Here is a 219,351-nt window from a genome sequence, read left to right as displayed (position 1 = left end):
AGAAACCGACGACACCGTCCTGCCCACCGAACTCACCGCATAGCCTCAAAACGAGATCACCGAGTGGCCGTCGATACACCACTCCAGCGGACGTGACCGAGGACACGTGAGGATGCGGACAGTGATCAATCGTAGGTCGGCACGCGGGGGACTTTTCTCCGTGGCCGTGGCCGGCTCGTTGTTTCTCGGGGCCGCCGGCTGTGGAGGGGACGGAGACGGGGTCGTCGCGGTTCGAGGCGTCGGCGGAGAGATACACCGTCGCGCGGGCCGCGGCGGACCTTGTCGAGGCATTCTGGGATCCCGAGCGGTATCGCGGGGACGCCTGCCGTGTTCACACGCCTATCGGCACGCCGGACTTCGTGCTCAGAATCACCTGGAGGAAGGTCGACGGCGCCCCGACGGGCACCCCCGCCCCGAAGTTCACCGTTCTGAAGATGGGGGAGCGGGCCCTGGCGGCGGCGGACAGTGCGAACGTCCAGTTCGCATGCAGGAGCGACAAGTTGGCCGGCTCGTCGGGAGCGGCCCACATCGTGATCGGCGTGGAGCGCGGCGGTATGCCGAAGGAACCCGAGGGCGACATCAAGGCGTTGAAGGACGCCTACGCGACCGTGGCCCACTCCTTCTCACTGGCCATGGCCAAGGAACTGCGCTGCGAGAAGAACGGCGGGCTCCCCACGAGGCCCGTGCTGGATCCGGCGTAGCCGCCGGCGCACAGAGTGGACTGACAGCGGCCTTGAGAGCATCGAGCTGCGCGCCTCATGACTCCCCACCGGTACCCATGGGGTCCCAGGCACCTCGCGCTGACCTGTCGACCGGCGATCAAGAGCGTGAACAGGCGCGCCATAAGATGGCGTTTCCTCAACTCACATGTGAAGCAAGGGAAACAGATGGGCAGACAGATACGGCGCTTGGCGGCACTCGCCGCCCCCCTCGCCCTCGGTGCGGCACTGATCGCTCCGGCCACCGCTCACGCGGAGACCGTCGTCTCCGGGAACTACACCGCGGTGTTCAACTACCCCACGCCCACGACCTACGACTCCTCGATCAACACCTCGGTCGGTGACCTGATCGATCTCGCGGCGCCCAACTCGACGCTGTACATGGGCATGTACTGGTTCAGCAGCTCGACTCTGCGGGCGAAGCTCACCGCCGCCCAGAGCCGTGGCGTCACGCTGCGCATCATCTCGGAGTCCGCGAACCGGGGCAGCAGCGACCTGGACAGTCTGACGCTGACGGGCAACTCCAGCCTCACCTGGTGCTCCCGCGGTTGTCTGGGCAACGGTTCGGGCGACACGAACGCGATCGACCACGACAAGTACATCGTGTTCGACGCGCTCACCGACGGACGCACGAACGTGGTCTGGCAGAGCTCGCAGAACCTCGCGGGCGGCCAGGACGGCGAGATCAACAACGCGGTCGTCGTGTCCAACAACGCGACCCTCGCCTCCCGGTACCGCGCGCACTTCAACGACCAGATCAAGCACGCCGGCGACAGCTCGCACACCACGTACGACTACACCACCGGTGACCCGAGCTCTCCCGTCGAGGCGTTCTTCTTCCCCCGCGACACCGCCTCGGACGCCAGCCACTACGGCAACGCCGACATCCTCGCCTCGTTCATCGACAAGGTCGACTGCTCGATCGACGGGAAGATCAGGATCTCGGCCGCCGAGCTCGACCAGCGGACCACCCGCCCGGCCGTCTACGACGCCCTCCAGGCGAAGCGGTCCCAGGGGTGCAGCGTCGACGCGAACGTCCGCGACCTCAGCAACGGCGGCGGCAACGACGGCGTCAACGACCTGACCGCCCTCGACATCGCGGCCTACGGCAACCGCCCCGGAGGGTGCCGCTACAAGTCCTCGGCGACCGCCTCCTGCAACCACGGCACCACCCACTCCAAGTACCTGCTGACGGAGTGGACGAAGTCCGACGGCACCAAGGTGCAGCACGTGTACACGGGCTCCCACAACTGGACCGCAGGCTCGCTGAAGACGAACGACGAGACCCTGCTGCGCATCGACGACCCGACGGTCTACCAGGCCTACGTCGCCAACTTCAACAAGGTGCGCTCGGGCGCGGTCGACATCGACGCCTCGAAGTACGGCTCGACCTCCCAGCACTACTCGCGGGTCAACGTCCAGACCGACGGCGACCAGCACTACAGCGCCATCGCCTCCGGCGGCACCTCGTCCGTCTACACCGCGGTGGTGTACGAGCAGGGCGACCGGCACGACTCCTCGGACACCGAGCTGGGCACCGACGTGTACATCCGCATGTACAAGGACGGCGTCCCGCTGTGGAACGAGAAGCTGCTGAGCAACAGCGGCACCGCCGGCAACGCGACCTGGTCGCACCAGAAGCCCGACGTCGGCGTGGACGACCAGGGCAACGCGATCGTCGCGTGGGCCAAGGACGACGACGGCAACAAGTTCGCCGACATCGCCGTGGTCAAGGTGGCCCCGAACGGCACGGTGACCGCGCTGCCGCGCCCGCACGCCTCGGGCAGCGGGGACCAGCTGCGCCCGACGGTCGCGGTGGCCGGTGACGGCTCCTACACCGTCGCCTGGGAGAGCACGGCCGACGGCTCCACGCTCAACCAGGTCTACGCGAGCAGCTGGTCCGGGACCGGTACGCTGCGCTACCAGGACGTCCAGGTCAGCACGATCAACTCGGGTGCGGCCGGGTCGAACCGCCGCCCCGACGCGGCGATCGACGACGCCGGGAACACCGCGATCGTCTGGGAAGAGGACGCGGACGGCAACGGCGGCCTCAACATCGGTCTCGCGAAGCTGAACACCTCGGGCGGCTTCGCCGTGGCCCGCAAGGTGGCCAACTCCCTCACCGACGGGCAGCAGACCGTTCCCGCGGTGGCGTCGGCGGGCGACGGCCGGTTCGTCGTGGCGTGGACGGACGAGTACACCACCGGCACCGGCACGCTGGTGCGGCCGCAGCGGGTCTACGACCGCGTCTTCTCCGCGACGGGCAGCGCCGCGGCGGCCGAGCAGCGGGCCACCGAGGACGGCACCAGCAGCGGCCCGTACGTCGACGGCCAGCGGCCGATCTCCGACCAGGACGTCGCCGATGTCGCGGTCGCCGACGACGGCAGCTTCGTGGTCGCGTGGAAGGAGGCCTTCGACGTGAACATCGGCGGGACCGTGTACGCGGGCAAGGACGACGTGTGGGCCCGCGGCTTCAACGCGGACGGCACGACGACCGGCAGGCTCCCCGCCTACCGGATGAACGTGGTGACCGGCGGCGGCCAGGGCGGCCCGGCCGTGACCCTGGCCTCGACCGGCCGGCTCGCGCTGACGTACTCGGACGACTACGACGGCAACGGCTTCAACGAGATGCGGCTGCGGGACGCGTTCAGCAACTCCTGAGTCCCGCGCAGTGCCATCCCCCCTCCGAGTCCCGCGCGGTAGTGTTGCCGACGGCTCCCGCGCGGGCCGGGGTCGGACACGACGGGGGGCTCGTTGGTGGGGGATTGGCACCGGCAGCAGCCCGGGCGTGGGACCGGCCGGCCGGCGCCCGCGGTGCTGCCCCCGTCGCTGCGCGTGTCGCTCGGGCCGGTCGCGGTCCTCGCCGCGCTGGTGGTCGTCGTGCTCGGGGTCCTGTACGCCGGTCACGGCGAGCCCGGCAGGGTGGACAGGTGGCTCGTCCGGCCGACGGCGGACAGTGTGCGGCCGCCGTGGCGGTACGCCGCCCTGACCATGGACTTCCTGGGGGAGCCCGTGGGAGCGGTGATGCTGGTCGTGGCCACCGTGACCGGCTGCCTGCTGCTGCGGCGTCCTCGGGGGGCGGTGCTCGTCGTCGCCGGCGTCGGTGTGGCCGTAGGGACGGTGACGCTGCTCAAGCACGTGGTGGGACGCACCATCCACGGCGACGACAACCTGTCCTACCCGAGCGGGCACACCGCCTTCGCCACCGCGCTCGCCTACGCGGTGGCACTGCTCGCGGCCGGCCGGCCCGGCCTCGGCAGGACGGCCGGCGCGTCACTCGTGCTCGCCGCGGCGCTGCTGGCGGGCGCCGCCATGGGCTGGGCGGAGGTCGCCCTGAGCGCGCACTACCCGACCGACGCGCTCGGCGGCTGGTGCACCGCGCTGGCGGTGGTACCGGTGACCGCGTGGCTGGTCGACCGCACGGCCGACCGGCTGGCCGGGCGGGCGGCCGGCGCCGGCCGGCGAGACGGCGGCTGACGCCACGTCAGGCCAGTCGGCGGAACACGGGCTTCACCGGCCGCCCGCCCAGCCAGGGCGTGGGGTCACCGGCGTCCAGCGCCTTCCGGTACACCGCACACGCCTGGGCCACCACCTCGACGGTGTGGTCGATGTCGGCGTCGCTGAGCGCGCTGCTCACCACGAACGACGGGGCCAGCACCCCGCCCGCGAGGAGCCGGCGCAGGAACAGGGTGCGGTACTCCTGCGACGGCTGCCCCTTCTCGTCGAGGGTGGCGAAGACCAGGTTGCTGGCCCGGCCCCGGACGACGACGTGGTCGCCGACGCCCATGCCGGCCGCGGCGGCGCGGACACCGGCGGCCAACCGCTCGCCGAGCGCGTGCAGCCGCGCGGTGACGCCCTCTTCGACGTAGGTGGTGAGCACGGCCATCGCGGCGGCCAGCGAGTGCGTTTCCGCACCGTGCGTGGTGGACAGCAGGAACACCCGGTCGCCGGGGTGACGCAGCCCGCCCCGCTCCATCAGCTCGCGGCGCCCGGCCAGCGCGGAGACGGCGAACCCGTTGCCCAGCGCCTTGCCGAACGTGGAGAGGTCGGGGACGACGCCGTACAGGCCCTGGGCGCCCGCCTCGGACCAGCGCAAGCCGGTGATCATCTCGTCGAAGACCAGGACGCAGCCGTGCCGGTCGGCCAGTTCGCGCAGACCGGCGAGGTACCCGGGCGGCGGCTCGGTGTGGGTGGCGGGTTCCAGGATCAGGCAGGCGACCTCGCCCTGGTACCGGGTGAGCAGTTCCTCCGTGGCGGCCAGGTCGCCGTAGGGGAACGCCACGGTGAGCTCGTTGGTCGACTCCGGGATGCCCGCGGACATCGGTGTGGTGCCGATGAACCAGTCGTCGACGGAGAAGAACGGATGGTCGGCGCAGACCGCCACCCGCGGGCGTCCGGTGGCGGCGCGGGCGAGGCGCACCGCGGCGGTGGTGGCGTCCGAGCCGTTCTTCGCGAACTTCACCATCTCCGCGGTCGGCACCGTGGCCAGGAAGCGTTCCGCCGCTTCCAGTTCCACCACGGACGGCCGGACGAAGTTGCTGCCGCGGTCGAGTTCCCGCCGCACCGCCTCGGTCACGCGGGGGTGGGCGTGGCCGAGGCTGACCGAACGCAGCCCGGAGCCGTACTCGACGTAGCGGTTGCCGTCGATGTCCCACACGTGGGCACCGCGGCCGTGGCTGATGACCGGGGCCAGGTTCTCGGGGTACTGGTCGTCGCCCTTGGCGTAGGTGTGCGCGCCCCCGGGGATCAGGGCGTGCAGCCGCTCGTTCGCCGCCCGCGACCGGGGCAGGAGCAAATCCGGGTTCGCTCCGGTGTGTTCGGTGTCCAAGCCGACTTCACCCTTCCGTGCGCTTGAGGACCTCGGCGAGGCTCGGCGCCTCCCGGTCCCGCTGGGACATCGATGTGACCGGCAGCGGCCAGGGAATGGCGAGCTCCGGGTCGTCGAAGGCGATGGTCACGTCCTCGGCCGGATCGTGCGGGCGGTCGATCCGGTACGAGGTGTCGGCGGTTCCGGTGAGCGCCTGGAAGCCGTGCGCGCACCCCGCCGGGACGTACAGGGTCGCCTGCGTCTCGCCCGACAGTTCGAAGAAGGCGCGGCCCAGGTAGGTCGGCGAGTCCGGCCGCAGGTCCACGACGACGTCGAAGATCCTCCCGTGCGAGCACCGCACCAGCTTGGCCTCGCCGGCGCCGGAGCGCAGGTGCAGGCCGCGGAGCACGCCCCGGAGCGAGCGGGACACGCTGTCCTGGACGAAGGCGTTCGGGTCGACGCCCACCGAGCGGACCACGTCGGCGTCGAAGGTGCGGCAGAAGAAGCCGCGCTCGTCGGCGTACGGCGTCGGTTCGAACAGGTACGCGCCGGCGATCTTTTTGACTTCGGTCGCTTTCATGGGGCCTCCTGCCGGGCTGGGATGTCGGCGTGGCCGGTCGCCGGGAACAGGGCCGTGGTCAAGGCGGTGAACTGGTGCTCGAGTCGCCGGGCGGCGGCCAGGTTCCGCTCGGCGAGGATCCGCCGCAGCTCCGCCGATCGCTTCTCCAGCGCCCGGAACTGCCGGAGCAGCCGGTCGGCGTCGACCTCGCGGGCCGGGTGGCAGTACGCGCCGAGGCCCATCCGGTCCATGAGCGCGTCGCTCTTCGCCGCATAGCTGAGGGCGAGGGTCGGGGTGCCGGCCTTCAGCGCGCAGATCAGGTTGTGGTACCGGATCGCCACCACGGTGTCGGCAGCCGCCGTCTCCTTCATCAGGTCGGCCAGCGAGGACGCCTCGGCAGCGGTGACCAGCGGCGAGTCCACCGCGTCGAGGATCGCGGCGACCACCGGCGCGTCGCACTCGTCGCCGGTGATCAGCCGGACCGGCCTGCCCTCCTCGGCCAGCGCGCGGACGAACCGGATCGTCCCGTCGAGGTAGCGCCGGTGGATCTCCTCGGCGCGTGCGCGGTCGTCGTTGCCTCCGTGGAAGTCCATGACACCGACACAGACCGGGCCCGGCGAGCCCGAGGGCGCGCTCGTCCCCGGCGTCGGCAGGGCGAACGCGAGGTCCGGGTAGACCTCGTCGCCCGCGGTGTCCACGCCCATCGCCCGCATCGCGTCGCGGGACCGGTCGTCCCGGTACGACCGGTACGCGGCCAGCCGCGCCGACCAGCGCACCAGGGCCCGGGTCGGCCGGTTGCCGATCTCGGCGGCGCCGACGCTCACCAGCGCGACCCGGGTGCGCAGCAGCCGGCCGGTCGCGCAGAGCAGGAACAGCGCGTACGGGAAGCCCCACGGCCGCAGTGGCAGCGTGGCCTCCAGGACGCCCATGCCCGGCACGATCACCACGTCGTGCCGGCGCACCCAGGCGGCGGTGCGGAAGACGTCGACGAGTTTGCCCAGCCCCTTCGCCGCGACCGCGCCCGCACGCGACGCGGTCCGGTACTCCCCGCGGTACCAGTGCAGCCGCGTCGCGGGGATGCCGAACCGGGCCGCGACGACCTCGGGTCCGCCGCACAGCGCGTCCACGACCGCGTCCGGGTGCTCGGCGCGGAGGTATCCGAGCACGGCCTCCAGCGACCCGTCGTTGCCGAGGTTGCCGGAGCCGAGCAGGCCGAACACCCCCACACGCGGCGCGGCCTTCATGCCCGCCTCCCCTCACGGCCGGCGACGAGGGCGTCGACGGAGACGGTGAGCTTGGCCGGGTCGACCGGGGCGCGGTCCTCGACCCGTTCACCGGCGTCCGGCCGGGCCCGGCTGGCCATCCACGCGGCCAGGTGGCGGTAGCACTCGCGCCGGTCGGCCGGGGACAACGGCGCCCGCCGGATCGCCGAGACGAAACCCCAGACGTACTCGGCGAGCAGCCGGGGCGTCGGGTGCAGCGGGCCCGCCCGGCGCGGGTCCAGGTTGACGCACCGGGAGCGCTTGGACGGGTTCGCCCGCTCGGCGCGGGTGGGGTGGTCGCGGCGGAAGTACAGCAGCTCCGGCACCTGGTGGAAGGGCCCGTGCAGGCCGATCTCGGCGACGAACGTGCGGTCCGCGTGGTGATAGCTGTCCATCGGCTTCACCCGGCGCAGCACGTCGGCCCGGATCACCCCGTAGAAGTCGTCGCCACCGGGCTCGAACAGCATGCTGCGGAAGCGCTCCGGCGCGTGCGGCGAGGCCGTGGCGAGCGTGTACTCGTACGGGACCTTCACCTGGCCGTCGCCGTCGATGACTGCCTGGTCGGCGTGCGCGAGGATCACGTGCGGCCGCTCGTCCAGCGCCTCGACGCAGCGCCGCAGCAGGTCCCGGGCGTACAGGTCGTCGTGCGAGGCCCACTTGAACAGCTCGCCGCGGCACTCGGCGAACACGTGGTTGTGGTTCGGCGTGGCGCCGACGTTCCGGGGCAGCCGGAGGTACCGGATGCGCGAGTCCTGCGCGGCGTACTTGCGGCAGATGTCCTCGGTCCCGTCGGTCGAGGCGTTGTCGGAGATGACCAGCTCGAAGTCCTCGTAGGTCTGGCCGAGCAGGGCGTCGAGCGACTCGGCCAGGTACTCCTCGCCGTTGTAGACGGGCAGGCCGATGCTCAGCCTGGGTCGGTCGGTCATGGGGTCCTCACTTCGGGAACGGAGTCGTGGTGGCGCTCGCGCAGGGCGGACCGCAGGTGCAGCCACCACACGGCCGAGCCGCTGACGGTCGCGGCGGCGACGCCCCAGGCCGAGCCGACCGTGCCCGCGACGGCCGCCCCGCCGAGCCCGCCGCCGACGTAGCAGGCGGAGGCGAACAGCTGCGAGCGCAGGCTGCGCCGGGCCGCGCCGAGCGCGCGCAGCCCGGCCGCGGCGCCGGTGCCGAGGCCCGCACCGGCGACGCTGAGAGTGATCGGCACGATGAGCTGCGAGGCGGAGTGCCAGACGCCGCCCAGCACGAGGTCGCCGAGCCGTTCCGGCAGCAGCAGCAGCGACCCGCCCCAGAGCAGCGCGGCGACGGCCTGCCCGCCGCCCAGCAGCAGGCAGAACGTGCCGAGGCGGTGCGGGGCCTGCCGCAGCACCCGTGCCGCCTCCGGGACGGTCACCAGCGACAGTCCCATCAGCACGGCGAGGAAGGGGCCCATCAGGAGTTCGGCACCGCGCACCGCGCCCACCGCGCCGACCCCGACGATCGCGCCGAGCCCGTACGCCCGAAGCTGGCTCGCGCCGCTGAGGCAGGTGTTCTCGGCCAGGTACCGGTAGCCGAGGTCGCGGTGCTCGCGGAGCCACTCGCGTGCCCCGCTCACCTCGGGCCGGATTCCGGACTGGAAGCAGCCGAACACGGCGGCCACCCCGGCGGAGGCTCCCCAGGCGACCACGAACGCGGCCACGGTGCCCACGTGGGCCGCCACGACCATGGCCGGGACGAGCGCGACGCACCACACGAGGTCGTTGACGAACGCCTTGCGCCCGGTGCCGGCGGCGAAGAACGAGAACCGCCAGGCGTCCTGCAGCAGCAGCCCCGGCAGCAGGACGCCGAGGCAGGCGAACGCGGGCCCCACACGGCCGCCGAGACCGAGCCCGACCGCCAGGCACGCCGCGCCGATGGCGGCGCCCACGCCGAGCGCGGTACCCGACGAACGGGCCACCGCCCCGCGCCAGGACGCGTCCGGCACGCCGCTGAAACGCACCACGAGAGGGTCGGTGGCCAGGCCGCGGGAGACGTTGAGCACCACGCCGTAGGTCACCCAGGCGAGGCTGAACGCGCCGAACGCGGTCACCCCCAGCGAGCGGGCCACGTAGATACCCACCGCGAAGTTGCTGATGCTGGAGGCCGCCTGGTCGGCGAGCCCCCAGGACAGCCGGCCGGCGACGGCCCGCCGGGCGGTCCGCCGGGCGTCTGTGGCCCGGGTCGCCGGTGGCGCCGTTGCCCGCGGATTCTCCCCCTCGGTGGTCATCGGCGTCATGCCTTGATCAGCCCGGCGCCGAGCAGGGCGTCGCCCGCGGCGGCGACGGTGTCGAACGGCAGCCCGGACCGCTCGGCGACGTCCAGCAGACTGTGCTCGCCGTCGGAGAGGTTGAGCACCCAGAGCATGGCCATCTGGGCCTGCTTGGTGTCGCTGCGGCCGCCCAGCGCGTCGTACAACCCCCGTCGTCCCAACTGCGGTTCGCCGTACGGGCTGAGGTTGACGTACCGCCGGTTGCGGTCGAGGACGGCGAACGCCTCGCGGCAGACGGCGAGCGTGTCGGCCATCGCCTCCGGGGAGACGAAGTCCAGGTCGTCCGCCGAGGTGTGGTACTCGGGATAGCCCGCGTACGGGGTCCGGGTGAGCGAGCCCACGCCGAGGTCGAACCCGGGCGAGCAGTACTGCCGCTCGTCGTAGCCGTACGGAGTGAACTCGGTGACGTGGTGCGGGCGTTCGGATGCGGTCAGCACGTGCCGCAGCACCCGGTCGATCTCCGCGTCGCCGCGCCGGCTCTGCTTGTACGTCAGCCGGCCCGGGTCACCGGCGCAGGCCAGCACCAGGCCGTGCTTGACCCGGTCCACCCGCTCCGCGTTGCGGGCCAGCCATGTGATCGCCCCGATGGTGCCGGGCGCGAAGACGAACCGGTAGGTGTAGTACGGCGTCCGCCGGGCCAGCGCCCGGGCCAGGAACGTCGCCACCGCGATGCCGGCCAGGTTGTCGTTGGCCAGCGACGGGTGGCAGACGTGGCAGGAGACGATCACCTCGTCGGGGACCTGCCCCGGGACCACGTGCTCGGCGTAGGTGAGGTGGCCGTCGGCGAGGGTGGAGTCGATGAGGACCTCGTAGTCGCCGTCCGGCATCGCGTCCAGCGTCTCCTGGGCCAGGCAGAACCCCCACTCCGCCTTGTAGTAACTGGTGCGGTACGGCACCCAGGTCGGGTGCTCCGGCAGGGTGTGCAGATGTCCGCGCAGTTCGGCCAGCGGCATGGTCGCCGACACCGGCACGCTGTAGCCGAGCACGTGCAGGCTGGAGTCGGCGAAGTCGACGACCCGGTTCCCGGCGGTGTCGGCGATGTACGCCTCGCGGATGTTCCACTCCTGCGGCACGGTCCAGTCGAGCACCTGCGTGCCCGTCGGCACCTCGTGCCTGTGGAGCGGGATGTACTCCCCGACGATGTCCAAGGTGGCGCGCACACCGTCGCCGGTGATGCTCCGGCACAGCGGGTACATCCGCTCCACCAGCGCGTACATCTCCTCGCCGGTCCCGGTCACGGGCGCCACCGCAGGGTGTCGTCGACGGCGCCGGACTCGGACGCCGCGCGCAGCACGGCGAGGCGGGTGAAGCGTTGCTCGAAGTCCTCCCGGGTCAGGCCGAAATTCCGGTAGGCGTCGGCCAGTTCGAGCGCTCCGCGTTTCACCGTCCACTCGCAGTCGAAGCCGGGCACCGCGGCGCGGAAGCGGGAGAAGTCCACGCGGTACGACCGTGGGTCGGCACCCGTCTCCCCGGTGATCACCACCTTCGCCCCGGACACCGCCTCGGCGACCTGCCCGGCGATCTCGGCGACGGTGACGTTGTTGGTCTCGCTGCCGATGTTGAACGCCCGGTCGTGCACCGCTTCGTGCGGCGCGGTCAGCGCCGCCGAGAAGGCCCGTGCGATGTCGGCGGCGTGCACCAGCGGGCGCCAGGGGGTGCCGTCGGAGAGGACCAGGACCTCGCCGGACAGGAGTGCGTGGCCCACCAGGTTGTTGAGCACGATGTCGGCGCGCAGCCGGGGGGAGTAGCCGAAGGCGGTGGCGTTGCGCATGTACACCGGGGTGAAGTCGCCGTCCGCCAGCTCGTGCAGGTCGTCCTCCACGCGCACCTTGGACTCCGCGTACGGCGTCACCGGGCGCAGCGGGGCGTCCTCGGCCACCAGGTCGTCGCCGCCGGCGGCGCCGTAGACGGAGCAGGTCGACGCGTACAGGAAGCGCCGCACCCCGGCGTCGCGGGCCAGCCGGGCCAGCCGTACGGACGCGTGGTGGTTGATGTCGTAGGTGAGCTCCGGCGCCAGCGATCCCAGCGGGTCGTTGGAGAGCGCGGCCAGGTGGATCACGGCGTCCACCCCGGCCAGGTGGTCGGCCGTGACGTCGCGCAGGTCCACCCGGTGCCCCCGCGGGTCGGCGGGCGCCGGACCGAGGACGCAGTCGGCGAACAGGCCGGCGTCGAGGCCGACGACCTCGTGCCCGGCGGCCGTGAGGACCGGGGCCATGACGGTGCCCAGGTAGCCCTGGTGTCCGGTGAGCAGTACGCGCAAGGTTCATTCCCCCAGGTCGAGCGTGATTTTGGTGACGGCGAACGCCTCGGCGTAGCGCTCGTGGCATTCGATGCCGCGGATCCGGGCGAGGCCCAGGAAGGCTTCCCGGTCGTACCAGGGCCGGTGCCGCTGCGAGGGGTAGTGCTCCTGCAGCAGCCGTACCTTCTGTTCGGCGGTCTTCGGCGACAGCGGCTGGTAGGCGGCCGGCCTGCCGAGATCGCCGTCCCACTTGACGATCTCGTAGCCGAGGACCAGGTGGTCGCGGAACGCGGTCGGTATCAGCCGCGCCAGGCCGCGGTGGTCCTGGTGCGCGTCATCGGTGCGCGGGGCGAGGACCAGGTCCGGGTCGGTCCGCTCGCGCAGCTCCTCGACGGCGGACTTGGCCTCCTCCCAGTGCGCGGGAAGCCGGCCGTCCGGCAGCTTGTGCACGGTCAGCCGCAGGTCGGCGCCCGGGCAGAAGGCGGCGAGCGCGGCCCGCTCCTCCTGCTCGCGCTCGCCGCCCCCGCCGGAGAGCACCAGCGCGTCGACACGGATGCCCGGCCGCGCGTGGCACAGCGTCAGCAGCGTGCCGCCGGCGCCGATGGCGATGTCGTCGCAGTGCGCGCCCACCGCGACGATCCTGTCCACGCGCCCCGCGCCGAGCCGGATCACGCGTTCACCCCCGCGCCGTCCCGTTCCCACACGGCCCACGGACGGTCGCCCCGGGAGTAGGCGGCGTCGAGCGCGGCCCGCTCCTTCACGGTGTCGGTCGGCTTCCAGAAGCCGCGGTGCTGGTGCGCCACCAGCCGGCCGCGCTTGGCCAGCTGGGCGCATCCGTCGGCGACCAGGTCCCCGTCCTCGGGGATGTGGTCGAAGACCTCCTGGCGGAGCACGAAGTAGCCGCCGTTCTCCCACAGCGGCAGTTCGCTCACCGCGGTGATGCCCCCCACCAGGCCGTCCTCGCCCAGCTCCACGCAGTGGAACGACGACTGCGGCGGCACCACCATCATCGAGGCGCCGGCGTCCCGCGCGGCGAACTTCTCGATCATCTCGGGCAGCGGGGCGTCGGTGAGGACGTCGGCGTAGTTGGCGAGGAACATCTCGTCCCCGTCCAGGTGGTGCCGCACGCGGCGCAGCCGCTCCCCGATCGGCGACTCGATGCCGGTCTGCGCGAACGTGATCGTCCAGTCCGAGATGTCGGTGGACAGCAGCTCGGTCCGCCCGCCGCGCAGCACGAAGTCGTTGGACGTCGTCTCCTCGTAGTTGAGGAAGAAGTCCTTGATGTGGTGGGCCCCGTACCCGAGGCACAGGATGAACTCCATGTGCCCGAAGTGCGCGTAGTAGCGCATGACGTGCCAGATCAGCGGCCTGGGGCCGACCATCGCCATCGGCTTGGGCACGTCGTCCGCGGCACCGTTGCGCATCCGCATCCCGTAACCGCCGCAGAACAGGACGACCTTCATGCTGTGACCTTTCGGGACGCGACGTCGACAACGCTCAGTTCCGGGATGGGGAAGACCAGTCGGCCGCCCCAGTCGTGCACGTAGGAAAGCTGCTCGACGAGCTCGGCCCGCAGGTTCCACGGGAGGACGAGCACGTAGTCCGGCTTGTCGGCGGCGATCTGCTCGGGCGGCAGGATCGGGATGCGGGTGCCCGGGGTGAACCTGCCGTGCTTGTAGGGGTTGCGGTCGACCGTGTACGCGAGCAGGTCGGGCCGGATGCCGCAGTGGTTGAGCAGGGTGTTGCCCTTGCCCGGGGCGCCGTAGCCGACGACCGTCTCGCCGCGCTCGGCCGCCTCGATGAGGAACTTGAGGAGGTCCCGGCGCACCTTGGCCACCCGCGCGGAGAACTCCGTGTACCCGGACAGCTCCTGGAGCCCGGCCGCTTTCTCCCGGTCCAGCACGTCGGCCACCCGCCGCGTCGGCTCGCCGGCCACCTCGGCCGGCCGGGCCCACAGCCGGATGGAACCGCCGTGCGTGGGCAGCAGCTCGACGTCCACGAGCGCGAGTCCGCCGCTCGCCAGCGCCCGGATCGCGGACGCGACCGTGTAGTACTGGAAGTGCTCGTGGTAGATCGTGTCGTACTGGTTCTGCTCGATCAGGGTCAGCAGGTGCTGCACCTCGATGGAGACCCAGCCGTCGTCGGCGACCAGGGCGCGCAGCCCCCGGGTGAACCCGACGACGTCGGGGATGTGCGCGTACACGTTGTTGGCCACGACCAGGTTCGCCGGGCCGTGCTTCTCGCGGACCGCCGCGCCGGTGTCCGGGCTCAGGAACTCCGTGAGCGTGGGCACACCCGCATCGCGGGCCGCGGCGCCGACGTTGACCGACGGCTCGATGCCGAGGCAGCGGATACCCCGGTCCACGACGTGCTTCAGCAGGTATCCGTCGTTGCTCGCGACCTCGACCACGAAGGCGTCGGAGCCTTCGGTGCCGAGCCCCACCCGCCGCACGGCATCGTCGACGAACGTGCGCGCGTGCTCCACCCAGGACGTCGAGTACGAGGAGAAGTACGCGTACTCCTCGAACGTCTCCTCCGGCGTGATCAGCGGCGGGATCTGCGCGAGCCAGCAGTCGGTGCAGACCCGCAGGTGCAGCGGGTACGCGGGCTCCGGCTGGTCCAGTCGGTCCGCGGCGAGAAAGCTCTCGCACGGCGGCGTCGCCCCCAGGTCGACGACGCTGGCCAGCGCCGCCGAGCCGCACAGTCGGCATCGTGTCATCTAGTGCCCCCCATTGATTCCGTCCCCCCTCGATTGCGCCCGCCCCGCGATCGCGGCGCGGTACTCCTCCTCCAGGCGCTCCAGCCCGACGGCCGGGCTGAAGCCCTTCTCGTAACGGCGCCGGGCCGCCTCGCCCATCTCCCGGTTGCCGTCCGGTCCGGTCGCGATCCGGCGTATGCAGGACGCGAGCGAGGCGGGCTCGCCCGGCCGGTGCAGCAGCCCGGTGACCCCGTCCTCGACGAGTTCGACGAAGGCGCCGTGGCCGGCGGCGACGGCCGGCACCCCCGCCGCCATCGCCTCCGCGACCACCAGGCCGAACGTCTCCATGGCCATCGACGGAGCCACCACGGCGACCGACCGTGCGACGGTCTGCCGGACCTGGGCCGGGTCGAGCAGACCGGCGTAGCGCACGTCGTCCCGGCCCGCCGCCCACGCGGTCACCTCTCGCTCCAGCGGGCCCGCGCCGGCGAGCACGAGCGGCACGCCCACACCGCCGTCGGCCGCGATCTGGTCCCACGCGGCCATGAGCAGCCGCACCCCCTTGGCCTCCGCGAGCCGGCCGAGGAAGAGCAACTGCTCTCCGTCGCCCTCCCGGCAGGCGCCGGGATCGGGTACGAAGTTGTGCTTCACCGTGAGCAACTCGGCCGGCATGCCCGATCGCACCAGGACGTCGCGCTGCGCCTCGGAGATGCAGAAGAACCGCTCCACGCCCGACCACCACCGCCGCCGGTTGACCGACAGGCTCACCGCGACCGGCACCGTCGCGAGACGGGAGTCCCGGTAGCAGCCGTGCCGGACGGCGGGCAGCGGCACCGCCGAGCCGACGCACTCGGTGCACAGCCGGCCGTCCCGTTGCAGCGTGCCGGGCGGGCAGACCTGGGTGTAGTTGTGCAGCGTGGCGACGACGGGTACGCCGGCGTCGGCGCAGGCGGCGAGGACCGCCGGCGACAGGAGCGGGAAGACGTTGTGGACGTGCACCACGTCCGGCCGGTCGGCGCGGAGCCTGGCGGTGAGCTCCCTGCGGACCGCGGGGTTCCACGGCACGAGCAGCGGCACCGCGACCTTGCCGAGCAGGGACCGGCCGGCGATGTCGTCGCTGCGCCGCTCGAACACCTCGACCCGGTGGCCGGCCGCGCGCAGCAGCCGCACCTCCTCGTCGACGACCCGGTTCTCGCCGCTCGGCTGCGCCGAGGAGTAGCGGTTGTGCACCACGAGGACGTGCATGGTCAGCTCACCTCCCGATCCCGGGCCCAGCGCGGGATACCTGGTCGTGGGGGTGGGGGTGCCGGGAGCGGCGTGGCCGCGGCGGGCGCCGCGAGCAGCGAGGCGGCCAGGGCCAGATGCAGCAGATACGGCGAGGCGTCGCCGAGGCCGGCCTCGGTGTACGACGAGATCGCGACGTAACTGATCAGGAAGATCGCGCAGGCCCTCGGCAGCGACGGCGGCCGCAGCAGCGCGACGGCGCCGAGCACGAGGATGACGGCCGCCACGATGGCGACACCGATCAGACCCTGCTCGTTGTAGACGGCCAGCCAACTGTTGTCGATCGGCAGCCCGCCGAACGACTTGTCGCCCAGGCCCACACCGAAGAACTGCTCCGCGGTCGTCCGCGGCGCTGCCAGCAGGGCGTCCCAGACCTTGGCCCGGCCGGTGAGGCTGGAGAAGTTCTCCTTGCTCTGTCCCCGCAGGAACCACGCCTGGAGCGCGGAGGCGAACCCCACCGCGGCCACTGTGGCGACCAGCACCGCCCAGGTGAAGAACCGGCGGGCCGCGGCGCTGGTCAGCAGGAGCGAGCCGATCGCCAACGCCAGCCCGACGAGCAGGCCGACGGTGGCCGTGCGGGTGTGGGTGAGCGCGAGCAGGACGAGTGACGGGACGATGACCACCGCCGCGCCGGCCCTGTCGACCTGGCGGCCCAGGAGGAGCAGCACGGTCAGCCCGGTGATCACCGCCGCGTACTGCCCGATCTGCGGCGGGGTGAGCGGCCACAGCGCGCCGACGAGGCGTCCGCCGTAGAGATCCGGCATGGCCGCGCCGGGTGAGATGGCCAGGCCCGCGGCCACCGACACGAGCACCGCGAAGTACATCCGGATGTGGTGGCGGACGAACGTCACACTCCCGTCCCACCAGCGGGTCACCAGCCACAGCGTGCCGACGAAGAGGGCCAGCCGGGTGCAGCGGAACAGCGCGCCGAACCCGGACTCCAGGTGCACGCTGGAGATCACGCTCGGCACCAGCAGCAGGGTCAGCAGGAAGACGAAGGCGCTGGGTCTGATGCGCAGCCGCACATTGAGCGCGAGCGCCAGTGCGAACGCGACGACCAGCGAACCCATGGTGACGAGCTGGATGAGGGAGCGCGGTAGCTGCACGATGGTCTTCGCCCCGGCGGAGCCGAGCGTGTTGAGGCCGAGCAGCAGCCAGACGATCCCGACGGCCTTCGGAGTGGTGGCGGGGGCACGGTCCATCTCAACCACCCGCCCGTTCCGTGGGGAACCTGCTGTCCGCGTCCTGCCGGTACGGCGGGCCCTGCCACTGCCACGGGTCGAGCACCTGGCTCGGGTCCTCGACGACGAACTGCCACGGCCCCCGGTAGGTGTTGTCGTGCCAGCGGTTGTGCTGCTTGAAGGTGATCGCCTCGGCCACCCGCTTGCCCTTGTACGGTGACCAGTCCGGATACGTGCCGTAGTTGGCGAGCACCGCCATGCGGTCGCACTTCTCCGTGCACCTGACGACGGACCTGTCCAGGACGAAGCGGTTGTCGTGGATGTCCACCCGCTGTGTCTTCCACCGGCAGTCGGCGTACAGCGGTGCGCCGGCGATCGCCGGTTTCACGCAACGGTCCTTGTCCTTCACCAGCAGCGTGCAGTCACCGGAGGAGGTGTTGGCCGGACTGTTGCAGAACCGGTCGGCGTTCTCCCACAGGGTGATCCCGTTCCAGTTGTCCTCCAGCACGTTCCGGTAGATGTCGATCTTGTCCGTGCGGGCTTCGACCCGTGGTTCGCCGCCGGCCTCGGACAGGTAGACCGTCGCGTACGGGAAGTCGTCGCCGCGCTCGGCGGACTCGCGGCCCTCGACCCAGTTGTTCCGCCGGATCGTGTTGTTCCGGATGACCGCGTTGTAGCTGATCTCGTAGACCAGCGCGGCGCCGTCGTTCTTCTCGATCAGGTTGTCCTCGATGCGGAAGTCGTTGTTGTTGGTGTCCGCCCACAACCCGGCTCCGCGGTTGTCGTGCACCCAGTTGCCGCGTACCTCGGCGCCGTCGACGGCCCAGAACTTGATGCCACCGGTGCAGCCGCAGCCGGGCTTGCGCCGCTCCCAGTCGCCGGTGTTGTTGCCGACGATCTCGTTGCCCTCGACCACCAGGTCGCGGATGGTGTTGCCGGTCTTGTACGCGTTCATTCCGTACTGGCCGTTGTCGCGCAGGCAGTTGGCGCGGACCTGCTGGCGGGCGCCGGCCATCAGCCCGGCGCCGTCGTTGTTCTGGATCGTGGTGTGCTCGATCACCCATCCGTCGGCCATGTCGTGGTTGACCACGCCCTCGTCGGTCGGTGCGACGAAGCGCTGCACGGTCAGGAAGCGGATGGTGACGTCACGGGCGGTGCCGCTGAACGCGTACGCGTTCTTCCTCCCGCCGTCGAGAACCGCGCCCGGCGCACCGATGTAGCGGTCCCCCTTCTTGGGCATGACCTGGGCGTAGCGCTCCGGCTCGAGCCGATGCGTGCCCGGCCGCAGCCAGAACGTGGTGCCCGGGGGGTTGCTCCTCGTCTTCTCGGCCAGGTCACCGACCACGTCGGGGTCGACCGTCACCGCGCCCGCAGGCGCCTCGGCGGGCCCGGCCCCGGGCTCGGCGCACACCCGGGCCGCGGCTGACGCGGCCCCCGGTCCGGAGGGCGTGGCGGCCGGCTTCCCCGGTGTGTCCGGCGAGCTCGTACAACCGGTCACCGCCAGCAGGGTCAGCGCCAGCGGTGCCGCCGGCAACGCCCAACGCCGGCACTCCATCCCCACGGGTCCCCTCCCCCCTAGCCGCGGAACGTCAGTACGGTGGTGAACCCCCGCACGCCGTCGGCGAAACCGGTGCCGACCAGCGTGGTGGTGGGTTCCTTGCGTCCGAATCCCGCGGAGTACCAGCCCAGCGGCGGCCCGGTCTCCCCGCGGTGCGCACGCCAGGACAGTTCCCCGGGCAGGACGAGCACCGCGGAGCGGTCCTCGCCGTCCCGGGTCCAGGTGAGCCGCGCCCGGTTCCCCACCAGGTCCGCGGTGACCGCCGGGCCGAGGTGGAACGCCAGCCGCACGGCCCGGCGCGGGCCGCGCACCTCGTCGACCACCCTCACCTCCTGCTCCGCGGCCGTCAGCTCCACCCGGCGGCGGTGTACGGAGGGCCGGTAACCGTCGTGTTCGGCACACCAGCGGGCCACGCCCTCGCCGGAGGTGTCCGCGACCAGGACGCGGCTGGTGGCATGCCGGGTCCACAGGAACGGGCCGCCGGAGACGGACTGGTCACCGTCGTCCAGTTGCAGGGTGTTGTGGCCGAGGGTCGACCGGAAGTACCGCCGCCACTCGGGCTGCCCGTGGTAGCAGTACGTCCCCGGGTCCGCGAGGACGTCGACCCCGTCGTGCCGGACCTCCACGGACAGCGCGTCCGCGTGGGCGTGCGCGGCGATGGACAGGAAGCCGTGCGGACCGCCGTCGCAGCGGCACCAGATCTCGCCCGGGCCGCGGAGGATGGTCATGCCCGCATCCGTGAAATGCGCCGGGCGGCTTTCGGGGCGGGTCACGGACAGTCCGCCGGGCTTGACGAGCGCGGCCAGCAGGGGGGTGCGCACATCGGTGCCGGTCACCGCCGGCCACCAGGGGAGCCGGCCGAACACGGCGTCCCCGGTGGCCAGCAGCGAGCCCCAGCGGTCGGTGCCCGCGCCGTCCACGACCAGGCCGTGCCCGTCGTCCGCGTCCCCCTGGCGCGGCGGCCGTAGCCGGTTGTCCACGACGGCCGCGAGCGCGTCGGTCATCCGCAGCAGCACCAGACGGACCGTCGCGGGGACCGGCACGTCCGCGGCATCCGCCTCGGCCACCGCGGCCAGACCCAGCTCCAGCACCAGGCCGTGGTACTCGGTCGCCAGCTCGCGGTTGAGGCCGGAGGGGAAGGTGTTGCCGCGCAGGTGCCGCTCCAGCGACCGCAGCGCGTCGGCCCGCCAGCGCGCCGAGGAGGGGAACCAGTCGAACGCGCAGGCCGCGGCGAACTGCCCGGCGGCCTCGGCGATGACGTGGTTGTTCGCCGACGACCCCCGGCTGGGAAAGGCGGCCAGCCAGCGCTGGTGGTGCCAGATCTGGTTCAGCGCCACCGGGTCGCCCTCGAACAGGGCGGCCGCGCCGGACCAGCCGTCGAGCAGCCGGCGGATCCACACCCAGGACAGCAGCCGGATGCCCAGCTCGATGCCGCTGGTCCAGTGCACCCCAAGCAGCGGCGGGTTGGCCGCCCACCACGACCGCAGGTGCCCGGCCACGCGCTCGGCGTACCGCTCGTTGCCGGTGACCGCGTAGGCGGCGGCGAGCCGGGTGAGGTACTGGTGCCGGGACAGCTCCCAGATCTGCTTGATGTCCCCGACCGCGTCCTCGTTCCGGTAGGGCACGTCGAAGGCGTAGCCCCGCGGGGCCCGGCGCCCGGTCTTCGGGTCGTACCACCAGTCCGGATCGGCCAGGTCGTCGCGGACCACCCCGAAGTACTCGGCGTGCCCGTCCATCAGCCGGTCCGCCTCGGCGACGAGGCGTTTCGCGGCGTCCGGTGGCACCGCGGCCATCGTCCCCGCGGGCAGGACCGCGGTGAACCGGGCGCCGGTCACCTTCGGGCAGTCCGGCAGCGCCGAGCGCCACCGCCGCCTGCGCACCGCGTCGCCCATCCGGCCCGCGACCTCCTGCGGTCCCATCCGGGACAGCCGCCGCAGGTACCAGCCCGCGCTCATGGTCATCGTGCCCGCTCCAACGTCACCGGCGCACCGCAGGCCAGGCCGGTCTCGACGGCGAGGGTGGCCGCCGTGGTGGCGGCCAGCGACCGAAGCGGCACCGGCATCGGCCCGCCGGTCCGTACGGCCTTGACGAACGCGGCCAGTTCGGCGTTCTGGCCCTTGTCCCGGGCCTTCGGCAGTCGCGAACTGACCCACCGCTCGGGGCCGTAGACCGAGGCACGGACGAAGTCGTCGAGCCGCAGCGCACGGCCGTCCGCGACCAGGTCCAGCGTCTCCTTGGGGAAGCCGGACGGGCCGGTCGTGACATAGCTGATGGTGGCCGTGGACCCGTCCGGGTAGCGCAGCACGACCTGCACGTCCTCGTTGCCGGACGTGGCGGTCGCGTACACGGACACCGGGTCGGCGTCCAGCAGCCAGCTCGCCGTGTCGATGAAGTGCCCGCCTTCACCCACGAACCGCGAGCCCTCGGAGCCCTGTCGCAAGTACCAGCTTCCGTGGTCGAGGCGTCCCGCGTTGACCAGGTAGCGGAGGTTCGCCGGGCCGGTCCGGGCGCCGAACCGCTGCTTGGCCTCGCGCAGCAGGGGCGAGAACCGGCGGTTGAATCCGACCTGGAGCCGGTCGTTGCCGGACTCCTCCACGGCGGCCAGGACGTCGGCCAGTTCGTCCTCGGTGAGGGCGAGGGGCTTCTCCACGAACACGGCCTTGCCGGCGAGGAGCGCCCTGCGGGTGAGCGCCGCGTGCGAGCTGTGCCGGGTGACCACGAACACCGCGTCGACGGACTTGTCGCCGAGCACGGCGTCGAGATCGGTGGTCGCCTCGTCGAAGCCGAACTTCCGCTGCGCGTTGGCCGCGGACAGCGCGGTCGTGGTGACGACGGTCGACAGCTTCACGCCGTCGCGCCGTGCCAGGTGCGGCAGCAGCATCGAACTCGCGTAGTTGCCCGCCCCGACGAACGCGAGCCGTACCGGCGTCCTGGCGGCCCGGACCGGACTCCGCTGCACGTTCACCGCGGGCACGGCCACTTCCGGGGCCGCCGCCTCCACCGTGTGCCCGGGGTAGCGGAACAGCACGGCCACGGCCTTCAGGTCGCCGTCCTTCAGGCGCTGGTACGTCTCGACGGCGTCGTCGAAGTCGGCGACGTGGGAGACCAGCGGTTCCACGTCGACGCTGCCGCGGGCGAGGAGATCGAGGAAGCACGCCAGGTTGCGGCGCTCGGTCCAGCGCACGTAGCCGATCGGGTAGTCCCGCCCCTCCAGCTCGTACTCCGGGTCGTAGCGACCGGGGCCGTAGCTGCGGGAGAACCGGACGTCGAGCTCCTTCTCGTAGTACGCGTTCCACGGCAGGTCCAGGCGGCACTTGCCGATGTCGACGACCCGGCCGCGGTCCCGGCACAGCTTGGCGGCCAGCTCGACGGGCTGGTTGCTGCCGCCGCCGGCGGCCAGGTACACCTGGTCCACGCCGTGTCCGCCGGTGAGTTCGGCCACGGCGGTCTCCACGGCCGCGGACGCCGGATCGCCGCACGCCGCGGCGCCCAGGCGCTCGGCCAGCTCGCAGCGCACCGGGTCGGGGTCGGCGCCGACGACGCGGACTCCCGAGGCGGCCAGGAGCTGCACCACGAGCTGCCCGATCAGGCCGAGGCCGATGACCAGCGCCACTTCGCCGAGCTGCGGCTCGCCCTGGCGGACGCCCTGCAACGCGATCGACCCGACGGTGCCGAAGGCCGCGTGCCGGGGCGCGAGGCCGTCCGGCACCGGGGTGTAGAGGTTCTTCGGCACCCAGTTCAGCTCGGCGTGCAGCGCGTGCTCGTTGCCGGCGCAGGCCACGAGGTCCCCGACCTTCACGTCGTCGATGCCGGCGCCGACCTGCTCGACCACCCCGCACAGCGAGTAGCCCAGCGGCGTGTAGGAGTCCAGCTTGCCCATCACCTTGCGGTAGGTGGCGGGCACCCCGTTGGTGGCCACGCTCTGCATGACCTTGGCCACCTGGTCCGGACGGGAGCGGGCCTTGCCCAGCATCGACATGCCGGCCTCGGACACCTTCATCAGCTCGGTCCCGGTGGAGATCAGCGAGTAGGCGCTGCGGACCAGCACACCGCCCGGCTTGCACCCCGGCACCGGGACGTCGAGCACCGCCAGCTCGCCGCTCTTGTAGTTCTGCACTACCTGCTTCACTCGAACTCCTCTGATTCCTAAGCCGTCAACCGAGTGCTCTGGCCGGACCCAGAGGTCGCGTCGCGATACCAGTACTCGAGCGTCAGTACGTGCCACAGATGCTTGGAGAAGTCCCGCTGCCCGGCGGCGTCCTCGGCGACCATCCGCGTCAGTGCGTCGCGGCGCAGGAACCCGGAACGGACGAGCTCGCCGTCGTTGACCACCTCACGCACCAGCGGTGCCAGATCCCGGCTCATCCAGGCGCGCAGCGGGGCGCTGAACAGGCCCTTGGGCCGGTACACGATCTCCCGGGGCAGGACCGAGGTGGCCGCCTCCTTGAGGACGGCCTTCCCCTGCCGTCCGACGATCTTGCGATCCCCGGGCACGGTGAACGCCGCCTTGACCACCTCGACGTCCACGTACGGCACCCGCACCTCGGTCGACGCGGCCATGCTGGAGCGGTCCGTGTACGCGAGGTTCAGGCCCGGCAGGAACATCCGGGCGTCGCCCAGGCACATGCGGTTGACGAAGTCGTCGAGGTCGTTGTCCTCGTAGACGTCCGCGTGCTCGGTGAGCACGTCCTCGACCGTCCCGGCCAGGTCCGGATCGAGAAGGGCGAGCAGCTCGTCCCGGTCGTACATGGTGTAGCTGCGCCGGAACGCGGTCTCCTCCGGCAGGTCGGCGAAGGACAGGAACCGCTTCGCGAAGCGCACCGACCGGTACCCCCGGCGGGCCGTCGCGACCGGCAGCCGGTCCACGACCGCGGACACCCCGCGCCGCAGGGGCCGCGGGACGCGCTGGTAGCGCAGCGCGAGCAGGTTGGCCAGGTGTTTGCGGTACCCGGCGAACAACTCGTCGGCGCCCATCCCGGAGAGCATGACCTTGACCCCGGCCTCCCGGGCGGCCGAGCAGATCAGGAACGTGTTGATCGCGGCCGGGTCGCCGATCGGCTCGTCCAGGTGGTACGTCATCCGCGGCAGCAGGTCGAGCACGTTCGGGGCGATCTCGATCTCGTGCAGGTCGACGCCGAACCGCCCGGCCACCTGCCGGGCGTAGCGCAGGTCGTCCGGCATCGCCTCGAACCTGGCGTCCTCGGCGCGGAACCCGATCGTGTAGGCGGAGATCCCGGGCTGGTGGCGGGCCGCCAGCGCGGTCAGGTAGCTGGAGTCCAGCCCGCCGGAGAGGAAGGTCGCCACGGGTACGTCGGAGAGCAGGTGGCGCCGGGTCGACTCCTCGACGACCGCGGCGACGTCAGGCCGCTCGCCGGCCAGAGCCCGCTCCCGGCCCTCGGCGGCGACGTCCTTGAGGTTCCAGAACCGGCCGCGCTCCACCGAGCCGTCGGCCCGGCAGCGCAGCCAGCTCCCCGGCGGCAGCTTCTCCGCCTCGCGGAACGCGCACCGCGAGTCCGGCACCCAGTAGTACAGCAGCGAGGCCACCAGCGCCGCGTGGTCCACCTCCAGAGGTCCGCCGGTCACGGCGGCGAGAGCCTTCAGCTCGGAGGCGAACACCAGGCCCTCGCCGCGCCGGAGCAGGAACAGCGGCTTGACACCGAGCTGGTCCCGGGCGAGCACCAGGTCACCGGTCCGCTCGTCGAAGATCCCGAACGCGAACATGCCGCGCAGCCGGGGCAGGCAGTCGGTGCCCCAGCGCCGCCAGGCCTCCAGCAGCACCTCGGTGTCGGAGGTGCCGCGGAAGCGCACCCCGGCGGCCGCCAGTTCGGCACGCAGCTCGGGCGCGTTGTACAGCTCGCCGTTGTACGTCAGGGCGAGGCCGCCCGAGACCATCGGCTGGGCGCCGGTCTCGGACAGGTCGATGATGGCCAGCCGGCGGTGCCCGAGGTGCACTTCGCCCTCACCGGCCCGGTGGCTGTACCGGCCCGCCCCGTCCGGACCGCGGTGGGCGAGGGTATCGGTGAGCCGGTCGGTCACCATCTTGCCGTCCGGCCAGCGGTAAGTACCCGCGATGCCACACATGTCCTACCGCGCCTCCTGGTCGTTGTCCGCGCCCCGCGCGGCCCACATCGGCTGCCGCTCCGTCCGCCGCCAGCCCGGCTGCTGGGCCGGCCGCTCGCTCCGGCCGCGGAGCGCGGTGTGCAGCCCGTCCCACAACGTGCCGTCGGTCCGGTCCCGCGGATCGGGGTCGATCAGCACCACGCCGATCACCGCGATGTGCTGGTCCGCGAGCTGCCGCGCCACGGTGTGCAGCCATGCGGCGCTGCCGTGCCCGGCTCGCACGACGAGCACGGTCTGCGTGCCGAGGTGGCGGAGGTCGGTCCACGCCGTGCCGGGCGCGACCGAGCCGACGCCGAGCCGGCGCTCCTGAGGGGGCACGGCCGCGGCACGCTCGCCGCTGACCACGGTCGGGTCTCCGGGCTTCGGGCGGCGGTCCGCGAGCTGCGGGCCGGGCAGACCGTCGACGACGGTCACCGGCCCCTCCTGCGCCATCGCCCTGGCGAGGTCGAGGGCGATCACGCTCGTGCCGCGCGCACAGCCGAGTTCCAGCAGCGACACCGGTTCCGTGGAGTCGCGCACGGTGCGGGCGAGGTGCGCGGTGAGCCGTTCGCGTGCCACCCGGGTCCGTCGGCGCCGCCAGCGCCTGCCCGAGCGGCGGGGCAGTTCCGCGATGACCGAGGCGCCGAGGTTCGCCGCGATGTCCCGGCGCAGCACGGGGCGGTCCGCGACCACGACGCCGACCGCGGCGAGGGCGAGCCCGAGGACGAGGCCGAGGACGAGCCCGATCGCGGCGTCGGTGGCGGCGGCCTTGGGCAGGGAGTGCTTCACCGGGCGCGGGGCGTCCACGATCTCCGTGCCGGCGATGACCTGGGGCGTGCCGACACGCGCCTCCTCGGCGCGCTGGTTGAAATCGGCGATCCGCGTGGTGAGCTCGGCCCGGCGGGCGAAGAGCGACTCGATGCTCGCCGACTCCTGCGGGTCGGTCTCCGTCTCCGGCGACCGGTCGCCGATGTCCTTGTTGACCTGGGCGAGTTCGTCCTTCATACGGTCACGCTGGTCGAGCAGGGCCTTGGCCTCGGCGTTCGCGGTCGCCCGCATTCTCCGCACGTGGTCCGCGACGAACGCGTCGGCCAGCGCTCCGGCCCGGGCCACCGCCTCCGCGTCGCTGTCACCTGTCACGGTGATCTGCAGCAGGTTGTTGGTGACGCCGGTGCCCCGGTAGTCCCGCATGAAGTCCTCGAGATCCTCGGAGGAGTTGAGGGACCGCAGGGCCTTCTCGGCGATCCGCGTGGTTCCCAGCACCTCGACGTCGGTGCGGATCAGCGTCCCGGTGTCGTTCGGCTGGTCCTCCTTGTGCGCGACCAGCACCTTGGTGACCGCGGTCGGCGGCGGTGGCATCAGGACCGCCACGGCCGCGCCGGCCAGCAGTCCGAGGAGCGCCATGGCGCACCAGAGGCGGCGGCGCCTGCGGACCGCGACCACCAGCGCGTGCAGGTCCAGGAGCGGGGTGGTGGCCGACGGCTCCGGTGTCGTGCTCGTCGTCACGCTGAACCTCCCGTCGCCTGGCCGGGCACCGCCAGCGCCAGAGTGGCCTCGTCCGAAGGACGGCCGTCCGTCCGCGTCGGACGGGTCCGGACCATGCCGGCGACGACGATGCCGACGACCTCGTGCCGGCCGTCCGCGCACGCCTCGGCGATGCCGGCGAGCTCCTCCGCGGTCCAGCTCCCCGCGCTGAGGACGACCAGGGCGCCGGTCTCGGTGTCCCGGTCCGGCACGACCGGCCGGTCCACCGAAACCTGCACCACCCGTAGCTGCGGGTCGCTCTTGGCCTCGGCGGCGAGCTGCTCGGCGGCCCGGCGGGCGATCTCGTCACCGTCCGGCACGACAGCCAACAGCCGCCTGGGTGAAGGAAGTTGGGTCCGTATGCGGGCGCACACCCGCCGGTAGCGGATCCGTCGGCGGGCCTCGTCCCCGGATGTCTGCGGGGCCGGGAGGTCCCACCGGGTGTCGATGCCGAGGAGCCGGCGGATCAGGGCTCGTGGACCGCGGTCCTCCGGTCGGCGCCTGCCGCGCCGGTCCGCGGGCACGTCGACGCTGCCGAGGAGCGCCGAGCCCAACGCCGCGGCGATCTCCGGTTCCGTGCGCAGCCGGCGGTTCGCCCGTGCGGCGACGAGATGGCCGATGACCGCGAGCAGGAAGAACAGCAGCGCCCCGGCGACGACGAGCTGCACCCTGGTCGGCGGCGCCTCACCGGTCGGGCGGGCCGCCGGCCCCATGACGACCATGCCGGCCACGGTGTCCGCCGGGTCGGCCTGCTCCAGCTTCGTCATGGCCTCCTCCAGCGACGTGCGCAGCTTCTCGAGCTCGGTGCGGGCCTGCACGCTCTCCACGGTCTGTCCCGGATCGGCGGCGTCGGCCAGTTCGCTGATGCGGCGGTTGGTCTCCTCGACCTTCTTCCGCAGCGCCTCGGGCGCCGTGGCCGCCTTGGAGCCGGCGGCGCCGCCCGCGATCCGCGCCGCGAACTTGACGAACTGGTCGGCCACCTGGTCGGAGAGCCGTTGCGCGCGCTCCGGGGTGTCGGCCGTGCCCGAGATCTTGATGATGTTCCCGTCGGCGGCCTTGGCGGACACCTGGTCCCGCAGCTCGGCGCCGCTGACGCCCGGCCAGTCGAGCGCGGCCGCGGCGCGGTCGACCACCGTCGAACTGGTCGCGATGTCCACCTGGGTGAGCAGTTCGCGCTCTTCCCACTGTCCGGGCAGCAGGACCGAGGCGGACGTCGTGTACCGCGGCGGAAACAGCAGGGACGCGCCGTAGCCGACGAGCGCCCCCACCATGGCGAGGACGGCGAGGAGCCGCCAGCGCCGACGGAGCATCCGCCCGATCGTGACCAGGCGTATCGTGTCATCGCTCAACGGCGCGGCCTCTTCCTTGCCCGGCCCGGGTCGCCCGCCGACACCGGAGCGTGGTCACGGCAGGCGGCGTCGTACGCGGCGAGCAGCGACGCTTGCGAGTTCCGCCAGGAGAGCGGCCCGCCGATCCGCTCCTGGCCGAGCTTGCCCATCCGGGCCCGCTGTTCCGGATCGTCCAGCAGCAGCGCGATGAGCTCGGCGAACCCGGCCTCGTCGTTGGCGGTCGCGTAGACGGCGGCGTCACCGGCGGAGACGCGCGCCTCCTTCAGGTCGAACGAGACGATCGGCCGTCCCATCACCATGTACTCCAGGACCTTGTTCATGGTCGACACGTCGTTGAGCGGATTGAGCGGGTCGGGGGAGAGGCACACGTCCGCGGTGGACAGGTAGCGCACCAGGTCGGCGTCCGGCACGCGCCCGGTGAACTGCACCTGCTCCGAGAGCCCGAGCCGCCGGGACAGCTCCACCATCGCGTCGAAGGTGTCGCCGGCGCCGACGAACACCGCGTGCCAGTCGGTCCGCCCGAGCTCGTCGCGCAGTTTCGCGAGGGCCCGCAAGGCGTAGTCGACCCCGTCCTGCGGGCCCATGACACCGAGGTAGCACAGCAGATGGGGCTTGCCGCGCTTCAGCTCGGGCTCGGGCGGTACCGGCTGGAACCGGTCGGTGTCGGGTGCGCTGCGCACCACGAAGACGTCCTCCGGCCGTCGGCCGCCACGGCGCAGCGCGACGTCCCGGTAGCTCTCGTTCGTGGCGAGCACGACGTCCGCGGCCCGGTAGGTCAGCCGTTCCAGCGCGCACACGGCGCGGTAGAGCAGATCCTTGCCGCGGTCGAAACGGGAGAGGTACAGCTCGGGCACCAGGTCGTGCTGGTCGAACACGAACCGCGCCCCGCGCCGCTTCAGCCACAGTGCCGGCAGGAACAGCAGGTCGGGCGGGTTGCAGGCGTGGACCACGTCGACCGGGCCGACCTTGCGGGCCAGCCGGACCGTGTGCCACAGCGCCGAGCCGTACTCCCGCAGGTAGCCGGCCGGTCCTCCGGTGGCCGCGCGCAACGGGTAGCGGTGGATGCGCACCCCGTCGATCTCCGCCTCGGGCTCCGTGTCCCGCTTGCTCCCCCGGGGACAGATGACGTGCACCTCCCAGCCCGCGTCGCGCAGCGTCGTGCACTCCTGCCACACCCGCCGGTCGAACGGCACGGAAAGGTTCTCCACCAGGATCAGCGCGCGGCGGGCCGGCCCGTCGCCGCCGGTCGCGTCACCAAGCAAGGCCCACGTACCCCGGTTCGGCCCGGCGCGCCTCGGCGTCGGGAAGGCGGATGAGGTCGACGAGGACCGGGCCGTCGCCCTGGGGCAGCGCCGACAGCACGGCCTGGTCCCTGGTCCCGACCAGGCACACCTCGGCGTGCTCCAGCACCTCGCCGACGGAGTTGGCGAGCAACTGCGCGAGGTGCGGCAGCCGGTTCTCGATGTACTCGCGGTTCGCGCCGATCAGCCGGGAGAGGTTCACGTTGGCGTCGTAGATCCGCAGGTCGTACCCCTTGCCGAAGAGCCTCTCCGCCAGCTCGACGAGCGGGCTCTCGCGGAGGTCGTCGGTGCCGGGTTTGAAGGAGAGCCCGAACATGCCTATTCGGCGCTTGCCGGTGCGCTCGACCAGGTCCACCGCACGTTGCAGATGGTCGGAGTTGGAGGGCAGGACGTGGGCGAGGATGGGCACCGAGACGTCGGCCCGCTGCGCCGCGTAGACCAGGCTGCGCAGGTCCTTGGGCAGGCAGGAGCCGCCGAAGGCGAAACCGGGCCGCAGGTAGGCGGGGCTGATGTTCAGCTTGCGGTCGGCCAGGAAGACGTCCATCACCTGGTGCGAGTCCACCCCGAGCGCCTGGCACACCGCGCCCAGCTCGTTCGCGAAGCCGATCTTGAGGCCGTGGAACGCGTTGTCCGCGTACTTGATCGCCTCGGCCGTCGGGACCGGCACCCGGAACACCTCGCCGGGCAAGCCGTCGTACAGCGCCATCACCGCGTCGCCGCTCGCCGGGTCGAGCTCGCCGATGACGGTCTTGGGCGGGTCGAAGAAGTCCCGCACGCTCGTGCCCTCGCGCAGGAACTCCGGGTTGACCGCGACCCCGACGTCCACCCCGGCGGTGCCGCCGACGTACTTCTCCAGGATGGGTACCAGCAGGTTCAGGCAGGTGCCCGGGAGCATGGTGCTGCGGAACACGACGGTGTGCCGTCCGCCCCGCTCGGCCAGCGCCGCGCCGATCTGCTCGGTGACCCGCTCCAAGTACGTGGTGCACAGGCTGCCGTTGGGCTCCGACGGCGTGCCCACGCAGACGAGTGACACCTCGCTGTTCATGATCGCTTCGCGGACGTCGCCGGTGGCGCGCAACGCTCCGGTCCGCACGACCTCGGCGGTGAGCTCGCCGATCCGCTCCTCGACGACCGGGGCCTTGCCGTCGTTGACCAGGTCGACCTTCACCTGGCTGACGTCCACCCCGATGACCTCGTGACCCATGCTGGCCAGGCACGCGGCCGACACGCAGCCCACGTAGCCGAGCCCGAAAACGCTGACTCTCATGACCCGTTCCTCCCCCCAGGCAGGCCTTGTGGCCTGCGGTCCGCGCGCCGGGCCGGACGACGGCCCCCGCGCATCAGTAGGCGCCTTGCCCGTAGAGCACCGCACGCAGCGTCTTCCACAAGATCACTGTGTCCAGGGCGAGCGACCAGTCCTCCACGTACCGGAGGTCCAGCCGGACCGCCTCCTCCCACGACAGGTCGCTGCGTCCGCTGATCTGCCACAGACCGGTGAGTCCGGGCTTGACCAGCAGCCGCCGCCGGATGTCCGGGTCGTACGCGGCGCACTCCTCCGGCAACGGAGGCCGCGGACCGACGAGCGACATCGAGCCGGTGAGCACGTTGAACAGTTGCGGCAGCTCGTCGAGCGAGTACCGGCGCAGCACGGTTCCGACCCGGGTCACCCGCGGATCCCGGCGGAGCTTGAACAGCGGGCCGGCGCCCTCGTTGCGGTGGGCGAGCTGGGCCCGTGCCCCGTCGGCCCCGACGACCATGGTGCGGAACTTGTACATGGTGAACTCGCGGCCGTCCTTGCCGACCCTGCGCTGGCGGTAGAACGCCCCACCCCGGCTGTCCGCCACCACGAGCAGCCCGACGAACACCATCAGCGGCGCGAGCAGCACCAGCAGCAGCGCCGCACCCATCCGGTCCACGACCCCTTTGACCGCCCGGCGGCCCCCGGTGAAGGTCGGCATGCTGACCCGCAGCAGCGGGATCCCGAGCACCGCGTCGACGTGCAGCCGCGGGCCGGCCACCTCCATCAGCACGGGTGCCACGACCATCTCGGCGTCGCTGCCTTCGAGGTTCCAGGCCAGCCGCTGGAGCCGGCCCGGTGACCAGTGCGGGTCCGGTGTGACCGCGACGACGCGGTAGCCGTCGCGGCGGACGTGGTGGGCGACGTCCGCCAGTCGGCCGACGATCGGCACTCCGTCGAGTTCGTCACCGCCGAGCCCGAGACCGTCCGTCGTGCACACCGCGTCCACGCGCCAGCCGAGGTGCGGGAACTTGCGGGTCCGGGTGATCAGGTCGCGCACGGTGGCCACGCTTCCGGCGGCGAGCACCGGTCGCAGGCACCGCCCTTCCTTCCGCTGTTTGTGCAGCCACAGGCGCAGCAGATACCGCGCGGTCATGGTGACGAGCGCGATCGCGGGGATCGCGACGAAGATCCAGAGTTTGATGTTGCGTGAGGTGAGGGCGATTCCGCCGAGCGCGAGTACGACGGTCGCCGTGAACAGTGAGCGTCCGAGCCGCCGGAATTCCTCGGCTCCCTGGCCGAGCACGGCCGGAGCCCACGCCCGGCTCACCGCGAGCGTCCCCAGCACCAGCAGCTCGGTGCCGAACGCGAGAATTCCCCATTTCTCGTGCCAGTTGGCCGCGTCCCGGGCTCCGAAGAAGTTGCCGATCGCCGCCACCACGAAGGCGGTGGCCACGGTATCGCTGATGATCACGGTACGGCGGTACCGCTGCTCCCAATCGATCGCGGGCCGGCTGATTGTCCCGTTCGCCAGACGCTCGTGCGCCGGCGGAAACGGGCTGACAAGTCCCCCTTGCCGCACAGAACCCCCCCAGGTCCCAGTGGTTCGACGTGTTCGCCCAACACTGTTCCGCCCCCTCGGAAGGCCCCCGCCTCCCGTACTGTTCCTCCCCCCGGGAGGCCCCCGCCCCCCGCGCATGCCGTCCCGGCCGTTTCAGAGCCGACGTGGAACCCGTCGAAACCTCGGGTGCTCCCCGCACCCGAAGCCCTTTTCGGGCTCCGGAAATTGATCATCCATTTGTCCGGCACCGGGGACGCTACTGCTGGCCTTCCGTAGTGCCGGACTTAAAGATCATTATTGGTCGCCTCGTGTCCGAACAGCTGAAGCACGGTCAATCTAGACCATCGGAACCGATCTGGAGAGAGGATGTGTGGAATTTGTGCCCAGGCTTTGAGACTTGTTCCGTCGACGGGTGACCCGCCCACGGATGCCTTCGGCGTGGCGCATGGCTTGATCGTGTCGGTGCCCGGTCGAAGTACGGAGCAAGCGTGATCGAAATTCATGGAAACGGGGTTTGGCCCGGCGGTTTGTCCCAGCCCTTTCGCAGCCCCGCCGCAAGGGGCTCTGACCTGCGCAGGCCGCCACCCCGTCACCCCTGTTCGGCGGGACCCGCCCCGGGGCTCAGAGCCACGCCGTCGGACAGTCTGTGACCGAGTTCTTCCAGCCGGGCGACGACGGCACGGGGAGACCGGTTCAGGGCGTCGGCGGCTCGCAGGACATGAGCCGGATCGACCGGCCGGCCGGGGTTCTTCACCGTCCAGGTCCCGGCTCGTGATCCGCGTGCCGACCGGTTCCGGTTGCGGCACGCGGGCGGCGATGCGGAACCCGAAGTGCGTGAGACGGGAGATGACGTCGTCGGTCCTGTGCCCGGTGAGGGAGGCGGCCCGCACGATGTGGGCGGGGTGCTCGTACCGGGATCCAGCGAGGGCCCTTGTGCGTCGCAGGTATCGCTGAGGAGCCGCAGAGCGCCGGGCTGCTGGGGCGGTACCGGACGCATGGCCATCCGGTAGCCGAATTCCGTCAGGCGGTCGACGACGTGGTCGACGGTGTGCCCGGTTTGGTTCGCGGCATCGAGAACGTGTACCGGGTGCACGGGTTCGCCGGGGTCCGGCCAGGGAGCGTCTCCCGTCACCTGCTCACTGACGATGCGGAGGTCGTCGGGTGCGAGGTGGGATACCGATGTGGCCGGGGCCTGGAGACCGAGTCGTTCGAGTCGGTCGACGACCTCTGCGAAGGACCACCCCAGGACTTGGTGGCGACGAAACCCGGGAAGAAGCCGGCGTCCACCAGAGCCTCCCTCCGGAAGGCCTCTACCGTGGCCAAGCTCGGGCCGGCCGGGAGGAGTTCGCGGCAACCCGTCCAGGACCGGCGGCCGTGGATCCCGGTGCTGCGGTGCGGCCCGCCGCGTCGGTGGACGCGGCGGGCCGGGTCGGTCAGCCTCCGGGTGGCGGCGTGCGGCCCTCGAAAGCCGCCAGGATGCGTTCCGCCGCCAGCGTGGCCGTCAACCGTCCTTCCCGGACCTGCTGTTCGAGGTCCGGCGCGGTCGCGCGGACCGCCGGGTCGGCGTGCAGGCGGCCGAGGAGTTCGTCGCGGACCATCGCCCAGGTCCAGCCGACCTGCTGGTCCCGGCGCTTGGCGGCCAGCCGGCCGGTGGAGTCGAGCAGGGTGCGGTGCTGCTCCAGACGCTCCCAGACCGTGTCGAGGCCGGTCGACTCGCGGGCGCTGCAGTGCAGTACCGGCGGGGTCCAGAAGGCGTCCTTGCCGTGCATCAGGCGCAGCGCGCCCGCCAGCTCCCGTGCCGCGGCCCGCGCGTCGCGCTCGTGCGGGCCGTCCGCCTTGTTGACGGCGATCACGTCGGCCAGCTCCAGGACGCCCTTCTTGATGCCCTGCAACTGGTCGCCGGTGCGGGCCAGCGTCAGCAGCAGGAAGGAGTCGACCATCTCGGCGACCGTCGTCTCGGACTGGCCGACGCCTACGGTCTCGACCAGGATCACGTCGTAGCCCGCCGCCTCCATCACCACCATCGACTCCCGGGTGGCCTTCGCGACCCCGCCCAGCGTTCCCGCGCTGGGGGAGGGGCGGACGAAGGCCGCCGGGTCGACCGCCAGGCGTTCCATCCTGGTCTTGTCGCCCAGGATGGAGCCGCCCGTGCGGGTGGAGGACGGGTCGACGGCGAGGACCGCCACCCGGTGGCCCAGCGAGGTCAGCATCGTGCCGAACGCGTCGATGAACGTCGACTTGCCGACCCCCGGCACCCCGCTGATGCCGATGCGCCGCGCCCGGCCGCTGTGCGGCAGCAGCTCGGTGAGCAACTGCTGTGCCAGCGCCCGGTGTTGCGGCCGGGTGGACTCGACGAGCGTGATGGCGCGGGCCACCAGGGCCCGCTTACCGTCGAGCACACCCTTCACATAGGTGTCCAGATCGATCGCGGCCATCGCGGCCCTACAGCTCGTGGCCGAGGTCGGCCGACAGGCGCTTCACCAGGTCGTGGGCGGCGTCCGGGATCACCGTCCCCGGCAGGAACACCTCCGCCGCGCCCATCTCCCGCAGGGTCGGCACGTCCTGCGGCGGGATCACCCCGCCGACCACGATCATGATGTCCTCGCGGCCCTCCTCGGCGAGCTTCTCGCGCAGCGCCGGGACGAGCGTGAGGTGACCGGCGGCCAGCGAGGAGACGCCGACCACGTGCACGTCGGCCTCGACCGCCTGCCGGGCGACCTCGTCCGGCGTCTGGAACAGCGGGCCGACGTCGACGTCGAAGCCGAGGTCGGCGAAGGCGGTCGCGATCACCTTCTGGCCGCGGTCGTGGCCGTCCTGGCCCATCTTGGCGACCAGGATGCGCGGCCGGCGCCCCTCGGCCTCCTCGAACGCGTCCACCAGGGCCCGGGTGCGGTCCACGGACGGGGACTGGCCTGCTTCGTTGCGGTACACGCCGGAGATGGTACGGATCTGGCTCGCGTGCCGCCCGTACACCTTCTCCAGGGCGTCGGAGATCTCACCGACCGTCGCCTTGGCGCGGGCCGCGCGCACGGCCAGCTCCAGCAGGTTCTCCTTGCCGTCGGCCGCCCGGGTCAGCGCGTCCAGGGCGTCCCGGCAGGCCCGCTCGTCGCGCTCCTCGCGCAGCCGGCGCAGCTTCTCGATCTGCTGGGCGCGCACCGAGGAGTTGTCGACCTTGAGGACCTCGATCTGCTCGTCGCTGTCGACGCGGTACTTGTTGACGCCGATCACCGGCTGCCGCCCGGAGTCGATGCGGGCCTGGGTGCGGGCCGCCGCCTCCTCCACGCGCAGCTTGGGGATGCCGGCGTCGATGGCCTGCGCCATGCCGCCCGCCTGCTCGACCTCCTGGATGTGCGCCCACGCCTTGCGGGCGAGGTCGTACGTCAGCCGCTCCACGTAGGCGCTGCCGCCCCACGGGTCGATGACCCGGGTGGTGCCCGACTCCTGCTGGATGAGCAGCTGGGTGTTGCGGGCGATGCGCGCCGAGAAGTCGGTCGGCAGCGCCAGGGCCTCGTCGAGGGCGTTGGTGTGCAGCGACTGGGTGTGGCCCTGGGTCGCCGCCATCGCCTCCACGCAGGTGCGCGTGACGTTGTTGAAGACGTCCTGCGCGGTCAGCGACCAGCCCGAGGTCTGCGAATGGGTGCGCAGGGACAGGGACTTGGTGTTCTTCGGGTCGAACTGCCGCACCAGCTTCGCCCACAGCAGGCGCGCCGCGCGCAGCTTGGCGACCTCCATGAAGAAGTTCATGCCGATCGCCCAGAAGAACGACAGGCGCGGCGCGAACGCGTCCACGTCCAGGCCCGCCTCCCGCCCGGCCCGGATGTACTCCACGCCGTCCGCGAGCGTGTACGCCAGCTCCAGGTCGGCCGTCGCGCCCGCCTCCTGGATGTGGTAGCCGGAGATGGAGATGGAGTTGTAGCGGGGCATCCGCTGCGAGGTGTACGCGAAGATGTCGGAGATGATCCGCATCGACGGCTTCGGCGGATAGATGTAGGTGTTGCGGACCATGAACTCCTTCAGAATGTCGTTCTGAATGGTCCCGGCCAGCTTCTCGGGCGGTACGCCCTGTTCCTCCGCCGCCACGATGTACAGCGCCAGCACCGGCAGCACGGCGCCGTTCATCGTCATCGACACCGTCATCCTGTCCAGCGGGATCCCGTCGAACAGCTGCCGCATGTCGTAGATGGAGTCGATGGCCACGCCCGCCATGCCGACGTCACCGGTCACGCGCGGGTGGTCGCTGTCGTAGCCCCGGTGCGTGGGCAGGTCGAAGGCGACCGAAAGGCCCTTCTGGCCGGCCGCCAGATTGCGCCGGTAGAAGGCGTTGGACTCCTCGGCGGTGGAGAAGCCCGCGTACTGGCGGATCGTCCAGGGCTGGTTGACGTACATCGTGGGGTACGGGCCGCGCAGATACGGCGCGATGCCCGGGTAGGTGCCCAGGAAGTCCAGGCCCTCCAGGTCACGGCCGGTGTACAGCGGCTTGACCCCGATGCCCTCCGGGGTCTCCCACAGCGGCTCGGTGCCCCCGGTGGCCCGCTTCAGGGCCGTGCGCCACTCACCCTCGGTGGCGTCGGCGGCCGGGGTCCCCAGCTCGATGCCGGAGAAGTCGGGGATTCCCATCAGGACACTCCCATGCGGTCGAGGGTCGCGGACAGGACGTCCACGGCGTCACAGCCCGCGAAGACGTACGAGTCGATGCCGGCGTAGTCGCCGCGGCCCGCCAGGAAGACGTGCCGGGCACCGGCCGCGCGCAGCGCCTTCGCGGTCTCCTCGGCCTGTTCGGCGTAGAGCGCGTCGCTGGAGCACAGCACGGCCTCGGTCGCGCCGCTGTCCTCGAAGCGGCCCTCGGTGACCGGCTCGATGCCGCCGGCCTGGAAGAGGTTGGCGGCGAAGGCCGAGCGGGCGGTGTACTCGGCGGCGGAGCCGAGCGTGGCGAGGAAGATCCGTGGCCGGGTGCCGGTCGCCGCCAGGTGGGCGTCGGAGCGGGCGCGCAGCTCCTCGAACGCCTCGTCGCGGCGCACGCGCGGCAGCCCGCCGGACGGCGGCTCGGGCGCGGCGGCGCGCTCCACCGGCTTCTCGGCCAGCAGCGGGAACTCGCTGACCCCGGTGATGGGTTCGCGGCGCTTGGCGAGCCGCTTGGAGCGCTCCGCCCAGGTCGTCGCCAGGTCGGTGCGCAGCCGTCCGGAGCGCAGGACGGCCGCCTGACCGCCGTCGCGTTCGATCGACCGGAAGAACTGCCAGGCGGCCTCGGCGAGTTCGTCCGTCAGTCGCTCGACGTACCAGGAGCCGCCCGCCGGGTCGACGACCCGGGCCAGGTGGGACTCCTCGATCAGGATGGAGGAGGTGTTGCGGGCGATCCGGCGTGCGAACGCGTCCGGGAGGCCGAGTGCGTGGTCGAACGGCAGCACGGTCACGGAGTCCGCGCCGCCCACTCCCGCGGCGAGCGTCGCGACCGTCGTGCGCAGCATGTTCACCCAGGGGTCGCGGCGGGTCATCATCACCGGCGACGTCACCACGTGCTGCACCTGAGCGCCCGCGGCCGGCGCCCCGCACACCTCGGCGACCCGCGCCCACAGCCGGCGGGCCGCGCGGAGCTTGGCGATGGTGAGGAACTGGTCGGCGGTGGCCGCGTAGCGGAACTCCAGCTGGGTGACGGCCTGTTCGACACCCAGCCCGGCCTCGGTCAGCTCCCGCAGGTAGGCCACGCCGGTGGCCAGCGAGGCACCAAGTTCCTGCGCGGCCGAGCCGCCCGCCTCGTGGTACGGCAGCGCGTCCACGGTCAGCGCGCGCAGGCCCGGGTACCGCTCGGCGCAGCGGACGGCCAGGGCGGCGAAGGGGGCGAAGTCCAGTGCGGTGCCGGTGCGGGCCTCGTACCCGAGCGGGTCGCCGCCCAGGTTGCCGCGGGCGGCCTCCGGGTCGATGCCCTTGTCGTCGTACAGCCGCAGCAGCGCCTCGGCGGCGGCCTCGGTGTCGCGGCCCGCGTCCAGGGCGACCGGTGCCAGGTCGAGGTAGACGCCGTCGAGGGCGCGGCCCAGCTCGGAGACCGGGATGCCGCCCTCGCCCAGCACCAGCCACAGGGAGGTGCCGCCGTTCTCCAGGTCGGCGAGCACGGCGTCGGCCGTGCCGTCGGCGAGTGCCGTGTGCCGCTGCCGTACGTCCCAGCCGCTCGTGCTGGTGCCCTCCGGGCGGCTGCCCCGCACGAAGGGGGCGAAGCCCGGCAGGCCGGGGTCGGGCGCGCCGTCGCGCGCGGTGTACAGGGGCCGGGTGCGCAGCCCGTCCTCCAGCGTCGTGGACAGGGCGTCCTCCGCTGCCGCGCCGGTCAGTTCCTTGCCCGACCTGCGCAGGACGCCCTCGACCAGGCGTTGCCACTGCTCATGTGTCGCGTCAGGGAACTCGGCGGCCAGGGAGAGCCCGTCGTCAGGCAGGACCGTCATGGCTCGGATGCTAGGGCAGGGCGTCGGAGCCAGGGCGGAGCACGGGCTGTGAGGTTTCTCTTCTTGCGGTGGTGACCTGTGTCTCTCCGGGGCCCGGCGGCTCAGTGGGCCTCGGTCTCCAGGTCCGGTACGAGGGCGCTCACGGCCGCTCGCTGCTCGGGGCCCATGGAGTCGGCGAGGGCCTGGCGGACGGTTCCGGCGAGCAGGGCGGAGGTCTCGCGCAGCAGGTCGCGGGCCTTGTCGGTGAGGGCGACCTGCACGCCCCGCTTGTCGCCGCACACGGATCTGCGGCTGACCAGTCCGGCCCGCTGGAGGCAGGCGATCTGGTAGGTGAGGCGGGTCTTGGGGCGGCCGAGGAGATCGGCGACCTGGGTCATCCGCAGTCCGGTGCGCGGCTGCTCGGCCAGCAGGCACAGGATCAGGAACTCGTCGTGGGAGACGTCGAGGGTCTCCTTCACGACAGACCGCAGCCGCTGCTCCACGGCGCCGGTCGCGGCCAGCAGGACCATCCAGGCGCGCAGCTCGTCCGGGAGCAGCCCGTCGCCGTGCGCGAGGGGGCAGGGGGGCTGGTCGGCGGTGTGCGCGTCGGAGGCGGACATGTGTCGAGTCTACCTGTTGTCCAAATTTGTACGAGTGCGGTCCATACTGGGCGGGGTGGGTTGTTCAAATTTGGATGACGGGTTAGCGTGACGCCCTTAGTCATTCAAATTTGAACCACCTCACATTGGAGTACGACCATGACCGCAGCCGTGGAAACAGGCCTCTGGCAGCTCGATCCGACCGCGTCCACCGTGGGCCTGCGGCACAGGACCCTGTGGGGCCTGGTCACCGTGAAGGGCGCCTTCACCGGCGTCGGCGGCACCGGCGAGGTCCGGCCCGACGGCTCGGCCACCGGCACCGTGACCGTGGACGCGGCCACCCTCGACACGAAGAGCGCCAAGCGGGACGTACACCTGCGGTCGGCCGACTTCTTCGACACCGACCGTCACCCGGAGATCACCTTCGCCGTGCGCGGCGCGGAGCGGCTGGACGGCGACACGGTCCGGGTCACCGGACAGCTCACCGTCCGGGGCGTCAGCCGGCCCCTTTCCCTCACCACCCGCCTGACCGGCGTGAGCGCCGGCGCGCTGACCCTGGAGACGGAGTTCAGCGTGGACCGCGAGCAGTTCGGCATGGTCTGGAACCAGCTCGGCATGATGCGCGGCCTGACCACGGTCACGGCCGCGCTCCGCTTCACCCGCGCGGCGGCCTGAGGTCCAGCTCCGCCCGGCGCACGTCCCGGGTGGAAAGCGTCTGCGGGTGCGCCGTGAAGGCGCGCAGCCGGAGCCGGGTGCCGGGCTTCGAGGGCACCTGGAAGCCGCCGGACGGCGCCCAGAGTTCGACGGCCGCCGTGCTGCGCGCGGGAATCGTCGCCGGGCCGCGCATCAGCGACCAGTACCGGCTCATGCCCTGGCCGGTGCTGAGCATGTAGTGCGGGGTGAGCGCGGTACCGCCCGTGTTGGTGACCCGCAGGGTCAGCCGGGACAGGGTCCGCGCCGATGCGTGCCGGGCCGCCGTGACGTCCATCCGCAGGGGCGGGGTCCCCGTCGCCGCCAGGGTCGCGCTCGCCAGCGCGGGCGTGATCAGCGCGACGACGGCCACGGCCAGTGCGGCCCGGCGGCGCGGGCCGGTGAACGGGCGGGGCCGCGGCTGCCAGGCGTGGGCGAACTCCGGCAGGGGCGCGGTCACAGCCGCCGCGAGCCACAGCGGGGTCATCATCAGGTAGTAGCCGTCCTGGGAGCGGGTCGCCAGGTAGAAGGCGCACCAGGGCAGCACGGTCGCGGCCGGCCCGAGCCGCCGGACGAACAGCACGAACACCGCCAGCAGCGCGGCGGCGAGCAGCACGCTCGCCCGGCCGTACCAGTCGAGGCGGTCGCTGCCGTGGGTGAAGTACAGCGAGACGCCCACCAGTCCCTGGCCGTGCAGCACCGCGCCCTGGGTCAGCGGCAGGGCGATGCCCCGCAGCCACGGGCCCGGCTCGCTCACGACGAAGTACACGTTGATCAGCAGCCAGGTGAGCGCCGCGGTCCCCGCGATCCGCAGCAGCACCCGCGCCGCCGCCCGGCCGCCCAGCTCGCCGCGCCGCACGGCGTAGATCCCGGCCAGCAGGAACGGCGTGACGAACCACGGCAGTTGCTGGGCGGCACACGCCGCGCCGAGGCACGCGGCCCGCGCGATCCCGGCCGCGCCCAGCCGGCCACGCGCGCCGAGCCGGGGCCAGCGCACCACCACCGGCAGCAGCAGCACCATGCCGATGATCGCCGGGTAGCCCTGGCGGGCGTACGTCGGCAGGAAGCCGAAGCCGAGGCAGGCCATCGTCGCCGCCGAGCGCCACGGCACCGGGAGCAGCCGCCACAGCGCCACCGTGCCGGCGACCAGCGCGACCGTCGCCGCCGCCGTCGCCGGGGCGCCGCCGTGGCCCAGCCACAGCAGGGGCGCGGTGAGCAGCGGGGCCAGTGGGGGATAGCCGTAGGTGAAGTCGTACCCGCCGTCCATGGTCGGCGTCAGCGCGACGCCCTTGGCGTGGAACAGCCAGGGCCAGGGCTGGTCGTACACCGGGTGCCCGGCGACGAGTTCCCGCGCGGCCTGGGTGGTGAGGAGCGCCTCGTCGCCGCCGCCGTGGTTCAGCGCCCAGGCGCACAGGGCGAGGGTGACCGCTGTCGACAGCACGACCAGGTCCAGGCGGGCCAGCGAGCGCGTCCGGCGGACGGTGAGGGCGAGCACGCCGGTCACCAGGATCGAGGCGTAGCAGACCGAGACGACCCCCGCGAGGACCAGTCGGTGCGTGGCCGCCTGGGTCCACACCGAGCGCGTGCCGATGAACAGGCTCACGTCGGCGAGGAGTGTCAGCACGCGGTGCCACTGCGCGGGGCCGTCCGGCGCCGCCGCGCGGGCCCCCGGATCGGCGGACACCACCGACGATGTCCGCCGGCCGGGTGTCACCTGCTGTGTCTCTGCCAAGTGCACGGCACGCGACGCTAGCGGCGGCGGGTGAGCGACGCGCGGAGACCGATGAAGAGTCGGGTATGAGCCCGGTAAGAAGCGGACGTATCCGCACATCTGACGCAGTGTGTGACGCGTGAGATACGGCCGGCCCGGTCGCGCACCGTGTCGTTGTTGGGCCGAACGGGTGACTTGGCGTAAGAATTGGCTGGTGCAGGCATTGAGTGCGAGTCAGGTCAGGGGGAGCCGGTGAGCCGTTACGACGTCACCGATGAACAGTGGGAAGGGCTCGCCCAGGTCGTGCCGCTGCGGGGCCGGGACGCCTGGCCGTCCGCGGTGAACCACCGCTCGCTGCCCGACGCCGAGACCGAGACGCGGCGCCGGTTCGTGGTCCTGCGCGTCAACGTCTTCGCGGACGCCCGGGAGGTCGCCGAGACCCTGATGGCCGGAGCGCCGGTGCTGCTCGACCTGTCCGGCGCGGAGGGCGACGTCGCCAAGCGCGTCCTCGACTTCAGCACGGGCGTCGTCTTCGGGCTGGGCAGCGGTATGCACCGCGTCGACCGGAACGTCTTCCTCCTCACGCCGCCCGGGACGGAGGTCAGCGGACTCATGGAGGGCGCGGCGATCTCGGGCGGCTGAACGACCCCCACACCGACACGCGCCCCACGGCACCGGCCGGGGCCGGCCGCGCCGCGGGGCCGCCGCCGGTTCGCCCCGCCCCGGTCCTGGGTTTGCCGCGGGGGCTTCGGCGGTGCGCGCCCGTGCACCGGGGGCTTCGGCGGTGCTCTGACCCGGGGTCTCGGGCGTGCTGCGGGGATTCCGGCGGTGCGCGTCCCGGGGCTCGGGCGTGCAGCGGGGATTCCGGCGGTGCGCCTCCCGGGTCCCGGGCGTGCTGCGGGGGCTTCGGCGGTGCGCGTCCCGGGGCTCGGCTGCGGGGGCTTCGGCGGTGCGCGTCCCGGGGCTCGGGCGTGCACCGGGGGCTTCGGCGGTGCGCGCCCCGGGTCTCGGGCGTGCGCGATGCGGGCGCCGAAGGTGAGCGGTGCGGGTCTCGGCGTGCGCGGTGTGAGTTCCGGCCGTGTGCGGCGGGGTTGCGACGGCGCGTGGTGCGGCCACGGTGGTGCACGATGCGGTTGGGGGCCGTGCAGGATGCAGTTCTGATGGCGTGGTGGGGCCACGGCGGCGTGCGGTGCGGGTCTCGGCGGTGCACGGTGCGGGCTCTGGCCGTGCGCGGTGCGGTTCTGACGGCGTGTGGTGAGGCCACGGCGCTGCACGATGCGGGCTCTGGCCGTGCGCGGTGCGGTTCTGACGGCGCGTGGTGGGGCCACGGTGGTGCACGATGCGGGCTCCGGCCTGTGCCGCACGGTTCGATGGTGCGTGGTGCGGCCACGGCGGTGTGTGATGCGGGATCCAGCCGTACGCGGCACGGCCCCGGCGGAGCGCGGACTGCCGCCCCGGCACGGCAACCGGGTCCGGCCCCGGCGCCGCGCCCCGCGGCCCTCTCCCAGGGAGTGGCCGTGAGGCGCGGGGCCGGCGAGAAGCGTGTGCTCAGTGCCGCACGGCTCCCGTCGCCGGGTTCGGGGTGCGGGCGGTGAACACCCACACACCGTGCGACTGCGTCGCTCCCATGACGCGCCCCTTGCTCAGCAGCCAGGGGCTGTCCTTCTGGAACGGGGCGAAGTTGTCGTTGGAGACGATGATGCCGCCCACTTCCTCGGCGATGCTGATGACCAACGCGTCACCCCGGCCCTCCGTGCCGGCCGGCGGCTGCACGACGTGGTGCTCCGCGACCGCCTGCTCCACCAGCGGCCGTTCCTCCGCGCTGACCTGGTGCCGCAGGGAGGCGTCCACGACCACGTGGATGTCGCGCTGCGGGTGCTTGAACCGGAGCGCGGTCACCGCCGCCTGGAGCGCCGCGAAGCTCGGCCGGCCGCCCTGCGTGCGCGGCGGTCTGCCGTTCCAGGCGAGGTTGGAGCCGTCCACGACCAGTGGCTCGGTGGACTCGCCGGCCTGCCGCGGCCTGCCCGCCGGGGTCTGCGGATGCGTGGGCTTCGGCACCGGCCGCGCGGCCGGGGACAGGGCCAGCAGCCGTTCGAGCTCCTTGGTCACCTCCGGCTCCACCGCGCCGTCACCGAACACCTTGACCTCACCGTTGAGCACGACCTCGCCGGTGCGCTGCAGGGTCGCCTCGACCGACAGCAGCCCCTCCTTGCTGTAGGTGAACTCCAGGTCGAAGACGCCCTCGCTCCGGTCACGGCAGGGCTCCGGGTACGTGAGCTGGAGCTCGGTCAGCTTGACGTTGTCCGGGTGCTCGACCGGCCGGTCCGGCGCACCTTCCCAGACCTCGACCGTCAGCTTGGTGACGTTGTCCTTGTTGGGCTCGTACGACTTCACGCGCTGCTGGGGCAGCCGCAGGTTGCGCGGGATCAGGGTGCTGAACTGCCTGCTGCCGTCGCTCCCGGTCGTGACCGTGCCGAGCGCGTGCGTGTTGACGACCCGGATGATGCTGCTCAGTTCCCCGGCCATGGCGGCGGCGCAGATCGCCGCACCCTCGGCCACCGCCGTCATCGGGTCGAACGCCTCGACGGACACCGGATCCCGGTCGAGCGCCTCGGCGACCGCGGCGCGCACCGCCGGAATCTGGCTGCTGCCGCCGATCATCAGCACGGCGGTCAGGTCCTCGGGGTCGAGCTGTGCCTGGGCGAGGCACTCCTCGACGGGCTCCAGCGCCCGGGTGATCAGGTCCTGGATCTCGTACGAGAACTCGTCCTGGCCGATCTCCACCGACACGCCGTCCGGGGTCAGCACGCTGACCGACTCCTGCTGGGACAGCAGGATCTTGCTGCGTTCGATGTCGAGCCGGAACTGCCGCTTCTCCGACTCCGTCCAGGCCCGCTGCGCGGGGGACCGCTCCAGGACCATCCGGCGCAGCCGTTCGTCGATCTCCAGGCCGCCGAGCCGGTTGACACCACGGCTGGCCTTCTCGTCGAAGAAGCCGTCGTCGTGCAGCAGGAGGGTGGCGTCCATCGTGCCGCCGCCCCAGTCGAAGACCAGGAACTCGCCCTCCTCCTCCAGGTAGTGGGCGTAGGCGATGGCCGCGGCGGTCGGCTCGTTCAGCAGGGCGCGCACCCTGATGCCCGCGGCCCGGGCCGCCTCCCGGGTACGGAACCGGGCCGCGCCGGTGGCGTTGGCCGGTACGGTGATGACCGCCTCGTCGATGTCCGTGGCCGCCTCGTCCTGCGCGGCGACGACCATCGACCGGAACACCGCGGCAGCGGCGGTGGTGGCGGCGAACCGCTCGCCCCCGATGGTGACGAGGGGTTCCTCGCGCAGCATCCGCTTGCACGCCTCCACGGCGCGCTCGGAACGCAGCTTGGCCTCCCAGCCGAACAGGGTGCCGGTGCGCAGCGAACTGGTGCCGACCACCGACGGGTACAGCAGCTCGAAGCCCGGACGGCGCCAGGTGGCGTCCAGTCCGTGGCCGCCGATCTCCAGCACCTCGGCGAACTCGCCACCGGTCCACTGCGCGGCCACCGAGTTCGTGGTGCCGAAGTCGATACCGGTGGCGGTCATGCGTCTTCTCCCGTGGTGTGCTGTGCCGCGTCCGGCGCGATCCGCCGGAGCTGACCGGCCAGGATGACCTTGCCCGTCAGATCGTCGACGTAGGCGGGGCGGAGCAGCTCGAAGGCATCGCCCGTCCCCTCCGTGACGACGAACGCCTCCGCCCGGTCCGGTGCGTCCAGCCGCCGGATCCCGAGGGCCTTGAGATGGTCCGCCATCGAGGCGCGGACGGCGGGGCCGCCGTGGTCCGGCTGTGTCCACAGCAGGGCGTCCATCTCGGCCACGCGGCCGGTGAAGGCCGCGCGGGTGCGGAACTCGTCCAGAACGGCCTTGCGCACGGCCGCGGTCAGCGCGCCCGACGGGGGCGTGTCGCCCGCCGCGGACTCCGCGAGGGCGGCGGGGACGCGTTCGACGATGCCCTTGATCAGCGTGGGCGCGTCCACCGGGACCCGGGCGGGCGCCGCCGGGGCCTCGGCGGGCGCGGGCGGTTCGGTGGCCTCGGCGGGTGCGGGCGTTGCGGTGGGCTCCACCGCTGCTTCGGTGGAACCCGGTCGTTTCGCGGCCGTGGCCGGTGCCGGCCGGGCGGTGGCCGCGCGGCCGGCCTGGCGTATGCGCAGACCGGTGGGCTTGGGGGTCTTGGCGCGCCCCTCCGACCCGGGCTGCACACCGCCGCACGCCGGACAGATGCGTCCGGGGCGGTCGGCCTTGTCGACCCTCTTCCTGGCGGCGGCCTTCCTCGGCGCGGCCTTCTGGTCGGCTGACCGGCCCCGGGAGCCGGTCGATCGGGAGGGGTTCTTGCTGGGGGACATCGCGGACGGTTACCTCGCAGAGAGGGTGTGGAGAACGGCCGGGCGGTGATCAGGCCCGTCGGTCGTGGCGGTCGAGACGTGGTGGCGTGCTGCGCAGATCGTCGAGGAGTTCCACGGCGGCGCGCGCCCGGATCCGCTCCAGTTCCGCGCCGCTCACCGCGGGCGTGCGCCGTGGCAGCGCCGCCACCGGCGGTACGAGCGTGGCGGGAACCGAGTCCGGCATCAGATAGCGGTCGGGCTCCAGGGGGATCCGGAAGAAGACCGACAGACCCGCCTCGGCGCCCTGCGCGGCGCGGATGCGCTCCTCCGCGTCGTTGATCCGGGCCTGCTCGGTGTGGTCGCCCTCGGCCTCGCGGAACAGCTCCCGGCAGTGCTTCTCCCACCGGAACGAGCCATGGTCCAGTCCGAGTTCGATGAACGGGTTGGTGACCCGGTCGCGCCTGTTCTTCGGCGTGGCCCTCCAAGTGCGCACCAGAGCCAGATTGGCCTCGGCCTGCTCACCCAGCCCGACGGCGGCCTCCGTGAGCGCCTCGGCCTGAGCGAGGTCGCCCTCCACCGCGGCGACGTACGCCCTTATGGTGAGCGCCTCCTGACGCAGTCCGGTGCCGGGCTTCCTGCCGGTGCCGCCCTTCTCGAACCGTGCCGCCTGCTGCCCGGCCTCCTCCAGCCGGCCCGCCTTCAGCAGGTCGTACGCGCGGTTCAGCGCCACCAGCGCGTGGAAGGGGCTCAGTTGGGGACTGACGCTCTCCCGCGGCTGCCACAAGCTGGCCATCAGCAGCCACAGCCCCGTGTCGGCGACCGTCTCGCGCGGCCATTCCCCGTTGATCGCCCCGGACCTGAGGTCCCGGAGCTGGATCTGCTGAGTGCGGGGCAGCAGGGCGTCGAGCTCGTCGATCCGTGTGACGTCCCCGTCGGCGACGACGTCGTACAGCAGGTCCCACAGATCGGCGGGGTCCAGCCGCTCCAGGCGCGCACCGCTCAGGAACGCCTCGCGCCGCAGGTAGTCCGTCCACTCCAGGGCGGCCGCCTCCTGCGCGGTGACCTTGCCCGGCACGAGGCGTGCGCGCAGGTAGAGCGCCTCGTCCGGGTCCCGGTCGGCCCACGGCCTGTCCTCGGGCAGCAGACCGCCGTGGTCCACCAGGTCGTCCAGGACGGGCAGCGGCGCCCAGGACAGGATGTCGGGCAGATGGCGCGTGGGCACGGGGACGGCGCCGCGGGTGGCGGCGGCCGCGAAGAGGGAGAAGGCCGCACCGCCGGAGACGGCGCGCGCCCGGCCGCTGACGAGCAGCAGGCTCGGCGCGCTGGAGCAGATCACCCGGCAGCGCTCCGCTCCCGCGTCGGTCAGCCACGGAATGTCCGCGTCCCACAGTGCCCGTACGTGCGCCAGCACTTCTTCGGGAGCCGCGTGTTCCAGCGCCCTGCGCACCGCCGGGAGGAGCGCCTCGCGGTCGGGTGCGCCGGCGGCCGCGGCCCGCAGCACGGCGCGCGTGTCGGCGGGCAGGCCCGGTACGGCCGAGAGTTCGTCCAGAACGCCGTGCACGGCGGTGACGGCGTCGCCGGTCACGCCCAGCCAGGCCCACTTCCGGCGCAGGAAGCCGCTGACCGCCGTGCGGTCGCGGGATTCGCGCCGCTCACGGTCGCGGGCCAGCCGGTCCTTCTCCGCGGCGATCGCCGCACGCCTGCGCGCCGCCGGATCGCCCATCTCGAACTCCTCGTACACCCCGGCAGAGTAACGGTGAGCACCGACAACGACCACAAGAGCGTCATCTTCTGCAAAATTCCTGGTCTGCGCGGGATGTCGGTTGCCGTCAGGTCCCCCGATCGTAGGAACGTCCGGCAGTGAAACGGTTCGGCGTACAGGCGGAGGCCTACGGTCCGCATATGGCCGTGCCCTCCGTGTCCGCTGAGCCGCCGGCGGCCGACGCGTCCGCCGCCCCCCTTCCCCCCGCGCAGTCCCGTCCGTCCCCCGACATCCGCTCCCGGATCACCGAACTACGGCTGTCGGCCTTCGCCGGGCACCGGCGGGCCGGGTTCCCGCTCGGCCCGGTCACCGTGTTCGCGGGGCCCAGCGGGGCCGGCAAGACCACCGCACTCGCCGCGTACGAGGCGCTGGCACGGCTCGGCGGCGGCGCCCCCCTCGGGGAGGCGTTCCCGGACCCGGCCGCCTGCGTGCCGGAACGGGCCCGCCCCGACGCGGAGGGGCGGCGGGGATTCCGGATCGGCTGCACGGCCGACGGCGCCGAGGGCCCGGTCCGGCTCGACCTCGCCGTCCAGGCCGAGCCGTACCTGCGGATCGTGGGGGAGCGGCTGACCGCGCGCGGAGTCGTCCTGCTGGAGACCGCCCTGCGTGACCCCGGACGCCGGACCGTCCAGGCCGCCTGGCACACCGCCGGCTCCGCCCCGGTCACCCGCGCCCCGCTCCCCGACGACCGCCTGGGCACCGCCCTGCTGCCGCTGCGCGTGGCCGGCAAGACGGACGGCCAGCGCCATGTGCTCGCCGCCGCCGAGCAGATGGTCGTCGCCCTGCGCTCCGTCTTCCCCTGCGATCCGCGCCCCGAGTACATGCGCGCCCCCGTCCCCACCGGCTCGGGCCGGCTGCTGCGCGGCTGCGACAACCTCGCCGACGTGCTGTGGCGCACGCGCGCGGAGTGCGGCCGGCGGCACGGCCAACTGGTCGAGGCACTGCGCGCGGGCTGTGCCGGGCGGGTGACCGACCTGGTCGCCGAGCCGCTGGCCGACGGCACGGTACGGGCGCTGCTCGACCGCGGCGACGGCTTCCGCAGCGAACTCGCCCGGCTGGGCGACGGCGAACTGCGCTACCTCGCGCTGACACTGGTGCTGCTGACCGGGCCCGGCGTGCTCGACGTGGACACCCCGGGCGAGGTGCCCGACGCCCTGCGGACGCTCACCGTCCTCGTCGACGGCTTCGACCGCGGCCTGGATCCGCGCCAGCGGCGGGAGTTGCTGACGGTGGCCGCGCGGATGGGCGAGCGGGGGCACATCCGCTGTGTGGCCGCGGTGAGCGACGCCTCGTGGGCCACCAGGACCCCCGGTGTCACGGTGGTACACCTGAACCCGTGACCGAACACCCCGATCCCGGCCTGGCCCGACTCCAGCGCAGACTGGCCGAGTTCGCCGCCGCGCGGAACTGGCAGCCCTACCACACGCCCAAGAACCTCGTCGCCGCCCTCTCGGTGGAGGCCTCCGAACTGGTCGAGATCTTCCAGTGGCTGACGCCCGAGGAGTCCGCCCGAGTGATGGACGACCCCGGCACGGCCCACCGCGTCACCGACGAGGTCGCCGACGTCCTGGCCTATCTGCTCCAGTTCTGCGAGGTCCTCGGCATCGACCCGCTCGCCGCGCTGGCCGCGAAGATCGACCGCAACGAGGGCCGCTTTCCGCTTCCCGGCTCCGGGGACCAGCAATCGGAGCGCTAAATTCCGTTATTACTCTGTGGAGTCAAATCACCGGTCGAATCCGAATTGTTGTCCACAGATTTCCGTCTTCCTCTGGCTTTTCGCCCCAGGGTCCCTCACGCTGGGTAGTGAACAAGGGAGTTCGGGCAGCCGTGCGAGGGTGGCGCGGTGGAGGGACGGGGGCACGGATGGACGCGGTACGGCTCATTCTCACGAGCAGGCGAGCCCTGGCGGGTGGCGCCGACGCGGCGGAGATGATGGCGGAGGTCTGGCAGGCGCAGGCGCTGGCACAGGCGATCGGGAGCCGCCTCGCGGTGTCCGGCCCGCCGGAACTGCGCGGCGAGGCACTGGGACTGACGGAGCTGGCGGGCCGTGGCTGCGGAGTCCTGGACCCGCCCGAACTCGACCCCGGCGACCTGCGCGCCGCCCAGCTCACCCAGCTCGACGACGCCCGCGAGACCCTGCTCTGCCTCGGCGGTCTGCTCGGCGAGGTCGGCATAGCCCTGGTCGGCATGGCCAGCGCCGCGGCCGACGAGACGACGTACTGGCAGTGCATGGAGGCGATCGACGCGGCGGACGAGTCCCGTGACCGGGTCCTGGAGATGCTGCGCAAGCTGGCGGCCCGTGAGGAGGTCCTGCCGGAGGACATCCAGGACAGCCCGTCGGGCGTGTGACCGGGGGGTTCCCTCGGAGGTTGCGTGACCGGGGCGGTTCGCCCGGCGGCCCCGCCGCGATCCGCACCGAACCGCCGCCGCGCCTGCGCGCTCGGTCCTCGTGACGTCGGCGCCCTGAGCCGTCACCCGGTGCGTCACCGCGCCGGCCGTCTCAGCCCATCTCGGTCCGTCTCGGTCCGTCTCGGTCCGTCTCGTCGGCCGTGCCCGGCGCCGGGCCCCCGGCCTGGAGGTCCGCCAGGGCTGACAGGTCCGCGTTCAGTGCCGCCATCAGCTCCTCCATCTGCTCCAGCAACCCCTTCGGCCGGCCGGCGGGGCCTCCCTGCTGGGGAACGGACTCTTCGGACATGACGGCCTCCTCGGCCCCCGGCCCGCCGGGGCCGGAGCGGTGACGCGCGACGGAAGCCACCGTCCGGCGCGGGCGCCGGACGGTCCGGCTCCGACGGCCCAACGATCACCGTCGGGGCCGGTCACCGGACCGGAGCGAGGCCCGCGCGCGGGGTGGGCGAATTTCACCCGACCGGGGACGGCCGTGCCGGACGGTACCGGCGCGGTCGACGCGGGCGGCGCCGTGCAGGATAGATGTATGGACCTTCGAATCTTCACCGAGCCCCAGCAGGGGGCCACCTACGACACCCTGCTCGCCGTGGCCAAGGCCACCGAGGACTTGGGCTTCGACGCCTTCTTCCGTTCCGACCACTACCTCCGCATGGGCAGCGTGGACGGCCTGCCCGGCCCGACGGACGCCTGGATCACCCTCGCCGGTCTCGCCCGCGAGACCAAGCGCATCCGCCTCGGCACGCTGATGACCGCCGGTACCTTCCGCCTCCCCGGCGTACTCGCCATCCAGGTCGCCCAGGTCGACCAGATGTCCGGCGGCCGGGTCGAACTCGGCCTCGGCGCGGGCTGGTTCGAGGAGGAGCACAAGGCGTACGGCATCCCCTTCCCGAAGGAGAAGTTCGCGCGGCTGGAGGAGCAGCTCGCGATCGTCACCGGGCTGTGGGCGACGGAGGTCGGCAAGACCTTCGACTTCCACGGCGCGTACTACGACCTCACCGACTCCCCGGCGCTGCCCAAGCCCGCCCAGAAGAAGGTCCCGGTGCTCATCGGCGGCCATGGTGCGACCCGGACCCCGCGGCTCGCCGCCCGGTACGCCGACGAGTTCAACATCCCGTTCGCCTCGATCGAGGACAGCGAGCGGCAGTTCGGCCGGGTGCGGGCCGCCGCGGTGCAGGCGGGCCGCGACGCGGACGACCTGACGTACTCCAACGCGCTCGTCGTCTGCGTCGGCAAGGACGACCAGGAGGTGGCCCGGCGCGCCGCCGCGATCGGCCGTGAGGTGGACGAGCTGAAGGCCAACGGGCTGGCCGGTTCCCCGTCCGAGGTCGTCGACAAGATCGGCCGGTACGCGGAGATCGGTTCCCAGCGGATCTACCTCCAGGTGCTGGACCTCGGCGATCTGGACCACCTGGAGCTGATCTCCAGCCAGGTCCAGTCCCAGCTGTCGTAGCCACCGGCGCCCGCCCCAGTTCCGGCGCCCAGCCCTCGTCCCGGGGCCCAGCCCCACGAGCCCCGGGACCTCGCGCCCCGGCCCGGCCAGAGTGTCCAACCCCGCCCCACAGCCCCCCTCTTCGAACCCTCGCCCCTCACACCCCGGCCTGTGACGAGGCTGTGACTGGAACTGTGGCTTCCGTCACGGTCCGGGCGGGGCGGTGCTGCTGGGATCGCTCGATGGACGATGATTCGGCGCTCGGCATCCTCTTCGGCTTCCTGCTCTTCCCGGCCCTGGTGGCGATCCCCGCCTGGGTGATCGCCGTCATCGTCAAGCTCCTGTCCGTGGCGATGCCCGGCAGGCGCCCTGACTGGCGGCTCGACCTGGTGCGCTGGTCGGCGTGGATGGCGGGCTGGGCCACGGTCGTCCTGTATTTCCTGGGCGCGGGATCGGTCGCGCTCTCCGTGCACGAGTCGTCCTCCGGCGCGGACTCCTCACCGGCCCACGAGTGCCGCGACGACTTCCCGCCCGGTGTGCTCGTCGGCCAGAAGGCCTCCTGGGTGCCGCTCCGCTTCGACTGTGTCCTGGCCGACGGCAGCGCCGCTCCGAGCAGCCCCGGCTACTTCTGGATCAACACGGGCGTCGTCGGTCTCGGCCTCGCCGCCGTGACCCTCGGGATCGTCGCCGGAGCGATCTCCGAGCGCCGGCCGCGGCAGGGTGGGCAGGTCACGGATCCCGGGTCGGAAGACGCTCGCCGTCCCGTGTGAGACGAGCGGGTTCCAGGCCACGCCTTGGTCCGCGTCGTCCCCGTCCCACCACTCGGCATACGCGTCGGCCAGGTCCGCCGCCCCCGCCGCCCCCGCCACGCCCGTCGCGCGGTCGCCGATGCCGTCGGCGCCGTTCGCTCACGGTCCTGCCGCGGGGCCTCGCCCCGAAAGGGCTGCCCGCGTGGCCCGGACGGACCCGGCCCGGCCGGGGTGCCGGGGGGACCCGCGGGTCCCCCCGGTCCGGCTCAGCCCCGCTGGGTGAAGCCGTAGTCCAGGATCTTCGCCGCGTCCTTGAAACGCTGGTCCGCCGACGTGTCGGCGAGAATCGTGCCCACGACCGTCTTCGAACCACGGGTGGCCGCGAACACCAGGCAGAACTTCGCCTCCGGGCCGGAGCCGGTCTTCACGCCGAACGCGCCCCGGTAGGAGGTGAGGAGCTTGTTCGAGTTGCTCCACGGCTTCATGGCGTGCGTCCCGCCGCCGGGCCGGTACGACTGCATGTCGTCGTAGACCTTGGTGCCGACGACCTTCTTGAACGTCTTGTTCTTCAGTGCGACCCCGGCCAGCTTGGCCAGGTCACGCGGCGAGGAGTGGTTCTTGCCGTTGGACACCCCGTCGAAGGAGTCGAAGTGGGTGTTCTTCAGGCCGAGTTCGCGCGCCTTGGCGTTCATCTTGCCGATGAAGGACTTGGTCCGCTGGGCCGTCGTCGAGCCCGTGCCGTAGGTGTCCGCGAGCGCGTAGGCCGCGTCGCAGCCCGAGGGCAGCAGCAGGCCGTACAGCAGGTCGCCCACCTTCATCGAGTCGCCGAGGATCAGATTGGCGCTGGAGTACCGCTGGACGTGCGTCACCGGGTCGATGACGTAGTCGGTGTACTCCCTCTTGATCTTCACCTTCTTCCCGAGGTCCACGTTCCGCTGCGACAGCACCACGAGCGCCGTCATGATCTTCGTGGTGGAGCCGGTCCGCAGCTGCCCGTCCGGCGCCTTGCCGAAGAGCTGCTTGCCCGTCGCCGGGTTCATGGCGTACGCGCCCTGGGCCGACACCTGCGGTGCCGCGGCGGCGGAGCGCTGGGCGGAGGCCGCGGCCGGCGCCGTGGCCGCCTGGGCGGGAGCGGTCGCGAGGACACCCGCTCCGAGGACGGCACCGGCCGCCACGGCGACGGCGGCTCTTGCGCGTACCCGGGTTCCCTGGCCGTTGGTCATGGTTCCCCCCTCTGTCAGTGGTCAGTTGACGGGGGCTCACTCCACCAGACGCCGGACCGGGGCGGCCATGACGGAGATCACATGGGGCTTCTGTGAACACCATGTGCCGGAACTGTGGCTTCCATCACAGCGCGCATGATCCCTGCCTGGTCGTATGACCGCGTGCGTAAAATCCTCCCCCTTGCTCTCACCGGCCTGCTCGCCGTGTCGGCGTGCCAGTTCGTCGGCGACGACGACCCCGGTGACGAGGCCCGCCGCCTCAACACCATGAAGTCGTTCCCGCTGAACGCCTACATACCGGACGCGACGTCCCGCGACGGCAAGGCCGTCGGCACGGCACAGTGGATCCTCGCCAAGCGGTGCATGGTCCGGCTCGGGTTCACCGGTTTCAAGACGCTCGACACCAGGACCGTCGAGTCGACCTACCCGGTGCGACAGGGCACCCTCGCGAGCGGCAGCAGGGTCGGGGACTCCAGCCCGTACGGTGTGGACGACCCCGACCTGGCGGCCGAGCGCGGCTACCACAACGCGCGGCGGGACGAGTCCGACGCCCAGCCGATGGAGTGGCCCGCCGACCAGTACGCGGCCCTCACCGGCACGTTCGAGTCCGGCGACAGCCACCGGGCGCACGGCCACCCCATTCCCGAGAAGGGGTGCATGGGCGAGGCGGTGCGGAAGATCTACGGCCCCGAGCCCAAGCCCACGAAGATCGGCGGCGTGCGGCTCAGCGGCTACTACTCGCTCCCCGCGCAGTACTGGTACCAGGCGCACAAGCAAGCGCGGAAGGACCCCGCCTGGAAGAAGGCCGAGCGCGAGTGGTCGGACTGCATGAAGGACAAGGGCTTCCGCTACTCCGACCCGGACCAGGCGTCGACCGACTCCGACTGGTTCCGTGGTGAGGAGCCGTCGCAGAAGGAGAAGAAGACCGCCGCCGCGGACGCCCGGTGCAAGCTCGACACCGGCTTCATCCAGGCCGTGCACGCCGTCGAGAGCCGCGCGCAGAAGACCGCCATCAGCAAGAACAAGAAGGCGCTGGACGCACGGCGCGCCGACGACCAGCGGGCCATGGCGAAGGCCCGGAAGATCGTCGACGACGACTCCTGAGCGGGAACCCGTACCGCGCGGCCGGCCCGGTGGGCCGGGGGCCCGTCGGCCACCCGCCGCACGGAAAAACCTGTGGTCGGCGAGGTCCCGGCCAGGGAGACTCGACAGCATGTTCGTGACGATCTCCACCACCGGTACGGCCGGGAACCCGGCCACCGATCTGGGGTACCTGCTGCACAAGCACCCCGACAAGGCACAGGCGTTCTCCACGTCGTACGGCACGGCGCACGTCTTCTACCCCGAGGCGGACGCCGAGCGCTGCACGGCCGCCCTGCTGCTGGAGACCGACACGCTCGCACTCGTCCGGCGGGGCAAGGGCCGCGGCGGCGCCCCCGACGCGGCCCTCGCGCAGTACGTCAACGACCGCCCCTACGCCGCCTCCTCGCTCCTCGCGGTCGCGCTGAGCAACGTCTTCTCCAGCGCCCTGCGCGGGGTGTGCACCGCCCGCCCCGAGCGGGCGGCGGCCCCGCTGCCGCTGCGCATCGAGGTCCCGGCGCTGCCCGCCCGCGGCGGAGCCGAGCTCGTACGACGGCTCTTCGCACCCCTCGGCTGGTCCGTCACCGCCGACCCCGTCCCGCTCGACACCGCGTTCCCGGAATGGGGCGACTCGCGGTACGTCCGGCTGGTGCTGGAGTCGGAGCGGCTGACCCTCGCGGAGGCGCTGCGCCACCTGTACGTCCTGCTGCCGGTGCTGGACGACGCCAAGCACTACTGGGTCTCCGCCGACGAGGTCGACAAGCTGCTGCGCGCGGGTGAGGGCTGGCTGGCCGGCCACCCGGAGCAGCAGCTCATCACCAGCCGTTACCTGTCCCGGCGCTGGTCGCTGACCCGGCAGGCGCGCGAGCGGCTGGAACTGGTGCGGCTGGCCGAGGCCGACGACAGCGAGGTCGAGGACATCGACAACGCCGTCGCGGAGGAGACCGAGGCGGAGGAGAAGCCGACCCCGCTCGCCGAGCAGCGCCGGGCGGCGATCCTCTCCGCGCTGCACGCGTCCGGGGCCGCGCGCGTCCTCGACCTGGGATGCGGCCAGGGCCAGTTGGTGCAGGCGCTGCTCAAGGACACCCGGTTCACCGAGATCGTCGGCGTCGACGTGTCCGTACGGGCCCTGACCATCGCGGCACGGCGGCTCAAGCTCGACCGGATGGGGGAGCGGCAGGCGGCCCGCGTCAAGCTCGTCCAGGGCTCCCTCGCCTACACCGACAACCGGCTCAAGGGGTACGACGCCGCGGTGCTCAGCGAGGTGATCGAACACCTCGACCTGCCCCGGCTGCCCGCCCTGGAGTACTCCGTGTTCGGGCACGCCCGCCCGCGCACGGTCGTCGTCACCACCCCGAACGTCGAGTACAACGTCCGCTGGGAGAGCCTGCCCGCCGGACACGTCCGGCACGGCGACCACCGCTTCGAGTGGACCCGCGAGGAGTTCCGCGCCTGGGCGACGACCGTGGCCGGACGCCACGGCTACGACGTCGAGTTCCTCCCCGTGGGCCCCGACGACCCCGAAGTGGGCCCGCCCACCCAGATGGCCCTGTTCCACCGCCGCGACACCGAGAAGGAGGCGAAGGCCGCATGACCGAGACCCGGAAGCCGGGACGGGAACTCCCCGTCACCGACCTGTCCCTCGTTGTCCTCGTCGGCGCCTCCGGCGCCGGCAAGTCCACCTTCGCCCGACGGCACTTCAAGCCCACCGAGGTGATCTCCTCCGACTTCTGCCGCGGACTGGTCTGCGACGACGAGAACGACCAGAGCGCGACCCGGGACGCCTTCGACGTCCTGCACTACATCGCGGGCAAGCGGCTGGCCGCCGGCCGCCGCACCGTCGTGGACGCCACCAGCGTCCAGCAGGACTCCCGGCGTCAGCTGATCGCCCTGGCCAAGCAGTACGACGTGCTGCCCATCGCCATCGTGCTGGACGTGCCGGAGGAGGTGTGCGCCGAGCGCAACGCGGCCCGCACCGACCGCGCCGACATGCCTCGCCGGGTCATCCAGCGGCACATCCGCGAACTGCGCCGCTCGCTGCGCCACCTGGAGCGCGAGGGCTTCCGCAAGGTGCACGTGCTGCGCGGGACGGAGGAGGTGGAGAACGCCACCGTCGTCACCGAGAAGCGCTACAACGACCTCACCCACCTCACCGGCCCGTTCGACATCATCGGCGACATCCACGGCTGCTCCGCCGAACTGGAGGCGCTGCTGGACAAGCTGGGCTACGCGGACGGGGTGCACCCGGAGGGCCGTACCGCCGTGTTCGTCGGCGACCTGGTCGACCGCGGCCCGGACAGCCCCGGTGTGCTGCGCCGGGTGATGTCCATGGTGAAGTCGGGCAACGCCCTGTGCGTCCCCGGCAACCACGAGAACAAGTACGGCCGCCACCTCAAGGGCCGCAGGGTCCAGCACACCCACGGGCTCGCCGAGACCATCGCGCAGATGGAGGGCGAGAGCGAGGAGTTCCGCGCCGAGGTACGGGAGTTCATCGACGGACTGGTCAGCCACTACGTCCTGGACGGCGGACGGCTCGTGGTCTGCCACGCCGGCCTGCCGGAGAAGTACCACGGCCGCACCTCCGGCCGGGTCCGCTCGCACGCCCTGTACGGGGAGACCACCGGCGAGACCGACGAGTTCGGGCTGCCGGTGCGCTACCCGTGGGCGGAGGACTACCGGGGCCGGGCCGCGGTGGTCTACGGCCACACACCCGTGCCCGAGGCGACATGGCTCAACAACACCATCTGCCTGGACACCGGTGCCGTCTTCGGTGGCAAGTTGACCGCGCTGCGCTGGCCGGAGCGGGAGCTGGTCGACGTACCCGCCGAGCGGGTCTGGTACGAGCCGGCGAGGCCGCTGCGCGCCGAGGCGCCCGGCGGACAGGACGGCCGGCCGCTGGACCTGGCGGACGTGCACGGCCGCCGGGCCGTGGAGACCCGGCACGCTGGCAGGGTGGCCGTCCGCGAGGAGAACGCGGCGGCGGCCCTCGAGGTCATGAGCCGCTTCGCGACCGACCCGCGCCTGCTGCCGTACCTGCCGCCGACCATGGCGCCGACGGCCACCTCGCAGATCGAGGCCCGCGGCGGAGCCGCTGATGGACACTTCCTGGAGCACCCGGAGGAGGCCTTCGCGCAGTACGCGCGGGACGGGGTCGCGCGGGTGGTGTGCGAGGAGAAGCACATGGGCTCCCGGGCCGTGGCCCTGGTCTGCCGGGACGCGGAGACGGCGCGGAAGCGGTTCGGTGTGGAAGGCCCCACGGGTTCGCTGTACACGCGCACCGGGCGGCCGTTCTTCGACGACGCGGAGGTCACCGAGGAGATCCTCGGCCGGGTGCGCTCGGCGATCGGGGACGCCGGTCTGTGGGACGAACTGGACACGGACTGGCTGCTGCTGGACGCCGAGCTGATGCCCTGGTCGCTGAAGGCCACGGGGCTGCTGCGCGGCCAGTACGCGGCCGTCGGCGCCGCGTCCGGCGCGGTGTTCCCGGGCGCGCTCACCGCCCTGGAGGCCGCGGCGGCGCGCGGTGCCGACGTGGGCGACCTGCTCACCCGGCAGCGCGAACGCGCCGCCGACGCGAGTGCCTTCACCGCCGCCTACCGCCGCTACTGCTGGACCACCGATGGCCTGGACGGGGTCCGGCTGGCCCCCTTCCAGCTCCTGGCCGCCCAGGGCCGCAGCCTCGCCGCGCTGCCGCACGACGAGCAACTGGCCCTGATCGACCGGCTGGTGGAACACGACGGCACCGGGCTGCTGCAGACCACCCGGCGGCTGTACGTCGACACCGGCGACCCCGAGTCGGTCCGCGCGGGCGTCGACTGGTGGCTGGAGATGACCGGCCGGGGCGGCGAGGGCATGGTCGTCAAACCGGTCGGCGCGCTGGTCCGCACCCCGGAGGGACGGCTGGTGCAGCCCGGCATCAAGTGCCGGGGCCGGGAGTACCTGCGGATCATCTACGGTCCCGAGTACACCCGGCCGGAGAACCTGGCCCGGCTGCGGAAGCGGTTCCTGAACCACAAGCGGTCCCTCGCCCTGCGCGAGTACGCCCTCGGCCTGGAGGCCCTGGACCGGCTCGCGGGCGGGGAGCCGCTGTGGCGGGTGCACGAGGCGGTGTTCGGGGTGCTGGCGCTGGAGTCGGAGCCGGTCGACCCGCGACTGTGAGCACGACCGTCACACAACGCCCTTGTGTCGCACACACACATGTCCATATGGTGGACAGCCGTGCGACGCAAGGGCGTTCGCACGCCATGAGGGGAGTGGCGAGCGTGGAGATCAAGAAGATCGTGGTCCGCGAGGACGAGCGGAGCACCACCCGCCGGCCGGCGATCCTGGAGAAGCGGCCGACCCGCTGAACATGCGCGTCCACCTGGTCACGATGCCGTGGCACCCGCTCGACCTGCCCTCGCTGCAACTGGGCCTGCTCTACCGGATCGTGCGGCGGGCCCGCCCCGGCGACGAGGTGACCGAGTTCCACGCCTCCCTGCGCTGGGCGGAGTACCTGCTGGAGCGCTCCGGCGGCCGGCTCCGGCCGGGCGACTACGTCGCCGTCGGCAGCGACGCCATCTTCCACGGCCTCGGCGACTGGGTCTTCTCCGGCGTCCTGTACGACGACCCCGGCTGGGGCGAGGCCCGGCTGACGGAGTACGCGGCCGGCCGGGACGTCTTCATCGACACGGCCCTCGCCATGCGCCCGTACGCGGCCGGCTTCATCGACGCCTGCGCCACCGAGGTGCTGGCGGCCGGGCCGGACGTCGTCGGGTTCACCAGCACGTTCATGCAGAACGTGCCGTCCCTGGCCCTCGCCCGCGAACTCAAGCTCAGGCGCCCGGAGTTGACGGTCGTCCTCGGCGGCAGCAACTGCGACGGCCCGATGGGCCACGCCCTGCACCGCAACCACCCCTTCGTCGACCACGTGGTCCGCGGCGAGGCCGAGTACGCCTTCCCCGCGCTGCTGCGCCACCTGGACGCCGGCACCGCCCCGGCGGACGTCCCCGGGCTGTGCTGGTGGGACGGCACGGTGTCCCGGGCCAACACGGAGACCCGGCGGACCGTGGCCCCGGCCGACATACCCTCACCCGACTACGACCAGTGGCAGGCGGCCCTGGACGCCTCCCCCGTCCAGGAGCACATCCACCCGAAGCTCGTCGTGGAGGGAGCCCGGGGCTGCTGGTGGGGCGAGAAGCACCACTGCACCTTCTGCGGGCTGAACGGCACGGCCATGGCCTTCCGCGCCAAGCCGGGGGAGCGGCTGTGGACGGAGATCGACCGGCTGGTGCGCCGCCACCGCCTCCTCGACGTGGTCACCGTCGACAACATCATCGACATGACCTACTTCCGCGACTTCCTGCCCCGGGTGGCCGACAGCGGCTGGGACCTGCGGCTGCACTACGAGGTCAAGTCGAACCTCACCCCCGCCCAGCTCGAACTCCTCGGCGCCTCCGGCACCGTGCACATCCAGCCCGGCATCGAGAGCCTGGGCAGCCGCGTCCTGGACCTCATGGACAAGGGCGTCACCGGCGCCCGTAACGTCCGCACCCTGCGCGAGTGCGAGAACCACGCCCTGACCTGCTCCTGGAACCTGCTCTACGGCTTCCCCGGCGAGACCACCGACGACTACACGCCCGTCATCGACCAGTTGCCCGCGCTGGTCCACCTCCAGCCGCCGAGCGGCGCCCACCGCATCCAGCTCGAGCGGTTCAGCCCGCACTTCACCGACCCCGGCCTCGGCTTCGGCAAGCGCCGCCCGGCCGCGATGTACCAGCACGTCTACGACCTGCCCGAGGAAGAACTCGCCGATCTGGTCTACCTGTTCGACACCGAGCCCGCGGGCATCGGCGGCCCGGTCGAGCGGCGGTTGAAGGAGGCGGTGGCCGCCTGGCGGGCCGGGTACGCGGACTCCCGGCTGCTGTTCGAGGAGGACGGCGCGGAGCTGCTGGTGCACGACCGTCGGTCCGGCCGTCCGCCCGCCACCCACCGCTGCACCGGCTGGCGGGCCGCGGCCCTGCGCCGGCTGGAGGACGGCCGGACCGTTCCCGCGCTGCACCGCCTGCTGACCGCCGACGGCCACGAGGTGCCGGCGCGCGCCCTGGACGCATGGGTCGACGACGCGTTCTGCCTGGGTCTGCTGTTCCGCGACGGCACCACGTACGTCTCCCTGCCGACCTGGGGAGAGCCGGTCAGGCTGCCCGAGGGGGCCGGGTGAGCGGGCCGACCGGGGAGGGCGGGACGAGCGGGCCGGCCGAGGAGGACGCGGTGAGCGGGCTGCCCGGCCGCGTGCCGCACCGACGCACCGGGCGCCGGGTCGAGGTCGCCGAGCCCCTGGACATGAGCGGCACGGGCCGTGCGACGGCGGAGGCGGTACGGTTCCTGCGCGAGTGCCAGGGCCTGGGCCTCGGCGTGGACTGGCGGGCGACGGGCACACCGTCGTACGACCCCCGCCTGCTGCGCCACCTTCCGCCGCCCACCGAACTGCACGCCGATCCACGGGTGTTGGCGTCCTGGCGGGCCGGCCACGCCCACGGCACCCTCTACCACCGGCGCGGCCCGGACTTCGTCACGGTCCTGGACCGCAGGGAGCGGGGCACGGCCGTCCGCCTGACCCTGGACCACCCCGCGCTGCACACCACGTTCCTCCGGCTGCTGGAGCCCACGCCCGTCGCGGAGCTGGACGCCACCGAGCGGGAGGCGCTGGGGCTGCTCGCGGCCGAGCGGCTGGTCCTGACGGGCGGCGACTGGGCGGTGACCCTGCCCCCGCGCGTCCGGCGGTGGCCGGTGCCCTGCACCGCGATCTGAACCCCTGTCCGCCGCACCCGCCCCGCGCGTCGCGGATCGGAAGCGCATCGGAAGCGCGAATCCGGCGCCCGCCCGACGGATGTCGGGCAGAGTGACTGTCGTCATACCGACGGAACGAGCGAGATCCCGGCCGTCTGCCGGGAGTTGCGAGGACCCATGAACCACACCTACGAGCCGCCGAGCCTCTTACCCGCCGGCGGTAGGGAGCGGACGTACGCACTGCTCATCGGTGGTGTCCCCTTTCTGTTGATCCTGCTCATGGGCATCGCGTCCCACCTGGGCTCGGAGGACGGCGGACCCGGGACGCCGTCCTTCGACGGCAGCGGCTACTCCGGCGGCTCCGGCCCGTCGTTCCCGGACACGCCGGCACCGGACACCTCCACGGCGTACGAGACGCCGACCTGGTCGTCCACCGACAGCGCCGACCCCACGGACACCGCTTCCAGCCCGGCCGGCACCGAGAGCACCGAGGCGGCCGACAGCCCCGCCGGCACGGTGTCCCGTTTCTTCGAGGCCATCAACGAGCGCGACTACCAGACCGCCTGGGACCTGGGCGGCAAGAACCTCGACGCGTCCTACACCTCCTTCGTGTCGGGCTTCGCCACCACCGAGCGGGACGACGTCACCATCGAGTCCGTCCAGGGCGAGACGGTCCGGGTGGATCTCCTCGCCCTGCAGACCGACGGCACGCAGAAGTCGTACAGCGGCCGGTACACCGTGGTCGACGGTGTCATCACCGACGCCTCCATGAACCCCACCGGCTGAGCAGAGCGGAGCGAGAAGACAATGGCGAGTGACTTCCTCACCGTGCCCGCTCCGTCGCCGGAACCGGACCGGCCGGTCGCGGCCCGCCCGGCCGCCGACGCCACGAGCAACGCCACCCGGCTGCTGTGCGCGGGCACCTACCTCGACCCGGTCTACCGCGCCGGCGTCATCCGCGAGTTGCTGACCCACCGGTACCGGGTGGTGGCCCCGTCGTACGGCTACGACGCGGTGCCCGTGCTCGCGCACGCGCTGGCCGCGCGCCGGCTCCAGCGCCTCCGGCTGGCCGTGTTCGCCGCGGGCGCCGCCGTCACGTTCGTCCTCATGGTCACCGGCGCGCTGAGCGGGTGGACCGCGCTGCTGGCGGTGCTGTGGCTGCTGTGGGTCACCGCCTTCCTGCGGCGGGTCGTCACCCTCCAGACGCTGACGCGCCGGCTGGCCCCTCCGACCGGCGGGGGACGCCGGGGCCGGGGGTTCGACGGTTCGTACCCCGAGCACCCCGAGCTGACGCCCGAACTGGTGGACAAGATCAGGCGGGAACAGTCCTCGGACGGCACGGTGATCCGCTACGGCGGCTACAAGCCGTTCGTCGGCGCGGGCACCCAGGTGCGCCGCTGGTCCAACGCGGAACTGCTGATCGGCGCGCCGCTCGGGGTGTTCGACGGCCGTCCCGGCGCGGGCCCGCCCGCGGCACCCGGCGCGACCGGCCAGGAGCCCAAGCGCAAGGAGGTCGTCCCCTTCACCGTCGAGGAGCTGACCGCCTACGTCGCCGACCGCCTGACCGCCCGGCTGCGCGCCCAGGCCCGCCCGACGCAGCGGATCGAGGGCCTCGCCGTCGAGCGGAGCACCTTCACCACGGCCGTCACGACGCTCCGGGGCGTGGCGGAGCCGACCCCCGAGCAGCTCGACGGCGACTGGCAGGACGTTCACGACACCGGACGCAGCTATCTGTGCGTCCGGGTGGGCTCCTGGGACCAGGAGCTGGTCACCACGGCGTTCGTGGGCTTCGACCTCAAGGGGAACACCCTGCACACCGAGTTCTACTCGTACGTGCTGGCGCCGGTCCGGGCGAGCTTCCAGCTGGTGGACCGGCTCCCCGCCGCCCTGGACGAGCGGCTGTTGCTCAAGCTGGCCTGGCACACCCTGCGCGGCACGCCCCACTCCGCGGTACGGTCGGCCGCCGCCAAGGCCGCGGGTGCCCAGGTGCTGCCGCGACTGCCGTGGACCAAGGAGAAGATCCGGTTGCCGCAGCCGGCCGACACCAGCGAGTTCGGCCTCGGCCGCTACGCCGACGCCCTGCTCAACCGCGGCGCGGTCACCAGCGTCCGGGAGATGGCGACCAGCCCCCGCTTCCACGTCTTCTTCCAGGAGACCGACACCATCAAGTACACGCAGATCGTGGAGCGCCAGTTCCTCCACGTCGTCCGTGACTTCCTGTACGAGCACAACGTGGACCTGACGGAGCACGAGGCCCGTCAGACGAACATCCTCAACAACTACGGGCACAACAACAGCTTCGTGCACGGCGACAACAACACCACCAACTCGGGCACGCAGAGCTTCGGCGGCCCCAACGGCGGTCAGGGGGCGGGATCCGCATGACGCACACCTCCACGGGCGGCAACAGCAGCGACTACGGGAGCCGGAACGACTTCGGGCGCAACAACAGCTTCGTCACCGGCAACAACAACACCACCAACTCGGGCACGCAGAACCACTACGGCGCTCCTCCCGCCGCCCGCGACACCGGCCCGGACCAGGACGGCCCCGCCCCCGACCGCCGCCGCAACGTCTTCGTGGTCCACGGGCGGGACGAGGAGGTGCGGCTGAGGATGTTCGACCTGCTGCGCCTGCTCGATCTGCGCCCGCTGGAGTGGGAGGACCTGGTCAAGGCCACCGGCAGGACGGCGCCCTTCCTCGGCGAGGTCGTCGCCGGAGCCCCCGAGCTGGCCCAGGCGGCCCTCGTGCTGCTCACCCCGGACGACATCGTCCAGCTCCACCCGGACCTGCGCGGCCGGACCGAGCCGCCGTTCGAGACCGAACCCACCGGTCAGCCGCGGCCCAACGTGCTCATCGAGCTGGGCATGGTGCTGATGGCCTACCCGGAACGCACCCTGATGGTGGAGGTCGGGGAGCTGCGCCCGATCGCCGACATCGCCGGCCGGAACGTCATCCGGTTCGACGGCACGGAGACCGCCTTGCGCAAGATCGCCGAGCGGCTGAAGCTGGCGGGCTGCACGGTCGACGACACCCGTTCCGACTGGCTCCAGACCTGGCCGTACCGCCATCTGTCGGCGTACGGCCGCACCGGGCGGGCGGCACCGCCGGCCCGCTGAGCCGCGGTACGGGCCCGGTGGTTCGTCCACGGCCGGGGGACGGGCCCGTACCGCTCACGCCCCGCCACCGGGGCGCGAGGTCGCCCGGCGTCAGACATGGCGCCGGGCGCCCGCCGCCAGGCCGGCCAGGAACGCGCCGGTCTCCGGCAGGTCGATCCGCGCCAGCTCACCGGGGCGGACCACCACGTGCAGCTCGCGGCAGACCGGCCGCTCCCACGAGTGCACGACGAAGGACAGCAGGATGAGCCGCAGCAGGCTGTCCTCGTCCAGGTCGTGCAGCCGGGCCAGGCCCGCGCCGGTCAACGGCATGGTGAGGCGTTCGAGCTGGCCGTGCCGGTGGACGGCGTCCCACAGCCGGTCCAGGCCCAGCCACAGGTCCTGGACCTTGGAGGAGGCGACGCAATCGTTGCCCATCCGGCTGTAGGCGACGGCGAAGACGAGGTCGGGCCGGGTGCCGAGGACGGCGACCGTGCCGACCGGATACCGGGCCCGCTTGCCGCGCGGCTTGTCCCGCGCGCTCTCCCACGCCACCGGGGTCACCCCCTCCAGCGCGGCGGCCAGCTCCGCGTCCAGCCGCCGGGCGTCCCCCGCGTAGCGACGGGCGAGCAACTGCCCCTGCACACTGCCGTCGTTGATGACGACACCGTCGTCCACGACGGTGTCGAAGGTGTCGGTGAACCCCACCACGAGCTGTCCGGGCTGCTCGAAGAGGTCGCCCTCCTCGACCACCACCGTCATCCCGGGGCGGGCGAACTCCTGCCGCACGGCGGCCTGCGGACGCGCCCGGGCCAGCCCCCAGGCCAGGCACAGGGTCACGGAGCCGGCCAGTACCAGCCCGGGCCGGGCCACGACGCCCGGGAAGAGCTGGCCGGTGAACTGCACGACGGCCGACACCCCGCCGAAGGCCGCCAGCACGCTGCCCGCGAACACCCGCCGGTCGCGCCACGACCGCAGGAGACGCGGCCACGCGGACCGCGGCGACGGGCGGGGACCGGTCAATCGCATGCTTCCCTCCAGGCCATCTTGCTACGCTGACGGCACTGTTGACGGGACGTCACGCGGCGGAGGGGGCGAGGCGCGTGCAGACCCGTGCACCGTGCATACGGGTGAGCGTTCTGGGCCCCGTCCGGCTGGACGTGAACGGCGCCGCCGTACGCCTCACCCCGCTCACCGCCCGGCTGCTGCTCCGGCTGGTCGCCGCCGACGGCGAGGCCGTCACCGCGCGCCGGCTGTACCTGGACGTCTGGCAGCCAACCGTGGAGCTGCCGCACCAGGACCTGCGCAACCGCAACGAGGTGCAGAAACGGATCCTGGAGCTGCGGCGCGCGTTCGACCGGGCCGGGCCGGGGCACGGCGCCCGGATCCTGCGCACCGGCCGGCTGCCGACCGTGCGCGGCGCCGAGAGCACCTACCGGCTCGACCTGTCCGACGACGAGCTGGACAGCGCCGTGTTCACGCGCCTGGTGGGCGACGCGCTGCGGGCGGCACCGGCCTCGGCCGTCCGGCTGCTCACCGACGCCCTGCGGCTGTGGCGCGGCCGGCCGCTGACCGAGGTGCGGGACGAGGAGTTCGCGCGCGCACCGGTCCGACGGCTGACCCAGCTCAGGGAGACCGCGCTGCGGGAGCTGATCGCCGGCCACACCGCGCTGGGCCGCTACGACCTCGCCCTGCCGGTGGCCGAACAGACCGCCCGGGAACGCCCGGACGACCCGGAGGCCGCCGCCGCCCTCGCCCGGCTGAACGCCCGGCTGCGCGAGCGGCACGGCGACGAGCTGCTGCGGCACACCCTGCGCGGGCTGCGCGTGGACGTCGTCGTGGTGCGCGGCGACCTGTTCGACCAGGAGGACGCCAACCTGGTCGTGGGGTTCTCCGACACCTTCGACACCTCCACCGACGACATCGTCATCAGCCGGGAGAGCGTGCAGGGGCAACTGGTCGACCGTCTCTTCAAGGGCCGGCACCGGCTGCTGGACGACCATCTGCGCCGGGGGCTCAGGGAGGTCACCCCGCTGGCCACCGAGAGCGTCCGGGCAAAGCCGCGCGGCCGGCGCACCCGCTACCCGATCGGCACCGCCGTGCCGGTCCCGGTCGGCAGACGCCGGGTCTTCGCCCTCGCCTACTCCCGGCTGGGCAACGACCTGCGCGCCCGGTCCGCCCCGGCCGACCTGCGGCTGAGCCTGGAACGCCTGTGGCCGTCGGTCGCCCTGCACGGCCTGTTCAGACCGGTGGCGATACCGCTGATCGGCGCCGGCCTGTCCCGCCTCGTCGAACTCGACCGCACCCAGCTGCTGTCGCTGATCGTCGAGACCTTCACCGAGAGCCTGCGCCAGGACCCGGCCGTCTGCCCCGAACTGCGGATCGTCGTCCGGGACGAGGAACTGGAGCGGACCGACCTCTCGGCGGTCGAGGCGTTCCTGCGCGGCGCGGACGAGCGGGGCCCGGTACTCCCGCCGACCGGCACGGTCTGACCTGTTCACACCCCCAGCAAAGCGCCGCCCCCGCTTCCGCCGACAGTCACCGTCCGCTTCCGGACCGCTTCCGGGAGTCGCCGGCCGGCACCGGACGCGGAAACCGGCGGGCGCGGAAACCGCCGAGCGGAGGGTGAAGCGGGGCCCCGGTGGTCAGGATGGAGGCATGGGATTCCACGTCGACTCCGAGGCCGGGCGGCTGCGCCGCGTCATCCTGCACCGGCCGGATCTGGAGCTCAAAAGGCTCACCCCCAGCAACAAGGACGCCCTGCTCTTCGACGACGTGCTCTGGGTGCGCCGGGCGCGCGCCGAGCACGACGGCTTCGCCGACGTCCTGCGCGACCGTGGGGTCGAGGTCCACCTCTTCGGGGACCTGCTCGCCGAGACCCTGGCGCTCCCCGAGGCCCGCGCGCTCGTCCTGGACCGGGTCTTCGACGAGAAGGAGTACGGCCCCCTCGCCACCGACCACCTGCGTGCCGCCTTCGACCGGATGACCCCGGGCGAGCTGGCCGAGGCACTGGTCGGCGGCATGACCAAGCGGGAGTTCCTGGCGGAGCACCCGGAACCGACCTCGGTCCGCTTCCATGTCATGGAGCTGGACGACTTCCTGCTCCGCCCGCTGCCCAACCACCTCTTCACCCGCGACACCTCGGCGTGGATCTACGACGGCGTCTCCATCAACGCCATGCGCTGGCCGGCCCGGCAGCGGGAGACCGTCCACTTCGAGGCGATCTACCGCCACCACCCGCTGTTCCGTGACGAAACGTTCCACGTGTGGTCCCGGGGGCAGGCGGACTACCCCTCCACGATCGAGGGCGGTGACGTGCTGGTCATCGGCAACGGAGCCGTCCTGATCGGCATGAGCGAGCGCACCACCCCGCAGGCCGTGGAGATGCTGGCGCACAAGCTGTTCGCGGCCGGCTCGGCGCGCACGATCGTCGCGCTCGACATGCCCAAGCGGCGCGCCTTCATGCACCTGGACACGGTCATGACCATGGTCGACGGCGACACCTTCACCCAGTACGCCGGCCTCGGCATGCTCCGCTCGTACACCATCGAGCCGGGCGTCGGCGAGCGCGAGCTGAAGGTCACCGACCATCCGCCGGAGCACATGCACCGCGCCATCGCCGCCGCGCTCGGCCTCGGCGAGATCCGGGTGCTGACCGCCACGCAGGACGTGCACGCCGCCGAGCGCGAGCAGTGGGACGACGGCTGCAACGTCCTCGCCGTCGAACCCGGTGTCGTCGTCGCCTACGAGCGGAACTCCACCACCAACACGCATCTGCGCAAGCAGGGCATCGAGGTGATCGAGATCCCGGGCAGCGAGCTGGGCCGGGGCCGGGGCGGCCCCCGGTGCATGAGCTGTCCCGTGCAGCGGGACCCCGTATGAGATCGCATAGAAATGTGAAGGGTCGTATAGACTTCCAAGAGTCCCCTGTAGTCGTACCTCTGGAGCGCCCCCCATGGCGACAGTCCCGACCGCCCTCGCCGGCCGCCACTTCCTCAAGGAGCTGGACTTCACCGAGGAGGAGTTCCGCGGCCTGGTCGAGCTGGCCGCCGAGCTGAAGGCCGCCAAGAGGGCCGGGACCGAGACCCCCTACCTGCGGGGCAGGAACATCGCGCTGATCTTCGAGAAGACCTCGACGCGCACCCGCTGCGCGTTCGAGGTCGCCGCCGCCGACCAGGGCGCCCACACGACCTACCTCGACCCCTCGGGCTCGCAGATCGGGCACAAGGAGTCCGTCAAGGACACCGCGCGTGTACTGGGCCGGATGTTCGACGGCATCGAGTACCGCGGCGACAGCCAGACCAAGATCGAGGAACTGGCCGCGCACGCCGGTGTGCCCGTCTACAACGGCCTCACCGACGACTGGCACCCCACCCAGATGCTCGCCGACGTGCTCACCATGACCGAGCACAGCGCCAAGCCGCTGCGGAAGATCGCCTTCGCCTACCTCGGCGACGCCCGCTTCAACATGGGCAACTCCTACCTGGTCACCGGCGCCCTGCTCGGCATGGACGTACGGATCGTCGCCCCGAAGTCCTACTGGCCCGCCCAGGAGATCGTCGACCGCGCCCACGCGCTCGCCGAGACCAGCGGTGCCCGCGTCACCCTCACCGAGGACATCGCCGAGGGCGTCCTCGGCGCAGACTTCGTCGCCACCGACGTCTGGGTCTCCATGGGCGAGCCCAAGGAAGTGTGGGACGAGCGGATCACGGCCCTCGCCCCCTACGCCGTGACCATGGACGTGCTCCACGCCACCGGCAACCCGGACGTGAAGTTCCTGCACTGCCTGCCGGCCTTCCACGACCTCGGCACCACGGTCGGGCAGCGGATCCACGAGACCCACGGCCTGGCGTCGCTGGAGGTGACGGACGAGGTCTTCGAGTCCGCCCACTCGATCGTCTTCGACGAGGCCGAGAACCGCCTGCACACCATCAAGGCGGTGCTGGTGGCCACACTCGGCCGAGAAAGCCTTGCCTGACCCGCCTCACCAGGCCTTATCCTGACCGGCGGCCCCGAGCCACCCCTTATCGGAGCCGCCGCCGCGCCCCTACGACGGGCGCCCGCACCACCAGAAACGAGCACCACCCGCATGCCCGCTCCCCGCATCAAGTCCCCGCACCTGCTCGTCGCCGAATCCGGAGCCGACCGCGAGGGACACGGCCTGAAGCGCACCATGGGCCTCTTCCAGCTCATCTGCTTCGGCGTCGGCGCCATCGTCGGCACCGGCATCTTCGTCGGCCTCTCCGACTCCGTCGCCCAAGCCGGCCCCGCCGTCGTCATCTCCTTCGTACTCGCCGCGCTGACCTGCGTCTTCACCGCCTTCTCCTTCGCGGAGCTGGGCGGTGCCATCCCGGTCTCCGGCTCCTCGTACTCCTTCGCCTACGCCGGCCTCGGCGAGTCCACCGCCTTCCTGGTCGGCTGGTGCCTGCTGCTGGAGTACGGCATCTCCATCTCGGCCGTCGCGGTCGGCTGGAGCGAGTACGTCAACGAGCTGCTGCACAGCATCACCGGCCTCCAGCTCCCGGCCGCCCTGTCCGCGGGACCCGGCGACGGCGGCCTCGTCAACCTCCCCGCCGTGCTCGTCATCGCCATGGCCTCCGTGCTGCTGGTGCGCGGGGTGCGCGAGAGCGCCCGGGCCACCGCCGCCATGGCCGCCGTGAAGCTCGCGATCCTCCTCGCCTTCTGCGCCATCGGCTACAGCGCCTTCAAGCACGGCAACCTCACCCCGTTCTCCCCGGCCGGCCTCGGCGGCATCGGCGCGGGCACCACCGCCGCGTTCTTCTCCTACATCGGCTTCGACGCGATCACCACCGCGGGCGAGGAGGCGAAGAACCCGCGCCGGGACATCCCGGTCGCGATCATGGTGTGCATGGGCCTCGTGACGCTGCTGTACTGCGCGGTCGCGCTCGCCGCGATCGGCGCCATCGGCGGCGACCAGGTCGCCGGCCGCCCCGCCGCCCTCTCCTACGTCGTGGGCGAGGTCACCGGCTCCACCGTCGGCGGCGGTGTCATCGCCTTCGGCGCGGTCGTCGCCATCGCCTCCGTGGTCCTCGCCGTGATGTACGGCCAGACCCGCATCCTGATGTCGATGTCCCGGGACGGCCTGATCCCGCGCGTCTTCGAGAAGGTCAACCCGAAGACCTCCACGCCGATCGCCGGCACCCTGATCGTCGCGGTCGTCTTCGCGCTCCCGGCGGCCTTCGCCTCGCTCGACGCCGTGATGAACCTGTGCACCATCGGCACGCTCGCCATCATGGCCGTCGTCAACATCGTGGTGATCGCGCTGCGCCGCCGCGAACCGGGCCTCGCCCGCAGCTTCCGCGTGCCGCTCTACCCGGTGGCCCCGCTGCTCGGCGTCGCCTTCTGCCTGTACCTGATGTACGAGACGGGCTGGCGGACCTGGATCCAGTTCGCCGTGTTCCTCGTGGTGGGCCTGCTGGTCTACGGCGTCTACGGCCGCCGGCACTCCACGCTGGCGCGGCCGGCCGCCGAGGTCACGCCGGCCGGCGCTGAGCGGGAACCACAGGCAGTCTGAACCACACCGCCTTGCCCGACGGGGTGGGGCGGTGCCCGCAGGACGAGCTGAGGGCGCGGATCAGCAGCAGCCCGCGCCCGCCCTCCTGCCAGACGTCGGGCTCCTCGATCACGGGCCGGGTCAGATGCCCGGGCGGCGCCGGGTCCGGGTCGTGCACCTCGACCTGGCAGCCGGTCGGCGCCAGCTCCACCACCAGCTCTATCGGGCCGCGCCCGGCGGTGTGCTCCACCGCGTTGGCCACCAGCTCGGCCGTGAGCAGCTCCGCCGTGTCGCAGTCGGCGACGTGCTCCACCTCGGTGAGAGCCGTGCGCACCAGGGCACGCGCCACCGGCACCGCCGCTGCGGTGTGCGGCAGCGCGATGCGCCAGGAGGCCGATTCGGCGGGGCGTTCGTGCAAGGCGAGTCCGTTCATGGAGCAGGCTGTCCTGCTTTCGACTGTAGGAATGGTACGGGCCCGGCCACTCCAGGCCGTCGCCGGGCTTCGCCCGGGACCCCCCGGTCCCGGCACCAGGCGACCTACCCAGGCGAACGGCCCGCCTCCCCCGCGCGTCCGCACTGTTACGGCGCTGTCGACAACCGGTGACCGATGCGGTCGACGACCGGTGACCGATGCGACGGGACCCGTCGGTCGCGGCGGGCGGCCGGCATGTAGCGCCCTGGTGACGACAGTCACAAAGAGGTGATAACTTCGTGGGGTAGAGCAACGTACGGCACCGCCGCGCTAGGAGGCCGCACGTCATGAGTCCCTTCACCGGCTCCGCCCCCCGCACCGCCGACTGGGCACACCTGCGGGTCGCGATCGCCGACGGGGTGGCCACCGTCACCCTCGCCCGCCCCGAGAAACTCAACGCGCTGACCTTCGGCGCCTACGCCGACCTGCGCGATCTGCTGGCCGAGCTGTCCCGGGAGCGCGCGGTGCGCGCCCTCGTCCTGGCCGGCGAGGGCCGCGGCTTCTGCTCCGGCGGCGACGTGGACGAGATCATCGGCGCCACGCTGTCCATGGACACCGCCCAGCTGCTCGACTTCAACCGGATGACCGGCCAGGTCGTCCGGGCGATCCGCGAATGCCCGTTCCCGGTGATCGCCGCGGTGCACGGGGTGGCGGCCGGAGCGGGCGCGGTCCTCGCCCTGGCGTCCGACTTCCGGATCGCGGACCCCTCGGCACGCTTCGCCTTCCTCTTCACCCGGGTCGGCCTGTCCGGCGGCGACATGGGCGCGGCCTACCTGCTGCCCCGGGTCGTGGGCCTCGGCCACGCCACCCGCCTGCTGATGCTGGGCGAGCCGGTGCGGGCCCCCGAGGCCGAGCGCATCGGCCTGATCAGCGAGCTGGCGGAGGAGGGCCGCGCGGACGAGACGGCCGCCGAGCTGGCCCGCCGTCTGGCCGAGGGTCCGGCCCTGGCGTACGCCCAGACCAAGGCGCTGCTCACGGCCGAACTGGACATGCCCCTGGCCGCCGCGGTGGAGCTGGACGCCTCGACCCAGGCCCTGCTCATGAACGGCGAGGACTACGCGGAGTTCCACGCGGCCTTCACGGAGAAGCGCCCTCCCAAATGGAGGGGACGGTGACCGGTCCGGCCCGAGGGGCGCGGGGAACCGCGCGCGAAGCCACGACGGACCCGCGGCCGCCGGCGGTGCCGGGCCGCCCCCTGCGCGTGGCGATCATTGGCGGAGGCCCCGGCGGGCTCTACGCCGCGGCCCTGCTGAAACGCCTCGACCCCACCCGCGACGTCACCGTCTGGGAACGCAACGCCCCCGACGAGACCTTCGGCTTCGGTGTGGTCCTCTCCGACGAGACCCTCGGCGGCATCGAACACGCCGATCCCGTCGTCCACGAGGCGCTGCGGCGCGAGTTCGTCCGCTGGGACGACATCGACATAGTGCGCCGCGGCATACGGCACCGCTCCGGCGGCCACGGATTCGCCGCGCTCGGCCGGCACCGGCTGCTGGAGATCCTGCACACACGCTGCCGCTCCCTGGGCGTGGAGCTGCGGTTCTCCACCGAGGCGCCGCCCGTCGACCGGCTCGCCGAGAGCCACGACCTGGTCATCGCCGCCGACGGTGTCCACAGCACCACCCGGGAGACGTACGCCCCCGTGTTCCGGCCCCAGGTGGCGGCACACCGCTGCCGCTACATCTGGCTCGCCGCCGACTTCGCCTTCGACGCCTTCCGCTTCGAGATCGCCGAGACCGAACACGGCGTGATGCAACTGCACGGCTACCCCTACGCGGGGGACGCCTCCACCGTGATCATCGAGATGCGCGAGGAGGTCTGGCGGGCGGCGGGGCACGACGAACTCACCCCGCAGGAGTCCGTCGAACGGTGCGCCAAGATCTTCTCCGACGCGCTCGGCGGGCGCCCCCTGCGTGCCGGCAAGTCCGCCTGGACCACCTTCCGTACCGTGGTCAACGACCGCTGGTCGCACGGCAACGTCGTCCTCCTCGGGGACGCCGCCCACACCGCCCACTTCTCCATCGGCTCCGGCACCAAGCTCGCCGTCGAGGACGCGCTCGCCCTGGCCGCCTGTCTGACGGAACAGCCGGACGTGCCCCGCGCGCTGGCGGCCTACGAGGAGGAGCGCAAGCCCGTCGTCGCCTCCACGCAGCGGGCCGCCCGGGCCAGCCTGGAGTGGTTCGAGAACCTGCGGCTGTACCTGGGCCAGCCGTCCCGCCAGTTCGCCTTCAACCTGCTCACCCGGAGCCGCCGGGTCACCCACGACAACCTCCGGCTGCGCGACGCCCGCTTCACCGAGGCCGTGGAGCGCGAGTTCGGCTGCCCGCCCGGCACGCCCCCGATGTTCACGCCGTTCCGGCTGCGCGGCCTGACCCTGCGCAACCGGGTCGTCGTGTCCCCGATGGACATGTACTCCGCCACCGACGGGGTCCCCGGCGACTTCCACCTCGTCCACCTGGGCGCCCGCGCCCTCGGCGGGGCCGGCCTCATGATGACCGAGATGGTCTGCGTCAGCCAGGAGGGCCGGATCACGCCCGGCTGCGCCGGCCTCTACACCGGCCGGCAGGCCGAGGCGTGGCGCCGCGTCACCGACTTCGTGCACCGCCAGGCACCGGGCACCGCGATCGGCGTACAGCTCGGGCACTCCGGCCGCAAGGGCTCCACGAAGCTGATGTGGGAGGGCATGGACGAGCCGCTGCCCGGCGGCAACTGGCCCGTCGTCGCCCCCTCCCCGCTGCCGTACCGGCCGGGCAGCCAGATCCCGCGCCAGCTCTCCCGCGCCCAGCTCACCGACATCCGCGAGCAGTTCGCGGCGGCCGCCTGGCGGGCCGCCCGGGCCGGCTTCGACCTGCTCGAACTGCACTGCGCCCACGGCTACCTGCTCTCCGGATTCCTCTCCCCGCTCACCAACCACCGCACCGACGCCTACGGCGGCTCCCCGGAGAAGCGGCTGCGATTCCCGCTGGAGGTCTTCGACGCCGTCCGCGCGGTGTGGCCGGCCGAGCGTCCGATGACCGTCCGGATCTCGGCGACCGACTGGGCGGAGGGCGGGACGACCGCCGAGGACGCCGTCGAGATCGCCCGCGCCTTCGTCGCGCACGGAGCCGACGCCATCGACGTCTCCACCGGGCAGGTGGTGGCCGAGGAGCGGCCGGAGTTCGGACGGTCGTACCAGACGCCGTTCGCCGACCGGATCCGGCACGAGGTCCGCGTCCCGGTGATCGCGGTCGGCGCGATCTCCTCGTGGGACGACGTCAACTCGCTGATCCTGGCCGGGCGCGCGGACCTGTGCGCGCTGGCCCGGCCGCACCTGTACGACCCGCACTGGACCCTGCACGCGGCGGCCGAACAGGGCTACGAGGGCCCCGGGGCGCGGTGGCCCGCCCCCTACCGTGCGGGCAGCCGCCGCCCCCACACCGGCCGCACGGACGCCCCGCGGCCCCGGCTCTCCCTCAGCCTCGAACGCTAGGTCCTGTCCGACGATCCCGCCGGCCACGCCGGGCGGCGCCGGGAATCGTCGGACAGGCCCTGGGCGAGGACCGGTGTCACAGCCCCGCGAACTCCGCGCCCGCGTCGCGCAGCCGTTCGTGGAGGCGGTGGAAGACCTGGGCGGAGCGGACGCCCGGCCAGTTCGCGGGCAGAAGGTGGGTGGGCAGGCCCGGGTCGGTGTAGGGGAGGTGGCGCCAGGAGTCGAGCGCGAGGAGGTAGTCGTGGTACGCCTCCTGGGGCGGGGTGCCCGGCCGGCGCTCCCACGCCTGGAGCACGGGCGCGTGCGCGTCCAGGAAACGCTCGTGCTCCTTGGCGATCGCGGCCAGGTCCCACCAGCGGGCCACCGCCTCGGCCGTGGCCGCGAAGCCCAGGTGTTCGCCGCGGAAGAAGTCCACGTAGGCGTCCAGGCGCAGCCGGCGCAGGGTGTGTTCGGTCTCCTCGTACAGCCGGGCCGGGGCGATCCACACCCCCGGGGCCGCCGTGCCGAAGCCCAGGCCGGCCAGCCGGGAGCGCAGCACGTGCCGTTTCTGCCGCTCCGACTCCGGGACCGAGAACACCGCGAGCACCCAGCCCTCGTCCGCGACGGGCGCGCCGGCGTAGATGCGCCGGTCGCCGTCCTCCAGCAACTGCCGTGCCTCGGCGGAGAGTTCGTATCCGGCGGCGCCGGACTCCGTGCGGGCCGGCAGCAGCAGGCCGCGCCGTTTGAGCCGGGACACCGAGGAACGCACGGAGGGAGCGTCCACGCCGACCGCGGCCAGGAGCCGGATCAGCTCGGCGACGGGCACCGGGCCGGGCATGAAGCGGCCGTACGCGCCGTAGAGCGTGACGATGAGGGACCTGGGGGCGTGCTGCTCGGACACGTTGATCATTTTAGGTCGTCGGCATCACTGCTGGTCACCTCCGGTGCGCAGCCGGAACCGCTGGAGCTTGCCGGTGGCCGTGCGGGGGAGTGCGTCGAGGAAGACGAACTCGCGCGGGCACTTGTAGGGCGCGAGCTGGGAGGTGAGGAACGCGCGCAGCCCCTCCGGGTCGCGCCGGGCCCCGGCGCGCAGCACCGTGTAGGCGATCGCCACCTGGCCGCGGGCCTCGTCGGGGCGGCCGACGACCGCCGTCTCGGCCACGTCCGGATGGCGCAGCAGCGCCTCCTCCACCTCCGGGCCCGAGATGTTGTACCCGGCAGAGATGATCATGTCGTCGGCGCGGGCGACATAGCGGAAGTAGCCGTCGGACTCGCGGACGTAGGTGTCCCCGGTGATGTTCCAGCCGCCCTGGACGTACTTCCGCTGCCGGGGATCGGCCAGGTAGCGGCAGCCGACCGGCCCGCGCACGGCCAGCAGGCCGGGCTCGCCGTCGGGCACCGGCTTGCCGTCGGCGTCCTGCACGCGCGCCTGCCAGCCCGGCACCGGCAGGCCCGTGATCCCGGGCCGTATCCACTCGTCGGCGGCCGAGATGAAGATGTGCAGCAGTTCGGTGGCGCCGATGCCGTTGATGACGCGCAGGCCCGTGCGGTCGTGCCAGGCCCGCCAGGTGGCCGCGGGCAGGTTCTCGCCGGCCGACACACAGCGCCGCAGGGACGAGACGTCGTACCTGTCCAGCTCCTCCAGCATGGTGCGGTAGGCGGTCGGCGCGGTGAAGAGGACCGAGACGCGGTGCTCGGCTATCGCGGGGAGCAGTTGGCGGGGGCCCGCCTGTTCCAGGAGCAGGGCGCTGGCGCCGACCCGCAGCGGGAAGATCACCAGTCCGCCGAGGCCGAAGGTGAAGCCCAGCGGGGGACTGCCGGCGAAGACGTCGTCCCCCTGGGGGCGCACCACATGCCGGGAGAAGGTGTCGGCCGTCGCCAGCACGTCCCGGTGGAAGTGCATGCACCCTTTCGGGCGACCCGTCGTGCCGGAGGTGAACGCGATCAGGGCGACGTCGTCGGAGGCCGTGTCCACCGCCGGGTAGGGATCGGCGGGGGCCGGCCGGCGCAGCAGGTCGTCGGGGGTGTCACCGCCGTACGTCGTGATGCGCAGCCCGGGTATCGAGGCCTTCGCCAGGTCGTCCACCACCCGGATGTCGCACAGCGCGTGCCCGACCCGGGCGATCTCGCACATGGTGGCCAGTTCGTGCGGGCGCTGCTGGGCCAGCACGGTGACCGCGACCGCGCCGGCCTTCAGCACGGCCAGCCAGCAGGCGGCGAGCCAGGGCGTGGTCGGGCCGCGCAGCAGCACCCGGTTGCCCGGGACCACGCCCAGGGTGCCGGTGAGCACGTGCGCGATCCGGTCGACCCGCGCGCGCAGCTCGCCGTAGGTCCAGGTGGGGCCGTCCGGGGTGTGGAACACCGGGCGGGCCGGGTCGGCGTGGTCCAGGAGTTCGGCGGCGCAGTTGAGCCGGTCGGGGTACCGCAGCTCCGGCAGGTCGAACCGCAGCTCGGGCCACTCGTGCGGCGGGGGCAGGTGGTCGCGCGCGAAGGTGTCGACGTGGGCCGAGAGGTGCATGGCGGTCCGCCCCCTTGCCGTGACAGAGGTCCGTGACATCCGGGACGGACGTCCGAACGGGCTTCCTGGTGGGCTCGCGCTCCCCCGGAGGGGGACCTTCAGCGTATCGCGTTGGTGACGGCAGTCAACTGTGCGCGATAACGTCAGGAGGTGGGTAGGGAAGGGCATGGGGACGGCCACGGGCCCGCCCCGGAGGGAGGACCGGCTGTGTCCGCATTCTCACTCGGACCGGAGCAGACCGCCTGGTGTGCCGGACTGTGCGAGCTGGCCGCGGATCGGCTGCGCCCGCTCGCCGACCAGGGGGAACCCGGCCGCGTCAACCGTCCGCTCCTCGCCGAACTCGGCCGGCTGGGCCTGCTCGCGCGACTGTTCGACTCCGGCGCGCTGGACCTGTGCCTGATGCGGGAGTCCCTGGCCCAGGCCTGCACCGAGGCCGAGACCGCCCTCGCCCTCCAGGGGCTCGGCGCCCACCCGGTGCACGCCCACGGCACCCCGGCCCAGCGGGAGCGCTGGCTGCCCCGGGTCGCCGACGGCAGCGCGGTCGCCGCCTTCGCGCTCAGCGAGCCCGGCGCCGGCTCGGACGCGGCGGCCCTGACCCTCGCGGCCGAACCCGACGGCGACGGCTGGCGGCTCACGGGCGCCAAGTGCTGGATCTCCAACGCCCCCGAGGCCGACTTCTACACCGTCTTCGCCCGCACCACGCACGGCGCCGGTGCCCGCGGGGTGACCGCCTTCCTCGTCCCCGCCGACCGGCCCGGACTCACCGGGAGCCCCCTGGAGATGATCTCCGCGCACCCCATCGGCGCCCTCGACTTCGACGCCGTGCCGGTCACCGCCGCCGATGTGCTCGGCGAGCCCGACCGCGGCTTCGCCGTCGCCATGCACACCCTCAACCTCTTCCGCCCCAGCGTCGGCGCCTTCGCGGTCGGCATGGCCCAGGCCGCGCTGGACGCCACCGTGGGCCACACCAGCCGACGCGAGGCCTTCCACGGGAAACTGATGGACCTCCAGGCCATCTCCCACCAGGTCGCCGAGATGGCCCTGCGCACCGAGGCGGCCCGGCTCATGGTGTACGCGGCCGCGGCTGCCTACGACGCCGGAGCCGCCGACGTGCCCCGGCGCGCCGCGATGGCCAAGCTGCTCGCCACCGAGACGGCCCAGTACGTCGTCGACACCGCCGTCCAGTTGCACGGCGCCCGCGCCCTGCGCCGCGGCCACCTCCTCGAACACCTCTACCGGGAGGTGCGCGCGCCCCGTATCTACGAGGGCGCCAGCGAGGTCCAACGCGGCATCATCGCCAAGGAGTTGTACGCCACGGCACAGAAGGAGGCACGGTGACGACCGAGCGCGTCAACCCGCCCGAGCTGTCCCCGCCCACCGGCTTCTCGCACGCCGTCGTCGCGGCCGGCTCCCGCGTGGTGTTCCTCGCCGGGCAGACCGCCCTGGACGCCGACGGCAAGATCACCGGCGACACGCTGCCCGAGCAGTTCGCGAAGGCCCTCGACAACCTCCTCGCCGCCCTGCGCGCGGCCGGCGGCACCCCCGCCGACCTCGCCCGGGTCACCGTCTACGCCACGGACGTCGCCGCGTACCGCGCCCACGCGCGCCGACTCGGCCGGATCTGGCGGGAGTCGGCGGGCCGCGACTACCCGGCGATGGCCGTCGTGGAGGTCGTACGCCTGTGGGACGAGCGGGCGCTGGTGGAGCTCGACGGGTTCGCCGTACTGCCGTAGCCCCCGGTTTCTCCGGCCGCAGCCCGCCGTGACCGGCCCGGACGGTGTCATGACGCGCCCCCGAAGGGGTGACGGTCACGCCCGCCGACCCGGCCGCCGGGTACCAGTGGAAGCCCTCGACCCCCTGGAACCCGGAGGTATCCCATGCCCCTGCGCCCCGTCGTCGCCGCGGCCCTCGGCGCCACCGCCCTGCTCTGCGCCGCCATCGGACCGGCCGCCGCCGACCCCTCGGAGCTGATCACCGTCGATCCCGTCGGCCGGATCGCGTCCGACGGCACGGTGACGCTCTCCGGCACCTACCGCTGCACCGGCAGCACCGGACCGGTGCTCGTCAGCTCCTCGGTCAGCCAGAGCGACCCCGGCCTCCAGCATGGCGTCGGCGGCAGCGTCGCCCAGTGCGACGGCGCCGAACACCGGTGGGAGCACTCCGGCAAGGCCTCGCCCGAGGTGCTGAAGGCGGGGGCGGCACGGGTGGAGGCCACCCTCACGGAGCTGCGCCCGTCCGGCATCATCGTGCTGCCGTCCTTCCACGCGGTGTCGCACCAGGACATCGAGCTCGCTGGGAACGACACGTCCTCGCCGTCGGCGAAGGAGTCCGGCAAGTCGTCCCCGAAGGCGCCGGGCAAGTCGTCGGCGAAGGCGCCGGGGAAGTCGTCCCCGAAGGTACCGGCCATGCCCGTGCGCTGATCTGCGACCGGTACCCGCGTGTCCTTCCTCAGGCGCCGCCGGTGCCGTCCCGGTCCGGCGGAGCGGTCCTCCGCCGGACCACCGGGGCGCCCGGCCGGCGCAGGGCGGCCACGAACTTGTAGCGCGAACCCCGGTACACCGAGCGCACCCACTCCACCGGGGTGCCCGCCGCGTCCCGCGAGTGCCGGGACAGCAGCAGCATCGGCAGCCCCACGTCGGTGCCGAGCAACTGCGCCTCGCGCGGGGTCGACAGCGAGGTCTCGATGGTCTCGTCGGCCTCGGCGAGATGGACGCCGTACACCTCGGCGAGCGCCGTGTAGAGCGAGGGGTACATGGCGAGGGACCTGCGCAGGCCGGGGAAGCGGCGTACGGACAGATGGGTCGTCTCGATGGCCATCGGGTCGCCGCCGGCCAGGCGCAGCCGCTCGATCCGCAGCACCTTCTCGCCGATCCCGATGCCGAGCAGGCCCGCCAGCTTCTCGTCCGCCGGGACCTCCCCGATGTCCAGCATCTGCGAGGCGGGCGTGAGGCCCTGGGCCCTCATGTCCTCGGTGTGCGAGGTGAGTTGCAGCGTGCGGTACAGCTTGGGCTGGGCGACGAAGGTGCCCTTGCCCTGGATGCGGTCGAGCCGGCCCTCACCCACGAGTTCCTGGAGCGCCTGCCGGACGGTGGTCCGCGAGGTGTCGAACCGGACGGCGAGCAGACGCTCCGCGGGCATGGCCGAACCGGGCTGCAGCGCCTCGGCCATGGAGAGCAGCTGCTGCTTGATCCGGTAGTACTTCGGCACGCGCGCGGTGCGGCCGGACGCCCCCCTGTACGGCTGGGCGCTGCTGACGTCGGTGGTCATGCCTGCCTTCCCGGCTGTGTCGACGGTCTCCCGTTATAGCGACCAACTGCCCTATGGTCTAGTCCAACTGAACCGTCCGGGCGAAAGGGGCGGAATGCGGACGGACGCACTCCGGTGACTTTCTCGTAACGGCCCGGACCGGCTTTCCGAACCACCCTTGACACTCCAAAAGGTCTAGGCCAAGCTCCACCGTACTGGTCTACACCATTAGTGGCCAGGTCCCGAGCCCTACGTGCAACAGCGTCGTACGCAGGTCACCGCAGAGGGCGTGGGGGGTTAGTGGCATCCCTGAGGAGGGTGGCGTGAAGCGCAAGCTTGCGGCCGCGATCGTGATCGCGGGCATGATGGTCTCCGTGTCGGCGTGCGGCGGGGACGACGGCGACGACAGCGGCAAGAACGCGGGACCGGACAGCTTCAAGGGGCAGACCCTGACGGTCTGGGCGATGGACGGCTCCACGCCGGACCAGTGGGTCAAGGACGTCACGGCCGCGTTCGAGAAGAAGACCGGCGCCAAGCTGAAGTTCGAGACGCAGAAGTGGGACGGGATCCAGCAGAAGATCACCACCGCCCTCTCCGAGTCCAACCCGCCGGACGTGCTGGAGGTCGGCAACACCCAGACCCCGGCCTACGCGGCCACCGGCGGTCTCGCCGACCTGAGCGACCTGAAGAAGGAGATCGGCGCCGACTGGACGCCGTCGGTCTCGCAGTCCTCCGTGTACGACGGCAAGCAGTACGCCGCCCCCTGGTACTTCGCCAACCGCGTCGTCATCTACAACAAGAAGATCTGGGCCAAGGCCGGCATCAAGGACACCCCGAAGACCCGGGACGAGTTCTTCAAGGACCTGGAGGCCATCGGCAAGAAGACCGACGCCGAGCCGATCTACCTGCCCGGCCAGAACTGGTACTTCTTCGACGGCCTGACCATCGGCCAGGGCGCCGACCTGGTGAAGAAGGAGGGCGACAAGTACGTCTCCAACCTCGGTGACCCGAAGGTCGCCAAGGCCATGGAGATCTACAAGAAGTACGCCTCCTACTCCAAGGCCCCCAAGGACAAGGACGAGGCCACCCCGCAGCAGGCCGAGGTCTTCGCCAAGGGCAAGACCGGCGCCTTCATCGGCATGGGCTGGGAGGCCGGTACGGCCGTCACCGCCAACAAGGCCATCGAGAAGGACCTCGGCTACTTCACCATCCCCGGCGAGACCGCGGACAAGCCCGAGGGCGTCTTCCTCGGCGGCTCCAACCTCGCCGTCGCCGAGGGCAGCAAGAAGCAGGCCCTGGCCAAGGAGTTCCTGAAGATCGCCCTGTCCGACCAGTACGAGGGCGAACTGGCCAAGCTCAACGGCGTCATCCCGAACAAGACGTCCCTGGAGTCCAACCTCAAGGGCAACGCCGTCGCCGAGGCCGCCGCCCCCGGTGCCGCCGTCGGTGGCACCACCCCGCTGATCCCCGAGTGGGGCGCGGTGGAGAACAACCCGAACCCGATCAAGTCCTACATGACGGCCGTGCTGAACGGTAAGTCCCCGGCGGACGCCGCCAAGCAGGTCGAGGGCGAGATCAACAAGCGCCTGGCCCAGCAGAACTGATGACCGCGCCGGGGGCGCCGCGCTCGCGCCCCCGGCTCACCTGTGTCGTCCGTACGGCCACGGAAGAGATGGCAACTCATGTCAGTGCAGACCGAAGGCACGGACACGGCCGGGGAGCCCGCTGTCCGCAAGGCCCGGGTGCCGGCCCCGCCGCGCGGTGACAGCCGCACCGCCGGCGACCCGTCCCGGCGCCGAGCCGCCGCCCCCTACCTGCTCCTGCTGCCCGCGCTGCTGGCCACCGTGGTGCTGCTCGGCTGGCCCCTGGTCAAGAACGGCATGCTGTCGTTCCAGAACCTCAACCCGCGCCAGCTCATCCAGCACCTCACCGAGTGGAACGGCGTCGACAACTACCAGGAGGTGCTGAGCGGCGGGGACTTCTGGCGCGTCGTCGAGCGCTCCGTCTTCTTCACCGCCGTCAACGTCGCACTGATCATGGTGCTCGGTACCCTGGTCGGGCTGCTGCTGGCCCGGCTCGGCGGCAAGATGCGGCTGCTGCTGATGATCGGTCTCGTCCTCGCCTGGGCCATGCCGGTCATCGCGGCCACCACCGTCTACCAGTGGCTGTTCGCACAGCGCTTCGGTGTCGTCAACTGGGTGCTGGACAAGCTCGGCTGGCACTCCATGGCCGATCACAACTGGCTGCAGACCCAGTTCTCCACCTTCGCCGTGATCACCCTGCTCCTCGTCTGGCAGTCCATACCCTTCGTGGCGATCAACCTCTACGCGGCGACCACCACGATCCCCCGGGAGCTGTACGAGGCGGCCTCCCTGGACGGCGCCGGAGCCTGGAAGAGCTTCACCTCGGTGACCCTGCCCTTCCTGCGGCCCTTCCTGTACGCCACGACGTTCCTCGAAGTCATCTGGATCTTCAAGGCGTTCCCGCAGATCTTCGCGATGAACGAGGGCGGCCCCGACCACCTCACGGAGACCCTGCCGATCTACGCCTACGTCGAGGGCGTCGGCAACCAGCACTTCGGAGTCGGCGCCGCCATCTCCTTCCTGACCATCCTGGTCCTGCTCGTCATCACCTCGTACTACCTGCGCATGGTGCTCAAGCAAGAGGAGGACGAGCTGTGAAGCGCTCGCTCTTCGGCCGCTTCTGGCCCAACGCGACCGCCGTCGTCCTCTTCGTCGGCTTCGTGTTCCCCGTGTACTGGATGTTCGCCACGGCCTTCAAACCGACCGGTGACATCATCTCCGAGGACCCGGTGTGGTTCCCGACCGACGCCACCCTCGAACACTTCAAGAAGGCCGTCGACGCCGACCACTTCTGGACACTGGTCGTCAACTCCGTCACCGTCACGGTCCTGTCGGTCGTCTTCTCGCTCGTCATCGCCCTGTTCGCCGCCTTCGCCCTCGCGCGGATGCGGTTCAAGGGCCGGCGCGGCCTCATCGTGACGTTCATGCTGGCGCAGATGGCCCCCTGGGAGGTGATGATCATCGCCATCTACATGATCGTCCGGGACAACGACATGCTCAACAGCCTCGTCCCGCTCACCGTCTTCTACACGGTGATGGTGCTCCCGCTGACCCTCCTCACGCTGCGCGGCTACGTCGCCGCCGTGCCCAAGGAGCTGGAGGAGTCGGCGATGATCGACGGCTGCACCCGCACCCAGGCCTTCGTGAAGGTGATCTTCCCGCTGCTCGCGCCCGGCCTGATGGCGACCTCGCTGTTCGGCTTCGTCACCGCCTGGAACGAGTTCCCGCTCGTCCTGATCCTCAACAAGGACATCGAGAAGCAGACCCTGCCGCTGTGGCTGTCCCAGTTCCAGACCGCCTTCGGTGACGACTGGGGCGCCACCATGGCCGCCTCGTCCCTGTTCGCGCTGCCCATCCTGATCCTCTTCATCTTCCTGCAACGCAAGGCTGTCAGCGGTCTGACCGACGGCGCCGTGAAGGGATGACGCCCCCGATGACCACCATCGCCACCACCGCGTCCGGCAGCGGCTCCGCCGCGGGCGACGCCCTGACCCGGGACGCCCTCGCGGTGCTGCAACCGGGGTTCGACGGCACCACCGCGCCCGACTGGGTGCGCCGCCGCATCGACGAGGGCCTCGCCTCCGTCGCCCTGTTCGGCCGCAACGTCGTCAGCGAGGAGCAGGTCACCGCGCTCACCCGGCAGTTGCGCGCCGGACGCGACGACCTGCTGGTCGCCATCGACGAGGAGAGCGGCGACGTCACCCGCCTCGACGTGCGCACCGGCTCCTCCTTCCCCGGCAACCATGCCCTCGGTGCCGTCGACGACCCCGATCTCACCCGGGCCGTCTCCCGCGAACTGGGCCGGCGCCTGGCCGCCTGCGGCGTCACCTTCGACTGGGCGCCCTCCGCCGACGTCAACGCCAACCCCGACAACCCGGTCATCGGCGTCCGCTCCTTCGGCGCGAGCCCCGACCTGGTGGCCCGGCACACCGCCGCCTGGGTGGAGGGCCTGCAGTCCACCGGCGTCGCCGCCTGCACCAAGCACTTCCCCGGCCACGGCGACACCAACGTCGACTCCCACCACGCCGTACCCCGCATCGACGTCGACGCCGACACCCTGTACGAGCGGGAACTGCCCCCGTTCCGCGCGGCCATCGCCGCCGGCACCCGGGCCGTGATGAGCGCCCACATCCTCGTCCCGGCCCTGGACCCCGACCGCCCCGGCACCCTGTCCCGGCGCGTCCTCACCGACCTGCTGCGCGGCGAACTCGGCTACCAGGGCCTGATCGTCACCGACGGCATGGAGATGCGGGCGATCGCCGGCACCTACGGCCTGGAGCACGGCGTGGTCCTCGCCATCGCGGCCGGCGCCGACGCCATCTGCGTGGGCGGCGGACTGTGCGACGAGGGCACCGTGCTGAAGCTCCGGGACGCGCTCGTGGCCGCCGTACGCTCCGGTGAACTGCCCGAGGAGCGGCTCGCCGACGCGGCGGCCCGGGTCCGTGACCTGGCCGCCTGGACCGTCGCGGCCCGCGGCGACGCGGAGAGGACCCCGGCCGACCCGGAGATCGGCCTGGCCGCGGCCCGCCGCGCACTGAGCGTGACCCGCGCGGGCGCCGCCGCACCGGTCACCGGACCGGTGTACGTCGCCCAGTTCAACCCGGCCCCGAACATCGCCGTCGGCGACCAGACCCCCTGGGGCGTCGCCGCCGAGCTGGAGCGGCGGCTGCCCGGCAGCGCCTCCGGCTCCTTCACCGGCGAGGGCGCCGGTGCCGCCGTCCTCGACGCCTCGGGCGGCCGCCGGATCGTCGCCGTGGTCCGCGACGAGCACCGGCACGACTGGATGCGCTCCGCGCTCGACACCCTGCTCGCCGCCCGGCCCGACACCGTCGTGGTCGAGATGGGCCTGCCCCAGGCCCCGCCGCGCGGCGCCCTGCACATCGCCACCTACGGCGCCGCCCGGGTCTGCGGCGTCGCGGCGGCCGAAGCCGTCGTCGCCGGCTGACCCACGGGCTCACCGGCCGCCCGCGGCAGCGGGCGGCCACTCGATCGTGCTCTTTTCCCGGATCTCTACCGCACTTGTGCTCCAGTTCCAGAGGAATCGTATGCAGACGCCCCACCCCTTCCTCCATCGCGCGGCGACCGGCCGCCCCTACTTCAGCGCCGACGGCGAGACCTACCTCGCCCCGACCCCCCTGCGCGACCTCCAGAAGACCCAGCCGCTGCGCGTGCTGTCCGAGGAGGACTTCGCCTTCTGGCAGACGTACGGCTACGTCGTCGTACGCGAGGCCATCACGCCCGGCGAGGCCAAGGGACTCCTGGACTTCGCCTGGGAGTTCCAGGGGCTCGACCCCGACCGCCCCGACACCTGGTATGAGGAGCCGGAGTTCCGCTCCGAACTCGACCGGCACCTCTACATCTACGGCTTCGTCGAGGCCTACCACCACCAGCTCATCTGGGACAGCCGGCAGAACCAGCGCGTCTACGACGCCTTCGTGGACGTCTGGGACAGCCCGGAACTGTGGGTCACCCTGGACCGCCTCAACCTCAACCCGCCGAACAGACTCACCCGTTCGCGCTCCCACATCGAACCCACCGACGAGGGCTTCGACATCGAGCTGCACTGGGACGTCGACACCACCCTCGCCGTCCTGCCGCAGCGTGTGCAGGGCATCATCGCGCTCACCGACACCCGCCCCGAACTCGGCGGCTTCCAGTGCGCGCCCGAACTCTTCCGCCGCTTCGAGGAGTGGCGTCTCGCCCAGCCGTCCGGCCGCGACCCGATCCGCCCGAACACCGACCGCGCCGACTTCCCGGTGGTCCGCCCCGACCTCCAGGCCGGCGACCTGCTGATCTTCAACGGGCTGCTCGCCCACGGCGTCGCGCCCAACGTCTCCGACAACGCTGTCAGAGCCGTCCAGTACCTGTCGATGATGCCCGCGCTGGAGGAGCACACGGCCCTGCGCGACTCCCGCGTGGAGTCCTGGCGCACCCTCGCCACCCCCGACTGGAACGCCACCCTGCTCGGCGACGCCCGCAAGCCCGAAGCCCTCCGCTACGGCCCCGCCGAACTGGACGACCTGGGACGCAGGCTGCTCGGCCTCGACTCCTGGGCCGCCGCGGAAGGTGCCCGGTGAACCGCGTCTGCCTCACCCTGCCCACCAACCGGGCCTGCTCCGCCACCATCACCGCGCTGCACGCCGAAGCCACGTACGCCGCCCAACAGTTCGGGGCCGACGTCCAGCTGCTGATCCTGGACTCCGCCGACGAGCGCACCAGGACCGAGCACACCCGCACGGTCGCCGCCCTGCCCGCACACCAGGGCGTGACCGTCCACCACTACGACGAGGAGGCCCAGCGGGACTTCCTGCGCCGGGTCATCCGGAAGGCGGGCCTGCCCGAGCCGGACCGGCTGCTTGGCCTCATGCTCCCGCCCGCCGTCTCCTACGGCGCCTGCACCAACCGGGCCTTCCTGCTGGCCGCCGCCCTCGGCTGCGACTCGGTGCACCGCCGGGACTCCGACAGCACCTACCAGCTCCACGCCGGGCAACCGGTGTTCCCCGTCCACCACGAGCTTCCCTGGCTCGGCCGCCCCGCCGCCGAGGCCTCGGCCGCCGTCACCCACACCGACCTCGACCCGGTGCTGGCTGACCGTCCGTTGTCCCTGGCCGGAGCCTCCTTCATCGGCGAACTCTCCGTGGACCTCGGGGAGATACGCCGCCTGGACGAGGCCCTCTACCGCGACGTGGTCAGCCTCTGGTTGCCCGGCGACTGGCCGGAGGACCGCACACGCGCGGTGGTGGAGGAGTCCTTCACCGGCGCGGGCACCGCTCCCTTCACCGGGGACCACTCCATCCTCACCCTGGTCGACCCCATGCGCGTCGACATGTGCAACGTCGCCTTCGACCGCGCGGTGTACGAGCGCGTCCCCCTCCCGCCCGCCACCGACACCATCGGCAGCGACTACTTCCTCCTCCACCTCGTCCACGACGCGGGCCTGCCCGGCATCCTCCACAACCGCCACATCGAGAACTTCCACACCCCCGAACGCCGCACCGACACCGGCTTCCTCGCCTACCAGCGCCGGTTCGTGAAGTTCCTGCTCTCGATGCTCTACTTCCACGACGTCTACGACCGGATGGCGGCCGAGGGCGCGGATCTGCTGGACGCCCGTCATCACGTACGGCCCGAGGCGGTCACCGGTTTCCTGCGTGAGAGCACCGGCCTGGACCGCACGGAGAACATCTGGCGCCTGGACCGGATCGACACCGCGTACCGCAAACTGGGCGGCAGGTACGCGACGTTCGCGGAGCGGCTCGCTCAGGAGCGAACCGAGTTGCTGGACCAGGCCGAGCAGGACATCGAAGCGTTCGCAGACCTGACCGAGGCCTGGCCCGCACTGATAGAGGCGGCCCAGCCGTGAGCGCCCCACAGGGGCGCGAGGAACCGCGCGACCGGCCACAACCGGCCCGCACCCGGCCGACGACGCCCCCCGGCACGACGGACCGCCTCCTCTACGACCTCACCGGCATAGAGCACCAATACGACACCCTGCTGAGCGAGCTGCCCGGAACCCACATCCGCTTCGCACTCAAGGCCTGCCCGGTGGACGAGGTCCTGCACTGCCTGGCTGCCAGAGGCGCAGGCTTCGACGCGGCGAGCCCCGCCGAGATCGAGCAGGCCCTGCGCGCCGGCGCCCACCCCGACCACATCCACTACGGCAACACCATCAAGTCCGACCACGACATCGCCGAGGCCCACCGCCTGGGTGTGCGCACGTTCGCCACCGACAGCGTCGAGGACGTCACCGCCATCGCCGGACAGGCCCCCGGCGCCCGCGTGTTCTGCCGCCTCGCCACCAGCGGGGACGGCGCCCTGTGGGGCCTGAACCGCAAGTTCGGGTGCGCACCGGACGACGCGGTCCGCATCCTGAGCACGGCCCGCGCCGCCGGTCTCGTCCCGGCGGGCCTGTCCGTGCACGTCGGATCCCAGCAGATGACCGGCGAGGCCTGGCAGCAGGCCCTGGACACCCTCGCCGGGACCCTGACGGCGCTGGCCGGGCAGGGGATCGCACCGGACCATGTGAACCTCGGCGGCGGGCTGCCCGCGCTCGGTTATCTCGACCGGCGCGGCAACCCCCTCGACCCACCGCTGGACAAGATCTTCGCCGTGCTCCGCGAGGGCATGGAACGCCTGAACGCGCTGGCCGCCGCCCCGCTCGACTTCGTGCTGGAGCCGGGGCGTCACCTGGTCGCCGACCACGGTGTGATCCGCGCCCACGTGGTCCGGCTGACCGAGCGGACGCAGCCGGACGGCGGGCGTGCCCGCTGGCTGTACCTGAGCGCGGGCAAGTTCAACGGCCTGTACGAGATGGACCAGGTCACCCACCCGCTGGTCTTCCCGGGGCGGGAGACGGAGGAGCACGTCCCCGCGATCGTCGCCGGGCCCACCTGTGACAGCGACGACGCCTACGGCGACGGCCGGTACCCGGTGCGTGTGCCCCGGTCCGTCGGCTCCGGCGACCCGGTGTGGATCCTCTCCGCAGGCGCCTACGCCGGCAGTTACATGACCCAGGGGTTCAACGGCATCCGCCCGCTGCCGACCGTGTGCACCCGTGGCCAGGAAGGACACCACTGACATGACAGGCCTCATACGAGGCATCACCGAGGCCGACTGGCCCCAGGTCGCCGCCCTGGAGGCCGGGGCGTACGCGGACACCTCGCTCACGGAGGGCGAGACCGGCCTGCGGTCCCGGGCCTCGGCGGGCACCAGCTTCGTCCTGGACCTCGACGGCCGGATCGCGGGCTACGTCCTCGCCCTGCCGTACCGGCTGTTCCACTGCCCCGACCTGGCCCGCCCGGAGCGGACCGCCCACCACGCCACCAACCTCCACCTGCACGACCTGGTCGTCAGCGCACCGCTGCGACGCCGGGGCCTGGGCACCCGTCTGGTACGGCACCTCACGGAGGCGGCCCGCGCACGGGGCTTCGCCACCATGTCGCTGGTCGCCGTCGCCGGCAAGGAACCCTTCTGGCGGTCCAACGGCTACCGCCCCCACCACGAGGCGCGCGTGCCGGCCGGCTACGGCAGCGGCGCGGTGTACATGTCGGCACAGCTCGCCGCGCTGCGGAAGGCGGGCTGATGACCGCACCCTCCTTCCAGCGGGCCAAGTGGTCGATCGCGGCCCTGTTCTGCTTCCTCGGCTTCCAGTACGGCACCTGGGTCTCCCGGCTGCCCGCGCTGAAGTCCCGGCTGGATTTGGGCGCCGGCGAAGTGGGACTGCTGCTGATGGCCTGCGGGGCCGGCGCGGCGGCCTCCTTCCCGCTGGTGGCCGTCCTGATGCGGCGGTTCGGCTCCCGCCTGCTGTCCCTCGCCTCCGCCGCGGCCCTGATCGCCGTCCTGGCCGCCCTGTCCGCCGTACCGGACTACCCGCTCGCCCTGCTCGCCGTGTGCGCCGACGGCGTCGCGGTCGGCTGCCTCAACGTGGCCATGAACGCGCAGGGCGCCGCGCTGGAGAGCGCCCACGGGCGTACGGCCATGTCCCAGCTGCACGCCACCTTCAGCGGCGGGCTGCTCGCCGCCGCCCTGCTGGCCTCCGGCGTGACCACCCTGACCGCGTCCGTCCCGGCCCACTTCGCCGTGGCCGGGGCCCTGCTGCTGCTCCTGCTCGCCGGCGCGCCGCCCGGCCTGCTGACCCACCGGGAACCGGACGCCGCGACCCCCGACGGGCCGAAGCGCCGTACCCGCCGCGGCCTGCCCTCCGGCACGACCCTCCTCATGGGCTGCGCCATGGCCTTCGGCACGATCACCGAGGGCGCGATGAACGACTGGTCGACGCTCTACATGAAGGACGTCGTCAAGGCGTCGGCGACCGTCGCCCCGCTCGGCATCGCGGTCGTCTCCGTGATGATGCTGCTGGCCCGTGTGTGCGCGGACCGCTGGCGCACCCGCTGGGGCGACGCACGCGTGGTGCGGGCCGGCAGCGCGGTGGCCGCCGTGGGCCTCGCCCTGGCACTGCTCGCCGGGGGAGTGGTGCCCACGCTGCTCGGCTTCGCCTGCGTCGGCCTCGGCGCGGCGGCCGTCACCCCGTGCGTGTACGTGGCGGCGGCCGGCCGCGGCGCGGACGCGCTGGCGCTGGTCGCCGCGATGGGCACCACGGGTCTGCTGGCCGGTCCCGCCCTGATCGGCTTCGTCGCGGGCGCGGCGAACCTGACCGTGGGCATGGCCACGGTGGCGGTCTCCGCCCTGATCGTCACGGCGACCACCTTCCGGATCCCGTGGCGGGCCGGTACGCCGGAACCGGTCGTCTGACGCCGGTCAGGCGTGCGCGAGCACCGGTCCCCGGGACCGCCCGGGGCCGGCCTCTCACGGTGGAGACGCCGGCCCGGGGTGCGACGGCCGTACTCGCCCTGAACCGTCCCTTCTCTACGCTCTTCGGCGGCGGCCCGGCGCCGGCGACGCGGAGTTCTCCTCCCAGGCGCTGTGCATCTGGGCGGAGTCCAGCAGGTGTTCGCCGTAGAGATCCTGCAGCCAGTTGCTCTGGTAGATGGTGTCGAGGTAGCGCTCGCCGAGGTCGGGGGCTATCGCCACCGCCGTGAGGTCACGGGTGCCGTGCCGGGCCAGCCAGTCCGTCGCGGCGCTCACCACGGTGCCCGTGGAGCCGCCGAACAGGAAGCCCCGTCGGGCCAGGCGGTGACAGGTGCGGATGGTGTCCGCCTCCTCCACCCGGATCACCTCGTCCACGTACTGCTCGTCGAGCAGCGGGGGACGCATGCTCATCCCCAGACCGGGGATCATCCGGCGGCCGGGCGTGCCGCCGAAGGCCACCGAGCCCACGCTGTCCACGGCGACGATCCGCACCGGCCGGTGCCACTTGCGGAAGTAGCGGGCGCAGCCCATCAGCGTCCCGGCGGTGCCCGTCCCGACGAACAGCACGTCCAGGCGGGGGAAGTGGACGGCGATCTCCGGTGCCGTCGTGCGGAAGTGCGCCCGCCAGTTGCCCGAGTTGGTGTACTGGCTGAGCCACACGTAGCGGTCGTCGGACGCGCACAGCGAGCGGACGTACTCGAGCCGCGTGCCCAGGAAGCCGCCGCCCGCGTCCAGGTCGGTGACGACGTGCACGTGGCTGCCCAGGGCTTCCATCAGCAGTTTCGTCGACAGGTTGCACCGGGAGTCCGTCACGCACAGGAACCGGTAGCCCTTGCTGGCGGCGATCATGCTGAGCGCGACGCCCAGGTTTCCGGACGAGGACTCCACGAGGATGGAATCCGGCGTCAGGGCTCCTTCCCGCTCGGCGCTCTCCACCATCTCCTTCGCGGCCTTCAACTTGATGGAGCCGGCGAAGTTGAAACCCTCGCACTTGAGGTAGAGGCGGTGTCCGAAAATCGACTCTAGATCGACGAAGAGACTTCCTTCGTTGAAGGCGTGGGGAGCGGAGATGACGGGCACGGCAGGCCTCCTGGTCCCAGGGCTGAGGGCAAGGCCTCAGCCGTACCGGCGCAGATCGTGGAAGAAGTCGTCGACGAGGCGGAGTTCTCCCGCCCTGGCCACTTGGTCGTAGACGTACTTGCCGACGGCCAGGTCGAGAACGCCGAGGCCGAAGGGTGAGAAGATCACCGGCTGGTCGTCGGGCGGGGCGGCCCGTCCCTGCAGCACGTCGTAGAGGGTCCCGTTGAGGAAGTCGCGGTTCCCGGTGCGCTGCTCGACCAGGTGCGGGGAGGTGTCCGCCTTGAGGCAGTGCTCCACGTCGTCCACGAAGTTCGCCGAGGCCAGCAGGACCTCGGGCGCGAGGTCGCGCAGCGACACGTGCAGCACCAGGGGGTTGTGGGCGAACCAGCCCGGGGCCGTGACATGGGGCCGGCCGGCGACGGTGGCGAAGACCACGAGGTCGCTGGAGCGGACGAGGTCCTCGGCGCTGTCGTGCACGGTGACCTGACCGGAGACGCCGGCCTGGCGCAGGTAGCCGCAGAAGCCGGCGGTGCTGTCGGGGGACACGTCGTGCACGCCGACGGCGTCGAAGGTCCAGCCGCTGCCGGCCAGGAACGTGTGGATGTACCGGGCGATCAGGCCGGTGCCGAAGAACCCGACGCGGCGGGGGCGGCTCCGGGTGCGGCTGAGCCAGTCGGCCGCCAGCGCGGCGGAGGCCGCGGTCCGGGTGGCGCTGATGACGGAACTCTCCAGGCACGCGAACGGGTAGCCGGTGTCGTGGTCGTTGAGGATCAGCACCGCGGAGGCCCGGGGCAGCCCGGTGCGGACGTTGTCGGGGAAGCTGGAGATCCACTTCAGGCCGTCCACCCGCGTAGGGCCGCCGATGGAGGCGGGCAGCGCGATGATCCGGGCGGTCGGACGGTCGGGGAAGCGCAGGAAGTACGAGGGCGGGTTGACCGAGTCCCCGGCGCCGTGCAGCCGGTAGGTGGCCTCCACCAGGTCCACCAGCTCCTGCTCGCGCCCGCCGAGGGCCTGCTCCACCTGCTTGCCGGAGATCACCGCGAAGGAGGGCACCTGCCCCCCGTGGGGCGCGTCCGGTTCGGTGGCGGTCGACAGCATGTCGGTCATCGACGGCTCGCCTCCCCCGCCGGGCAGGAATCGGCCAGGCGTCGCGGCTCGGCCATGCCGACCAGCACCTGCCGCTCGCCGGTGTACGCCTCCCGGCTGTGCGCGGTGCCGATGTTGTCCACGAGCATCAGGTCACCGGCCTGCCAGGGCTCGCGCCGGGTGTGCTCCTCGTAGGTGGCGTTCAGGAGCTGGACGACGTCCTCGCCGATCGGGCTGCCGTCGCCGTACCGGGTGTTGAACGGCAGGCTGTCGGCCCCGTACTCGTCCACCAGGTACTCGCGCACCTCCGGGGCCAGCGTCCACTCGTTGAGGAAGGCGATCTGGTTGAACCAGCACCGCCTGCCCGTGACCGGGTGCCGTACGACGGCGCAGCGGCGCTGCTCGGTGCGCAGCGACCCGTCGTCCTGCCAGTGGAAGTCGATGGCGTTGGCCCGGCAGTAGCGCTCGATCTCGGCACGGTCCTCGGTGCCGAACGACTCCGCCAGGGACGCCCCGATCTCCTCGTTGTAGCTGCGGGTCAGCAGCCAGCCCTCCTGCTCGAACCGCTCGGTCAGCTCGGCGGGCAGGGCGTCGAGGACCTGCCAGGCGTCGGCCACCGCGGTGGCCCCGCCCTGCTCGGGCGCGGTCACGCAGGCGAACAACAGCAGGCCGGGCACCTCCAACGGGTAGCTCAGCTCGTGGTGCATGCACATCGGCTGGTTGGCCGGCCAGGGCGTGGAGGAGTACAGGCCCCGCCCGTGGTCCTGCCGGGGGGCGAAGGCCTCCCGCTCCGGCATGAGCGTCCCGGCCAGCCGTGCGAAGACGGCACCGACCTGGTCCGCGTCCTTCAGGCCGAGCCCGCGCACGAGCAGCGCCCCGTGCTCGGTGACCTGGGCCCGCAACGCCTCGCGGTGTTCGGCCGCCCAGCTCGCGACGTCGGCGGGCCGGTCCACGCGCAGCAGCGCGGGTTTGTCCGGCCGCAGCTCCACGTCGAGCGGCGCTGCCAGGGATGAGGACGGCATCTCGGTTTCCTTTCGGTCGCCCGTCGCGTGGGCGTACGGGTCAGGTGGACGCCAGGGGGACGGCCGCGCTCAGGACGGCGTGCGCGGCCTCGGCCGGGCGGGTGCGGAGGAAGTAGTGGCCCCCGTCGGCCAGCTCGTGCAGATCGACGTGCTCGGCCAGGAGCAGCCAGTCGCGGTGGTGGTCGGCGTGACCGGCGGTGTGCGGGTCGTCGGCGGCGACCACGACCGAGACCGGCGCGGCCAGCCTCACCGGCGGCGGGGCTTGAAGGACCGCCTGGAAGTAGCGGTGGGCGGACACGCAGTCGTGCCGGTAGGCGGCACCGATGTGCTCGGCGTGCCGCGCGTTCAGCTCGGCGAGTTCGGTGTAGCCGCTGTCCGCGGTGAGCCGCGCCGCGATCTCCGCGTCGCTCAGGCTCGTCAGCTCGGCGACCGCGGCGGCGCGGTCCTCGGCGGTGCCGAGCAGCTGCGCCCCGAGGAACACCCGTGTGACCCGCACACCGCGCTCCTGGAGCGTCCTGGCCGTCTCCAGGGCCGGTGCGGCGCCCGACGAGTGGCCCCACAGCATGACCCTGGTCAGGCCGCGCGCCGTGATCTCGTCGGCGACCTGGGCCGCGACGTCCGCGATCGACGCGAACGGCTCCCGGTGCGCCGCCAGGTCGTGACCGGGCAGGTCCACCGCGAGGACCGCCGGACCGCGGCCCGCCAGCGCCGCCGCCATCGGCCGGTAGTTCACCGCGTTGCCGCCCGCGTACGGGAAGCAGACCAGCGCGCACTCCGGGGCGCCGTCCGCTTCCGACAGGGGCTGGAGCAGTTCCGTGCGCTGCCGGGCGGCGCCGTCGAGGAGGGCGGCCAGATCGGCGAGCACGGGGTGCCGGGTGATGTCCCGCAGGGAGACCGCGCGGTCGAGCGCGATGCTGAGCTTGACGGCCGACAGGGAGGTGCCGCCCGAGTCGAAGAAGTTGTCCGTCCGGCCGATCCGGTGCTCGGGCACGCCCAGCAGTTCGGCCCAGGCCGCCGCCAGCCGCCGCTCGCTCGGGCTGAGCGCCTCCCGGTCCGCGCCGGCCGCCGCGCCGGGTTCGGGGCCGGTCCGCGCGGCCTCGGCGGTCAGGGCCTTGCGGTCGATCTTGCCGTTGGCGGTCAGCGGCAGGCTCTCCCGCCAGTGGAAGGCCGCCGGGACCATGTAGGCGGGCAGCGCCGCCGCGAGCGCCTCGCGCAGCACGTCCGGCTCGTGGCGCCGGCCGGAGTGGAACGCGATCAGCTGGGTGTTCCCGCCGCCCCGCTCGACCACGACCACCGCACCGTCGCGCACCCCGTCCACCCGCAGCAGGGTGTTCTCGATCTCGCCGATCTCGATCCGGAAGCCGCGGATCTTGACCTGGCTGTCCCGGCGGCCGAGGAACTCCAGCTTGCCGCCGGGGTGCCAGCGCCCCCAGTCACCGCCCAGGTACAGCCGCTCCCCGGGCCGGTACGGGTCCGTCCGGTAGGCTTCCCGGGTCCGCTCGGGGTCGTTGACGTACCCGCGGCCCACACAGACCCCGGAGAACGCGATGAGCCCGGGAGCGCCCAGGGGCACCAGTGCGAGCTGCTCGTCCACGACGTACACGCGCACGTTGTTGACCGCGCGCCCCAGCAGTACGCGGTCGGGTACGCCGTCCAGGACCTCGTGGTTGGTGTCGTCCGAGGTCTCCGTCAGCCCGTAGGCGTTGAGCAGCCTGATGTCCGGCTGGAGCGCGAACCAGCGCTGCGTCAGCTCCCGTTTCAGCGCCTCACCGGTCACCGACACCCACCGCAGGTCCGGCAACCGTCGCGGGTGCTGTTCCAGGTACGAGACCACGACCTCCAGGTAGGAGGGCACGAGCTGGGTCACGGCGACCTGGCCCCGCACCAGCGTGTCGACGAACCGCTCCACGTCCACGACGACGTCCTGGCCGATCAGCAGGGTCCGCCCGCCGACCAGCAGCGCGGACACGAGCTGCCACAGGGAGATGTCGAAGCACTGCGGGGCGGTCTGCGCCACCACGGACCCCTCGCCGATCCCCAGGTCGTCGATCTTCGCGAACAGGTGGTTGAGCATTCCCGCGTGCTCGCACATCGCGCCCTTCGGCTCACCGGTGGAGCCGGAGGTGAAGAAGATGTAGGCCAGCTGACCGGGGTCGACCCGCACCCCGAGGTCGTCGTCGGCGTGCGGTTCCGCGTACGCCCTCTCGACCAGCAGCTTCTCGGCGCCGGGTACGGTGGCCAGCGCCTGGTCGAGGGTCTCGGTGCTGCCGGACTCGGTGAGCACCAGCCGGCACCCCGCCCGCGACAGCGTCGCCGCGATCCGGCCGGCCGGGAAGTGCGGCTCGATCGGCAGATAGGCCCCGCCCGCCTTGAACACCGCCAGCGTCGCCGCCAGCCAGTCGAGGTTCCGTTCGGTGACGACGGCGACCACGTCCTCCCGGCCCAGCCCGCGGACCAGCAGCGCCCGGGCCAGCCGGTTGGCGCGCGCGTTCAGTTCCCCGTACGTCCACTCCCGCCCGTCGTGCACCGCGGCGACCGCCTCCGGATGCGCCCGCACCCGCCGCTCGAACAGTTCGTGCGCGCGTGCGTCCGGCAGCGCCCGGGGCGGCCCCGCCAGCCCTTCCAGCTGCTCCCGGACCTCCTCGGCCGACAGCAGGCTCTGCTGGGCGTGCTCGGCGTCCGGATCGGCCGCCAGCAGCCGCAGCGCCTTCAGGTGGTAGCCGCCGATCCGCTCCGCGCTCCCGGCGTCGAGCACATCGGTGCGGTGCCGCAGGCGCAGCGTCAGCCGGCCGCCCCGGTCGCACCAGCGCACGTGCAGCACACCGTCGTCGGCGTGGTCCTCCTCGGCACCCATGGCGCCGAACACCACCTCGTACGACGGCTCGGTCAGCCCCAGCTCCCGCCGCAGCTTGGCCACCGGGAACTCCCGGTGTTCCAGGACCTCCGCCTCGGCGCGCTCGGCGGCCGACACCAGCGCCCGCCAGGACCCCGGGGGCACGGTCAGCCGGCACGGCAGCGGCTCGCCCCGCACTCCGGCGGCGTAGCCCGTCACGATCTCCCGCTCGCCGGACAGCGCGGCCAGCACCTTGGCGTGCGCCGCCAGCAGCAGCGCGCTCAGGGGCAGCCCCGACCGCCGCACCAGTGCGCGTACCGAGGTCACCACGTCGTCCGGGACCGGTGTCTCCTGCTCCGACACTCCCGGAACCGGCTCCTGGACCCACCGCGGTACCGCGGTGCTGCCGCCTGCGGTCAGCACACGGCTCCAGAACTCCCGGTCCGCTTCCACGCGCGTTCCCATCGAATGGCCTTCCTCACCTCGTGACGGACTCGGGGGCGTCGGTCGCTTCCAGGGCCCGGTCCGTGCCGCCGGGCCGGTTGCCGGTCCCGGGCATGTCCACGGCCGGGTTGCCGCCCCAGTGCGCGTGCGCGGGGACTTCCTCGCCCTTCATGAGGAAGGAGTCGGGTGCGAGCACCGCGCCGTCGCCCATGGTCACGCCGTAGTGGACATGGGCGCCGACGCCCAGCGTGCAGCCGGCGCCGAGCGTGCTGCCGTCGGACTTGAACGTGCCGTCCTCCTGGGAGTGGCACTGGATCTTGCTCCCGGCGTTGAGGGTGCAGTCGTCGCCGATGGTGGCCAGGGTGCGTTCGGTGATGTAGCAGCCGTCGTCGAACACCTGGCGGCCGATGCGTACTCCCAGCAGTCGCCAGACCAGGGCTTTGAACGGTGTCCCGTTGAAGATGTTGAGATATTGGGACGGCATTTTCCACACGCGCTCGTGCCACCAGAAAATCGGATGGTAGATGGAACACAACTGCGGGGTGAGCGCGCGGAACCTCGTCAGGCAGCGCTCCACGAGGATGTAATAGCCGGTGGAGAACGCGAGCGTCATGGCCAGGTACAGGGCGATCACCACGTGCCCGACCGCGCCGTACAGGTCCACGGAGACGAGTCCGAACAGGGTGAGCGCGAAGACGAGGAACCAGCGCATGCCCAGCATCAGGGCCATGGAGCGCAGGTTGTAGCGGTTCTTCGCGCTGAGGTGGCGGTGCAGTTCCTCGCCTTCCCGGAGATGGTCGAACCGGGCGTCCCGGTCCACCGAGCGGGGAATCTCGAAACACGGCGAACCGAGCAGTCCCACGCCTTCCCGTACCTCGCCGTCGAGGGGAATCATCACCTTGGTGGCGAGAAGGCAGTTCTCGCCCGTCCTGCCGCCCACGGGAAAGGCGATGTTGTTGCCCAGGAAATTGCGCGGACCGATCTCCACCCGGGACACCCGGAAGGACGTGCTGGAATAGTCGGCGTTGATGACGGAGAGGCCGTCGGCGATCATCGTCCCACTGCCGACCGTGACCATGAAAGGCGTCTCGTGCTGCATCTCGGTGCCGAAATTGGAGCCGGTCTGCTCCACCCGTGACAGGTCGTAGCCGAGTCCGCGCAGATAATGCACGATGTACGAACTGTCACCGAAGAGCCACGCGAAGAACTTGATGTTCGTCATGCGTGCCGCCGTCCGGTGCAGGGTGTAGTGGAATCCGTAGAGCGGATACACCCGGTCGGGTTTGACGAACAGACCCATCAGACGGGGAACGGTGTACAGGACCACGAGGCCCACGACGAGGAAGCCGGAGAACAGGGCCAGCGAGACGCCGAGCGCGTCCGGGATCAGTTCCGGCCGGGTCAGCACCGCCGTCTGCGGGTCGAGCCGCTTGCCGATCGCCGGTACCTCGGTGAACAGCATGTACACGCCGCCGAGGGTGAGCGGCAGGTACAGGAAGACCGTCTGCAGCAGCGTGAGAGCACCGAACCAGGCCCTGCGCACGGTGCCGCACCTGACCGGCGGGACCCGCAGGTAGTCGACCTGGGCGGGCTCCGCCGGGGAGCCGTGCCACCGCTCGCCGTCCGGTACCGCCTGGCCGCTGTGCAGCGCGGAGGAGTGGCCCAGTTGTGCGCCGTCGCCCAGTGAGGTGTCGATGTCCAGGACGGTCTTCTCGCCGACGTACGCGTCCCGGCCCAGCGTGACCCGCCCGGTCTGGATGCGGCCGGCGTGGGCGCGGTAGCAGAGGAAGAACGCGTCCTTGCGGATCACCGTCCCGGCGCCGACCGTCAGCAGGTCGGTGCAGACCGGGACGGTGCGGGAGAGGATCGTGACGCCCTTGCCGATCCGCGCGCCCAGGGCCCGCAGGTACAGCACATACAGGGGGGTCCCGACGAAGAACACCATAGGATTCGCGTGCAGCAGCACCTTCACGAACCAGAAGCGCAGATACGCCGCCCCCCAGATGGGGAACTCACCCGGTTTCCAGCGGCCGACGAGCAGCCATTTCGCGATGACCGGAAATATGCACAGGGCGAGGAAACCGATGCCGCCGAACAGCAGCGACCGCACGTAGATGCCGACGAACCCGGAACCGGCCGCTATCCACTCGTACCCCCGGGCGGTGGCGAATCCCCAGACGAGGGAATACACCAGGAAGATCAGTAGCTGGGCCGTCCCGCACAGCAGATGGTGGGCGCGGCTCGCGCGCGCCACCGGAGCGGGGGGCGCCGTGGGTTCCGGCGCGGGCGCGGGCGTATCGGCGGCAGCGGCCTGGACGAGGGCGGCCGTCAGGCTCCGAATCGTGGGATGCCGGTAGATGTCCCGCATGGACGGCGAGGGGAGATCCGGGTTTTTCCTCAGCCGCGCGCAGAACTGGGCCATCACCAGGGAATTCGCGCCGAGGTCGTTGAAGAAGTGACTTTCGGCCGGAACATCGTCGCAGCCGGTGAGCTCGGCCAGTGTTTCCGCGAGTTTCCGCTCGGTCTGCACTCTGCCGGACCCGGAGTCGCTCAGGGTGACGGCAGCTTCGTCGGGCCGGGATATGGGGATCTCGGAGGACTGCTCCACCATTACATCTCCTGAGGACGTATGGATCGCCAATGGCCGGCCGGACGGTTCCTGATCAGGAACCACCGGTTTCAGTCTGGCGAGGCGGACAGCAGGCTGCCACTTCTCATCGGTCCATTCACTCCGCCCGGAAGCGCCGATGGCTCCGTATTCCTTGGTTTCCGCGCGGCGCGACCCCCGCCACGCCTCACCCGAACGGCGGCGACCCGGCCGTCCCAGCCGTCCTGCGGAGCACCGTCGGTCCCCGTCCCCACCGCGCGCCGAACCGAGAAGTGATCTCCTCCCGTCGGCCACGGGACACGCCCTGCTCCCACCAGAGCGCCCCTCCCGCCCCACGTCGCCGTGGGTCAGGAGGGGCGCGGTGGCGCTTGCTCCGAGGGGTTTCAGAGGAGGCTCAGATGTCCCGGAAGATCTCGATCTGTGCCCCGACCGAGTTCAGGCGCTCGGCCAGGTCCTCGTAGCCGCGGTTGATGACGTACACGTTGCGCAGCACCGACGTGCCCTCGGCCGCCATCATCGCCAGCAGCACGACCACCGCGGGACGCAGGGCCGGCGGGCACATCATCTCGGCGGCGCGCCAGCGGGTCGGGCCCTCGACCAGCACCCGGTGCGGGTCCAGCAGCTGGAGCCGTCCGCCGAGGCGGTTGAGGTCGGTCAGGTAGATCGCCCGGTTGTCGTACACCCAGTCGTGGATGAGGGTCTGTCCCTGCGCCGACGCGGCGATGGCCGCGAAGAAGGGGACGTTGTCGATGTTCAGGCCGGGGAACGGCATCGGGTGGATCTTGTCGATCGGCGCCTCCAGCTTGGAGGGGCGGACCGTGAGGTCGACCAGGCGGGTGCGGCCGTTGTCCGCGAAGTACTCCGGCGACCGGTCGTGGTCGAGGCCCATCTCCTCCAGGACCGCCAGCTCGATCTCCAGGAACTCGATGGGCACCCGGCGCACCGTCAGCTCGGACTCGGTGACCACGGCGGCGGCCAGCAGGCTCATCGCCTCGACCGGGTCCTCGGAGGGGGAGTAGTCGACGTCCACGTCGATGTTCGGCACGCCGTGCACGGTGAGCGTGGTGGTGCCGATGCCCTCCACCCTGACGCCCAGCGCCTCCAGGAAGAAACACAGGTCCTGGACCATGTAGTTGGAGGAGGCGTTGCGGATGACCGTGACGCCGTCGTGCCGGGCGGCCGCGAGGAGAGCGTTCTCGGTCACGGTGTCGCCGCGCTCGGTCAGGACGATCGGGCGGCCGGGGCGGAGGGAGCGGTCCACCCGGGCGTGGTACTGACCCTCGGTGGCCGCGACGTCCAGGCCGAACCGGCGCAGCGCGATCATGTGCGGCTCGATGGTCCGCGTGCCCAGGTCGCAGCCGCCGGCGTACGGCAGCTTGAAGGCGTCCATGCGGTGCAACAGCGGGCCCAGGAACATGATGATCGAGCGGGTGCGGACGGCCGCCTCCGCGTCGATCGCGTCCATCTCCAGCTCGGCGGGCGGGACGAGTTCGAGGTCGACGCCGTCGTTGATCCAGCGGGTGCGCACGCCGATGGAGTTGAGCACCTCCAGCAGGCGGTACACCTCCTCGATCCGGGCCACCCGGCGCAGCACCGTGCGCCCCTTGTTCAGCAGCGAGGCGCACAGCAGCGCCACGCACGCGTTCTTGCTCGTCTTGACGTCGATGGCGCCGGACAGACGGCGGCCGCCGACCACGCGCAGATGCATCGGACCCGCGTAGCCCAGCGACACGATCTCGCTGTCCAGGGCTTCACCGATTCGGGCGATCATCTCAAGGCTGATGTTCTGGTTGCCGCGCTCGATGCGGTTGACCGCGCTCTGGCTGGTTCCGAGAGCCTCCGCGAGCTGCGCCTGAGTCCAGCCCCGGTGTTGCCGGGCGTCACGGATGAGCTTGCCGATGCGTACGAGGTAGTCGTCTGACATGAGGCTGAGGCTATCTCAGATATGAGATGGCGCCCGTCAGGGGGTCCATTCGGGCGATGCCGGTGACGGGCCGTCAGGATCGGTTGGCCGCACGCGTGCTGTGCGGTCGGACAAGTATGGACAAATCGGCTGATGCCGTATTAGTTCGGACTGGGTTGGGGGCTCGCGGACTGTGGACCGCCGGGTGCGGTTGCGCACAGGGGTGGCGGCCGGGCGGCGCCGCATCGGGGTCGCCGGGCTGAGTGCTTACGGGTGCGGTGCCGAGCGGCACGCCTCCGGGCCGGGGTCATTCCGGCGCGCGCCTCCGGATCGGGGGTGCCGGGCGGTGACCTGCGGGCGGCGGCGCCGAGGTGGCGCGTCTCCGTCGGCAGGGGCCTCGCTCGCCGGGAGGGTCTGCGGCTGCGGCGCGGCGCGTGACGTCCGGGCATCCCAGGGCCGGGTCGGGCATGACCGAGCCGCGCCCATGTACTAGAGTTATCTCGACATCGAGATATCTGCCGAGGCGCACCGTAGCCGCCACTCCAGTAAGGCATGCCTAACTTAGCCTGACCTTACTGGTTCGGCCAAGCCGGCGTGGCGGCACGATTGACGGTGGTACGCGCACATCAATGAAGGAGACTGTCGTGTCGGCGAACAGCTTCGACGCCCGCAGCACGCTGCAGGTGGGCGACGAGTCGTACGAGATCTTCCGGCTGGACAAGGTGGAGGGCTCGGCCCGCCTGCCGTACAGCCTCAAGGTCCTGCTGGAGAACCTGCTCCGCACGGAGGACGGCGCGAACATCACCGCCGACCACATCCGCGCCCTCGGCACCTGGGACTCCCAGGCCCAGCCCTCCCAGGAGATCCAGTTCACGCCGGCCCGCGTGATCATGCAGGACTTCACCGGCGTGCCCTGTGTCGTGGACCTCGCCACGATGCGTGAGGCCGTGAAGGAGCTGGGCGGCGACCCGGCCAAGATCAACCCGCTGGCGCCGGCCGAGCTGGTCATCGACCACTCCGTCATCGCGGACAAGTTCGGCACGAACGACGCCTTCAAGCAGAACGTCGAGCTGGAGTACGGCCGCAACAAGGAGCGCTACCAGTTCCTGCGCTGGGGCCAGACCGCCTTCGACGAGTTCAAGGTCGTCCCGCCGGGCACCGGCATCGTCCACCAGGTGAACATCGAGCACCTGGCCCGTGTCGTGATGGTCCGCGACGGCAAGGCCTACCCGGACACCCTGGTCGGCACCGACTCGCACACCACCATGGTCAACGGCCTCGGCGTCCTCGGCTGGGGCGTCGGCGGCATCGAGGCCGAGGCCGCCATGCTCGGCCAGCCGGTCTCCATGCTGATCCCGCGCGTCGTCGGCTTCAAGCTCACCGGTGAGCTCCAGCCCGGCACCACCGCCACCGACCTCGTGCTCACCATCACCGAGATGCTGCGCAAGCACGGCGTCGTCGGCAAGTTCGTCGAGTTCTACGGCGAGGGCGTGGCCGCCACCTCGCTCGCGAACCGCGCCACCATCGGCAACATGTCGCCGGAGTTCGGCTCCACCGCCGCGATCTTCCCGATCGACGACGAGACCCTGAACTACCTGCGCCTGACCGGCCGTTCCGCCCAGCAGGTCGCCCTGGTGGAGGCCTACGCCAAGGAGCAGGGCCTCTGGCTGGACCCGGCCGCCGAGCCCGACTTCTCCGAGAAGCTGGAGCTGGACCTCTCCACCGTCGTCCCGTCCATCGCCGGCCCGAAGCGCCCGCAGGACCGCATCGTCCTCGCGAACGCCGCCGAGCAGTTCAAGCAGGACGTCCGCAACTACGTGGACAGCGTGGACGAGGCGGGCCAGGAGTCCTTCCCGGCCTCCGACGCCCCGGCCGTCGCCCCGAACGGCGCGCCGAGCAACCCGGTCCCGGTGACCGCCCCCGACGGCACCACCTACGAGCTGGACCACGGTGCGGTGACGGTCGCGGCCATCACCTCCTGCACCAACACCTCCAACCCGTACGTCATGATCGGCGCCGCCCTCGTCGCCAAGAAGGCCGTCGAGAAGGGCCTCACCCGCAAGCCGTGGGTCAAGTCCACCCTCGCCCCGGGTTCGAAGGTCGTCACCGACTACTTCGAGAAGGCCGGCCTCACCCCGTACCTGGACAAGCTGGGCTTCAACCTCGTCGGCTACGGCTGCACCACCTGCATCGGCAACTCCGGCCCGCTGCCGGAGGAGGTCTCCAAGGCCGTCAACGACCACGACCTCGCCGTCACCTCGGTCCTCTCCGGCAACCGGAACTTCGAGGGCCGGATCAACCCCGACGTCAAGATGAACTACCTGGCGTCCCCGCCGCTGGTCGTCGCGTACGCCATCGCCGGTTCCATGAAGGTGGACATCACCCGGGACGCCCTCGGCACCGACCAGGACGGCAACCCGGTCTACCTGAAGGACATCTGGCCGACCGAGGCCGAGGTCAACGAGGTCGTGGCCAACGCCATCGGCGAGGACATGTTCGCCAAGTCCTACGAGGACGTCTTCGCCGGCGACGCCCAGTGGCAGTCGCTGCCGGTCCCGACGGGCAACACCTTCGAGTGGGACCCGGAGTCCACCTACGTCCGCAAGCCCCCGTACTTCGAGGGCATGGGCATGGAGCCGGCCCCGGTCGAGGACATCGCCGACGCCCGCGTCCTCGCCAAGCTGGGCGACTCGGTCACCACCGACCACATCTCCCCGGCCGGTGCCATCAAGGCCGACACCCCGGCCGGCAAGTACCTCACGGAGCACGGCGTCGAGCGCCGCGACTTCAACAGCTACGGCTCCCGCCGCGGCAACCACGAGGTCATGATCCGCGGTACGTTCGCCAACATCCGCCTGCGCAACCAGATCGCGCCGGGCACCGAGGGCGGCTACACCCGCGACTTCACGCAGGAGGGCGGCCCGGTCGCCTTCATCTACGACGCCTCCCGCAACTACATCGAGCAGGGCATCCCGCTGGTCGTCCTGGCCGGCAAGGAGTACGGCTCCGGCTCGTCCCGCGACTGGGCGGCCAAGGGCACCGCGCTGCTCGGCGTCAAGGCCGTCATCGCCGAGTCGTACGAGCGCATCCACCGCTCGAACCTCATCGGCATGGGCGTGCTCCCGCTCCAGTTCCCGGAGGGCGCGTCGGCCCAGTCCCTGGGTCTGACCGGTGAGGAGACCTTCTCCATCTCCGGCGTCACCGAGCTGAACGAGGGCCGCACGCCGCGCACGGTCAAGGTCACCACCGACACCGGTGTCGAGTTCGACGCGGTCGTCCGCATCGACACCCCCGGTGAGGCCGACTACTACCGCAACGGCGGCATCATGCAGTACGTGCTGCGCAGCCTGATCCGCAAGTAAGCGGTACGGCACAGCCGTCAGGGCCGTACCCCCGGTGCCGGGGGTACGGCCCTTCGCCGTACCCCGGCGTCGGAACCGTCAGTCCCCGAGGTCCCCCAGGTCCTCCAGGTCCCCGAGGTCCTCCAGGTCCGTGAAGTCCCCGAACATCCGCGTGGGATCCGGCGCCGCCAGCTCCGCCCAGATCACCTTGCCCTGGGGTGTGTAGCGGGTGCCCCAGCGCTCGGCCAGCTGCGAGACCAGGAACAGACCCCGGCCGCCCTCGTCGGTCGTCGCCGCGTACCGCAGGTGCGGTGAGGTGCTGCTGCCGTCGGCCACCTCGCAGATCAGCGCGCGGTCATGGATGAGCCGCACATGGATCGGGTCGGAGCCGTACCGGATGGCGTTGGTGATCAGCTCGCTCAGCACCAGCTCCATCCCGAAGCCCAGCTCGGACAGCTCCCACTCGGCCAGCTTGGCCGAGACCGCCCCCCGCATCCCCGACACGGCGGCCGGGTCGCGCGGCACGTCCCAGTCGGCGACCCGGTCGGCCGGCAGGGCCCGGGTGCGCGCCACGAGCAGGGCGACGTCGTCCCCGGGACGCTCGGGCAGCAACTGCTCCAGCACCGCCCGGCAGCTCTCCTCCGGGGACCGGCCGGGGTGACCCGCCAGGGCCCGGCGCAGCAGCTCCATGCCCTCGTCCAGGTCCCGCCTGCGGTCCTCGATCAGACCGTCGGTGTACAGGACGAGCTGGCTGCCCTCGGCCAGCTCCAGCTCGGCCGTCTGGAACGGCAGGCCGCCCAGGCCCAGCGGCGGTCCGGCCGGCACCTCGGGGAAGGTGACGCCGCCGTCCGGGTCGACCAGCGCGGGCGCGAGATGCCCGGCCCGGGCCATCACGCAGTGACGCGTCACCGGGTCGTAGATCGCGTACAGGCAGGTGGCGCCGACGATCTCGTCGGACTTCTGCGGGCAGGGCTCGTCCTGGTCGAGGCGGCCCACCAGGTCGTCCATGTGCTGGAGCAGCTCGTCGGGCGGCAGGTCGAGCGTGGAGAAGTTGTGCACCGCGGTCCGCAGCCGGCCCATCGTCGCCGCGGCGTGCAGACCGTGCCCCACCACGTCACCGACGACCAGCGCCACCCGGCCGCCCGGCAGCGGGATCACGTCGAACCAGTCCCCGCTCACCCCCGACTGCGCCGGCAGGTAGCGGTAGCCGACCTCGAGTGCGCTCTGCTCGGGCAGGGCCCGGGGCAGCAGACTGCGCTGGAGGGTGACCGCGAGGGCGTGCTCGCGGGTGTACCGGCGGGCGTTGTCGATGCTGACCGCGGCCCGGGCCACCAGCTCCTCCGCCAGGGCCAGCTCCTCCGCGTCGAAGGGCTCCCGCTTGGACCGCCAGAAGTTGGCCATCCCCAGGACGACACCGCGCGCCCGGATGGGAGCGGCGATGAGCGAGTGGATGCCGTACTCCAGGATCCGCCGGGTCCGCTCGGGGTCCTGCGCCTTCCAGTCATCGGCCTTCGACAGCTCGGTCACCAGCTCGGAGTGTCCGGCGCCGTAGCCGCGTCCCTGCGGGGTGGAGGGCAGGAAGTCGATCAGCCGGCCCAGCTCGTAGAGGGGGTGGTCGTCCTCGATGCCGCTCACGGCGACCCGGCGGATGTCCCGCGCCGTCGGCGCCGGTTCCTCCCCGTGCAGGACGGCGTCGGCCAGGTCGACGGTGACGAAGTCGGCGAACCGGGGGACGGCGACCCGCGCCAGCTCGTCGGCCGTGCGGACCACGTCCAGGGTGCTGCCGATGCACAGCCCCGCGTCGTACAGCAGCTCCAGCCGCTCGCGGGCGGCCTCGGCCCGGCCGGACAGCGCCTGCAGCTCGGTGGAGTCGCGGAGCGTCACGACGGTGCCCCGGGGGCCGCCCGCGTACTCGGTGGGCCGCTGGTTGACCGCCAGCAGGCGCCCCTTGGCGAAGAGCACCTCGTCGCTGGCCTCGCGTCCGGAGGCGAGCAGCTCGACCGTCGCCGGGTCGAGCTCCTGCAGCTCCCGCACCGTGCGGCCCTCGGCGTCGGGGGGCAGTTCCAGCAGGCGCCGGGCCTCGTCGTTGGCGAGCAGCAGCCGGCCGTCGGCACCGATGATGAGGACGCCCTCGCGCACCGAGTGCAGGACCGCGTCGTGGTGCTCGTACATGCGGGTCATCTCGTCCGGGCCCAGGCCGTGGGTCTGCCGCCGCAGCCGGCGGCCCACCAGGGCCGTGCCGCCGGTCGACACCACGAGCGCGCCGCCCCCGGCGGCCAGGATGATCGGCAGCTGCCGGTCCAGCTCGCTGGTGACGTGCTTGACCTTCAGTCCGGCGGAGACGAGAGCGACCACCTTGCCGTGGGCGTCGTCCACGGGCACGGTGGCCTGGACCTCGTGGCCCAGCGGGCCGTGGACGCTCTCGGTGTAGACCTTCCCGGCCAGCGACGGCCCTATGTTGCCCACGAACCGCTCGCCGATCCGGTCGGGTATGGGATGGGTGTAGCGGATGCCGTGGGTGTCCATGACCACGATGAAGTCCACGCCCGCCGACCTGCGTCCCGCCTCGGTCAGCGGCTGGAGGAGACGGGACGGGTCGGGGCTCTCCAGGGCGCGCAGCAGGCCCGGGGCGTGGGCGAAGGTCTCCGCGACGGCTATGGACCGGCGCCTGGCCTCCGTGCTGGTGTCCCGCTTGGACTGCAGGACGAGGGCGACGACGGCGCAGAGCACGAGCAGCACCACCAGCGCCACCTGGAGCAGGAAGACCTGCCCGGCGACGCTGCGGGGGCTCTTACCGACCGCGGTGCGCCATCTGAGGCGGCGCCTGGATCGGCCGGATGCGTCCGGCATGCGGCATTTGTAGCACCGCGTTCCGCCGGGTGGCTATGGTCCGTCCACGAGATGGACAAGGGATCCTCCAAGTTGCCGACGGAGCCGGGTCCGTGAGCAAGGGCTGCGGCAGCTCCCGGCCCGCCCCCCGAGCCGGTCTCCGCGGGCGGTGGCTACGGCTGGCCGTGCTCGTCGGCCCCGGGCTCTGTGCGCGGGTGGCCACGGCGGCCGTGGGGGCGGTACCCCGGGGGGTGCGGGGTCTGTGCGCGAGTGACTACGGCGGGTCGGTGGTCGCCGGCAGAGCCGGGCCCGCGTGCCGGTGGACGAGGCAGCTCCGGTCCGCCGGCCGGCCGGGGTCCCTCCACGCTCGGCTACGGCGGCTCGGTGCCCCCGCCTCCCCCCTCGAATCCCCGAGCAGACGCCCGCCTCGAATCCCCAAGCAGACCCCCCTCCGGGCCCCGCTCCGGAGCCTCCGCCTCCCAGCCGCCCCGCCCCCGCCCCGCAGGGTCACGGCCCGCCCGGCAGGGTCACGGCCCGCCCCGCAGGGGTCACGGCGGGCCGGTTACCGTCACGTGGGCGGGGCGTAGCAGGCGGTCGCCGATGCGGTAGCCGGGGCGCAGGATCTCCGCGCAGAGCAGCCGCTGCGCGCCCGGGGCCGTACGGTGCACGATCGCCTCGTGGCACGCCGGATCGAACGGCTCGCCCTCCTCCCCGAACGCCTGCAGCCCCAGCGAGCCCAGCTGGGTCCGCAGCGTGTCGGCGATGTCCTTCAGGCCCGGGGTGAGCGGTTCGTGCGCGCACGCCCGGTCCACGGCGTCCACCACCGGCAGGAGGGCCGTCAGAACGTTGGCGACGGCGATCTCCCGCACGGCCATCCGATCCCGCCGTACCCGCTTGCGATAGTTGTCGTACTCCGCCTTGACCCGCTGGAGATCGGCGGTGCGCTCCCGCAGCTCGCGCTCCACCTCGTCCGAGCTTCGCGTCCGCGCCCCGTCCATCGTCAGCCCGCCTCCGGCTTGTCGTCGTCGACGATCTCGGCGTCCACCACCTCGTCGTCCCCGCCGGAGGCCGCCGTACCACCGCTGCCGGCCTGGCCGGTCTCACCCGGCTGACCGGTCTGCCCGGCCTGCTCGGTCCGCGCCCGCTCGTACATCGCCGTACCGATCTTCTGCGCGGCCTGCGCGGCACGGTCCAGGGCCTGGCGGATCGCCGCCGTGTCCTCCGACTTCAGCTTCTCCTTCAGGTCGGCCAGCGCCGTCTCCGTCTCGGACCTGGCGTCGGCCGGGATCTTGTCACCGTTGTCCTTGATCAGCTTCTCGGTGGAGTAGACGAGCTGCTCGGCCTGGTTCCGCGTCTCCGCGGCCTCCCGCCGCTGCCGGTCCTCCTCCGCGTGCTGCTCCGCCTCCCGGACCATCCGGTCGATGTCGTCCCGGGGCAGCGCGGAACCACCGGTCACCGTCATCTTCTGCTCCTTGCCGGTGCCGAGGTCCTTCGCCGAGACGTGCATGATGCCGTTGGCGTCGATGTCGAACGCCACCTCGATCTGCGGCACCCCGCGCGGAGCGGGCGCGATGCCGGTCAGCTCGAACATGCCGAGCTTCTTGTTGTACGCGGCGATCTCCCGCTCGCCCTGGTAGACCTGCACGGTCACCGAGGGCTGGTTGTCCTCGGCCGTCGTGAAGATCTCCGCGCGCCGGGTCGGGATCGTCGTGTTCCGCTCGATGAGCTTGGTCATGATGCCGCCCTTGGTCTCGATGCCGAGGGACAGCGGGGTGACGTCGAGCAGCAGGACGTCCTTGACCTCGCCCTTGAGCACACCGGCCTGGAGGCTGGCACCGACGGCCACCACCTCGTCCGGGTTCACACCCTTGTGCGGCTCCTTGCCGGTCAGCTCCTTCACCAGCTCGGTGACGGCCGGCATCCGCGTCGAGCCGCCCACCAGGACCACGTGGTCGATGTCGGACACCTTGATCCCGGCGTCCTTGATCGCGTTGTGGAACGGCGTCTTGCAGCGCTCCAGCAGATCCGCGGTCAGCTGCTGGAACTGGGCGCGCGTCAGCTTCTCGTCCAGGTGCAGCGGACCCTCGGCGGACGCGGTGATGTACGGCAGGTTGATCGAGGTCTCGCTGGACGACGACAGCTCGATCTTCGCCCGCTCCGCCGCCTCCCGCAGCCGCTGCACGGCCATCTTGTCCTTGGCCAGGTCGACGCCGTAGTTGTTCTTGAACTGCGTGACCAGGTGGTCCACGACCCGCTGGTCCCAGTCGTCGCCGCCGAGGTGCGTGTCGCCGTTGGTGGCCTTCACCTCGATGACGCCCTCGCCCATCTCCAGCAGCGACACGTCGAAGGTGCCGCCGCCCAGGTCGAAGACGAGGACCGTCTGCTCGTTGCCCTTGTCCAGCCCGTACGCCAGCGCCGCCGCCGTCGGCTCGTTGATGATCCGCAGGACGTTGAGGCCCGCGATCTCACCGGCCTCCTTGGTGGCCTGACGCTGGGCGTCGTCGAAGTACGCGGGCACGGTGATCACCGCGTCGGTGACGTCCTCGCCGAGGTACGCCTCCGCGTCCCGCTTCAGCTTCTGCAGCACGCGCGCGGAGATCTCCTGCGCGGTGTACCGCTTGCCGTCGATGTCCCCCTGGTCGGGGAACCGCCACGAGTGGTCTCCCACGTGCCGCTTGACCGAGCGCGCGGTGCGCTCCACGTTCGTCACGGCCTGCCGCTTGGCGACCTCGCCGACCAGCACCTCGCCGTTCTTGGCGAACGCGACGACCGACGGAGTGGTCCGAGCGCCCTCCGTGTTGGTGATGACGGTGGGCTCGCCGCCCTCCAGGACGGAGACCACCGAGTTCGTCGTACCGAGATCGATTCCGACCGGACGCGCCATCTGCGTGCTCCCTCTTCCTCGTCGGCCCGTGTGCCCTACGGCCGCTCACCGGGTTCCCAGTGCACCGGTCCCGCGCGCAGCGGCGGCTCCGGAGCCGTGCCGCCCGGCACGAAGAGGTACCGGAGGCGGGACAGCGGACTCGCCGCGGCGGCGCCGGACGGGGTGCGGTGCCGCCACCGGGGCGACCGGTCGTGCGCCCGGTCGTAGGCCGCGCGCCGCACCGGGTCCCGGAGCGTCTCGTACGCCGCGCGCACCTCGTCGAAACGGGCCGCGGTGACCGCGTCCACCCGCGTGTCCGGCCGCAGTTCCCACGCCCTGCGGCGGAAGGCGGAGGTGATCACCTCGGCCGTGGCGGAGGGCGCCACACCGAGCACCGCGTACAGGTCCGGCTCCACCGTGCGGGTCACCTCCTCACCCACCGCGAGCTGCGCGTTCGAACCGAATTGCCTATCAATCGGAATAAAACTTGAGTGGACCCATGTCAAGGGAGGCCGGCCGCCGGAGGCGAGGCCGGCCTCTCCGGCACCCTCCGTCGCCGCAGGGTCCCGAGCAGCTCGTCGGCCTCCGCGGGCGGCACCGAGACCGCGATCCGTGCGAGGGGTGCGGTGGAGGGGGTGGGCCACAGGTCGACGAGAACAGCCGGGTACCCACTCCGCAGCGCGACGAAGTCCCGTCCGCGTGGATGCCGCCACTCGCCCAGACAGCGGGCGGGCAGTCGCGGCCCCCGCTCCGGCACCCCGCGCAGCGCGCGCCACCAGTCGGGCTCGATCCGCGCGTCCTTGATCACCGCACCCGGCAGCCGGACCTCCCGGCGGCGCGCCCGGAGCCGCTCGCTCCAGGACAACCGCACCACGAGGTCGTCGCCGTCGATCAGCAGCCGTGCCACGGGAGACCTCCCGACAGCGGAACTCCGACTTCTCTCTCCGTCGGGTTCCCCGCTGTCCCGGTGTCGCCCTCACGGCTGGGTCGGGTCGCTCTGGGCGGACCCGGTGGCGTATGCACCGGGTCCGCGAGCCGGGCAGGCGAGGGGGGTGGGCTGCCTGCCCGGAGGGAAATGGCCTGAACCGCGTGGCTTGTGCGGCGGGATGGCGCGCGGACATCGTTGTCAATCGTCGTGCACATGACTCTACCGCCTCAACCGACAACGATGTCAAGCCACTTGGCTGGTCCGGCCGGGTGATGCAGGCGTGCGCCTCCCGGCGCGTACGCGGTCTTCCGTGGTACCGGTGGCGCACGTTACTGTCCCTGCGGCTTGTGCGACCTGTGGTGCGCGACCCGTCCGTTAGGAGGAAGGGCCGCGTCATGCGTTTCAGACCCACGTCCCTGCTGCTGGCAGCGCTCCTCGCGACCGCCGGCACCGCAACTCCCGCCCTCGCGGCGACCGCCGCGCCCCCCGGTCTCGTCAAGGACCCCACCCCGTACGTCGATCCGCTGATCGGCACCAGGAACGGCGGCGACGTCTTCCCGGGCGCCGTCGTGCCCTTCGGCATGCTCTCCTGGAGCCCGGAGAACACCCGCGGCGACGCCACGAGGACCGCCGCTCCGGGCGGCTACCAGTACGACGCCACCCGCGTCCGCGGGTTCAGCCTCACCCACATGTCCGGCACCGGCTGCGCCGGCGGCAGCGGGGACATCCCGTTCTTCCCGTACGCCGGCGAGGTCACCTCCTCCCCGGCGAGCGACACCAAGGACGCCGTCTACGCCTCCGACTTCCGCCACGCGGACGAGACCGCCGAGCCCGGCCACTACAAGGTCGGCCTGGCCTCCGGCGTCACCGCCGACCTCACCGCCACCGCGCGCACCGGCTCGGCCCGCTTCACCTACCCGGCCGGCAAGCCCGCCTCCCTGCTCGTGCGCACCGCCAACTCCGAGGTGGGCTCGGAGGACTCGACGGTCACGATCGACCCGGACACCCGGACCATCTCCGGCTCGGTCACCTCCGGGAACTTCTGCGGCTACCTCGACCCCGAAGGCCAACGCGCCTACTACACCCTCTACTTCACCGCCCGCTTCGACCGCGCCTTCCAGGCCGCCGGCACCTGGCACGACGACCGGCTCGACCCCGGCTCGCGCGAGGCGTCCGGCGGCACCGGGGGCTTCTCGCACGGCGGACGGCCGGTCGCCGGGAAGGGCGCCGGCGGGTACGTCGAGTTCGCGCCCGGCGACGGCCCGGTCAACGTCAAGGTCGGCATCTCCTACGTCAGCCGGGAGGCCGCCGCGGCCAACCTGGCCGCCGAGAACCCGCCGGGGCGGTCCTTCGACGCCGTCCGGGAGGCCGCCCGGCGGGCCTGGCGGGAGCGGCTGGGCGCCATCCGGGTCGGCGGCGGCACGGACGCCGAGCGCACCACGTTCTACACCGCGCTCTACCACGCGCTGCTGCACCCCAACGTCATCAGCGACGCCGACGGCAGGTACCGGGGCGCCGACGGCCGCGTGCACCGGGTCGACCGTCACCGGCACGCCCAGTACGGCACCTTCTCCGGCTGGGACGTCTACCGCGACCAGGTCCAGCTGCTGACGCTGCTCGACCCGCGCACGGGCTCGGACATCGCGCAGTCCCTGTACGAGCTGGCCCGGCAGAACAACGGCGTCTGGGACCGGTGGCTGCACGGCGCGAGCGGCACCCACGTCATGAACGGCGACCCCTCGCCGGCCGCGCTGGCCGGCATCCGCGCCTTCGGCGGCACGGACTTCGACCTCAAGGGCGCCCTGAAGTCCCTCGTGCGGGCGGCGACCGTGCCCACACCGCAGGACCTGTCCCCGGCCGGCAAGCCCGTGCTGTCGGCGGGCCAGCGCCCCTCCCTCGACAAGTACCTCAAGCTGCACTACATGCCGAGCGTGTCCAACGCCTGGGGCGGTGCCGCCGAGACCCTGGAGATGTCCACCGCGGACTTCGCCATCTCCCAACTCGCCCGCGCGGCGGGGGAGAAGGGCACGGCGGACACCTTCGCCCACCGCGCCCAGTGGTGGCAGAACAACTTCAACATCGCCGCCGCGCCGGACGGCGGCTACATCGCCAACCGCAAGGCCGACGGGAGCTGGGTCACCGGCTTCACCCCGGACACCGGCAACGGCTTCGTCGAGGGCACGGCCGCCCAGTACACCTGGATGGTCCCGCACGACCCGGCGGGCCTCTTCGCCGCGCTGGGCGGCCGGGAGGCGGCGCTCGCCCGGCTGGACGACTTCTTCCACGACGCCGACGGCGGCTGGGCCTTCACCGGCAACGGCGGCACCAAGTCCGAACTGGACAACGAGCCGTCGATCAACGTCCCCTACCTGTACGACTACGCCGGCGCCCCCTACAAGACGCAGGAGACCGTCCGCGCGGCGATGCGGCAGCTGTGGTCCACCGAGCCCGGCGGCATCCCGGGCAACGACGACCTCGGCGCGATGTCCGCCTGGTACGTCTTCTCCGCCCTCGGCATGTACCCGCAGGTGCCGTCCCGCGCCGAACTGGTCCTCGCCTCACCGCTGTTCGAGCGGATCGAGATCGACCGGCCGCACGGCAACGACATCTCCGTCCGCGCCACCGGGGCGGCGGCCGACGCGCCGTACGTCCGGTCCCTGAAGGTGAACGGCCGCAGCAGCGACCGGCCCTGGCTGCCCGCGTCCTTCGTCCGCGACGGCGGCCGGCTCGACTACACCCTGTCCGCCACCCCGGACCACGAGTGGGGGGCGGGCAGCCCGCCGCCGTCCTTCCGGGAGGGCGAGCAGCCGTACCAGATCGGCGTCGGCCCCACCACGGCCACCCTCGCCCCCGGTGACAGCACGAAGATCGGCATCCGCGCGCTGTCGCTGACCGGCGGCACCGGTCCCGAGGTGCGCTTCCGGGTGCAGACCCCGCCCGGGGTGACGGCCACGCCCGCCGAGGGCACGGTCTCCGACGGCGCCCAGGAGATCACGCTCACGGCGGCCCGGGACGCCGAGCAGGGCTTCGCCGACGTCCGGGTCACGGTGACCTCGGACGACTCCTCCTACGAGCAGCCGGTGGCGCTCACCGTGGCCGCCCCGGGCACCCTCCTCGCCGCCTACAACAGCACCGGCGTCTCCGACGACGACGGCGACCACGACGAGGCCGACTACGACGGCGGCGGCTGGAGCTACTCCCGGCAGGCCCTCGCGGCGGCCGGCCTCACCCCGGGCAAGCAGGGCACGGCCGGCGGTCTCGCGTTCACCTGGCCCGCCTCGCCCGCCGGACGCCCCGACAACGTCTCGGCGTCCGGCCAGACCGTCCAGCTCGCGAGCCCGGCGGGCGCCCTGTCCTTCATCGGCAGCGCCGTCAACGGCAACCAGCAGACCAAGGCGACCGTCACCTACACCGACGGCACCACCGACACCGTCGACCTGTCCTTCACCGACTGGACCGTGGGCGGCGGTGGCGGCTCCGTCCAGTACGGCAACGAGGTCGTCGCCAAGACCGCGTACCGCAACGTCGCCGGCGCGGACAAGGACCCGGTGGCGACGTACGTCTTCGCCACCAAGCCGTACCAGGCACCGGCGGGCAAGCAGATCAAGTCCGTCACGCTCCCGCGCAACACGGACCTGCACGTCTTCACCCTCGCGACGGGCTGACCCCCGCACACCGAGGCACACCGAAGCGGCCCGCACCCGGGATCCGGGTGCGGGCCGCTTCCTCATCGCTCGATGCGCACGCCGTCCGGCCGTGGGAACGGCATCATGTCCCAGCCGTGGGGCCAACCGCGGGACAGCGGCTCGCCGGGCTCCGCCTCCAGCAGCCGCGGGATGCGCCCGTGCCACCACCGGACGTCCTCCTCGTGGCCCGGCCACGGGACGGTGGCGGCGCGGAACCGGGTGTCCCAGCGGTCGAGTACCGGGCGCAGCGCGGCGGCCGGCTCCGCGGGCAACGCGGACCACACCTCTGTCAGACCGTCACGGCACGCCATGTCGTTGTGGTACTCCGGTGCGCACCAGCAGTAGCCGGCCTCCACGCCCGCGACGAAGCCGGCCCACTGGGCGAGGAGCCGGTGAACGGCGAGCACCTCTTCCATGGGCCGACTGTCGCACGCACCCGGCCGGTCAGCCCAGCAGTTCCACCTCCGCCAGGGTCGATTCGCCGTCCAGGACCAGGCGGTACTTCGTGTAGGTGCCCGGTTCGGCGATGGTGAAGGCGCGGGTCTGGCGGTCCCACGTGAACGTCTCCCCGGAGCGGTGGTCCAGGGTCCGCCAGGCCGTGCCGTCGGTGGAGCCCTCCAGGGTCCAGCCGGTCGGTGCCTTCGTGCGGTCGGCTCCCGAGGTCAGCGTGTACTGGACCGGCCGTACATCGCCCTTGGCCGGAAGCTCCGCCGAGGTGAGCGTGGCGCTCGTCGCCGAGGTGTCGTCGAAGAGCGGGCCGTCACCCTTCAGCACGTCCGCGCGGGGCGTCGGCACCTTGTCGTCCTCGGTGACCGAGACCGGCGCCGCGTCCTTCCCGGTGCCCCACGCCGACGGCTTGGAACCCATGAAGAAGTCCAGCACCCCGCCCTTGGACAGCAGCGAGTGGGGGAGCGACGTCGACTTCCAGGGGCGGCCGTTGAACATCACGCCCTGGACGTAGACGTTCTTCGCGCTGTTCCCCGGCGCCCGCACCACCAGGTCCCGGCCGTTCTCCAGGTGCACGGTGACCTTCTTGAACAGCGGGGAGCCGATGGAGTACTCGCCGCTGCCCATCACGAGCGGGTAGAAGCCGAGCGCGGAGAAGAGGTACCAGGCCGACTGCTCGCCGTTGTCCTCGTCACCGTGGTAGCCCTGCCCGATCTCGCTGCCGGTGTACAGCCGGGAGAGCGCCTCGCGCACGTACGCCTGCGCCTTCCACGGCTGGCCGGCCGCGTCGTACATGTAGATGACGTGGTGCGCGACCTGGTTGGAGTGGCCGTACATGCCCATCCGGACGTCCCGCGCCTCGGTCATCTCGTGGATGACACCGCCGTAGGAGCCGACATGGTCCGGGGAGGCCGTCTCCGGGGTGGCGAAGTACTCGTCCAGCTTGTCGGCGAGGCCCTGCCGGCCGCCGTACAGGTTGGCCAGGCCGCGGCTGTCCTGCGGGGCGGTGAAGGCGTAGCCCCAGCCGTTGGTCTCCGTGTAGTCGTAGCCCCACACGCGCGGGTCGTACTTCGCGGAGTCCACGCGCCAGTCGCCCTTGTCGTCGCGGCCCTGGAAGAAGCCGGCCTTCGCGTCGAACAGGTTCACGTAGTCGCGGGCCCGGTTGAGGAAGTACTCCGACTCCTCCTTGTAGCGCTTCTCGCCGGTCTTCTTGTAGAGCGCCTCGCCCATCTTCGCGATGCCGTAGTCGTTGACGTAGCCCTCCATCGCCCACGACAGGCCCTCGTGCGTGTCGGTCGACGTGTAGCCGAGGAACGGCGAGGTGGACATGCCCTTGCGGCCCACGCCCGACATCGGCGGGACGACGGTCGCGTTCTTCACGGCCGCGTCGTACGCCGCCTTCGCGTCGAACTTCACGCCCTTGACGTAGGCGTCGGCGAACGCCACGTCCGAGGAGGTGCCGGTCATCAGGTCGGCGTAGCCGGGGGAGGACCAGCGGGAGGTCCAGCCGCCGTCCTTGTACTGCTGGACGAACCCGTCGACCATCTCGCCCGCCTGGGACGGCGTGAGGAACGAGTACGCCGGCCAGGTGGTCCGGTAGGTGTCCCAGAAGCCGTTGTTGACGTACACCTTGCCGTCCACGATCTTCGCGCCGGTGTGCGTCGGGGTGTCCGGACCCGGCATCGCGGAGAACGGCGAGGCGTACCGGTCCTTCCCGTCGACCTGCTCGAAGCCGGAGTTGGGGTACAGGTACAGCCGGTACATGCCGGAGTACAGCGTGGTGAGCTGGTCCGGGGTCGCGCCCTCCACCTCGACCTTGCCGAGCAGCTTGTCCCAGACCTGCCGGGTGTGGTCCTTGACCGTGTCGAAGGAGGTGCCGTCCGGGATCTCCTGGCGCAGGTTGTCCTTCGCCTGGTCCACGCTGATGAGCGAGGTCGCCAGGCGCAGGGTGACGGTGCGGTCGGCGCCCGCGTCGAAGCGCAGGAAGCCCTTCACCCCGCTGGAGCCGCCGTCGGTGACCGGCTTGTCGAACTGGCCGTACACGAACAGCCGGGTCGCGCCCGTCGACAGGCCCGACTTCACGTCCGAGTAACCGGTGACGGTCCCGTGCTCCTTGTCGAGCGTGAGGCCGGCCTGCTCGGTGACGTTGTCGAACAGCACGCTCGCGTCGTCGCCGGGGTAGGTGAAGCGGAGGGCGGCCGCGTGGTCGGTCGGGGCCATCTCGGCCTTGAGGCCGTTCTCGAACCGGACGCCGTAGTAGTACGGCCGCGCGGTCTCGTTCTCGTGCCGGAAGGGCAGCTCCCGCGCCTCGCGGCCGGTGTCCGGGGTGCCGGACGCGGCCGACGGCATCAGCTGGAAGGTCTGCCGGTCGCCCATCCACGGGCTCGGCTCATGACTCGCGCTGAACGCCTGGATCGTCGGCAGGTTGTCCGCGTTGTTCGCCCGGGCGTACTCGTAGAGCCAGCTCAGCGAGGACGCGTTGGTCACCGGGGTCCAGAAGTTGAAGCCGTGCGGCAGGGCCGTCGCCGGGAAGTTGTTGCCGCGCGAGAAGCTGCCGCTGGAGTTGGTACCGCGGGTGGTCAGCGCGTAGTCCGACAGATGCGCCTTCGGCTTCTCGGGCGCCACCGGCTTCAGGGTCACGTCGTCCAGCCAGCCGCGGAACTTCGCCGGGCCGTCGGGGGAGTCGTACGCCACCAGGATCCGGTCGACGGTCTTGCCGGCCGCGACCGAGCCGATCCGCGAGGCCACGTTGTTCCACTGGTTGACGTACAGGGCCTTCGACGCGCCCTGCCCGCGCGGGGTGAGCGGGAAGCCGTGGCTGTCCAGCGCGCCCAGGCCGCTCAGATAGGTGCCGTCGGTGAAGGCCAGGTCGACGGAGACGTTCGTGGCGTCGTAGTCGCGGTCGCCGTCGGCCATCGACGGGAAGACGCGGTACGACAGCTGGGTGTCGCCGCCGACCTTGACGTTCACGTCGAAGACCTTGTTGTACGAGTAGGCGCGGCCGGCCGCCGTGTGCCGGCCGGCGTAGCGCAGGGCGCGCTTTCCGGTGAACCCGGCCCGCGCCTTGGCGGTCGGGGAGCCGCTCGGGCCCTTGTCGACCAGGGTCAGCATGTCCTGCGGCACCGGACCGCCGCCGCTGCCGGTGGAGAACTGCACATCGGCGAGCTGCAGGATGTCCGGGGCGCCGGCGTTCTTCGTCACCTCCAGCCGGAAGTGCTGGTACTCGGCCGGCTCGGCGAGGTCGTAGGACTTGGTCTGGAACCGCTCGGCGAAGTTCTCGCCCGAGCGGGTGTCGAGCGTCTTCCAGTCCTTGCCGTCGGTGGAGCCCTTCAGGGTCCAGTCCTTGGGGTCGCGCTCACCGAAGTCGTTGGCCGAGGTGAGCGCGTACGTCGTTATCTTGACGGGTTTGTCCAGGTCGAACTCCGCCCAGCCGGTGGGCTCGAAGGTCAGCCACTTGGTGCCGGGCTCGCCGTCGACGAGGTTCTCCTTGACCTCGCCGGCGCCCGTGTTCTCGCCGCTGGCCCGGACTTCGGTGACATGGTCGGTGACACTGCCCGGAATGCCCGTGCTGTAGCCGCCGTCGACGCCCGAGGCGCGCTTGGTGCCGTCCCGTCCGGTGTCGACGGTGTTCAGCCAGTCCGGCGCCGGGTCGCCCGCCTCGAACGAGGATGCGAACTCCCGGTCGGGCGCCGGGGCCTTGGCGGGCAGGGCGACCGCCGCGCCCTGCGAGCCGACGGCCATGACAAAGGCGGCCGTGAGGACGACCGCCGGACCCCATCTGTGCCGCGTTCTCCGCTGCATCTACCGATTTCCCCTCCTGCGCCCCCTCCGGACAACGTTGTCAACTACGGGGCGCAGGAACCAGTAGGTGGCCAAGTGGCCCGTGATGTCAAGGGTGTTGGCTGTGGCATTCAGGGAGTTATGTCGCGACTTTTTCCGGCGGGCCGTTCCGCGGGCCTTCATATTTCCGTGAGGTCTCAACTCGGAAAAGACCCAACGCGAACCCTGCATTCGATCTTGCTCAGCTGGCGGGAAGTGGACTATACCTGTCGGCGTTTCCAGCACGACCCAGCACTACCCGACAGCGGTGCCGGGGAGGATCCGGTTCACCGCCTGAGTCCTGGAGAAGGCGAGGACTTGAGCATGGGATCCACTGTGCACCACGGCGTCGAAGGTGTAGGCCGTCGCGATCTGATCAAGAGGTCGGCGGCGCTCGGCCTGGTCGCGGCCCCGGGAATGGGCCTGCTGTCCGCCTGCGCCAGCGGGGGCGGTGACGGACAGGACAAGGCGAAGGCGGGCAAAAAGACCGCGAAGAACCCCCTCGGCGTCAACGACACCGCGGGCATGGAGTTCGTCCTCTTCGACGGCGGCTTCGGCAAGGAATACGCCGAGGACGCGGTGAAGGTCTACGAGAAGGACTTCCCCAAGGCCAAGGTGAAGTTCGCCGCCACCCAGAAGATCCAGTCGACCCTGCAGCCCCGCTTCAACCAGGGCAACCCGCCGGACCTCATCGACAACTCCGGTGCCGAGCAGATGGACATGGGGGTGCTCGTCGGCAAGAACCAGCTCGCGGACCTCACCCCGCTGCTGGACGCGCCGTCGTACGACGACCCGGCCAAGAAGGTCCGCGACACGCTGCGCCCCGGCATCGTGGAGATGGGCCAGTTCGACGGCAAGCCGGTCTGGATCCTGTACTACGCCTACACGGTCTACGGCGTCTGGTACTCGCAGAAGGCCCTCGACTCGCTGGACGCGGAGTACCCGCAGACCTGGGACCAGATGCTGGCGGTCTGCGAGAAGGCCAAGAAGAAGGGCATGGCGGGCTGGACGTACGCGGGCAAGTACCCGTACTACATCCCCTTCTCGCTCTACCCGATGATCGCCAAGGTGGGCGGCCGCGAGGTCCTCGACGCCATCGACAACCTGGAGCCGAACGCCTGGAAGCACCCCGCGGTCAAGGCCTGCTTCGAGGCCTACTACGAGCTGTACAAGAAGGGCTACGTGCTCAAGGGCACCCCGGGTCTGGACCACATCCAGTCCCAGACCGCCTGGGCCAAGGGCGAGGCGCTGTTCATCCCGAACGGCTCCTGGGTGGAGAACGAGTCGGCCAACGTCATCCCGGCCGACTTCGACCTCGCGGTGTCCGCGCCCACCGGCATCGACTCCTCCGACAAGCTGCCGTTCGGCACCATCTGGGCCTCCGGCGGTGAGCCCTTCATCGTGCCGGCCAAGGCGAAGAACGCCGAGGGCGGCATGGAACAGCTGCGCATCATGCTCTCCGAGGCGTCCTCGAAGAACTTCACCGCCAAGGTGAAGTCGCTGACCGCGTACAACGGGGGCACCAGCGGCATCAGCCTCACGCCGGGTCTGAAGTCGGGCGTGGCGGCGCTGGACAAGGCGGGGTCCAACGTGGTGAATCCGCGTCTGCAGGACTGGTACGTGCAGTTGCAGAAGGAGAAGATCGGCGTGTCCGGTCTCGGCGAGATGATGGCCGGACGGCTCACCCCGGCCGAGGCCATCAAGAAGATCCAGGGCTTTGCCGACGAGGCGGCCAAGGACACCTCGATCAAGCACTACAAGCACCAGTAATCCAGCACCCTGACAGCACCGGAGTGGCGATGCAGCACGGCAAGTACCGGTTCATCGTGGGGTTTCTGGCACTGCCCCTCGGACTGTACGCGCTCTTCGTGGTGTGGCCGTTCATCCAGTCCATCTACTACTCGTTCACGGACTGGACGGGCCTCAGCCCCGAATTCCGAATGGTCGGCTTCGACAACTACAAGAGGATGTTCGACGACGACATCTTCTGGAAGTCGCTGCAGCACAGTCTGCTGTTCGCTCTGGTGCTGCCGGTGATGACGATCGGTCTGGCGCTCTTCCTCTCCTTCATGATCAACGTGGGCGGACGGCGCAGAAGGGGCGGCCCCGTGATCTCCGGGGTCCGGGGCTCGTCCTTCTACAAGATCGTCTATTTCTTCCCGCAGGTGCTGTCGATCGCGATCGTCGCGCTGCTGTTCGCGTTCGCCTACAACCCGGACAGCGGTGCGATCAACTCGCTCCTGCGCGGCATCGGCCTCGACGGCGTGCAGCCGCTGTGGCTGGGCGACCCGAGCCTCGCCCTGTGGTGCGTGATGGCGGTGCTGGTGTGGTCCACGGTCGGCTTCTTCGTGGTGCTGTTCTCCGCGGGCATGGCCTCGATCCCGGCCGAGCTGTACGAGGCCGCGCTGCTGGACGGCGCCAGCCGCTTCACCACGTTCTTCCGCGTCACCCTGCCGCTGCTGTGGGACACCGTGCAGTCCGGCTGGGTGTACATGGGCATCCTCGCGCTCGGCGCCGAGTCGTTCGCGGTCGTACAGATCATGACGACCGGACCGGGCGGCCCGGACTACTCGACCACCGTGATGGTCCTGTACGTGTACCAGAAGGCGTTCCGGGACGGCCAGGCCGCCTACGCCACCACCATCGGCGTCGCCCTGCTCGTCGTCACGCTCGCGTTCGCGGCGGTCGTGATGAGGCTGGGCCGTCGCGAGCGGCTGGAGTACTGAAGCGATGAAGACGACCGAGACCCCCGCGCCGCTGCCGGCGGAGTCCGGCGCCGGCGTGTCCAAGGTGGACGTGCCGCCGGCCGCGTCGCCCTCCGGGCGGAAGAGGGAGGGCAACGTCCTCAACGTCTTCTCCCACGGCATCCTGGTCATCTGGGCGATCATGGTGGTCCTGCCGCTGGTGTGGGCCGTGATGACGTCCTTCAAGGACGACAGCTCCATCTTCGGCTCACCCTGGTCCCTGCCCGACAGGCTGCACTTCGACAACTGGGCGCGGGCGTGGACCGACGCCAACATGAGCGACTACTTCCTGAACACCGTCCTGGTGGTCGGCGGCTCGCTGATCGGCACCCTCGTGCTCGGCTCCATGGCGGCGTACGTGCTGGCACGCTTCGACTTCCCGGGCAACCGCTTCATCTACTACCTGTTCGTCGGCGGCATGAGCTTCCCGATCATGCTCGCGCTGGTCCCGCTGTTCTACGTGGTCAACAACATGGGGCTGCTGAACACGATCCACGGCCTCATCCTGGTCTACATCGCCTATTCGCTGCCGTTCACGGTCTTCTTCCTCACGGCGTTCTTCCGCACCCTGCCCACCTCGGTGGCGGAGGCGGCCTTCGTCGACGGGGCGTCGCACTCGCGTACGTTCTTCCAGATCATGCTGCCCATGGCGAAGCCGGGTCTGATCAGCGTGGGCATCTTCAATTTCCTGGGCCAGTGGAACCAGTACATGCTGCCCACGGTGCTCAACACCGACCCCGACAAGAAGGTCCTCACCCAGGGACTGGTGCAGCTGGCGGCCAGCCAGGGCTACAAGGGCGACTGGTCGGGGCTCTTCGCGGGCCTGGTCATGGCGATGCTGCCGGTACTCGCGGCGTACATCGTCTTCCAGCGCCAGGTGGTGCAGGGGCTGACCGCGGGGGCGCTCAAATAGGGGCTCCGACCCGGCGGGGGAGGGCCCGCGACCGTCTTGAGACGCACACCGTCCCGTCACCCGGGCAGGTGTGCGTCGGCGTGTCCGTGTACCTGGAAACGGTTCAACCTCTTGACGGGAGTCACCCCGAACGGCTCAGCTTAGAGTTCACTAGTTGGACATACACGGGGCCTCGCCGAAGCGGCCCCGCGCTCAGGAGGTCGTCGTGGAGACTCCAGGGTCGCAGTCGTCACTGCACCGAGCCAACCTGGAGCGGGTGGTCCGGGCCGTACGGCTGGCCGGGTCCCTCACGCAGGCGGAGATCGCGCGGACCACCGGGCTGTCCGCCGCGACCGTCTCCAACATCGTGCGGGAGCTGAAGGACGGCGGAACCGTCGAGGTCACGCCCACCTCGGCAGGCGGGCGGCGGGCCCGCAGCGTCAGCCTGAGCGGGGACGCCGGCATCGTGATCGGGGTCGACTTCGGGCACACCCACCTGCGGGTCGCGGTCGGGAACCTCGCCCATCAGGTGCTGGCCGAGGAGGCCGAGCCGCTGGACGTCGACGCCTCCGCCGACCAGGGCTTCGACCGGGCGGAACAGCTGGTCAACCGGCTGATCGCGGCGACGGGCGTGGACCGGGCCAAGGTGGCCGGCGTGGGGCTCGGCGTGCCGGGTCCGATCGACGTCGAGTCGGGCACGCTCGGCTCGACCGCGATCCTGCCCGGCTGGGGCGGCACCAAGCCCGCCGAGGAGCTGCGCGAACGGCTCGGCGTGCCGGTGCACGTGGACAACGACGCCAACCTCGGCGCCCTGGGCGAGCTGGTCTGGGGCAGCGGCAAGGGCGTCCGGGACCTCGCGTACATCAAGGTCGCGAGCGGTGTCGGCGCGGGCCTGGTGATCGACGGGAAGATCTATCGCGGCCCTGGCGGCACCGCCGGCGAAATCGGGCATATTACACTCGATGAATCCGGCCCGGTATGCCGCTGCGGGAACCGGGGCTGCCTGGAGACGTTCGCGTCGGCGCGCTACGTGCTCCCGCTGCTCCAGCCCAGCCACGGCTCCAACCTGACGATGGAAGGCGTCGTACGGCTGGCCAGGGACGGTGACCCGGGCTGTCGTCGGGTGATCGCCGACGTCGGCCGCCACATCGGAAGTGGGGTGGCCAATCTCTGCAATCTGCTGAACCCGAGCCGGGTGGTCCTCGGCGGTGATCTCGCCGAGGCCGGTGAGCTGGTGCTCGGGCCGATCAGGGAGTCCGTCGGCCGCTACGCCATTCCCAGCGCGGCGCGCCAACTGTCCGTTCTTCCGGGGGCACTTGGGGGCCGTGCGGAGGTGCTCGGGGCGCTCGCCCTCGCCCTCAGCGAGATGGGCGATTCGACCCTTTTGGAGGGTGCACTGCCCGTGGCGACTCCTGCCTTCACTTAGAGAACGGATGGCACCGTTGCCATCTCGTTAAGGATTTACTTCTTGACGTCGCACGTGTGGCCGAGTTGACTTCCAGCCACCTCGGCCGCAACGACGCGGCCTCGTCAGGGAGGTTTGAAGAGTGAACAAGCGCATGCGTCGTGCTGCCTTTGCTTTCTGTGCCACCGCAATGACCGTCTCGCTCGCCGCCTGCGGCAGCGCGAAGGAGTCCGGCGGCAACGGTGACAGCGGGAAGACGACCACCCACAAGGGTGACGACATCACCGTTGGTCTGCTCCTGCCGGAGAACCAGACCGCCCGCTACGAGAAGTTCGACAAGCCCATCATCGAGAAGCAGATCTCGGAGCTGACGAACGGCAAGGGCAAGGTCGACTACCTCAACGCCAAGCAGGACGCGACCCTCCAGTCGCAGCAGATCGACACGATGATCACCAAGAAGGTCGACGTGCTGATCCTCGACGCGGTCGACTACAAGGCCGTCGCCCAGGGCGTGAAGAAGGCCAAGGACGCGGGCATCCCGGTCGTCGCCTACGACCGCCTCGCCGAGGGCCCCATCTCCGCCTACACCTCGTTCGACAACGTCGAGGTCGGCAAGACGCAGGGTGAGGCCCTGCTGAAGGCCCTGGGCGGCAAGGCCAAGTCCGGCAAGATCGTCATGATGAACGGCTCCGTGACCGACCCGAACGCCGCGCAGTTCAAGAAGGGCGCGCACGACGTCCTCGACGGCAAGGTGAACATCGGCAAGGAGTACGACACCAAGGAGTGGAAGCCGGAGAACGCCAACGCCAACATGGAGGGCGCCATCTCCGCCCTCGGCAAGGACAAGATCGTCGGCGTCTACTCCGCCAACGACGGCATGGCGGGCGGCGTCATCACCGCGCTCAAGGGCGCGGGCCTCAAGAAGCTTCCCCCGGTCACCGGTCAGGACGCCGAGCTCGCGGGCGTGCAGCGCATCGTGACGGGCGAGCAGTACATGAGCGTCTTCAAGTCGTACCCGCAGGAGGCCGAGACCGTCGCCAAGATGGCCGTCTCCATCGCCAAGACCGGCAAGGTCGACAGCTCGCTCGGCACCAGCACCGTCGACAGCGGCACCGAGAAGGGCATCCCGTCCGTCATCGTCCCGGTAGTCTCGCTGACGCAGGACAACATCAAGGACACCGTCATCAAGCAGGGTTACTACACGGTCAACGAGATCTGCACGGCCAAGTACAAGGCCGCCTGCGACAAGATCGGCCTGAAGTAGCACCTCCCGGGGCCGCCCCTGCGGCGGTCCCACCGGCCTGCACGGGAGGCGCGCGCCCACTGTCCGCGCGCCCCGTGCCGGCTCGTCCGGCGCCCCGCCGCCGACAGCCCCGCAGCACAACGGCGGGGCGCCGGACGGAACGCCCCTCACTCTTCATGTTCAACCTCCCGCCGGGGTCAGGCTCGGGCGGCGAAGGAGATGGTTCACGTGTCCGCTACGCCCGTGCTGGCGTTGCGCGGGGTCTCCAAGCGATTCGGTGCCGTTCAGGCGCTCACCGACGTAGAGCTTGAGGTCCACGCCGGAGAGGTGGTTGCCCTCGTCGGCGACAACGGCGCCGGCAAGTCCACCCTTGTCAAGACGATCGCGGGTGTGCACCCCATCGATGACGGTGTCATCGAGTGGGAGGGCAACCCCGTCACGGTCAACCGGCCGCACGACGCCCAGAACCTGGGCATCGCGACGGTCTACCAGGACCTCGCCCTGTGCGACAACATCGACGTCGTCGGCAACCTGTTCCTCGGCCGTGAGATCAAGCGCCGCGGTGTCCTGGACGAGATCGAGATGGAGCGCCGCTCGCGCGAGCTGCTCCAGACGCTCTCCATCCGCATCCCCAGCGTCCGCATCCCGATCGCCTCGCTCTCCGGCGGTCAGCGCCAGGTCGTGGCCATCGCCCGCTCCATGCTCGGCGAGCCCAAGCTGGTCATCCTCGACGAGCCGACCGCCGCCCTCGGCGTCGAGCAGACCGCCCAGGTCCTCGACCTCGTCGAGCGGCTGCGCGAGCGCGGCCTCGCGGTCATCCTCATCAGCCACAACATGGCCGACGTGAAGGCCGTCGCCGACAAGGTCGCCGTCCTGCGCCTCGGTCGCAACAACGGCGTGTTCGAGGTCAAGACCACCTCGCAGGAAGAGATCATCTCCGCCATCACCGGCGCCACGGACAACGCCGTGACCCGTCGTGCGGCGCGCACCACCGCGGAGGCTCAGAAGTGAGCATCGACAAGACCCAGGCCGAGCCCGTCGACGCGCCCGCAGCCGCGGCCGACGCCGCCCCCGCCGTCGACCCCCGCCTGCTCGTGCGCGAACAGGGCTTCGCGGGCTACGTCACCGAGTTCAAGCGCAAGATGCGCGCCGGCGACCTCGGTGCCCTGCCGGTCGTGGTCGGCCTCATCGCCATCTGCGCGATCTTCCAGAGCCTGAACTCCGCCTTCCTCGGCGCGGAGAACCTCAACAACATCTTCGTCGCCATGGTGGCCACCGGCATGATGTCGGTCGGCATCATCTTCGTGCTGCTGCTCGGCGAGATCGACCTCTCCGTCGGCTCCGTCTCCGGTGTCTCCTCGGCGATCACCGCCGTGATGAGTGTCACGCACGGCGTCAACGAGTGGCTCGCCGTCCTCACCGCCCTCGCCGCCGGCGCGGTCATCGGTGCCCTGCACGGCTTCTTCTTCGCCCGGATCGGCGCGCCCGCCTTCGCGGTGACCCTGGCCGGTCTGCTGTTCTGGAACGGCTTCATGCTCCAGATCCTGGGCTCGAACGGCACGATCAACCTCGACGGCGACGGCGTGGTCGGCAAGCTCACCACGTACTACTTCTCGGACGTGGCCGCCGCCTACCTCCTGGCCTTCGTCGCGGTCGCCGGATACTTCCTGTCGGCCTTCCTCGGCAACCGCCGCCGCGCCATCGCGGGCATCCCGTCCCGCCCGCTGAGCGACATCATCCTGCGCACCGTGCTGCTCGCGGTCGCCGCGTTCGCCGTCGCGGTCATGTTCAACCAGTACAAGGGCCTGCCGCTCGCGGTGCTGCTCTTCGCGGTCGTCCTGGTCGGCAGCGACTTCGTACTGCGCCGCACCGCGTACGGCCGCAAGGTCTTCGCGCTCGGCGGCAGCGTGGAGGCGTCCCGCCGCGCCGGTATCAACGTCACCCTGGTGCGCGTCTCGGTCTTCGCCATCGCGGGCTTCTTCGCCTCGGTCGGCGGTCTGTTCTGGGCCTCCAAGATCGCTGCCGCCAACCAGAGCGCCGGCTCCGGCGACCTGCTGATGAACGTCATCGCCGCGGCCGTCATCGGCGGCACCAGCCTCTTCGGCGGCCGGGGCCGCACCTGGAACGCGCTGCTCGGTGTCCTCGTGATCACGTCGATCCAGTACGGCCTCGCCCTTCAGGGCATCGCCACCCCGATCCAGTACATGATCACCGGTGGTGTGCTGCTCGCCACGGTCGTCATCGACTCGATCACCCGCAAGACCCAGAAGTCGGCCGGCCGCGCCTGAGCGCGCCCGACGCACCACGCCCTTGCCCGGCACCGTCCCACGGTGCCGGGCAAGGGCGTGTCCGGGCCGGTCGCGCGGGTACAGCCGTTCGCGTGAGTCATGACCCCCCGCCCGGCCATCGGGCGTACGGACGGAACATTAGACTCGTCCAAGCCCGGCAACAGCTCGATCAGCTCTACTGCAAGGAGGCACGGGTGCCGCTGCTGACCCGCATCAGGGGACCGCGCGATCTGGACCGGCTCAGCCTGGAGGAGCTGGACCAGCTGGCGGAGGAGATCCGGACCTTCCTCGTCCAGGAGGTCTCCAAGACCGGCGGGCACCTGGGCCCCAACCTCGGTGTGGTCGAGCTGACCATCGCCCTGCACCGGGTGTTCGAGTCCCCGAAGGACAAGGTGCTGTGGGACACCGGCCACCAGTCCTACGTGCACAAGCTGCTCACCGGCCGGCAGGACTTCTCCAAGCTGAAGATGAAGGGCGGCCTGTCGGGCTACCCCTCGCAGGCCGAGTCCGAGCACGACGTCATCGAGAACAGCCACGCCTCCACCGTGCTCGGCTGGGCCGACGGCATCGCCAAGGCCAACCAGCTGCGTGAGCGGGACAGCCATGTCGTCGCCGTCATCGGTGACGGGGCCCTGACAGGCGGGATGGCCTGGGAGGCGCTCAACAACATCGCCGAGGCCAAGGACCGGCCCCTGGTCATCGTCGTCAACGACAACGAGCGGTCGTACGCCCCCACCATCGGCGGACTCGCCAACCATCTGGCGACCCTGCGGACCACCGACGGCTACGAGCGCTTCCTGGCGCGGACGAAGGACATCCTCGACCGCACCCCGGTCGTCGGCAAGCCGCTGTACGAGACCCTGCACGGCGCCAAGAAGGGGCTGAAGGACTTCATCGCCCCGCAGGGCATGTTCGAGGACCTCGGGCTGAAGTACGTCGGCCCGATCGACGGCCACGACATCGAGGCGCTGGAGTCGGCGCTGGCCCGGGCCAAGCGGTTCGGCGGGCCGGTGATCGTGCACTGCCTGACCGAGAAGGGCCGCGGCTACCAGCCCGCCCTCCAGGACGAGGCCGACCGGTTCCACGCCGTCGGCAAGATCCACCCCGACACCGGGCTGCCGATCGCCTCCTCCGGCGCCGACTGGACCTCCGTCTTCGGCGAGGAGATGGTCAAGCTCGGCGAGGAGCGCGAGGACATCGTCGCCATCACGGCGGCCATGCTCCAGCCCGTCGGTCTCGACAGGTTCGCCAAGCGGTTCCCCGACCGGGTGTACGACGTCGGGATCGCCGAACAGCACGGCGCCGTCTCCGCCGCCGGTCTCGCGTACGCCGGGCTCCACCCGGTCTTCGCCGTGTACGCCACCTTCCTCAACCGCGCCTTCGACCAGGTCCTCATGGACGTGGCCCTGCACAAGTGCGGCGTCACCTTCGTGCTCGACCGGGCCGGCGTCACCGGCACCGACGGCGCCTCGCACAACGGCATGTGGGACATGTCGATCCTTCAGGTCGTGCCGGGCCTGCGGCTCGCCGCGCCGCGCGACGCCGACCAGGTGCGGGCCCAGTTGCGCGAGGCCGTCGCCGTCGAGGACGCGCCGACCGTCGTGCGCTTCTCCAAGGGTGCCGTCGGCCCCGCCGTACCCGCCGTGGGGCGGATCGGCGGCATGGACGTGCTCCGGGAGCCCGGCACCGACCGGCCGGACGTGCTGCTGGTCTCCGTCGGCGCCCTCGCCCCGATGTGCCTGGAGATCGCGGAGCTGCTGAACAAGCAGGGCATCTCCACCACCGTGGTCGACCCCCGCTGGGTCAAGCCCGTCGACGAGGCCATGGCCCCGCTGGCCGAACGGCACCGGGTCGTCGTCACCGTCGAGGACAACAGCCGTGTCGGCGGTGTCGGCTCCGCCGTCGCCCAGGCCCTGAGGGACGCGGGCGTGGACGTGCCGCTGCGCGACTTCGGCATCCCGCCGCGCTTCCTCGACCACGCCTCCCGCGCCGAGGTCATGGCCGAGATCGGGCTGACCGCGCCCGACATCGCCCGCCAGGTCACCGGGCTCGTCTCCAAGCTGGACGGGCGGTTCGACCGTACGGCCGGTGCCGTGGACTCCGTGGAGCCCGCGCGCGACTAGAAAGCGCCCCCACGGGCCGGTTCCGCCGCTTCTCCCGGTGGCGGAACCGGCCCGTTTGCGTGAACCTGCCTTTGCCGGGGAATACGCACCGCGGCCCTCTCGATCATGTCGAGGTCGACAAGCGTGGGAGGTAGGTACGTGAGCAACGCGCTGTTCCGGACGAAAAACGTCGAGCAGTCCATTCTGGACACCGAGGAACCCGAACATTCACTCAAGAAGTCACTGACCGCCCTTGATCTGACCGTGTTCGGCGTCGGTGTCATCATCGGCACCGGCATCTTCGTCCTCACCGGCACGGCGGCGAAGAACACCGCCGGCCCCGCCGTGTCCCTGTCCTTCGTCGTGGCCGGTGTCGTCTGCGCGCTCGCCGCCCTCTGCTACGCCGAGTTCGCCTCCACCGTCCCCGTGGCGGGCTCCGCCTACACCTTCTCCTACGCCTCGCTCGGCGAACTTCCCGCCTGGATCATCGGCTGGGACCTCGTCCTGGAACTCGCGCTCGGCACGGCGGTGGTCGCCGTCGGCTGGTCCGGCTACATAGCCTCGCTGCTCGACAACGTGGGCTGGCACCTGCCCCAGGCCCTCTCCGGCCGGGACGGCGCCACCGGTTTCGGCTTCGACATCCTCGCCGCGGCCCTCGTCCTGTTGCTCACCGCCATCCTCGTCGTCGGGATGAAGCTGTCCGCGCGGGTCACCTCCGTGGTCGTCGCGATCAAGGTGACCGTGGTCCTCGTCGTGATCATCGCCGGTGCCTTCTTCGTGAAGGGCGGCAACTACGACCCCTTCATCCCGAAGGCGCAGTCCGCCGAGGCGGGCGGAAACCTCAAAGCCCCCCTCATCCAGCTCATGTTCGGCTGGGCGCCCTCGCACTTCGGCGTCATGGGCATCTTCACCGCGGCCTCCGTGGTCTTCTTCGCGTTCATCGGCTTCGACGTCGTCGCCACCGCCGCCGAGGAGACCCGCAACCCGCAGCGTGACGTCCCGCGCGGCATCCTCGGCTCCCTGATCATCTGCACCGCCCTGTACGTCGCCGTGTCGATCGTCGTCACCGGCATGCAGAAGTACAGCGCGCTGTCCATCAAGGCGCCCCTCGCCGACGCGTTCAAGGCCACCGGGCACCCCTGGTACGCGGGCCTGATCAGCTTCGGCGCCGCCGTCGGACTGACCACGGTGTGCATGATCCTGCTGCTCGGCCAGTCCCGGGTCTTCTTCGCCATGAGCCGCGACGGGCTGCTGCCGCGCTTCTTCTCCCACACCCACCCGCGGTTCCGCACCCCGTACCGGTCCACCATCCTGCTCGGCGGCGTCATCGCGATCGTCGCGGGCTTCACCAGCCTCAGCGAACTCGCCGAACTGGTGAACATCGGCACGCTGTTCGCGTTCGTCGTCGTCGCCCTCAGCGTCATCATCCTGCGCAAGTCCCGCCCGGACCTGCACCGCGCCTTCCGCACCCCGTGGGTCCCGGTCGTCCCGATCCTGTCCGTGTGCGCCTCCCTGTGGCTGATGCTCAACCTGCCCGCCGAGACCTGGATCCGGTTCGCCATCTGGATGGTCATCGGCTTCTTCGTCTACTTCCTCTACGGCCGCTCGCACAGCCGCCTCGGCCGGCGCGAGCAGACCACGGCCGGCGAGGCCGTGCCCCCGCCCAAGCGGACCGAGTAGCCCGCACACTCGCGCCCCGGCCCCGTATGTCCCGCTTCGGCTGGGACGGCGGGGCCGGATAGCGTGCGGACCATGCTCGCCGCCCCGCTCGCCCCCGCACGGACCACGGTCGCCCGGACGGCGTACTGGGCGCGGCTGCTGCCCCTCCTGGCGGCCCTGGCCTGCGTCACCCGCGTCCCCTCCTTCCGCCGGCCGCTGTGGAACCCGGACGAGGGCTTCCTCGCCGTACAGGCACGGCTGCTCGCCCAGGGCGGGGAGCTGTACGACACGGTCGTGGACCGCAAGCCGCCCCTGCTGCCCTGGCTCTACCAGGCCGCGTTCGCGCTCTGCGGCTCCGGCTCCCTGACCCCGCTGCGGGTGCTCGCGGTCCTCGCCCAGTTGCTCACCGCCGTGCTGCTGGCCTCCCTGGCCCGCCGCCGCTGGGGCGAGCGCGCCGGACGCACCGCCGGGGTGCTGTACCTGCTGGTCTCCGTCGGCCTCAACCCCGAGGACGCGCAGGCCGCCACCTTCGAGGTGTTCATGCTGCCCTGGACGGCCGCCGCGCTGTGGTGCGCCGACCGGGGGCGCTGGGGCACCGCCGGGGCCGCCGTCGCCGCCGCGTTCCTGACCAAGCAGACCGGCGGCGCGGTGCTGCTGCCGGTGCTCTGGCTGCTGCACCAGCGGGGCGGCACCCGCGCGGGCCTGCCACGGCTCGCGGCCGGCTGCGCCGCACCGGTGCTCGCCGCGGCCCTGGCGACCGACCCGGCCGGCTTCCTGTTCTGGACGGTGACCGGCTCCGCCGCCTACGCCTCCGTCACCGGCTCCGAACTCCACGTCCTGGCCCGCGCGCTGACCAACACCGCGGTCCTCGCGGTGGCGTCGGCGGGGCTGCTCCCACCGGTCGTACGGGCCCTGCGCGTCGCCCGTGCCGGCGCGGCCGAGGCGTGGCTGTGGCTGTGGCTGGCCTCCTCGGCGGTCGCCGTGGCCCTCGGCTGCCACTTCTTCGGCCACTACTACCTGCAACTGACCCCGCCGCTCGCCCTGCTGGCCACCGCCGCGCTGCACGTCCTGCCCCGGGACGGGCACATGGCCGCCGTGCTCACCTCGGCCTGCTGCTGCGCCGTCTTCGTCGGCTGGGGCCTGCTCGCCCCGCGCCCCGAACTCGCCCACGCCGAACGGCTGGCGGCGGCCCTCACACACCGCACGGCACCCGCCGACCGGGTCCTCGTCTGGGGGATACACCCGGAGACGTACTGGCTGGCCGGCCGCACCCCCGCCACCCGCTACCTCACCGCGGGCCTGCTCACCAACTACAGCGGCGGCCGGGACGGTCCCCAGGTCGGCGAGAAGTACGCCGTCGCCGGTGCCTGGCCGGTCTTCCGGCGGGAGATGACCGCGCATGCCCCCGCCCTGGTCGTCGACGACTCCCGCGGCAAGCCGTACGCCCCCGCCCGACTCCCCACGCTGCACCGCCTGCTGGCGGCGCGTTACACGGAGGTGGCGAGGGTGGACGGCGCGGTGCTGTACGCCCGGGTGCCGGAGGGGTGGCGGTGACCTTCCGGGGTCCGGGCCATGGGCCGACGCCGGCTGCCGCGCGGACGCCGGCGTCCAAGGCTCCGGGAACACGCTGCCGGTGGGACAGCGGTGGCCCTGCCGACCCCGGGAACGGGCAGGCGGCGCTCAGTCCAGGATCGTGCGGGGGCCGGCCACCTCCGCGCCGAGGGCCGTCACGCGGCGGCGCAGTTCGCGGTCGGCGGTCACCACCAGACGGGCCCGGCCGGTGCTCTCGGCGGTCAGCTCCACGATCCGGTCGTCCCCGCTGCCCGGCGCCGACTCCACCCGCACGCCCGGTACGGACGCCACGCCCCGGGCCGCGCCCTCGACCACGAGCACGATCTCCACGGGCCCCTCGTGCCCGGGCAGGCCCTCGCTCGCCAGCCGGTCCCGCAGCCGCTCGGCCGCCCCCTTGCGGTCCCGCCACCAGCCGTCGGGCCGCGAACCGACGACGTTCGCGCCGTCCACCACGACGAGCAGAGGGGCGGGGGAGGAGTGCACGGGGCCGAGGGGACCGGTCATGCACCCCAGGGTCCCACGACCGTGGCCGGGGCCCGGGGGGCGGGCCCCGGGGCCGGTCCCGAGCGTCTTAAAGTGAACCGGTGAACGGCGACTGGCTCCTACGCGGCCGAGACGGCCGGCTCAGTGTCTACCAGCTCTCGGGCGACGCCGTCCTGTGCCGGGCGGAGCGCGGCCCCCGCGGCCCCTGGTCCGCCCCGCGCAAGGTCGGCGGCGAGCAGAAACTGCACACCGTCCTGGCGGTCGGCCAGGGCGCCGACGGCTATGCCCACCTCGTCTCCTGGCGACCCACCGTCAAGGGCGAGTCCGGGCTGGTGCACTCCACGCACTTCCGCCCGCACCTGGCGGCCCTGGACTGGAACCCGATCGGGCACCCGGACAAGAAGGGCGACCGCACCGGCACGCCCGCCGTCGCGGTGGACGCCCAGGGACGCGCCCATGTCTTCGTCCGCAACAAGGGCGGCGGCGTCAGCATGCTCGCCCAGAAGGAGAAGGGCGGCTGGGACCCCTGGCGGGACCTCAAGGGCAAGGAGGTCCACGACGGACTCGCCGCGGCCACGGGGGAGTCCGGCACGGTCGAGCTGTACGCGGCGGTCCCGCAGGGCCTGCTGTACTGGCGTCAGGAGGAGCCGGGCGCCCAGCCCGTGCTCCAGGAGGCGCTGCGGGCACCGGTCCGCCCGGGCACCCTGCGCGCCCTGGCCACCTCCCCGGAGCGTACGACCGTCTTCTACACCGACACCTCCGGCGACCTGTGCGCCTGGCGTCCGGGCGGCGAGCCGGTCACCCTGCTGCCCGCGGCCGGCCCGGGCCCGGTGTCGGCGGTCCGCTGCGACCTGGACGGCCACGACTGCACCCTGCTGGTCCAGCGGACCGAGAGCCGCCGGGTCGCCTTCGCCGCGTATCCGACCGAGACGGAGTCGGCGGGCGCCTGGTGGACCGAGTCGGGCCCCGAACTCCCGCTGGACGCGCTGGTGTCCCTCGCGACGGACGAGGAGGGCCGGGTGGTGGCGGCAACGTTGTCCCCGTCGACGGGACGGCTCCTGCTGACCCGGCGCAAGGACGAGCCGGGGCTGGCGCTGGAGGCGTGGCGGGAGGTCTGAGTGCGCCATGATGGCCGTCGTGGACACCGAGACACTCATCGACGCCTGGCGGCGTCTCCTCGCCGGATCCGGAAGACCGTGGGTGCTGTTCGAGCACGGCACGTGCGTGGTGCTGGAGGAGCCAGGGGGAGGGCTCGCTGAGCGGGCCACCGAGATCCTGCGCGCGTACGGCCCCGTGAGCGTGGGCGGTCCGGCGGGCGACTTCCGTGTGCTCGAGCTGAAGAACGGCGAGGGCTGGCTGGTGACGGGCCACCATCCGGACGTCGTCACCTTCGTCGCCCTGGAGGACTCCGAGGACCCCTCGCACCTGGCCGTGGGCACGCTCGGGCGTTCCCGCCGCGACCAGGACGGCAGGGACCTCCACGTCGTCCACGTCGAGGACGGCCGCCCCGCCGGGGTCTGAGCGCCGGCCTGCACCCGGAAACGCCGGGTGCCCGCACCCCGACAGGAGCGCGGGCACCCGGCGTTCACCGGCGGAGCGTCACGCCGGGACGCTCGCCACGCCCGGAGCCAGGAACCGCTTGCCGTTGACGCGCTCGCTGACGCCCTCACGGTCCAGGTACGGCGTGATGCCGCCCAGGTGGAAGGGCCAGCCGGCGCCCGTGATCAGGCACAGGTCGATGTCCTGGGCCTCGGCGACGACGCCCTCGTCGAGCATGAGCCCGATCTCCTGCGCCACCGCGTCCAGCACCCGCGCCCGCACCTGCTCCTCGGTCAGCACGACATCGCCCTGCTCGAGCAGCGCGGCGACCTCCGGGTCCAGCTCCGGCTTGCCGCTGTCGTAGACGTAGAAGCCGCGCTTGCCCGCCTCCACGACCGCCTTGAGGTTCGGGGAGACCGTGAAGCGGTCCGGGAACGCGCCGTGCAGCGTCTCGGAGACGTGCAGACCGATCGCGGGGCCGACCAGTTCCAGCAGCACCAGCGGGGACATCGGCAGCCCGAGCGGCTCGACGGCCTTCTCGGCGACCTCGACCGGGGTGCCCTCGTCGATGACGTTCTGGATCTCGCCCATGAAGCGGGTCAGGATGCGGTTCACGACGAACGCCGGGGCGTCCTTGACCAGCACCGCGGTCTTCTTCAGCTTCTTGGCGACGGCGAACGCGGTCGCGAGGGACGCGTCGTCGGTCTTCTCGCCGCGGACGATCTCCAGCAGCGGGAGGACGGCCACCGGGTTGAAGAAGTGGAAGCCCACGACCCGCTCGGGGTTCCTGAGCTTCGACGCCATCTCCGTCACCGACAGGGACGAGGTGTTGGTGGCGAGGATCGCGTGCGCCGGGGCGACCGCCTCGACCTCCGCGAACACCTGCTGCTTGACACCGATCTCCTCGAACACGGCCTCGATGATGAAGTTGGCGTCGGAGAAGCCCTCGGCCTTGTCCAGGACACCGGTCACCAGCGCCTTGAGGCGGTTGGCCTTGTCCTGGTTGATCCGGCCCTTGCCGAGCAGCTTGTCGATCTCGGCGTGGACGTAGCCCACACCCTTGTCGACCCGCTCCTGGTCGATGTCGGTCAGTACGACCGGCACCTCCAGGCGGCGCAGGAAGAGGAGCGCGAGCTGCGAGGCCATGAGGCCCGCGCCGACCACGCCCACCTTGGTGACCGGGCGCGCCAGGTTCTTGTCCGGGGCGCCGGCGGGACGCTTGCCGCGCTTCTGCACCAGGTTGAACGCGTAGATGCCGGCGCGCAGTTCACCGCCCATGATCAGGTCGGCGAGGGCCTGGTCCTCGGCGTCGAAGCCCTGCTGGAGGTCCTCGTTCCTGGCGGCGGCGATGATGTCGAGGGCGCGGTAGGCGGCCGGGGCCGCGCCGTGCACCTTGGAGTCCGCGATGAACCGGCCCTTGGCGACGGCCTGGTCCCAGGCCTCGCCGCGGTCGATCACCGGGCGCTCCACCTTGACGTCGCCCTTGAGGACCTGCGCCGTCCAGATCAGCGACTGCTCCAGGAAGTCGGCGCCCTCGAAGATCGCGTCGGCGATTCCGAGGTCGAAGACCTGCTGCCCCTTGAGCTGCTTGTTCTGGTTGAGCGAGTTCTCGATGATGACCGAGACGGCCTTCTCCGCGCCGATCAGGTTCGGCAGCAGCGTGCAGCCGCCCCAGCCGGGCACCAGGCCGAGGAAGACCTCGGGCAGCGAGAACGCGGGGATCGCCTTGGAGACGGTGCGGTAGCCGCAGTGCAGGCCGACCTCGACGCCACCGCCCATGGCGGCACCGTTGTAGTAGGCGAAGGTCGGCACGGCCAGACCCGCGAGGCGCTTGAAGACCTCGTGGCCGCCCTTGCCGATGGCGAGCGCGTCGTCGTGCTTCTTCAGCAGCTCGACGCCCTTGAGGTCGGCGCCGACCGCGAAGATGAACGGCTTGCCGGTGATGCCGACACCGACGATCTCGCCCTCGGCCGCCTCCTTCTCCACCTGGTCGATCGCGGTGTCGAGGTTCGCGAGCGAGGCGGGGCCGAAGGTGGTCGGCTTGGTGTGGTCCAGGCCGTTGTCCAGCGTGATCAGCGCGAACCGGCCCGCGCCGAAGGGGAGGTCGAGGTGGCGTACGTGCGCACTGGTGACGACCTCGTCGGGGAACAGGTCCGAGGCCTGCTTCAGAAGCTCGGCGGTGGTGCTCACTTGTCCCCCTCGAAGTGCGGGTTCTCCCAGATGACCGTCGCGCCCATGCCGAAGCCGACGCACATGGTGGTCAGGCCGTAGCGGACGTGCGGCTGCTCCTCGAACTGGCGGGCCAGCTGCGTCATCAGACGGACGCCGGAGGAGGCGAGCGGGTGGCCGAACGCGATGGCGCCGCCGTACTGGTTGACGCGCTCGTCGTCGTCCGCGATGCCGTAGTGGTCGAGGAAGGCCAGCACCTGCACGGCGAAGGCCTCGTTGATCTCGAACAGGCCGATGTCGGAGATGGACAGGCCCGCCTTGGCGAGGGCCTTCTCCGTGGCCGGGATCGGGCCGTAGCCCATGACCTCCGGCTCGACGCCCGCGAAGGCGTACGACACCAGGCGCATCTTGACCGGCAGGCCGTTCTCGCGGGCGAAGTCCTCGCTCGCGATGATCGACGCGGTGGCGCCGTCGTTCAGACCGGCCGCGTTGCCGGCGGTGACCCGGCCGTGCACACGGAACGGCGTCTTGAGGTTCGCCAGGTTCTCCAGCGTGGTCCCCGGGCGCATCGGCTCGTCGGCGGTGACCAGGCCCCAGCCGGTCTCGCCGGCCTCCGGGTTGGTCCGGCGCACCGAGATCGGCACCAGGTCCTGCTGGATCTTGCCGTTGGCGTACGCCTTGGCGGCCTTCTCCTGCGAGCGCACCGCGTACTCGTCGGCGCGCAGCTTGGTGATCTGCGGGTAGCGGTCGTGCAGGTTCTCCGCGGTCATGCCCATGAACAGGGCCGACTCGTCCACGAGCTTCTCGCTGACGAACCGCGGGTTCGGGTCGACGCCCTCGCCCATGGGGTGGCGGCCCATGTGCTCGACGCCACCGGCGATGACGGCGTCGTAGGCACCGAAGGCGATCGAACCGGCGGTGGTCGTCACGGCGGTCAGCGCGCCGGCGCACATGCGGTCGATGGAGTAACCGGGCACGGACTGCGGCAGACCGGCGAGGATGCCGGCGGTACGGCCCAGGGTCAGACCCTGGTCACCGATCTGGGTGGTCGCCGCGATGGCGACCTCGTCGATCTTCTTCGGGTCCAGACCGGGGTTGCGGCGCAGCAGCTCCCGGATCGCCTTCACGACAAGGTCGTCGGCGCGGGTCTCGTGGTAGATGCCCTTCGGGCCCGCCTTGCCGAACGGGGTACGGACGCCGTCGACGAAGACGACGTCCCTGACGGTACGAGGCACGATGGCTCTCCTCCAGATGCGGGACGCTGAGCGCTTGCTTAAGCCCATGCTACTTGTGAGTAATGTAGCTGCCCAGTCCCTCCGGCTGTAGCGGCGAACGTCACACTGATGGTGCCGCCGAAGCCCGTGGCGCGGTGGTGATCCCCCTCCCAGGATCTTGGCGTGATCTCGACGTCCCTGGTGACCTGCCGACACCGATCGCCGTCCTCGCGCGACAGCGGTCCGTCCACAACGGCTTCATGCGGAGCGACAGATGACGACGTCTCAGGGCCGCGCCGACAGCGCGTCGACCAGCACCGGCGTGACCAGCTCGATCTGCCAGGGGCGCGCCCCGTAGCCGGCCAGCGCGGCACCCACGGACTCCTCGTCGGGCGACCTCGGCGGCTCCCAGCAGATGCGCCGCACGGTGTCCGGGGAGATCACGTTCTCCTGAGGCATGGCGAGCCGCTCGGCCAGCGCGGTCACCCCCGCGCGGGCGGCGGACAGCCGGGCCGCGGCGGCCGGATCCTTGTCGGCCCAGGCACGCGGCGGCGGAGGCCCCGTCACCGGCTGCCCGGGCTGCGGCAGCGCGCTGTCGGGAAGGGCCTTGGCCCGGTCCACCGCGGCCTGCCACTGCTCGAGCTGCCGCCGCCCCATCCGGTGCCCGAACCCGTTCAGCCCGGCGAGGACGTGCACGTTGCCCGGCAGGGCCAGCGCCGCCTCCACGATGGCCGTGTCGCTCAGCACCTTCCCCGGCGACACGTCCCGCCGCTGCGCGATGCGGTCCCGGGTCTGCCACAGCTCGCGCACGACCGCGAGCTGCCGGCGCCGGCGCACCTTGTGCATCCCGGACGTGCGGCGCCAGGGGTCCTTCCTCGGCTCGGCCGGCGGCGCGGACGCGATCGCGTCGAACTCCTGGAGCGCCCACTCCAGCTTGCCCTGCCGGTCCAGCTCCTTCTCCAGGGCGTCCCGCAGGTCGACGAGCAGCTCGACGTCGAGCGCCGCGTACCGCAGCCAGGGCTCGGGCAGCGGGCGGGTCGACCAGTCGACGGCGGAGTGGCCCTTCTCCAGGACGAAGCCGAGGACGCCCTCGACCATGGCGCCGAGACCGACCCGCGGGAAGCCCGCGAGCCGGCCGGCCAGCTCGGTGTCGAACAGGCGGCTCGGGACCATGCCTATCTCGCGCAGGCAGGGGAGGTCCTGGGTGGCCGCGTGCAGCACCCACTCGACGCCGGACAGGGCCTCGCCGAGGCCGGACAGGTCGGGGCAGGCGACGGGGTCGATCAGCGCGGTCCCGGCGCCCTCGCGGCGCAGCTGCACCAGATAGGCGCGCTGCCCGTAGCGGTAGCCGGAGGCGCGCTCGGCGTCCACGGCGACCGGGCCGGTGCCGGCGGCGAAGGCGGCGATCACCCGGTCGAGGGCCGCCTGGTCGGCGATCACGGGCGGAATGCCCTCGCGCGGTTCGAGCAAAGGAGTCGGCGCCCCCATCACAGAAGAACCTGCGTCATCCGGAGGGGTGCCCCCGGTGGTGCGCAGGGAACTGTCTGCTGCGGTGTCTTGGGCGTCGGTCACCTGTCAAGGGTATCCGTGTGTGGACCGCGCCCGTCGACGGAACGTTCCGTCGACGGGCGCGAGAGGGGCGTAAACCAGTCAGCTCGGGGCAAGGGCTGGTTCACATGAGTGAATGCCGGATCCGCCGAAGGGGGCGTCCGGTGGGCTCAGTGGATGATCCCGGTGCGCAGGGCCACGGCCACCATGCCGGCCCGGTCGCCCGTGCCCAGCTTGCGGGCGATGCGGGCGAGGTGGCTCTTCACGGTCAGGGCGGACAGGCCCATGGAGACGCCGATCGCCTTGTTCGACTGGCCCTCCGCGACCAGTCGCAGCACCTCGACCTCGCGTCCGGACAGCTCCCGGTAACCGCCCGGGTGGCTCGGCGCGCCCGGGGGGCGCCGGCGCATGCGGGCGGCGGCGCCGAGGGGAGCGGCGCCGGGCCGGGCGGGGAGCCCGATGTTGGTGCGGGTGCCGGTGACGACGTAGCCCTTGACCCCGCCGGCCAGCGCGTTGCGGACCGCGCCGATGTCGTCGGCGGCGGAGAGCGCGAGTCCGTTGGGCCAGCCCGCGGCGCGGGTCTCGGACAGCAGGGTCAGGCCGGAGCCGTCGGGCAGGTGGACGTCGGCGACGCAGATGTCGCGGGGGTTGCCGATGCGGGGACGAGCCTCCGCGATGGACGAGGCCTCGATGACATCACGCACGCCGAGCGCCCACAGGTGACGGGTGACGGTGGAGCGGACGCGGGGGTCGGCCACGACCACCATGGCGGTCGGCTTGTTCGGGCGGTAGGCGACCAGGCTTGCGGGTTGCTCGAGGAGAACGGACACCAGGCCTCCTGGGTGGGGGGACGGGGCCGGCTTGTGGGGATGAAGCCGGGACGAACTGTGCTTTCAAGGTCACAGTCGTCTTCGGCAGCAAACTCGTCCGCCTTTAGAGAATGATCACGATCTAGTGAGTAACAATCTGGGCAATTCGGACACGCGATCGATCATCCGAAGATCAAGTCGGTTCGAGCGGGTGCGATTCGAGTACGGAAAATGGCCGTATCGACAAAGAGACGGTCAACGGGGAGTCACGCGGTGACCGGTCACCGGACCGCGGTCACCTGGACTGCGGACCCCTGCGCTGCGGCAGGGTCACCACCGACGCGTCCCCCGGCCCGGCCGGCGGCAGGCCCGCGACCTGTGCCAGCAGATCGCACCAGGAGGCCAGGTGGGCACCCGTGTCCGGCACCCCGCCCAGGCCCTCGCGGGGCGTCCAGGACGCCCGGATCTCGATCTGCGAGGCGGCCGGCCGCTCGGCCAGCCCGCCGAAGTAGTGCGAACTGGCACGCGTGATCGTGCCGCTCGGCTCGCCGTAGCCCAGCCCGCGCGCCGCCAGCGCCCCGGTCAGCCACGACCAGCACACCTCCGGCAGCAGCGGATCGGCCGCCATCTCCGGCTCCAGCTCCGCGCGCACCAGCGTCACCAGCCGGAACGTGCCCCGCCAGGCGTCGTGCCCGGCCGGGTCGTGCAGCAGCACCAGCCGACCGTCGGCCAGTTCCTGCTCGCCGTCGACCACCACCGCCTCCAGCGCGTACGCGTAGGGGGCGAGCCGCTGCGGGGCGGGCGTCGGCTCCACCTCGACCTGCGGCCGCAGCCGGCTGCAGCGCAGGGCCTCGACCGCGGTGCGGAAAGCCGGCGGACCCGAGGCACCGGGGTGCCCGTCCGTCTCCTCGGTGTCCTTCACGTCGTCCGTTCCGTCAGCGCTGTCCGACATTCGTCCGTGAGCCGCAGCCATGCGGGGAAGAGTAAGGGGAACGGGGGCGTCGTGCAGGGCAAGACACCCCCTGCGACCTACGCGGCTGCGCCCGGCCGGCGGGACACCGGCCGGGTCCCTGTCCGACGGCATGCGAAACTTGCCTCGTGACCGCCAATGACACCCCGCAGCCGACAGCGACGTACGACAGCGCCTTCCTCAAGGCGTGCAGGCGCGAACCCGTGCCCCACACCCCGGTGTGGTTCATGCGCCAGGCCGGCCGCTCGCTGCCGGAGTACCGCAAGGTGCGCGAGGGCGTTCCCATGCTCGAGTCCTGCATGCGGCCCGAGCTGGTCACCGAGATCACGCTCCAGCCGGTGCGCCGGCACGACGTGGACGCGGCGATCTTCTTCAGCGACATCGTCGTCCCGCTGAAGGCCATCGGCCTCGACCTCGACATCAAGCCCGGCGTCGGCCCGGTCGTCGAACAGCCGATCCGTACTCGCGCCGACCTGGCCCGGCTGCGCGACCTCACCCCCGAGGACGTCCCCTACGTCACCGAGGCCATCGGCCTGCTCACCCGCGAGCTGGGCGCCACCCCGCTGATCGGATTCGCGGGCGCGCCGTTCACCCTCGCGAGCTACCTGGTCGAGGGCGGTCCCTCGCGCACGTACGAGAACGCCAAGGCGATGATGTACGGCGACCCCGGGCTGTGGGCCGACCTGCTGGACCGGCTCGCCGGCATCACGGCCGCCTTCCTGAAGGTCCAGATCGAGGCCGGCGCGAGCGCCGTCCAGCTCTTCGACTCCTGGGCCGGCGCCCTCGCCCCGGCGGACTACCGGACGTCGGTCATGCCGGCCTCCGCGAAGGTCTTCGACGCGGTCGCCGGGTACGGCGTCCCGCGCATCCACTTCGGCGTCGGCACCGGCGAGCTGCTGGGGCTCATGGGCGAGGCCGGCGCGGACGTCGTCGGCGTCGACTGGCGCGTCCCGCTGGACGAGGCCGCCCGCCGCGTCGGCCCCGGCAAGGCGCTCCAGGGCAACCTGGACCCGACCGTGCTGTTCACCGACAAGGACACCGTCGCGGCCAAGGCCCGCGAGGTCCTCGACGCCGCCGCGGGCCTGGAGGGGCACGTCTTCAACCTCGGCCACGGCGTCATGCCGAACACCGACCCGGACGCGCTCACCCGGCTCGTGGAGTACGTCCACACCGCCACCGCGCGCTGAGCCGCCCGCAGGCTCACCACGAGTAATGGGGCCGCGCCCGCCTGCCGAACAGCAGGCCGGGCGGCTCCGGCGGGGGCGGCGTGCCGGGCTTGAGCGGCCAGGCGAGCACCATGCCCGCCACGAAGCCGACCACGTGCGCCGCGTACGCCACCGTGCCGGCGCCGGACACCCCGTGCCCGGACGAGTACACCGCCTGGAGCCCGAACCAGAAGCCCAGCACCAGCCAGGCGGGCAGCCGGAGCGGCAGGAAGACCAGGAAGGGCACCAGGACCCACACCCGGGCCTTCGGGTACAGCACCAGATAGGCGCCGAGGACGCCGGCGATCGCGCCGGACGCGCCGATCAGGGGGTCGGAGGACGAGGCGTTGAGCAGCGCGAAGCCGTAGCCGGCCGCGTAGCCGCAGACGACGTAGAAGAGGAAGTAGCGGATGTGGCCCATCCGGTCCTCGACGTTGTTGCCGAAGATCAGCAGGAACAGCATGTTGCCCAGCAGGTGCAGCCAGCCGCCGTGCAGGAACATCGCCGTGAAGACCGACAGCGGCGGGGACTTGTCGTACGAGGGCGGCCCGACCACGCAGCCCGGGCCGCCGGGGCCCACGCCGACGTCCCCGGTCGGGACGAGCCGGGGCATCTGATGGTGGATCAGTTCCCGGGGGACCGCGGCGTACTGGTCCATGAAGGCCTGTAGATGGCAGAGCTGCGCCAGCTCGCTGCTGCCGGCCACGGAACCGGCTATGCCGGGCGTGGTGAGGAACACCAGCACGTTGGCGGCGATGAGGGCGTACGTCACCCAGGGGGTGCGGCGCACCGGGTTCACGTCATGGACGGGGATGACCACACAGAAGTAGTGCCCGCGATCGGGCGTGCGAATCGGTGAACGCCGCCGTGGGCGTGTGCGTATCCCTTCTCAACCGACGTGAGGAACAGGCGATGACGAACGCTCCGCAGGTTTCGGCGATGCATGCTCTGCCCGACGGTGAGGCGGAGATCTCTCTGGTCGTACGGCTCCCCTGGGAGGACGTGGCGCGGCTCGGTCAGGAGGCGGGCCGGCTCGCCTCGCAGATGCAGCGGCCCGTGACGCTGGACGAGGCGGTGAGCTACCGGCTGCGGTCCACCCGCCCGCCGGCGTCCCACGCGAAGCCCTCCGGGGAGCAGCCGGCGGCGGTTTCGGCTCTGCCGCGGATCACCGGGACGGCTTAGGCCCACGGCGGGGCGCGGCGCCGGCGTGGCCGGTCGGGCGCTGCCCCGCGCCCCTTGGGCCGGTCAGCTCGCCCGTACCTTCGAGACGGCCTTCCGCGCCGCCACCAGGACGGGGTCCCACACCGGTGAGAACGGCGGGGCGTAGCCCAGGTCCAGGGCCGTCATCTGTTCCACCGTCATCTGCGCGGTCAGTGCCACCGCCGCGACGTCGACCCGCTTCGCCGCCCCCTCCCTGCCGACGATCTGCACGCCCAGCAACCGGCCCGTGCGGCACTCGGCGAGCATCTTGACCGTCATGGGGGCGGCACCGGGGTAGTAGCCGGCGCGGCTGGTCGACTCGATGGTGACCGTCTCGAAGCGGAGACCCACCCGGCGGGCGTCCTTCTCCCGCAGGCCGGTGCGGGCGATCTCCAGGTCGCAGACCTTGCTGACCGCCGTACCGACGACACCGGGGAACGTGGCGTAGCCGCCGCCGGCGTTGGTGCCGATGACCTGGCCGTGCTTGTTGGCGTGGGTGCCGAGCGGGACGTACTGCTCCTGCCCGGAGACCAGGTTCAGCACCTCCACGCAGTCGCCGCCCGCCCAGATGTTCTCGTGGCCGCGCACTCGCATCGCGAGGTCGGTGAGCAGGCCGCCGTGGGCGCCGAGCGGGAGGCCGGCCGCCCGCGCGAGGGCGGTCTCCGGGCGGACGCCGATGCCCAGGATCACCAGATCCGCCGGGTACTCGGCGTGCTCGGTGGCCACCGCGCGCACCCGGCCGTCGCCCCCGGTGAGGACCTTGGTGACCTCCGCGTTGTTCACCATGGTGATGCCTAGGCCCTGCATGGCCCGGTGCACCATCCGGCCCATGTCCGGGTCGAGCGTCGACATGGGCTCCTTGCCGCGGTTGACGACCGTCACCTCGAAGCCCCGGTTGATCAGCGCCTCGGCCATCTCGACGCCGATGTAGCCGGCCCCGACGACCACCGCCCTGCGGCCACGCGTGCGGGCCAGCGTGTCGAGCAGGGCCTGGCCGTCGTCCAGGGTCTGCACGCCGTGCACGCCGGGGGCGTCCACGCCGGGCAGGTCCGGACGGACCGGGCGGGCGCCGGTGGCGATGACGAGCCGGTCGTACGGCGTCCAGGACTCGGCGCCGGAATCGACGTCACGCGCGCGTACCCGCTGTCCCGGCACGTCGATCTCCGTGACCTCCGTGCGCAGCCGCAGATCGATCCCGCGCGCCCGGTGCTCCTCGGGCGTCCGGGCGATGAGCCGGTCCCGTTCGGGGACCTCGCCGCCCACCCAGTACGGGACGCCGCACGCCGAGAAGGAGGTGAAGTGGCCGCGCTCGAAGGCCACGATCTCCAGTTCATCGGGGCCCTTCAGCCGTCGGGCCTGCGACGCCGCGGACATGCCCGCGGCGTCGCCGCCGATCACGACCAGCCGTTCCCTGCCGTCGCTGCCCCGCCCACCGTTCACGCTCATGGGAACACGCTACGGGGCGCGGATCCTTCCGTCCCGGCCGACCCTTCTCGGCTCCGTCCGGCTCAGTCCCGGTCGCCCGGACCGGCCGCCCGCGCGGAGTCCGGTGCCGGACGGGCCGACGGCAGCGGGCCGAGCGCGGTCGTCGCGGGCGCGGGCTCCGCGCGGCGCGGCAGCCGGGGCCGTACGACCCGCAGCCACAGCGGCACCAGCAGCGCGGCGAGGGCCACGAACGGCAGGGCCGCACCGAGCGCCAGCGCGATCCAGCGCAGCACGTCGACGAACACGTGCCAGCCGCCCGCCAGCGCGTCCGTGAAGCCCGGCGAGTCGTCCGCCTGCCGCACCGGGGTCTCGGACAGCGACACGGTGATCGTGGCCAGACTCGTGCGGTCCTTCAGGGACGCCTGCCGGGCCAGCAGCGCCTCAAGATCGGCCTGGCGGCCGCTCAGCTCCCCCTCCAGGGCGACTACGTCGCTCAGCTTGGTCGCCTTCTCCATCAGCGCGCGGATCCTGGCCACGCTGGCCCGCTGCGACTTCACCCGGCTGTCCACGTCCACCACCTGGTCGGTGACGTCGGCCGCCTTGGCCGTGCGGTCGACCACCCGGCCCGTCCCCTGGAGGCCGGCGAGGACCTCGTCGTACTTCTCGGTGGGCACGCGCAGCACGACCCGGGTCTGCTCGTGCCCGTCGGTGTCCCGGCTCGTCGTCTCGTCGCCGACGTAACCACCCGCGTCCTCGGCGGCCGTCCGGGCCGCATCCAGGGCCTTGGGCACGTCCTCGACCTCGACGGTGAGGGACGCGGTGCGGATGATCGCGTTCGTGGTGAGCTTCGGCGTCCCGCGTGCGGCCGCGCCGTTGCCGGCCCTGCCGTTCCGTGCCGAACCGCCGGGGGCACCGGCCGCCTCGGCCTTGCTGTCCGAGGCGGCCTTCGAGGAGCCGCCCATGTCGTCGGCGCCCCCGCACCCGGCGAGCGCGAGGCAGGCGGCGAGCAGGACACCGGCCAGGGCCCGGCGGCGGCGTGCGGTGTGTGGTGTGCGCATGGGCGGTACCCCCGAGGGCTGTGGGCTGTGACGGTCCTTCGACGGCGGGCCGGGCGGGAACGTTCGACGGCGCCGGTTCCGATGCGGTCACGCTCCGGACTCGTCCCGGACACCGGCTCCCGGCGGGCGTGTCGGTGGGGTCTGAGAGAGTGGGGGCATGAGCGCAACGGGTACCAGCGCGCCGGGCGGGAGCCCGGGGCACGTCGTCGTCATCGGGGCCGGCATCGCCGGACTGGCCGCCGCGCACCGGCTGCTGGGGCGCGGGGCGCGGGTGACCGTGCTGGAGGCCGGCGACCGGGTCGGCGGCAAGCTGCTGCCCGGCGAGATCGCCGGCGTGCGGGTCGACCTGGGCGCCGAGTCCATGCTCGCCCGCCGCCCCGAGGCGGTGGCCCTCGCGCGCGAGGCCGGACTGGGCGAGCTGCTCCAGCCGCCCGCCACCGCGACCGCCTCGATCTGGACCCGGGGCGCCCTGCGCCCCATGCCCAAGGGCCATGTGATGGGCGTGCCCGGCACCGCCGCCGCCCTCCTGGGCGTCCTCTCGGACGAGGGCCTCGCCCGCATCGAGCGCGACGCCGACCTGCCCCGCACCGAGATCGGCGACGACGTGGCCGTGGGGGAGTACGTCGCGGCCCGGCTCGGCCGCGAGGTCGTCGACCGGCTCGTCGAACCCCTGCTCGGCGGGGTGTACGCGGGCGACGCCTACCGCATCTCGATGCGTTCCGCCGTCCCGCAGCTCTTCCAGGCCGCCCGCACCCACGCCTCCCTCACGGAGGGCGTCCGGGAGATCCAGGCCAAGGCCGCCGCGCAGCAGCAGACCGGGCCGGTCTTCATGGGCATCGCCGGCGGGGTCGGGCGGCTCCCGCTCGCCGTCGCCGACTCGGTGCGCGCGCGGGGCGGCGAGATCCTCACCGGCACGCCCGCGCGTGAACTGCGCCGGGAAGCGGCCGGCGGCTGGCGGATCACGGCCGGGGAGCGCGTGCTGCACGCCGACGCCGTGATCGTCGCCGTACCCGCCCCGGCCGCCGCCGCCCTGCTGCGGGCCGAGTCCCCGGGCGCCGCCGCCGAGCTGGCCGCCGTCGAGTACGCCTCGATGGCCCTGATCACCCTCGCCTACCGGCGCGCGGACCTGCGCCTGCCCGAGGGCAGCGGCTTCCTGGTGCCGCCCGTCGACGGCCGCACCATCAAGGCCTCCACCTTCGCCTCCCAGAAGTGGGGCTGGATCGCCGAGGAGGACCCGGACGTGGTGGTCCTGCGCACGTCCGTGGGCCGCCACGGCGAGACGGAGGTCCTCGGCCGGGACGACGCCGACCTGGTGGAGGTCTCCCGGCACGACCTGCGGGAGGCCACCGGCCTGGCCGCCGCACCCCTCCGGACCCGGGTCACCCGCTGGACCGACGGCCTGCCGCAGTACCCCGTCGGGCACCACGCGCGCGTGGCCCGCGTCCGGGAGCAGATCGCCAAGCTGCCGGGGCTCGCGGTCTGCGGCGCGCAGTACGACGGCGTCGGCATCCCGGCCTGCATCGCCGGCGCGTACGCGGCGGTCGACCAGCTCGGCGGCGACCTCTCCGGGGTCCGGGAGCTGACGGCCAACCCGGTGCAGAGCCTGCACGGCGGAGCGGGAGAATAGGGACCATGAGTGACGACGCCCCCACCACCGAGTCCGGCAGGATCCCGAACAAGGGCAAGCTGGCCAAGGACCTCAACGAGGTCATCCGCTACACCCTCTGGTCCGTCTTCAAGCTGAAGGACGTCCTCCCGGACGACCGCGCGGGATACGCCGACGAGGTCCAGGAGCTGTTCGACCAGCTCGCCGCCAAGGACGTGACGATCCGCGGCACCTACGACGTCTCCGGCCTGCGCGCCGACGCCGACCTCATGATCTGGTGGCACGCCGAGACCAGCGACCAGCTCCAGGAGGCGTACAACCTCTTCCGCCGCACCAGGCTGGGCCGCGCGCTGGAGCCGGTGTGGTCGAACATGGCGCTGCACCGCCCCGCCGAGTTCAACCGCTCGCACATCCCGGCGTTCCTCGCCGACGAGACGCCCCGCAACTACGTCAGCGTCTACCCGTTCGTGCGCTCCTACGACTGGTACCTGCTGCCCGACGAGGACCGCCGCCGCATGCTCGCCGACCACGGCAAGATGGCCCGCGGCTACCCGGACGTGCGCGCCAACACGGTCGCCTCGTTCTCCCTCGGCGACTACGAGTGGATCCTGGCCTTCGAGGCCGACGAGCTGTACCGCATCGTCGACCTCATGCGCCATCTGCGCGCCTCCGAGGCCCGGATGCACGTCCGCGAGGAGGTCCCGTTCTTCACGGGCCGCCGCAAGGACATCGGCGAACTGGTGGCGGGCCTCGCCTGACGGTGCCCCGAAGCGGCGCGGGGCTGTGCCGATGTGCGGCTCCGCCGCGTGCGCGCGGCCTAACGCCGCTCGCCCTTGCCCTTGAGGGCGTCCCGCCGAACCCCCTTGTCGGCCGGACCGCCGGAGGCGACCGGTTCGGGGCGCGGCGCGCACGACGCGTGCCGCGCCGGGACACGGCCCTCCAGCAGGTACGCCTCCAGGTACCCGTTGACGCACCTGTTGGGCCCGCCCCCGACACCGTGCGTGCCCGCGTCCCGCTCGGTCACCAGCACCGAGCCGGCCAGCCGCCGGTTCATCTCCAGCGCGCCCTGGTACGGAGCGGCGGCGTCCCGCTCGGCCGCCAGGATCAGCACCGGCGACAGCTCACCGAGCCCGGTCCGCACGTCCAGCGGCCGCTGCCGGGGCGCCGGCCAGTAGGCGCACGGCAGGTTCATCCACGCGTTGTCCCAGGTCTCGAAGGGCGCCACCCGGGCGAGCCGGGTGTTGTCGCGGTCCCACACCGCCCAGTCCGTCGGCCAGGGCGCGTCGTTGCATTCCACGGCCGTGTACACCGCGCTGCTGTTCTCCGCCTCGGCGGCGCTCTCCGGGCTCGGTGTGGCCAGCCGGACCAGCGGTCCGGGGTCGCCGTGCAGGTACGCCGAGAGCGCCGCCGCGCGGCTCGGCCAGAAGTCGTCGTAGTACCCGGCCGTCAGGAACACGTTCTGGAGCTGGCCCGGACCGACCTTCCCGTCCGCCGCCTTCCCGGCCAGCCGTTCGCGCGCGGTGTCGTAGCTGCGCTGCACCCGAGCGGGCGTGGCACCGAGCCCGTAGACGTCGTCGTGCCGGGCGATCCAGTCACGGAAGTCCGCCCAGCGCTCCTCGAACGCCACCGACTGGTCCAGGTTGCTGCGGTACCAGATCTTCTGCGGGTCCGGGTTCACCGCCGAGTCCAGCACCATGCGCCGCACGTGGGAGGGGAACATGGTCGCGTACAGCGCGCCGAAGTAGGTGCCGTACGACGCCCCCATGAAGGTCAGCCGGTCCTCGCCCAGAGCGGCCCGCAGGACGTCCAGGTCACGGGCGTTGTTGAGCGAGTTGTAGAACCGCAGCCCGCTTCCGGACCGCTGGGCGCAGCCGCGCGCGTACGCCCGTGCCTGCGCGATGCGCTGCCGCTTGTACGCCTCCGACGGATGCGTCGGTGACGCGGTCGGCGCCTTGAAGAAGTGCTTCGGGTCCTCGCAGGACAGCGGCGCCGACCGGCCCACTCCGCGCGGGGCGTAGCCGACGAGGTCGTAGGCGGCGGCGATCCGCTGCCACGCCGGGATCGTGCCGATCAGCGGGAAGTACATGCCGGAGGCGCCGGGGCCGCCCGGGTTGAAGACCAGGGCGCCCTGCCGGGGGACCCTCCGCTTGCTGTTGCGCGGGTCCTTGTGGGTGGCCTGGGCGCGGCTGACGGTCAGCCGGATCCGCTTGCCGTTCGGGTGGGCGTAGTCCAACGGGACGCTCACCGTGCCGCACCGCACACCGGCCGGCGCCTCCGGGACGTCCGCGGCGGAGCACGGACCGAAGTCGATCCCGGCCGCCCGGGCGCGGGCCACGGCCACCGCGGTGCCGCGCAGTTCGGCCGCGCCGGGGGCGCCCGGGGCGTCGGGGGTACCGGGCGTGCCGCCCGCCGGGGCCGCGGCCAGGGTGGTCAGGAGCAAGGAACCGGCGGCCGAGTAGAGGGCGGCAGCTTTCATCGCGTATCCCTTCGGTGCGCGGCGGCGATGGCACGGCTGCCACGGCCCGGCGACGACAGAAGGGATATTTCGGGCGGTCGTGGGGGAAGGCAAGCACCGTCGGGCCGGTGTCGGCCCCAATGCCCCCTGTGCGCCCCCGGAAGCCGCCCGTTCCGCGGGTTCCTGCAGAAGTCGAGCAGGTCGCGGTCCGACGGCCACCGCCGGGTGGCGTACCGCAGGGTGCCGGCTGCCGGCGGCCGCTCGCCGGGGCGGTCCAGCTCCACCGCGGGCCTCACTCCCGCCAGGGCTGGTCGCGGTGGGTGAAGGCCGCGCGCAGCTCCGGTTCGCCTATCGCGCGGATGCCGCGTACGGCGACGGAGGTGAGGAACGACCGCTCGTCACCGGCCGGCTCGCCGGCCAGCGCGCTCAGCAGCCGCTGCCCGGCCGGGGAGGCCCAGGGCGAGTACGGGTGCACTTCGAACCGGGCGATGGCCAGACAGCTCAGGGCCAGCGTGAGGGGCAGGGCGAACCACAGGCCCACCAGCAGGCGGGGCGTCCCGGTCTGGACGGGCAGGAGCAGCGCGGTCACGCCCAGGGCGGCCACGGCGAGCACGGAGGCCCGCACGTGGCGCACGGCGGCCCCCACGGTCGTCCCCGTGCCCTCGGGCACCGCGAGGCCCGCGCGGACCAGCCCCTCGGCCAGCCTGCGCACGGCCTCCGCGCCGGCCGCCCGCGCCCGTACCGGTGCGATCCGGGACTGCCCCTCCGGTCCTATGGCCCCTATGACGGACCGCTCCATCTCGTCGCGCCCCCGCGGGTCCACGACCGTGGCCCAGCCGGTGTGCGCGAGCAGCAGCCGACGCTGGCGGGCCATGGCGACCAGGGTCACGTCGGCGACCCGCGCGGGGCCGCCGGAGAGGAAGGCCGCCTCGTACAGCGTCAGATCACGCTCCCCGTCCGTCGGCGTGTCACGTACGTCCGCGGCTGCCGCGCGGAGGGCCGCCAGGCACAGCCGGGTGCAGGCCGTACCGGCGAAAGCCCAGGCCAGGAGCAGGAGAAGGACCCAGAACATGACGTGTTTCTATGCCAGGGGACTGGGCGGACGCCATGCCCTTTCCACGATCCGGACGCAGTGTTGCCGGTATGTGACGTTCCGCTTTCCGGGCTGGTCAGGGGCCGCTCGTGGCCGGCGGCGGGCTGCTGGTGGCGGGCGGCAGCGAGACGGTCTGGCCGGGCGAGGTCCGGCCCTGCGACGCCTGGTCCGGTGACGGTTCGACCGGTACGGCGGCGCTCGGATCGACCGCCGGCGGGGTCGGCACCGGGGAGGCGGGGGCCGCGAGGTCCTCGGCCAGTGCGGCGAAGTCGACGTACCCGGTCGCCTCCAGGACCTTGATGTGGTCCAGGACGGTCGCGTTGGCGTCGTCGGCGAGGTCGCGGACCAGGGAGTTCTGGGTGCCCGCCCGGATCTGCGCGACCAGGGAGAACACCCGGCCGTGCGCGAGCCGGAGGAGGCCGGCGAACTGGCGGTCGAAGTCCTGGCCCTTGGCCGTGTCCAGGGTGGCGAGCCACTGCCTCTGCTGCTCGTTCGGCTCGTTGGGCAGGGTGATGCCGAGCTGGGTGGCCACCGTCCGCACGTGCGCGTCGAGGGAGGTGTGGCCGTCGACGAGGTGCTGGCCGGCCGTACGGACGGCGGGGGTGGTCCCCTTCCGCTGCGCCAGCTCCCCGGCGGGCAGCTCCCACAGCCCGGCCAGCCGGACCTTGGTGACGAAGTCCCGGTCCTGCGCGGACAGCGGGCCGTACGGCGTCGTCACCGTCCGCGTGCTCAGCACGCTCGCGCTCGCCGGGTCGTCCTGCCGGTCTGCGTACGACCACAGCGGGACGAGCAGCGCGACGACGGTCGCCGCCAGGGCGGTGACGATGAGCCCGGTGCCGCTGAATATGCCTCGGCCGTTGATCGGGGGTCGCGGTCGCGGTCGCATGGTGCCTCCTGCACCGCACGCCGGTGTGTGCTTGGGGGTGGGTGCGGGGTTGGCATCTTACTGGGGGGCTGGGAGGGCTCTTCGGGCGCGGGTGCGCGGTGGCGGTGCGCGGTGCCGGAGGGCTGGTGTGGTCCGCCGGCGGCTGCGGGTGCGTCGTGGCTGGTCGCGTGGTTCCCCGCGCCTCCGGGGAGCCGCGCGTGCCGTCGGCCGTCGAGGCGCCGTAGCCGCTCGGCGGATCTCAGACGCGGCGTCGCAGCACCCGGTCCACGAGACCCCGCTTCCGTGGTGCCGGGCCCGCTCGGTCCAGCCACCAGTCCCGCAGCTCGCGCCGCACCCCCGCGTCCCCCGGCCGCCCCAGCTTCAGCAGGTGCCCGGCGAAGTCCAGCGCGTCCAGCCGGTAGCCTCCCCGCATCGGCCGCTGCCGGGCGTACTCCAGGAACGCCTCCCGGTACCCCGCCCCCAAAATCACCGGCAGCTCGGGCGCCACCTTCGCCACGACCCCCGCCCGCTTCGCCGCGAGCGCCCGCGCCTGCACCCCCATCCGCACCCGGTCGAACCCCTCCGGCACCGGCGTCCCCGCCACCAGGGACGACAACACGGCGGCCTGCGCGACCCCGACCCGCTCCCGCACGCCGGCCACCGGCTCCGCCACCGGCCGCGCCAGGACACCGACGCCCCCCGCTGCCGCGCCCCCGAGGGCCGGCACCTCCGCCGTACCCGCCACCGCACGCTCCGCCGCGCGCCCGGCCGCCACCGCCTCCCGGATCGCCCCCAGCTCCCGCTCCAGTTCCGCCGGTTCGGGGAAGTTCTCGTCCCGCTCCAGGAGCACCCCCGGCGGCGCGACCCGGGCGGCGAGGCCGGTCAGGATGTCGAGGACCGGACGCGGTACGGGATGCGCGTGGCTGTCGTGCCAGACGCCGTCGCGCTCGAAGCCGCCCGCGACGTGCACGTAGGCGATCGCCTCGAGGGGCAGCGCGGCCAGCGCCTCGGCGGGGTCCTCGCCCCGGTTGACGTGGTTGGTGTGCAGGTTGGCCACGTCGATCAGCAGCCGTACGCCGGTCCGCTCGACCAGCTCGGACAGGAACTGGCCCTCGGTCAGCTCCTCACCCGGCCAGGAGAACAGCGCGGCGATGTTCTCCAGGGCCAGCGGCACCGGCAGCGCGTCCTGCGCGATGCGGACGTTCTCGCACAGCACGTCCAGCGCGTCCCGGGTGCGCGGCACGGGCAGCAGATGGCCGGCCTCCAGGAGCGGGGAGGCGGTGAGCGCGCCGCCCGCCCGGACGTAGGCGATGTGCTCGGTGACCAGCGGTGAGCCGAGTGCCTCCGCCCGCTCGGCGAGCGCCGTCAGCCGTCCCTCGTCGGGCCGGTCCGCGCCGCCGAGACCGAGGGAGACGCCGTGCGGGACCACCGTCACACCGCGCTCGCGCAGCCGCAGCAGCGCATCCGGCAGGTGCCCGGGGCAGACGTTCTCCGCCACGACCTCCACCCAGTCGATGCCGGGCATGCGCTCCACGGCGTCCGCGATCTCCGGCCGCCATCCGATCCCGGTCCCCAGTCGCCGCATGGTCTTCCCCCTCCTCGGCCCGTGCTGCTGCGTCGAGTGACGGGGATATGGCCCCGGCGACCGCCGCCGAACCCCCCTCTTGTCGCGTTCAGAGCAACATTTGAGGTTGCGGCGGCCCGCTCCCCGGTCAGCGCAAGGCCGGGTGTTCCGCCACCACGGTGCAGGAGCCCGGGGCGATCTCCGTGAAGCCGGCGTCGCGGACCACGGGCAGGCCGCTCGTGGTCAGGCGGGGCCAGTCGGCCGCGGTGGCTGTGCGGACGGAGAGGGGGAAGCCGGCGTCGCGCCAGGCGGTGCGGGCGGTGTCCGGCAGGGCCCACCAGGCCAGTTGGGCGCCGTGGCCGGCCTGGGCCATCGCCTTGCCGGCCGACATCTCCAGGTCCGGGTTCAGCCAGAGCACGGTCCGGCCGGCCGGGTCGGCGGGAACCGGCGGTTCGGGGTCCTCCAGCTCGGTGCCCGACACCTGGAGCTTCGCCAGGTCCTTCGGCCAGCCGTCCAGCGGGATCGGCGGGAAGACCCGGACCTCGGCGGAGGTGCCGGTCACGGTGATCCCGGGCAGCGCCTCGGCGCGCCGCCACTCGGCGCCCCGGGCCCGTCGGACCACCTTCCGGATCCGGGCGTCCTCCCAGTCGCGTACCGCCTCGGCCCACTCGCCGTCGCCGTGCGCCCGCTCGTCGCCTAGCAGGGTCAGGACGGCCCGGGAGGCCGTCTCCAGCGCGTCGGTACGGCCCGGCGGGGCGTTCCGCTCGATCCGTACCACGAGCGGCAGGACGAACTGGGGGGCCTCGTCGCGCGGATCGCGTGCGGGCTGGACGGGACTGTCGGCGGTGGGGGCGGGAACGTGGCTCACGGGAGCCCAGCCTACGAAGCCCCGGGCGGACCGATCAACGCGCGGGCCGGGCGAGGGACCCGCGCGGAAAATTCCGGCGGCGCCGGTGAACCGGCTGGCTACGCTCACCCCTCTTGATCGACCGAGGGGACTGGAGGGGGAGCGCCATGAGTCAGTACTTCGACGTCGGGGACGAGACGCTGTGGAATCCGTCCAACGGGGCCGCCCGGCTCTTCCTGCGGCAGGTGGAGGTCTTCGAGGCCGAACTGGGGCTGCCGTCCGGCATCGGGCCGATGCGGAACGACGAGTGTCAGATCGATCCGGCCGCCTTCGGCGTCTTCGTGCACGCCCTGCTCACCCGGCACCGGCGGACCGGCCACACCGTCGTCCTGGCCCTGTCCGAAGGCTTCGTCGGCACCGTCGTCGCCCTCGCCCAGCGCGCCGGGACCCACATCGACTGGGGCCTGCTCGAGGCCTTCCCGGACGGTCCGCAGTCCGACGTGCAGGTCTCGGCCGCCGGGGTGTCCGCCCCGCCGCGGGACGGGGGAGCCTGGGCCGCGGCGGTGCGTGCCAGGGCGGCCGGGCTGAGCCGGGGCATGGCCCGCTGAGCGCCGTACCGGAACGGCCTCCGGGCCGGACACTCCTGCAACAGAATGACCTTCCATGCACAGTGACCTCCGCCTGACCGCCGTGGGCCGCCGCTACGGCATCCGCGGCCCCTGGGTGCTCCGAGGCGTCGACCTCGTCCTCGCCCCCGGCACGCTCACCCGGATCCAGGGGGCGAACGGCACCGGGAAGTCCACCCTGCTCCGGCTGCTCGCCCGGCTCGACGCACCCAGCGAGGGCCGGATCAGCGGCCGCCCGCGCACGGCGTACGTGCCGGAACGGTTCCCGCCCGCCCTGCCCTTCACGGCCGCCGGTTATCTGACCCACCTCGGCACCGTCCACGGCCTCGACCGCAAGGCCGCCGCCCGCGCCGCTGACACCTGGCTGGAGCGGTTCGGCGCGGGCGCGTACGCCGGTACGCCGATGGCACGGCTGTCCAAGGGCGGCAGCCAGAAGGTCGCCGTGGCCCAGGCCCTGCTCGGCGACCCGGAGCTGCTGGTGCTGGACGAGGCCTGGACCGGCCTCGACGCGGCGGCGCGGGCCGAGCTGGAGCGGGTGGTGGCCGAGCGGACGGCCGCCGGGGGTGCCGTGGTGTTCGTGGACCACGACCCGCGCCGGCTCGCGGGGGCCCCGGACGCCACCTACACGCTGGCCGACGGGGGACTGCGACGCCGTACCGGCCCCCCGAGCGCGCCGACCGGACCGGTCACGCTCGTCACCGTGCGGGGGGCGCCGGGCGGGCAACTGCCGCCGGACGCGGTGCGGATCGCCGTGTCCACCGAGGAGACCGCCCCCGGCAGCCACCGGCTCGCCGTCCCCGCCACCCGCTCCGACGTCCTGCTGCGCACCCTGCTCACGGCCGACCCGCCCTGGCACGTGGTCCGCGTCGCCCCACCGACCCCCGACCCGCTGTCCCCCGACTCCGGAAGCCGCCCATGACCGCGCTCCTGCGCTACCAGGCCGACCTGCTGCTGCGCTCCCAGCGCTGGCTGCCGCCGGTGATCCTGTACGTCGCGTTCCTGGGCGTCGGCGTGCAGAGCGGCCAGCCGGTGCTGGACTCGCTCGGCTACACGGCCGCCGGTCTGCTGCCGGTGGCCGCCTGGCTGGTACGGATCTGTGTCACCGCCGAGCCGCCCGCGGCCCGCGCCTGCGTCGCCGCCGCCCGTGGGCCCGCCCGGGCACACCTCGCCTGCCTGCTCACCGCGCTGCTCGTGGCCGTGCTGCTCGGGGTGGCGGCCACCGTGGTGGTGACGCTGATCAGCGACCCGGCGAGCAACGGCCACCGGGTCCACGTACCCCGGCTCCGGGCCGCCGCCGCGGGGCTGCCGGCCACCCTCGCCTGCGCCCTGCTCGGCACGGCCGTCGGCGCGCTCACCAACCGGCCGGTGCTGCGTGCGCGAGGGCGTGCGGTGCCGGCGATGCTGCTGGGCGCGCTGCTGGCGGTGGTGCTGGCCGGTTCCCCGGCGCAGGCGGCGGTCAGCGGTCTGGTCCTCGGTTCGCAGACGGGCCGGGCACCGGTGCCGCTGCTGCCGCTGGCGGGCGCGGCCCTGCTCACGGCGGGAGCCTTCGCCGCGACCGGCCGGCTCGTCTCGCGTCGCTCAACCTGAGCAGGCCGTGCGCTGTGCCTCCTGCCATTCGCAGACGGGGCACAGCGTGATGCCCTTGTACGACTCCGGGTACTCCGTCGGTTCCCGGCACAGCACACACTCCGCGTACGGCGGTCCCGCGGCCTTGGCCGGCTTCACCGCGTCGACGATCGTGCAGTAGTCCTCGTCGCTCATGCCTTCAGCGTAGGACGGTCAGCGGGGTTCGCCGCTCTGGCCGATCAGTTCGGAGACCTTCACGAACCGGTAGCCGCGTGCGCGCAGCTCCGGCACGACCGTGCGGACGACCCGCTCGGTCGTCGGGGCGGCGCTGCGGGTGCAGTGCATGACGACCACCGAGCCCGGCTTCACCCCGTCGAGCACCTGCTCGACCACCGCGTCGGCGTCCGTGGCGAACGCGTCCCCGCTGACCACGTCCCACTGCACCGCGGTCACCCCGAGCCCGCTCAGCGCGCGCAGCGCCCGCTGGTCGTAACAGCCGCCGGGGAAGCGGAAGTACGGCATCGCGTGGGGCACGCCGGCCGCGCGGAGGGAGGCGTACGCCCGCTGGACCTCCGCCCGCATGGCGCCGGCGTCGGCGTCGACGGTCGGCAGGCCGTAGCAGTCGGCGGTGAAGGCGTAGTGGCTCCAGGAGTGGTTGGCCACCTCGAACTGCGGGTCGTCGCCCAGGGCGCGGGCCTCGGCCGGGTACTGGTCGGCCCACCGGCCGGTCATGAAGACGGTCGCCGGCACCTTCAGCGTGCGCAGGGCGTTGATCAGCCCCGGGTTGTCGAAGTGCTCGCCGGAGGCCGCGCGGGGCCCCTGGTCGGCGGTCATGTCGGCGTCGAAGGTGAGCGCGACGGTCTTGCCCCGGGTGCGCGGTCCGTGCTCGAAGACCGGGGTCAGCCCGCCGGGGCCCGGCGCGAGGACGGGTGGACGGGTGGGGGAAGGGGGCGCGGAGACGCGGGAGGGGGGCGGGGCGGGCCGCTCACCGCCCGCGGTACCGCAGGCGGTGAGCGCCGGGCCCAGGAGGCAGGCGGCGGTGATGCAGCGTACTCGTGGGATCACGGTCCGAACATAAAGCTGAATGTCCGATTATGTGATTAATTCGACCCGCGACACGGCGGTACGGTCACCCGTGCGGCGGCGGTTCCCTGCGTTCCGTCACTCCAGCGGGCGTTGCTCCAGCGGTTTGACCGCCGGGCCCTGGATCACCGTGCCGTCCACGGCGAAACGTGAGCCGTGACAGGGGCACTCCCAGGCGCGCTCCGCGCGGTTGAACGCGACCAGGCAGCCGAGGTGGGTGCAGCGGGCCGACACGGCGTGCAGGGCGCCGTCCTCGTCGCGGTGGACCGCGAGCCGTTCACCGCCGGACCGGACCAGCGCGCCGTCGCCCGGCGCCAGGTCGTCCACCGAGCCCGGCGGTTTGAGCCGGTCGCCGACGAAGTGCCGGGCCACCTCGGCCTGGGTCTTCAGCAACGACGGAGCCTCGCGCACCACCGACTTCAGCCGGCGCGGGTCGTACAGCTCCTGCCAGGCGCGGTCCCGGCCCGTGATCAGCGCGCTCAGCAGCAGCCCGGCCATGATGCCGCTGCTCAGGCCCCAGCCGCCGAAGCCGGTGGCGACATAGGCGTGCCGGGCGCCGGGGTGCAGGGGGCCGACCAGCGGGACGGTGTCGGTGGACTCGTTGTCCTGCGTGGCCCAGGCGTGGTCCAGCCGCACCCCCGGGAAGTGCACCTCGGCCCAGCCGGCCAGCCGCTCGAAGCCCGCCTGCGGATCGCCGGTGCCGGGCGTGAAGTGCTCACCGGTGACGACCAGCATCCGCTGTCCGTCCGGCCCGTACGGCGCCGTGCGCACCGAGCGGGTGTTCTCGTCCGGCGTGATGTACATGCCGTGCGGGTCAGGTCCGTCGCCCAGCGGCCCGGCGACGACGAGTTCCCGGCGCGGGGAGAGCCGGGTGAACAGCAGGGCGCGGTCGAACACCGGATAGTGGGTGGCGACCACGACGTCCCGGGCCGTCACCGTGGCGCCGGCCTCCGTCGTCAGCCGGCACGGTTCGCCCTCCGTCAGACCCGTGACCCGCGTCCGCTCGTACACCTCGCCGCCGCGCGCGAGCAGATCGGCGGTGACCGCCCGCAGGTACTTGACCGGGTGGAACTGCGCCTGCCCGGTCACCCGGACCGCGCCCGCCACCGGGAAGGGCAGCCCGGTCTCCGTGGTGAACACGGCCGGCAGCCCCGCCTCCCGGGCCGCCTCGGCCTCCGCGCGCACCTCGTCCACCCGCGAGCGGTCCCGGACGTAGGTGTAGGCGTCCCGGGTCTCCCACTCGCAGTCGATGCCCAGCTCGGCCGTCAGCGCCGCCGCGTGTTCGATCGCCTCCGACTGCGAACGGGCGTACAGCCGCGCGCCCTCCGCTCCCCGGGTGCGCCGGAGCCGGTCGTAGACCAAGGTGTGCTGGGCGGTCAGCTTGGCCGTGGTGTAGCCGGTGACGCCGGCCGCGACCCGCCCGGCCTCCAGCACCGCCACCCGCCGCCCGGCCCGGGCGAGCTCATAGGCGGTGCTCAGCCCGGCGATGCCCGCGCCCACGACGGCCACGTCCACGTCGAGATCCCCGTCCAGGGCGGGATGGGACGGCCCCGGGGCGGTCCGCAGCCAGTACGAATCGGTGACCTTCCGCTGTTCGTGCATGCCCGCCGGGTACCCCGACCACCCCGGCTCACGTCTGGCCTCCGCCGCTCGGCCCGCCTGCGCGGTAATCCCGGCCGGGCTCGCGTCGACTTGCGCCGGAATCCCGGCCTGGCTCACGTCTGCCTGAGCCGAATGCCGGCCCGGCTGCGCGGGGCACCCGGCCGGGCTCGCGTCGGCTTGCGCCGGAATCCCGGCCTGGCTCACGTCTGCCTGAGCCGAATGCCGGCCTGGCTGCGCGGGGCACCTGGCCGGGCATGCGTCGGCTTGCGCCGGAATCCCGGCCTGGCTCACGTCTGCCTGAGCCGAATGCCGGCCCGGCTGATGTCTGCCTGCGCCACCCGGCCCGCCTGCGCCGGAATCTCCTGCGCCGGAATCCCGGCCGGGCGCGCGTCTGCCTGCGCCGGAATCCCGTACCGGCTGAATGTCTGCCTCCGCCGCTCGGCCCGCCTGCTGGAAACCCAGCCTGGCTTGCGTCGGCCTGCTCGGAATCCCGGCCGGCTCCCGTCTGCCTGCGCCGAATCCCGGCCCGGCTGATGTCTGCCTCCGCCGCTCGGCTGGCTTGCGCGCGGGAAACCCACCCGGGCTCGCGTCGGCCTCCGCCGGAACCCCGCGCCGGCTCACGTCTGCCTCCGCCGCCCCGCCCGCCCCGGCGCCCGTCCGCCTGCCCTCGAACCTCGCCCCTGCTCACGTCCGCCCTGCCCCGGAACCCCGCCCCTGCTCACGTCCGCCTGCGCCGGAGCCCCGCTCAAACACCCCGCTCCGGCTGACATCCGCCCGCCGGAGCCCCCCCGCTCAAACACCCCGCTCCGGCTGACATCCGCCCGCCGGAGCCCCCCGGCTGACGTCCGCCCGGGCCGGACGGCGCCCGCTCACGTCTGCTTCAGCAGCCGCTCCCGGCACTCCGCCGCGTCGAAGTGCGCCTCCGGATACCGCGGGTCCAGCTCCCGCAGCCGCTCCAGCAGCAGCCGGCTGATGGCCCAGTTGCGGTACCACTTGCGGTCCGCCGGGACCAGGTACCAGGGCGCGTACGGTGCCGCGCAGCGCTCCAGGGCCAGTTCATACGCCTTCTGGTAGTCGGGCCACAGGGTGCGTTCGTCGATGTCACCGGGGTCGAACTTCCAGTGCTTGTCGGGGCGGTCCAGGCGGCGCAGCAGACGGCGCCGCTGCTCGTCGTAGGAGAGGTGCAGGAAGCATTTGACGAGGGTGACGCCGTCCTCGGCGAGGGAGCGCTCGAAGTCGTTGATCAGACCGTAGCGGCTGCCGATCTCGGCCGGCCGGGCGAGATGCCGGACCCGGGCGATCAGCACGTCCTCGTAGTGCGAGCGGTCGAAGATGCCGATCTCGCCCGGCTCGGGCAGCGCCCGCCGCACCCGCCAGAGGAAGTCGTGCCGCCGCTCCTCCTCCGTGGGCGCCTTGAACGCCGTGATCCGGCACCCCGACGGGTTGAGCTGGCCGATCACGTGCTTGACCGTGCCGCCCTTGCCGCTGGTGTCCATGCCCTGGAGGACCAGCAGCACCCGGCGGCGGTCACCCGCGGTGGCCGCCGCCCACAGCCGTTCCTGAAGCCGGGCGAGCTGCTTGCCCATGCGGTCCGCGTCCGCCCCCGCCGCCCGCTTGCCGCCCGGGGCTGCGGGGGTGGCCCGGGCGTCGTACCGGGACAGGTCGACCCGTTCGCCCGGTGGCAGCCGCAGCAGTTCCTGGAGCTTCCTGGCCGGCTCGTTGCGCACACACGCTCCTTCCGTCCGGGCCGGGGTGCCTCGGTGTGCCCGTCAGCCGGGATGCGGTCCGCCGTCGGTGTGCGCCGCGGGCTCCGGGCCCTTCTCCGGCAGCGAGGGCTGCGCGCCCCGCTCCAGGAAGTGCAGCAGCTCCACCGGGATGGGCAGGACAAGGGTGGAGTTCTTCTCGGCCGCCACCGCCATCACCGTCTGCAGCAGCCGGAGCTGGAGCGCGGTCGGCGTGTCGGACATCTGCTGCGCGGCCTCGGCGAGCTTCTTGGAGGCCTGCAGCTCGGCGTCGGCGTTGATGATCCGGGCCCGGCGCTCGCGGTCGGCCTCGGCCTGGCGGGCCATCGACCGCTTCATCGTGTCCGGCAGGGAGACGTCCTTGATCTCGACCCGGTCGACCTGGATGCCCCAGCCCACCGCCGGACTGTCGATCATCAACTCCAGGCCCTGGTTGAGCTTCTCGCGGTTGGACAGCAGATCATCCAGATCGCTCTTGCCGATGATCGACCTGAGGGACGTCTGCGCCATCTGCGACACCGCGAACTTGTAGTCCTCGACCTTGATCAGGGCGCTCGTCGCGTCGACCACCCGGAAGTAGACCACCGCGTCCACCCGGACGGTGACGTTGTCGCGGGTGATGCCCTCCTGGGCCGGGATCGGCAGGGTCACGATCTGCATGTTGATCTTCTGCAGCCGGTCCACGAAGGGGATGATCAGGGTCAGGCCCGGTGCCCGTACGTCCCCCGCCACCCGGCCGAGCCGGAACAGCACACCGCGCTCGTACTGCTTGACCACCCGTGCCGCCATCGCCAGGTACACCACACCGGCGGAGCCCGCCGCCGCCAGGGTCACCAGAAGGTCCTCGACCATGGTGACCTCCTCATCCAGAGGCCGGTTTGTCTGCTGTTGCCACGATAGGCCCGTGGAGCCGGGATGCCGAGAGGTCACGGCGCCCCGGCCCCACGGGCGGGCCGTCACGCGGCCGTGCGCAGCTCCACCGGCGCCGTGCCCGCCGTGCTGTGCCGCGCGGCCCAGTTCTCCAGGGCCGTACGGCAGGCGTGGTCGAGGTGGTGCAGCCCGGACAGGTCGAGCCGGACCGGGCGATCCTGGGGCAGCGACTCCAGGCTGTCGAGGATCTTCGGCAGCCGCAGGAAGGTCGCGTTCCCGGACAGGTGCGCCTCGATCGGCCCGGCGCCCTTGTCCACGATCTCCAGCTTGACGTGCGAGGCCTCCCAGGCGGTCTTCACCACCGCCAGCGCGAGACCGATGAGCACCCCTTCGAACATGCTGACCGCCACGATGGAGACGGCCGTGGCGGCCAGGACCAGCGCCTCGCCGCGGTGCTCGCGCCACAGCACGGTCAGGGCCCGGAGCGGGACGAGCTTGGCGCCCGCGTGGATCAGGATGCCCGCGAGGGCCGGGATCGGGATGTAGGCCAGCACACCGGGCAGCAGCGCCGCGAACAGCAGCAGCCAGACGCCGTGCATGACCCGGGAGGCCTTCGTGCGGGCACCGGCCTGCACATTGGCCGCGCTGCGCACGATCACCGCGGTCATCGGCAGCGCGCCGAGCACCCCGCACACCATGTTGCCGGCGCCCTGGGCGACGAGCTCCTTGTTGTACTGGGTGCGCGGACCGGAGTGCAGCCGGTCCACGGCCGCCGCGCTGAACAGCGACTCGGCAGAGGCGATCAGCGTGAAGGCGACGACCGTGCCCAGCAGCCCGACGCCGGCCAGCTCGCCGAAGGCGCTCAACGGCGGGGGCTGGATCGAGCCGAGCAGGCCCTGCACCTCGACGGTGGCCACCGGCAGGTCCAGCGCGAACGCGGCCAGCGTGGCCAGCCCGACCGCGGCGAGCGGTCCGGGCACCGCCCGCACCTTCGCCGGGGTGTGCTTCCACAGCAGCAGCACCGCGATCGTGCCCGCTGCCACCGCGAGCGAGGCGAGGGCGGCGGTGTCGCCGAGGGCGTCCAGGAACGCGCCGGGCACCCCGGCGATCTTGCCCAGGCCGGAGTCGGGGGCCTTCGCCGCCAGGGCCGGATACAGCTGCCCGGCGATGATCACCAGGCCGATTCCGGCCAGCATGCCCTCGACGACGGAGACGGAGATGGCGCGGAAGTAGCGGCCCAGCCGCAGCAGGCCCATGGTCACCTGGAGCAGTCCGGCCACGAGCACGATCACGCCGAGCACCGGCAGCCCGAACTCCTTGACCGCCTCGAAGACGAGCACGGTCATGCCGGCCGCCGGCCCCGACACCTGAAGGCTGCTGCCGCGCATCAGCCCGGTGACGATGCCGCCCACGATGCCGGTGACCAGGCCGAGTTCGGCCGGCACCCCGGAGGCGACGGCCACGCCGACGCACAGCGGCAGCGCGACCAGGAAGACGACGAGTGAGGCGGCGAAGTCCTGCCGCAGATGGGGGAAACGGGATATGAGGGTGCGGTGGTCGGTCATCGGCGCGCTCACAGGGCCTCGAAGGTGTCGGTCTGCGGGCGGTGCGTCCGTACGGTGCCGGTGTGCACCTCGTAGTACCAGGCGTGCAGGGCCAGTTGCTCCTCCTTCAGCTTGCGCTCGACGCAGGGGTACGAGCGCAGTCGCAGCAGTTGGGTCAGTACGTGGCTCTGCACGCCCTCGGCGACCTCCGGGTCCTCGGGCGCGCCGGCCGGGCGCGGGGTGGCGGACGCCAGCCAGTCGCGCACGGCCGGTACGGCGGTCAGGTCGTCACCGCGCACCAGCGCGCCGACGGCGCCGCAGTGCGAGTGGCCGCAGACCACGATGTCGCGGACGCCGAGCACTTCCACGGCGTACTCGATGGTGGCCGCCTCGCTGGTGGGGTGCTCGGAGGCGTAGGGCGGGACGATGTTGCCCGCGGTGCGCAGCTCGAACAGCTCGCCGGGGCGGGCGCCCGTGATCAGGGCCGGGACGACCCGGGAGTCGGAGCAGGTGATGAACAGCACCTGCGGGGACTGGCCTTCGGCGAGTCTGGCGAACTCCTCAGGGCGCTGTCCGAAGGTACGGGCGTTGTCGATGAGGGGCTGCATGTGTGGGCTCCTCCTGGCGCGCCTGCCTGGCGCGTCGGACTTGAACAACGGTTGTGGGGGGAGAGAGAGCTGCCCGTCCCTCAGCAGCGGAAGACCTGGAGCGCTGCCGGGGTGTGGGCTCTCAACGCTCTCGGGGTGGGGTGGTGCGGTCCGGCGGAGGGCTCCGACGGACCCGTTTCGGCCGTCCGGCCGGATATGAGGGCGCGTTCCTGTGCGCAGCCGGAGGCCGGGCCGCGCTGCCGGTCGCGGACGTGCGGGATGCCCGCGGGGTCACCCGGGCAGCCGGGGGCGCGGACCTTGTCCGCCGCGGCTTCACGCACCGGCAGTGCGGAGGGGGTGGTTCCGGTCTCGGCCTTGGCCAGCACCTGACCGAACGTGTGCGCGGGTGCGAAGGATTGCGCGGGAGCGAAGAGCTGGAAGGCGAACAGTGTCAGGCCGAAGAGGGTGAGCAGGGTCCGAACGCTCGTACCTCGGAACATGAGCCCCCCTCCTCCGCATTCGCGTTTCTTGTCCAGACCAAGGCTTGGTCAATGGATGGTCAAGAAACACGTTAACCCTGCAAAGTCCTTTGCAGGGTTAACTGCGCGTTAAGCGCGCAAGAGAGCGTGAAAAGTGCGGGTGGCGTGGCGTGAACCCGCCCTTGACCCCGCAGGTCTGATCGACTATCAGACAGGCCCTAGGCGCCGACCAGTCCCTTCGCGTCCCGCGCCAGCGCGGTGAGCCGGGATATCGCGCGGAAGTACTTCTTGCGGTAGCCGCCGTTCAGCATCTCCTCGCTGAACAGCCGGTCGAACGGCAGCCCCGAGGCCAGCACCGGGACCTCGCGGTCGTAGAGCCGGTCGGCGAGCACCACCAGGCGCAGCGCCGTCGACTGGTCGGGCACCGGCTTCACACCGGTCAGGCACACCGCCCGCAGCCCGTCGGTCAGCGCGCCGTACCGGCTCGGGTGCACCTTGGCCAGGTGCTCCAGCAGATGCGCGAAGTCGTCCAGCGAGGCGCCCTCGGTGGCGAACGCCGTCTTCATGACCTCCTCGTCCGAGAAGGGTGCCGGGGCCTCGGGCAGGCCGCGGTGACGGTAGTCCTCGCCGTCGATGCGCAGGGTGCGGAAGTGGGCCGACAGGCCCTGGATCTCGCGCAGGAAGTCGGCGGCGGCGAACCGGCCCTCGCCCAGCTTGCCGGGCAGCGTGTTGGAGGTGGCGGCGAGTGCCACGCCCGCCTCGACCAGCTTGCCGAGCAGCGTCGACACCAGGACCGTGTCGCCGGGGTCGTCCAGCTCGAACTCGTCGATGCACAGCAGCCTGTGCCCGGAGAGCGTCCGGACCGTCTGCTGGAAGCCGAGCGCGCCGACCAGGTTGGTCAGCTCCACGAAGGTGCCGAACGCCTTGCGGGACGGGTCGGCCGGGGTGGCGTGCCACAGGGAGGCGAGCAGGTGGGTCTTGCCGACGCCGTAACCGCCGTCCAGGTACACCCCGCGCGGGCCGGCCGGGGTCTTGGGCGCCTTGGCCCGGCCGAAGCCGAAGAGGCCACGCTTGCCGGCGCCGGCGGCGTGCGCCCCGCCGAGCCCGGCCGCGAAGCCCTCCAGCACCCGGACGGCCTCGGTCTGGCTGGGCTGGTTCGGGTCCGGGAGGTACGTGGCGAAGCGGACCGAGTCGAAGCGCGGCGGCGGCACCATCTCGGCTACCAGCCGCTCCGCGGGCACGTGCGGCTCACGGGCGCACAGGGACAGGGGGCCGGCTTCCGGCAACGGGCTGGAACCGGGGGCGGCGGTGGAGGACGACACAGTTCTCCATGCTAAGCGCCGTGTCACACTGCACGGCATGCGACGCCTGTTCCCTGTGACCGAAGAAACAGCAGCCCAGGCCCCCGCGGGGGGTGCTCGGACCGCCGGCCCGGGACCGGAGGGGGAGGTGAGCGCGGCAGGTCGGGGCGGTGCCGCCGACGAGGTCGGTGCCCAGGGCGGCGCCCCGGGCAGCGGGCTCCGCCCGCCCGTCGGGGGGCCCGTCGGGGCCGCCGCGGTCGTGGACCGGGAGTGGAGCCTCGCCGAGCTGGCCGCCGCGTACGCCTACCCGGAGCCCGCGCCGGGCGCCCCGCGGCCGTGGCTGCGGGCCAACATGGTCTCCTCGCTCGACGGCGCCGCCCAGCACGAGGGCCGCTCGCAGCCCATCTCCAGCGCCACCGACATGCGGGTCTTCGGCACGCTGCGGGCGCTCGCGGACGTCGTCGTGGTCGGCGCGGAAACGGTGCGGCAGGAGGGGTACCGGCCCGCCCGCGTGCGGGACGAGTTCGCCGGGGCCCGCGAGGCCGCCGGACAGACCCCGGTCCCGGCGATCGCGATCGTCACCGCGAGCCTGGAGCTGGACTTCACGCTGCCGCTGTTCACCTCGCCCCTGGTGCCCACGCTCATCCTCACCGGCGCGGCCGCGGCCCCCGACCGGATCGCCGCCGCCGAGCGGGCCGGCGCCCAGGTGGTGGTCGCGGGCGAGGGTATGGGCGTGGAGCCCGCTCGCGCGGTCCAGGCGCTGGCCGGCCTCGGCCACACCCGGCTGCTCACCGAGGGCGGACCCCGGCTGCTCGGCCAGCTGATCGCCGCGGAGGTGCTGGACGAGCTGTGCCTGACCGTCTCGCCGACGCTCACGGCGGGGAACGCGCAGCGGATCGCCGGGGGGCCGTCGGTGGCCGTTCCGCACCGGTTCGAACTCGTGTCCCTGCTGGAGGAGGACGGATTTCTGTTCGGTCGTTACTGTCGGTCCTGACGTCACCGTTGGTGCTGACGTCACTGTCAGTCCTGACATCGGCGGAATCGACCGTTCCGGTCCGCTTCCGGCGGGCAGACAAGGTCCGGCAGTACCCGTGCGATCACGGGGAAGGATGGTTTCCGCACGGGCCCTGCCGGGCCCTCCGAGGAGAAGAGGCGCCTGGTGTTCACAAGCGTTCTGATGATCGAGAAGGCCCTGACGTCCGCCGACGTGGAGTTCGTCACCACCTTGCACGGGGACGAGCCCGTCGACTTCCACGTCCTGCTCCAGCCGCGCGGCGAGCAGGCGGACCGGCTGCTGCGGGCCATCGACGACATCGCGCTCGGCGAACTCGACGAGGCGGTGCGCGAAAGGGAGACGCCGGAGGGGCAGGAGGCCCGGAGCATGGGGCGGCAGGCCCTCGACGTGTCGCTCCAGGCGCTGCGCTCCGCGGGCAGCCAGGCGGAGGGGCGGCTGGTCGAGGACCACCCGTTGGACGCGCTGAAGTCGCTGGTGGCCGAGGTGGGCGCCGACGAGGTGATCGTCCTGACGGATCCGCACTACGTGGAGGAGTTCTTCCACCGGGACTGGGCCTCCCGGGCCCGGCACAAGGTGGGGGTGCCGGTGCTGAAGCTGTTCTCGCACAGCAAGGCGTAGGCGCTGCGCGGGGCCGGCCGGCGAGCGCCGTTCGGGTCGCGGTGCGTTCGCGCGGCGCGGGTGCGTGCGAGGCGCCCGGTGCCCGAGCGCATAGGCTAGGCCTGCTCTAGCCCGTACCGTCTCTGGGGAGAAACGCATGGCACCCGGCCTTCCTGACGCCATGGACCGACCGCACTTCATCGGCATCGGCGGCGCCGGGATGTCGGGGATCGCCAAGATCCTGGCCCAGCGCGGGGCCGAGGTGGCCGGCAGCGACGCCAAGGAGTCGGCGACCGCCGAGGCGCTGCGCGCGCTGGGCGCGACCGTGCACATCGGGCACGCCGCCGAGCACCTCGCCGACGATGCCAGCTGCGTCGTCGTGTCCTCGGCGATCCGGAAGGACAACCCCGAGCTGGCCCGCGCCGCCGAGCTGGGCATCCCGGTGGTGCACCGCTCCGACGCACTGGCCGCGCTGATGGAGGGGCTGCGGCCGATCGCCGTGGCGGGCACGCACGGCAAGACCACCACCACGTCCATGCTGGCGGTCTCCCTCACCGAGCTGGGCCTTCAGCCGTCGTACGCCATCGGCGGCGACCTGGACGCGCCCGGCTCCAACGCGCTGCACGGCGACGGCGACATCTTCGTCGCCGAGGCCGACGAATCGGACCGCAGCTTCCACAAGTACGCGCCCGAGGTCGCCATCGTCCTCAACGTCGAGCTGGACCACCACGCCAACTACGCCTCGATCGACGAGATCCACGAGTCCTTCGAGACGTTCGTGGGCCGGATCACCGAGGGCGGCACGCTGGTCGTCTCCGCCGACCACGAGGGCGCCCGCGAGCTGACCCGGCGGGTGCGGGACCGGGACGTGCGGATCGTGACGTACGGCGAGGCGGCCGACGCCGACGTCCGTGTCCTGGCCGTCGTCCCGCAGGGGCTGAAGAGCCAGGTCACCGTGGTGCTGGCCGGGCAGGAGCTGACCTTCGGGGTGTCCGTGCCGGGCCGGCACTACGCCCTGAACGCGGTCGCCGCGCTCGCCGCCGGCGCCGCCCTCGGCATCCCGGCCGCCCGGCTGGCGCCCGCGCTCGCCGCCTACACCGGCGTCAAGCGGCGCCTCCAGCTCAAGGGCGAGGCGGCCGGCGTCCAGGTGATCGACTCCTACGCCCACCACCCGACCGAGATGACCGCCGACCTGGAGGCCATGCGCGCCGCCGCCGGTGACGCCCGCATCCTCGTCGTCTTCCAGCCGCACCTCTTCTCCCGCACCCAGGAGCTGGGCAAGGAGATGGGGCAGGCGCTGGCCCTCGCCGACGCCTCGCTGGTCCTCGACATCTACCCGGCCCGCGAGGACCCGATCCCCGGCGTCACCAGCGAGCTGATCATCGAGGCCGCGCGCGCGGCCGGCGCCGACGTCACCGCCGTGTCCGACAAGGCGGAGATCCCCGCCGCGGTCGCGGGAATGGCGAAGCCCGGTGATCTCGTTCTCACCATGGGCGCGGGCGACGTGACCGACCTGGGCCCGCTGATCCTGGACCGCCTGTCGCAGTAAAGGGGCTGAGAACTGATGTCGTACGACGTCGAGAAGCCGGACGAGCAGTGGCGCGAGGAGCTGACCCCCGCCGAGTACGCCGTGCTGCGCCAGGCCGCCACCGAGCCGGCCTTCACCGGTGAGTACACGGACACCAAGACCAAGGGCGTCTACTCCTGTCGGGCCTGCGGCGCCGAGCTGTTCACCTCCGACACCAAATTCGAGTCGCACTGCGGCTGGCCGTCCTTCTACGACCCGAAGGACACCGACGCCGTGGAGCTGGTCCAGGACCGCTCCCACGGCATGGTCCGCACCGAGGTGCGGTGTGCGCGCTGCGGCTCCCACCTCGGGCACGTCTTCGAGGGCGAGGGGTACCCGACCCCCACCGACCAGCGGTACTGCATCAACTCCATCTCCCTGCGGCTGGAGCCCCAGGAGGGCTGAGGCCGCCGCCGGATCGCCGGGGCGGCCGGGGCTGGTGCCCCGGTCGCCCCGGTTTGAGATTCTGTGAGGGTGTTGGGTGTGGCGCGGTGGATCCGGTCCCGTCGCAGGCCCCAGCCCGTCGAGCGAGCCCGCCGCCAAGGCGGCGGCGGCCCCGGCGAGGCCGAGCAGCCCGTGCGGGCCGGCGCGCGGCTGGCCGACCTGCGGGAGACCCTGGCCAGGATCGGCACGACCCTCGACGCGGCCACCACCCACACCGAGCTGACCCGCGCCGCCGTACGGCTGGCCGGGGGAGCCGCCGCCGTGATGTGCCGCACCCCGGACACCGTGTCCGGGTACGACGCGATCACCGGGGACGCCGAGCTGCTGCCCGACGTCCGGTGGGCCGCCGCGGCGGCCCACGAGGCGCACGTCCCGTCCGCCGGTGCGCCACCGGAACCCTGGCTGGAGTACGCGGGCACCACCCGCGGTGCCGGTCTGTGCGCCCCGCTGACCAGCGGGGACGAGGTGTACGGCGTCCTGGTCTGGGCGCGGCCCGGAGGAGCGCTGCGGCGTGCGGAGGCCGAACTGCTCGCCCTGCTCGCCGAGCGCGCCGCCTCCCACCTGCGGCACGCCCGGGTCCACGAGCAGGTCAGCCGAACCGCCGGTGATCTCCAGCGTGCCCTGCTGGCCGAGCCCGGCCGGCCGCACCCCAACCTGGACGTCGCCATCCGCTACCTGCCGGTGGGCATGAGCACCCTGGTCGGCGGCGACTGGTGCGAGACCGTCCGGCTGCACTTCGGCCGGACCCTGCTGGTCGTCGGCGACGTCATGGGGCACGGCCTGGAATCCGCCGTCGACATGAGCGCCTACCGTTCCTCCCTGCGCTACATCGCCTCCGCCGACCTCCCCCCGCACCGGGTGCTGCGGCAGATGGACGACATCGCCTCCGGGGAGGCCGAGCGCAGGCCGGCGACCTGTCTGCTCGCCCGCGTCGACCCCGGCCGGGGCCAGGTCACGCTCGCCAGCGCCGGCCATCTGCCGCCCGCGCTGATCGACCAGGACGGCGCGACCAGCCTGCTGCCCGTGCCGGTCGGGCCACCGCTGGGCACCGGGCTCGGCGGGTACGAGTCGGCCACGCACCGGCTGGCGCCCGGCCAGACGCTCGTGGCGTTCACCGACGGGCTCGTGGAACACCGCGGCGAGGACATCGACCGCTCCCTGGCCCGACTGGCCGCCCTGCGCTTCACCGCGGGGGACGCCCTCGACGCGGTCCTGGACACGATCCTCAGCCGCCTGGAGGCCCGCCACGCCGAAGACGACGTCGCGATCCTGGCGGCCCGCCCGCATACGAGGCAAGGGGGGTTCGGCGGCGGTGGGGACGGGGGTGCGGAGGCGACGGTCGGCTGACCGGGGTGGGGGGTAAGCGGGTCACGGCTCGATGGGCGGGTCGATGGCGACCCCGATCGCCGACTGGGAGGCGGGGCACCGGCTGGGGGCGCGTCGGCGGGTTTCCTGCGTCCGGTCTGCTCGCCGGGGTCCACCTGTGCCCGCGTCCCGCTGCGCGCGCCCCGTGTCCGTCGACTGGTCCGTGCCCGGTGGTCGGAGCCGTGTGTCCCGCGCGTTCGGTGCGCGTCACCGGCTGGGGGCGCGTCGGCGGGTTTCCTGCGTCCGGTCTGCTCGCCGGGGTCCACCTGTGCCCGCGTCTCGCTCCGCGCGCCCCGTGTCCGTCGACTGGTCCGTGCCCGGTGGTCGGAGCCGTGTGTCCCGCGCGTTCGGTACGCGTCACCGGCGGCGTGCGCCCGAGCCCTTGCGGAATCGTTCGATGACCGTGTGGCCGAGGCTCGCGCGGACCGGGTGGGTCTGTTCGTCGAAGCGGTCGAACGGTTCCGGCAGGTGGACGTCCACGGTGGACTCCGCCAACTCCGCTCGGCACGCTCCTGCCCCCGCCGCCAGGCGACCGGGCTCGCGCCCGCCCCGGCGACGGCGGCCGGCCACCGCACCACGCCCAGCAGCACGTACAGCCCCGCCCGGCCGCCGAGCCGCATCGCCTCGTCCAGCCGCTGCCGGGTGATGTCCGGCAGCAGCAGCCATAACCGGGGCCAGGTCCCCGGTCCAGGTCGGGCACTCCGGCCGGACAGGGCCAACGCATTGCGCTCGACCTCCTGCTCGGCCGGCGCGTCGGTGCCCCGGGCCACCGCGCAGACCGCGTCCAGGCCGTCCCAGGCGCGCTGTCGGCGCTCGGTCAGGCGGCGGGCCATTGGGTGCAGCGGACGCGGCCAATCGCCGGTCAGGACACGTTCGTACGGCCCCGCCAACGCGTCGGCGACCAGTACCCCGAGCAGCAGCACCGCTGTCCGGGTGGAGCCCGGTCCGCCGGCGGTCAGGGCCCGCAGCCGGCCGCGTGACACCGGTGGCCGCGAGCGCGGTGAACACCACCCCCGGCAGCACCAGCGCCGCCGCCCAGCGCTCGGCCGGCTTCCGGCCGGCGTCCGTGACGAGCCCCGTGAGCACCGGCCGCCCCGCTCAGCTCTCGTCGTCGAAACGCAGGGCCACGTCGAACACCTCGCACACCGGCAACTCCTGGTCCGGTGGCCGTCGTTCACGCCGGGCGCAGACCCCGCTCGGGCAGACGTGCGCCCCGGGCACGGTGTGCGGCTCGTCGTCGGCGACGGCGGTCGGCCTGCTCGACGATCCTCCGCCCTGCCGCCCCGGCCGGGCGGCAGGGGCAACTGGCCACGCAGAAGAGCCAGTTACCCGTCATGATCATCAAGTGACGGCACGTCACCCACGGTGGTCGGACGCCCCGGTGCTGGTGGTACCCCGGTTCCCGCCGGCGGTCGGCCGCGCGGAGCGAACGCTCTCCCGCCAAAATGCCGAAACACTCGCGGTCTAGACTCTCCCCGCATCAGCCCAGGATCGGTCGCCCGAAGGGTACGCGGCGTTTTGATACGGATAGATTCAGTCACGAAGCGGTATCCCGACGGCACGGTCGCGGTCGACCGGTTGTCGTTGGACATACCGGACCGCGCGATCACCGTCCTTGTCGGGCCCTCGGGCTGCGGCAAGACGACGACCCTGCGGATGATCAACCGGATGGTGGAGCCCAGCGAGGGCAGCATCCTCCTCGACGGCCAGGACATCCGGCAGCAGCCGGTCAACACCCTGCGCCGTTCGATGGGCTACGTCATCCAGAACGCCGGGCTCTTCCAGCACCGCACCATCCTCGACAACATCGCCACCGTCCCCCGCCTGCTCGGCTGGACCAAGCAGAAGGCCCGGGCCCGGGCCGCCGAGCTGATGGAACGGGTGGGCCTCGACTCCGCGCTGGCCAAGCGGTACCCGTACCAGCTCTCCGGCGGCCAGCAGCAGCGCGTCGGCGTGGCCCGCGCCCTCGCGGCCGATCCGCCGGTGCTGCTGATGGACGAGCCGTTCTCCGCCGTCGACCCCATCGTCCGCAAGGGACTCCAGGACGAACTCCTGCGCATCCAGGACGAGCTGGGCAAGACCATCGTCTTCGTCACGCACGACATCGACGAGGCGATCAAACTGGGCACGAAGGTCGCCGTGCTGCGCACCGGCGGCCGGCTCGCCCAGTTCGCTCCGCCCGCCGAACTGCTCAGCGCGCCCGCCGACTCCTTCGTGGAGGACTTCCTCGGCGCCGACCGCGGCATCCGCCGGCTTTCCTTCTTCCCGTCCGCCGGGCTGGAGTTGCAGACCGCGCCGGTCGTCCCGATCGACGCCGACGCCGGCAAGCTCGCCTCCCGGGCGGCCACGGCCCCCTATCTCCTCGTCACCGACCTCGACGGCAGGCCGCTCGGCTGGAGCGAGCCGGACCGGCTCACCGCGGGCGCCATCGACCGGGACCGCCTCCTCGACCACGGCCGGCCGTTCGTCCCCGGCACCGACTCGCTGCGCACCGCGCTCGACGGGGCCGTGCTCTCGCCGACCGGCTGGGCCGTCGCGGTGGACGGCGAGGGGCGCGCGGTCGGTGTCGTCTCCCAGCAGGTCATCGGCGAGGCGATCCGCGCCGCCCACAGCGAGGTGGCGGAGCACGCCGACGCGAAGGCCGGGCGATGAGCGGCTTCTTCGACCTCCCGAGCGACCTCCAGCACAGCTACCTCGGCCTCATCGGGCTGCATTTGCGCGAGGCCCTGCTGCCGGTGCTCGCCGGACTGCTCGTCTCCCTGCCGATCGCACAGCTGTGCGTGCGCTTCCGCTGGATCTACCCGCCCGTCCTCGGGATCACCACCGTCCTCTACGCCATCCCCTCGCTCGCCTTCTTCGTCGTCCTCATCGACTACTTCGGGCAGAGCGAGACGACGGTGATGATCCCGCTCGCGCTCTACAGCCTGGTGGTGCTCGTCCCCGCGATCGTGGACGGCGTCCGTTCGGTGCCGCCGGAGACCCTGGCCGCCGCCCAGGCCATGGGCCTCGGGGCCGTACGCCGGTACTTCCAGGTCCAGTTGCCCATCGCCGTGCCCGCCATCATCGCCGGCCTCAGGGTGGCCGCCGTTTCCAGCATCTCCCTGGTCAGCGTCGGCATGCTCATCGGCAACCAGGGCGCCCTCGGCAACATGCTGTGGAACGCCCAGACCTACCACCGGCCCGCCCTGGCCGTGAACTCGGTGCTGACCATCGGAGTGCTGGGCATCCTCGTCGACGCCGCTCTGGTCGTCGTACGCCTCCTGCTCACCCCCTGGATGCCGCGGAAGGGGGCCACCAGGTGAACGTCCTGAACTTCGCGCAGACCTTCTTCAGCGACAGCGCCCACTGGCACGGCTACGACGGCATCCCCAGCCGGTTCGTCGAGCACATCCAGTACTCGCTGGAAGCCCTGTTGTTCGCCGCCGCGATCGGGCTGCCCATCGGCCTGCTCACCGGCCACACCGGCCGTGGCGGCAACGCCCTCGCGCTCGTCGCCACCGCCGGCCGGGCGCTGCCCAGCTTCGGCCTGCTGGTGCTGATGTTCATCTGGCTCGGCCTCGGCATGCTGCCGGTGATGATCCCGCTCGTCGTGCTCGCCGTACCGCCGATCCTGGTCACCACCTACGAGGCGATCCGCTCCGTCGACCCCTCCCCGGTCGACGCGGCCCGGGGCATGGGGATGTCCGAGGCGCGCGTGCTGCTCCAGGTCGAGGTCCCGGTCGCGCTCCCGCTGATCCTCAGCGGCCTGCGCACCGCGGCCATCCAGATCGTCTCCACCGCCACCATCGCCGCCTACGTCAGCTTCGGCGGCCTCGGCCGCTACATCATCGACGGCCTCTACCAGAGGAACTACGAGAAGGTCATCGGGGGCGCCACCCTCGTCGCCGGCCTCGCCCTCGCGACCCTCGCCGTGTTCTGGGCGGCGTCCCGGCTCACGGTGTCGCCGGGGGTGCGCCGCAGCGCCTGACGGTCACTGCTCGGTGCGGGCCAGCGCGAGTTCGAGTACGACGAGCAGCGCGTCCCGCACCGAGCCCCGCTCCCGGGCGTCGAACACCACGACCGGCACGCCGTCGGAGACGTCCAGCGCCCAGCGGACGTCCTCCAGCGAGTGCTCCACCCGGCCGTCGAAGGCGTTCACCGCGACGGCGAACGGGATGCCCTTGTGCTCGAAGTAGTCCACGGCCGCGTAGCAGTCGTCCAGCCGGCGGGTGTCGACGATGACGAGCCCGCCGACCGCGCCCTCCACGATGTCGTCCCACATGAACCCGAACCGCTCCTGCCCGGGCGTGCCGAACAGGTACAGCTTCAGCGTCGGGTCGATGGTGATGCAGCCGAAGTCCATCGCGACGGTCGTCGTGGTCTTGCGCGGGGTGTGCGTCAGGTCGTCCACACCGGCCGCGACCTCGGTGATCGACGCCTCCGTGGTCAGCGGCTCGATCTCCGAGATCGCGCCGACGGCCGTGGTCTTGCCCACGCCGAAACCGCCCGCGATCACCATCTTCACCGGCAGCGGCGGCCGCACCGCCGCGGGCGCGGCCGGGCCCCGGGCCAGGAGCGGTTCAGTCGGTGTCACTCGGTACCCCTCGGGAGTCGGGGATGGCCCGCAGGCCATCGATAACCCTGCGCAGGACGGACGCGTCGTGGGTGGCCTCGGCGTCCGGCACGTACACCGCCAGCTGGCCCGCCTCGCGCAGGTCTTCGGCCAGGACGCGGACCACGTTGAGATGCAGCCGCAGCCGGGCCGCGAGTTCCGCGAGGGACTGCGGCAGCCGGCATGCGGCAACGATGTCGTGCTGCTCGAAGGAGAGCCGGCCGAGCGCGTCGAGACCGTCGGCGGTGGACACCACCTGGGTCTCCACGGGCAGCGCCCGGCCGGAGGCGGCGTCCGCGACCCGGCCGGCGGTGACCAGGTACGGCCGTACGGCGGGGGCGGGGCCGACCCGGTCCGGGCCCGGGGGCGCGATGCCGTCCGCCATGGGAACCTTCTCCTCCTCAGCGGGCCGCCGCCGCGCCCACGCTGTTCTTCAGCTCCAGCACGAGCTGCGGGCTAAGCGCGGCACCGGCGCGGTTGGCGAACAGCGTCATCTCGTAGGCGATGTTGCCGAGCTTCGCCTCCTTGTCGGTGACGACGCCGAGCACGGCGCCGCTGCCGATCGCGGAGACGATGACGTGGCCGCCCTCCAGATCGATGATGACCTTGTTCAGTCCGCCGAGGCCGTAGTTGCCGGAGGCGCCCGCGGCCAGGCTGGTCATGCCGGACACGATCGCCGCGAGCCGCTCGGAGTCGGCGTGCTCGCGCAACTGTGACACCGCGATCAGCAGGCCGTCGGAGGACACGGCGATGGCGTCGACGACGCCGGCGGTCTCGGTCGCGAAGCGGTTCAGCAGCCAGGTGAAGTCGGCCGCGGCTGCCTGCAGGTCGGTCGGCGTGGTGCCGCCCGTCGGGCTGTCACCTGTCGACGTGCTCACTGCTCGGCTCCTTCCGGAAGGTGGTTCGGGTCGTGCGGCGGGGTGGTCGGGGGTGTGGGGGTGGTGGCCGCGGGCGTGGGGTGCGTGCGGGTGGGGTGCGGTGGGGGGTCGGTGGCCGGGGTGTCGTCGGCGTGGGGCGGTGTGTCGTCGGGGTGGGGTGAGCGTGTTGCTCCGGCGGTGCTGTCGGGGTGGGCCTGGCGCGACGCCGTCGTCCCGCCCGGGCGCGTTGCCGTGGCCGTGCCGCTCGCGTGAGGGGCCGTACCGGTGCTCTCGGGACGGGCGAAGCTGCCCGTGTCGCTGTCCCGTCGGGCGCGTTCCACCGCGTCCTCGAACTCCTCCAGCGCGCTGCGGACCGCCTCGGCGTCCAGCGCTTGTACGGTCTTCGGCACCGTCGGCGCGGCGCCTGCGGTGGTGCGCAGCGTGGCCCCGCGCACCCGGCGGCGCAGCGGGCGCGCGGTGTGTTCGGCGTCGCCCGGGGTCCGTTCCCCGGAAGGAGCCGGCGCGTCGGTGCTCCGCGGTGCGCGGCGGGGGATACGGCGGGGGAGCGGGCCGTCGTGTTCCGCGCGGGCGGGCTCGTCCCGGGAGGCGCCGTCGGCCGGTGCCTTCTCGTGGGCGGTGTCCTGCGGCAGCGCGCCCCGCGCGGGCACCGGCCCGGACACCCCGGCCGCCGGCGCGGGCTCCGCGGTCACCGGAGCCTCCGCCCCCGCGCCCGGCCCGAGCAGCAGCGAGGCCGGCAGCGTCACCTCGGCCGTCACACCGCCGCCCGGAGTGCGGGTCAGCTCGACCCCGATCTCCCAGCGGCGGGCCAGCGCGCCCACCACGAACAGGCCCAGCACCTTGGTCGGCACCAGGTCCAGCCGTTCCCGGCGGATCAGCCGGGCGTTCTCCTCGGCGAGCCGCTCGGCGCTCATGCCGAGGCCGTGGTCGGTGATCACGACGTGCGTGCCCTCGGCGCCGGAGCGGACGGTGACCTCGACGGGGCTGCCCTCGGGTGAGAACGACACCGCGTTCTCCAGGAGTTCGGCCACCATCAGCGTGAGGTCACCGATGATGTCCGGCTCGACCAGGGCGTCCGACGCGGCGTACAGCCGTACCCGCTGGTAGCCCTCGATCTGCCCGAGCGCGGCCCGTACGACGGTGGACAGCGCCGTCGGACCCGCGTCCAGCACCGTCTCGCGGATGCCGGCCAGCAGCATCAGGCTGTCGGCGTTGCGGCGCAGGCGGACGGCGATGTGGTCGATGGAGTAGAGCCGTTCCAGCAGCGCCGGGTCGGTCTCCCCCCGCTCGACCGCGTCGATCAGCGCGAGTTGCCGGGTGGTCAGGTTGCTGACGCGGCGGCCCACGTTGCCGAACATCTCGGCGGTGTTGCGCCGGCTGAGCACCTGGCGTTCCAGCAGCGCGGCTGCGGTGGTCTGCACCCGGTTGAAGGCCTCCGCCAGGTCGCCGATCTCGTCGCGGGCCGTGACCGGCATGTCCCGCAGGAGGGGCGGCCCGTCGTCCTCGGCGTCGTCGTCGGCCACCCGGGCCAGTTCCCGCCCGGCGACCTCGGCGACCTCCCGCGCGGCTCCGGTGAGTGCCTGCACGGGCCGGACCACCGAGCGGCGCACCAGCACCGCGAAGGCGATCCACAGCGCGAAGGCGATCAGGGCGCCGCTCAGCAGCAGTCCGGCCCGCCACCGGGCGCCGTCGGCGGCGTTGTCGGCCCGGTCGGCGATCTGGCCGATCAGCGCGGTGGTGATCTTCAGCCGCGCGGCGGCCTGCTGGGGATAGGCGGGGTAGTCGGTCAGCGCGTCCTGCACCGCCAGCCGCAGCCGCTCCCGGTCGTTCGTCTCCAACCGGCCGATGCCGACCTGGAGCTCCGCGTACGCCTCGGCGATCTCGCGCTGTGCCTGTGTGTGTTCGATGCCGGAGAACCGTTCGGCCTGCGCCTCGGTGGCGAACCGGCCGAAGCGTTCAGCCTGGTGGGTGTACAGCTCGTACGCGCCCACCGCGCTGGTGAACTCGATCTGGGCGTTGGTGTCGCCCGTCGTGGCGGCGAACACGTTGGTCTCGAAGGCGCCGTGGGCGGCGTCCGCGCGCAGCAGGGAGTCCAGCAGGCTGCCGGTGAAGGTCTCGGCGAGGTCCGCGTCGCGGTCGAGGCCGAGGCCGTCGATCAGGCTCTGCGCGGCGCCCGCGTAGGCCGGGTCGATGTTGTCGGCGGGCAGGTACGACTGCTCCACCGAGGTGCGCAGGCTGGTGAGGCCCTCGACCCCGCGCAGGGCCTGCGCCTCGCTCTCCGGCAGCCGGTCCCCGAAGGCCTCGCGCACCTTCGCCACCTGGGAGTCGACCGCGCGCTGCGCCGCGCGGTAGGCGGACGTCGACGGCTTGTCGTCCCCGGACTCGTAGCGCGTCGAGAGCAGGATGGCCTGCTGGTGCTCGGCCTCCACCCGGTCCACCAGCCGCGCCACCTGTGCGCTGTCGCGCACCAGCCGGGCCGCCGAGGCGGCGCTGGACGACTGCCGCACCAGATCGGTGAAGAGGTACGCCAGCAGAACCGCGATGACCGCGAGGGGGATGCCGACGAGCAGATTGAGCTTGCGCCGGAAGGGCCAGCGGTCGGCGAAACCCCGTGCTCCGCCCCGCGTGGGGGCGTGCCGGGCGGGCGCGTCCACCTGGTTCGTGGACACCGGGCCTCCTTCATGGGTGTCTTGTCCGAAGGGAGCCGTCACTCCCGGACCTGGGGGCTGCGTCACCCCCGGAACGCCTGCGTCACGACACCGAAGCGGGCCCCGCGCACCGCTGTGGTCGATACCAACTCGGGTGAGACTACAGCCCTCTTGAGGTGCGGATCAGCTCACCTTTCATCAAGAATCCGTTACAAAGAGACCGCTCTGCGTGCACGAGTGACCGCAGATCGAGGCCAATCGGTGATCTGATGCCCTTGACTGACCGAGAACCGGCTGGATTGGATCAGCGCGTGACATACAAGACCCACATCAGCAGGTCCATCCGGAGGAACCGAGGCGTGGCGGCGGTCGCCCTCGCGGCGGCGACGGCTCTGCTGGCGGGCTGTTCCTCCAACGACGGCAAGGCCGACAACCCGCTGTCGGACGACAGCAAGGCCAGCGGCGACACCGTTGTCGTCGGATCCAACAACTTCCCCGAGAGCACCCTGCTCGCCGACATCTACGGCGAGGCGCTCAAGGCCAAGGGGATCAAGGTCACGTACAAGCCGAACATCGGCAGCCGCGAGACCACCTACGGTCTGATCAAGAACGGTTCCATATCGGTCCTGCCCGAGTACAACGGCGCGCTGCTGGCCTACCTCGACCCGAAGGCCGCCCCGAAGAGCCTCGCGGAGACCACGGACGCCATCAACGCCAAGCTGGACTCCAAGCTCACGCTGCTGAACCCGGCGCCGGCGCAGGACAAGGACTCGATCACGGTCAACGCGGCCACCGCGAAGAAGTACCACCTCACCGAGAAGTCCTCCATCGCCGACCTGAAGGACATCGCCAAGGACCTGGTCATCGGTGCCTCGCCGGAGTTCCAGACCCGGCAGCAGGGTCTGGTGGGCCTGAAGTCCGTCTACGGCCTGGAGTTCAAGTCCTTCAAGGCGCTGGACGCGGGCGGTCCGCTCACGCTGGCGGCGCTGAAGAAGGACGCCGTGCAGGCCGGGGACATCTTCACCACGGACCCGAACATCGCCAAGGAGAAGTTCGTCGTCCTGCAGGACCCGAAGAACCTGTTCGGCTTCGAGAACGTCCAGCCGCTCACCTACAAGGGCGCGCTGTCCAAGGAGGGCGTCGACGCGCTCAACGCCGTCTCCGCCAAGCTCGACACCGCGGCCCTGCTGGACCTGGACACCCAGGTGCAGGCCCAGAACAAGGACCCGCTGGACGTCGCGAAGGCGTGGCTGAAGTCGGCGGGACTGAGCTGAGGCCCCACCGCTCGACAGGGGCGGGAGAGCTGTCCCGGCCGACGGGACAGTTGTCCCGGCCAGAGTGACCAGAACGACCAGGAACTGTCAGGAACGACCGTGGACGTGCCGACGCGGGTGCCCCCGCAGCCAGGGGACACCCGCGTCCCGCTCGACGGCGGCGGCCTCACCCTCCCCGCCCTGATCCGGCTCGCGGACGGCACGGCCGAACCCGCCGTCGACCCCGGCGCCCTGGACCGGGTCCGCCGCGCGAGGCAGACGGCCGACCGGCTCGCCGCCACGGGCCGCTGGTACGGCCGTGGCACCGGCGTCGGCGCGCACCGCTCGGTCGCCGTCGACCCGGCCGAGGAGACCGCCCACGGCCTGCGTCTGCTGCGCAGCCACGCGGGCGGGGCCGGTCCGCTGCTGCCGGCCCGCACGGTTCGCGCGATGCTCGCGATCCGCGCCAACCAGCTCCTCGCCGGCGGCTCCGGCATCCACCCGTCCTTCGTCACCGCCCTCACCGACGCCCTCCGCCTCGGCGTGCACCCGGCGGTCAACGTGTACGGCGGCGTGGGCACCGGCGACCTGACGGCCCTCGCCCAGACAGGCCTGACCCTCCTCGGCGAACGCCCTTGGCTGACACCGGACGACTCACCGACCTCACCTCGCGCGGGCGGAACCGTACCGAGGGCGGACCGGACCGGCGTCGGACCGGGCCTCGGGGTGGCGGCCGGGCCGGGTGCCGGCTCGGTGGCCGCGGGTGTGGGCACTGGGGAGCGGGCGGCGGCCGGGCCGGGTGGCGGGCTGGGGGAGGTATCGGGCGGGGGTGTGCTCGGTGGGGAGCGGTCGACTTCCGGTGCCGGGGTCCTCGGTGGTGTGGGCGTCGGTGCCGGGCAAGGGGACCGGGCCTGCGTCGGGCCGAGCCTTGGGGTGGTGGCTGGGCCGGGTGCCGGCTCGGTGGCTGCGGGTGTGGGCGTCGGGGAACGGGCGGCGGCTGGGCCGGGTGCGGGGCTGGGGGAGGTGCCGGGCGGGGGTGTGCTCGGTGGGGAGCGGTCGACTTTCGGTGCCGGGGGCCTCGGTGGTGTGGGCGTCGGTGCGGAGCATACGGTCCTGGCAGCGGTGGGTCCGACCGGGACGGTCGACGCCGTGCACGTCGGCGAGGCCCGTCCCCAGGGCGTCGGGGACGGGGACCGGACCGGCCGGGAGTTGCCCGCTCCGGTCACCCTGCGAGCCGGCGACGCCCTCGCGCTGCTCAGCAGCAACGCCCTCGCCCTGGCACAGGCCGCCCTCGCCGGGCACGAGACCGAGCTGCTGCTGCGGGCCACGCACGTGGTCGCGGCACTGTCCCTCGCCGCCGTGTCGGGCTCGCCGGAGGCGTACGCCGCCCCGGTGCACGCCCTGCGGCCCTACCCCGGCCCGGCTCGTGCCGCCGCCGAGGTACGGCGTCTGCTCGGCATGCCCGACGACCCGGCGGCGGACGCGGGGGACGGGCTCCCCGCGGCGGACCGCCGGATCCAGGACCCGTACGGATTCCGTGCGTTCCCGCAGGTGCACGGTGCCGCCCTCGACGCCTCGGCCGCGCTGCGCCGGATCGTCGAGACCGAGATCAACTGCCCGTCGGAGAATCCCGTCCTGACCCCCGACGGCCATCTCTACCACCACGGCGGCTTCTTCGCCGCCCCCCTCGCGCTGACGCTGGACGGCCTCAACCTCGCCCTGCTGAAGACCGCGCAGCTCTCCGCCGCACGCCTGTCCGCGCTGAGCCGCCCCGACCTCACCGGCCTGCCCGCCTTTCTCGCCACCGGGCCGGCCGGCAGCTCCGGCATGATGATCCTCGAGTACACCGCCAACTCGGCGCTCGCCGAGCTGCGTTCCAGCGCCGCCGCGCCGGCCTCCGCCGGGCACGCCGTCCTCTCCCACGGCCTGGAGGAGGCCGCCGGCTTCGCCGGGCAGGCGGCCCGCCAGACGGAACGGGCCCGCGCCGCCTACGCCACCGTCCTCGCCTGCGAGCTGGTGTCCGCCGTCAGGGCCCTGCGTCTCCACCCGGAACCGCCGGCCCTCCCCGCCCTCACTCTGGCTGCCGCCGTGCTCCCCACCGGCCTGGAGGACCGCCCACTGACCGCGGACATCGAGACGGCGACGGAACTGCTGCCCCGCCTCGCGGACTTGTGAGCGAAAAGGGCGAGCGTGGGACCGGCGAGGGCGGGAGTGGCGAGCGCGGGAGCGGTGAGCGCCGTTCAGCGCGGGCGTGGACGAGGGCACGTCCGAGGTCGTCGCACGTGTCCTCATCCACGCGCACTACAGAACGCTCAGAGGTCGAACTCGTGCGGCGGCAGGTCCAGCGCGTAGCACGCCTCACGCACCACGGCCTGCTCGTCCTTGTCGAAGTCGCCGTCCGCGCCACCGATGACGATGCCGATCTGGATGACGGCCCGCGCCTCGGCCGGCTTCTTCTTCGCCTTGGCGATCTCCTGCAGCACACTCACCTTGCCGAAGGCGAAGTCCGTCGTCAGCTTGTTCAAGTTCTCCTCGAAGCGCCGGCGGAGGTCGTCCGCCGGGAAGTTCTGCAACACCTCGTTGGAGGCGATGAGCTGAGCCACCCGCTGCCGCTCCGACGGATCCACCGTCCCGTCGGCGGCGGCCACCAGCGCGCACATCGCCATGCTCGCGTCGCGGAACGCGCCGCTCTTCAGGTCGTTCTTCTTCGCCACCAACTGCGTCTGCATCTGCGACGCCGAGTCCTTGATGCGGTCCCACAGGGCCATGCGCACTCCTCATATCGGCCGCCGGGTGCTCCGGCAGCCTGACGGTAACTTCTACAGCAACGTAGAAACTAATGGGGCGGCCGGGAAGTTCCGGAGACCTACACTGAGTCCGCGGACACGGCGGACACGGCCGGAACACAGCGACGGACCCACAGGCGAACCCAGCGGAGGAAGGCGACAGTGGCGACAGCGCCCGGCACCGGCCACCAGGACCCCTCCGCCGAGGTGCTCGCCGAGGCGGCCGCCGCCTTCGGACTGCTCGCCGCGCCCGCCCGGCTGCACATCGTGTGGGCGCTGACCCAGGGCGAGAGCGACGTGAGCGGCCTCGCCGAGCGGGTCGGCGGCGCCCTGCCCGCCGTCAGCCAGCACCTGACCAAGCTCAAACTCGCCGGACTCGTCCGCTCCCGCCGCGAGGGCCGCCGCCAGGTCTACTTCGTCGACACCGCCGACCAGGCCGCCGTGGTCGACGTCGTACGCCTCCTCGTCGGCCGGCTCGCCGAGCGGGAGGCACCCGCCACCGTCCCGGCCCGCCGGCTCCCCGGCCTCTGATCCCGGGCCCGGAACCGCCGTCGCCCTCGCCCTTGCCCGGCTGCCGGCAGGCCCGCGGGGCGTCGTACTCGGCATGACCGCGCTGTCCGTCGCCGGCCGTCTTCCACTCGCCGCAGTCCCTGCCCTGTACGTCCTTGCCCTGTACGCCCTGGCCCTGTACGTCCTGGCCCCGTACGTCCTGGCCCTCAGGACGGCGAAGGCACGGCCACGAGCCGGCGTGTGCCGTAGCCCGGCCCGGTGCCACCGTCCGCCCCAGGGCGGGCGCGTGCTTCCCGCCCCCGGGCCGGGTTGTACAGTTGCGCAACCTGGCAAGCATTGCCGCAAGGTGAGACAAGCGAGACAAAGAAGGAGGCGGTCATGCTCCGCAACGGACTTGAGCCCTGGCACCTGCTGATCGTCGCGGTCGTGTTCCTCCTGCTGTTCGGGTCCCGGAAGCTCCCCGACACCGCCCGTGCGCTGGGCAAGTCCATGCGCATCCTCAAGAGCGAGGCCAAGGCGATGAAGGAGGAGGACGGAACGCGGGGCTCCGCCGGCTGAGCGGCCCGCCTCCTCCTGCTCCTCTCCTAGCCTTCGTCGCCTTCGTCCTCCTCTCCCTCGAAGAAGTCCCCGATCTCGTCCACGACTTCCGCGGCCACCATGCCGCCCACGACGCCCACGGCGAGGCCCGCCGCGCCCGCGGCCACGGCCGTGCCCAGCCCCGGGCCGGAGTGGTGGGTGTCGGGGGAGTGGTGACCGGGCTGGTATCCGCCGCCGTGGCCGTACGCCGCATGGCTGCCGTAGGCGTCGCGGTGCTCGGTCACCTGGCGGATCCAGCCGTCCACCTCTCTCTGCCAGTCGAGGGTCGGCGCGTCCTCGTGGCGCACGGTGAAACGGGTCAGGGCGTCGTGCCCCGCTGACCACAGTCCGCCGCGCTTGTCCGCCTCCAGGACCACCTCGACGCCCATGGGGGAGGCGAGGAAAGTCAGCTCGATCTCGTTCACCGCGGGCGCGTACTGGGGCGCCGGGGTCAGCTCGATCTCCTGGTAGAACGGCAACTGCTGGCCCGTACCGCCGATGCGGCCGTACTCCAGGTCGGCCGAGCGGAAGCCGAAGCCCAGTGCGCCGAGGGCCTCCAGCACGGCCTCCTGCACGGGCAGGGGGCGGACGGTGAGCGGGTCCAGGTCGCCCTTGTCCCGGGCCCCGGCCACCGCGACCTCGGTGCGCACGCCCAGCACGATGCCGAGCGGCTGCCCGTGCAGCTCGGTCACCGGGGTCTCCCAGGGGAGCGGGACACTGAACGGCAGCTCGCGCTCCTCCTCTTCCCCGAGCCGGAAACCGCCGCCGACGATGAACCGCTCGAAGGCGACCGTGCCCTCGCTCTCTCCCTCCGCGTGCTCCGCCTCCACACGGGCGATCAGCTCCAGGCCGATGTGCTCGACCTCCACGGCCGCCGCACCGCCGCGCAGCAGCACCCGTCCCGCCAGGGTGCCGCCGGGCAGCGCCGCGCCGCCGTCCAGCACCGTGTCCACGGAGGGGCCGCCGACCCCGATCGCGCCCAGCAGCCTCTTGAACACCATGCCGTAGCTCCTTCGTTCATCGCCTACCCGGACGGCTCTCCGTCGCCGTCCGACTGCCCGATGAACTCCCGGCAAGCGCAAAGAAGTTCCCAAGTCACCTGTTCGGGGGACCCCTGGCTCGTGATCCGGCCCGGACCTGCCCGCTCCGGCCCGGTGCTGCCCGTTCCGACCCGGTCCGACGCGGTCCGGCCCGCTCCGGCCTACTCCGCTCCAGCGAACCAAGCGGGGGTTCGGCACCTCGCCGCTTGGGCAACGGCAGGGCCGGCCGGGAGGCCTGAGTCAGGGAGCACGGCCGCGGCTCGACTACCCGCCACCGAGGGCCGGCAGGGTGCGGCCGCCGCCACCGAGGCTGCCCGGCGTGCCACCGTCACTCGGCTACTCCGCCACCGACACCTGGCGCTGCCACCCCGACGCAACGGACGGTCCGGCGCAACGGACGGTCCGGCGCAACGGACGGTCCGGCGCAACGGACGGCCCGGCACAACGGACGGCCCGGCACACACCGAGCCCGCGCCAAGCCCGCACCGGCCCGCACCATCACCCGCGCCCCCGCCTCAGACCGTGCCCGCCCCCTCCGACGTCAGGGCGTGGGCCTCGGCTCGCTCCTGCTTGCGGCGTTTGCGGCGGCTGACGCGCGGTTCCTGGTCCGGGAGCCAGCCGAAGGTGAGGCAGCTGCCGGTGGCGCCGAGGAGCAGGCCGATGAAGAAGCCGCCCAGGTTCGAGGTGAGCCAGCTGCCCAGGGAGAGCAGGATGCCGGTGATGGAGTAGAAGAGCCGCTGGGAGGGGTTGAAGAGGATCAGCAGGCCCAGCAGCACCATGAGGGTCGGCAGCAGGTAGCCGGCCAGGCCCTGCATGCCGATGTGCAGCACGACCTTCAGTGAGGCCTTCTCGGTGAGCAGGATCTCCGCGCCACCGAGGGCGAGCAGCAGCCCGCCCCAGAACGGCCGGCGGGTCCGCCATCCGCGGAAGGCGAGCCTCGGTCCCCGATGTGGACGGTCCGGCACGGCGATCAGCAACCCGAGTCGCTGAAGCGCAGCTTGAGGCCAGGAAGCTTGAACACTCCGGCGGTGGTCGCGTAGTTGGTCTGCCGCAGATGGGCGATCCGCACGGTGTCGGCCTGCTGGCTGAACACGCCGATCGGACCCTTCACGCCCGCCTTGGTCAGCGTGCTGGCGTCGTTGCCGATCTCGATGTTGTTGAACGCCGCGTCACCCGACAGCTCGGTGGAGTCGGTGGTCAGGTCGGTCGCGCTGACCTTCTCGGCTCCGCTGCCCGCGGTGATCAGCAGGTTGGTGCCGCCGAGGTCGACGCTCTGGCACAGCTTGGTGAGCGTGGCGTGCTTGATCGCGGAGGTGACGACGAGCACCTGGCCGCCGGTGTCCCCGGCGTTGGGGCTGCCCTCCGCCATGTTGTCGAGCCCGCCGAACTGCTCGAACCCGGTGCCGTCGAGTTCCGTGGCGGTGACCGTGAACGGCATGCCGGAGATGGAGAACTGCACACCCAGCGCTCCCTGCGCGGTGAGGACCGCGAGGCCGGCGGCGACCAGGGTGGCGGGTACCGCCATCACGGCGGCCCGGCGGGCCCGGACACGACCGCGTCCGGTGCCACCGGCGGTGGTCCCCGCGGCGTTCGGGGCTTGGGACAGGGTGTCGTTCACCGGGCTGTCGCTTCCCGGGCTGTCGGGGGTGTTGCCGGTGGACGGGACGTCCGGGGACGAGGCCATGTCTGCTCCCATGGGCGCGGATCTATGCGGGATCTATGCGGGTTGGGCTTCAGTGGCGCGGTGTCCTGGCGCGGACAGCGGATGCCGCGCACGCCTCCTCGCAACTCCCGGCGGGCGCAAGGGCTTTCTCGTTACGCGGCAGTAGCCTTCGAGGAAGTTACCGCCGGTTACATTCAGGGGTCAAGGGAGATGTGAAAAAAGGGTGTCGGATGTGCGCGGACCGCAACCGGCCTGCCTCAACTGCCCTTCGACCACTTGACCCTGACGGTAAATCAGGTCTACAACTTCCCCTGTTTCCACGGATCCGTGGCGCCGGATCCAGCGAGCGGCACCGGCCGCGTAGGCGTGGCACCAGCCGCGTCCCTCATGCGGCACCGGCCGCGTTCCCGGCCCTGTCACGGCAACCGCTCCACCTCGCAGCACGGCTGCGGCACGGTCGCTTCCCTCTGTTCTCCCTCCGTGCCGGCCGCCCCTTGTACCCGGCTCGGCCGGAGGTCTTCCCCCGAGGCCTTCGGCCGGTGTCCGGTGTGCCGCCGTCGCGGGTCCGCCGCGTACGGAGAAGGCGTGACGGCCCCGCGCCGGCGGCATCGCCCGTACGACCACCACCCCCCACCTCACCTCATCTGTCCCCCCACTTCGGAAGAGAGGCACCCCCATGCGTACGCGCTCCCTCCTCGCTCTCGCCGGCACCGCCACGGCGCTCGCCCTCACGTGGGCCACCCCGGCCTCCGCGGCCGGCACGGTCCTCACTACCGGCAGCACGGGCGGCACCGCGGTCGCCGTCGGTGACACCCTCACCGCGCCGCTGGCCTCCGGCACCTCCGCCACCTTCTACTCCAGCGCGACCGGCACCAGCGGGATCAAGTGCACCGGCTCGCAGTTCACGGCCAGGGTCACCGGCAACCCGACCGCGCCCGGAACGGCCACCGAGTCCGTCACCGCGCACACCTTCGACAGCAGCACCTGCACCAGCAACGTCACCGGTGTCCTCGGCGTCAACGGCATCACCATCAACAACCTGCCCTACTCGGCGACGATCACCTCGGACGGCACCCTCACCGTCTCGCCCGCGAGCGGTTCCGTCATCCAGGCCACCGTGCAGCTGCGCACCCTGCTGGGCACCGTGACCTGCGTGTACCAGGCGCCCAGCCTGACCGGTAAGGCCGACAACGCCGACAGCAGCATCACCTTCACCAACCAGCAGTTCACCAAGACGTCCGGCTCGTCGCTGTGCTTCGCCAACGGCTACTTCACGGCGAAGTACGCGCCCGTCACCGACGCGGGAGCCCGGGTCTACGTCAACTGACGGACCGGATCGTCGGCTTCAGCGTCGTCGCGGACGCCGCAGCCGCAGAGCGAGGGCGGCGCCCCCGGTGAGCAGTAGCACCGCGGCGGCGCCGCCCGCCAGCAGCGGCGCCGAGGGTCCCGAGCCGCCGTGCGTGGTCTGCGCGACCGGAGTCCCGTCGCGCACGGCGGTCTCGGCCCGGTCACCGACGTCGCGGGGCCGATCGGTCGAGCCCGTCACCGGTGCACTCGACTCCGGTGAAGCCGGTGTGGCCGAAGAACCCGGTGAGGACGGTGAACTCGCCGTCGGTGCGGGCCGAGTGGATCTCGCCGCCCCGGCGGCCTTCCCGCGCTCCGGGAAGACCACGTCGGAGCACGCGTAGTACGTGTCCGGCGTGCTGCTGTTCTGCCAGATGGTGTACAGCACCTGACGTCCCGTCCGGTCCGCGGGCAGCGTCGCCTCCACGTGGTACGCCCCGTCGCGCAGCGGCGGGTCCGTGACCTCGGCGAAGGGCCGCGCGGGCAGGTCCGACCACGTCAGCGGCCGCGCGGGGTCGTACCCCTGCTTCGTCAGGTACAGCTTGAAGGTGCCCGCGTGCGCGATGGTCGAGGCGTAGGTCAGCGTCAGGCGGCCGCCCGGTGTCAGCCGCGTCGCCGGCCAGTCCCGCCGGGCCAGGTCCAGGCCCCGGTACGCCGGCAGGTTCCCGCTGCACAGTCTGCCGTCCGGAATCACCTGCCGGTCGCGGCCCGCCACCCCCGCCACCCGCAGGTTGTCCCAGGCGGTGAACGGACCGCCGTTCGCCGCGATCGCCGCCCGGCATGCAGGCGTCCGGGCGGCGGCCCCCTCGGGTGAGCAGGCGTAGACCCGGCTCACCGGGTCCGTGGGGGCTCCGTGCGCCTGGGCGGACCCCGCCGCCCACGGCAGGAGCAGGAGCGGTGCCGTCGCGGCGGCCGTCCTGACGCTCAGGCGGGCGGTCATCCGAGTCGTCCGAGTCATGCGGGGTCTCCTCGGCGGGCGCGGGAACGGGGTCTGCGGCCTCCAGTACGGCCCCGCCGGCCGCCGTGTTCAGCCGGTACGGCGCACCCGCGCGCGGGGGGCGTGAAAGCACCGACCGGTTCGGCTGTTTTGCGCCTGCTTCCACACCCCATTGAGGAGTCGGCCGTCCGCCTCGTATCGTGGCGATCATGGGGCGGCGCCCGTCGCCCCGAGGCTGCCGGACACCGGCCGGCGACGAAGGGGGAACCGATGAGGTCTCGCCCGTCGAAGGGGTGCGGAGCACCCGGCCGGCGTCGAGCGGAGCGATGACACGTGTCCTGCCGCGCCCGAGGTCCCCCGGACTCCCTTTGTCACTCGGTGAGTTATCGTATGCAACGGGTCAGAAACAAACCGCATGTCCTGTTTTTGAGCGCGAGGAGGGGGTCCAGGATGCCAAGGCAGTTACGTGCCGAACAGACCCGGGCGACGATCATCACGGCCGCCGCCGACCTGATCGACCGGCACGGATACGAGTCCACCAGCCTGAGCGACATCGTCGCACACGCGAAGGTCACCAAGGGTGCCCTCTACTTCCACTTCGCCGCCAAGGAGGATCTGGCCCACGCGATCCTGGACCTCCAGGCCAAGGCCGCGCGGCAGCTCGTGGCCGACGTCGAGAGCCGTGGCGGCTCCTCGCTGGAGGCCCTGATGCGCACCACCTTCGGGATCGCCCGGCTCGCCGTGGAGGACCCCGTGCCGCGCGCCGGACTCCGCCTGGCCACCGCGGACATTGCCGTACGGCCCCCGCTGCGGCACCCGTTCACCGAGTGGCTCGACTTCGCCACCCGCAAGTTCACCGGAGCCGTCCGGGAAGCCGACGTACACGGCGATCTCGACGTCGGCGTCGTCGCCCACTCTCTCGTCTGCTTCTTCATCGGCACCCGGGTCGCGGGCCGCTCGCTCGAACCGACCGGACGGCTGCCGCGCAGAGTCGCCGAGATGTGGCACCTCATGATCCGCGGACTCGTCCCGGTGCACCGCCGCCCCCGCTACGTCACCCTCGCCACGCAGCTGGAGCGGGAGATCCGCGCCGCCTGACGCCCGCGATACGGTGACGGACATGCCCGACATCCCCTTCGCACCCGTGATCCTCGGCAACGAACCCGGCTCGTTCCCGCACAGCGTGCTGGCCGAACGGCACCCCGCGATCATCCGGCAGGTACGCGACGCCTTCCCGTACGGCCCCGGGCAGCACACAGCGCTGGACGAGCTGCTGAAGAGCTGCACCGAGGGGACCGTCGAACCGCTTCCCGCCGACGCGCCGGACCGGGACCGGTGGCACGAATGGGGCCTCGCCGAGTACGCCGGCCGGTCCTGGTACGACGTGCCCTGGCTGTGGGCCGAGAGCTACTTCTACCGCCGGCTGCTGGACGCCGTCGGCTGGTTCGGGCCGGGCGCCTGGCGGGGCATCGACCCCTTCCGGCCCTTCAAACGCGCTGAACTCGACGCCCCGGAGACCGACGAGGAACTGGCCGCCCTGGACGGCCTGCGGGACCTGCCGGAGGACGAGCGGGCGCGCGCCCTGCTGCACGGCTCGCTCTGGGGCAACCGCGCCGACCTCGGCTTCCGGCTCTCCGCCGTGGGCGCCCAGGCCCGGGAACCGGCCCCCGCACTGGTCGCCGACGACAGCGAGGCCCTGTGGTCGCTGCTGCCGCCCGCCGGAACCGGCACGCTCGTGCTCGTCGCGGACAACGCGGGCCGTGAACTCGTCCCCGATCTCCTGCTGATCGCCCATCTCCTCACCGAGGGCCGGACCGCGCGGGCGGTGCTGCACGTCAAGCCGTACCCGTACTACGTCTCCGACGCCACCACCGCCGACGTGGTCGACGCGCTGCACCGGCTGCGCGCGGCCCACGGGACGGCCGCCGAGTACGGGAGCCTGCTCTGGTCGGCCATGGCCGACGGCCGGCTCACCGTCCGCGCCCACCCCTTCTCCTGCGCCCCGCTGCCGTACGCCGCGATGCCGGACGACCTGCGCGCCGAGTTCGCCGCGGCCACGCTGACCATCGTCAAGGGCGACCTCAACTACCGGCGCCTGGTGGGCGACCGGCTCTGGCCGCCCACCACGCCCTTCCGGGAGACGACCGCGTACTTCCCCGGCCCGGTCGCCGCGCTGCGCACCCTCAAGTCCGATGTGATCACCGGCCTGTCCGCCACGACCGAGGCCGGACTGGTGGCGGCCGAGGGGCGGAGCTGGCGGACGAGCGGCACGCACGCCCTGATCCAGACCGACCCGTCAGGTGATGTGCAACGGCAGTGACTTGATGCCGTTGATGAAGTTCGACACCAGCCGCCCGGCCGGCCCGGCGGGACGCGGCGGCCCGGGCAGGGCGCGGAGCATCTCCTCGTGGAGAAGCCGCAGTTGCAGCCGGGCGAAGTGGGCGCCCAGGCACACGTGCGGGCCGTCCCCGAAGGAGACGTGCGGATTGGGGGAGCGGGTGAGATCGAGCCGGTCCGGAGCGGGGAAGACGCGCTCGTCGCGGTTGGCCGAGGCGTGGAACACCACGACCTTGTCGCCCGCCCGGATAGCGCGGCCCGCCAGTTCGGTGTCCCGCACGGCCGTCCGGCGAAAGGTCAGCACGGGCGGATGCCATCGCAGCAGCTCGTCGACGGCGGTCGGCACGGCCACCTTCCCGGCGCGCAGCAGCTCGTACGCCTCCGGGTGCTCCGCCAGCGCCAGCAGCCCGCCCGGTGCCGCGCCGCGCACGGTGTCGTTGCCCGCCACGGTGAGCAGGAAGAAGAACATCTCCAGTTCGGCGTCGGCGAGCTCGGCGTCGTGGGCGAGCGTCGTCATGATGTCGTCCGCGGGGTACCGCCTCTTGTACGCGGCCAACTGCCCGGCGTAGGCGAACATGTCGGCCAGCATCGCCGGCGACCGCGGATTCACCGGCCTGCCCCCGTCCAGCACCGGCGGACCGGCCTCGTCCGGGTCCTGGTAGCCGATCACCCGCTGCGTCCAGTGCAGCAGCAGCCGCCTGTCGCCCTCCGGGACGCCCAGCAGATCCGCCAGATTCAGCAGGGCGTACTCGTCGGTGACGGCGGACACCAGGTCCACCGTGCCGTCCCCCGCCCGCGCCGCCTCCACGGCGCCCGCGAGCAGCGTGCGCGCCCGCTCGCGGGCGACCGCCGCGAACCGGTCCACGCGCCCCGGCGTGAAGGCGCGGCTCACCAGCCGCCGCAGCCGCCCGTGCCCCGGCGGGTCCTGGTTGAGCATCATCCGCCGGATGAACGGCAGATCCTCCGGATCGGGGTCACGGATCTGGCTCGCTCCGGCATACGACGAGTACGTCTCCGCGTCCTTCAGTACGCGTACGACGTCCGCGTGGCGGGTCACCGCCCAGAACCCGGGCCCGGCAGGCCAGCCCAGCACCTCCGGTTCCTCCTGCCAGGCCACCGGATGGTGGTCGCGCAGCACGCGGTAGTCGTCGTAGGGCACCCCGGCGGCGTACCGGCGCGGATCGAAGACGTCCGGGACCGACGGCGCCTGCCGCACGCTCACGCCGCCCCGCCCGATCCGGCTTCGCCGCCCGCCCCGCCCTCGCCCTCTCCGTCCGTGTCGTCGGCCCGCAGGAAGTCCTCGACGGTGCGGACCAGGTCCAGCGGGGTCTCGTCCATCGCGTAGTGACCGGCGCCCGGCAGCACGGTCAGCTCCGCGCGCGGATACCAGGACAGCCAGGTCTGCCGCATGACCTCCGGGGACAGCGCCGGATCCAGCGCCCCGGCCACGGCCAGCGCCGGTACCTCGCTGCCCACGACGTCGGCGGTGAAGTCCTCGCCCGCCCACGAGTCGAGCCAGGCACGGAACGCCTTGGGGTCGCTGCGCTCCAGCGAGCGGGCGACCATCCGGTCCAGCCAGGCGGCGGGCCGGCGGCCCCCGGTGGTGAAGTCGATGATCGCGCGCCGGTTCTCCGCCCGCTGCGCCGCGTCCGTGAACAGGACCGCCTGCTCGCCGGAGAGCGGCATGCCCGAGGCGGGCACGGGCGAGACGCCGGCGATCCGGCGCAGGCGGTGCGGGGCGACGGCGAGCAGCCGCTGCGCCACCGCGCCCCCCATCGAGTGCCCGACCACCGAGAACCGCTCCCAGCCGAGCCGGTCCGCCAGCTCCACCAGGTCCACGGCCGCCTCGGCCGTCGAGTACGAGCCCGTGGCGTCCCGGGCCTCGCCGTAACCCCGCAGGTCCACCAGCGCGTAGCTGAAGGAGGTGCGGTCCAGGTCCGGCAGGACGGCCGCGTAGGCGGACCGGTCGGCGAACCAGCCGTGCACGGCGAACACCTTGTGGGTGCCGTCACCGTGCACCTCATGGGGCAGCGCGAAGGAGGTCATGCGCCTACCGTGGCCCCCGCGCGCGGACACGGCAAGGGAACCAACGCCACAACCGCCCACCGGAGTTCCAGGTTTCCCGAGCGGTTCACGCGATGGTGTGATCATGTGCCGCCGGGTGGATGGGCGTTCACAGCCGCGGGTAGGGCCCGGCCATGACGCAGCCGTTCGAACTCCCGCACTTCTACATGCCGTATCCCGCGCGGCTCAACCCGCACCTGGACGAGGCCCGGGCCCACTCCACCCAGTGGGCACGCGACATGGGCATGCTGGAGGGCTCCGGGATCTGGGAACAGGCGGACCTGGAGGCGCACGACTACGGCCTCCTGTGCGCGTACACCCATCCCGACTGCGACGGACCCGCTCTCTCCCTCATCACCGACTGGTACGTGTGGGTGTTCTTCTTCGACGACCACTTCCTGGACATGTACAAGCGCACCCAGGACCGGGTCGCCGGAAAGGCCCACCTGGACCGCCTGCCGCTGTTCATGCCGCTCGACCCCGCCACCCCCGTGCCGGAGCCGGAGAACCCGGTGGAGGCCGGACTGAAGGACCTGTGGGCGCGGACGGTGCCGGCGATGTCCGTGGACTGGCGCCGCCGCTTCTCCGTCGCCACCGAGCACCTGCTCAACGAGTCGATGTGGGAGCTGTCCAACATCAACGAGGGGCGCGTCGCCAACCCCGTCGAGTACATCGAGATGCGCCGCAAGGTCGGCGGCGCCCCCTGGTCGGCAGGGCTCGTGGAGTACGCGACCGCCGAGGTGCCCGCCGCCGTCGCCGGCACCCGGCCGCTGCGCGTCCTCATGGAGACCTTCTCCGACGCCGTCCACCTGCGCAACGACCTGTTCTCCTACCAGCGCGAGGTCGAGGACGAGGGCGAGAACAGCAACGGCGTGCTGGTCCTGGAGAAGTTCTTCGGCTGCACCACCCAGGAGGCCGCCGACACCGTCAACGACGTCCTCACCTCCCGGCTGCACCAGTTCGAGCACACCGCGTTCACCGAAGTCCCCGCCGTCGCCCTGGAGAAGGGCCTCACACCCGGTGAGGTCGCCGCGGTCGCCGCCTACACCAAGGGGCTCCAGGACTGGCAGTCCGGCGGCCACGAGTGGCACATGCGCTCCAGCCGCTACATGAACAAGGGCGCGCGGTCCGAATCCCCCTGGCAGTTGCGGAGCGGCCCCGGCACCTCCGCCGCCGACGTCGGCGCCCTGCTCGCCTCCGCCGCGCAGGAGCGGCTGCGCGCCTACTCCCACGTGCCCTACCAGAAGGTCGGCCCGTCCCGCATTCCCGACCTCTACATGCCCTTCGAGCTCCAGCTCAGCCCGCACCTGGACCGGGCCCGGGGCAACCTCGTCGACTGGTGTCACCGGATGGGCGTCCTCCAGGAAGGCGTCTGGGACGAGGACAAGCTCGCCGCCTACGACCTCGCGCTGTGCTCCGCCGGCCTGGACCCGGACGCCACCCCGGAGGCCCTCGACCTCAGCGCGCAGTGGCTCGCCTGGGGCACCTACGGCGACGACTACTACCCCCTGGTGTACGGCCACCGCCGGGACCTGGCCGCCGCCCGGCTGACCACGGCCCGCCTCTCGGAGTGCATGGCGGTGGAGGGCGCGCCGACGATCGTTCCCGCCGACGCCATGGAACGCGGGCTGATCGACCTGTGGGCGCGCACCACGGCCGAGATGACCGCCGACCAGCGGCGCACCCTCAAGGCGGCCGTGGACAAGATGACCGAGAGCTGGGTCTGGGAACTGTCCAACCAGATGCAGAACCGCATCCCCGACCCGGTCGACTACCTGGAGATGCGGCGCTCCACCTTCGGCTCGGACCTCACCCTGAGCCTGTGCCGGATGGGCCACGGCCCCGCGATCCCCGCCCGGGTGTACGCCAGCGGTCCGGTGCGCTCCCTGGAGAACGCCGCCATCGACTACGCCTGTCTCCTCAACGACGTCTTCTCGTACCAGAAGGAGATCGAGTACGAGGGCGAGATCCACAACTCCGTCCTGGTCGTGCAGAACTTCTTCGGCGTGGACTATCCGACCGCGCTCGGCGTCGTCCACGACCTGATGACCCAGCGCATGCAGCAGTTCGAGCACGTGGTCGCACACGAACTGCCGGTGCTCTACGACGACTTCGAGCTGTCGGCCGAGGCCCGCACGCTCATGGACGCCTATGTGCAGGACCTGCGGAACTGGCTGGCCGGCATCCTCAACTGGCACCGGGAGGTCGACCGTTACAAGGCCGAATGGCTCGGCCGCCGCGCCCACGGCTTCCTGCCCGACCGCGCGCCCGCCCTGTCGTTCGGCTGACCGCCAGGAAATCTCCGCGTACGGAATAGGGCATTCAGGGAACTTCGGTGAGTCCTCGGGAGTCTTGTGAAGTAAGGGGAACAACAGAGTCAGAACACACGGGGGTGTTCTACCTTGACCGAGACCATCGAGAGGCTCACCGGACCGGCCGAGGGCGAGCCGGCACCGACGGCGCAGGAACTGACGCCGTACATCGCGCCGTTGACCGTCCCGCCGGAGCTACGGCCCGCCACGGACGACTTCCTGCGCGAGACCGAGATCGCCCTGCGCCCGACCTGGGTGCGTCTGCACCCGCAACTGCCGCCGACCCTGATGTGGGGCTACGACGGACACGTGCCGGGCCCGACCATCGAGGTGCGCCGGGGACAGCGCGCCCGCATCGCCTGGACCAACCGGATCCCGAAGGACAGCGAGTACCCGGTCACCTCGGTGGAGGTGCCGCTGCGCACGGACGGCCGCCCGCAGGCCACCACCGAGCCCGGCCGCGAGGGCGTCGAGCCGAACAAGGACGTCGCCGCCCTGCCCGCCTGGTCGGTGACCCACCTGCACGGCGCACAGACCGGCGGCGGCAACGACGGCTGGGCGGACAACGCCGTCGGCCACGGCGACGCCCAGCTGTCCGAGTACCCGAACGACCACCAGGCGGTGCAGTGGTGGTACCACGACCACGCCATGAACATCACCCGGTGGAACGTGATGGCGGGCCTGTACGGCACCTACCTCGTCCGGGACGACGAGGAGGACGCCCTCCACCTGCCCTCCGGCGAGCGGGAGATCCCGCTCATCGTCGCCGACCGCAACCTCGATACCGACGAGGACGGCCGCCTCAACGGCCGGCTCCTGCACAAGACGGTGATCGTCCAGCAGCGCAACCCGGAGACGGGCAAACCGGTCTCCATACCCTTCACCGGCCCCTACACCACGGTCAACGGCCGCATCTGGCCGTACGCCGACGTCGACCCGGCCTGGTACCGGTTCCGGCTGGTCAACGCCTCCAACGCGCGCATCTTCGAACTCGTCCTCGTCGACGAGGACGACCAGCCGGTGCCGGGGATCGTCCACCAGATCGGCAGCGACGGCGGACTGCTGCCGCGCCCGGTGCCGGTCGACTTCGACGCGGAGCTGCCGACTCTGACCGCCGCACCGGCCGAGCGGTTCGACCTGCTGGTGGACTTCCGCGGACTCGCGGGCCGGACCCTGCGGCTGGTGAACAAGGGCCCCAACCAGCCGGCGGGGGTGCCCGACCCGGCCGGGGACGTGCCCTGTCCGGCCGTGCTGGAGTTCCGCGTCCGGGAGAGCTGCGCGGAGGACACCTTCGAACTGCCCGAGGTGCTCTCCGGCTCCTTCCGCCGCCTCACCCACGACACCCCGCACGGCCACCGGCTCGTCCTGCTCACCCCGCCCGCCACCAAGGGAGCCGGCGGGCACCCGGAGATCTGGGAGATGACCGAGGTCGAGGACCCGAGCGGCCTGACGCTCCCGGCCGAGGGCATCGTCCAGGTCACCGGACCCGACGCAACCACGAAGACGTACCGGCGCACCGCGCGGACGTTCAACGACGGGCTCGGCTTCACGATCGGCGAGGGCAGCCACGAGCAGTGGAGCTTCCTCAACCTCGCGCCCATCGTGCACCCCATGCACATCCACCTGGCCGACTTCCAGCTGCTGGGCCGGGACGCGTACGACGTCTCCGGCTTCGACCCGGCGGTGGGCGGAACCCGCACCCCGATCCGGTACGACGCCGGCCGTGAGATACCGCTCGCGCCCAACGAGCGGGGCTACAAGGACGTCTTCCGGGTGCCCGGCAGCCAGATGCTGCGGGTCATGGGCCGCTTCGACGGCGCGTACGGCCGGTTCATGTACCACTGCCATCTGCTGGAGCACGAGGACATGGGCATGATGCGGCCCTTCGTCGTCATGCCGCCCGAGGCCCTGAGGTTCGACCACGGCGGGGCGCACGGCGGCCACGGCGAGGGCCACACGGGCTGAGAGGGCGGGCCGAAAGGGTGCGCTGAACGCGTTGGCGTGACGGCTATGACTACCCTGCGTCACCCTCCGGGCAGTCTCACCCTTTCGTGTCTCGTCGCGGCCCACCGCCCCGGGTAGAGCACCAGCCGGAGGCGAGCGAACCATGGAACAGACTGCGTTGCGTCCCAAGCCGATGCCCGGTCAGGACCGGCGGGAGGACGACACCCCCGACCCCGCCCGACGCCCGCACGCCGCGCCCCGGCGCGGGCGGCGGCTGCGGACCCTGTTGTGCGGCCTGTGCGCCGGCACCGTGCTGGTGCTCTCCGGCGTCGGCCTCGGCACGGTCGGCGCCACGGTGATCGGCATGAGCAGACTCGCCGAGCTGCGACGCCAGGCCCCGCCGCCCGCACCCTCGGCCAGGGCCACGCCCACGGCCACGCCGACGCCCGTCCCCGCCGCGCCCGGCCTGACCCTGGGTGTGGAAGCCGTCGACGCGGAGAAGGTGGGCGCCCTGGTGGTGGGCGTGCACGTGCCCGGCCCCGGCTACGCGGCGGGCCTGGTCCGCGGGGACGTCGTACTGCAGTGGGGCGAGGCCCGGGTGGACACCGCCGCCGACCTCGCCCGAGCCGTCGGACAGGCCCGCCCCGGCAAGGCGGTGCTCCTCACCGTGCGCCACCCCAGCGGCGGCTACCAGCAGTTGACGCTGACCCCGGGAGTGGTGACCTGACCCGGTCCGTGGCCGCGACCGCCGCGCACCCGGTCACGCCGGGAAACCCCTTGGTCACCATCCGTCCCCCGCGTCATCATGGACCCATGCCGAGTGCCCTCTCGACGAACTGTGGGACGTGGGTCCACGGGACCGGCTCGCGCGGGTCTGCGCGGGCGGGCAGGATGCTGCCCGGGACGCCGCCCCCGCCGTCGGCCACGCCCACGCCCACGCCACCGCCCCGTTTCCCCGCCCCTCCCGGAGGCCCGGATGACCGGTAGTACGCCCGCGCCCTTCACCGCCGCCGACTACGGGGCCCGGATGGAGCGTGCCGTGCGCTCCGCCGCCGACGCCGGCCTCGCGGGTCTGCTCGTGGCGCCGGGACCGGACATGGTGTGGCTCACCGGCTACACACCCACCGCGGTCACGGAGCGGCTGACCCTGCTGGTCCTCGCGCCCGGCCGGGACCCCGTGCTGGTCGTGCCCACCCTGGAGGCCCCGGACGCCGAGCAGGCGGCCGGGGCCGCCGCGCTGACGCTGCGCGACTGGACCGACGGCAAGGACCCCTACGCCGTCACCGCCGGCCTCGTCGACGACCGCGGCCGGTTCGGCATCAGCGACAACACCTGGGCGATGCACCTGCTGGGCCTCCAGCGGGCCCTCCCCGGCACCTCCTACGCCTCCCTCACCGACGCCCTGCCCATGCTGCGCGCCGTGAAGGACGCGGCCGAGCTGGAACTGCTGGCGGCCGCGGGCGCGGCTGCCGACCTGGCGTTCGAGGAGATCCGGAAGGTCTCCTTCGCCGGCCGCCGCGAGTCCGACGTCGGCCAGGACCTCGCCGGCCTGCTGCGCCGCTTCGGCCACTCCCAGGTCGACTTCACGATCGTCGGCTCCGGCCCGAACGGCGCCAACCCGCACCACGAGGTCGGCGACCGCGTCATCCGGCCCGGCGACATGGTCGTCCTCGACTTCGGCGGCCTGAAGGACGGCTACGGCTCCGACACCACCCGCACGGTCCACGTCGGCGAGCCGACCGAGGAGGAGCGCCAGGTCCACGACGTCGTGCGCGCCGCCCAGGAGGCCGGCTTCCAGGCCGTACGCCCGGGAGTGGCCTGCCAGGACGTCGACCGCGCGGCCCGCGCGGTGATCACGGACGCCGGGTACGGCGAGTACTTCATCCACCGCACCGGCCACGGCATCGGCGTCACCACGCACGAGCCGCCGTACATGATCGAGGGCGAGGAGCAGCCGCTCGTGCCCGGCATGTGCTTCTCGGTGGAGCCCGGCATCTACCTGCCCGGCCGCTTCGGGGTGCGCATCGAGGACATCGTCACCGTCACCGAGGACGGCGGCCGCCGCCTCAACAACACCACCCGTGAGATGGTCATAGTGGAGTGAGAGACCCGAGGAGACCCACTCCCGACGACACCCGGAACGGCGACGTGCGATCCATGACCCAGGCACCGACACCCACCGCGGACACCGTCCGCAGACTGGTCCGTTCGCTGCTCAAGGAGGGCGGCGACGGCACGGGGGGACCCGATGTGCGGCCCGTGACGGAGGACCGCGAGCACACCTGGTGGGTCGGCAGCCGCCATGTGCTGCGCCTCGCGCCCGACCGCGAGGCCTCCGTCCGCCGCCGCCGCGAACTGCGCCTGCGCGAGCTGGTCCGGCCGCAGGTGCCCGTCGCCGTCCCGACCAGCGTCGCGCACGGCGACTGGGCGCCCGGCCTCGCCTACACCCTCGACACCCGGGTGCCGGGCGGCACGGCCGACGAGTACGACGTCTCCGCCGTCGGCGAGGCCGACCTCGCGGGGCTGCTCAGCGGGCTGCGCACGGTGCCGTCCCGGCAGGCCGAGGCGCTCGGCGTGCCGCGCACCGCCCCGCGCTCGCTGGAGGCGCTGCGCCGGATGGCCGTGCACGCGGCCGAACGGCTCGCCGCCGCCGACGAGTTCGACGCGGCCCGGCTGCACCAGCTCACCCCGCCCGGCGCGGCCCAGCTCGCCGCGCAGCCCGGTTCCGCCGTCCTCACCCACCACGGTCTGACCGGCGCGCACGTGGTCGTCAGCGCCGACGGACGGGTGCGCGGCATCCTGGACTGGACCGCGGCGACCCTCGGCGACCCCGCCGAGGACATCGCCGGGCTCGCCGTCGCGGTCGGCTCCCCGCCGGCCGTCCGCGCCGCCACCCTCGCCGGCTACGGTGCCCGCCCCTGTCTGCGCGGCCTGTGGCTGGCCCGCTGCGACACCGTCATCCGTCTCACCGACCGCCTGGAAGGCCGTACGACCGGCTCCCTGCCCCTGCTGCGGACCCAGCTACGGCGCGCCTGGGAGTCGATCCTGCTGGAGCGGGTGACCGACCTCCAGGAGGACGAGCCGGAGCCCTGACGGGGCCGCGAGGAGCCGTCAGGGCGGTACGGAGCCGCCCGTGGGCCGCGGGCTTCCCAGGCCCCCTCAGAGCTGTGCCGGCACCCCCTCTCAGGGCTGGGTCAGCACCACGCACGACTCCCCGGGCACCTGGAGCAGTCCGTCCGGACCCGGCGCCTCGACCGGGGCCCAGGCCGCGAGGACCTCCACCCGGCCGGTGCCCAGCGGGATCGCGGCCGGCTCCTTGCCCAGGTTCACCGCCACCCGTACGTCACCGCGCCGGAAGGCCAGCCAGCGGGCGTCCTCGTCGTACGCGACCTTCGTGTCGGCGAGGTCCGGGTCGGTGAGGTCGGGCTGGGCATGGCGCAGCGCGATCAGTTGCCGGTACCAGGCCAGCACGCGCGCGTGCGGCTCGCGTTCCGGCTCCGACCAGTCCAGGCAGGACCGCTCGCGGGTCGCCGGGTCCTGCGGGTCCGGTACGTCCTCCTCGGCCCACCCGTGCGCGGCGAACTCCCGGCGCCTGCCCTGCCGCACCGCCTCGGCCAGCTCGGGGTCGGTGTGGTCGGTGAAGAACTGCCAGGGCGTGCCCGCCGCCCACTCCTCGCCCATGAACAGCATCGGCGTGAACGGGGCGGTCAGGGTCAGTGCGGCCGCGCAGGCCAGCAGACCGGGGGAGAGGTGGGCGGTGAGCCGGTCGCCCTGGGCGCGGTTGCCGACCTGGTCGTGGGTCTGGCTGTAGCCGAGCAGCCGGTGCCCGGCCACGCGCGCGCGGTCCAGCGGCCGGCCGTGACTGCGGCCCCGGAAGCTGGAGTACGTGCCGTCGTGGAACCAGCCGCCGGTCAGCGTCTTGGCGAGCGCGGCGAAGGAATCCCGCGCGAAGTCGGCGTAGTAGCCCTGGGACTCCCCGGTCAGCGTGGCGTGCAGGGCGTGGTGGAAGTCGTCGTTCCACTGCGCGTGCAGTCCGAGGCCGTTCTCCGCGCGCGGGGTGATGAAGCGCGGGTTGTTCATGTCCGACTCGGCGATCAGGAACAGCGGCCTGCCCACTTCCTCGGCCAGGTCGTCGACCGCCGCGGACAGCTCCTCCAGGAAGTGGCACGCGCGCGTGTCGTACAGCGTGTGCACCGCGTCAAGCCGCAGCCCGTCGATCCGGTAGTCCCGCAGCCACGCCAGCGCGCTGCCGACGAGGAACGCGCGCACCTCGTCCGAGCCGGGCGCGTCCAGGTTCACCGCCGAACCCCACGGTGTGGTGTGCGTGTCCGTGAAGTACGGCCCGAACCGGGGCAGATAGTTCCCGGTGGGCCCCAAGTGGTTGTGCACGACGTCCAGGACGACGCCCAGACCGAGTTCGTGCGCCCGGTCCACGAAGCGCTTCAGGGCCTCGGGACCGCCGTACGGCTCGTGCACGGCCCACAGCGACACGCCCTCGTAGCCCCAGCCGTGCCGCCCGGGGAAGGGGCACAGCGGCATCAACTCCACGTGCGTCACACCCAGTTCCACCAGGTGGTCCAGGCGGGCGGCGGCGGCGTCCAGGGTGCCCTCCCGGGTGTACGTGCCCACGTGCAGCTCGTACAGCACCGCGCCCGGCAGCCCGCGCCCCGCCCACCTCGACCGCCACTCGTACCGCGCGTGGTCCACGACCGCGCTCAACCCGTCCGGGCCGTCCGGCTGGCGGCGCGAGCGCGGGTCGGGCAGCACGGGGCCGTCGTCCAGCGCGAATCCGTACCGCGCGCCGTCCCCGGCCTCCGCCTCGCCCGTCCACCACCCCGCGCGCGCGGGGTCACGCGCCAACGCGCGTGTGCTGCCCTCACAATGAAGCGTCACTCGGTCTGCCTGCGGTGCCCACACCTCGAACTGCACGGACGGTTCCCCTTCGTCTGCTCACCGTGATGTCCCGCGTCTCCATCGTGCCGCCCCGGACGATCAATCCGCTCTCGAATCGGCCCTTTGCCGGCAGGTGTCGCGGAAGTACCCACGGACCGGCACCGATTCCGTGATTCCTGGACACCCGGGGTTCACTGCCCGACAATCACCAGCGTGACGTCGTCCTTCGAGTTCTCCACCTATCCCGCGCGCCTGTCCGACGCGGAGCGCGACCAGGCGCTGCGGGTGCTGCGTGACGGCGTCGCCATGGGCCGTCTCTCGCACGACACGTTCGTGCGCCGCATGGAGCTCGCGCTCGCCGCGCGCCGCTCCGACGAACTCGCCGCCCTCGTCGCCGACCTGCCCCGGGAGAACCGATTCTCCCGCGCGGTCCTCGGCACGGTGGAGGCCGTCTCCGGGTTCACCGTACGGCTGCGGCGGGCGTGGCAGGCCGAGCGGCTGCCCAAGCTGCTGCTGCCGCACCCCACGCACACCCATCCGCTGCGCATCGGCCGCGACCCCGCGAACGGGCTGCGCCTGAACCACGAGACCGTCTCCCGCGTGCACGCCGAACTCCGTCACCAGGGCGGCCTGTGGGTCCTCAGGGACCTGGGCTCGACCAACGGCACCACGGTCAACGGCCGCCGGGTGATCGGGGCGGTCGTCGTCCGCGAGGGCGACCAGGTCGCCTTCGGCAGGATGGCGTTCCGGCTCGCGGCGACCTGAGCCCTGCCCGGCCCGCCCCGTTCGAACTGGTGCGCAGACACGCGCGCGTGCGGTACCGATCGGGTGAGCCGCACTGCGGAAGGCGGGCCGCCGTGCCGATGCAACGGGGCATGACGTACATCACCAGAGCGGCAGCGGCGGCCGGCGCCCTGCTGGCCGCCGCCGGCCTCCTCACCGCGGGCCCGGCCCGGGCAGCCTCCCGTGACGTCCTCCCGGGCAACTGGCTCTATGTGACGGTCACCAAGGGCGACGCCCGGTCCAGCGACACCCGCGGCACGCTGCTGCTGTGCGAGCCGCCCCAGGGCCACGCGCGCGCGGCGGAGGCCTGCGCGGAACTGGCCGCCGCCGACGGTGCCATCGACCGCATCCCCGCCAAGCAGGTCTTCTGCCCGATGATCTTCGCCCCGGTGACGGCCCACGCGCGCGGACGGTGGAACGGCCGGTCGGTCGACTTCCAGGACACCTACACCAGCGTTTGCGTCATGAGGGCACGGACGGGGTCCGTGTTCGCCCTGGACGGCTGACGGGCGGCCTACGGGCAGGCGGGGCGGTCCGGTACGCCCCGGTGGCGTGAGCCGGTGCCGGGGAGCGCGTGGGCGGTGCCGAAGGTGGTGCGGGCCGTACTCGGGGCGCCTTGGGTGGGCGCGGGGGCGGCGTGGGCGTGCTGGAGGTGGTGCGGGCGGCGCCCGGGATGCCGTGGGCGGGTGCGGGGGCGGCGTGGGCGTGCCGGAGGTGGTGCCGGCGCGGGCGTGGCGTGGGCGGTGCGCGGCTCGCGCCCCCGTCCGGTCCGCGCGCCGGGTTACGCGGTCTGCTCCGCGCGGGATTGGCCAGCCTGCTCGGCGCGCCGGCTCGGGGCTGTTCCGGCCCGTCTGTCGGCTCACGCGGCCTGGTCTGGACTCTGCTCGCTGTCGGCTTACGCGGCCTGGTCTGGGCTCCTGGCCGCCAGTCGGCTCACGCGGTCCGGTCAGGGCTCCTCGCCTGTCGGCTCATGCCGCCTGGTCGCGGGCCTGCTGTGCGGCCACCAGTACCGTCCGGGACTGGTGCTCCACCTGGTGCTCCAACGGCACCCAGCGGGCCCGGAACCGTTCCGCGAAGGCGTCGCACCAGGCGGCGACGAGCTGTTCCAGGCGCGGCGCCGCCCTGTCGTCCGCCTCCCGCAGCACCCGCAGCAGCATCGCCGCGGCCCGCAGCGGCAGCCGTCGTCCGAACGCGTCCACACTGCCGACGTACGCCATCGTCGTGGCCGCCGGAGACGTGTGGGTCCAGTCCTCCGCGAGCCCCGGGATCAGCTCCAGCGCCCATTGCGCGGCCCGCATCAGCGGCCCGTCCACGCCCTCCAGCCGGGGCAGCGCCTCGGCGAGGATCCGCTCGACCTCCCGCGCGTCCCGCAGCAGCCGCGTGGCCAGGCGCCGCATGGCCGCCTCCGGTGCCGGGTGCGGCGCCGGGTCGTCGACCAGGTCGCTGGCCCACATCGGCACCTCCACCACGGCCGTCAGACCGCCGTACCGGTGCGCGTGGTACCAGGTGCTGTGCCGGGCGTCGTCCGGGAGGCTCGGGTAGGCCACGCCCGTCTCCGGGCCGGGCATCACGTGCACACCGGGTCCGGAGGCCGGCCAGCCCGCCGCGTCCGAGGCCCCCGTCTCCACCGGGATGTGCAGCTCGGCCGCCGACTTGGCGAACGGCTCGGCGAGGCCCGGCACGTCCTTGGTCAACTGCACCCAGCTTCCGCCCAGATCGGTGCCGTGCAGGGTCACCTGGAGATACGGGCGCAGTTCGTCTATGACCCCGGTCAGCGTCCGGGTCTCGGGCGGCAGCCGGTCCGGCGGCAGCACCGACGGCGACCACTCCGGCTGCTCCGCGCCCGTGGGCCGGTAGAAGCCGAGGTGGTAGTCGAGCAGGCTGCGCGGCGCCGGGGTCACATGCAGACTCGCGCCGTCCGGGTCCGCGCACAGCAGGAAGTGCCAGGAGGTGCCCGTCCGCAACTCGCGTTCGGCCAGCACCCTTTCGGCGAGCACCCGCAGGGTGGAACCGCCCGTCGGCTCGTTGGCGTGCGCGCCCGCCACCACGAGCACCGCCCGGGGGGCGTGTCCCACCGACAGCAGGTGCAAGGGTCTCCCCGCGCGCGAGACGCCCACCTGACGCAGCGCGCACAGCCCGGGTTCCTTAGCCGCCAACGCCCGAGCGGCGGCGACCAGTTCGGGAACGCTGGGATAGCGCAGCTCCGGCACTGGACTCACCCCCGACTTGTCCGCCCGGCTTCGCACCTCCCAGTCCCCCACGCGACGGGTGAACTGTCAAGCATGCGGCGGGGGAGGCTCCCGGGGGCGGCCGGACGCGGGGGCACGCCCCCGTGCGGGCCCCTGCCTTCCGTGAGCTCACTGCTGGTGCAGGCCGCGTCCCGCGAGCGTCAGGAACACCTCGCCCACCGCCTCCGACAGGGTGGGGTGCGCGTGCACATGCCGGGCCACGTCCGAGGGCTCGGCGTCCCAGCCGACGACGAGCTGTCCCTCGGCGATCATCTCCGACACGTTCGGGCCGACCAGGTGGACGCCGAGCACCTGCCCGCCGCCGGCCTCCGCCACGACCTTCACCATGCCGCCCTGGCCGTGCACCATCCCCTTGGCGACGGCGGTCAGCGGCATCGTGTTGACGTCGACCTCGTGCCCACGCGCGCGAGCCTCGGCCTCGCCCAGCCCCACCGAGGCGGTCTGCGGCGAGGAGTACGTCACCCGGGGTACGGCCGCGTAGTCCACCGGCGGCGACTCCAGCCCGGCCGCGGTCTCGGCCACCAGCAGGCCCTCCGCGAACGAGGCGTGGGCGAGGCCGAGCGAGGGCGGTGGCAGCAGGTCGCCGACGACGTGGACGCCGGGCACGGCGGTCTCCAGCCGGTCCCAGTCCGCCGGTACGACGAACCCCCGCTCGTCCGTCGTCAGCCCGGCCGCGTCCAGGCCCAGGCCGTCGGTGACGGGAGCCCGGCCGACGGCCACCAGCAGCCGCTCCGCCGTCACCGTCCGGGTCTCTCCCCGCGCGGTCCGCACGCGCGCGCGTACGCCGTTCTCCAGCAGCTCCGCGTCCAGCAGCCGCGCGCCGGCCTGCACATCGATCCCACGCTTCTTCAGGCCGCGCGTCAGGTGCCGGCTGACGTCGGCGTCCTCCAGCGGCACGATCCGGTCGGCGGCCTCCACCAGGGTGACCTCGGCGCCCATGGACCGGTGGAAGGAGGCGTACTCCACCCCGATCGCGCCCCCGCCCAGCACCAGGACCGACGCCGGGAGCCCCGGTGCGAACAGGGCGTCGTCGCTCGTCACCACGCGCCGTCCGTCCGGATCGAGCCCCGGGAGCGTGCGCGGGCGGGAGCCGGTCGCGAGGACGAGCGCACGGCGCGCGGTGAGATCAAGCACGCCCGGCGCGCTGCCGGTACGCACGCCGGGCGAACCCTCCGTACGCCCGCCCGGCGCACGGTCCGTACCCACGCTCTCCACCCGTACCGTGCGTGCCCCTGTCAGCCGTGCGCTGCCCCGGACCACCCGCACGCCCGCGTGGGCGAGATGCGCCTCGACCCCCTTGTGGTTGCGCGCCACGATGTCGTCCCGTGTGGCCACCAGCGCCCCCCAGTCCACGGAGTCCACGGTCGCCTTCACGCCCCAGCGCTCGCGGGCCTCGGCGACCCCGTCGACCAGCTCGGCGGCGTGCAGCATCGCCTTGCTGGGGATGCAGCCCCGGTGCAGGCACGTTCCGCCGACCTTGTCGCGTTCGACGAGGGTGACGTCCAGGCCCAGGTGGGCGGCGCGCAGGGCGGTGCTGTAGCCGCCGGTGCCGCCGCCGATGACGATCACGTCGGATGTGTTGATGCCCATGTCGATGGTCATGGCATCCACCCTCCGTCCGCCCCTTGCCATGAGTCCAAGGCAATGTTCTTGTGGGCTCCATGCACAGTCTTCATGGGAGGACGGGGAGGGGTTCGGGGACGTGAGCCTGCGCCAGATGGAGTACTTCGTGACGGTCGTGCAGGAGGCGTCGTTCACGCGCGCGGCGGACGCCCTGCACGTCACCCAGTCCGCGCTCTCGCACCAGATCAAGGCACTGGAGAAGTCGGTAGGCGGCGCCCTGCTGGAGCGCCTGCCCCGGGGCGTGTGCCTCACCCCGATGGGCCGCGCCTTCCTGCCGCACGCGGAACTCGCCGTCCGCAGCGCGGCCCAGGCCCGCCGCGCGGCCCGGGCCACCGCCGGCGCCGAGGGCGGCGAGCTGCATGTCGCGGCGCTGCACTCCATCGCGGTCGGCACCCTGCCCGACGTCTTCGCCCGCTGGCGCGCGGCTCACCCCCGGGTCCTGCTCCGCCTGCACGAGTACGCCACCGCCGAGGCCCTGGAGGAGGCGGTGCAGCGCGGCACCGCCGACCTCGCCGTCGGCCCCGAGCCGGCCGGGCGGCCGGGCACCGTCGTGCCCGTCGGCGAGGAGGAGGTCGTCCTCGTCGTGCCGTTCGACGACCGGCTCGCGGGGCGTACGACGGTCACGCTCCCGGAACTCGCCGACCACGCCTGGGTCCGCTGCGCCATGGAACCCGTCGTGCGCGGCGAACGCTTCCTCGACTGGGCCTGCGGGAACGCCGGGTTCCGGCCCCGGACCGCCGTATGGACCGAGCACACCTCGACGGCCGTCCGCATGGCCGCCGCAGGCGTCGGGGTGTGCGCCGCGCCCGCCCACATCGTGCGGGGCGCCGTCGGGGAGGACTGCGTGGTCCTCACCCCCGACCCGCCCTGGAAACGCTCCCTGACCGTCTACGCGCGCGTGCCGCCCACGGGCGCCGCCGCGGCCTTCGTGGAGCTGCTGAGCGCGGCCTGGCCACCCCTGAGCCCCGACGGCCCGCACGAGAACTGCGAGCCGCCCGCGGCGTGACGACGTGCGTGCCGCACAGCTGAGTGCCGGGAAGCTGTGTGCCGGGAAGCTGTGTGCCGGGTGCCGCGCGGCCGCCGGCTGGGCAACCGCGTGCCGTACGACCGCCTGCCGAGCGGCCGTACGGCGGACGAACAGCCGCCCGCCGAGAGGCCCTTCGTCCCACCGCCCGCTGGTCCCCCCCCGCCCCGGCGCCCTCAGTCCTCCGCCACCCGTTCCAGCAGTGCCACCGGCAGCCGGTCCAGGAGGTCCGCCACGGACACCTGGCCGGTGAACTCCCGGCCCGGGGTGAGGACGTCCGTCCAGCGGCCCGGCGGGAGCGGGAGACGGGTGTCCCGCCAGCCGCCCGCCTCCGCGAGCCGCAGGGAGAGCCGGGTCACCGCCGTGACCACCGACCCGGAGCGGGCGAACGCCAGGCAGTGGTCGGCCGCCTGGCCCTCGGCCGTCAGCGGTTCGTACGACGCGTCCGCGCCGAAGGCCTCCGGGCGCCGGGCGCGCAGCCGCAGCGCCGCCGCCGTCAGCGCCTCCTTCTCGCCGGGCGCCTCCGGCGGGAACGCCACCGGCCGCCGGTTGTCCGGGTCCACCAGGGCCCGGTACTCGCCCTCCGTGCCCTGGTACACGTCCGGCACCCCCGGCATCGTCAGATGGACCAGCGCGGTGCCGAGGACATTGGCCCGCACGTACGGCTCCAGTGCCTTCCGGAACGCCGCCACGCGCTCGCCGGGCGGCCCGCACGGCCCGGCCGCGACGAAGGACGCCACCGCCTCCTCGTACGGCGGTTCCTGCTCCGTCCAGCTGGTGTACATGCCCGCCTCGCGCACATGCTTCAACAGCGCCTGCTGGACCCGTTCCTCCTCCGCCGGACCCAGCCCGAACACCGTCTGCCAGGCAGCCCAGGCCAGCTGTCCGTCCGGCACGCCCTCCTCGGGCAGGGTCACCTCGGCGAGCAGTTCCGCCCAGCGGGCCGGGCACTCGGTGAGCACCGCCAGCGCGGCGCGCACGTCCGCGCTCCGCTTGGTGTCGTGCGTGGAGACGACCGTGCCGGTGAGCGGCCAATCGCGCTGCACGCGCGCGCAGTACGCGTGGAACTCCTCCGCGGACACCCCCGGGCTGCCCGGATCGCCGCCCACCTCGATGGCCGACAGCAGCGGCACGTAGCGGTAGAACGCCGTGTCCTCCACCGACTTGGCGCGCAACGCCGACGCGGTCTGCGCGAACCGGGTGCGGAACTCCACCCGGTCGGCGTGGTCAGGCGCCGACGGGTCACCGGGCGGCTCGACCAGCAGCCGGCGCACGACGCCGACGGCCTCGGCCTCCTCCGGCACCACGAAGGCCAGCCGGGCCTCCTCGGCGGCCCCCTCGGTGATCACGGCGGACGCGTCACCGGAGGCGTACGGCCGGTAGACCCGCATCCGGACCAGCAGCTCCTCCACGGCCGTGCGCAGCGCCCAGGGCGCGCGGTCGCGCAGCGAGAGGTCGGGCGAGGCGGCGCACAGCCGGGCCGCCACCCGGGTGAGCCGGTCCGTCTCGGTGGCCAGCTCGTGCGTGAGCACCTTGTACGCGGCCCGCCGGACCGTGGCCTCCCAGTTCCCGCCCCGGTCCGTCTGCGGCGCCGCGAAGGCCCGGTAGCGGCCGAGCAGTTCGTACGCCCCCGTGCGGTCCGTGAACAGGCCGTCGACGTGCCGCAGGGCGTCGTAGCCCGTGGTGCCCGCGACGGGCCAGGAGGCCGGCAGGTGCTCGCCGTCGGCCAGGATCTTCTCCACGACCGTCCAGCGCCCGCCGGTCGCCTCGTGCAGCCGCGCGAGATAGCCGTCGGGGTCGGCGAGCCCGTCGGGATGGTCGATCCGCAACCCGTCGAACAGGCCCTCCGCCAGCAGCCGCAGGATCGTGCCGTGGGTGGCGTCGAAGACCTCCGGATCCTCCACCCGCACCCCGATCAGCTCCGAGATGCTGAAGAACCGCCGGTAGTTCAGCTCGGTTCGGGCCAGCCGCCACCACACCGGGCGGTACCACTGGGCGTCCAGCAGCTCGGACAGCGGCAGGTGCTCGGTGCCGGGGCGGAGCGGGAAGGCGTGGTCGTGGTAGCGCAGCACCTCACCGTCGACCACGAGGTGTGCCAGCTCCGAGCCGACCGGGCCGCCGAGCACCGGCAGCAGCACCCGGCCGCCCTGCGCCTCCCAGTCGATGTCGAACCAGCGCGCGTACGGCGAGCCGGGCCCATCGCGCAGCACCTCCCACAGGGCCGGGTTGTGCCGGGGGGCCAGCGCCATGTGGTTCGGCACGATGTCCACCACCAGGCCGAGGCCGTGCTCGTGCGCCGTGCGCGCCAGCGCGCGCAACCCCTCCTCGCCGCCCAGCTCCGCGCGCACGCGCGTGGGGTCCACGACGTCGTAACCGTGCGCGGAGCCCGGGACGGCCTCCAGGACGGGGGACAGATGCAGGTGCGAGACGCCGAGCGACGCCAGGTACGGTACGGCCGCTTCGGCGGCGGCGAACGGGAACGCGGGCTGGAGCTGCAGCCGGTAGGTGGCCGTGGGCACCCCCGGTCCGGGTCGCGCAGAAGTCATGGGAACCTACGTACCCCGCTCGCCGTCTTTCGTGTCATCGACCTCTGCCCGGATCACGCACGCGTGTCTGGCACCGAGCGGTGGGAGCGACCGGAAGCGGGAGCGGCGGCGCCCATGGGACACCTGCCGCCGGGTGCTCGGCCTGCCGGGACCGCTGCCGCCGCCGTGCCCGTCCCACCTGGGCCGGCCGCCGACGGCGACCGTCCGTTTCGGCAGTGTGCTGCCTGTCGCCGGCACGAGCCGTTCCCTCGGCACGGCCGGCCCGACCGCCGGCATGCTCCCGCTCGGCCAGGTGGCCGGGTGCGCCCCCGGCAAGCGGCTGGTGGACCGGCACGGCCGGCGGACGGCGCTGCTCCGCTCTCGCTTGCCGCCGCGCTCACGGGGCGGCCGGCACCCTCCTGGGAGCCGCCGAGGGCGCAGCGGCCAAGCCCTCACGCCGGCCGTCACCAGTCGCCGCGCCAACCCTCTCCGTGGCGAGCACCGCGGCGGCGCTCGCCTGGGGTACGGCCCTGACGTCCCGCCCCGCCCCCCCCGCGCGGCCCGTACCGGTTCCCTGGCCGACGGGCAGCCCCTCGCGCTCGCCCTCGCCGGCCGCCCACTCCAAACGCCGCTCCCCGCGCGCGCCGCGTCCGCGCACCCGCCACGCGCGCGTACGAGACGTTCCTCCCACGCGCGCGTACGGCACGGTTCCTCCTCCGCGCGCCTACGGAGCGACCCCCCGCACGCGCGCGGGCCGCACGCCTCTTCCTACGCCGGTCGTTGCAGCACGGCCAGGCTGCGGTCCGCCAAGGTGATGCGGTCGCCGGCCGCCACCTTCGCGCCCGCTCCCGGTGGTACCCCTTCCGGACGGGCCGTGTCGACGACCACCTGCCACTGGCGGCCGTGGTCGACCGGCACGAGGAAGTCCAGCGGCGCGGGGGAGGCGTTGAACATCAGCAGGAAGGAGTCGTCGGTGATGCGTTCCCCGCGCGGGCCCGGCTCGGAGATGGCGTTGCCGTTCAGGAACACGGTCAGCGCGGACGCCTGCGCCGAGTTCCAGTCCCGTTGGGTCATCTCGCCGCCCTCGGGGGTGAACCAGGCGATGTCGGACAGCTCGTCGTGGGTGCCCTCCACCGGACGGCCGTGGAAGAAGCGGCGCCGGCGCAGGACGGGATGGTCGCGGCGCAGCCACACCATCGCGCGCGTGAACTCCAGCAGGTCGCTCTCCAGGGACTCCGGCCAGTCCACCCAGGACAGCTCGTTGTCCTGGCAGTAGGCGTTGTTGTTGCCGTGCTGGGTGCGCGCGAACTCGTCGCCGTGGCTGATCATCGGCACGCCCTGGGACAGCATCAGCGTGGCGATGAAGTTCCGCATCTGCCGCGCGCGCAGCCGCAGTACCTCCGAATCGTCGGTCTCGCCCTCCGCCCCGCAGTTCCACGACCGGTTGTGGCTCTCGCCGTCCCGGTTGTCCTCGCCGTTGGCGGTGTTGTGCTTCTCGTTGTACGAGACGAGGTCGTGCAGCGTGAAGCCGTCGTGGCAGGTGACGAAGTTGATCGAGGCCAGCGGGCGGCGGCCGTCGTCCTGGTAGAGGTCGGAGGAGCCGGTCAGCCGGGAGGCGAACTCGGCGAGCGTGCGCTGCTCGCCCCGCCACAGGTCCCGGACCGTGTCCCGGTACTTGCCGTTCCACTCGGTCCACAGCGGCGGGAAGTTGCCCACCTGGTAGCCGCCCTCGCCCACGTCCCAGGGCTCGGCGATCAGCTTCACCTGGGAGACCACCGGGTCCTGCTGCACCAGGTCGAAGAACGACGACAGCCGGTCCACCTCGTGGAACTGCCGGGCCAGGGTCGCCGCGAGGTCGAAGCGGAAGCCGTCGACGTGCATCTCGGTGACCCAGTACCGCAGCGAGTCCATGATCAGCTGGAGCACGTGCGGGGACCGCATGAGCAGCGAGTTCCCGGTCCCCGTGGTGTCCATGTAGTAGCGCGGGTCCTCCGTCAGCCGGTAGTACGACGGGTTGTCGATGCCCTTGAAGGACAGCGTCGGACCCAGGTGGTTGCCCTCGGCGGTGTGGTTGTAGACCACGTCCAGGATGACCTCGATCCCGGCCTCGTGCAGCGCCCGGACCGCCGACTTGAACTCCAGCACCTGCTGGCCGCGGTCGCCCCAGGAGGCGTACGCGTTGTGCGGCGCGAAGAAACCGATGGTGTTGTAGCCCCAGTAGTTGTTCAAACCCATGTCGACCAGCCGGTGGTCGTTCACGAACTGGTGTACGGGCATCAGTTCGAGCGCGGTCACCCCGAGCTTGGTCAGGTGTTCGATGATCGCCGGATGGGCGAGGGCCGCGTAGGTGCCGCGCAGTTCCTCGGGGAGCCCGGGATGACGCATGGTCAGGCCCTTGACGTGGGCCTCGTAGATCACCGTGTGGTGGTACTCGGTGCGCGGCGGGCGGTCGTCGCCCCAGTCGAAGTACGGGTTGATCACCACCGAGGTCATGGTGTGCGGCGCCGAGTCCAGGTCGTTGCGCCTCTCGGGCGCGCCGAAGTGGTAGCCGTACACCTCCTCGCCCCACCGGACCGACCCGCTGATCGCCTTCGCGTACGGGTCGAGCAGCAGCTTCGCGGAGTTGCAGCGCAGCCCGCGTCCGGGGTCGTACGGGCCGTGCACCCGGAACCCGTACCGTTGTCCCGGCATCACGCCCGGCACGTACGCGTGCCGCACGAACGCGTCGCTCTCGCGCAGTTCCACCGCCGTCTCTGAGCCGTCGTCGTGCAGCAGACACAGCTCTACTCGGTCCGCGGCCTCCGTGAAGACCGCGAAGTTGGTTCCGGCGCCGTCATAGGTGGCGCCGAGCGGATACGCCTCTCCAGGCCAGACCTGCATGGATACGACTCTCCCAGGTGTGCCGTCCGCCGGGGGCCGCCTTGCCCCCGAGTCTCGTCCGAAAGTGAGGCAACCTCCCGTGGCTCACGCGCCCTCTTATCCGGTGACCAGTGCGCACGGCGGTTCTGGTACCCGCCGTGCGCCGAACCAGCGGGGCAGATACGTACTCCCGGGGATCAGGGGGAGTAGGGGGAGAATGTGCGTGAGACAGTCCACCGCCATCTGGGCAAAGTACTGACCGGTGCGGCCCTCGCGGCGGCGGGGACCGCCGCGATGGTCGCGGTCACCTTGCCGGGCACGGCGGGAGCGGACGAATCCGGAGGGGCCGGCGGCGGCACGCGGGCCGCGGGGCAGGCCGGGCAGGCCGGGCAGGCCGGGCAGGGCCCGGACGCCGCGCCGCCCGGGGTCGTGGAGCAGGCACCCGCCGAGGAGAAGCAGGGCACGGGCCGTGACCCGCTCACCGACGACGAGTTGCGGCGGGTCGAGAAGATCGCCGCTGCGGGACGGCTTTCGGCCACGGCCCGGGACGTCGACGGCGACCGCGGACCCCAGCGGCTGAGCGTCGACCTCGCCGAGCCGGAGGCCGCCGAGGCGGACGACCCGAACGCGCCACGGCGCGCGGACGTGACCTTCTACGACTACGGGAACGACACACTCGTCACCAGGACCGTCAACCTGCGGACCGGGAAGGTCGAGCGGACCGGCACCCAGCGCGGCGTCCAGCCGCCGCCCAGCCGCGCCGAGAACGCCGAGGCGGCCCGCATCCTGATCGCGGACCCGCTGGGCGCGGGACTCAAGGCGGACTACAAGGACGCCACCGGCAAGGCGCTCACCTCGCCGGACCAGCTGGAGCTGAGCGGCGGGATCTACGAGGCCTCGCCGGGCGCCCAGCCGGCGGTGCTCGACAAGTGCGGCGTCCACCGGTGCGTGCGGCTGTTCTCCAAGGTCCGCAACGGGCCGTGGATCGACACCAGGGACCTCGTGATCGACCTGAGCGCCCGCAAGGCCGCCGCCCTCGACCGCGGCTGACCGGCCGCCGCCCGACCTTCACACCCGTACCTCCGGTAAGGGAGTCACCTCTTCATGCCCGAAAAGCACCTGTCCGGCGCAGTCCGGCCGCGCGCCCTCGGCCGCACCGCCCGCAAGACCGCGGCCCTCGGAGTGTCCCTGGCCGCGCTGGCCGCCGGCGCGACGACGCTCGCCGGTCCGGCCGCCGCCCGGCCGCAGACCGCCCCGGCCGCGGCGGCGGCCGGCTGCAGCGCCGCCTACACGATCGAACAGAAGCTGACCACCGGCACGACCTGGCGGATGTGCTGGCGCTACGACAGCAAGGCCGGCCTCGTCCTGGAGAACGTCTCCTACCAGCCCAAGGGCGAGGCCAAGCCGATCAAGGTCCTCAACAGCGCCAGACTCGGCCAGATCCACGTCCCGTACGACGACGGGAAGCACGAGTACTACGACCTGACGGGCCAGGACTTCGCCCAGGAGCTGATGGAGCTGTCGCCGGGCGAGTGCCCCGGCGGCACCATCAAGACCGTCAAGGTCCCGGACGGCGACCCGCGCCACCCGAATGTCAAGGGCCTGTGCACGACCACCCGTTCGCGTGGCCACGCCTACCGCATGCACGACATCTTCCAGTCGGGCAAGACCTACCAGCAGCAGGGCAAGGACCTGCTGGTCTACACGGTCAACCAGGTCGGCTGGTACGAGTACATCACCGAGTGGCGCTTCCAGGACGACGGCACGATCAACATGAACGTCGGCGCGACCGGCAGCCTCTCCTTCGAGGACTACAACGCCCAGGACGGACGCGGCTGGCCCATCGGCAAGGGCGCCCGGGACTACGCCACCAGCCACAGCCACAACGTCTTCTGGCGGCTCGACTTCGGCCTCGACGGCTCGTCGAAGACGAAGGTCGAGCAGTACGACTCCACCGTCAGCGCCCCCGCCGGGCGGGAGGGCCCGACCGCCAGGACCACCCGCACCAAGGTCGGCAAGGAACTGGGGGGCGACTACAAGACCTACCGCTGGTGGCGGGTGGTCAGCGCCACCGGCAAGAACAAGGACGGGCACGCCCGTTCCTACGAGCTGGTCCCCGGGCCCACCACCAAGTACCCGGGCCGCAGCTTCACCAAGCACGACATGTACGTCACCGAGTACGACAAGTGCGAGCTGTTCGCCAGCAACAACCCGACGTGCGCGGCCGGCCACGCGAAGTCCGTGGACAAGTGGGTGAGCGGCCAGGCCCTCACCCACCCCGTGGTCTGGGTGAACGTCGGTTTCCACCACATCGCCCGGGACGAGGACCAGCAGCCCATGCCCGTGCACTGGCAGGGCTTCTCCATCGCCCCGCGGGACGTCACGGCTATGAATCCGCTCACTCCGAAGGAGTTGGCATGGGAGAACGGACACTGGGAATGGCGTAGTTGAGCACAGCGGTCCGGAAACCGACCTGTCCATCCGGCTGCACCGCCGACCGCTCGCGGAGTACCCTTCCTTGATCGTTGAGACGGGAAAGGCCCGGGGGAGCGGAAGGCGGTGCACGGGTGGGCTCGGGAGGGCTGGAGCTGCCTCCTGGTGACGAGGGTCACGAGGGGAACTCCACAGACGTCCCGCCCGGCGCGGTGTCCCTGGCCCGGCCGATGGACGCGGGTTCCATCGGTCCGGAGCTGGACTGGGACACCGACGCCTGGCGCGAGGTGCGCACCCGCGCCCAGCGGGCCGGCCGGGCCTACATCTGGCTGAACCTCGTCGAACAGCGGCTGCGCGCCGTCGTGGCGGCCGTGCTGCGGCCCATCTACGAACCCGTCCACGGCGACGAGTGGGTGGTGGCCGCGGCCGGCCCGGCCGGGCAGGAGTGGGTGCAGCGCGCGGTCGCCGTCCGCGAAGTCAGCCGCCGCAAGGGCTACTTGCTCGACCCGGCCGACGACAACGTGCTCAGCTTCCTCACCCTGCCCCAGCTGCGCGAACTGGTGGTCCAGCACTGGCCGTGCTTCGAACCGTACTTCGACGAGCGCCGGGACCTCGAACTCGCCCTGGACGAGCTGGAGGTCACCCGCAACGTCGTCTCCCGCAACCGGGCCCTGTCCGAGGCGGTCCTCAGCCAGGCCGAGCGGGCCTCCGCCCGGCTGCTGGAGATGCTCGGTGCGGGCGGTGACGTCCCCTCGGCGCGCCGGCTCCCCGTCGACGCGGTCGAGGACCTGGTCGGCGACCGGTACGCCGACGTCGTCGCCGTCCACGCCGACCGGGTGCGGCTGCTGCGCCAGTTCCCGGCCGAGGACATCTTCGGCGGCGCCCGACGGCTCGACGCCATCGGCATCGGCCTGAACCTGCTGGTGCAGAACTTCTCCGGGCGGCGCCTGGTCCGGCTCGCCGAGGGCGGCTGCCGGGTACGGCTGCTCTTCCTCAACCCGGCCTCCAGCTCGGTCAAGCGCCGAGAACGCGAACTCGGGATGAAGCGGGGCGAACTGAGCCGCTCGGTCGAGATGAACATCCTGCACATGCGCCGGGTGCGGTCCCGGCTGCGCGGCCCCGGCGCGTTCGAGATCCAGGTGTACGACGAGACGCCCCGCTTCACCGCCTACCTGGTGGACGGCGACGGCGCCGACGGCGTCGCCGTGGTGCAGTCCTATCTGCGCGGGGCGCGGGGGATGGAGTCGCCGGTGCTGGTGCTCCGCAACGGCAGCCGACTGGTCAAGTCGGATGATGTGGGCGAAGTCGGGCTCTTCCCCACATACCGCGAGGAATTCGAGCTGGCTTGGGCGGATTCGCGCCCGGTGTCCTGAACGGTCGGGGCCGGATGGGAGGCCGGGCACGGGCCGGTGCGGGGCCGGAAAGCGGAACGCTGTCGTCTGATTGTCAGTGCCGCGTGCGAGGGTGGAGGCCACTGGGGGAAAGCACCACCAAGAAGGGGGGCCGCCCATGGGCTGGCACCAGGAGCTGCTGATCGGCTTCGACCTGGAGACGACCGGGACCGATCCGCGCGAGGCGCGCATCGTCACGGGCGCCGTGATCGAGGTCAAGGCCGGTGAGCCCATGGGGCGCCGGGAATGGCTGGCCGATCCGGGCGTGGAGATCCCGGCCGACGCGGTCGCCGTGCACGGCATCAGCAACGAACGCGCGACGGCCGAGGGCCGTCCGGCGGACCAGGTGGCCGACGCCATCGCCGACGTCCTGGCGTCCTACTGGAAGACGGGCGTTCCGGTCGTCGCCTACAACGCGGCGTTCGACCTCACCCTGCTCTCGGCGGAACTGCGGCGCCACGGTCTGCCGTCCCTGACCGACCGGCTGGGCGGCACCCACCCCGCCCCGGTCATCGACCCGTACACCATCGACCGCTGGGTCGACCGCTACCGCCGCGGCAAACGGAACCTGGAGGCGGTCTGCGCCGAGTACGGCATAGTCCTCGACGCGGCCCACAACGCCACCGCCGACGCCCTCGCCGCGGCCCGGCTCGCGTCCGCGATAGCCGACCGCCACCCGAAGATAGCGTCCCTGGGCCCGGCGGAACTGCACCGCCGCCAGATCGAGTGGTACGCGCAGTGGGCGGCGGACTTCCAGGCGTTCCTGCGGCGCAAGGGGGAGGCGGACGCGGTGGTCGACGGCCGGTGGCCGCTGCGGGAGCTGACCGAGGGCCAGCCCGCCTAGGCAGTGTCTTCAAATGATCTTGAGTGGTGGATCATGGACGGGTGATACGTCGCCATGAACTGTCCGATGCCGAGTGGGAGTTCGTCCGGCCGT

The 219,351-nt window shown here is 72.3% G+C and carries 174 protein-coding genes and 1 pseudogene; 84 read left to right on the top strand and 91 right to left on the bottom strand.

Features of this window, described 5'->3' with window-relative positions; genetic code table 11:
* The first annotated feature begins 359 nt into the window (after positions 1-359).
* The 3 genes from OO52_RS52805 to OO52_RS21635 all read left to right on the top strand — a co-directional run bounded on the left by OO52_RS52805 (position 360) and on the right by OO52_RS21635 (position 4,196).
* Positions 360-701 (top strand): hypothetical protein, encoded by a 342-nt coding sequence (locus OO52_RS52805; protein ID WP_245240319.1) that lies wholly within the window; start codon positions 360-362, stop codon positions 699-701.
* 186 nt (positions 702-887) lie between these two features.
* Positions 888-3,380 carry a phospholipase D-like domain-containing protein gene (locus OO52_RS21640; RefSeq protein ID WP_030645268.1) on the top strand — a complete coding sequence of 831 codons (2,493 nt, stop codon included), beginning with the start codon at positions 888-890 and terminating at the stop codon, positions 3,378-3,380.
* 96 nt (positions 3,381-3,476) lie between these two features.
* Positions 3,477-4,196, top strand: coding sequence for a phosphatase PAP2 family protein (locus tag OO52_RS21635; protein ID WP_051818436.1), 720 nt, complete (start codon positions 3,477-3,479; stop codon positions 4,194-4,196).
* Between the two features lie 7 nt (positions 4,197-4,203).
* On the opposite strand, the gene OO52_RS21630 is transcribed toward OO52_RS21635, so the two are convergent.
* The 26 genes from OO52_RS21630 to OO52_RS21510 form a co-directional block, all read right to left on the bottom strand.
* On the bottom strand, positions 4,204-5,547 hold the full coding sequence (locus tag OO52_RS21630; protein WP_051818434.1) for a glutamate-1-semialdehyde 2,1-aminomutase: 1,344 nt from the start codon (positions 5,545-5,547) through the stop codon (positions 4,204-4,206).
* Between the two features lie 7 nt (positions 5,548-5,554).
* The gene (locus tag OO52_RS21625) at positions 5,555-6,106 is read right to left on the bottom strand and encodes a dTDP-4-dehydrorhamnose 3,5-epimerase family protein (RefSeq protein ID WP_030645263.1); all 552 of its coding nucleotides are present in this window, start codon (positions 6,104-6,106) and stop codon (positions 5,555-5,557) included.
* Positions 6,103-7,329: a polysaccharide pyruvyl transferase family protein gene (locus OO52_RS21620; RefSeq protein ID WP_030645261.1), complete on the bottom strand. Its 1,227-nt coding sequence runs from the start codon at positions 7,327-7,329 to the stop codon at positions 6,103-6,105. The genes OO52_RS21625 and OO52_RS21620 overlap by 4 nt, the downstream gene beginning before the upstream one ends.
* A complete protein-coding gene (locus OO52_RS21615) occupies positions 7,326-8,273 on the bottom strand; it encodes a glycosyltransferase family 2 protein (protein ID WP_030645259.1) in 948 nt (315 codons plus the stop codon). Before OO52_RS21615 ends, OO52_RS21620 begins: the two co-directional genes overlap by 4 nt.
* The gene (locus tag OO52_RS21610; RefSeq protein WP_030645257.1) at positions 8,270-9,598 is read right to left on the bottom strand and encodes a membrane protein; all 1,329 of its coding nucleotides are present in this window, start codon (positions 9,596-9,598) and stop codon (positions 8,270-8,272) included. The genes OO52_RS21615 and OO52_RS21610 overlap by 4 nt, the downstream gene beginning before the upstream one ends.
* A complete protein-coding gene (locus OO52_RS21605; protein WP_030645255.1) occupies positions 9,595-10,878 on the bottom strand; it encodes a DUF4910 domain-containing protein in 1,284 nt (427 codons plus the stop codon). The genes OO52_RS21610 and OO52_RS21605 overlap by 4 nt, the downstream gene beginning before the upstream one ends.
* Entirely contained in the window at positions 10,866-11,891 is a 1,026-nt protein-coding gene (locus OO52_RS21600; protein ID WP_030645254.1) for an NAD-dependent epimerase/dehydratase family protein, read from the bottom strand. The genes OO52_RS21605 and OO52_RS21600 overlap by 13 nt, the downstream gene beginning before the upstream one ends.
* Before the next feature lie 3 nt (positions 11,892-11,894).
* Positions 11,895-12,542: a PIG-L deacetylase family protein gene (locus OO52_RS21595; protein WP_030645253.1), complete on the bottom strand. Its 648-nt coding sequence runs from the start codon at positions 12,540-12,542 to the stop codon at positions 11,895-11,897.
* Positions 12,539-13,333: a glucose-1-phosphate cytidylyltransferase gene (locus OO52_RS21590; RefSeq protein ID WP_030645252.1), complete on the bottom strand. Its 795-nt coding sequence runs from the start codon at positions 13,331-13,333 to the stop codon at positions 12,539-12,541. Before OO52_RS21590 ends, OO52_RS21595 begins: the two co-directional genes overlap by 4 nt.
* The gene (locus OO52_RS21585; protein WP_030645251.1) at positions 13,330-14,589 is read right to left on the bottom strand and encodes a class I SAM-dependent methyltransferase; all 1,260 of its coding nucleotides are present in this window, start codon (positions 14,587-14,589) and stop codon (positions 13,330-13,332) included. Before OO52_RS21585 ends, OO52_RS21590 begins: the two co-directional genes overlap by 4 nt.
* Complete coding sequence (locus OO52_RS21580) at positions 14,590-15,813, bottom strand: glycosyltransferase (RefSeq protein WP_030645250.1); 1,224 nt, start codon at positions 15,811-15,813, stop codon at positions 14,590-14,592.
* A 2-nt stretch (positions 15,814-15,815) separates the two neighbouring features.
* Positions 15,816-17,054: a membrane protein gene (locus tag OO52_RS21575; RefSeq protein WP_030645249.1), complete on the bottom strand. Its 1,239-nt coding sequence runs from the start codon at positions 17,052-17,054 to the stop codon at positions 15,816-15,818.
* 1 nt (position 17,055) lies between these two features.
* Positions 17,056-18,588, bottom strand: a complete 1,533-nt coding sequence (locus OO52_RS21570; protein WP_231407199.1) for a right-handed parallel beta-helix repeat-containing protein — start codon at positions 18,586-18,588, stop codon at positions 17,056-17,058.
* 20 nt (positions 18,589-18,608) lie between these two features.
* The gene (locus tag OO52_RS21565) at positions 18,609-20,552 is read right to left on the bottom strand and encodes an alginate lyase family protein (protein WP_030645247.1); all 1,944 of its coding nucleotides are present in this window, start codon (positions 20,550-20,552) and stop codon (positions 18,609-18,611) included.
* The gene (locus tag OO52_RS21560; RefSeq protein ID WP_030645246.1) at positions 20,549-22,720 is read right to left on the bottom strand and encodes a bi-domain-containing oxidoreductase; all 2,172 of its coding nucleotides are present in this window, start codon (positions 22,718-22,720) and stop codon (positions 20,549-20,551) included. Before OO52_RS21560 ends, OO52_RS21565 begins: the two co-directional genes overlap by 4 nt.
* Before the next feature lie 17 nt (positions 22,721-22,737).
* Positions 22,738-24,672 carry an asparagine synthase (glutamine-hydrolyzing) gene (gene asnB, locus OO52_RS21555; protein WP_030645244.1) on the bottom strand — a complete coding sequence of 645 codons (1,935 nt, stop codon included), beginning with the start codon at positions 24,670-24,672 and terminating at the stop codon, positions 22,738-22,740.
* Between the two features lie 3 nt (positions 24,673-24,675).
* Positions 24,676-26,196: a Wzz/FepE/Etk N-terminal domain-containing protein gene (locus OO52_RS21550; protein WP_030645242.1), complete on the bottom strand. Its 1,521-nt coding sequence runs from the start codon at positions 26,194-26,196 to the stop codon at positions 24,676-24,678.
* Positions 26,193-27,563 carry a Wzz/FepE/Etk N-terminal domain-containing protein gene (locus OO52_RS21545; RefSeq protein ID WP_030645240.1) on the bottom strand — a complete coding sequence of 457 codons (1,371 nt, stop codon included), beginning with the start codon at positions 27,561-27,563 and terminating at the stop codon, positions 26,193-26,195. The genes OO52_RS21550 and OO52_RS21545 overlap by 4 nt, the downstream gene beginning before the upstream one ends.
* Positions 27,560-28,825, bottom strand: coding sequence for a glycosyltransferase family 4 protein (locus tag OO52_RS21540; protein WP_030645238.1), 1,266 nt, complete (start codon positions 28,823-28,825; stop codon positions 27,560-27,562). Before OO52_RS21540 ends, OO52_RS21545 begins: the two co-directional genes overlap by 4 nt.
* On the bottom strand, positions 28,815-30,131 hold the full coding sequence (locus tag OO52_RS21535) for a nucleotide sugar dehydrogenase (RefSeq protein WP_030645236.1): 1,317 nt from the start codon (positions 30,129-30,131) through the stop codon (positions 28,815-28,817). Before OO52_RS21535 ends, OO52_RS21540 begins: the two co-directional genes overlap by 11 nt.
* 73 nt (positions 30,132-30,204) lie before the next feature.
* The gene (locus tag OO52_RS21530) at positions 30,205-31,683 is read right to left on the bottom strand and encodes a sugar transferase (protein ID WP_199819904.1); all 1,479 of its coding nucleotides are present in this window, start codon (positions 31,681-31,683) and stop codon (positions 30,205-30,207) included.
* Between the two features lie 568 nt (positions 31,684-32,251).
* Positions 32,252-33,016, bottom strand: coding sequence for a hypothetical protein (locus tag OO52_RS54620; RefSeq protein WP_420711366.1), 765 nt, complete (start codon positions 33,014-33,016; stop codon positions 32,252-32,254).
* Positions 33,017-33,095: 79 nt separating this feature from the next.
* On the bottom strand, positions 33,096-34,097 hold the full coding sequence (gene meaB, locus OO52_RS21525) for a methylmalonyl Co-A mutase-associated GTPase MeaB (RefSeq protein ID WP_030645232.1): 1,002 nt from the start codon (positions 34,095-34,097) through the stop codon (positions 33,096-33,098).
* A 7-nt stretch (positions 34,098-34,104) separates the two neighbouring features.
* Positions 34,105-36,279 (bottom strand): methylmalonyl-CoA mutase, encoded by a 2,175-nt coding sequence (gene scpA, locus OO52_RS21520; protein ID WP_030645230.1) that lies wholly within the window; start codon positions 36,277-36,279, stop codon positions 34,105-34,107.
* Positions 36,279-38,093: a methylmalonyl-CoA mutase family protein gene (locus tag OO52_RS21515; RefSeq protein WP_030645228.1), complete on the bottom strand. Its 1,815-nt coding sequence runs from the start codon at positions 38,091-38,093 to the stop codon at positions 36,279-36,281. The genes scpA and OO52_RS21515 overlap by 1 nt, the downstream gene beginning before the upstream one ends.
* A gap of 101 nt (positions 38,094-38,194) precedes the next feature.
* Positions 38,195-38,692, bottom strand: coding sequence for a MarR family winged helix-turn-helix transcriptional regulator (locus OO52_RS21510; protein WP_030645227.1), 498 nt, complete (start codon positions 38,690-38,692; stop codon positions 38,195-38,197).
* Positions 38,693-38,830: 138 nt separating this feature from the next.
* Between OO52_RS21510 and OO52_RS21505 the strand changes: the two genes are divergently transcribed.
* Complete coding sequence (locus OO52_RS21505; protein ID WP_030645224.1) at positions 38,831-39,346, top strand: YceI family protein; 516 nt, start codon at positions 38,831-38,833, stop codon at positions 39,344-39,346.
* Here OO52_RS21505 and OO52_RS21500 read toward each other — a convergent pair.
* A complete protein-coding gene (locus OO52_RS21500; protein ID WP_030645222.1) occupies positions 39,327-41,048 on the bottom strand; it encodes a hypothetical protein in 1,722 nt (573 codons plus the stop codon). The genes OO52_RS21505 and OO52_RS21500 overlap by 20 nt on opposite strands.
* Positions 41,049-41,324: 276 nt before the next feature.
* Between OO52_RS21500 and OO52_RS21495 the strand changes: the two genes are divergently transcribed.
* Positions 41,325-41,714, top strand: a complete 390-nt coding sequence (locus tag OO52_RS21495) for a cell division protein SepF (RefSeq protein ID WP_014675566.1) — start codon at positions 41,325-41,327, stop codon at positions 41,712-41,714.
* A 906-nt stretch (positions 41,715-42,620) separates the two neighbouring features.
* Here the strand turns inward: OO52_RS21495 and OO52_RS21490 are convergent.
* Genes OO52_RS21490 through OO52_RS21480 form a run of 3 tightly spaced genes read right to left on the bottom strand, consistent with a single transcriptional unit; the run spans position 42,621 to position 47,162 of the window.
* On the bottom strand, positions 42,621-44,645 hold the full coding sequence (locus OO52_RS21490; RefSeq protein ID WP_030645220.1) for an Hsp70 family protein: 2,025 nt from the start codon (positions 44,643-44,645) through the stop codon (positions 42,621-42,623).
* Positions 44,642-45,442 (bottom strand): hypothetical protein, encoded by an 801-nt coding sequence (locus OO52_RS21485; RefSeq protein ID WP_030645214.1) that lies wholly within the window; start codon positions 45,440-45,442, stop codon positions 44,642-44,644. The genes OO52_RS21490 and OO52_RS21485 overlap by 4 nt, the downstream gene beginning before the upstream one ends.
* Before the next feature lie 49 nt (positions 45,443-45,491).
* The gene (locus OO52_RS21480; RefSeq protein WP_030645212.1) at positions 45,492-47,162 is read right to left on the bottom strand and encodes a hypothetical protein; all 1,671 of its coding nucleotides are present in this window, start codon (positions 47,160-47,162) and stop codon (positions 45,492-45,494) included.
* Positions 47,163-47,323: 161 nt separating this feature from the next.
* Between OO52_RS21480 and OO52_RS21475 the strand changes: the two genes are divergently transcribed.
* The 3 genes from OO52_RS21475 (at position 47,324) to OO52_RS21465 (ending at position 49,532) form a co-directional block, all read left to right on the top strand.
* On the top strand, positions 47,324-48,523 hold the full coding sequence (locus OO52_RS21475; RefSeq protein WP_030645210.1) for an AAA family ATPase: 1,200 nt from the start codon (positions 47,324-47,326) through the stop codon (positions 48,521-48,523).
* On the top strand, positions 48,520-48,879 hold the full coding sequence (locus tag OO52_RS21470; protein ID WP_030645208.1) for a nucleotide pyrophosphohydrolase: 360 nt from the start codon (positions 48,520-48,522) through the stop codon (positions 48,877-48,879). Before OO52_RS21475 ends, OO52_RS21470 begins: the two co-directional genes overlap by 4 nt.
* A 167-nt stretch (positions 48,880-49,046) precedes the next feature.
* Positions 49,047-49,532: a DUF6099 family protein gene (locus tag OO52_RS21465; protein WP_030645206.1), complete on the top strand. Its 486-nt coding sequence runs from the start codon at positions 49,047-49,049 to the stop codon at positions 49,530-49,532.
* Positions 49,533-49,683: 151 nt separating this feature from the next.
* On the opposite strand, the gene OO52_RS21460 is transcribed toward OO52_RS21465, so the two are convergent.
* Positions 49,684-49,878: a hypothetical protein gene (locus OO52_RS21460; RefSeq protein ID WP_030645204.1), complete on the bottom strand. Its 195-nt coding sequence runs from the start codon at positions 49,876-49,878 to the stop codon at positions 49,684-49,686.
* Positions 49,879-50,115: 237 nt separating this feature from the next.
* On the opposite strand from OO52_RS21460, the gene OO52_RS21455 reads away from it, so the two are divergent.
* Both OO52_RS21455 and OO52_RS21450 read left to right on the top strand, forming a co-directional pair.
* Positions 50,116-51,039: an LLM class F420-dependent oxidoreductase gene (locus OO52_RS21455; protein ID WP_030645202.1), complete on the top strand. Its 924-nt coding sequence runs from the start codon at positions 50,116-50,118 to the stop codon at positions 51,037-51,039.
* 221 nt (positions 51,040-51,260) lie between these two features.
* Entirely contained in the window at positions 51,261-51,788 is a 528-nt protein-coding gene (locus tag OO52_RS21450) for a hypothetical protein (RefSeq protein WP_030645200.1), read from the top strand.
* Between the two features lie 245 nt (positions 51,789-52,033).
* On the opposite strand, the gene OO52_RS21445 is transcribed toward OO52_RS21450, so the two are convergent.
* Positions 52,034-52,990, bottom strand: coding sequence for a D-alanyl-D-alanine carboxypeptidase family protein (locus OO52_RS21445; protein WP_030645198.1), 957 nt, complete (start codon positions 52,988-52,990; stop codon positions 52,034-52,036).
* A 162-nt stretch (positions 52,991-53,152) separates the two neighbouring features.
* Here OO52_RS21445 and OO52_RS21440 point away from each other — a divergent pair, with 162 nt between their 5' ends.
* The 8 genes from OO52_RS21440 to OO52_RS21405 all read left to right on the top strand — a co-directional run bounded on the left by OO52_RS21440 (position 53,153) and on the right by OO52_RS21405 (position 63,957).
* Positions 53,153-54,094 (top strand): hypothetical protein, encoded by a 942-nt coding sequence (locus OO52_RS21440; protein WP_030645196.1) that lies wholly within the window; start codon positions 53,153-53,155, stop codon positions 54,092-54,094.
* 109 nt (positions 54,095-54,203) lie between these two features.
* The gene (locus OO52_RS21435; RefSeq protein WP_030645194.1) at positions 54,204-55,664 is read left to right on the top strand and encodes a 3' terminal RNA ribose 2'-O-methyltransferase Hen1; all 1,461 of its coding nucleotides are present in this window, start codon (positions 54,204-54,206) and stop codon (positions 55,662-55,664) included.
* Positions 55,661-58,228 carry a polynucleotide kinase-phosphatase gene (locus OO52_RS21430; protein ID WP_030645192.1) on the top strand — a complete coding sequence of 856 codons (2,568 nt, stop codon included), beginning with the start codon at positions 55,661-55,663 and terminating at the stop codon, positions 58,226-58,228. Before OO52_RS21435 ends, OO52_RS21430 begins: the two co-directional genes overlap by 4 nt.
* Before the next feature lie 193 nt (positions 58,229-58,421).
* On the top strand, positions 58,422-60,269 hold the full coding sequence (locus tag OO52_RS21425) for a RiPP maturation radical SAM C-methyltransferase (protein ID WP_030645190.1): 1,848 nt from the start codon (positions 58,422-58,424) through the stop codon (positions 60,267-60,269).
* Positions 60,266-60,859 (top strand): DUF5825 family protein, encoded by a 594-nt coding sequence (locus tag OO52_RS21420; protein WP_234339424.1) that lies wholly within the window; start codon positions 60,266-60,268, stop codon positions 60,857-60,859. Before OO52_RS21425 ends, OO52_RS21420 begins: the two co-directional genes overlap by 4 nt.
* A gap of 156 nt (positions 60,860-61,015) precedes the next feature.
* Positions 61,016-61,624: a hypothetical protein gene (locus tag OO52_RS21415; protein WP_030645185.1), complete on the top strand. Its 609-nt coding sequence runs from the start codon at positions 61,016-61,018 to the stop codon at positions 61,622-61,624.
* A gap of 21 nt (positions 61,625-61,645) precedes the next feature.
* Complete coding sequence (locus tag OO52_RS21410) at positions 61,646-63,223, top strand: hypothetical protein (protein ID WP_030645184.1); 1,578 nt, start codon at positions 61,646-61,648, stop codon at positions 63,221-63,223.
* The gene (locus OO52_RS21405) at positions 63,220-63,957 is read left to right on the top strand and encodes a TIR domain-containing protein (protein WP_030645182.1); all 738 of its coding nucleotides are present in this window, start codon (positions 63,220-63,222) and stop codon (positions 63,955-63,957) included. Before OO52_RS21410 ends, OO52_RS21405 begins: the two co-directional genes overlap by 4 nt.
* Before the next feature lie 90 nt (positions 63,958-64,047).
* Here OO52_RS21405 and OO52_RS21400 read toward each other — a convergent pair whose 3' ends face one another.
* Positions 64,048-64,962, bottom strand: a complete 915-nt coding sequence (locus OO52_RS21400; RefSeq protein WP_234337659.1) for a macro domain-containing protein — start codon at positions 64,960-64,962, stop codon at positions 64,048-64,050.
* A gap of 101 nt (positions 64,963-65,063) precedes the next feature.
* Here OO52_RS21400 and OO52_RS21395 point away from each other — a divergent pair, with 101 nt between their 5' ends.
* From OO52_RS21395 to OO52_RS21380, 4 genes are all read left to right on the top strand, one after another.
* Entirely contained in the window at positions 65,064-66,425 is a 1,362-nt protein-coding gene (locus OO52_RS21395; protein ID WP_234339422.1) for a macro domain-containing protein, read from the top strand.
* A gap of 166 nt (positions 66,426-66,591) precedes the next feature.
* Positions 66,592-67,815, top strand: coding sequence for an arginine deiminase (locus OO52_RS21390; protein WP_030645175.1), 1,224 nt, complete (start codon positions 66,592-66,594; stop codon positions 67,813-67,815).
* Between the two features lie 73 nt (positions 67,816-67,888).
* Positions 67,889-68,911 (top strand): ornithine carbamoyltransferase, encoded by a 1,023-nt coding sequence (gene argF, locus OO52_RS21385; RefSeq protein WP_030645171.1) that lies wholly within the window; start codon positions 67,889-67,891, stop codon positions 68,909-68,911.
* A 111-nt stretch (positions 68,912-69,022) separates the two neighbouring features.
* Positions 69,023-70,468: an amino acid permease gene (locus tag OO52_RS21380; protein WP_030645170.1), complete on the top strand. Its 1,446-nt coding sequence runs from the start codon at positions 69,023-69,025 to the stop codon at positions 70,466-70,468.
* On the opposite strand, the gene OO52_RS21375 is transcribed toward OO52_RS21380, so the two are convergent.
* Positions 70,428-70,880, bottom strand: coding sequence for an ATP-binding protein (locus tag OO52_RS21375; protein WP_030645169.1), 453 nt, complete (start codon positions 70,878-70,880; stop codon positions 70,428-70,430). The genes OO52_RS21380 and OO52_RS21375 overlap by 41 nt on opposite strands.
* A gap of 326 nt (positions 70,881-71,206) precedes the next feature.
* Between OO52_RS21375 and OO52_RS21370 the strand changes: the two genes are divergently transcribed.
* Together OO52_RS21370 and OO52_RS21365 are read left to right on the top strand one after the other, a co-directional pair.
* Complete coding sequence (locus OO52_RS21370) at positions 71,207-72,034, top strand: enoyl-CoA hydratase family protein (RefSeq protein WP_030645168.1); 828 nt, start codon at positions 71,207-71,209, stop codon at positions 72,032-72,034.
* Positions 72,019-74,388: a bifunctional salicylyl-CoA 5-hydroxylase/oxidoreductase gene (locus OO52_RS21365; RefSeq protein WP_234339419.1), complete on the top strand. Its 2,370-nt coding sequence runs from the start codon at positions 72,019-72,021 to the stop codon at positions 74,386-74,388. The genes OO52_RS21370 and OO52_RS21365 overlap by 16 nt, the downstream gene beginning before the upstream one ends.
* A gap of 76 nt (positions 74,389-74,464) precedes the next feature.
* On the opposite strand, the gene OO52_RS21360 is transcribed toward OO52_RS21365, so the two are convergent.
* Positions 74,465-75,277: a PaaX family transcriptional regulator gene (locus tag OO52_RS21360; protein WP_030645166.1), complete on the bottom strand. Its 813-nt coding sequence runs from the start codon at positions 75,275-75,277 to the stop codon at positions 74,465-74,467.
* Positions 75,278-75,292: 15 nt separating this feature from the next.
* Positions 75,293-76,885: an AMP-binding protein gene (locus tag OO52_RS21355; RefSeq protein WP_030645164.1), complete on the bottom strand. Its 1,593-nt coding sequence runs from the start codon at positions 76,883-76,885 to the stop codon at positions 75,293-75,295.
* Positions 76,886-77,092: 207 nt separating this feature from the next.
* Here OO52_RS21355 and OO52_RS21350 point away from each other — a divergent pair, with 207 nt between their 5' ends.
* From OO52_RS21350 to OO52_RS21340, 3 genes and pseudogenes are all read left to right on the top strand, one after another.
* Positions 77,093-78,223, top strand: a complete 1,131-nt coding sequence (locus tag OO52_RS21350) for an acyl-CoA dehydrogenase family protein (protein WP_030645162.1) — start codon at positions 77,093-77,095, stop codon at positions 78,221-78,223.
* Complete coding sequence (locus tag OO52_RS21345; RefSeq protein WP_030645160.1) at positions 78,220-78,618, top strand: RidA family protein; 399 nt, start codon at positions 78,220-78,222, stop codon at positions 78,616-78,618. The genes OO52_RS21350 and OO52_RS21345 overlap by 4 nt, the downstream gene beginning before the upstream one ends.
* A 144-nt stretch (positions 78,619-78,762) precedes the next feature.
* A pseudogene (locus OO52_RS21340) lies at positions 78,763-79,176 on the top strand (DUF6299 family protein); the annotation flags it as partial.
* 157 nt (positions 79,177-79,333) lie between these two features.
* On the opposite strand, the gene OO52_RS21335 reads toward OO52_RS21340, so the two are convergent.
* Positions 79,334-80,152 carry a GntR family transcriptional regulator gene (locus tag OO52_RS21335; RefSeq protein WP_030645156.1) on the bottom strand — a complete coding sequence of 273 codons (819 nt, stop codon included), beginning with the start codon at positions 80,150-80,152 and terminating at the stop codon, positions 79,334-79,336.
* Positions 80,153-80,454: 302 nt separating this feature from the next.
* Here OO52_RS21335 and OO52_RS21330 point away from each other — a divergent pair, with 302 nt between their 5' ends.
* The 9 genes from OO52_RS21330 (at position 80,455) to OO52_RS21290 (ending at position 90,465) form a co-directional block, all read left to right on the top strand.
* Positions 80,455-81,735, top strand: coding sequence for an extracellular solute-binding protein (locus tag OO52_RS21330; protein WP_030645154.1), 1,281 nt, complete (start codon positions 80,455-80,457; stop codon positions 81,733-81,735).
* 78 nt (positions 81,736-81,813) lie between these two features.
* Positions 81,814-82,812, top strand: coding sequence for a carbohydrate ABC transporter permease (locus OO52_RS21325; protein ID WP_030645152.1), 999 nt, complete (start codon positions 81,814-81,816; stop codon positions 82,810-82,812).
* On the top strand, positions 82,809-83,639 hold the full coding sequence (locus tag OO52_RS21320; RefSeq protein WP_030645150.1) for a carbohydrate ABC transporter permease: 831 nt from the start codon (positions 82,809-82,811) through the stop codon (positions 83,637-83,639). Before OO52_RS21325 ends, OO52_RS21320 begins: the two co-directional genes overlap by 4 nt.
* 8 nt (positions 83,640-83,647) lie before the next feature.
* Positions 83,648-85,159, top strand: a complete 1,512-nt coding sequence (locus tag OO52_RS21315; protein ID WP_030645148.1) for a glycoside hydrolase family 3 protein — start codon at positions 83,648-83,650, stop codon at positions 85,157-85,159.
* 100 nt (positions 85,160-85,259) lie between these two features.
* The gene (locus OO52_RS21310; RefSeq protein WP_030645146.1) at positions 85,260-86,291 is read left to right on the top strand and encodes a phytanoyl-CoA dioxygenase family protein; all 1,032 of its coding nucleotides are present in this window, start codon (positions 85,260-85,262) and stop codon (positions 86,289-86,291) included.
* A complete protein-coding gene (locus OO52_RS21305; RefSeq protein ID WP_030645144.1) occupies positions 86,288-87,577 on the top strand; it encodes a DUF6271 family protein in 1,290 nt (429 codons plus the stop codon). The genes OO52_RS21310 and OO52_RS21305 overlap by 4 nt, the downstream gene beginning before the upstream one ends.
* Positions 87,574-88,791 (top strand): type III PLP-dependent enzyme, encoded by a 1,218-nt coding sequence (locus tag OO52_RS21300; RefSeq protein ID WP_030645142.1) that lies wholly within the window; start codon positions 87,574-87,576, stop codon positions 88,789-88,791. Before OO52_RS21305 ends, OO52_RS21300 begins: the two co-directional genes overlap by 4 nt.
* Before the next feature lies 1 nt (position 88,792).
* Positions 88,793-89,296, top strand: coding sequence for a GNAT family N-acetyltransferase (locus OO52_RS21295; RefSeq protein WP_030645139.1), 504 nt, complete (start codon positions 88,793-88,795; stop codon positions 89,294-89,296).
* The gene (locus tag OO52_RS21290) at positions 89,296-90,465 is read left to right on the top strand and encodes an MFS transporter (protein WP_030645136.1); all 1,170 of its coding nucleotides are present in this window, start codon (positions 89,296-89,298) and stop codon (positions 90,463-90,465) included. Before OO52_RS21295 ends, OO52_RS21290 begins: the two co-directional genes overlap by 1 nt.
* Positions 90,466-90,579: 114 nt before the next feature.
* Here the strand turns inward: OO52_RS21290 and sbnA are convergent, their stop codons facing one another.
* The 6 genes from sbnA to OO52_RS21260 all read right to left on the bottom strand — a co-directional run bounded on the left by sbnA (position 90,580) and on the right by OO52_RS21260 (position 101,519).
* Positions 90,580-91,602 carry a 2,3-diaminopropionate biosynthesis protein SbnA gene (gene sbnA / locus OO52_RS21285; protein WP_030645134.1) on the bottom strand — a complete coding sequence of 341 codons (1,023 nt, stop codon included), beginning with the start codon at positions 91,600-91,602 and terminating at the stop codon, positions 90,580-90,582.
* Between the two features lie 36 nt (positions 91,603-91,638).
* On the bottom strand, positions 91,639-92,709 hold the full coding sequence (gene sbnB / locus OO52_RS21280) for a 2,3-diaminopropionate biosynthesis protein SbnB (protein WP_030645132.1): 1,071 nt from the start codon (positions 92,707-92,709) through the stop codon (positions 91,639-91,641).
* Positions 92,706-93,710, bottom strand: coding sequence for a TauD/TfdA family dioxygenase (locus OO52_RS21275; RefSeq protein ID WP_030645130.1), 1,005 nt, complete (start codon positions 93,708-93,710; stop codon positions 92,706-92,708). The genes sbnB and OO52_RS21275 overlap by 4 nt, the downstream gene beginning before the upstream one ends.
* A 40-nt stretch (positions 93,711-93,750) precedes the next feature.
* Entirely contained in the window at positions 93,751-97,008 is a 3,258-nt protein-coding gene (locus OO52_RS21270) for a non-ribosomal peptide synthetase (protein ID WP_030645128.1), read from the bottom strand.
* Between the two features lie 13 nt (positions 97,009-97,021).
* On the bottom strand, positions 97,022-99,598 hold the full coding sequence (locus OO52_RS21265; protein ID WP_051818431.1) for a Pls/PosA family non-ribosomal peptide synthetase: 2,577 nt from the start codon (positions 99,596-99,598) through the stop codon (positions 97,022-97,024).
* A 391-nt stretch (positions 99,599-99,989) separates the two neighbouring features.
* Positions 99,990-101,519 (bottom strand): helix-turn-helix domain-containing protein, encoded by a 1,530-nt coding sequence (locus OO52_RS21260; RefSeq protein ID WP_030645124.1) that lies wholly within the window; start codon positions 101,517-101,519, stop codon positions 99,990-99,992.
* Positions 101,520-102,142: 623 nt separating this feature from the next.
* On the opposite strand from OO52_RS21260, the gene acnA reads away from it, so the two are divergent.
* Positions 102,143-104,860, top strand: coding sequence for an aconitate hydratase AcnA (gene acnA, locus OO52_RS21255; RefSeq protein ID WP_030645122.1), 2,718 nt, complete (start codon positions 102,143-102,145; stop codon positions 104,858-104,860).
* 78 nt (positions 104,861-104,938) lie between these two features.
* On the opposite strand, the gene OO52_RS21250 is transcribed toward acnA, so the two are convergent.
* The 5 genes from OO52_RS21250 to OO52_RS21230 form a co-directional block, all read right to left on the bottom strand.
* Complete coding sequence (locus tag OO52_RS21250; protein WP_051818429.1) at positions 104,939-107,689, bottom strand: SpoIIE family protein phosphatase; 2,751 nt, start codon at positions 107,687-107,689, stop codon at positions 104,939-104,941.
* Between the two features lie 527 nt (positions 107,690-108,216).
* Positions 108,217-108,666, bottom strand: coding sequence for a nucleotide exchange factor GrpE (gene grpE, locus OO52_RS21245; protein ID WP_030645117.1), 450 nt, complete (start codon positions 108,664-108,666; stop codon positions 108,217-108,219).
* Positions 108,667-108,668: 2 nt separating this feature from the next.
* Positions 108,669-110,552, bottom strand: coding sequence for a molecular chaperone DnaK (gene dnaK, locus OO52_RS21240; protein WP_030645116.1), 1,884 nt, complete (start codon positions 110,550-110,552; stop codon positions 108,669-108,671).
* Between the two features lie 35 nt (positions 110,553-110,587).
* Positions 110,588-110,959, bottom strand: a complete 372-nt coding sequence (locus tag OO52_RS21235) for a J domain-containing protein (RefSeq protein ID WP_234317318.1) — start codon at positions 110,957-110,959, stop codon at positions 110,588-110,590.
* 74 nt (positions 110,960-111,033) lie between these two features.
* Positions 111,034-111,438 (bottom strand): hypothetical protein, encoded by a 405-nt coding sequence (locus OO52_RS21230; RefSeq protein ID WP_030645112.1) that lies wholly within the window; start codon positions 111,436-111,438, stop codon positions 111,034-111,036.
* Positions 111,439-111,854: 416 nt separating this feature from the next.
* Between OO52_RS21230 and OO52_RS21225 the strand changes: the two genes are divergently transcribed.
* Positions 111,855-115,124, top strand: coding sequence for a GH92 family glycosyl hydrolase (locus OO52_RS21225; RefSeq protein WP_030645110.1), 3,270 nt, complete (start codon positions 111,855-111,857; stop codon positions 115,122-115,124).
* A gap of 62 nt (positions 115,125-115,186) precedes the next feature.
* On the opposite strand, the gene OO52_RS21220 is transcribed toward OO52_RS21225, so the two are convergent.
* Entirely contained in the window at positions 115,187-115,561 is a 375-nt protein-coding gene (locus OO52_RS21220; protein WP_053212466.1) for a hypothetical protein, read from the bottom strand.
* 28 nt (positions 115,562-115,589) lie between these two features.
* Positions 115,590-119,393, bottom strand: coding sequence for a GH92 family glycosyl hydrolase (locus OO52_RS21215; protein ID WP_234339418.1), 3,804 nt, complete (start codon positions 119,391-119,393; stop codon positions 115,590-115,592).
* Between the two features lie 342 nt (positions 119,394-119,735).
* Here OO52_RS21215 and ngcE point away from each other — a divergent pair, with 342 nt between their 5' ends.
* The 10 genes from ngcE to OO52_RS21165 all read left to right on the top strand — a co-directional run bounded on the left by ngcE (position 119,736) and on the right by OO52_RS21165 (position 133,298).
* Positions 119,736-121,181 carry an N-acetylglucosamine/diacetylchitobiose ABC transporter substrate-binding protein gene (ngcE, locus tag OO52_RS21210; RefSeq protein ID WP_030645107.1) on the top strand — a complete coding sequence of 482 codons (1,446 nt, stop codon included), beginning with the start codon at positions 119,736-119,738 and terminating at the stop codon, positions 121,179-121,181.
* Between the two features lie 29 nt (positions 121,182-121,210).
* Complete coding sequence (locus tag OO52_RS21205) at positions 121,211-122,137, top strand: carbohydrate ABC transporter permease (RefSeq protein WP_030645106.1); 927 nt, start codon at positions 121,211-121,213, stop codon at positions 122,135-122,137.
* Between the two features lie 4 nt (positions 122,138-122,141).
* Positions 122,142-123,068 carry a carbohydrate ABC transporter permease gene (locus tag OO52_RS21200; RefSeq protein ID WP_030645105.1) on the top strand — a complete coding sequence of 309 codons (927 nt, stop codon included), beginning with the start codon at positions 122,142-122,144 and terminating at the stop codon, positions 123,066-123,068.
* 205 nt (positions 123,069-123,273) lie between these two features.
* Positions 123,274-124,473, top strand: a complete 1,200-nt coding sequence (locus OO52_RS21195; protein ID WP_030645104.1) for an ROK family transcriptional regulator — start codon at positions 123,274-123,276, stop codon at positions 124,471-124,473.
* 169 nt (positions 124,474-124,642) lie between these two features.
* The gene (locus OO52_RS21190) at positions 124,643-125,716 is read left to right on the top strand and encodes a sugar ABC transporter substrate-binding protein (protein WP_234328826.1); all 1,074 of its coding nucleotides are present in this window, start codon (positions 124,643-124,645) and stop codon (positions 125,714-125,716) included.
* Positions 125,717-125,914: 198 nt separating this feature from the next.
* Positions 125,915-126,706: an ATP-binding cassette domain-containing protein gene (locus OO52_RS21185; RefSeq protein WP_030645100.1), complete on the top strand. Its 792-nt coding sequence runs from the start codon at positions 125,915-125,917 to the stop codon at positions 126,704-126,706.
* A complete protein-coding gene (locus tag OO52_RS21180) occupies positions 126,703-127,983 on the top strand; it encodes a sugar ABC transporter permease (RefSeq protein WP_030645098.1) in 1,281 nt (426 codons plus the stop codon). Before OO52_RS21185 ends, OO52_RS21180 begins: the two co-directional genes overlap by 4 nt.
* A 194-nt stretch (positions 127,984-128,177) precedes the next feature.
* On the top strand, positions 128,178-130,106 hold the full coding sequence (gene dxs, locus OO52_RS21175) for a 1-deoxy-D-xylulose-5-phosphate synthase (RefSeq protein ID WP_030645096.1): 1,929 nt from the start codon (positions 128,178-128,180) through the stop codon (positions 130,104-130,106).
* Positions 130,107-130,244: 138 nt separating this feature from the next.
* Positions 130,245-131,765 (top strand): amino acid permease, encoded by a 1,521-nt coding sequence (locus tag OO52_RS21170; RefSeq protein ID WP_030645093.1) that lies wholly within the window; start codon positions 130,245-130,247, stop codon positions 131,763-131,765.
* A gap of 72 nt (positions 131,766-131,837) precedes the next feature.
* Positions 131,838-133,298 (top strand): glycosyltransferase family 39 protein, encoded by a 1,461-nt coding sequence (locus OO52_RS21165; protein ID WP_030645090.1) that lies wholly within the window; start codon positions 131,838-131,840, stop codon positions 133,296-133,298.
* 126 nt (positions 133,299-133,424) lie between these two features.
* Here OO52_RS21165 and OO52_RS21160 read toward each other — a convergent pair whose 3' ends face one another.
* A complete protein-coding gene (locus tag OO52_RS21160; protein ID WP_037629117.1) occupies positions 133,425-133,820 on the bottom strand; it encodes an NTP pyrophosphohydrolase in 396 nt (131 codons plus the stop codon).
* 80 nt (positions 133,821-133,900) lie between these two features.
* Here OO52_RS21160 and OO52_RS21155 point away from each other — a divergent pair, with 80 nt between their 5' ends.
* Both OO52_RS21155 and OO52_RS21150 read left to right on the top strand, forming a co-directional pair.
* Positions 133,901-134,917 carry a hypothetical protein gene (locus tag OO52_RS21155; RefSeq protein WP_030645086.1) on the top strand — a complete coding sequence of 339 codons (1,017 nt, stop codon included), beginning with the start codon at positions 133,901-133,903 and terminating at the stop codon, positions 134,915-134,917.
* 10 nt (positions 134,918-134,927) lie between these two features.
* A complete protein-coding gene (locus OO52_RS21150) occupies positions 134,928-135,320 on the top strand; it encodes a hypothetical protein (RefSeq protein ID WP_037629128.1) in 393 nt (130 codons plus the stop codon).
* A 78-nt stretch (positions 135,321-135,398) separates the two neighbouring features.
* On the opposite strand, the gene OO52_RS21145 is transcribed toward OO52_RS21150, so the two are convergent.
* From OO52_RS21145 to OO52_RS21125, 5 genes are all read right to left on the bottom strand, one after another.
* Positions 135,399-137,528, bottom strand: coding sequence for a 3-hydroxyacyl-CoA dehydrogenase NAD-binding domain-containing protein (locus tag OO52_RS21145; protein ID WP_030645082.1), 2,130 nt, complete (start codon positions 137,526-137,528; stop codon positions 135,399-135,401).
* A complete protein-coding gene (locus tag OO52_RS21140; RefSeq protein WP_030645080.1) occupies positions 137,525-138,742 on the bottom strand; it encodes a thiolase family protein in 1,218 nt (405 codons plus the stop codon). Before OO52_RS21140 ends, OO52_RS21145 begins: the two co-directional genes overlap by 4 nt.
* Positions 138,743-139,006: 264 nt before the next feature.
* Entirely contained in the window at positions 139,007-140,293 is a 1,287-nt protein-coding gene (locus OO52_RS21135) for a ribonuclease D (protein ID WP_199819902.1), read from the bottom strand.
* A 146-nt stretch (positions 140,294-140,439) separates the two neighbouring features.
* Positions 140,440-141,099 (bottom strand): response regulator transcription factor, encoded by a 660-nt coding sequence (locus tag OO52_RS21130; protein ID WP_030645076.1) that lies wholly within the window; start codon positions 141,097-141,099, stop codon positions 140,440-140,442.
* A 274-nt stretch (positions 141,100-141,373) separates the two neighbouring features.
* Positions 141,374-142,051: a DUF3000 domain-containing protein gene (locus OO52_RS21125; protein ID WP_078630005.1), complete on the bottom strand. Its 678-nt coding sequence runs from the start codon at positions 142,049-142,051 to the stop codon at positions 141,374-141,376.
* A 125-nt stretch (positions 142,052-142,176) separates the two neighbouring features.
* Here OO52_RS21125 and hemE point away from each other — a divergent pair, with 125 nt between their 5' ends.
* Entirely contained in the window at positions 142,177-143,235 is a 1,059-nt protein-coding gene (hemE, locus tag OO52_RS21120; protein ID WP_030645072.1) for a uroporphyrinogen decarboxylase, read from the top strand.
* Between the two features lie 13 nt (positions 143,236-143,248).
* On the opposite strand, the gene OO52_RS21115 is transcribed toward hemE, so the two are convergent.
* Positions 143,249-144,073: a rhomboid family intramembrane serine protease gene (locus tag OO52_RS21115; protein WP_030645070.1), complete on the bottom strand. Its 825-nt coding sequence runs from the start codon at positions 144,071-144,073 to the stop codon at positions 143,249-143,251.
* A gap of 119 nt (positions 144,074-144,192) precedes the next feature.
* Here OO52_RS21115 and OO52_RS21110 point away from each other — a divergent pair, with 119 nt between their 5' ends.
* Positions 144,193-144,435 (top strand): hypothetical protein, encoded by a 243-nt coding sequence (locus OO52_RS21110; RefSeq protein ID WP_189814179.1) that lies wholly within the window; start codon positions 144,193-144,195, stop codon positions 144,433-144,435.
* Between the two features lie 63 nt (positions 144,436-144,498).
* On the opposite strand, the gene OO52_RS21105 is transcribed toward OO52_RS21110, so the two are convergent.
* Together OO52_RS21105 and OO52_RS21100 are read right to left on the bottom strand one after the other, a co-directional pair.
* Positions 144,499-145,899 carry an FAD-dependent oxidoreductase gene (locus OO52_RS21105; RefSeq protein ID WP_030645066.1) on the bottom strand — a complete coding sequence of 467 codons (1,401 nt, stop codon included), beginning with the start codon at positions 145,897-145,899 and terminating at the stop codon, positions 144,499-144,501.
* A 62-nt stretch (positions 145,900-145,961) separates the two neighbouring features.
* Positions 145,962-146,936, bottom strand: a complete 975-nt coding sequence (locus OO52_RS21100; RefSeq protein WP_030645059.1) for a DUF4349 domain-containing protein — start codon at positions 146,934-146,936, stop codon at positions 145,962-145,964.
* 157 nt (positions 146,937-147,093) lie between these two features.
* Here OO52_RS21100 and hemG point away from each other — a divergent pair, with 157 nt between their 5' ends.
* Both hemG and hemQ read left to right on the top strand, forming a co-directional pair.
* The gene (hemG, locus tag OO52_RS21095) at positions 147,094-148,563 is read left to right on the top strand and encodes a protoporphyrinogen oxidase (RefSeq protein ID WP_030645057.1); all 1,470 of its coding nucleotides are present in this window, start codon (positions 147,094-147,096) and stop codon (positions 148,561-148,563) included.
* Positions 148,564-148,568: 5 nt separating this feature from the next.
* On the top strand, positions 148,569-149,300 hold the full coding sequence (gene hemQ / locus OO52_RS21090; RefSeq protein ID WP_030645055.1) for a hydrogen peroxide-dependent heme synthase: 732 nt from the start codon (positions 148,569-148,571) through the stop codon (positions 149,298-149,300).
* A gap of 59 nt (positions 149,301-149,359) precedes the next feature.
* Here the strand turns inward: hemQ and OO52_RS21085 are convergent, their stop codons facing one another.
* From OO52_RS21085 to OO52_RS21065, 5 genes are all read right to left on the bottom strand, one after another.
* Positions 149,360-151,018: an alpha/beta hydrolase gene (locus OO52_RS21085; RefSeq protein WP_030645053.1), complete on the bottom strand. Its 1,659-nt coding sequence runs from the start codon at positions 151,016-151,018 to the stop codon at positions 149,360-149,362.
* A 271-nt stretch (positions 151,019-151,289) separates the two neighbouring features.
* On the bottom strand, positions 151,290-152,069 hold the full coding sequence (locus OO52_RS21080) for a TIGR04222 domain-containing membrane protein (protein WP_030645052.1): 780 nt from the start codon (positions 152,067-152,069) through the stop codon (positions 151,290-151,292).
* Positions 152,070-152,166: 97 nt separating this feature from the next.
* Positions 152,167-152,976 (bottom strand): DUF4142 domain-containing protein, encoded by an 810-nt coding sequence (locus OO52_RS21075; protein ID WP_030645049.1) that lies wholly within the window; start codon positions 152,974-152,976, stop codon positions 152,167-152,169.
* A 238-nt stretch (positions 152,977-153,214) separates the two neighbouring features.
* The gene (locus OO52_RS21070; RefSeq protein WP_030645048.1) at positions 153,215-154,540 is read right to left on the bottom strand and encodes a DUF692 domain-containing protein; all 1,326 of its coding nucleotides are present in this window, start codon (positions 154,538-154,540) and stop codon (positions 153,215-153,217) included.
* Between the two features lie 127 nt (positions 154,541-154,667).
* A complete protein-coding gene (locus OO52_RS21065) occupies positions 154,668-155,387 on the bottom strand; it encodes an aminoacyl-tRNA hydrolase (RefSeq protein WP_030645045.1) in 720 nt (239 codons plus the stop codon).
* A 146-nt stretch (positions 155,388-155,533) separates the two neighbouring features.
* On the opposite strand from OO52_RS21065, the gene OO52_RS21060 reads away from it, so the two are divergent.
* From OO52_RS21060 to OO52_RS21050, 3 genes are read left to right on the top strand one after another with little or no spacing between them, the layout of a single operon-like run.
* Positions 155,534-155,974 carry a DUF6086 family protein gene (locus OO52_RS21060; protein ID WP_030645043.1) on the top strand — a complete coding sequence of 147 codons (441 nt, stop codon included), beginning with the start codon at positions 155,534-155,536 and terminating at the stop codon, positions 155,972-155,974.
* 55 nt (positions 155,975-156,029) lie between these two features.
* Positions 156,030-156,911, top strand: a complete 882-nt coding sequence (locus OO52_RS21055; RefSeq protein WP_030645040.1) for an ABC transporter ATP-binding protein — start codon at positions 156,030-156,032, stop codon at positions 156,909-156,911.
* Positions 156,908-157,579: a hypothetical protein gene (locus tag OO52_RS21050; RefSeq protein WP_030645038.1), complete on the top strand. Its 672-nt coding sequence runs from the start codon at positions 156,908-156,910 to the stop codon at positions 157,577-157,579. Before OO52_RS21055 ends, OO52_RS21050 begins: the two co-directional genes overlap by 4 nt.
* On the opposite strand, the gene OO52_RS21045 is transcribed toward OO52_RS21050, so the two are convergent.
* From OO52_RS21045 to zapE, 9 genes are all read right to left on the bottom strand, one after another.
* Entirely contained in the window at positions 157,571-157,753 is a 183-nt protein-coding gene (locus OO52_RS21045; RefSeq protein WP_030645036.1) for a hypothetical protein, read from the bottom strand. The genes OO52_RS21050 and OO52_RS21045 overlap by 9 nt on opposite strands.
* 18 nt (positions 157,754-157,771) lie before the next feature.
* Positions 157,772-158,623, bottom strand: a complete 852-nt coding sequence (locus OO52_RS21040; RefSeq protein WP_030645034.1) for a polysaccharide deacetylase family protein — start codon at positions 158,621-158,623, stop codon at positions 157,772-157,774.
* 96 nt (positions 158,624-158,719) lie between these two features.
* On the bottom strand, positions 158,720-160,243 hold the full coding sequence (locus OO52_RS21035; RefSeq protein ID WP_030645032.1) for an FAD-dependent oxidoreductase: 1,524 nt from the start codon (positions 160,241-160,243) through the stop codon (positions 158,720-158,722).
* Between the two features lie 869 nt (positions 160,244-161,112).
* Complete coding sequence (locus OO52_RS21030; protein WP_030645030.1) at positions 161,113-161,970, bottom strand: PPK2 family polyphosphate kinase; 858 nt, start codon at positions 161,968-161,970, stop codon at positions 161,113-161,115.
* Positions 161,971-162,012: 42 nt separating this feature from the next.
* Positions 162,013-162,837: a slipin family protein gene (locus OO52_RS21025; protein WP_030645028.1), complete on the bottom strand. Its 825-nt coding sequence runs from the start codon at positions 162,835-162,837 to the stop codon at positions 162,013-162,015.
* 104 nt (positions 162,838-162,941) lie between these two features.
* On the bottom strand, positions 162,942-164,420 hold the full coding sequence (locus tag OO52_RS21020) for a SulP family inorganic anion transporter (RefSeq protein WP_030645026.1): 1,479 nt from the start codon (positions 164,418-164,420) through the stop codon (positions 162,942-162,944).
* Between the two features lie 8 nt (positions 164,421-164,428).
* Positions 164,429-165,007, bottom strand: coding sequence for a carbonic anhydrase (locus OO52_RS21015; RefSeq protein WP_030645024.1), 579 nt, complete (start codon positions 165,005-165,007; stop codon positions 164,429-164,431).
* Between the two features lie 80 nt (positions 165,008-165,087).
* The gene (locus tag OO52_RS21010; RefSeq protein WP_030645022.1) at positions 165,088-165,486 is read right to left on the bottom strand and encodes a hypothetical protein; all 399 of its coding nucleotides are present in this window, start codon (positions 165,484-165,486) and stop codon (positions 165,088-165,090) included.
* Positions 165,487-165,683: 197 nt separating this feature from the next.
* Positions 165,684-166,787 (bottom strand): cell division protein ZapE, encoded by a 1,104-nt coding sequence (gene zapE / locus OO52_RS21005; protein WP_030645020.1) that lies wholly within the window; start codon positions 166,785-166,787, stop codon positions 165,684-165,686.
* 37 nt (positions 166,788-166,824) lie between these two features.
* Here zapE and OO52_RS21000 point away from each other — a divergent pair, with 37 nt between their 5' ends.
* From OO52_RS21000 to OO52_RS20980, 5 genes are all read left to right on the top strand, one after another.
* Positions 166,825-167,760, top strand: a complete 936-nt coding sequence (locus tag OO52_RS21000) for a pyrimidine reductase family protein (RefSeq protein WP_374101800.1) — start codon at positions 166,825-166,827, stop codon at positions 167,758-167,760.
* Positions 167,761-167,925: 165 nt separating this feature from the next.
* Positions 167,926-168,399: a hypothetical protein gene (locus OO52_RS20995; RefSeq protein WP_030645015.1), complete on the top strand. Its 474-nt coding sequence runs from the start codon at positions 167,926-167,928 to the stop codon at positions 168,397-168,399.
* A gap of 136 nt (positions 168,400-168,535) precedes the next feature.
* Positions 168,536-169,927: a UDP-N-acetylmuramate--L-alanine ligase gene (murC, locus tag OO52_RS20990; RefSeq protein WP_030645013.1), complete on the top strand. Its 1,392-nt coding sequence runs from the start codon at positions 168,536-168,538 to the stop codon at positions 169,925-169,927.
* 15 nt (positions 169,928-169,942) lie between these two features.
* The gene (msrB, locus tag OO52_RS20985) at positions 169,943-170,350 is read left to right on the top strand and encodes a peptide-methionine (R)-S-oxide reductase MsrB (protein ID WP_030645011.1); all 408 of its coding nucleotides are present in this window, start codon (positions 169,943-169,945) and stop codon (positions 170,348-170,350) included.
* A 78-nt stretch (positions 170,351-170,428) separates the two neighbouring features.
* Positions 170,429-171,736 carry a PP2C family protein-serine/threonine phosphatase gene (locus OO52_RS20980; protein ID WP_234339414.1) on the top strand — a complete coding sequence of 436 codons (1,308 nt, stop codon included), beginning with the start codon at positions 170,429-170,431 and terminating at the stop codon, positions 171,734-171,736.
* 375 nt (positions 171,737-172,111) lie between these two features.
* Here OO52_RS20980 and OO52_RS50905 read toward each other — a convergent pair whose 3' ends face one another.
* Together OO52_RS50905 and OO52_RS53995 are read right to left on the bottom strand one after the other, a co-directional pair.
* Positions 172,112-172,249, bottom strand: coding sequence for a hypothetical protein (locus tag OO52_RS50905; protein ID WP_158712534.1), 138 nt, complete (start codon positions 172,247-172,249; stop codon positions 172,112-172,114).
* A gap of 603 nt (positions 172,250-172,852) precedes the next feature.
* Entirely contained in the window at positions 172,853-172,975 is a 123-nt protein-coding gene (locus OO52_RS53995; RefSeq protein WP_267885016.1) for a hypothetical protein, read from the bottom strand.
* Positions 172,976-173,272: 297 nt separating this feature from the next.
* On the opposite strand from OO52_RS53995, the gene OO52_RS20975 reads away from it, so the two are divergent.
* Genes OO52_RS20975 through OO52_RS20965 form a run of 3 tightly spaced genes read left to right on the top strand, consistent with a single transcriptional unit; the run spans position 173,273 to position 175,721 of the window.
* A complete protein-coding gene (locus OO52_RS20975; protein ID WP_030645006.1) occupies positions 173,273-174,406 on the top strand; it encodes an ABC transporter ATP-binding protein in 1,134 nt (377 codons plus the stop codon).
* The gene (locus tag OO52_RS20970) at positions 174,403-175,056 is read left to right on the top strand and encodes an ABC transporter permease (protein ID WP_030645004.1); all 654 of its coding nucleotides are present in this window, start codon (positions 174,403-174,405) and stop codon (positions 175,054-175,056) included. Before OO52_RS20975 ends, OO52_RS20970 begins: the two co-directional genes overlap by 4 nt.
* A complete protein-coding gene (locus OO52_RS20965; protein ID WP_030645002.1) occupies positions 175,053-175,721 on the top strand; it encodes an ABC transporter permease in 669 nt (222 codons plus the stop codon). Before OO52_RS20970 ends, OO52_RS20965 begins: the two co-directional genes overlap by 4 nt.
* Positions 175,722-175,724: 3 nt before the next feature.
* On the opposite strand, the gene OO52_RS20960 is transcribed toward OO52_RS20965, so the two are convergent.
* The 4 genes from OO52_RS20960 to OO52_RS20945 are packed head-to-tail and all read right to left on the bottom strand — an operon-like array spanning position 175,725 to position 179,889.
* Entirely contained in the window at positions 175,725-176,327 is a 603-nt protein-coding gene (locus tag OO52_RS20960) for a GTP-binding protein (RefSeq protein ID WP_030645000.1), read from the bottom strand.
* On the bottom strand, positions 176,314-176,730 hold the full coding sequence (locus OO52_RS20955) for a DUF742 domain-containing protein (RefSeq protein ID WP_030644998.1): 417 nt from the start codon (positions 176,728-176,730) through the stop codon (positions 176,314-176,316). Before OO52_RS20955 ends, OO52_RS20960 begins: the two co-directional genes overlap by 14 nt.
* A 16-nt stretch (positions 176,731-176,746) precedes the next feature.
* The gene (locus OO52_RS20950) at positions 176,747-177,223 is read right to left on the bottom strand and encodes a roadblock/LC7 domain-containing protein (protein WP_030644996.1); all 477 of its coding nucleotides are present in this window, start codon (positions 177,221-177,223) and stop codon (positions 176,747-176,749) included.
* Positions 177,220-179,889, bottom strand: a complete 2,670-nt coding sequence (locus OO52_RS20945) for a sensor histidine kinase (RefSeq protein ID WP_030644994.1) — start codon at positions 179,887-179,889, stop codon at positions 177,220-177,222. The genes OO52_RS20950 and OO52_RS20945 overlap by 4 nt, the downstream gene beginning before the upstream one ends.
* Positions 179,890-180,179: 290 nt before the next feature.
* Between OO52_RS20945 and OO52_RS20940 the strand changes: the two genes are divergently transcribed.
* The gene (locus tag OO52_RS20940; protein WP_030644992.1) at positions 180,180-181,142 is read left to right on the top strand and encodes an ABC transporter substrate-binding protein; all 963 of its coding nucleotides are present in this window, start codon (positions 180,180-180,182) and stop codon (positions 181,140-181,142) included.
* Between the two features lie 99 nt (positions 181,143-181,241).
* The gene (locus OO52_RS47580) at positions 181,242-183,296 is read left to right on the top strand and encodes an aromatic amino acid lyase (RefSeq protein WP_037629113.1); all 2,055 of its coding nucleotides are present in this window, start codon (positions 181,242-181,244) and stop codon (positions 183,294-183,296) included.
* Between the two features lie 137 nt (positions 183,297-183,433).
* Here the strand turns inward: OO52_RS47580 and OO52_RS20930 are convergent, their stop codons facing one another.
* On the bottom strand, positions 183,434-183,889 hold the full coding sequence (locus OO52_RS20930; protein ID WP_030644988.1) for a tellurite resistance TerB family protein: 456 nt from the start codon (positions 183,887-183,889) through the stop codon (positions 183,434-183,436).
* Positions 183,890-184,069: 180 nt separating this feature from the next.
* Here OO52_RS20930 and OO52_RS20925 point away from each other — a divergent pair, with 180 nt between their 5' ends.
* Both OO52_RS20925 and tatA read left to right on the top strand, forming a co-directional pair.
* Complete coding sequence (locus tag OO52_RS20925; protein WP_030644986.1) at positions 184,070-184,438, top strand: ArsR/SmtB family transcription factor; 369 nt, start codon at positions 184,070-184,072, stop codon at positions 184,436-184,438.
* Between the two features lie 357 nt (positions 184,439-184,795).
* Positions 184,796-184,975, top strand: a complete 180-nt coding sequence (gene tatA / locus OO52_RS20920) for a Sec-independent protein translocase subunit TatA (protein ID WP_030644985.1) — start codon at positions 184,796-184,798, stop codon at positions 184,973-184,975.
* 26 nt (positions 184,976-185,001) lie between these two features.
* On the opposite strand, the gene OO52_RS20915 is transcribed toward tatA, so the two are convergent.
* The 3 genes from OO52_RS20915 to OO52_RS20905 all read right to left on the bottom strand — a co-directional run bounded on the left by OO52_RS20915 (position 185,002) and on the right by OO52_RS20905 (position 187,717).
* On the bottom strand, positions 185,002-185,994 hold the full coding sequence (locus OO52_RS20915; RefSeq protein WP_030644983.1) for a sporulation protein: 993 nt from the start codon (positions 185,992-185,994) through the stop codon (positions 185,002-185,004).
* Between the two features lie 554 nt (positions 185,995-186,548).
* The gene (locus OO52_RS20910) at positions 186,549-186,998 is read right to left on the bottom strand and encodes a DUF6114 domain-containing protein (RefSeq protein ID WP_234317093.1); all 450 of its coding nucleotides are present in this window, start codon (positions 186,996-186,998) and stop codon (positions 186,549-186,551) included.
* Positions 186,999-187,003: 5 nt separating this feature from the next.
* Positions 187,004-187,717 carry a DUF6230 family protein gene (locus OO52_RS20905; protein WP_030644978.1) on the bottom strand — a complete coding sequence of 238 codons (714 nt, stop codon included), beginning with the start codon at positions 187,715-187,717 and terminating at the stop codon, positions 187,004-187,006.
* A 655-nt stretch (positions 187,718-188,372) separates the two neighbouring features.
* Here OO52_RS20905 and OO52_RS20900 point away from each other — a divergent pair.
* Positions 188,373-189,023, top strand: coding sequence for a hypothetical protein (locus OO52_RS20900; protein ID WP_030644976.1), 651 nt, complete (start codon positions 188,373-188,375; stop codon positions 189,021-189,023).
* Between the two features lie 18 nt (positions 189,024-189,041).
* On the opposite strand, the gene OO52_RS20895 is transcribed toward OO52_RS20900, so the two are convergent.
* The gene (locus OO52_RS20895; RefSeq protein ID WP_030644974.1) at positions 189,042-189,998 is read right to left on the bottom strand and encodes a lytic polysaccharide monooxygenase auxiliary activity family 9 protein; all 957 of its coding nucleotides are present in this window, start codon (positions 189,996-189,998) and stop codon (positions 189,042-189,044) included.
* A gap of 429 nt (positions 189,999-190,427) precedes the next feature.
* Between OO52_RS20895 and OO52_RS20890 the strand changes: the two genes are divergently transcribed.
* Positions 190,428-191,075 (top strand): ScbR family autoregulator-binding transcription factor, encoded by a 648-nt coding sequence (locus OO52_RS20890; protein WP_030644972.1) that lies wholly within the window; start codon positions 190,428-190,430, stop codon positions 191,073-191,075.
* A 22-nt stretch (positions 191,076-191,097) separates the two neighbouring features.
* The gene (locus OO52_RS20885; protein WP_030644971.1) at positions 191,098-192,297 is read left to right on the top strand and encodes a damage-control phosphatase ARMT1 family protein; all 1,200 of its coding nucleotides are present in this window, start codon (positions 191,098-191,100) and stop codon (positions 192,295-192,297) included.
* Here OO52_RS20885 and OO52_RS20880 read toward each other — a convergent pair.
* Together OO52_RS20880 and OO52_RS20875 are read right to left on the bottom strand one after the other, a co-directional pair.
* The gene (locus OO52_RS20880; RefSeq protein WP_030644969.1) at positions 192,274-193,536 is read right to left on the bottom strand and encodes a cytochrome P450; all 1,263 of its coding nucleotides are present in this window, start codon (positions 193,534-193,536) and stop codon (positions 192,274-192,276) included. The genes OO52_RS20885 and OO52_RS20880 overlap by 24 nt on opposite strands.
* The gene (locus OO52_RS20875) at positions 193,533-194,360 is read right to left on the bottom strand and encodes an alpha/beta fold hydrolase (RefSeq protein WP_030644966.1); all 828 of its coding nucleotides are present in this window, start codon (positions 194,358-194,360) and stop codon (positions 193,533-193,535) included. The genes OO52_RS20880 and OO52_RS20875 overlap by 4 nt, the downstream gene beginning before the upstream one ends.
* A gap of 152 nt (positions 194,361-194,512) precedes the next feature.
* On the opposite strand from OO52_RS20875, the gene cyc2 reads away from it, so the two are divergent.
* The 5 genes from cyc2 (at position 194,513) to OO52_RS20850 (ending at position 201,727) form a co-directional block, all read left to right on the top strand.
* Positions 194,513-196,666 (top strand): germacradienol/geosmin synthase Cyc2, encoded by a 2,154-nt coding sequence (gene cyc2, locus OO52_RS20870; protein WP_030644965.1) that lies wholly within the window; start codon positions 194,513-194,515, stop codon positions 196,664-196,666.
* A 114-nt stretch (positions 196,667-196,780) separates the two neighbouring features.
* Positions 196,781-198,655 carry an O-aminophenol oxidase PhsA gene (phsA, locus tag OO52_RS20865; protein WP_030644963.1) on the top strand — a complete coding sequence of 625 codons (1,875 nt, stop codon included), beginning with the start codon at positions 196,781-196,783 and terminating at the stop codon, positions 198,653-198,655.
* A 142-nt stretch (positions 198,656-198,797) separates the two neighbouring features.
* Complete coding sequence (locus OO52_RS20860) at positions 198,798-199,361, top strand: PDZ domain-containing protein (RefSeq protein ID WP_030644960.1); 564 nt, start codon at positions 198,798-198,800, stop codon at positions 199,359-199,361.
* 249 nt (positions 199,362-199,610) lie between these two features.
* Positions 199,611-200,738, top strand: a complete 1,128-nt coding sequence (locus OO52_RS20855) for an aminopeptidase P family protein (RefSeq protein ID WP_030644958.1) — start codon at positions 199,611-199,613, stop codon at positions 200,736-200,738.
* A 53-nt stretch (positions 200,739-200,791) separates the two neighbouring features.
* The gene (locus OO52_RS20850; RefSeq protein ID WP_030644957.1) at positions 200,792-201,727 is read left to right on the top strand and encodes a phosphotransferase family protein; all 936 of its coding nucleotides are present in this window, start codon (positions 200,792-200,794) and stop codon (positions 201,725-201,727) included.
* 90 nt (positions 201,728-201,817) lie between these two features.
* Here OO52_RS20850 and treZ read toward each other — a convergent pair whose 3' ends face one another.
* Positions 201,818-203,563 carry a malto-oligosyltrehalose trehalohydrolase gene (gene treZ / locus OO52_RS20845; RefSeq protein WP_030644955.1) on the bottom strand — a complete coding sequence of 582 codons (1,746 nt, stop codon included), beginning with the start codon at positions 203,561-203,563 and terminating at the stop codon, positions 201,818-201,820.
* A gap of 177 nt (positions 203,564-203,740) precedes the next feature.
* Here treZ and OO52_RS20840 point away from each other — a divergent pair, with 177 nt between their 5' ends.
* Both OO52_RS20840 and OO52_RS20835 read left to right on the top strand, forming a co-directional pair.
* On the top strand, positions 203,741-204,292 hold the full coding sequence (locus tag OO52_RS20840) for a DUF1707 and FHA domain-containing protein (RefSeq protein WP_030644953.1): 552 nt from the start codon (positions 203,741-203,743) through the stop codon (positions 204,290-204,292).
* A 110-nt stretch (positions 204,293-204,402) separates the two neighbouring features.
* Positions 204,403-204,816 carry an SSI family serine proteinase inhibitor gene (locus OO52_RS20835; RefSeq protein WP_030936847.1) on the top strand — a complete coding sequence of 138 codons (414 nt, stop codon included), beginning with the start codon at positions 204,403-204,405 and terminating at the stop codon, positions 204,814-204,816.
* Between the two features lie 462 nt (positions 204,817-205,278).
* Here OO52_RS20835 and OO52_RS20830 read toward each other — a convergent pair whose 3' ends face one another.
* On the bottom strand, positions 205,279-206,529 hold the full coding sequence (locus tag OO52_RS20830) for a M14 family zinc carboxypeptidase (protein ID WP_030644949.1): 1,251 nt from the start codon (positions 206,527-206,529) through the stop codon (positions 205,279-205,281).
* Positions 206,530-206,667: 138 nt separating this feature from the next.
* Positions 206,668-208,161 (bottom strand): dihydrolipoyl dehydrogenase, encoded by a 1,494-nt coding sequence (gene lpdA / locus OO52_RS20825; RefSeq protein ID WP_030644947.1) that lies wholly within the window; start codon positions 208,159-208,161, stop codon positions 206,668-206,670.
* Positions 208,162-208,261: 100 nt separating this feature from the next.
* Between lpdA and OO52_RS20820 the strand changes: the two genes are divergently transcribed.
* Positions 208,262-209,188 (top strand): LysR family transcriptional regulator, encoded by a 927-nt coding sequence (locus OO52_RS20820; protein ID WP_030644945.1) that lies wholly within the window; start codon positions 208,262-208,264, stop codon positions 209,186-209,188.
* A 194-nt stretch (positions 209,189-209,382) separates the two neighbouring features.
* On the opposite strand, the gene treY is transcribed toward OO52_RS20820, so the two are convergent.
* Positions 209,383-211,752 (bottom strand): malto-oligosyltrehalose synthase, encoded by a 2,370-nt coding sequence (treY, locus tag OO52_RS20815; protein WP_199819901.1) that lies wholly within the window; start codon positions 211,750-211,752, stop codon positions 209,383-209,385.
* Positions 211,753-212,499: 747 nt separating this feature from the next.
* Positions 212,500-214,611 (bottom strand): glycogen debranching protein GlgX, encoded by a 2,112-nt coding sequence (glgX, locus tag OO52_RS20805; RefSeq protein WP_030644940.1) that lies wholly within the window; start codon positions 214,609-214,611, stop codon positions 212,500-212,502.
* Between the two features lie 198 nt (positions 214,612-214,809).
* Here glgX and OO52_RS20800 point away from each other — a divergent pair, with 198 nt between their 5' ends.
* The 4 genes from OO52_RS20800 (at position 214,810) to OO52_RS20785 (ending at position 219,258) form a co-directional block, all read left to right on the top strand.
* Positions 214,810-215,640 carry a hypothetical protein gene (locus tag OO52_RS20800; protein ID WP_030644938.1) on the top strand — a complete coding sequence of 277 codons (831 nt, stop codon included), beginning with the start codon at positions 214,810-214,812 and terminating at the stop codon, positions 215,638-215,640.
* A 54-nt stretch (positions 215,641-215,694) separates the two neighbouring features.
* Positions 215,695-217,041: a copper amine oxidase gene (locus OO52_RS20795; RefSeq protein ID WP_030644936.1), complete on the top strand. Its 1,347-nt coding sequence runs from the start codon at positions 215,695-215,697 to the stop codon at positions 217,039-217,041.
* 116 nt (positions 217,042-217,157) lie between these two features.
* Complete coding sequence (locus tag OO52_RS20790) at positions 217,158-218,396, top strand: SAV2148 family HEPN domain-containing protein (RefSeq protein WP_030644934.1); 1,239 nt, start codon at positions 217,158-217,160, stop codon at positions 218,394-218,396.
* A gap of 136 nt (positions 218,397-218,532) precedes the next feature.
* Entirely contained in the window at positions 218,533-219,258 is a 726-nt protein-coding gene (locus OO52_RS20785; RefSeq protein ID WP_030644932.1) for a 3'-5' exonuclease, read from the top strand.
* The last annotated feature ends 93 nt before the right edge of the window (positions 219,259-219,351 follow it).

The sequence above is a fragment of the Streptomyces flaveolus genome, assembly GCF_000716535.1.
GTDB classification, from domain to species: domain Bacteria; phylum Actinomycetota; class Actinomycetes; order Streptomycetales; family Streptomycetaceae; genus Streptomyces; species Streptomyces flaveolus_A.
Note: the sequence above shows the minus strand (reverse complement) of the source record. Positions and strands in the feature narration are given on the sequence as shown.

Bases quoted from the DNA above. Each gene is read 5' to 3' on its own strand.
- OO52_RS21415 (WP_030645185.1), top strand. From the start codon at position 61,016: ATGAACCACACCTACGAGCCGCCGAGCCTCTTACCCGCCGGCGGTAGG.
- OO52_RS21160 (WP_037629117.1), bottom strand. From the start codon at position 133,820: ATGACCGGTCCCCTCGGCCCCGTGCACTCCTCCCCCGCCCCTCTGCTC.
- grpE (WP_030645117.1), bottom strand. From the start codon at position 108,666: ATGGACGGGGCGCGGACGCGAAGCTCGGACGAGGTGGAGCGCGAGCTG.
- OO52_RS21325 (WP_030645152.1), top strand. From the start codon at position 81,814: ATGTCAGTGCAGACCGAAGGCACGGACACGGCCGGGGAGCCCGCTGTC.
- treY (WP_199819901.1), bottom strand. From the start codon at position 211,752: ATGACTTCTGCGCGACCCGGACCGGGGGTGCCCACGGCCACCTACCGG.
- OO52_RS20795 (WP_030644936.1), top strand. From the start codon at position 215,695: ATGCCCGAAAAGCACCTGTCCGGCGCAGTCCGGCCGCGCGCCCTCGGC.
- lpdA (WP_030644947.1), bottom strand. From the start codon at position 208,161: ATGACCATCGACATGGGCATCAACACATCCGACGTGATCGTCATCGGC.
- OO52_RS21250 (WP_051818429.1), bottom strand. From the start codon at position 107,689: ATGCCGGACGCATCCGGCCGATCCAGGCGCCGCCTCAGATGGCGCACC.
- scpA (WP_030645230.1), bottom strand. From the start codon at position 36,279: ATGGGAATCCCCGACTTCTCCGGCATCGAGCTGGGGACCCCGGCCGCC.
- OO52_RS21625 (WP_030645263.1), bottom strand. From the start codon at position 6,106: ATGAAAGCGACCGAAGTCAAAAAGATCGCCGGCGCGTACCTGTTCGAA.
- OO52_RS21390 (WP_030645175.1), top strand. From the start codon at position 66,592: ATGGGATTCCACGTCGACTCCGAGGCCGGGCGGCTGCGCCGCGTCATC.
- OO52_RS21585 (WP_030645251.1), bottom strand. From the start codon at position 14,589: ATGACACGATGCCGACTGTGCGGCTCGGCGGCGCTGGCCAGCGTCGTC.
- OO52_RS20915 (WP_030644983.1), bottom strand. From the start codon at position 185,994: ATGGTGTTCAAGAGGCTGCTGGGCGCGATCGGGGTCGGCGGCCCCTCC.
- OO52_RS21185 (WP_030645100.1), top strand. From the start codon at position 125,915: ATGGTTCACGTGTCCGCTACGCCCGTGCTGGCGTTGCGCGGGGTCTCC.
- tatA (WP_030644985.1), top strand. From the start codon at position 184,796: ATGCTCCGCAACGGACTTGAGCCCTGGCACCTGCTGATCGTCGCGGTC.
- OO52_RS21355 (WP_030645164.1), bottom strand. From the start codon at position 76,885: ATGCACCTCTCGGCCCACGTCGACACCTTCGCGCGCGACCACCTGCCC.
- OO52_RS21460 (WP_030645204.1), bottom strand. From the start codon at position 49,878: ATGTCCGAAGAGTCCGTTCCCCAGCAGGGAGGCCCCGCCGGCCGGCCG.
- OO52_RS21620 (WP_030645261.1), bottom strand. From the start codon at position 7,329: ATGAAGGCCGCGCCGCGTGTGGGGGTGTTCGGCCTGCTCGGCTCCGGC.
- OO52_RS21275 (WP_030645130.1), bottom strand. From the start codon at position 93,710: ATGCCGTCCTCATCCCTGGCAGCGCCGCTCGACGTGGAGCTGCGGCCG.
- OO52_RS21450 (WP_030645200.1), top strand. From the start codon at position 51,261: ATGGACGATGATTCGGCGCTCGGCATCCTCTTCGGCTTCCTGCTCTTC.
- OO52_RS20875 (WP_030644966.1), bottom strand. From the start codon at position 194,360: ATGACCTCCTTCGCGCTGCCCCATGAGGTGCACGGTGACGGCACCCAC.
- OO52_RS21375 (WP_030645169.1), bottom strand. From the start codon at position 70,880: ATGAACGGACTCGCCTTGCACGAACGCCCCGCCGAATCGGCCTCCTGG.
- OO52_RS21105 (WP_030645066.1), bottom strand. From the start codon at position 145,899: ATGAGCGTGAACGGTGGGCGGGGCAGCGACGGCAGGGAACGGCTGGTC.
- OO52_RS21050 (WP_030645038.1), top strand. From the start codon at position 156,908: ATGACCGCGCTCCTGCGCTACCAGGCCGACCTGCTGCTGCGCTCCCAG.
- argF (WP_030645171.1), top strand. From the start codon at position 67,889: ATGGCGACAGTCCCGACCGCCCTCGCCGGCCGCCACTTCCTCAAGGAG.
- dnaK (WP_030645116.1), bottom strand. From the start codon at position 110,552: ATGGCGCGTCCGGTCGGAATCGATCTCGGTACGACGAACTCGGTGGTC.
- OO52_RS21370 (WP_030645168.1), top strand. From the start codon at position 71,207: ATGAGTCCCTTCACCGGCTCCGCCCCCCGCACCGCCGACTGGGCACAC.
- OO52_RS21045 (WP_030645036.1), bottom strand. From the start codon at position 157,753: ATGAGCGACGAGGACTACTGCACGATCGTCGACGCGGTGAAGCCGGCC.
- OO52_RS21310 (WP_030645146.1), top strand. From the start codon at position 85,260: ATGCAGACGCCCCACCCCTTCCTCCATCGCGCGGCGACCGGCCGCCCC.
- OO52_RS21615 (WP_030645259.1), bottom strand. From the start codon at position 8,273: ATGACCGACCGACCCAGGCTGAGCATCGGCCTGCCCGTCTACAACGGC.
- OO52_RS21485 (WP_030645214.1), bottom strand. From the start codon at position 45,442: ATGTCCCCCAGCAAGAACCCCTCCCGATCGACCGGCTCCCGGGGCCGG.
- ngcE (WP_030645107.1), top strand. From the start codon at position 119,736: ATGGGATCCACTGTGCACCACGGCGTCGAAGGTGTAGGCCGTCGCGAT.
- OO52_RS21035 (WP_030645032.1), bottom strand. From the start codon at position 160,243: ATGCACGAACAGCGGAAGGTCACCGATTCGTACTGGCTGCGGACCGCC.
- OO52_RS20885 (WP_030644971.1), top strand. From the start codon at position 191,098: ATGCCCGACATCCCCTTCGCACCCGTGATCCTCGGCAACGAACCCGGC.
- OO52_RS20855 (WP_030644958.1), top strand. From the start codon at position 199,611: ATGACCGGTAGTACGCCCGCGCCCTTCACCGCCGCCGACTACGGGGCC.
- OO52_RS21075 (WP_030645049.1), bottom strand. From the start codon at position 152,976: ATGCGACCGCGACCGCGACCCCCGATCAACGGCCGAGGCATATTCAGC.
- OO52_RS21475 (WP_030645210.1), top strand. From the start codon at position 47,324: ATGGCCGTGCCCTCCGTGTCCGCTGAGCCGCCGGCGGCCGACGCGTCC.
- hemQ (WP_030645055.1), top strand. From the start codon at position 148,569: ATGAGTGACGACGCCCCCACCACCGAGTCCGGCAGGATCCCGAACAAG.
- OO52_RS21400 (WP_234337659.1), bottom strand. From the start codon at position 64,962: ATGCGATTGACCGGTCCCCGCCCGTCGCCGCGGTCCGCGTGGCCGCGT.
- OO52_RS21220 (WP_053212466.1), bottom strand. From the start codon at position 115,561: ATGGAAGAGGTGCTCGCCGTTCACCGGCTCCTCGCCCAGTGGGCCGGC.
- OO52_RS21085 (WP_030645053.1), bottom strand. From the start codon at position 151,018: ATGAAAGCTGCCGCCCTCTACTCGGCCGCCGGTTCCTTGCTCCTGACC.
- OO52_RS21205 (WP_030645106.1), top strand. From the start codon at position 121,211: ATGCAGCACGGCAAGTACCGGTTCATCGTGGGGTTTCTGGCACTGCCC.
- OO52_RS21365 (WP_234339419.1), top strand. From the start codon at position 72,019: ATGGAGGGGACGGTGACCGGTCCGGCCCGAGGGGCGCGGGGAACCGCG.
- cyc2 (WP_030644965.1), top strand. From the start codon at position 194,513: ATGACGCAGCCGTTCGAACTCCCGCACTTCTACATGCCGTATCCCGCG.
- OO52_RS20930 (WP_030644988.1), bottom strand. From the start codon at position 183,889: ATGGCCCTGTGGGACCGCATCAAGGACTCGGCGTCGCAGATGCAGACG.
- murC (WP_030645013.1), top strand. From the start codon at position 168,536: ATGGCACCCGGCCTTCCTGACGCCATGGACCGACCGCACTTCATCGGC.
- OO52_RS21055 (WP_030645040.1), top strand. From the start codon at position 156,030: ATGCACAGTGACCTCCGCCTGACCGCCGTGGGCCGCCGCTACGGCATC.
- OO52_RS21515 (WP_030645228.1), bottom strand. From the start codon at position 38,093: ATGACGGTCCTGCCTGACGACGGGCTCTCCCTGGCCGCCGAGTTCCCT.
- OO52_RS21610 (WP_030645257.1), bottom strand. From the start codon at position 9,598: ATGACGCCGATGACCACCGAGGGGGAGAATCCGCGGGCAACGGCGCCA.
- OO52_RS21025 (WP_030645028.1), bottom strand. From the start codon at position 162,837: ATGGTCGAGGACCTTCTGGTGACCCTGGCGGCGGCGGGCTCCGCCGGT.
- OO52_RS21060 (WP_030645043.1), top strand. From the start codon at position 155,534: ATGAGTCAGTACTTCGACGTCGGGGACGAGACGCTGTGGAATCCGTCC.
- OO52_RS21215 (WP_234339418.1), bottom strand. From the start codon at position 119,393: ATGCAGCGGAGAACGCGGCACAGATGGGGTCCGGCGGTCGTCCTCACG.
- OO52_RS21000 (WP_374101800.1), top strand. From the start codon at position 166,825: ATGCGACGCCTGTTCCCTGTGACCGAAGAAACAGCAGCCCAGGCCCCC.
- OO52_RS21445 (WP_030645198.1), bottom strand. From the start codon at position 52,990: ATGACCAACGGCCAGGGAACCCGGGTACGCGCAAGAGCCGCCGTCGCC.
- OO52_RS21265 (WP_051818431.1), bottom strand. From the start codon at position 99,598: ATGGTGGAGCAGTCCTCCGAGATCCCCATATCCCGGCCCGACGAAGCT.
- OO52_RS21010 (WP_030645022.1), bottom strand. From the start codon at position 165,486: ATGTTCCGAGGTACGAGCGTTCGGACCCTGCTCACCCTCTTCGGCCTG.
- msrB (WP_030645011.1), top strand. From the start codon at position 169,943: ATGTCGTACGACGTCGAGAAGCCGGACGAGCAGTGGCGCGAGGAGCTG.
- OO52_RS21575 (WP_030645249.1), bottom strand. From the start codon at position 17,054: ATGGACCGTGCCCCCGCCACCACTCCGAAGGCCGTCGGGATCGTCTGG.
- OO52_RS21435 (WP_030645194.1), top strand. From the start codon at position 54,204: ATGTTCGTGACGATCTCCACCACCGGTACGGCCGGGAACCCGGCCACC.
- OO52_RS20970 (WP_030645004.1), top strand. From the start codon at position 174,403: ATGAGCGGCTTCTTCGACCTCCCGAGCGACCTCCAGCACAGCTACCTC.
- OO52_RS21260 (WP_030645124.1), bottom strand. From the start codon at position 101,519: ATGTCAGACGACTACCTCGTACGCATCGGCAAGCTCATCCGTGACGCC.
- OO52_RS21315 (WP_030645148.1), top strand. From the start codon at position 83,648: ATGACCACCATCGCCACCACCGCGTCCGGCAGCGGCTCCGCCGCGGGC.
- OO52_RS21165 (WP_030645090.1), top strand. From the start codon at position 131,838: ATGCTCGCCGCCCCGCTCGCCCCCGCACGGACCACGGTCGCCCGGACG.
- OO52_RS21465 (WP_030645206.1), top strand. From the start codon at position 49,047: ATGGACGCGGTACGGCTCATTCTCACGAGCAGGCGAGCCCTGGCGGGT.
- OO52_RS20900 (WP_030644976.1), top strand. From the start codon at position 188,373: ATGCGTACGCGCTCCCTCCTCGCTCTCGCCGGCACCGCCACGGCGCTC.
- OO52_RS21290 (WP_030645136.1), top strand. From the start codon at position 89,296: ATGACCGCACCCTCCTTCCAGCGGGCCAAGTGGTCGATCGCGGCCCTG.
- OO52_RS20850 (WP_030644957.1), top strand. From the start codon at position 200,792: ATGACCCAGGCACCGACACCCACCGCGGACACCGTCCGCAGACTGGTC.
- OO52_RS21150 (WP_037629128.1), top strand. From the start codon at position 134,928: ATGGCCGTCGTGGACACCGAGACACTCATCGACGCCTGGCGGCGTCTC.
- asnB (WP_030645244.1), bottom strand. From the start codon at position 24,672: ATGTGTGGCATCGCGGGTACTTACCGCTGGCCGGACGGCAAGATGGTG.
- OO52_RS20890 (WP_030644972.1), top strand. From the start codon at position 190,428: ATGCCAAGGCAGTTACGTGCCGAACAGACCCGGGCGACGATCATCACG.
- OO52_RS21640 (WP_030645268.1), top strand. From the start codon at position 888: ATGGGCAGACAGATACGGCGCTTGGCGGCACTCGCCGCCCCCCTCGCC.
- OO52_RS20895 (WP_030644974.1), bottom strand. From the start codon at position 189,998: ATGACTCGGACGACTCGGATGACCGCCCGCCTGAGCGTCAGGACGGCC.
- hemG (WP_030645057.1), top strand. From the start codon at position 147,094: ATGAGCGCAACGGGTACCAGCGCGCCGGGCGGGAGCCCGGGGCACGTC.
- OO52_RS21535 (WP_030645236.1), bottom strand. From the start codon at position 30,131: ATGAGAGTCAGCGTTTTCGGGCTCGGCTACGTGGGCTGCGTGTCGGCC.
- OO52_RS21505 (WP_030645224.1), top strand. From the start codon at position 38,831: ATGACCGCAGCCGTGGAAACAGGCCTCTGGCAGCTCGATCCGACCGCG.
- OO52_RS21070 (WP_030645048.1), bottom strand. From the start codon at position 154,540: ATGCGGCGACTGGGGACCGGGATCGGATGGCGGCCGGAGATCGCGGAC.
- OO52_RS21490 (WP_030645220.1), bottom strand. From the start codon at position 44,645: ATGACCGCCACCGGTATCGACTTCGGCACCACGAACTCGGTGGCCGCG.
- OO52_RS21015 (WP_030645024.1), bottom strand. From the start codon at position 165,007: ATGCAGCCCCTCATCGACAACGCCCGTACCTTCGGACAGCGCCCTGAG.
- OO52_RS20905 (WP_030644978.1), bottom strand. From the start codon at position 187,717: ATGGCCTCGTCCCCGGACGTCCCGTCCACCGGCAACACCCCCGACAGC.
- OO52_RS21225 (WP_030645110.1), top strand. From the start codon at position 111,855: ATGCGTTTCAGACCCACGTCCCTGCTGCTGGCAGCGCTCCTCGCGACC.
- OO52_RS21080 (WP_030645052.1), bottom strand. From the start codon at position 152,069: ATGTTCTGGGTCCTTCTCCTGCTCCTGGCCTGGGCTTTCGCCGGTACG.
- OO52_RS21425 (WP_030645190.1), top strand. From the start codon at position 58,422: ATGCGCGTCCACCTGGTCACGATGCCGTGGCACCCGCTCGACCTGCCC.
- OO52_RS21020 (WP_030645026.1), bottom strand. From the start codon at position 164,420: ATGACCGACCACCGCACCCTCATATCCCGTTTCCCCCATCTGCGGCAG.
- OO52_RS21335 (WP_030645156.1), bottom strand. From the start codon at position 80,152: ATGACCACCGACGTCAGCAGCGCCCAGCCGTACAGGGGGGCGTCCGGC.
- OO52_RS21110 (WP_189814179.1), top strand. From the start codon at position 144,193: ATGCATGCTCTGCCCGACGGTGAGGCGGAGATCTCTCTGGTCGTACGG.
- glgX (WP_030644940.1), bottom strand. From the start codon at position 214,611: ATGCAGGTCTGGCCTGGAGAGGCGTATCCGCTCGGCGCCACCTATGAC.
- meaB (WP_030645232.1), bottom strand. From the start codon at position 34,097: ATGGCCGCGATCGATCTGGACACCTATGTGAAGGGTGTGCTCGACGGT.
- OO52_RS21360 (WP_030645166.1), bottom strand. From the start codon at position 75,277: ATGATCAACGTGTCCGAGCAGCACGCCCCCAGGTCCCTCATCGTCACG.
- OO52_RS21295 (WP_030645139.1), top strand. From the start codon at position 88,793: ATGACAGGCCTCATACGAGGCATCACCGAGGCCGACTGGCCCCAGGTC.
- OO52_RS20835 (WP_030936847.1), top strand. From the start codon at position 204,403: ATGACGTACATCACCAGAGCGGCAGCGGCGGCCGGCGCCCTGCTGGCC.
- OO52_RS21405 (WP_030645182.1), top strand. From the start codon at position 63,220: ATGACGCACACCTCCACGGGCGGCAACAGCAGCGACTACGGGAGCCGG.
- OO52_RS21100 (WP_030645059.1), bottom strand. From the start codon at position 146,936: ATGCGCACACCACACACCGCACGCCGCCGCCGGGCCCTGGCCGGTGTC.
- OO52_RS21565 (WP_030645247.1), bottom strand. From the start codon at position 20,552: ATGACCATGAGCGCGGGCTGGTACCTGCGGCGGCTGTCCCGGATGGGA.
- sbnB (WP_030645132.1), bottom strand. From the start codon at position 92,709: ATGACCGACATGCTGTCGACCGCCACCGAACCGGACGCGCCCCACGGG.
- OO52_RS21590 (WP_030645252.1), bottom strand. From the start codon at position 13,333: ATGAAGGTCGTCCTGTTCTGCGGCGGTTACGGGATGCGGATGCGCAAC.
- OO52_RS21125 (WP_078630005.1), bottom strand. From the start codon at position 142,051: ATGGCTGCGGCTCACGGACGAATGTCGGACAGCGCTGACGGAACGGAC.
- OO52_RS20785 (WP_030644932.1), top strand. From the start codon at position 218,533: ATGGGCTGGCACCAGGAGCTGCTGATCGGCTTCGACCTGGAGACGACC.
- OO52_RS21410 (WP_030645184.1), top strand. From the start codon at position 61,646: ATGGCGAGTGACTTCCTCACCGTGCCCGCTCCGTCGCCGGAACCGGAC.
- OO52_RS21200 (WP_030645105.1), top strand. From the start codon at position 122,142: ATGAAGACGACCGAGACCCCCGCGCCGCTGCCGGCGGAGTCCGGCGCC.
- OO52_RS21455 (WP_030645202.1), top strand. From the start codon at position 50,116: ATGGACCTTCGAATCTTCACCGAGCCCCAGCAGGGGGCCACCTACGAC.
- OO52_RS20955 (WP_030644998.1), bottom strand. From the start codon at position 176,730: ATGGCGGACGGCATCGCGCCCCCGGGCCCGGACCGGGTCGGCCCCGCC.
- OO52_RS21580 (WP_030645250.1), bottom strand. From the start codon at position 15,813: ATGCACGTCCTCGTGGTGCACAACCGCTACTCCTCGGCGCAGCCGAGC.
- OO52_RS21510 (WP_030645227.1), bottom strand. From the start codon at position 38,692: ATGTCCGCCTCCGACGCGCACACCGCCGACCAGCCCCCCTGCCCCCTC.
- OO52_RS20860 (WP_030644960.1), top strand. From the start codon at position 198,798: ATGGAACAGACTGCGTTGCGTCCCAAGCCGATGCCCGGTCAGGACCGG.
- OO52_RS21570 (WP_231407199.1), bottom strand. From the start codon at position 18,588: ATGGAGTGCCGGCGTTGGGCGTTGCCGGCGGCACCGCTGGCGCTGACC.
- OO52_RS21270 (WP_030645128.1), bottom strand. From the start codon at position 97,008: ATGGGAACGCGCGTGGAAGCGGACCGGGAGTTCTGGAGCCGTGTGCTG.
- OO52_RS21190 (WP_234328826.1), top strand. From the start codon at position 124,643: ATGACCGTCTCGCTCGCCGCCTGCGGCAGCGCGAAGGAGTCCGGCGGC.
- OO52_RS21380 (WP_030645170.1), top strand. From the start codon at position 69,023: ATGCCCGCTCCCCGCATCAAGTCCCCGCACCTGCTCGTCGCCGAATCC.
- OO52_RS21430 (WP_030645192.1), top strand. From the start codon at position 55,661: ATGACCGAGACCCGGAAGCCGGGACGGGAACTCCCCGTCACCGACCTG.